This window comes from Saccharomonospora sp. NB11, from assembly GCF_015910535.1.
GTDB lineage: Bacteria > Actinomycetota > Actinomycetes > Mycobacteriales > Pseudonocardiaceae > Saccharomonospora.
This window is the reverse complement of sequence record NZ_JACBJG010000004.1, coordinates 1-228,878: the sequence shown is the minus strand read 5'-3', so window position 1 is coordinate 228,878 and position 228,878 is coordinate 1. Positions and strand designations below refer to the sequence as shown.

The 228,878-nt window shown below is 69.7% G+C and carries 208 protein-coding genes, 1 tRNA gene and 1 pseudogene (1 of these 210 running past the window's edge); 113 read left to right on the top strand and 97 right to left on the bottom strand.

Going from position 1 to position 228,878, the window contains the following annotated elements; all coding sequences use genetic code 11:
* On the top strand, positions 1-553 hold the end of the coding sequence (locus JAV51_RS07775) for a DUF262 domain-containing protein (protein ID WP_197319973.1). Its footprint begins 1,295 nt before the window's first position; 553 of the gene's 1,848 nt are visible here — the last part of the coding sequence; the start codon falls outside the window, past its left edge; its stop codon occupies positions 551-553.
* A 125-nt stretch (positions 554-678) separates the two neighbouring features.
* Here JAV51_RS07775 and JAV51_RS07770 read toward each other — a convergent pair whose 3' ends face one another.
* The gene (locus tag JAV51_RS07770) at positions 679-2,058 is read right to left on the bottom strand and encodes an APC family permease (protein ID WP_197319972.1); all 1,380 of its coding nucleotides are present in this window, start codon (positions 2,056-2,058) and stop codon (positions 679-681) included.
* Between the two features lie 188 nt (positions 2,059-2,246).
* Here JAV51_RS07770 and JAV51_RS07765 point away from each other — a divergent pair, with 188 nt between their 5' ends.
* Entirely contained in the window at positions 2,247-2,591 is a 345-nt protein-coding gene (locus tag JAV51_RS07765) for a hypothetical protein (protein ID WP_307845772.1), read from the top strand.
* Positions 2,588-3,511 (top strand): dihydrodipicolinate synthase family protein, encoded by a 924-nt coding sequence (locus tag JAV51_RS07760; RefSeq protein WP_307845771.1) that lies wholly within the window; start codon positions 2,588-2,590, stop codon positions 3,509-3,511. Before JAV51_RS07765 ends, JAV51_RS07760 begins: the two co-directional genes overlap by 4 nt.
* 48 nt (positions 3,512-3,559) lie before the next feature.
* Here JAV51_RS07760 and JAV51_RS07755 read toward each other — a convergent pair whose 3' ends face one another.
* The 3 genes from JAV51_RS07755 to JAV51_RS07745 form a co-directional block, all read right to left on the bottom strand.
* Positions 3,560-4,321, bottom strand: coding sequence for a VOC family protein (locus tag JAV51_RS07755; RefSeq protein ID WP_197319971.1), 762 nt, complete (start codon positions 4,319-4,321; stop codon positions 3,560-3,562).
* A gap of 114 nt (positions 4,322-4,435) precedes the next feature.
* Complete coding sequence (locus JAV51_RS07750) at positions 4,436-4,672, bottom strand: YbdD/YjiX family protein (RefSeq protein WP_197319970.1); 237 nt, start codon at positions 4,670-4,672, stop codon at positions 4,436-4,438.
* Positions 4,669-6,891, bottom strand: coding sequence for a carbon starvation CstA family protein (locus tag JAV51_RS07745; protein WP_197319969.1), 2,223 nt, complete (start codon positions 6,889-6,891; stop codon positions 4,669-4,671). The genes JAV51_RS07750 and JAV51_RS07745 overlap by 4 nt, the downstream gene beginning before the upstream one ends.
* Before the next feature lie 515 nt (positions 6,892-7,406).
* Here JAV51_RS07745 and JAV51_RS07740 point away from each other — a divergent pair.
* Positions 7,407-8,033 (top strand): YigZ family protein, encoded by a 627-nt coding sequence (locus JAV51_RS07740; RefSeq protein WP_197319968.1) that lies wholly within the window; start codon positions 7,407-7,409, stop codon positions 8,031-8,033.
* Between the two features lie 15 nt (positions 8,034-8,048).
* On the opposite strand, the gene JAV51_RS07735 is transcribed toward JAV51_RS07740, so the two are convergent.
* Both JAV51_RS07735 and JAV51_RS07730 read right to left on the bottom strand, forming a co-directional pair.
* A complete protein-coding gene (locus tag JAV51_RS07735) occupies positions 8,049-8,426 on the bottom strand; it encodes a PH domain-containing protein (RefSeq protein WP_197320122.1) in 378 nt (125 codons plus the stop codon).
* Between the two features lie 94 nt (positions 8,427-8,520).
* A complete protein-coding gene (locus JAV51_RS07730; RefSeq protein ID WP_197319967.1) occupies positions 8,521-10,113 on the bottom strand; it encodes an amidohydrolase family protein in 1,593 nt (530 codons plus the stop codon).
* Between the two features lie 242 nt (positions 10,114-10,355).
* On the opposite strand from JAV51_RS07730, the gene JAV51_RS07725 reads away from it, so the two are divergent.
* Positions 10,356-10,817 (top strand): MarR family winged helix-turn-helix transcriptional regulator, encoded by a 462-nt coding sequence (locus tag JAV51_RS07725; RefSeq protein ID WP_197319966.1) that lies wholly within the window; start codon positions 10,356-10,358, stop codon positions 10,815-10,817.
* 171 nt (positions 10,818-10,988) lie between these two features.
* On the opposite strand, the gene JAV51_RS07720 is transcribed toward JAV51_RS07725, so the two are convergent.
* Both JAV51_RS07720 and JAV51_RS07715 read right to left on the bottom strand, forming a co-directional pair.
* Positions 10,989-12,062 (bottom strand): beta family protein, encoded by a 1,074-nt coding sequence (locus tag JAV51_RS07720; protein ID WP_197319965.1) that lies wholly within the window; start codon positions 12,060-12,062, stop codon positions 10,989-10,991.
* Positions 12,063-12,178: 116 nt separating this feature from the next.
* On the bottom strand, positions 12,179-12,895 hold the full coding sequence (locus JAV51_RS07715) for a hypothetical protein (RefSeq protein WP_197319964.1): 717 nt from the start codon (positions 12,893-12,895) through the stop codon (positions 12,179-12,181).
* Between the two features lie 109 nt (positions 12,896-13,004).
* Between JAV51_RS07715 and JAV51_RS07710 the strand changes: the two genes are divergently transcribed.
* From JAV51_RS07710 to JAV51_RS07700, 3 genes are all read left to right on the top strand, one after another.
* Positions 13,005-13,715, top strand: a complete 711-nt coding sequence (locus JAV51_RS07710) for a Crp/Fnr family transcriptional regulator (RefSeq protein WP_197319963.1) — start codon at positions 13,005-13,007, stop codon at positions 13,713-13,715.
* Positions 13,716-13,830: 115 nt separating this feature from the next.
* Positions 13,831-16,122, top strand: a complete 2,292-nt coding sequence (locus tag JAV51_RS07705; protein WP_197319962.1) for an ATP-binding protein — start codon at positions 13,831-13,833, stop codon at positions 16,120-16,122.
* A gap of 44 nt (positions 16,123-16,166) precedes the next feature.
* Positions 16,167-16,379, top strand: coding sequence for a hypothetical protein (locus JAV51_RS07700; protein WP_197319961.1), 213 nt, complete (start codon positions 16,167-16,169; stop codon positions 16,377-16,379).
* Positions 16,380-16,634: 255 nt separating this feature from the next.
* Here the strand turns inward: JAV51_RS07700 and JAV51_RS07695 are convergent, their stop codons facing one another.
* From JAV51_RS07695 to JAV51_RS07595, 21 genes are all read right to left on the bottom strand, one after another.
* Positions 16,635-17,927, bottom strand: coding sequence for a hypothetical protein (locus tag JAV51_RS07695; protein WP_307845770.1), 1,293 nt, complete (start codon positions 17,925-17,927; stop codon positions 16,635-16,637).
* Positions 17,928-18,135: 208 nt separating this feature from the next.
* Entirely contained in the window at positions 18,136-20,889 is a 2,754-nt protein-coding gene (locus JAV51_RS07690) for a DUF5682 family protein (protein ID WP_197319960.1), read from the bottom strand.
* Positions 20,886-21,998, bottom strand: a complete 1,113-nt coding sequence (locus JAV51_RS07685) for an AAA family ATPase (RefSeq protein ID WP_197319959.1) — start codon at positions 21,996-21,998, stop codon at positions 20,886-20,888. The genes JAV51_RS07690 and JAV51_RS07685 overlap by 4 nt, the downstream gene beginning before the upstream one ends.
* An 18-nt stretch (positions 21,999-22,016) precedes the next feature.
* The gene (locus tag JAV51_RS07680; RefSeq protein ID WP_307845769.1) at positions 22,017-23,357 is read right to left on the bottom strand and encodes a VWA domain-containing protein; all 1,341 of its coding nucleotides are present in this window, start codon (positions 23,355-23,357) and stop codon (positions 22,017-22,019) included.
* The gene (locus tag JAV51_RS07675) at positions 23,354-24,754 is read right to left on the bottom strand and encodes a hypothetical protein (protein WP_231641577.1); all 1,401 of its coding nucleotides are present in this window, start codon (positions 24,752-24,754) and stop codon (positions 23,354-23,356) included. Before JAV51_RS07675 ends, JAV51_RS07680 begins: the two co-directional genes overlap by 4 nt.
* Positions 24,754-25,146: a hypothetical protein gene (locus JAV51_RS07670; RefSeq protein ID WP_307845768.1), complete on the bottom strand. Its 393-nt coding sequence runs from the start codon at positions 25,144-25,146 to the stop codon at positions 24,754-24,756. Before JAV51_RS07670 ends, JAV51_RS07675 begins: the two co-directional genes overlap by 1 nt.
* Before the next feature lie 337 nt (positions 25,147-25,483).
* Positions 25,484-26,257 (bottom strand): class I SAM-dependent methyltransferase, encoded by a 774-nt coding sequence (locus JAV51_RS07665; RefSeq protein ID WP_197319956.1) that lies wholly within the window; start codon positions 26,255-26,257, stop codon positions 25,484-25,486.
* A gap of 160 nt (positions 26,258-26,417) precedes the next feature.
* Entirely contained in the window at positions 26,418-27,638 is a 1,221-nt protein-coding gene (locus JAV51_RS07660; protein ID WP_197319955.1) for a DUF3322 and DUF2220 domain-containing protein, read from the bottom strand.
* A complete protein-coding gene (locus JAV51_RS07655; RefSeq protein WP_197319954.1) occupies positions 27,635-30,970 on the bottom strand; it encodes an ATP-binding protein in 3,336 nt (1,111 codons plus the stop codon). Before JAV51_RS07655 ends, JAV51_RS07660 begins: the two co-directional genes overlap by 4 nt.
* Complete coding sequence (locus JAV51_RS07650) at positions 30,967-31,617, bottom strand: DUF4194 domain-containing protein (protein WP_197319953.1); 651 nt, start codon at positions 31,615-31,617, stop codon at positions 30,967-30,969. The genes JAV51_RS07655 and JAV51_RS07650 overlap by 4 nt, the downstream gene beginning before the upstream one ends.
* Positions 31,610-33,097, bottom strand: coding sequence for a DUF3375 domain-containing protein (locus JAV51_RS07645; protein WP_255534886.1), 1,488 nt, complete (start codon positions 33,095-33,097; stop codon positions 31,610-31,612). Before JAV51_RS07645 ends, JAV51_RS07650 begins: the two co-directional genes overlap by 8 nt.
* Before the next feature lie 259 nt (positions 33,098-33,356).
* Positions 33,357-34,553: a hypothetical protein gene (locus JAV51_RS07640; RefSeq protein ID WP_197319951.1), complete on the bottom strand. Its 1,197-nt coding sequence runs from the start codon at positions 34,551-34,553 to the stop codon at positions 33,357-33,359.
* 8 nt (positions 34,554-34,561) lie between these two features.
* Entirely contained in the window at positions 34,562-34,864 is a 303-nt protein-coding gene (locus JAV51_RS07635; RefSeq protein ID WP_197319950.1) for a hypothetical protein, read from the bottom strand.
* Between the two features lie 641 nt (positions 34,865-35,505).
* Positions 35,506-36,198, bottom strand: coding sequence for a type I-E CRISPR-associated protein Cas6/Cse3/CasE (gene cas6e / locus JAV51_RS07630; RefSeq protein WP_197319949.1), 693 nt, complete (start codon positions 36,196-36,198; stop codon positions 35,506-35,508).
* A gap of 14 nt (positions 36,199-36,212) precedes the next feature.
* Positions 36,213-36,926, bottom strand: a complete 714-nt coding sequence (gene cas5e / locus JAV51_RS07625) for a type I-E CRISPR-associated protein Cas5/CasD (RefSeq protein WP_197319948.1) — start codon at positions 36,924-36,926, stop codon at positions 36,213-36,215.
* Complete coding sequence (gene cas7e / locus JAV51_RS07620; protein WP_197319947.1) at positions 36,923-38,086, bottom strand: type I-E CRISPR-associated protein Cas7/Cse4/CasC; 1,164 nt, start codon at positions 38,084-38,086, stop codon at positions 36,923-36,925. Before cas7e ends, cas5e begins: the two co-directional genes overlap by 4 nt.
* Positions 38,083-38,661 (bottom strand): type I-E CRISPR-associated protein Cse2/CasB, encoded by a 579-nt coding sequence (casB, locus tag JAV51_RS07615; RefSeq protein ID WP_197319946.1) that lies wholly within the window; start codon positions 38,659-38,661, stop codon positions 38,083-38,085. The genes cas7e and casB overlap by 4 nt, the downstream gene beginning before the upstream one ends.
* Positions 38,654-40,285: a type I-E CRISPR-associated protein Cse1/CasA gene (gene casA, locus JAV51_RS07610; RefSeq protein WP_307845767.1), complete on the bottom strand. Its 1,632-nt coding sequence runs from the start codon at positions 40,283-40,285 to the stop codon at positions 38,654-38,656. Before casA ends, casB begins: the two co-directional genes overlap by 8 nt.
* 239 nt (positions 40,286-40,524) lie before the next feature.
* Positions 40,525-40,884: a hypothetical protein gene (locus JAV51_RS07605; protein WP_197319944.1), complete on the bottom strand. Its 360-nt coding sequence runs from the start codon at positions 40,882-40,884 to the stop codon at positions 40,525-40,527.
* Positions 40,881-43,319: a CRISPR-associated helicase Cas3' gene (gene cas3, locus JAV51_RS07600; RefSeq protein WP_307845766.1), complete on the bottom strand. Its 2,439-nt coding sequence runs from the start codon at positions 43,317-43,319 to the stop codon at positions 40,881-40,883. Before cas3 ends, JAV51_RS07605 begins: the two co-directional genes overlap by 4 nt.
* Positions 43,320-43,567: 248 nt before the next feature.
* Positions 43,568-43,651: transfer RNA gene (locus JAV51_RS07595), tRNA-Leu, on the bottom strand.
* Positions 43,652-43,753: 102 nt separating this feature from the next.
* On the opposite strand from JAV51_RS07595, the gene JAV51_RS07590 reads away from it, so the two are divergent.
* From JAV51_RS07590 to JAV51_RS07570, 5 genes are all read left to right on the top strand, one after another.
* Positions 43,754-45,076, top strand: coding sequence for a M20/M25/M40 family metallo-hydrolase (locus tag JAV51_RS07590; protein WP_197319942.1), 1,323 nt, complete (start codon positions 43,754-43,756; stop codon positions 45,074-45,076).
* A gap of 123 nt (positions 45,077-45,199) precedes the next feature.
* Positions 45,200-46,279: an LLM class flavin-dependent oxidoreductase gene (locus tag JAV51_RS07585; RefSeq protein WP_197319941.1), complete on the top strand. Its 1,080-nt coding sequence runs from the start codon at positions 45,200-45,202 to the stop codon at positions 46,277-46,279.
* A gap of 150 nt (positions 46,280-46,429) precedes the next feature.
* On the top strand, positions 46,430-46,732 hold the full coding sequence (locus tag JAV51_RS07580; RefSeq protein WP_197319940.1) for a hypothetical protein: 303 nt from the start codon (positions 46,430-46,432) through the stop codon (positions 46,730-46,732).
* Positions 46,733-46,739: 7 nt separating this feature from the next.
* Positions 46,740-47,837 carry a polymorphic toxin type 44 domain-containing protein gene (locus JAV51_RS07575; RefSeq protein ID WP_197319939.1) on the top strand — a complete coding sequence of 366 codons (1,098 nt, stop codon included), beginning with the start codon at positions 46,740-46,742 and terminating at the stop codon, positions 47,835-47,837.
* Positions 47,838-48,054: 217 nt separating this feature from the next.
* Positions 48,055-49,503 (top strand): rhodanese-like domain-containing protein, encoded by a 1,449-nt coding sequence (locus JAV51_RS07570; protein WP_197319938.1) that lies wholly within the window; start codon positions 48,055-48,057, stop codon positions 49,501-49,503.
* A gap of 66 nt (positions 49,504-49,569) precedes the next feature.
* Here the strand turns inward: JAV51_RS07570 and JAV51_RS07565 are convergent, their stop codons facing one another.
* The 4 genes from JAV51_RS07565 to JAV51_RS07550 form a co-directional block, all read right to left on the bottom strand.
* Positions 49,570-50,442, bottom strand: a complete 873-nt coding sequence (locus JAV51_RS07565) for a peptidoglycan DD-metalloendopeptidase family protein (RefSeq protein WP_197319937.1) — start codon at positions 50,440-50,442, stop codon at positions 49,570-49,572.
* Between the two features lie 54 nt (positions 50,443-50,496).
* Positions 50,497-51,336, bottom strand: a complete 840-nt coding sequence (locus JAV51_RS07560) for a peptidoglycan-binding protein (RefSeq protein WP_197319936.1) — start codon at positions 51,334-51,336, stop codon at positions 50,497-50,499.
* A gap of 88 nt (positions 51,337-51,424) precedes the next feature.
* Positions 51,425-52,336, bottom strand: coding sequence for a hypothetical protein (locus JAV51_RS07555; protein ID WP_197319935.1), 912 nt, complete (start codon positions 52,334-52,336; stop codon positions 51,425-51,427).
* Complete coding sequence (locus tag JAV51_RS07550) at positions 52,333-52,734, bottom strand: hypothetical protein (protein ID WP_197319934.1); 402 nt, start codon at positions 52,732-52,734, stop codon at positions 52,333-52,335. The genes JAV51_RS07555 and JAV51_RS07550 overlap by 4 nt, the downstream gene beginning before the upstream one ends.
* A gap of 77 nt (positions 52,735-52,811) precedes the next feature.
* Here JAV51_RS07550 and JAV51_RS07545 point away from each other — a divergent pair, with 77 nt between their 5' ends.
* From JAV51_RS07545 to glyA, 5 genes are all read left to right on the top strand, one after another.
* Positions 52,812-55,889: a CHAT domain-containing protein gene (locus JAV51_RS07545; protein WP_197319933.1), complete on the top strand. Its 3,078-nt coding sequence runs from the start codon at positions 52,812-52,814 to the stop codon at positions 55,887-55,889.
* Between the two features lie 60 nt (positions 55,890-55,949).
* The gene (locus tag JAV51_RS07540) at positions 55,950-57,002 is read left to right on the top strand and encodes a tetratricopeptide repeat protein (protein WP_197319932.1); all 1,053 of its coding nucleotides are present in this window, start codon (positions 55,950-55,952) and stop codon (positions 57,000-57,002) included.
* 65 nt (positions 57,003-57,067) lie between these two features.
* Complete coding sequence (locus JAV51_RS07535) at positions 57,068-58,273, top strand: PLP-dependent aspartate aminotransferase family protein (RefSeq protein WP_197319931.1); 1,206 nt, start codon at positions 57,068-57,070, stop codon at positions 58,271-58,273.
* 182 nt (positions 58,274-58,455) lie between these two features.
* On the top strand, positions 58,456-59,115 hold the full coding sequence (locus JAV51_RS07530; RefSeq protein WP_197319930.1) for a DUF6226 family protein: 660 nt from the start codon (positions 58,456-58,458) through the stop codon (positions 59,113-59,115).
* Positions 59,116-59,219: 104 nt separating this feature from the next.
* Entirely contained in the window at positions 59,220-60,557 is a 1,338-nt protein-coding gene (gene glyA / locus JAV51_RS07525; RefSeq protein WP_197319929.1) for a serine hydroxymethyltransferase, read from the top strand.
* A gap of 165 nt (positions 60,558-60,722) precedes the next feature.
* Here glyA and JAV51_RS07520 read toward each other — a convergent pair whose 3' ends face one another.
* The 3 genes from JAV51_RS07520 to JAV51_RS07510 form a co-directional block, all read right to left on the bottom strand.
* The gene (locus JAV51_RS07520; RefSeq protein WP_197319928.1) at positions 60,723-61,604 is read right to left on the bottom strand and encodes a manganese catalase family protein; all 882 of its coding nucleotides are present in this window, start codon (positions 61,602-61,604) and stop codon (positions 60,723-60,725) included.
* Between the two features lie 218 nt (positions 61,605-61,822).
* Positions 61,823-62,644, bottom strand: a complete 822-nt coding sequence (gene eutC, locus JAV51_RS07515) for an ethanolamine ammonia-lyase subunit EutC (protein ID WP_197319927.1) — start codon at positions 62,642-62,644, stop codon at positions 61,823-61,825.
* Positions 62,641-64,047 carry an ethanolamine ammonia-lyase subunit EutB gene (locus tag JAV51_RS07510; RefSeq protein WP_197319926.1) on the bottom strand — a complete coding sequence of 469 codons (1,407 nt, stop codon included), beginning with the start codon at positions 64,045-64,047 and terminating at the stop codon, positions 62,641-62,643. Before JAV51_RS07510 ends, eutC begins: the two co-directional genes overlap by 4 nt.
* A gap of 283 nt (positions 64,048-64,330) precedes the next feature.
* Between JAV51_RS07510 and JAV51_RS07505 the strand changes: the two genes are divergently transcribed.
* The 10 genes from JAV51_RS07505 to JAV51_RS07460 all read left to right on the top strand — a co-directional run bounded on the left by JAV51_RS07505 (position 64,331) and on the right by JAV51_RS07460 (position 73,583).
* Positions 64,331-66,010 (top strand): cytochrome bc complex cytochrome b subunit, encoded by a 1,680-nt coding sequence (locus tag JAV51_RS07505; RefSeq protein ID WP_197319925.1) that lies wholly within the window; start codon positions 64,331-64,333, stop codon positions 66,008-66,010.
* Between the two features lie 222 nt (positions 66,011-66,232).
* A complete protein-coding gene (locus JAV51_RS07500; RefSeq protein ID WP_307845765.1) occupies positions 66,233-67,588 on the top strand; it encodes a hypothetical protein in 1,356 nt (451 codons plus the stop codon).
* Positions 67,585-67,947, top strand: a complete 363-nt coding sequence (locus JAV51_RS07495; RefSeq protein ID WP_197319923.1) for a hypothetical protein — start codon at positions 67,585-67,587, stop codon at positions 67,945-67,947. The genes JAV51_RS07500 and JAV51_RS07495 overlap by 4 nt, the downstream gene beginning before the upstream one ends.
* Positions 67,944-68,735: an ESX secretion-associated protein EspG gene (locus JAV51_RS07490; protein ID WP_197319922.1), complete on the top strand. Its 792-nt coding sequence runs from the start codon at positions 67,944-67,946 to the stop codon at positions 68,733-68,735. Before JAV51_RS07495 ends, JAV51_RS07490 begins: the two co-directional genes overlap by 4 nt.
* 44 nt (positions 68,736-68,779) lie before the next feature.
* Positions 68,780-69,127: a YbaB/EbfC family nucleoid-associated protein gene (locus JAV51_RS07485; protein ID WP_197319921.1), complete on the top strand. Its 348-nt coding sequence runs from the start codon at positions 68,780-68,782 to the stop codon at positions 69,125-69,127.
* The gene (locus tag JAV51_RS07480) at positions 69,124-69,456 is read left to right on the top strand and encodes a WXG100 family type VII secretion target (RefSeq protein WP_197319920.1); all 333 of its coding nucleotides are present in this window, start codon (positions 69,124-69,126) and stop codon (positions 69,454-69,456) included. The genes JAV51_RS07485 and JAV51_RS07480 overlap by 4 nt, the downstream gene beginning before the upstream one ends.
* Complete coding sequence (locus tag JAV51_RS07475) at positions 69,453-70,469, top strand: hypothetical protein (RefSeq protein ID WP_197319919.1); 1,017 nt, start codon at positions 69,453-69,455, stop codon at positions 70,467-70,469. Before JAV51_RS07480 ends, JAV51_RS07475 begins: the two co-directional genes overlap by 4 nt.
* 162 nt (positions 70,470-70,631) lie before the next feature.
* Positions 70,632-71,372 (top strand): MBL fold metallo-hydrolase, encoded by a 741-nt coding sequence (locus JAV51_RS07470; RefSeq protein WP_197319918.1) that lies wholly within the window; start codon positions 70,632-70,634, stop codon positions 71,370-71,372.
* 96 nt (positions 71,373-71,468) lie between these two features.
* Positions 71,469-72,890: a sodium:alanine symporter family protein gene (locus JAV51_RS07465; RefSeq protein WP_197319917.1), complete on the top strand. Its 1,422-nt coding sequence runs from the start codon at positions 71,469-71,471 to the stop codon at positions 72,888-72,890.
* 138 nt (positions 72,891-73,028) lie between these two features.
* Positions 73,029-73,583 carry a cysteine dioxygenase family protein gene (locus JAV51_RS07460; RefSeq protein ID WP_197319916.1) on the top strand — a complete coding sequence of 185 codons (555 nt, stop codon included), beginning with the start codon at positions 73,029-73,031 and terminating at the stop codon, positions 73,581-73,583.
* A 7-nt stretch (positions 73,584-73,590) separates the two neighbouring features.
* On the opposite strand, the gene JAV51_RS07455 is transcribed toward JAV51_RS07460, so the two are convergent.
* The 9 genes from JAV51_RS07455 to JAV51_RS07415 are packed head-to-tail and all read right to left on the bottom strand — an operon-like array spanning position 73,591 to position 84,438.
* Positions 73,591-74,856 (bottom strand): hypothetical protein, encoded by a 1,266-nt coding sequence (locus tag JAV51_RS07455; RefSeq protein ID WP_197319915.1) that lies wholly within the window; start codon positions 74,854-74,856, stop codon positions 73,591-73,593.
* A gap of 57 nt (positions 74,857-74,913) precedes the next feature.
* Entirely contained in the window at positions 74,914-75,963 is a 1,050-nt protein-coding gene (locus JAV51_RS07450) for an SIS domain-containing protein (protein ID WP_197319914.1), read from the bottom strand.
* Positions 75,960-76,943, bottom strand: coding sequence for an amidohydrolase family protein (locus JAV51_RS07445; RefSeq protein WP_197319913.1), 984 nt, complete (start codon positions 76,941-76,943; stop codon positions 75,960-75,962). The genes JAV51_RS07450 and JAV51_RS07445 overlap by 4 nt, the downstream gene beginning before the upstream one ends.
* Positions 76,940-77,917, bottom strand: a complete 978-nt coding sequence (locus tag JAV51_RS07440; protein WP_307845764.1) for a carbohydrate kinase family protein — start codon at positions 77,915-77,917, stop codon at positions 76,940-76,942. Before JAV51_RS07440 ends, JAV51_RS07445 begins: the two co-directional genes overlap by 4 nt.
* Complete coding sequence (locus tag JAV51_RS07435) at positions 77,914-79,374, bottom strand: lyase family protein (RefSeq protein WP_197319912.1); 1,461 nt, start codon at positions 79,372-79,374, stop codon at positions 77,914-77,916. The genes JAV51_RS07440 and JAV51_RS07435 overlap by 4 nt, the downstream gene beginning before the upstream one ends.
* Positions 79,375-79,398: 24 nt before the next feature.
* Complete coding sequence (locus tag JAV51_RS07430) at positions 79,399-81,150, bottom strand: iron ABC transporter permease (RefSeq protein ID WP_197319911.1); 1,752 nt, start codon at positions 81,148-81,150, stop codon at positions 79,399-79,401.
* Positions 81,147-82,211, bottom strand: coding sequence for an ABC transporter ATP-binding protein (locus JAV51_RS07425; protein WP_197319910.1), 1,065 nt, complete (start codon positions 82,209-82,211; stop codon positions 81,147-81,149). Before JAV51_RS07425 ends, JAV51_RS07430 begins: the two co-directional genes overlap by 4 nt.
* Before the next feature lie 34 nt (positions 82,212-82,245).
* Positions 82,246-83,265: an extracellular solute-binding protein gene (locus JAV51_RS07420; RefSeq protein ID WP_197319909.1), complete on the bottom strand. Its 1,020-nt coding sequence runs from the start codon at positions 83,263-83,265 to the stop codon at positions 82,246-82,248.
* Positions 83,266-84,438, bottom strand: a complete 1,173-nt coding sequence (locus JAV51_RS07415; protein WP_197319908.1) for an ROK family transcriptional regulator — start codon at positions 84,436-84,438, stop codon at positions 83,266-83,268.
* 296 nt (positions 84,439-84,734) lie between these two features.
* On the opposite strand from JAV51_RS07415, the gene JAV51_RS07410 reads away from it, so the two are divergent.
* Both JAV51_RS07410 and JAV51_RS07405 read left to right on the top strand, forming a co-directional pair.
* Positions 84,735-85,514, top strand: a complete 780-nt coding sequence (locus JAV51_RS07410) for an EI24 domain-containing protein (protein ID WP_197319907.1) — start codon at positions 84,735-84,737, stop codon at positions 85,512-85,514.
* A gap of 301 nt (positions 85,515-85,815) precedes the next feature.
* Positions 85,816-87,375: an amino acid permease gene (locus JAV51_RS07405; protein WP_197319906.1), complete on the top strand. Its 1,560-nt coding sequence runs from the start codon at positions 85,816-85,818 to the stop codon at positions 87,373-87,375.
* 73 nt (positions 87,376-87,448) lie between these two features.
* Here JAV51_RS07405 and JAV51_RS07400 read toward each other — a convergent pair whose 3' ends face one another.
* Entirely contained in the window at positions 87,449-88,366 is a 918-nt protein-coding gene (locus tag JAV51_RS07400) for a GIY-YIG nuclease family protein (RefSeq protein WP_197319905.1), read from the bottom strand.
* Between the two features lie 128 nt (positions 88,367-88,494).
* Between JAV51_RS07400 and JAV51_RS07395 the strand changes: the two genes are divergently transcribed.
* A complete protein-coding gene (locus tag JAV51_RS07395; protein WP_197319904.1) occupies positions 88,495-88,830 on the top strand; it encodes a DUF3140 domain-containing protein in 336 nt (111 codons plus the stop codon).
* Positions 88,831-88,870: 40 nt separating this feature from the next.
* Here JAV51_RS07395 and JAV51_RS07390 read toward each other — a convergent pair whose 3' ends face one another.
* Positions 88,871-89,104, bottom strand: a complete 234-nt coding sequence (locus JAV51_RS07390; protein ID WP_197319903.1) for a hypothetical protein — start codon at positions 89,102-89,104, stop codon at positions 88,871-88,873.
* 102 nt (positions 89,105-89,206) lie between these two features.
* Here JAV51_RS07390 and JAV51_RS07385 point away from each other — a divergent pair, with 102 nt between their 5' ends.
* Positions 89,207-89,842 carry a TetR/AcrR family transcriptional regulator gene (locus tag JAV51_RS07385; RefSeq protein WP_197319902.1) on the top strand — a complete coding sequence of 212 codons (636 nt, stop codon included), beginning with the start codon at positions 89,207-89,209 and terminating at the stop codon, positions 89,840-89,842.
* Between the two features lie 132 nt (positions 89,843-89,974).
* Positions 89,975-91,108: a serine hydrolase gene (locus tag JAV51_RS07380; RefSeq protein ID WP_197319901.1), complete on the top strand. Its 1,134-nt coding sequence runs from the start codon at positions 89,975-89,977 to the stop codon at positions 91,106-91,108.
* Positions 91,109-91,171: 63 nt separating this feature from the next.
* Here JAV51_RS07380 and JAV51_RS07375 read toward each other — a convergent pair whose 3' ends face one another.
* Positions 91,172-91,924, bottom strand: coding sequence for a LysR family substrate-binding domain-containing protein (locus JAV51_RS07375; RefSeq protein ID WP_197319900.1), 753 nt, complete (start codon positions 91,922-91,924; stop codon positions 91,172-91,174).
* Between the two features lie 59 nt (positions 91,925-91,983).
* Between JAV51_RS07375 and JAV51_RS07370 the strand changes: the two genes are divergently transcribed.
* Positions 91,984-92,367 carry a DUF5997 family protein gene (locus JAV51_RS07370; protein ID WP_197319899.1) on the top strand — a complete coding sequence of 128 codons (384 nt, stop codon included), beginning with the start codon at positions 91,984-91,986 and terminating at the stop codon, positions 92,365-92,367.
* A gap of 160 nt (positions 92,368-92,527) precedes the next feature.
* Here the strand turns inward: JAV51_RS07370 and JAV51_RS07365 are convergent, their stop codons facing one another.
* Both JAV51_RS07365 and JAV51_RS07360 read right to left on the bottom strand, forming a co-directional pair.
* Positions 92,528-93,946, bottom strand: a complete 1,419-nt coding sequence (locus JAV51_RS07365) for a S8 family serine peptidase (protein ID WP_197319898.1) — start codon at positions 93,944-93,946, stop codon at positions 92,528-92,530.
* A gap of 313 nt (positions 93,947-94,259) precedes the next feature.
* On the bottom strand, positions 94,260-94,931 hold the full coding sequence (locus tag JAV51_RS07360; RefSeq protein WP_197319897.1) for a trimeric intracellular cation channel family protein: 672 nt from the start codon (positions 94,929-94,931) through the stop codon (positions 94,260-94,262).
* A gap of 457 nt (positions 94,932-95,388) precedes the next feature.
* Between JAV51_RS07360 and JAV51_RS07355 the strand changes: the two genes are divergently transcribed.
* From JAV51_RS07355 to JAV51_RS07305, 11 genes are all read left to right on the top strand, one after another.
* Positions 95,389-96,585, top strand: a complete 1,197-nt coding sequence (locus JAV51_RS07355; protein ID WP_197319896.1) for an isochorismate synthase — start codon at positions 95,389-95,391, stop codon at positions 96,583-96,585.
* Complete coding sequence (locus JAV51_RS07350; RefSeq protein WP_197319895.1) at positions 96,582-98,234, top strand: (2,3-dihydroxybenzoyl)adenylate synthase; 1,653 nt, start codon at positions 96,582-96,584, stop codon at positions 98,232-98,234. The genes JAV51_RS07355 and JAV51_RS07350 overlap by 4 nt, the downstream gene beginning before the upstream one ends.
* Positions 98,234-98,905: an isochorismatase family protein gene (locus tag JAV51_RS07345; RefSeq protein ID WP_197319894.1), complete on the top strand. Its 672-nt coding sequence runs from the start codon at positions 98,234-98,236 to the stop codon at positions 98,903-98,905. Before JAV51_RS07350 ends, JAV51_RS07345 begins: the two co-directional genes overlap by 1 nt.
* Positions 98,906-99,151, top strand: a complete 246-nt coding sequence (locus JAV51_RS07340; protein WP_197319893.1) for a phosphopantetheine-binding protein — start codon at positions 98,906-98,908, stop codon at positions 99,149-99,151.
* Complete coding sequence (locus JAV51_RS07335) at positions 99,148-100,041, top strand: siderophore-interacting protein (protein ID WP_197319892.1); 894 nt, start codon at positions 99,148-99,150, stop codon at positions 100,039-100,041. Before JAV51_RS07340 ends, JAV51_RS07335 begins: the two co-directional genes overlap by 4 nt.
* Positions 100,042-100,132: 91 nt before the next feature.
* Positions 100,133-101,158 (top strand): ABC transporter substrate-binding protein, encoded by a 1,026-nt coding sequence (locus tag JAV51_RS07330; protein ID WP_231641572.1) that lies wholly within the window; start codon positions 100,133-100,135, stop codon positions 101,156-101,158.
* A complete protein-coding gene (locus JAV51_RS07325; RefSeq protein WP_307845763.1) occupies positions 101,155-102,168 on the top strand; it encodes an iron ABC transporter permease in 1,014 nt (337 codons plus the stop codon). The genes JAV51_RS07330 and JAV51_RS07325 overlap by 4 nt, the downstream gene beginning before the upstream one ends.
* Positions 102,165-103,193, top strand: coding sequence for an iron chelate uptake ABC transporter family permease subunit (locus JAV51_RS07320; protein ID WP_197319891.1), 1,029 nt, complete (start codon positions 102,165-102,167; stop codon positions 103,191-103,193). The genes JAV51_RS07325 and JAV51_RS07320 overlap by 4 nt, the downstream gene beginning before the upstream one ends.
* Positions 103,190-103,963 carry an ABC transporter ATP-binding protein gene (locus tag JAV51_RS07315; protein ID WP_197319890.1) on the top strand — a complete coding sequence of 258 codons (774 nt, stop codon included), beginning with the start codon at positions 103,190-103,192 and terminating at the stop codon, positions 103,961-103,963. The genes JAV51_RS07320 and JAV51_RS07315 overlap by 4 nt, the downstream gene beginning before the upstream one ends.
* A gap of 45 nt (positions 103,964-104,008) precedes the next feature.
* The gene (locus JAV51_RS07310) at positions 104,009-114,562 is read left to right on the top strand and encodes a non-ribosomal peptide synthetase (protein WP_197319889.1); all 10,554 of its coding nucleotides are present in this window, start codon (positions 104,009-104,011) and stop codon (positions 114,560-114,562) included.
* A complete protein-coding gene (locus JAV51_RS07305; protein ID WP_197319888.1) occupies positions 114,559-116,004 on the top strand; it encodes a DHA2 family efflux MFS transporter permease subunit in 1,446 nt (481 codons plus the stop codon). Before JAV51_RS07310 ends, JAV51_RS07305 begins: the two co-directional genes overlap by 4 nt.
* Here the strand turns inward: JAV51_RS07305 and JAV51_RS07300 are convergent.
* The 3 genes from JAV51_RS07300 to JAV51_RS07290 form a co-directional block, all read right to left on the bottom strand.
* On the bottom strand, positions 115,955-116,722 hold the full coding sequence (locus JAV51_RS07300) for a 2,3-dihydro-2,3-dihydroxybenzoate dehydrogenase (RefSeq protein ID WP_197319887.1): 768 nt from the start codon (positions 116,720-116,722) through the stop codon (positions 115,955-115,957). The genes JAV51_RS07305 and JAV51_RS07300 overlap by 50 nt on opposite strands.
* A gap of 125 nt (positions 116,723-116,847) precedes the next feature.
* Positions 116,848-117,576: a DUF1990 family protein gene (locus JAV51_RS07295; RefSeq protein ID WP_197319886.1), complete on the bottom strand. Its 729-nt coding sequence runs from the start codon at positions 117,574-117,576 to the stop codon at positions 116,848-116,850.
* Complete coding sequence (locus JAV51_RS07290; protein ID WP_197319885.1) at positions 117,573-117,785, bottom strand: hypothetical protein; 213 nt, start codon at positions 117,783-117,785, stop codon at positions 117,573-117,575. Before JAV51_RS07290 ends, JAV51_RS07295 begins: the two co-directional genes overlap by 4 nt.
* Before the next feature lie 111 nt (positions 117,786-117,896).
* Here JAV51_RS07290 and JAV51_RS07285 point away from each other — a divergent pair, with 111 nt between their 5' ends.
* The 4 genes from JAV51_RS07285 to JAV51_RS07270 all read left to right on the top strand — a co-directional run bounded on the left by JAV51_RS07285 (position 117,897) and on the right by JAV51_RS07270 (position 120,359).
* Complete coding sequence (locus JAV51_RS07285) at positions 117,897-118,601, top strand: DUF1990 family protein (RefSeq protein WP_197319884.1); 705 nt, start codon at positions 117,897-117,899, stop codon at positions 118,599-118,601.
* A 77-nt stretch (positions 118,602-118,678) separates the two neighbouring features.
* Positions 118,679-119,032: a hypothetical protein gene (locus JAV51_RS07280; protein WP_197319883.1), complete on the top strand. Its 354-nt coding sequence runs from the start codon at positions 118,679-118,681 to the stop codon at positions 119,030-119,032.
* A complete protein-coding gene (locus JAV51_RS07275; protein ID WP_197319882.1) occupies positions 119,029-119,952 on the top strand; it encodes a WXG100 family type VII secretion target in 924 nt (307 codons plus the stop codon). Before JAV51_RS07280 ends, JAV51_RS07275 begins: the two co-directional genes overlap by 4 nt.
* Positions 119,949-120,359, top strand: a complete 411-nt coding sequence (locus JAV51_RS07270; protein WP_197319881.1) for a hypothetical protein — start codon at positions 119,949-119,951, stop codon at positions 120,357-120,359. Before JAV51_RS07275 ends, JAV51_RS07270 begins: the two co-directional genes overlap by 4 nt.
* Positions 120,360-120,372: 13 nt before the next feature.
* On the opposite strand, the gene JAV51_RS07265 is transcribed toward JAV51_RS07270, so the two are convergent.
* Entirely contained in the window at positions 120,373-120,939 is a 567-nt protein-coding gene (locus tag JAV51_RS07265) for a hypothetical protein (RefSeq protein ID WP_197319880.1), read from the bottom strand.
* Positions 120,940-120,998: 59 nt separating this feature from the next.
* The gene (locus JAV51_RS07260) at positions 120,999-121,391 is read right to left on the bottom strand and encodes a hypothetical protein (RefSeq protein WP_197319879.1); all 393 of its coding nucleotides are present in this window, start codon (positions 121,389-121,391) and stop codon (positions 120,999-121,001) included.
* An 81-nt stretch (positions 121,392-121,472) separates the two neighbouring features.
* Between JAV51_RS07260 and JAV51_RS07255 the strand changes: the two genes are divergently transcribed.
* A complete protein-coding gene (locus tag JAV51_RS07255; RefSeq protein WP_197319878.1) occupies positions 121,473-122,027 on the top strand; it encodes a DUF4232 domain-containing protein in 555 nt (184 codons plus the stop codon).
* A 12-nt stretch (positions 122,028-122,039) separates the two neighbouring features.
* Here JAV51_RS07255 and JAV51_RS07250 read toward each other — a convergent pair whose 3' ends face one another.
* Together JAV51_RS07250 and JAV51_RS07245 are read right to left on the bottom strand one after the other, a co-directional pair.
* The gene (locus tag JAV51_RS07250) at positions 122,040-123,512 is read right to left on the bottom strand and encodes an MDR family MFS transporter (protein WP_197319877.1); all 1,473 of its coding nucleotides are present in this window, start codon (positions 123,510-123,512) and stop codon (positions 122,040-122,042) included.
* A gap of 214 nt (positions 123,513-123,726) precedes the next feature.
* Positions 123,727-124,698: an EamA family transporter gene (locus JAV51_RS07245; protein WP_197319876.1), complete on the bottom strand. Its 972-nt coding sequence runs from the start codon at positions 124,696-124,698 to the stop codon at positions 123,727-123,729.
* Positions 124,699-124,777: 79 nt separating this feature from the next.
* Between JAV51_RS07245 and JAV51_RS07240 the strand changes: the two genes are divergently transcribed.
* The 4 genes from JAV51_RS07240 (at position 124,778) to JAV51_RS07225 (ending at position 128,855) form a co-directional block, all read left to right on the top strand.
* On the top strand, positions 124,778-125,656 hold the full coding sequence (locus tag JAV51_RS07240) for a LysR family transcriptional regulator (protein WP_197319875.1): 879 nt from the start codon (positions 124,778-124,780) through the stop codon (positions 125,654-125,656).
* A gap of 43 nt (positions 125,657-125,699) precedes the next feature.
* Positions 125,700-126,350: a cyclopropane-fatty-acyl-phospholipid synthase family protein gene (locus JAV51_RS07235; RefSeq protein WP_197319874.1), complete on the top strand. Its 651-nt coding sequence runs from the start codon at positions 125,700-125,702 to the stop codon at positions 126,348-126,350.
* Between the two features lie 174 nt (positions 126,351-126,524).
* Entirely contained in the window at positions 126,525-127,490 is a 966-nt protein-coding gene (locus tag JAV51_RS07230) for a peptidoglycan-binding protein (protein ID WP_197319873.1), read from the top strand.
* 114 nt (positions 127,491-127,604) lie between these two features.
* A complete protein-coding gene (locus JAV51_RS07225) occupies positions 127,605-128,855 on the top strand; it encodes a M14 family metallopeptidase (protein ID WP_197319872.1) in 1,251 nt (416 codons plus the stop codon).
* A 74-nt stretch (positions 128,856-128,929) separates the two neighbouring features.
* Here the strand turns inward: JAV51_RS07225 and JAV51_RS07220 are convergent, their stop codons facing one another.
* Together JAV51_RS07220 and JAV51_RS07215 are read right to left on the bottom strand one after the other, a co-directional pair.
* Positions 128,930-129,265: a DUF3040 domain-containing protein gene (locus JAV51_RS07220; protein WP_197319871.1), complete on the bottom strand. Its 336-nt coding sequence runs from the start codon at positions 129,263-129,265 to the stop codon at positions 128,930-128,932.
* Between the two features lie 231 nt (positions 129,266-129,496).
* Complete coding sequence (locus tag JAV51_RS07215; RefSeq protein ID WP_197319870.1) at positions 129,497-129,895, bottom strand: DUF5313 family protein; 399 nt, start codon at positions 129,893-129,895, stop codon at positions 129,497-129,499.
* A gap of 45 nt (positions 129,896-129,940) precedes the next feature.
* Here JAV51_RS07215 and JAV51_RS07210 point away from each other — a divergent pair, with 45 nt between their 5' ends.
* A complete protein-coding gene (locus JAV51_RS07210) occupies positions 129,941-130,402 on the top strand; it encodes a MarR family winged helix-turn-helix transcriptional regulator (protein ID WP_197319869.1) in 462 nt (153 codons plus the stop codon).
* Positions 130,403-130,472: 70 nt separating this feature from the next.
* Complete coding sequence (locus JAV51_RS07205; protein WP_197319868.1) at positions 130,473-130,883, top strand: VOC family protein; 411 nt, start codon at positions 130,473-130,475, stop codon at positions 130,881-130,883.
* 82 nt (positions 130,884-130,965) lie between these two features.
* Here JAV51_RS07205 and JAV51_RS07200 read toward each other — a convergent pair whose 3' ends face one another.
* Both JAV51_RS07200 and JAV51_RS07195 read right to left on the bottom strand, forming a co-directional pair.
* Complete coding sequence (locus JAV51_RS07200; protein ID WP_197319867.1) at positions 130,966-131,637, bottom strand: HAD family hydrolase; 672 nt, start codon at positions 131,635-131,637, stop codon at positions 130,966-130,968.
* 39 nt (positions 131,638-131,676) lie between these two features.
* A complete protein-coding gene (locus JAV51_RS07195) occupies positions 131,677-133,005 on the bottom strand; it encodes an MFS transporter (RefSeq protein ID WP_197319866.1) in 1,329 nt (442 codons plus the stop codon).
* Between the two features lie 167 nt (positions 133,006-133,172).
* Here JAV51_RS07195 and JAV51_RS07190 point away from each other — a divergent pair, with 167 nt between their 5' ends.
* From JAV51_RS07190 to JAV51_RS07170, 5 genes are all read left to right on the top strand, one after another.
* Positions 133,173-134,135: an MBL fold metallo-hydrolase gene (locus JAV51_RS07190; protein ID WP_197320116.1), complete on the top strand. Its 963-nt coding sequence runs from the start codon at positions 133,173-133,175 to the stop codon at positions 134,133-134,135.
* A 13-nt stretch (positions 134,136-134,148) separates the two neighbouring features.
* Positions 134,149-135,741 (top strand): FAD-dependent monooxygenase, encoded by a 1,593-nt coding sequence (locus tag JAV51_RS07185; protein WP_197319865.1) that lies wholly within the window; start codon positions 134,149-134,151, stop codon positions 135,739-135,741.
* 115 nt (positions 135,742-135,856) lie between these two features.
* Positions 135,857-137,122, top strand: a complete 1,266-nt coding sequence (locus tag JAV51_RS07180; protein ID WP_197320115.1) for a YeeE/YedE family protein — start codon at positions 135,857-135,859, stop codon at positions 137,120-137,122.
* 228 nt (positions 137,123-137,350) lie between these two features.
* Positions 137,351-138,403 (top strand): sporulation protein, encoded by a 1,053-nt coding sequence (locus JAV51_RS07175; RefSeq protein WP_197319864.1) that lies wholly within the window; start codon positions 137,351-137,353, stop codon positions 138,401-138,403.
* A 97-nt stretch (positions 138,404-138,500) separates the two neighbouring features.
* The gene (locus JAV51_RS07170) at positions 138,501-138,845 is read left to right on the top strand and encodes an MmcQ/YjbR family DNA-binding protein (protein WP_197319863.1); all 345 of its coding nucleotides are present in this window, start codon (positions 138,501-138,503) and stop codon (positions 138,843-138,845) included.
* A gap of 185 nt (positions 138,846-139,030) precedes the next feature.
* Here JAV51_RS07170 and JAV51_RS07165 read toward each other — a convergent pair whose 3' ends face one another.
* Positions 139,031-139,396 carry a LysR family transcriptional regulator gene (locus JAV51_RS07165; RefSeq protein WP_197319862.1) on the bottom strand — a complete coding sequence of 122 codons (366 nt, stop codon included), beginning with the start codon at positions 139,394-139,396 and terminating at the stop codon, positions 139,031-139,033.
* A 702-nt stretch (positions 139,397-140,098) separates the two neighbouring features.
* Between JAV51_RS07165 and JAV51_RS07160 the strand changes: the two genes are divergently transcribed.
* Positions 140,099-141,124 (top strand): LuxR family transcriptional regulator, encoded by a 1,026-nt coding sequence (locus tag JAV51_RS07160; RefSeq protein ID WP_197319861.1) that lies wholly within the window; start codon positions 140,099-140,101, stop codon positions 141,122-141,124.
* Positions 141,125-141,416: 292 nt separating this feature from the next.
* On the opposite strand, the gene JAV51_RS07155 is transcribed toward JAV51_RS07160, so the two are convergent.
* Complete coding sequence (locus JAV51_RS07155; RefSeq protein WP_197319860.1) at positions 141,417-141,938, bottom strand: N-acetyltransferase; 522 nt, start codon at positions 141,936-141,938, stop codon at positions 141,417-141,419.
* A gap of 110 nt (positions 141,939-142,048) precedes the next feature.
* The gene (locus JAV51_RS07150; RefSeq protein WP_197319859.1) at positions 142,049-143,293 is read right to left on the bottom strand and encodes a C39 family peptidase; all 1,245 of its coding nucleotides are present in this window, start codon (positions 143,291-143,293) and stop codon (positions 142,049-142,051) included.
* A gap of 218 nt (positions 143,294-143,511) precedes the next feature.
* Here JAV51_RS07150 and htpG point away from each other — a divergent pair, with 218 nt between their 5' ends.
* From htpG to JAV51_RS07085, 13 genes are all read left to right on the top strand, one after another.
* Positions 143,512-145,389 carry a molecular chaperone HtpG gene (gene htpG / locus JAV51_RS07145; RefSeq protein WP_231641615.1) on the top strand — a complete coding sequence of 626 codons (1,878 nt, stop codon included), beginning with the start codon at positions 143,512-143,514 and terminating at the stop codon, positions 145,387-145,389.
* Positions 145,390-145,753: 364 nt separating this feature from the next.
* Positions 145,754-146,227 (top strand): MarR family transcriptional regulator, encoded by a 474-nt coding sequence (locus JAV51_RS07140; protein WP_307845762.1) that lies wholly within the window; start codon positions 145,754-145,756, stop codon positions 146,225-146,227.
* Positions 146,228-146,572: 345 nt separating this feature from the next.
* Positions 146,573-147,268 (top strand): TetR/AcrR family transcriptional regulator, encoded by a 696-nt coding sequence (locus JAV51_RS07135; protein WP_231641568.1) that lies wholly within the window; start codon positions 146,573-146,575, stop codon positions 147,266-147,268.
* 47 nt (positions 147,269-147,315) lie between these two features.
* Positions 147,316-147,786: a MarR family winged helix-turn-helix transcriptional regulator gene (locus JAV51_RS07130; RefSeq protein WP_197320113.1), complete on the top strand. Its 471-nt coding sequence runs from the start codon at positions 147,316-147,318 to the stop codon at positions 147,784-147,786.
* Positions 147,787-147,933: 147 nt separating this feature from the next.
* On the top strand, positions 147,934-148,440 hold the full coding sequence (locus JAV51_RS07125; RefSeq protein WP_197319857.1) for a hypothetical protein: 507 nt from the start codon (positions 147,934-147,936) through the stop codon (positions 148,438-148,440).
* Between the two features lie 50 nt (positions 148,441-148,490).
* Entirely contained in the window at positions 148,491-148,829 is a 339-nt protein-coding gene (locus JAV51_RS07120) for an antibiotic biosynthesis monooxygenase (RefSeq protein WP_197319856.1), read from the top strand.
* A gap of 29 nt (positions 148,830-148,858) precedes the next feature.
* Positions 148,859-149,617: a SchA/CurD-like domain-containing protein gene (locus JAV51_RS07115; RefSeq protein WP_197319855.1), complete on the top strand. Its 759-nt coding sequence runs from the start codon at positions 148,859-148,861 to the stop codon at positions 149,615-149,617.
* Positions 149,618-149,631: 14 nt separating this feature from the next.
* The gene (locus JAV51_RS07110; protein ID WP_197319854.1) at positions 149,632-150,108 is read left to right on the top strand and encodes a cupin domain-containing protein; all 477 of its coding nucleotides are present in this window, start codon (positions 149,632-149,634) and stop codon (positions 150,106-150,108) included.
* A complete protein-coding gene (locus JAV51_RS07105; protein WP_197319853.1) occupies positions 150,105-151,373 on the top strand; it encodes a beta-ketoacyl synthase in 1,269 nt (422 codons plus the stop codon). Before JAV51_RS07110 ends, JAV51_RS07105 begins: the two co-directional genes overlap by 4 nt.
* Positions 151,370-152,608, top strand: coding sequence for a beta-ketoacyl synthase N-terminal-like domain-containing protein (locus tag JAV51_RS07100; RefSeq protein WP_197319852.1), 1,239 nt, complete (start codon positions 151,370-151,372; stop codon positions 152,606-152,608). The genes JAV51_RS07105 and JAV51_RS07100 overlap by 4 nt, the downstream gene beginning before the upstream one ends.
* Positions 152,609-152,629: 21 nt before the next feature.
* Entirely contained in the window at positions 152,630-152,884 is a 255-nt protein-coding gene (locus JAV51_RS07095) for an acyl carrier protein (RefSeq protein ID WP_197319851.1), read from the top strand.
* A 1-nt stretch (position 152,885) separates the two neighbouring features.
* Positions 152,886-153,374, top strand: coding sequence for an SRPBCC family protein (locus JAV51_RS07090; RefSeq protein ID WP_197319850.1), 489 nt, complete (start codon positions 152,886-152,888; stop codon positions 153,372-153,374).
* On the top strand, positions 153,371-153,697 hold the full coding sequence (locus tag JAV51_RS07085; protein ID WP_197319849.1) for a TcmI family type II polyketide cyclase: 327 nt from the start codon (positions 153,371-153,373) through the stop codon (positions 153,695-153,697). Before JAV51_RS07090 ends, JAV51_RS07085 begins: the two co-directional genes overlap by 4 nt.
* A 105-nt stretch (positions 153,698-153,802) precedes the next feature.
* Here JAV51_RS07085 and JAV51_RS07080 read toward each other — a convergent pair whose 3' ends face one another.
* The gene (locus JAV51_RS07080) at positions 153,803-154,348 is read right to left on the bottom strand and encodes an NAD(P)H-dependent oxidoreductase (protein ID WP_197319848.1); all 546 of its coding nucleotides are present in this window, start codon (positions 154,346-154,348) and stop codon (positions 153,803-153,805) included.
* 149 nt (positions 154,349-154,497) lie between these two features.
* Between JAV51_RS07080 and JAV51_RS07075 the strand changes: the two genes are divergently transcribed.
* Entirely contained in the window at positions 154,498-155,139 is a 642-nt protein-coding gene (locus JAV51_RS07075) for a TetR/AcrR family transcriptional regulator (protein WP_374058988.1), read from the top strand.
* Between the two features lie 12 nt (positions 155,140-155,151).
* Here the strand turns inward: JAV51_RS07075 and rraA are convergent, their stop codons facing one another.
* Entirely contained in the window at positions 155,152-155,676 is a 525-nt protein-coding gene (rraA, locus tag JAV51_RS07070; RefSeq protein WP_231641567.1) for a ribonuclease E activity regulator RraA, read from the bottom strand.
* A 193-nt stretch (positions 155,677-155,869) separates the two neighbouring features.
* Between rraA and JAV51_RS07065 the strand changes: the two genes are divergently transcribed.
* Positions 155,870-156,769: a DMT family transporter gene (locus JAV51_RS07065; RefSeq protein ID WP_197319846.1), complete on the top strand. Its 900-nt coding sequence runs from the start codon at positions 155,870-155,872 to the stop codon at positions 156,767-156,769.
* Positions 156,732-157,907: a glycosyltransferase gene (locus tag JAV51_RS07060; protein ID WP_197319845.1), complete on the top strand. Its 1,176-nt coding sequence runs from the start codon at positions 156,732-156,734 to the stop codon at positions 157,905-157,907. The genes JAV51_RS07065 and JAV51_RS07060 overlap by 38 nt, the downstream gene beginning before the upstream one ends.
* A gap of 108 nt (positions 157,908-158,015) precedes the next feature.
* On the opposite strand, the gene JAV51_RS07055 is transcribed toward JAV51_RS07060, so the two are convergent.
* From JAV51_RS07055 to JAV51_RS07045, 3 genes are all read right to left on the bottom strand, one after another.
* Positions 158,016-158,621, bottom strand: a complete 606-nt coding sequence (locus JAV51_RS07055; RefSeq protein WP_197319844.1) for a YbaB/EbfC family nucleoid-associated protein — start codon at positions 158,619-158,621, stop codon at positions 158,016-158,018.
* A 94-nt stretch (positions 158,622-158,715) separates the two neighbouring features.
* On the bottom strand, positions 158,716-163,542 hold the full coding sequence (locus tag JAV51_RS07050) for a DUF6531 domain-containing protein (protein WP_197319843.1): 4,827 nt from the start codon (positions 163,540-163,542) through the stop codon (positions 158,716-158,718).
* A gap of 103 nt (positions 163,543-163,645) precedes the next feature.
* On the bottom strand, positions 163,646-163,978 hold the full coding sequence (locus JAV51_RS07045) for a type VII secretion target (RefSeq protein ID WP_197319842.1): 333 nt from the start codon (positions 163,976-163,978) through the stop codon (positions 163,646-163,648).
* Positions 163,979-164,327: 349 nt separating this feature from the next.
* Between JAV51_RS07045 and JAV51_RS07040 the strand changes: the two genes are divergently transcribed.
* The 3 genes from JAV51_RS07040 to JAV51_RS07030 all read left to right on the top strand — a co-directional run bounded on the left by JAV51_RS07040 (position 164,328) and on the right by JAV51_RS07030 (position 166,772).
* Positions 164,328-165,161, top strand: a complete 834-nt coding sequence (locus JAV51_RS07040) for an SAM-dependent methyltransferase (protein WP_197319841.1) — start codon at positions 164,328-164,330, stop codon at positions 165,159-165,161.
* Between the two features lie 8 nt (positions 165,162-165,169).
* Entirely contained in the window at positions 165,170-166,018 is an 849-nt protein-coding gene (locus JAV51_RS07035) for a PhzF family phenazine biosynthesis isomerase (protein WP_307845761.1), read from the top strand.
* Positions 166,019-166,109: 91 nt separating this feature from the next.
* Positions 166,110-166,772, top strand: a complete 663-nt coding sequence (locus JAV51_RS07030; RefSeq protein WP_231641564.1) for a GNAT family N-acetyltransferase — start codon at positions 166,110-166,112, stop codon at positions 166,770-166,772.
* Here the strand turns inward: JAV51_RS07030 and ligD are convergent.
* Positions 166,750-167,691 (bottom strand): non-homologous end-joining DNA ligase, encoded by a 942-nt coding sequence (gene ligD, locus JAV51_RS07025; RefSeq protein WP_197320110.1) that lies wholly within the window; start codon positions 167,689-167,691, stop codon positions 166,750-166,752. The two genes, JAV51_RS07030 and ligD, sit on opposite strands and share 23 nt — an antisense overlap.
* 213 nt (positions 167,692-167,904) lie before the next feature.
* Between ligD and JAV51_RS07020 the strand changes: the two genes are divergently transcribed.
* Positions 167,905-170,124, top strand: coding sequence for a DUF6351 family protein (locus tag JAV51_RS07020; RefSeq protein WP_197319839.1), 2,220 nt, complete (start codon positions 167,905-167,907; stop codon positions 170,122-170,124).
* Here the strand turns inward: JAV51_RS07020 and JAV51_RS07015 are convergent.
* Genes JAV51_RS07015 through JAV51_RS07005 form a run of 3 tightly spaced genes read right to left on the bottom strand, consistent with a single transcriptional unit; the run spans position 170,106 to position 173,838 of the window.
* Positions 170,106-171,128, bottom strand: coding sequence for a glycosyltransferase family 4 protein (locus JAV51_RS07015; RefSeq protein ID WP_197319838.1), 1,023 nt, complete (start codon positions 171,126-171,128; stop codon positions 170,106-170,108). The genes JAV51_RS07020 and JAV51_RS07015 overlap by 19 nt on opposite strands.
* A 60-nt stretch (positions 171,129-171,188) precedes the next feature.
* Positions 171,189-173,261, bottom strand: a complete 2,073-nt coding sequence (locus JAV51_RS07010) for a glycogen debranching N-terminal domain-containing protein (RefSeq protein ID WP_197319837.1) — start codon at positions 173,259-173,261, stop codon at positions 171,189-171,191.
* Between the two features lie 46 nt (positions 173,262-173,307).
* Positions 173,308-173,838 carry a DUF2231 domain-containing protein gene (locus JAV51_RS07005; RefSeq protein ID WP_197319836.1) on the bottom strand — a complete coding sequence of 177 codons (531 nt, stop codon included), beginning with the start codon at positions 173,836-173,838 and terminating at the stop codon, positions 173,308-173,310.
* Positions 173,839-174,061: 223 nt separating this feature from the next.
* Between JAV51_RS07005 and JAV51_RS07000 the strand changes: the two genes are divergently transcribed.
* Positions 174,062-174,430 (top strand): hypothetical protein, encoded by a 369-nt coding sequence (locus tag JAV51_RS07000; protein WP_197319835.1) that lies wholly within the window; start codon positions 174,062-174,064, stop codon positions 174,428-174,430.
* Positions 174,431-174,437: 7 nt separating this feature from the next.
* Here JAV51_RS07000 and JAV51_RS06995 read toward each other — a convergent pair whose 3' ends face one another.
* On the bottom strand, positions 174,438-175,406 hold the full coding sequence (locus tag JAV51_RS06995; RefSeq protein WP_197319834.1) for a bile acid:sodium symporter family protein: 969 nt from the start codon (positions 175,404-175,406) through the stop codon (positions 174,438-174,440).
* Between the two features lie 79 nt (positions 175,407-175,485).
* Positions 175,486-176,601: an NAD(P)/FAD-dependent oxidoreductase gene (locus JAV51_RS06990; protein WP_197319833.1), complete on the bottom strand. Its 1,116-nt coding sequence runs from the start codon at positions 176,599-176,601 to the stop codon at positions 175,486-175,488.
* A gap of 142 nt (positions 176,602-176,743) precedes the next feature.
* On the opposite strand from JAV51_RS06990, the gene JAV51_RS06985 reads away from it, so the two are divergent.
* From JAV51_RS06985 to JAV51_RS06960, 6 genes are all read left to right on the top strand, one after another.
* Positions 176,744-177,196 (top strand): SRPBCC family protein, encoded by a 453-nt coding sequence (locus JAV51_RS06985; protein WP_197319832.1) that lies wholly within the window; start codon positions 176,744-176,746, stop codon positions 177,194-177,196.
* 50 nt (positions 177,197-177,246) lie between these two features.
* Complete coding sequence (locus JAV51_RS06980) at positions 177,247-178,887, top strand: NAD(P)/FAD-dependent oxidoreductase (protein WP_197319831.1); 1,641 nt, start codon at positions 177,247-177,249, stop codon at positions 178,885-178,887.
* Positions 178,888-178,929: 42 nt separating this feature from the next.
* Complete coding sequence (locus JAV51_RS06975; RefSeq protein WP_197319830.1) at positions 178,930-179,418, top strand: hypothetical protein; 489 nt, start codon at positions 178,930-178,932, stop codon at positions 179,416-179,418.
* A gap of 113 nt (positions 179,419-179,531) precedes the next feature.
* Complete coding sequence (locus JAV51_RS06970) at positions 179,532-181,793, top strand: xanthine dehydrogenase family protein molybdopterin-binding subunit (protein WP_197319829.1); 2,262 nt, start codon at positions 179,532-179,534, stop codon at positions 181,791-181,793.
* Positions 181,794-181,798: 5 nt separating this feature from the next.
* The gene (locus JAV51_RS06965) at positions 181,799-182,269 is read left to right on the top strand and encodes a (2Fe-2S)-binding protein (RefSeq protein WP_197319828.1); all 471 of its coding nucleotides are present in this window, start codon (positions 181,799-181,801) and stop codon (positions 182,267-182,269) included.
* The gene (locus JAV51_RS06960) at positions 182,266-183,081 is read left to right on the top strand and encodes a xanthine dehydrogenase family protein subunit M (protein ID WP_197319827.1); all 816 of its coding nucleotides are present in this window, start codon (positions 182,266-182,268) and stop codon (positions 183,079-183,081) included. The genes JAV51_RS06965 and JAV51_RS06960 overlap by 4 nt, the downstream gene beginning before the upstream one ends.
* Positions 183,082-183,135: 54 nt before the next feature.
* Here the strand turns inward: JAV51_RS06960 and JAV51_RS06955 are convergent, their stop codons facing one another.
* Positions 183,136-183,360 carry a hypothetical protein gene (locus tag JAV51_RS06955; RefSeq protein WP_197319826.1) on the bottom strand — a complete coding sequence of 75 codons (225 nt, stop codon included), beginning with the start codon at positions 183,358-183,360 and terminating at the stop codon, positions 183,136-183,138.
* A 142-nt stretch (positions 183,361-183,502) separates the two neighbouring features.
* On the opposite strand from JAV51_RS06955, the gene JAV51_RS06950 reads away from it, so the two are divergent.
* The gene (locus tag JAV51_RS06950) at positions 183,503-184,123 is read left to right on the top strand and encodes an L-threonylcarbamoyladenylate synthase (RefSeq protein WP_197319825.1); all 621 of its coding nucleotides are present in this window, start codon (positions 183,503-183,505) and stop codon (positions 184,121-184,123) included.
* Between the two features lie 4 nt (positions 184,124-184,127).
* Here the strand turns inward: JAV51_RS06950 and JAV51_RS06945 are convergent, their stop codons facing one another.
* A complete protein-coding gene (locus JAV51_RS06945) occupies positions 184,128-185,102 on the bottom strand; it encodes a YafY family protein (RefSeq protein ID WP_197319824.1) in 975 nt (324 codons plus the stop codon).
* A gap of 81 nt (positions 185,103-185,183) precedes the next feature.
* Between JAV51_RS06945 and JAV51_RS06940 the strand changes: the two genes are divergently transcribed.
* The gene (locus JAV51_RS06940) at positions 185,184-186,545 is read left to right on the top strand and encodes an FAD-binding oxidoreductase (RefSeq protein ID WP_197319823.1); all 1,362 of its coding nucleotides are present in this window, start codon (positions 185,184-185,186) and stop codon (positions 186,543-186,545) included.
* A 58-nt stretch (positions 186,546-186,603) separates the two neighbouring features.
* Here JAV51_RS06940 and JAV51_RS06935 read toward each other — a convergent pair whose 3' ends face one another.
* The 4 genes from JAV51_RS06935 to JAV51_RS06920 all read right to left on the bottom strand — a co-directional run bounded on the left by JAV51_RS06935 (position 186,604) and on the right by JAV51_RS06920 (position 189,332).
* Positions 186,604-186,996 carry a hypothetical protein gene (locus tag JAV51_RS06935; protein WP_231641560.1) on the bottom strand — a complete coding sequence of 131 codons (393 nt, stop codon included), beginning with the start codon at positions 186,994-186,996 and terminating at the stop codon, positions 186,604-186,606.
* 127 nt (positions 186,997-187,123) lie between these two features.
* Entirely contained in the window at positions 187,124-187,348 is a 225-nt protein-coding gene (locus JAV51_RS06930; RefSeq protein WP_197319821.1) for a DUF5703 family protein, read from the bottom strand.
* A complete protein-coding gene (locus JAV51_RS06925) occupies positions 187,345-188,370 on the bottom strand; it encodes a YncE family protein (protein ID WP_231641558.1) in 1,026 nt (341 codons plus the stop codon). Before JAV51_RS06925 ends, JAV51_RS06930 begins: the two co-directional genes overlap by 4 nt.
* Positions 188,367-189,332, bottom strand: coding sequence for an aldo/keto reductase (locus JAV51_RS06920; RefSeq protein ID WP_197319819.1), 966 nt, complete (start codon positions 189,330-189,332; stop codon positions 188,367-188,369). The genes JAV51_RS06925 and JAV51_RS06920 overlap by 4 nt, the downstream gene beginning before the upstream one ends.
* 85 nt (positions 189,333-189,417) lie before the next feature.
* Between JAV51_RS06920 and JAV51_RS06915 the strand changes: the two genes are divergently transcribed.
* Genes JAV51_RS06915 through JAV51_RS06900 form a run of 4 tightly spaced genes read left to right on the top strand, consistent with a single transcriptional unit; the run spans position 189,418 to position 194,100 of the window.
* Entirely contained in the window at positions 189,418-190,461 is a 1,044-nt protein-coding gene (locus JAV51_RS06915; protein ID WP_197319818.1) for an LLM class F420-dependent oxidoreductase, read from the top strand.
* On the top strand, positions 190,461-191,321 hold the full coding sequence (locus tag JAV51_RS06910) for an undecaprenyl-diphosphate phosphatase (RefSeq protein WP_197319817.1): 861 nt from the start codon (positions 190,461-190,463) through the stop codon (positions 191,319-191,321). Before JAV51_RS06915 ends, JAV51_RS06910 begins: the two co-directional genes overlap by 1 nt.
* 17 nt (positions 191,322-191,338) lie before the next feature.
* Positions 191,339-192,052, top strand: a complete 714-nt coding sequence (locus JAV51_RS06905) for a histidine phosphatase family protein (protein WP_197319816.1) — start codon at positions 191,339-191,341, stop codon at positions 192,050-192,052.
* Positions 192,049-194,100, top strand: coding sequence for a M3 family metallopeptidase (locus JAV51_RS06900; protein WP_197319815.1), 2,052 nt, complete (start codon positions 192,049-192,051; stop codon positions 194,098-194,100). Before JAV51_RS06905 ends, JAV51_RS06900 begins: the two co-directional genes overlap by 4 nt.
* 18 nt (positions 194,101-194,118) lie before the next feature.
* On the opposite strand, the gene JAV51_RS06895 is transcribed toward JAV51_RS06900, so the two are convergent.
* The 4 genes from JAV51_RS06895 to JAV51_RS06880 form a co-directional block, all read right to left on the bottom strand.
* A complete protein-coding gene (locus JAV51_RS06895) occupies positions 194,119-194,862 on the bottom strand; it encodes a TIGR02206 family membrane protein (protein WP_197320109.1) in 744 nt (247 codons plus the stop codon).
* A gap of 165 nt (positions 194,863-195,027) precedes the next feature.
* On the bottom strand, positions 195,028-196,017 hold the full coding sequence (locus JAV51_RS06890) for a malate dehydrogenase (protein ID WP_197319814.1): 990 nt from the start codon (positions 196,015-196,017) through the stop codon (positions 195,028-195,030).
* 130 nt (positions 196,018-196,147) lie between these two features.
* Positions 196,148-197,452, bottom strand: a complete 1,305-nt coding sequence (locus JAV51_RS06885; protein ID WP_197319813.1) for a M20/M25/M40 family metallo-hydrolase — start codon at positions 197,450-197,452, stop codon at positions 196,148-196,150.
* Between the two features lie 52 nt (positions 197,453-197,504).
* A complete protein-coding gene (locus JAV51_RS06880; RefSeq protein WP_197320108.1) occupies positions 197,505-198,323 on the bottom strand; it encodes a M55 family metallopeptidase in 819 nt (272 codons plus the stop codon).
* A 173-nt stretch (positions 198,324-198,496) separates the two neighbouring features.
* On the opposite strand from JAV51_RS06880, the gene JAV51_RS06875 reads away from it, so the two are divergent.
* The 5 genes from JAV51_RS06875 to mptB are packed head-to-tail and all read left to right on the top strand — an operon-like array spanning position 198,497 to position 205,482.
* Positions 198,497-200,272 (top strand): ABC transporter substrate-binding protein, encoded by a 1,776-nt coding sequence (locus JAV51_RS06875; RefSeq protein WP_197320107.1) that lies wholly within the window; start codon positions 198,497-198,499, stop codon positions 200,270-200,272.
* Positions 200,269-201,321, top strand: coding sequence for an ABC transporter permease (locus JAV51_RS06870; RefSeq protein ID WP_197319812.1), 1,053 nt, complete (start codon positions 200,269-200,271; stop codon positions 201,319-201,321). Before JAV51_RS06875 ends, JAV51_RS06870 begins: the two co-directional genes overlap by 4 nt.
* Positions 201,318-202,199, top strand: coding sequence for an ABC transporter permease (locus tag JAV51_RS06865; protein ID WP_197319811.1), 882 nt, complete (start codon positions 201,318-201,320; stop codon positions 202,197-202,199). The genes JAV51_RS06870 and JAV51_RS06865 overlap by 4 nt, the downstream gene beginning before the upstream one ends.
* Positions 202,199-203,860, top strand: coding sequence for an ABC transporter ATP-binding protein (locus tag JAV51_RS06860; RefSeq protein WP_197319810.1), 1,662 nt, complete (start codon positions 202,199-202,201; stop codon positions 203,858-203,860). Before JAV51_RS06865 ends, JAV51_RS06860 begins: the two co-directional genes overlap by 1 nt.
* A gap of 14 nt (positions 203,861-203,874) precedes the next feature.
* Positions 203,875-205,482, top strand: a complete 1,608-nt coding sequence (gene mptB / locus JAV51_RS06855; RefSeq protein WP_197319809.1) for a polyprenol phosphomannose-dependent alpha 1,6 mannosyltransferase MptB — start codon at positions 203,875-203,877, stop codon at positions 205,480-205,482.
* On the opposite strand, the gene JAV51_RS06850 is transcribed toward mptB, so the two are convergent.
* From JAV51_RS06850 to JAV51_RS06840, 3 genes are read right to left on the bottom strand one after another with little or no spacing between them, the layout of a single operon-like run.
* Entirely contained in the window at positions 205,436-205,864 is a 429-nt protein-coding gene (locus tag JAV51_RS06850) for a TIGR03668 family PPOX class F420-dependent oxidoreductase (protein ID WP_197319808.1), read from the bottom strand. The two genes, mptB and JAV51_RS06850, sit on opposite strands and share 47 nt — an antisense overlap.
* Before the next feature lie 10 nt (positions 205,865-205,874).
* Entirely contained in the window at positions 205,875-206,813 is a 939-nt protein-coding gene (locus JAV51_RS06845; RefSeq protein WP_307845760.1) for an LD-carboxypeptidase, read from the bottom strand.
* Positions 206,814-206,837: 24 nt separating this feature from the next.
* Positions 206,838-208,775, bottom strand: coding sequence for a prolyl oligopeptidase family serine peptidase (locus tag JAV51_RS06840; protein ID WP_197319806.1), 1,938 nt, complete (start codon positions 208,773-208,775; stop codon positions 206,838-206,840).
* A gap of 83 nt (positions 208,776-208,858) precedes the next feature.
* Here JAV51_RS06840 and JAV51_RS06835 point away from each other — a divergent pair, with 83 nt between their 5' ends.
* From JAV51_RS06835 to JAV51_RS06815, 5 genes are all read left to right on the top strand, one after another.
* Entirely contained in the window at positions 208,859-209,437 is a 579-nt protein-coding gene (locus JAV51_RS06835; RefSeq protein WP_197319805.1) for a DUF3090 domain-containing protein, read from the top strand.
* 19 nt (positions 209,438-209,456) lie between these two features.
* Positions 209,457-210,248 (top strand): SCO1664 family protein, encoded by a 792-nt coding sequence (locus JAV51_RS06830; protein WP_307845759.1) that lies wholly within the window; start codon positions 209,457-209,459, stop codon positions 210,246-210,248.
* Between the two features lie 89 nt (positions 210,249-210,337).
* Positions 210,338-211,138, top strand: a complete 801-nt coding sequence (locus tag JAV51_RS06825; protein WP_197319803.1) for a DUF3097 domain-containing protein — start codon at positions 210,338-210,340, stop codon at positions 211,136-211,138.
* Positions 211,139-211,225: 87 nt separating this feature from the next.
* Positions 211,226-211,657: an NfeD family protein gene (locus tag JAV51_RS06820; RefSeq protein WP_197319802.1), complete on the top strand. Its 432-nt coding sequence runs from the start codon at positions 211,226-211,228 to the stop codon at positions 211,655-211,657.
* A gap of 50 nt (positions 211,658-211,707) precedes the next feature.
* On the top strand, positions 211,708-213,090 hold the full coding sequence (locus JAV51_RS06815; protein WP_307845758.1) for an SPFH domain-containing protein: 1,383 nt from the start codon (positions 211,708-211,710) through the stop codon (positions 213,088-213,090).
* A gap of 71 nt (positions 213,091-213,161) precedes the next feature.
* On the opposite strand, the gene JAV51_RS06810 is transcribed toward JAV51_RS06815, so the two are convergent.
* Positions 213,162-213,929, bottom strand: coding sequence for an SGNH/GDSL hydrolase family protein (locus JAV51_RS06810; protein WP_197319801.1), 768 nt, complete (start codon positions 213,927-213,929; stop codon positions 213,162-213,164).
* Between the two features lie 141 nt (positions 213,930-214,070).
* Here JAV51_RS06810 and JAV51_RS06805 point away from each other — a divergent pair, with 141 nt between their 5' ends.
* Positions 214,071-214,508, top strand: a complete 438-nt coding sequence (locus JAV51_RS06805; protein WP_197319800.1) for a YciI family protein — start codon at positions 214,071-214,073, stop codon at positions 214,506-214,508.
* Positions 214,509-214,668: 160 nt separating this feature from the next.
* On the opposite strand, the gene JAV51_RS06800 is transcribed toward JAV51_RS06805, so the two are convergent.
* Entirely contained in the window at positions 214,669-215,451 is a 783-nt protein-coding gene (locus tag JAV51_RS06800; protein ID WP_197319799.1) for a glycerophosphodiester phosphodiesterase family protein, read from the bottom strand.
* A 92-nt stretch (positions 215,452-215,543) separates the two neighbouring features.
* Here JAV51_RS06800 and JAV51_RS06795 point away from each other — a divergent pair, with 92 nt between their 5' ends.
* A complete protein-coding gene (locus JAV51_RS06795; protein WP_197320105.1) occupies positions 215,544-215,927 on the top strand; it encodes a hypothetical protein in 384 nt (127 codons plus the stop codon).
* A 122-nt stretch (positions 215,928-216,049) separates the two neighbouring features.
* Here the strand turns inward: JAV51_RS06795 and JAV51_RS06790 are convergent, their stop codons facing one another.
* Together JAV51_RS06790 and JAV51_RS06785 are read right to left on the bottom strand one after the other, a co-directional pair.
* On the bottom strand, positions 216,050-217,270 hold the full coding sequence (locus JAV51_RS06790) for an MFS transporter (protein ID WP_197319798.1): 1,221 nt from the start codon (positions 217,268-217,270) through the stop codon (positions 216,050-216,052).
* A gap of 35 nt (positions 217,271-217,305) precedes the next feature.
* The gene (locus tag JAV51_RS06785; protein ID WP_197319797.1) at positions 217,306-217,674 is read right to left on the bottom strand and encodes a MerR family transcriptional regulator; all 369 of its coding nucleotides are present in this window, start codon (positions 217,672-217,674) and stop codon (positions 217,306-217,308) included.
* 142 nt (positions 217,675-217,816) lie between these two features.
* Between JAV51_RS06785 and JAV51_RS06780 the strand changes: the two genes are divergently transcribed.
* A complete protein-coding gene (locus tag JAV51_RS06780) occupies positions 217,817-218,881 on the top strand; it encodes a tyrosine-type recombinase/integrase (RefSeq protein WP_197319796.1) in 1,065 nt (354 codons plus the stop codon).
* Positions 218,882-218,942: 61 nt separating this feature from the next.
* Here the strand turns inward: JAV51_RS06780 and JAV51_RS06775 are convergent, their stop codons facing one another.
* The gene (locus JAV51_RS06775; protein ID WP_197319795.1) at positions 218,943-219,362 is read right to left on the bottom strand and encodes a lactococcin 972 family bacteriocin; all 420 of its coding nucleotides are present in this window, start codon (positions 219,360-219,362) and stop codon (positions 218,943-218,945) included.
* Here JAV51_RS06775 and JAV51_RS20445 point away from each other — a divergent pair.
* Positions 219,244-219,786 carry an FmdB family zinc ribbon protein gene (locus JAV51_RS20445; protein WP_307845757.1) on the top strand — a complete coding sequence of 181 codons (543 nt, stop codon included), beginning with the start codon at positions 219,244-219,246 and terminating at the stop codon, positions 219,784-219,786. The genes JAV51_RS06775 and JAV51_RS20445 overlap by 119 nt on opposite strands.
* A gap of 27 nt (positions 219,787-219,813) precedes the next feature.
* A complete protein-coding gene (gene fmdA, locus JAV51_RS06765; protein WP_005438594.1) occupies positions 219,814-221,055 on the top strand; it encodes a formamidase in 1,242 nt (413 codons plus the stop codon).
* 63 nt (positions 221,056-221,118) lie between these two features.
* Here the strand turns inward: fmdA and JAV51_RS06760 are convergent, their stop codons facing one another.
* Complete coding sequence (locus JAV51_RS06760; RefSeq protein WP_005438592.1) at positions 221,119-221,412, bottom strand: GYD domain-containing protein; 294 nt, start codon at positions 221,410-221,412, stop codon at positions 221,119-221,121.
* A gap of 329 nt (positions 221,413-221,741) precedes the next feature.
* Here JAV51_RS06760 and JAV51_RS06755 point away from each other — a divergent pair.
* Positions 221,742-222,520: pseudogene (locus JAV51_RS06755) on the top strand (putative protein N(5)-glutamine methyltransferase).
* Between the two features lie 20 nt (positions 222,521-222,540).
* Here the strand turns inward: JAV51_RS06755 and JAV51_RS06750 are convergent.
* Positions 222,541-223,287 carry a glycerophosphodiester phosphodiesterase family protein gene (locus JAV51_RS06750; protein ID WP_197319793.1) on the bottom strand — a complete coding sequence of 249 codons (747 nt, stop codon included), beginning with the start codon at positions 223,285-223,287 and terminating at the stop codon, positions 222,541-222,543.
* Positions 223,288-223,354: 67 nt separating this feature from the next.
* The gene (locus JAV51_RS06745; RefSeq protein WP_197319792.1) at positions 223,355-224,185 is read right to left on the bottom strand and encodes an SDR family NAD(P)-dependent oxidoreductase; all 831 of its coding nucleotides are present in this window, start codon (positions 224,183-224,185) and stop codon (positions 223,355-223,357) included.
* 105 nt (positions 224,186-224,290) lie between these two features.
* Between JAV51_RS06745 and JAV51_RS06740 the strand changes: the two genes are divergently transcribed.
* Complete coding sequence (locus JAV51_RS06740) at positions 224,291-224,878, top strand: TetR/AcrR family transcriptional regulator (protein ID WP_197319791.1); 588 nt, start codon at positions 224,291-224,293, stop codon at positions 224,876-224,878.
* A gap of 121 nt (positions 224,879-224,999) precedes the next feature.
* Here JAV51_RS06740 and JAV51_RS06735 read toward each other — a convergent pair whose 3' ends face one another.
* Positions 225,000-225,974, bottom strand: coding sequence for an NAD(P)-dependent oxidoreductase (locus tag JAV51_RS06735; protein WP_374058985.1), 975 nt, complete (start codon positions 225,972-225,974; stop codon positions 225,000-225,002).
* A 59-nt stretch (positions 225,975-226,033) separates the two neighbouring features.
* Here JAV51_RS06735 and JAV51_RS06730 point away from each other — a divergent pair.
* On the top strand, positions 226,034-228,878 hold a 2,845-nt coding region (locus JAV51_RS06730; protein WP_197319789.1), incomplete at its 3' end, for a BTAD domain-containing putative transcriptional regulator.

Genomic DNA, 228,878 nt, shown 5'->3' with positions numbered 1-228,878 from the left:
CCTGCACTCTCTCAAGACCCGTAATGCGGCGGCGTACAAGGGCATTCACGCGCTGCTCATGGCGAACGACACGAAGGACTGGCTTCACAACCAGCCGTTCGACCGCGCTCATTACCTGAACCTCGTGGTGGACATCCATCACATCTTCCCCAAGGCCTGGTGTCAGAAGAACGGCATCGACGCCGAGTTGCGGGAGAGCATCGTCAACAAGACGCCGCTCGCCCGGAAGACGAACCAGTTGCTCGGCGGCGCTTCGCCCGCCGACTACATGCGAAAACTCGACGCGAAGGCCAAGATCTCGGCCGCGGAGCTCGACGCCATCGTGGCAGCTCACCAGATCGACACGGCCGCGCTCCGCGAGGGCTCGTTCGAGCGCTTCTTCACCCACCGTCGAGAAGCGCTGCTCAAGCTCGTCGAACAGGCGATGGGGAAGCGTGCGGCACGGGACGTCGACCGTGACTCACTGAGTGGCGGGAGCGAGTCGGCCGACGCGTTCCTCAGCGAGCCGGACGATCCGGTCGACGGTGACGACGCGAGCTTCACCGTCGACTAGAACAGGTGCTCTCTCGAACGGCCCCGGCGTGTCCTCGCCCTGCGACCGCGACATGCGTGCAGGAGATCCCGACATGCGTGCGGGAGGTGCGGACATGCGTGCGGGAGGCGCGGACACGCCCGGGGTTACTTGCCGAGTTTCGACGGGTCGGACGACCTTCGGCGTTCGATGACGGCGTTGAGCAGCCAGAACAGGAGGCCGATGCCCAGCAGGATGCCGGCGACCACGTACTCGGTGGACGGGCGACCGGACAGCGGGCTCGCGAAGAACGCGCAACTCAACGCCCCCAGCACCGGCACCCACGTCGGGGCGCGGAAGTGATCGTGCGGCACCGTGTCGCGACGCAGCACCAACACGGCGACGTTGACGACCGTGAACACCGCCAACAGCAGCAGCGACGTGGTGCTGCCCAGATCGCCGATGTCCAGTGAACTCACGAGAATCACCGCGATGAGGCTGGTGAACAGGATGGCGACCCAGGGCGTCCGACGGGCGGGGTGGATCACTCCGAGCGGCGACGGGATGACGTGTTCCTGCGCCATGCCGTAGACGAGTCGGCTGGCCATCATCATGTTGATCAGCGCGGTGTTCGTGACGGCGAACAGAGCAACCAGGGAGAACACCACCGGTGGGAACCACGGCGCCGCGGCCTGGACCACCAGCAACAGGGGACCGTCGGACTCGGCGAGCGTGTCGGTCGGCACCAGCGTCGAGGTGATCAGTGCGACCAGCAGGTAGATCGTGACGGTGATGCCCATGCCGAGCAGCAGGGCCTTGGGGAAGGACTTGGTGGGATTCTTGGTCTCCTCGGCCATGTTCACCGAGTCCTCGAAGCCCACCATCGCGAAGAACGCGAGGGCGGTGGCCGAGGTGACGGCCAACAGCGGCGTGGTGTCGGGGTCGAACTGCACCAGCCGACCCGGGTCGGGATCGACCTCGGCGCTGTGTGTGCCGGTGAGCAGGGCGTACCCGCCGAACAGGATCACGATGGCGAGTCCGCTCAGCTCCACGCAGGTCAAGACCACGTTGGCGCGCACCGACTCGCTGACTCCTCGGAAGTTCACCAGCGACAGCAGCACCAGGAAGCCGATGGCCACGAGCCACGACCAGCCTGCGACGTTCTCCCCGACGATCTCCTCCAGGTAGTCGCCGCTGAACGCCTGCGCCGCCGACGACGCCGACGTGATGCCGGAACTCATCACGGCGAACGCGATGAGGAAGGTCAGGATGTGGACGCCGAACGCCTTGTGCACGTACAGGGGCGCGCCCCCGGCCTTCGGGTACTTGCCGACCAGCTCCAGGTAGCTGCACGCGGTCAGGACCGCGACGACGAACGCCACGAGGAACGGCACCCACAACGCACCGCCCACCTTGCCCGCGACCTCGCCGGTGAGCGCGTAGATCGTCGTCCCGAGGATGTCGCCGATGATGAAGAACAACAGCAACCGCGGGCCGATCGCCTTCTTCAAAGCAGGCGTCGGCACGGCAGTGGAATCGCCGGGCACGTTCGTCTCCTCTGCGCAGTGCGCGGCGGCCCGGGTGGCGACTCCGCCGAATGCCGGGCGCGCCGCACGCGGTACGTCCGGAAGGGACTACCCGCTTCGCGCTGCGGCGATGCGGTGGGCGCCGTCGCCCGGCCGGGCCACGGCGGGCGGGTGAACGCGACGGGGTCGTCTCGGTACCCGGCGAGTTCGTGCCGAGTACGCTGGGAATCGATCGTGCAGTCGCCGACATCCCGAGTGCGCCGTCGAGCGCGCTCGGTCTCAGCCGACGGGAGTTCGCCGTGCCGGACCTGGTCTCGACCTTCAGTGCCGTCTCCGACGGCGTGATGACCAACGAGGTCGGGGTGATCACCGGAGACCTCGAACTGCACACCTCGTGCGCCGAGGACGGGACGTTGAACCTGGCGATCCGCTACGTCGGCGCCAACGAGTGGTACACGCTCAAAGGTGCCGACTATCGCCTGCACGACCCGCGCGACCACGAGGTGGTCCATCGGCTGCTGGTGACGCTCTTCGATCGTCCGCGCGCCCGGTGACCACACGCGCCGTGCCCGACGCCGCGACGTTCACCGGTCTCAGCGCCTTCCCGCTCACTCCGCTCGTCGACGACAGAGTGGACGAACACGCCTTCGCCACGCTCGTGCGACGGCTGGCGGAGGCGGGGGTCGACTCGATCACCGCGCTCGGATCCACCGGCTCGTACGCCTATCTCGACCGTCGGGAACGAGCCACCGTGGCGCGACTGGCGGTCGAGCACGCGGGGTCGACGCCCGTGTTCGTCGGCATCGGCGCGTTGCGCACGTCGCAGGTGCTCGCGCACGCCGAGGACGCCCAGCGGGCCGGGGCGGCCGGATTGTTGCTCGCTCCGATGACCTACCAACCGCTCACCGACGACGTGTTCACGCTCGTCCGGACGGTCACCGAGAACAGCTCGGTGCCCGTGATCGTCTACGACAACCCGGGGACCACCCATTTCACGTTCGGCCTCGACCTCTACGCGCGGGTGGCCGAGCTTCCCGGCGTCGCGTCGATCAAGATCCCGGGTGTGCCGACCGATCTCGCGGAGGCGCGCGCCCACGTCGCGGCGATCCGGCAGGTGGTGTCCGAGAGGGTGACCATCGGGGTGTCGGGTGACGCCGTCGCGGCGACCGGTCTCGCCGCCGGATGCGACGGCTGGTACTCGGTCGTCGCCGGGACGCTGCCCGAACTCGCCCTTCGCATCGTGCGCGCCGCGCGGCGTGGTGACGAGGCGGCGGCACTCGCCGAGTCGCGGCGGCTGGCCCCGCTGTGGGAGTCGTTCGCGCGCCTTGGAGGCAGCCTGCGCGTCACTGCCGCGATCGCCGAACACTTCGGCCTGGCACGGCGGTCCTGTCTGCCGCTGCCGATTCTCGGCCTCGACGACGACCAGCGCGCCGAGGTCGCGTCGATGCTCGACGACCTCGGCGTCACGCGCTGAACCGTCACGCGCCGAGCCGACAGGCGCTGAGCCGTCGGCGGCGCGGGCTCAGGAGGGCGAGCCCACCTGGAACTCGGTGCCGAACGGGTCGGTGATGCTCGCCAGCCTGCCGTAGACCATGTCGAATGGCTCCTCCGCGGACCCGCCAGCCTGGACGGCCCGTCGCGCGACCTCGTCGGTGTCGGAGACCTGGAACAACGTGCCCCAGCGGGACCGCGTGGCCGAGGAATCACCGAGGATGCCGCCGATCTCGTGGCCGTCCGGTCGGCGCAGGAAGGTGAAGTCCATATCCGGCATGTCCGGCATGTCTGGATTGTCGTCCAGGGTGAAGTCGAACAGCGTGGCGTAGAAGCGGCGAGCGGGTTCCGGGTCCGGCGTGACGAGGTCGTTGCGAAGCAGCGTGCCGGGTTCGTTCACGAGCTCGCAGCCGAGGCGATGGCGCGCCTGCCACAGGCAGAAGCTCGCCCCCGTCGGATCCTCGATCACAGCCATGCGGCCTTGGTCCATGACGTCCAGAGGACCGGACAGCACCCGGCCGCCAGCACCATCGACCTTCGCGACGGTCGCGTCGCAGTCGTCGGTGGCGAAGTAGAGGTTCCAGTCGGTGTTCTCGGGTTCCGGGTCCGGCATCATCCCCGCGACCGCCTTGCCCCGAAGACGACAGAGGGTGTAGCGGCCCGTTTCCTCGGGGCCGACGTCGAACTCCCAGCCGAACAGGGCCCCGTAGAAGTCCGTGGCGCGATCGAGGTCGGGGACGCCGAGGTCGATCCACGTCGGTGTCCCGGGCGGTTGGGCGGTCGTCAGTTCCATCGTCCCTCCCCACGAAAGCCGGTCCACGAGTCGTGGTCGGCGGGCGTGCGGAACCGTTCGCGGTCCAACGGTCCCGCACGCCGCGTTCCCTGCCGACCGCGCCCTAAACGCGGGTCAGCAGCAGCGCGACCCCGGATCGACGTCCATGCGGTCCGTCTTGCGCCGTTCGAACTCCCGCCTCGACATCGGCTGCGTGTCGGGATGGTGGCGACGCAGATGGGTCACGTAGTGCTCGTAGTCGTTCTCGCCCACGACCTCCTTGACGTACCAGCGCAGGGCACGCCAGCCGCGGGCGAGCCCCGCCCCGGCTCTCGCCAGAGCGGGGCGGGACACACCCGTGCGGTCGGTCATACCCGGGCCTCGGTCGAGTCCTGGGTCGGGTCCTGCCGTTCCTCCCATTCACGCCACTCGGCCGCGAGCCGTTTCTCCTCGGGCGTGGCGAACAGCCCGGAGGGCGCGAACACGTGCGACTCCTCCGCCGGGTGCTCGGTGTCCCTGACAGTCCCGGACCGGATCGCGCTGATCGACTTCCGGAGTGCGTCGACGAGCACCACGATGATCAGCAGCGCGAACAGGATCGACAGGCTGCCCTGGATGAACGTGTTGCGCACGACCTGTTCCATCTGCTCGACGTTCTCCGCGGGCCCCATCGACGTCTCGCCCGCGGCCAGAGCGTCCTTGTACGCCTGATGCTGCGTCCAGTAGCCGATGTTGGGGTCGCTGCTGAAGATCTTCTGCCAGCTCGCCGTCAGGGTCACGACGACGTCCCACACCAACGGGATGCCCGGCACCCAGGCGTACTTCACCCGGCCGGTCTTGCAGAGGATCGTCACGCACACCGCCAACGCCACGGCGGCGAGCAACTGGTTGGCGATGCCGAACAGCGGGAACAGCGTGTTGATGCCACCGAGCGGGTCGGTGACGCCCATCAGCAGGATCGAACCCCACGCGGCCACGATCACCGCGCTGGCCAGGATGGCGCCCGGCCGCCACGACGGGTTCTTGAACTTCGGGACGACGTTGCCCAGGGTGTCCTGCAGCATGAAGCGGCCCACGCGCGTGCCCGCGTCCACCGTGGTGAGGATGAACAGGGCCTCGAACATGATCGCGAAGTGGTACCAGAACGCCTTCGCGCCCTCACCACCGAAGACGTCGCCGAGGACCTCCGAGATGCCGACGGCGAGGGTCGGTGCGCCACCGGTGCGGGAGACCAGCGATTCCTCCTGGACCGCCGCCGCGGCGGCGTCGAGGGCTTCCGGCGTGGTGGACACCCCGGCCAGGCCCAGACCGTTGACGAACTGTGCCGCGCCCTCGGCCGTGCCGCCCGTCGCGCCCGCCGCCGAGTTCATCGCGAAGTACAGGCCCTGGTCGATCACGCAGGCCGCGACCAAAGCCATGATCGCCACGAACGACTCGGTCAGCATGCCGCCGTAGCCGATGAGCTTGACCTGACGTTCCTTGGCCACCATCTTCGGCGTGGTGCCCGACGAGACCAGGGCGTGGAAACCCGACAGCGCACCGCACGCGATCGTGATGAACACGAATGGGAACAGCGAACCCGCGAACGCGGGTCCGTCGCTGTTGAACGCGAAGTCGGTGAACGCGGGCATCGTGGTGGCGGGCATCGCGACGAGCACGCCCACGGCGAGCAGGCCGATGGTGCCCACCTTCATGAACGTCGACAGGTAGTCGCGAGGCGCCAACAGCATCCAGACGGGCAGCACCGACGCCAGGAAGCCGTAGATGATCAAGCACCAGACCAGCGTGACCTTGTCCAGCGTGAACACCGACGCCCAGGAGGAGTCGGCGACCCAACCACCCGCCACGATCGCGAGCAGCAGCAGTGCACAACCGATGAGGCTGACCTCGGTGACGCGGCCCGGCCGCAGGTATCGGAGGTAGAAGCCCATCAGGAACGCGATCGGGATCGTCATCGCGATCGAGAACACACCCCACGGCGACTCGGCGAGGGAGTTCACGACCACGAGCGCCAGCACCGCCAGCAGAATGATCATGATCGAGAGGACGGCGAGCAGCGCCGCGACGCCCCCGACCGGGCCGATCTCGTCGCGGGCCATCTGCCCGAGCGACCGGCCGTTGCGGCGCATCGAGAAGAACAGCACCACCATGTCCTGCACGGCTCCGGCGAACACGACGCCGACGATGATCCAGATCGTGCCGGGCAGGTATCCCATCTGAGCGGCGAGCACCGGCCCGACCAGCGGACCCGCACCTGCGATGGCCGCGAAGTGGTGCCCGTAGAGCACCCGGCGGTCGGTGCGGTTGTAGTCGACGCCGTTCTCCAGCCGCTCCGCCGGGGTGGCGCGCTTGTCGTCAGCCTTGAGGACCTTCGTGAGGATGAACCTCGCGTAGAACCGGTACCCGATGGCGTACGAGCAGAGCGCGGCGAACACGAACCAGATCGCGTTCACGTGCTCGTCCCGGGCCACCGCGAGAACGGTCCAGGCGGTACCGCCGAGCAGGGAGATCGCGACCCAGAGTGCGATCTTGCCCGGTGTCCATCTCGGTTTGTCGTCCGCCTCGACCGGTGGATGTCCGACCGTTGCCATGTGTGCTCCTGCGCGTGTGTGTGCGATCGACCGACGACGGATTCGGTGCCGGGATCAGCGCGACCGGGCCGTGCCGGCGCCTGCCGGGGCGTTGTCGTCGGCTGATGTGGCTCGAGGCGTGCGCCCGTGGAAGATCCGCGGGGAAACCGTCCCGCCTCCTTCCCGGAGCCTGTGCACGTCTCGTGAGCATCAGGCCCTGAGGTGTATCACGAACATGGGGCCCCATGGCCACTCCTAACGGGTGGTTTGTCGTGCACGATGCGTGGTCGACGCGTGTGACACTGCGGCGTTAGGGCGAGGTGTCCGGGACGAAACCGGCAGAGGGGACCTTTCGGGTTCGGAGTCGGTGGTGGAGCCGGCCGTGACCGTGGCCGTCCGGCATGCGACGCGCTTGCCGGGGGCGTCACTGGTCCTCACTGCGACGCGCGGCACCTCCGGCCGACGCCGGGCCGGCGGCACCGACGGGCGACGTAGGATCGGCAGTCGGCAGGGCGAGTGCGGGGAAGGGTGTGGCGATGCGGGTGATCGCCCGCGACGGCGAGCACGAGATCGAGATCCAGCGTTCCCGCTTCCTGTGCACGGTGGCCCGCGTCACGAGCGTGGACGAGGCCAACGCCGTGATCACCCGGGTGCGACGGGCCGGACCCGACGCCACCCATCACTGCGTCGCGCTGCGCATCGGTGACCCCGAGACCGGCGCGTTGACGGCACGCAGCAACGACGACGGCGAACCGTCCGGAACGGCGGGGGTGCCGATGCTGGAAGTGCTGACCCGGCGTGGCCTCACCGACGTCGTCGCGGTGGTGTCGCGCTGGTTCGGTGGCGTCAAGCTCGGAGCCGGAGGTCTCGTGCGTGCCTATTCCGGTGCGCTCTCCGCCACCCTGGACGTGGTGGGCGAGCTGCGCCGTGTCCGACACCGCGAACTACTCCTGGCCCTGCCCCACGATCGGGCGGGACGGCTGGAGAACCACCTGCGCAACTCGCCGTACCGGCTGCGGGGAGTGGACTACGGCTCGGACGTCACGTTCACGGTCGCCGTCACCGAGGACGCGGTGGAGGAGTTCGAGGCGTGGCTCGCCGAGCACGTCGGGGAGCGGCTCGACGTCCTCGACGCCGGCCCCTGCGACCTCTACCTGCCGTGACGTCCCGAGCCGTGGTCAGCGCGCCACGTAGGTGCTCAACAGGGCCTGGACCTCGTAGACGTCGACTCCCTTGCTGAACTGCTTCGCAAGCGGTACTTCCGTCCCGGAGAGCCAGATCTTCAACTCGGCGTCGAGGTCGAAGTGCCCGGCGGTCTCGACGGCGAAGTGAGTGATGCTGCGGTACGGAATCGAGTGGTATTCGATCTTCCGGCCGGTCACGCCCTGCTTGTCGACGAGAATCAGGCGGTGGTCGGTGAAGACGAAGTAGTCCCGGATCAACTGGTAGGCGGCCCGGATCTGTTCTCCCTCGGCCAGCAAGCGCCGTAGTTCCCGCGTCGCCGTACGGGGGTCGATGCTCGACGCGTTTCCCATCAGTCCGCTGAAGAGCCCCATGTGTCGTCCCCCGTCGGCGAGTTCGGATGGTGTGATCACGGTAGCGAAACATCGATCCCCGAGGGCCTGTTTCGCGACGATGTCGGGGATCCCGTCACGCGAACAAATTCGGCCGAATTCCCACCGCGCGGAACAGGTGGTCGCGCGAGTTCTCCAGGTCGTGCCGCAGGCGGTCGAGGTCGACGTCGAGCAGCCGCCCCTTCCACTTGCGGATCTTGCCCGCGACGATCACGGTCTCGACGTTGGTGCGGTCCATGAGGGTGACCACGGCCCCCGGCACGTTGTTGAGCGGGGCGACGTTGGGAGCGGTGGCGTCGAGGAGCACGATGTCGGCCTCCTTGCCGGGAGTGAGGGAGCCGGTCTTGTGGTCGAGGCGAAGGTGTGCGGCCCCGTTGACGGTCGCGTAGCGCAGGACGTCGCGGACGGTGAGCAGCGGCGGGGTGCCCTCGGCGGGCGTCGGCCATTCGTTGGGCGGGGTGAAGTCGCCTTGTTCGAGGACCATCTGGTTGACCAGCATGCGCTGCATGGTCAGCGCCGACCGCATCAGCGTGAACGGGTCGGCGGCCATGGTGGTCTCGACGTCGGAGCTGAGGGAGGGCTCCATGCCGAGCTTCTGCATCGTGAGGATGGGCGGCACGCCGTGGCGCATGTGCATCTCGATCGGGAAGGCCACCGACACCCGCACACCCGCGTCGCGGGCCCGCCGCCAGGCCAGGTCGGACATCCCGGTCATGTGGATCAGCAGCACGTCCGAACCGAAACCGAGATCGCCCGTGCTCCCTCCGGTGCCGCGGGCGAGCTCGTCGATGACCGGCCGAGGCACCGCGCCCGACACGGCATGCGCGGCGATCGACAGATCCAGCTCGCGGGCGATCTTCCAGGCGCGGGTGTAGACCTCCTCGTTCTCCTGGATCTCGCCGCCCATGATCATGCTGACCAACTGGTCGTCGGAGGCGAACCACTGCTTCCGGATGCGATAGGCGTCCTGCGGATAGCGCTCCTCGGGGCGACCGTCGCCCTGGAAGTAGCCGAACGCGGCGCGCCGTTCGGCGTCGACGAGTGCCTGGATCGCGGCGTCGGAGTGCTCGGGCGAGTGGTGGATCTGCGAGACGTCGTGCACGGTGGTGACACCGGTGTCGAGTTGGGCCAGTCCGGCGAACAGCGAGCTGAGATACACGTCCTCCGGCCGATACGCGGGCGCGAACCGTTCCAGCACGTACTCCACGTACGACGGGTCGGCGCTCGGTGAACCGGACCCGTCGTCGCGCAGCAGGGCGTTGGGGAGGAACGACCGCAGCGCGGTTTCGAACTGATGGTGGTGCGTGTCGACGAACCCCGGCATGACGATGCGTCCTCGGGCGTCGATCACGTCGATTCCCGGTGCGTGGACGTGCGGTCGAACCTCGACGATCTTCGTGCCGTCCACCACGACGTCGGCGACCTCGAAGTCGCCCACCGTCGGGTCCATCGACATCACCGCCCCGCCTCGAATCACGTAGCGGCGTCCCCGCTTTCCGCTGTCACGTGGTGGTTCCTGTTCCCGGCCGTCGTGTGCCCGAGCGGGAGGCGACGTCAGCAGACTCGCGCCCGCCACGCCTGCCACTGCTGACGCTTTCAGGAAATCGCGACGGCCGTATCGCGAAGCGACCTCGTTTCGAGGGGAGTTGTCGTCGTGCCGGTTGGGCATGGGGAGCCTCCTTCGCTGGTGGGTTGGGCAGGCGGAAGCGGTGTGGGCGCGAGAAGAAGTGGTTCGGACGTGTCGTGAAGGCCGGAGACGCCCCTCGCGGTGGGAGAGGTGGGTCGGCTCGCCCGGACGACGATGCGCTTCCCGAGGTCCACGGGCACCTGCCCTGCTTCGTCGGAACTGAGGTTGGCACCTCGAATCTACGCCTTTGAGTTGATGTATCAACTCAAAGTTAGGATGCTGTTATGGAGCAGTCGGAACTGACCGAGCGCGAACTCGCCGCATGGCGGGCGTCCTACCAGATGCTGGAACTACTACGGACCCGCATCGAGCAGCAGCTTCTCGCCGACAGCGGTCTGTCCAATGCCGACTACACCGTGCTGGCATTGCTGTCCGAGGCACCGAACGGGCGAATGCGCCTCTTCGAGCTCGGCCGCGCGGCCGGGTGGGAGAAAAGCCGCCTGCACCACCAACTCACCCGCATGAGCACACGCGGACTGGTCACCCGAGAACGATGCGGCTCCCGTGGCAGGGAAGCGGTGATCACGCCGAAGGGGCTCACCGCGCTCAAGGACGCCGTTCCGGGGCACGCGCGGGAAGTCCGACGCCTGTTCATCGACCGCCTCACGCCTGAGGAACTCGACCGATTCGGCGACATCGCCGCGAAGCTCCTCGACTCCCTGCGCGCCGACCGGCCCACGTCCTGAGAACCCCGACTGCCTCGGGGCATTCCGGAAACGGGAACAGCCGCATCACGCCACGGCGAGCACCTTTCGCGCGACCCTGGCCGCCGCCGAGGCGAACCCCCTCGACACCCGAGCCATTCTCGACGCGAGCCCGTGCGATTCGATGCTAGGCGCTCAGGTCTGCGGTGACGGTCAGAGCCGCGCGGGAACCTCGCCGCTCTTGGTGAGGTGCGCGATGTGATGGGAGGTCGCCGCGGCGATCCATTTCGGCGTGCTGGCCATGGGCACGTTCCGCTTCGTGCGACAGAGGTACAGGCGTCGATCACCCCACGAGAAGTCGGCGCCGGCGAAGTCGGGGTGGTCGACGAGCTCGTCGGCGACGTCGAGGAAGTACTCCTGCAGCGCACCCGGCGGGACTGAGGTCGGAGTGCGCTCGGGAATCTGCCGGGCGATGAACAACGATTCGCCCGGCACGGTGTAGTGAAGATAGGGATTGGGGCGGGCGGGTCCGCGCTTGGTCTCGCCGGGAAAGGCCGGGTGCACCACGCCGTAGTCGCCGTACTGCACGTGCTCACCGCACGCGTCGCGCAGCGCCTTCCACAGCGACAGCTCGGAACGCGGACGCTTGTGGGTCCGATAGGTGCCACGGTGTGCCGGTGTCGAGCCCGCCAGCACCGTCACGGAGGCGTGGTCCACTCGTTCGGCCAGTCCGGTGACGAGGCTGATCAGGGTGGCGACGCGGTGAGGATCCACGTCGGACACGTATTCCTCGTCGAGGACGAGGTGGAGTCTGCTGACGTCGAGCGCCAGCGCCTGAGCGATCTCTTCGAGCCTCCGCGCCACCTCGGTCGACGCGTCCGCGACGCGGTGCGCGCGAATCACCACCGGGCGCTCCCGGTGTTCGAGGAAGAGGCGCAGCGCACGAAGGTCCTCGTCGCTGGAAGTCAAGGGAATCACCGGGACGAGGGGCAGCACGTCGAGAAACCCGCCGATCTCGTCGTCGAAGTGTTCGAGCACCGCCCGAGGAGAGGCACCCAGCGCGGTGGTCCGGGGCAGGCGACTCACATCGACCCATGCCGGATTGCCGGACAGCGCGGCCCTCGTGCAGAACGTGATGAGGGGGCGCAGGGCGCGGGTGCTGGACGTCAGGTGTGGCAGCAGCTCCACGAGGACGCGAATTCGGGTCGCCTCGGAGGTCTGGAGCAATGCTTCCGCTTCGCCTTCCCGGCTCTTCACCGCGAGCAGGGGTGTCCTGGCCTCCGGCATGCGCGAACCTCCCGAGGAGTCGCTGTTCGACCTGGCTCCCTCGTGGTCTCTTCAGCGAGATTCCCAGGCGAGACGGTCCTCGGCCAGCGGCTGAACGGGTGCTCCTGTGACGCCGCTCAGTCCCGGTGGTGGATGTGCTGCTCGCCGTTCTGCACGGCGTAGGAGACGCCGTGTCCGGACACTGTGTTGATCATCGTCGATCCGCTCGGCGCCGACGGGCGCTCCGGGTGCGGTTCGGGCGAGGGAAGGAAGGAGACCGAGGGCGCGAGGTGGAGCCATCCTTGGCCGGAGTGTTCCTTCGTCGTGAACGCGATGCGGCGGAAACTGTTCGGGTCGATCCCGGGATAGCCGTGCCGCACGGTGTCGTCGTAGACGTGCGGGGACAGCAACAGGGCGGTGGACACCGAGGACGGGGCGTCGGTCAGGGCCGCCTTGAGCGGGGCTGCGTCGAGCATGCGCGCCAGTACCTCCAACGGTGCTCCGGTCGCGGGCCCGGTCGCCCCGACGACCACCTCGCCGGCGTGCAAGGCCATGCGGACCCGCACGGTGGTGCGCGGTCCGGCGTCGCGGTTGTGGGCAACGAGGTGCACGGCGAGCTCGTGTACGAAGGGATGCAGCAACCGGTGCTTCGGCGTCCCGGTGGGAGCGACGAGCCGGAGCCCGTCCCCGAAGTCCTCGACGAGACAGGCGTTCCAGTCGATTCCCGCCCGGTCGAGAGCCGTCGTCACCGCGGCGCGCAGCACCGCGCGAATCCGGTGCAGCGGCACGTTGCCGCGCCCGGCGGAACGCTCGATGTCGACCGCCACCAGCGTGCGGTACTCCAGCTCGGGCATCGGAACCTCCTCGGAGGCGGCAACACTCCCGGGTGTCGCACCACCATGCCACGATCGTCCGACGAACAGCTCGGCTGTCGGAGTGAATTCCCGTCGAGGAGGTGAGCGGGTGGTGGCGCAGGCGAACACCCGGGGACCCGCGAAGAACGACCGCACCTGGCCACCGACGAGTCTGCTGGGCGGTCTATCCCAGGCGAAGCGGCACGCGTTGCTGGCGGCGGGAACGCGCGTGCGGTATCCGGCGGGCAAAGTGCTGATCCGAGAGGGCGAGGACTCGACGTTCGCCTTGTTTCTGCTCGACGGTGTGGTCAAGGTGCTCGGGGCGACCGGCAACGGGCGCGACACGCTTCTGGCCATTCGCCTCGGCGGGGACCTCATCGGGGAACTCGCCGCCCTCGACTCGCGGCCGCGATCGGCGACGGTGGTGACGTGTGGGCCGGTGACCGCGCAGCTCTTCTCGTGTGCGGAGTTCCTGGGGTGCTTGCGCGACGACCCGGATCTGGCCCACGCGGTCAACCGCGCCGTGGTGGGCAAACTCCGCATGGCCAACGAGCGTCGGATCAGCCTCACCGGATGCGGCGTCGATACCCGCGTGGCGCGGGTGCTGTGGCAGGTCGCGCTGTCCTACGGCGAACGGAACGGTCGCGGAGCGGTGATTCCGCTGCCTCTCACGCAACCGGAGTTGGCGAGTCTCTGCGACGCCGCCGAGTCCACCGTCCACAAGTCGCTGCGGCGGCTGCGTGAGAGCGGCGTCATCGCGACCGGATATCGCAGCGTCACGGTGACCGACCTTGCCGCGTTGCGCGACGCGGCCTTCTGAGCTGTTCCACGGCAGGGGGCCAATCGGGGCGAAACCATCGTTCGGCGGGTTCTGGCGGCCGCAACGTTGTTAGCGTGCTCCGACCAGGGGAACGACGGCGGATCGAGGGACGACGATGAGCCGTGACAACGACGACGCGGCACCGGAGCAGGAGGCTGGTGCGGCGAGCTATCACGTCGACATCGGCCACGACGCCCGCGGAACGGTGGTCGCGGGACACCACAACCTCGTCATCGATGCCCGACACGGGTCGACGGTCACGGTCCGTGCGGAGCACGAGCGGCCGGTGCCGGTGCGGCGCGAGTCGATCTCGGTGTTGCCGCGACGAGCACCCGAGCCGCTCGGGCGTGACGAGCTCGGGGCGGACGTGGCCGGCGCGATCGCGGCCGGTGGTCCGGTGCAGCTGTGCGGGCCCGCCGGGATCGGGAAGAGCACGCTGCTGCGCCACGTGGCCTGCACCGTCGGTGGCGGACTGGACGGCGTGGTGTTCCTGACCGCTGCCCACCGCCCGGTTCTCGACCTCGCGCAGGAGATCTTCGAGGCCTGCTACGACACCCACGGGTACGCGCCGTCGTGGCTGGAGCTGCGCCGACTGCTCACGGGCCTGCGCATCACGGTGTACCTCGACGACGCGGAGCTGACGGTCGAGCAGTTCCGGCAGCTCGCGGACGTCGTCCCGGACGCCACGTTCGTGCTTGCCGGGCGAGCCGACTCACTGCTCGGTGAGGGCGCCGTCCATCACGTGCCCGGGCTGAGCGAGTTCGCGGCCGTCCAACTCCTGGCGCGCACGTTGAACCGGCCGTTGACCGGTGGTGAGACATCGACAGCACGGGAGCTGTGGCGCGCGGCGGAGGGCAATCCGTTGTTGCTGCTGCGCGCGGCGGCACTGGCGAAGTCCGGGCACCACCCGGAGCTTCCCGCCCCGGGGCTCGTGGAGGAGCTGGTGCCTCGGCTGATCGAGCAGCTCGACGCGACGGCGGCGCACGTGGTGGCGCTGCTCGCGCTGTTCGAGGACTGCGGACTCGCCGCCGAGCACGTCGGTGCTCTCGCCGAGGTGGAGGACCCGGTGGCGCTCTGCGAGCGGCTCGGCGAGCTGGGACTGGTGCAGTCGACCGACCACGGCTATCGGTGCACCCCGGACGTGGCGTCCGCGATGCGGCATCACACGGACGTTCCCGTCGAGCGGATCTGCCGGTACTTCGTCGACTGGGCGCGCGATCCGAACACCACGTCCGCCCGGATCGCCGACCATGCTCGCGTGCTGGAGCTCGTGGCGGCACACGCCACGGAGGCGGGGCGCCCGGACCTCGCCGTCGCGCTCGGGCGGGCGGTGTCGCCGAAACTGGCGGAGTCCTTACGGTTCGGGGCCTGGGGGCGGATCCTCGCTCGGGGCTGGACTGCGGCGCGCCGTGCCGGTGACCGGACCGCGGAAGCGTTCTTCACCCACGAGGAAGGCATTCGTTGCCTGGTGGTCGGCCGCCGGGTCGCTGCGGCCGCTCTACTGGCCGAGGCGATCGTGCTGTGGAACCACCTCGGCGAGGAAGGCCGTTCACTCGCCGCGTCCGAGGCCCAGCAGGTGCTGCCACCCTCACCGCCCCCACCGAGCGGTCCGGAGTCACAGGCCGACCCAGGCTCGTACGACGTCGGTCGGCACATGGCCGAGCTCGACCACGACTGGGTCGTGCGGCCGGAACCGGGCGACGGTGCCGTGGCCCACGGTGCCGTCGGGGACAGCGCCCTGGGCGACGGTGGCGTGGGGGACGGCGTTCCCCGGCCCGACCACGTCGGCGCGGAGAGCACCGAGTGGCCCGGTGAGCCCGGCGAGGTCACGGGCGCGACGGTGCAGAGCAGCGGCGCGTCGACCGTCGGCGCCCACCCGGCCGCAGCGGTGACCTCGACGGAGTCGGTCACGGCCGGGGTGACAGGGGCCGTGAAGGCGGGCGGGCTCGTGGGGCTGATGACGAACGCAACCGTCCTGTTCAGCGCGTTGCTCATCGGGCTCGCCGTCATCGGCGCGGTCGTGGTGGCTGTCGTCGTGAGTCAGGACGACAGCGGCGAGGCGGAGCCTTCCGCGACCGGAATCGCGGGCATCTGGGAGGACCCGTACGGAGGGCGGACGGTCATCGTGGAGTCGACTCCCGGCGTGTACACCACGCCATCGATGTGCGGGTACGGGGAGGTCGAACTCTACGGTGACGACACCCAGGCCACGGGAGAAGCACCGTTGATCGATATCGACGCCGACGACTGCCAGATCATCGGCGTCGTATCCGTGACGATCACAGTGGACGCGGACGGTCGGACCGCTCAGCTCGTGCAGACGATGCCGGACGGTCAGACGGGGCTGGAGGGCGAGGAACTCGACTGCTACACCTGCGGGACGTTCACGTTGACGAGGGTCCAGTGACACGCGTGAGTCCGGCACGGATGTGGGGAGAGAGGTGGGCGACCATGTCGGCACAGGAGGGCGATCGGTACTCCGTCAGTATCGGCGGTGATGCCACGGGACCGGTCGTCGCGGGACACGGCAACGTCGTCGAGACCCGGCCCTCGGACGACGGCGCGCAACCGTCCGAGCAGCGGAACTCGGTGCACGACCAGGGCACACTGTTCGCGGTCACCAACGGTGACATGCACGTCCACACCCGCGAGCCGGAGAAGTGACTGTCAGCGGGCGGGTTCGGGCGGTGCCCACGTCACGTGTGTCGCGGAGCATGGTGCTCTGCCCGCGTCGGGCAACCCGGCCATACCAGCAGGTGCGGTTCTCCAGCGGCAACACCGGCCGTGGTGGGCTCATGATCTCCTCACGACCCACCACGGCCGGTGTCGTCCAGGTGTACTCACTGTCCACAGCAGAATCACTGCGGACGGTCAACGATCACGTGCCCGGTGCCGCCCTCGCTTGGCGGGCGACAAGCGTCAGGGACGGCCGGTCGCGTAGACGATGCGCTTACCGGGGTGTTCGGTGACGGTCCAGAGCTCGTCCTTGCCGGGCCAGTAGGACAGATCCTCGACGCCGATGGCGACCTCCAGGTTGTTGGTGACCGAGTTCAGGACACCCGTCGACCCGGAACCGGCCTCGGCCGCACGCAGATATCCCGGGCCGGTCGCGCCGTTACCCGTGCTGTGCAGGTACCAGCGACCGGACGTGGCCACCGCCCCCTGCACGCGCGGCTGGGGGAGTCGATAGGCGTGAGTGGCCTGCCAGACGCCGCCGCTCGTCTTCGGCATCCCGGTGCTGCCGTCGAGCGGCCACCGCGCCACGCGACCGTAGGTGTCCGGGTCGTCCTGCTTCGCGCAGTACTCACCCGTGATCAACGTGTCCGGCTCCGTGCTGCGGTCGAGCGCCACGTACGAGAACTTCTGCGGGCCGGAGGTCTTGCACTTGTGGCCCGACGGGAAACTGGCCACGCCGTCCGGGTTCGACCACCCGGCCACCTGCGGCATCACGTAGCGGTAGCCGTAGCTGTAGTAGGTGCCGCTCTGCCTGCCGACCTGTGCGGAGTCGGTGACGTCACCGTTGGACGCCGACTTGATGTCGAAGATGTAGCGCATGTCGAACACCCGGATGCCGCGTTTGGTGTCGACGACGTAGAGGTAGTTGCCGTACCAGACGATGCCTCCGGCGTGCACGCTCGTGCCGTCACCCGCCTGCGGTGTGGTCACGGCTTCGTACGACGCGTTGCCGTACGAGTTGACGTACGGGTACACGAGCAGCACGTGCTGATAGTTCCCGGTGTCGGGGTCGAGGAACGACACCCGAACCCCCTTGGCCGGGTTCGACTCCTTGCTGTACCAGCTCACCAGAATGGCCTGCTTTTCGCCCCAGTACTGGTCGTCCTGGGCGTCGGCGACCGTGGTCACCCCCTGCGGCATCCATTTCTCGGTGTCCCGATCTCCGGCGTTGAAGCAGAATTTACGTTTCACCGACCGGGTCATGGTGTCGAGCGCCGGCGACGTGCAGTCGGAGCCTTTCGGTGCGTCGTCACGATTGGCTTGCTTCAGAATGTTCTGGACACCGAGTTTCGGCAGTTCGGCGTCGAGATCGTCGACGATCGACTGCAGATTCGTGTTGGTGCGAACGAGAGTGAAGTCCGACAGTGACGGTGGTGTCGCTTCCACGGCGGCAGCGGCGGGACTCGTCGCCACGGCCAGCGAGGTCATCAGGGTCACCGCTCCGGTGAGTGCGGCGACGACACGACGTTTTCTCACGGAATTCGTCCCTTCGGGTCGCGCAGGATTGCGCTGTCATTCGCACGATAAGCGGGACATCCGACCGTGAAGGGGATTTCCGAACCGATATCAAGAACTTGTGCACCGAATGCTAAGAACGGTCGTTCCACGCCGGACGACTGGGCGGCAAGTATTCGGTCGTGGTGCGGCGACCGCCGGTGGTCGTTTCGGCGGTCGCCGCGAAACGTCAGCGGCTCAACAACTCCGTCAGAGCCGTTGCCGTGGCTGGATGCCGATCGAGGAGGTCGAGCCCGGCTGCGTCACCGTCGTCCCACGTGCCGTCACAGCCGAGGAGACCGGCGAGCGCGTCGCAGGTCGCCGGATGACGCGACAGCAGCGCCACCCCCTGGCGACGACGTGCGGGAGCTGGGGCGGGCGCGGGCGCGTCGTCCGACCACGGAGGCACCCACGCGTCGAGGTCCGCGAGCCGACCCGGGAAGATGCGGTCCGCCTCACGGGTCAGCAGCGGAGCCAGCTCGGCGCCCCCTGCCTTCACCGTGGTGATCAGCGTCGGCAGCCACGGCAGCAGCACGTGGTCGGGGAGCCGGGCGAAAGCGTGGGAGACGGCCTCCACCACGAACCTGACCAGGCTGGGCACGGGCTCCAGTGCCTGCACGAAACCGCTGAGGTATTGCGGATACGCGGGCAGCACCAGCGGGTTGCCCAGCAGTTTGTCGCATCGCGCGCGCAGCTCGGCCCGGCTGAGCTGCCCCAGCTGCACCTTGGCGGCCCACGACAACGCGACTGCGGCCGGGTCCTCCGGGTGCGACTGTGACACGGCCAGCTCAAGCTGCGTCCGGTCGCAGCCCAACGACAGTGCCAGGCTCTCCATGTCGAACAGGAAGCCCAGCATCGCCGCCACCTGCCGCACGCTCGTGTGCTCGTCGGTGAACGCCGTGGGCAGCAGGGTGCAGTAGTGCGCGTAGCCGACCTTGACGAACTGCTCGATCCACGACGGCAGTGTCGGTTCGCTGGTCCGGTAGAAGGCCAGCAGCCGTCGCGTTCGCCGCAGCACCTCCGGAGCGCCGTCGGCACTGCGTTCGGCCGCCAGCACCTCCAACGCCCGGGTGCCCAGCTCGGCGGCGAGGCGGCCGCTGCGCAGGTACAGCAGTGCGTCCTCGACGGTCGCGAGCACGGACGCCGCCGTCGCCCGCGAGTCGTACGCGCTGCGTCGCAGCCGCTGCTCCAGCACCTGTTCGACGCTGACGCCCTCGTAGCCCAGTTCGATGAGCGCGCGCTGGTGGGTGCCCAACGCGAGGTCCCAGGACTCCTGGATCGGACGTTCCCCGAGCTGTCGTTGTCCCATGATCGGCCGTGCCGCACCCTGCGGGAGTAGGTACCGCAGCATCCACAGCAGATCCGAGCACGTCTCCAACTCCGGGTTCGACGCGATGTCGAGCAGCGCCCGCTGCACGCCGCGTCGTTGCAGTGCGAGGTTCAGCGGGGCGAGGCGGTCGTGCACGTCCCGGGCGAGGGGTGGTAGCGCGTCGTACCCGACCTGGCCGATCCGGTCGCCGCCCAGCATGGTCTCCACGATGCGGCGCACGTCCCGACGTCCCGGCACGACGTCCTTCTCGATGCAGGTGATAGCCGCGTCCTGGAAGTCGTACGGGGTGGGTTTGGCTCGGTCCCGCATGCCCGCGAGCATGATCGACGTCTCGAACACGGCGATGGCGTCGGCGGTCGAGGCGAGGTAGCCGTTGCGGCGGGCGGCGTGCACGACGTTCACCGACCAGCTCAACAGCTCGGCCTCGTCGAGCGTGTCGAGCACGGGCGGGCGTTGCAGGAACCCAGTCAGTTGGTCCGCCGGTGTCGTCGGTGGCGCGGGATCGGGGAGTGCCGGAGGCTTCCTCCGACGCTTTCCGCCGACCTGACCAGTGAGTTGGAAGGCCGTGGTCCGTGTGCGTTTGAGGTTCTTCTCCCATTCCGTCGCGGCGATGGACACCGATCCGGGAGCCAGTCCGAACTGCGCCTCGATCGCCGCATGGCTGGAGGGAATCAGTCCGTACTGCCACGTGCTGCCGCTGCGGGGGCTGATCTCGAACGTGTCGGTGCCGTCGAGCCCGAACTCCGCGACCTGGCTGGCGGCGTGGAACGCCCCGCACACGTACAGGCAGTCCTCCGGGGCGGTCTCACCGGCGGCGAGGTGTTCGCGAATCCGCGTCCACATGTACCGCTCCCGGTCCTCGTCGATCCGGACCCGAAGGGGGTCGCCCGGAGCCAGCCGCCGGAACAAGCTGCCGATGAGGAACATCACCTGCCGGTACGTGTCGTGGTCGCTGTCGCCGAGCGGCCCCTCGACGTACTGGTGCCACCACTCCGACCAGTGCCGCACCTTCCCGTGACGGAGCAGGTGCTCCTCCAACTCGACGAAGCGAGGCCGCAGGTCGCCGAGCTCGACGCCGACCGCGTCGCCGTGCAACGCGGCCTCCTCCTGCCGCTCACCCGACTGGTCGTCCGAGCGCTGGAGCCTGAGCTCCTCCCACTGGAAGACATGGTCGGCCGACCGGTCGACCAGAACCAGCTCGACGCCGGGAGTGTCCAGCGCGTAGGCGATGGCCTGGTACTCGGCCGACGCCTCGGTGATCGGAGCCACCACCGACAGCGGTGCCCAGTCGGGTGGGAAGCCGTCGACCTCGCTCGCGAACGCCTGCACCGCCACCGGAAGCCGGCAGTTGCGCAGTTCTGTCAGCAGCGGCGCCATGTCCTCGCACAGCTCCAGGTAGATCACCCTCGGCTGCTTCTCACGCAGCCGTCGTGCCATTGCGAGGGCCGAGGCCGGGGAGTGGTGACAGACCGGGAAGATCTCCAGCCGTTCCCGCATCGCGCGGTCGACATCGTCGACCATGCCCAGCAGGATCTCGTCCAAGGCGTCCGGCCCGTCCGCGAACGTGACGGCGGCGTCTCGTAGTTGCGCGCGCAGCGCGTCGAACGTGCTCATGACAGGGTGGCGATCGTGTCGCGGCCGCCTTCCAGGAACTCCGGCCATTCCCCGCCCTCGTCCTTGCTGCGCGGCTCGACGACGCCGTGCAGGTACTTGTTGAGGATGGCGAGGTCCTCGGGTTCGCGCCGGGCGAGCGAGCCGACCAGCGAGGAGGCGAGGGTCCGGGCGGTCAGGGCGCGGTCGCCGAAGAAGTTGCTGTGCAGGATGGCGTCCTCCAGCACCCCGATCTGCTCCGCTGTGGACAGTGAGGACTCCAGCTTCTCGTCGTCGCTGCTCGCCGCTGCCGCCGAGGCCCGCAGGTCGGCGAAGCTTCGCAGCAGCACGTCGAGCAGCGTCGGCGGCACGTCCAGCTCGATCTGGTGGCGCCGCAGCAGCTCCTCGGTGCGGAACCGGATGATCTCCGTCTCGCTCTTCTTGTTCGACACCACCGGGATGCGCACGAAGTTGAACCGCCGCTTCAACGCCGACGACAGGTCGTTCACCCCGCGGTCTCGGCTGTTGGCGGTCGCGATGACGGAGAAGCCGGGCTTGGCGAAGACGATGTTGTCGTGGTCCAGCTCGGGCACGGAGACGTACTTCTCCGACAGGATCGAGATCAGCGCGTCCTGCACGTCGCTCGTGGCGCGCGTCAGCTCCTCGAACCGGCCGATCGAGCCCTGCTCCATCGCCGTCATGATCGGCGACGGGATCATCGACTCCCGCGACTGTCCCTTCGCGATGACCATCGAGACGTTCCAGGAGTACTTGATCTGGTCCTCGGTGGTGCCCGCCGTGCCCTGCACCACGAGTGTGGAGTTGCGGGAGATCGCGGCGGAGAGCAGCTCGGCGAGCCAGCTCTTCCCGGTCCCGGGGTCACCGATCAGCAGGAGACCACGGTCGGAGGCCAGGGTGACGATGGCCCGCTCGACGATGCTGCGATCGCCGAACCACTTCTGCGGGATCTGCCTGTCCACGCCGTCCGCCCGGTCGGGGCCCAGGATGAACAGGCGGACCATCTTCGGTGACAGCCGCCAGGCGAACGGCTTGGGGTTGTCGTCGATCGACTCCAGCCAGTCGAGTTCCTCCGCGTACTTGATCTCGGCGGGAGCGCGCAACAGGTCGGACATGAGGAAAGCCTTTCTGTGTCAGGCGGTGAGGAACGCCTTGAGTTCGTGGACGAGCTTGGTGATGTGACCGGAGATCACCGGGATGCCGAGGTCCTTGAAGCGTTGCCGGAACCACGGATTGACGGCGCCACGGCTCCCGCTGCTCACGGAGCCGACCGGAATGAACTTCGCGCCGGACCGGTGGATCGACGTCATGGCGTCGAAGAGGGTGTCGACCTGCATCTCGTAGAAGTCCGAGATCCACACGACGACCGTGTTGCGTGGTTCGGCGATCTTCGGGCGGAGCAACTCCATCGCCACCATGCCGTCGGTTCCGCCGCCGAGTTGGGTTCGCAGCAGCGTCTCGAAGGGGTCCTGCACCCACGGTGTCAGGTCGAGTGCCTTCGTGTCGTAGGCGATGAGGTGCACGTCGACCTTCGGCAGTCCGGCGAAGATCGAGGCGAGGATCGCGCAGTTGACCATCGAGTCGACCATGGACCCCGACTGGTCCACGACCGCGATCAACCGCTGTGGCGTCCGTAGCCGCGCCGTCCGATGGTAGTAGAGCCGGTCGACGTACAGGCGTTGCTCGTCGGGGTTCCAGTTGACGAGGTTCTTCCAGATGGTGCGGTCGACGTCGAGGTTGCGGAACACGCGCTTCGGCGGAACGGAACGGTCCACCGTGCCCACCGAGGCTTTCTCCACCTCCGTGCGCAGCACCTCGGCGACCTCGTCGACGAAGCGCCGGATCAGTGCCTTGGCGTTGGCCAGTGCGACACCGGAGAGATTGCTCTTGTCCCGGAGCAACTGCTCGATCAACGACATGCTCGGGGTCAGTCGCGCGGCGAGCGTGGAGTCGGCGAGGACCTCGCGCAACTGCATCCGGTCGACCAGCTCCGCTTCGAAGTCCGCCAGCTCCGAACCCAGGGCGTCGAGGTCCACACCTGCTGCGCCCGAGTCGGGCCGCTGCCCTGCTCGACGACCACGCAGGCTGCCCGGCGCGCACCCCAGCGCGCGTTCGAGCCACCCGACGTCGGCCTGCCACCGGGCGAGTCGCTCGGCCGTCACCGCGCCGGGCTGATCGGCGAACACGTTCAGCAGCAGCTTCGACACCAGCGCGGCCCGGGACACCTCGGCGGCCCCGTCGCGCTCCTCGTCCGCGTCCAGCACCATGAGCCGGTCGAACTTCTCGGCCAGCTCGGGGTGCCGTTGCACCACGGTGTCGACGGACACGGTGGGGTCCAGCAGCGCGCTCGGCAGGTCGACGTCCTCGACGACCGCGACGCTCGCCGACTCCAGCGACACGCGTTCCTCGGGATCGAAGAGCCGGGCCAACAGCCGCCAGTACAGCACCTGGCGGCGATTCTCGTGGGAGGTCACGAGCGCAACAACCTCCCCGCGCGTTCGCGCAACGCCTTCTCGGCGGCGGTGGCGGCTTTCTCGACCTTGAGGCCGTTCTTGTCGGTGGTGCCTCCAGCCCATGCTCCCGCGTGGACGGCGACCGGCTTCTTCCGTTTCCCGTGATTCGTCTCCACCGCGAGCGGTTGCAGCACGAACCGTCCGTCGTCCCAGCGAAGCAGCCCGAGACACGCGCTCGACGTGGCGACCGCCTCGGCGGTGAGCGGCCCGGCGACCGGAGCGCGGTCGGCGTCCACGGCGATCCGGGCTCCGGCGACGGTGAACGTCAGCGACTCCTGGTCGTCGTCGTTGTCGACCGTGTAGTGCTCCAGAAAGACCGGCTCGGCGATGGTCGCCGGGTGCCGGTTCAGAGGTGCGGTGGCCGACCCGATCGCGGTGGGCAGCAGCACGCGCGCGGTGGTGAACGCCTCGGCGACCTCACCGAGGCGGGCGTGCTCGTCGCTCCAGAGCAGATCGCCTTCGGCGGTGAGCGGCATGTCCTCGACGTCCATCGCCCGGCCTTCACTGACGGCCGCCAGCAGCGACAAGTGGGGCCGGAGAAGCTGCCAGAGACCCGCGCCGACGACGGTGTCGGGTTTCGGAGCCGACGCACTGGCTCGGACGAGCCGCGGCGGGCCCCCGTCCGCGGGTTCGAACACGGCGTGCACCTGCGCCTGCACAGCCGTGGTGTGCTCGTGCACGTCCACGCCGAGAGGCAGCACGCGCCCGGAGACCGGTTCCGCCGCGGGCACGTCGGTGGCGCCGGAGAGGGTCAACACCATCGCCCGCGACCACAGGTCGGCCCAGCGGCGCAGGGGGAAGCGATCGAAGCGACTGCCCGGACAACACGCGGCGAGTTCCGCGGCGAAACCGTCGAGCAGCACGGCGAGTCGGCGCAAAGCGGGGTCGGGCAGCATTGAGGACACGACGTGTTCCACGTCGGACACCAACTCGTGGTCGAGTCCCTGCCAACCCGCGCGAGCCAGGTCCGATAGCCAGGAGCGGGCCGCGGCGAGGAGGTTCGGCTCGTGCTCCGCTCCCGAAGCCACCGGAAAATCCTGCGGTCGCGTCCGTCCCGTGGCCTCGTCGAGCTGGGCCAGCAGCGCGTCGTGGACCGAGCCGAGCAGCGCGGTGCGCGCAGCGGCGAGCACGACGAAGTGGTCCTCGCCCGCGCCGCCTGTCGACATCTTCTCCACGGCCTCGGCGACCCGGTCGGCCAGCGGTGTGCCGGCGACTCCGTTCGCCAGTTCGGTCAACGCCGCGACCTGCGCGGGGTGGGGATGCAGCAGCCCGTCCACGAGCGTGCGATCACAGGCGTCGAGCACCGCGATCGCGTCGTCGAGCCCGGCCACCTCGTCGGTGAGCACGTCGGCACGCATCACGCCACCGCCCTGGTGGGCGGGAACCAGTGCAGCTCCGGGGAGGGCGTCGTGGTGACAGGCAGCTCCAGATAGGCCAACTGGCGCAGGAACCGGCTGAACACTGAGGCCGACACCGCGTTTTCGGCCAGCGCCAGACAGTCACCGGAATTCAGTGCTCGAACGAACGCCGTTTCGGTGACCTCCTCGGCGGGGTCGAGCCCGAGGTACTGGCCGACTCGCTCGCTGCCGTACTGCAGCACCGCTTCCTTGAGCATGGTCAGGATGTGCTTGCAGTAGGTGCCGAGCGCCCCGCCGCACGGTCGGTTGTTGTTGGTCCGGCAGGAGTACGCCAGACTTCCCGCCTCCACGTAGGAGACGTACACACGCCCCAGGTCCGACCCGCTGGACACGACACCTTGGATCCGCCCGTCGTGCAGCTCGACGAACGGTACCTTCGCGAGCTTGCGAGGCTGAGCGGGTGGTAACACCCGCGCCGTACTGGACCTTTCCCACTCGGACAACGAACCGACTCCCTTGTCTTGCATCACTCGCCGCGCTCTCCGGCGACGCTCCACAGGAGACTAGTTGTTGCCACCGACAGTTTCGGGTCGCTTCGACGTTCTGATGTGAGATCCGGTCCGCCTCAGGGCGCGATCGAGCGCGGACAACAGGGCTCGCCGCGAATCGGCGATCATCCGCACCGACGTGACGGGCACGCGCCGCCACGTCGATGCGGTACTTGGAAGGTCAGGCGGTCTTCTGCCAGACCGAGACGTGCTTGGTGCTCTCGGCCGTGAACTCCGAGCGGTCCCAGTCGGCCCAGCGGTGCTTCAGCGTCATCCCGGCGATACGCGCCATGAGGTCCAGCTCCGACGGCCACACGTATCGGAAGGGGAAACGCCGGAACACCCCCGTCCCATCCCGTGACACGGTGACGTGGTTCGAGCTGAACTGCTGCGTGGCGACGTCGTACTGGTCGAACCCCACGTAGCCGCCCTTGTCGGTGTCGGGTGAGACCGCGAAGGGGACCGTGTCCTGCCCGGGTGGGAGGCGCCGCAGCTCGGGCACACCCACTTCGACGACGAAGTATCCGCCAGGGCGCAGATGTGCGGCCGCGTTCCGGAAGACGTCGACCTGACCGTCCTGTGTGGTCACATTGCTGATCGTGTTGTACACCAGGTACACCAGGGAGAACGTGCCCGACACCCGAGTCGTGGTCATGTCGCCGATCGTGACCGCGATCGTGTCACCACCCGGCTTGTCCGCGATGCGTGCGGCCATGGCCCGGCTGAGCTCGATGCCACTCACGGGCACACCGCGAGCAGCCAATGGCGCCGCGATACGTCCGGTCCCGACGGCGAACTCCAGCACGGGTCCGTCGGCCAGCTCCTCGAGGAGGTCGACGGCAGGAGTCACCACCTCGGGTGCGTTCATCCCGCCGGGATCGTCGTAACCTGCGGCGACACTCTCAGGGAACAAGCCGTCCGCCGGGTCGTCCTCCGGATATCCACCACCTGTCATGCGCAACGACGTTACGCTCGCGTCCCGCCGCGCTCATCCGATTTCTCCGGGCACGACGTCGCCCGACTCGGACGACCCACGCCTCGACCCGACGTCCGGGCGACGGCTCGGGGAGCCGAGCGAACACCTGCTGCGATGTGAGATCACCGCGCCCGTTCGCTCAGTGGCGGTCGTCGATGACCTCGCGCAGCCGGGTCGCCGCGTGATCCAGCGGGATGGCTTCCTGCTCGATGCGTCGGAACGGCGTCGGGCCCGCGGTGGCGACGGTGTCGTAGGCGAGACGTTCGGCTTCGGTCAGGTTCGGCAGGATTTCCGACGACGCCGTGAGGGGGCGACCGGCCTTGTCGTGGTTGACACCGTGTTCGGCGTAGCGGTGGAGGTCGGTGTCGTCCATGAGGATCGAGGTGACCGACGTCGGGGGAGCGACCGTGGGGTCGGCCAGGGCTGCGCGGAACCGGTCGAGGATCGCGTAACCGTCGGCGTCGATGTCGCCCCAGTAGACGACATGGTCGGCGGCTCGCAACCACGGCACGTTCCCGAGCAGCGAGGTCGCGGCCTTGCCTGCACCCTCGACCACGATCGTGTCGGGGACCGGCGGGAACCAGAGTCGGCAGTCGCGGTTCTCCACGACGAGGACGGTACGGGGTGGGTAGGCGACATCGTGCAGGTCGCCAGCGGTCCAGGCGTCGTGTCGGCGACGGCCCGACGCCGTGTACTCGGGATCGACGTAGGTCAGGTGCACGACCGCGAGCCGGGGACGTACCTCCGCGCGCACATCCCGGCCGGAGACCTCACGCACGAGCGAACCGTGGGAGTCGAGCCACTTGGTGTGCATTCCCGGGATTGGGAGCTGTCGCAGTGTCCACGTGCTGACGTCCGGGTGCTGCCGCAGCCAGGCCACCACCCGAAGCAGTACTTCTACGTCGTTCGGCCGGAGTCGGTGGACGGCGCGGAGGTTGGCCGGAGTGAGAACCGCGTCGACGGAGCGTAGCGCGGACGCGAGTTCGCGTGCCCGTTCGACGTCTACAGTAGGCGGTTCAACGTGGACTCGACGAAGCAGCGCGACGGCACCGTCGAGGTCCGCCTCGAGTTCGGCGGGGAACTCACCGGCGACGCCGCGTACGGTGACCGCGCGGCGAACCAACCGGACGCCGTGAGGGAGGCGGTCGGCGACCGCCCGCCAACGGCTGTGCCACTCGTGCCAGACGCCGTACCCCAGCCGTTCCACGGCCTTTCCCGTCGACACGCCGGGCCGCAGCGGCACGGAGAAGGTGACGGAATCGCCGACACCCATGCTCGCGCACACGGCCTCCGCCCAACGCCGACCGATTCGGCTGCGGAGCACCATGCCCGCCGCTTCCGGGGTAAGCAGTGCGCTCATGCGTCCGGCACCCCGACCAGCGGCTTCGCCCACGAGCGGCCTTCGGAGTTCTTCAGGATCAGATACTCCGCGTCGACGTGGGGCTCGATCGCGCTGTGCTTGTCGTTCGGCGCACCGATGATGAGTTGGAAGCCGAGCCCACGCCACGCGCCGATGGCGCGGCCGGTGAGTCGGGCGTCCGCCTTGATCAGCGCTTCGTCGAGGAAGACCGGCGCGTAACGGGGACGCTCGGCTCCCGCGTCACCCAGTTGGTACCGCAAGGCGGCGCCGACGATGAACGCCACGAGTTCCTGCGACTCGCCGCCGGACTTCTCCCCGATGTGGTCGTACACGGCGACGTGGTTGCCGTCGAGGTCGCGCTTCTCGGCACTGATCCGGACGTGGTTGCGGACGTCGACGAGGTCGGCGAAGTCCGGGGCCGTGCGGCGGATGCGGTCGATCACCTTGGCCATGCGGTGGTACGCACGTTCCCGGTCGGCGTCCGTCTCCGCCTTGTCGATGAGGGCACGGACGTCGCGCAGTTCCTTGCGGAACCGCGCGCGGACCGCGGAGTGGCTCTCCTGTGGGTCGATGCGCAGCCGGTGGTTGTCGTCGGCGAACGGCAGGTCGGCGAGGATGCGGTTGACCGGGTCGATCCGGTCACGGATCTCGCGGACCGCCGCGGCGAGTTCGCTGTCCAGCCCGGTGAGGTCGTTGCCCGACAGCTTCAGCAGGCTGTCCCGCCACTCGGCCTCCAACTCGTGCAGGCCACTGGTCTCCAGGTCGGTGAGCACGCGGTCGAAGTCCCGGTACGAGGCGTCCGGGTCGGTCCCGAGGTTCGGGTTCGGCCACCGTTCGAGGAACGTCGAGAAGATGTCCTCCAGCGCCTTCCTCGACCGGGCGATCGTCTCGGTCGCCGAGCGCCGGTCGAGGTCGAGCCGGTCGGTGGCGCGTTGCACCGCCGCGTCGAACTGCGCCAACGTCGTCGCCTCGTCGGACGCTCCGGCGAACAGCTCCTCCAGGTACTCCTGGTGATCCGGGAGGACCTCCGTGCCCGTCTGGGACGCCGCGTCGAGTGCCGTCTGGGCGCGGTCCACCTCGTCCACGGTCGACTCCCACTGCGCGCCGAGCGTCTCCACGGTCTTCTTCTGCTCGCCGACGCGCTCGGTCAGCTCCCGGACCTGCTGCTTCAGCTCGTCGACCTGGCGCTGCAACTGGTCGATCCTCGGGTTGCCCGCACGAACCTCGTCGACGACGGCGGTCCACCGCTGACGTTCCGCCTGCACCGAGGCGACATCCACCTGGTCCCACGAGTACTCGGTCACGGTCTGGTAGGCCGCCCGCCGGGCCTCGAACGAGTTGAGCTCGTCCTCCGCCCGGGACAGTTCCTCATTGGCGTCGTCGAGGCGGCGGCGCGCGACGTCGATCCGATGGTCGAGGTCGGCGAGCAGCCGCGTGTTGGTGAAGCCGAGCACGTTGGCGCGGCCGTGACCGCCATGCGCGCCCCGGCCACGTTCCGACGTCTGTCCGGAGATCGTGAGCGCCTTGGGATACTGCGCGAGCAGGCGGGGCGTGTCGACACACACGAAGTCGAACCGACTGGCGAGTTCGCTCTTGAGCCACGCGGTGAACGGCGACGGCCGGTAGTCCAGCCTGCCGGGCAACGTCTTCGGGTTGAGCGCCACCTCGTCGCGCAGTCCCGTCCGCACGCCCTGGAAGTGCACGCGGCGAGCCGTCTTGACCTTGTTGATGGCCTCGCGGAACGCGTTGAGCCGCCCGACGTCGATGAGCATGCGCGTGGCGAACCCACCGAGTGCCAGGTTGAACGCCTCGCGCCACGGCTCGTACTCGGTGCTCACCTCGATCAGCTCGCCCACGAACGGCAGGTCGTCGGGTGTGAGCCCGGCAGCCTCGGCCAGCGCCGCGCGGGCGGCGTGCAGCTCGCTGGGGATGTTGCCCCGTCGCGCCGTGACGGCCTTGCGTTCGGCGCGCAGCTCGGTCAGTTCCGCCTCGGCCTGCTTCTTCTCCGCCATGGCGTCGGCGAACCGGGTCTGGGCGGTCCGCCGGGCCTCGGTGTCGGCCAGGGTCCGGTGGGCGGTCTCGACGAGCGCGGCGAAGTCGTCGCCGGTGGCCACTGTGGTGCCGATGGCGTCGAGGGCCCGATCCACCTGCCTGCGGGCGCGTTCGACGTCGACAAGCCGTTGTTCGACGCCACGCAACTCGCGCAACGCGGTCTCCAAGCGGTCACCGCCGGAGGCGCGCAATGTGTCGGCTGCCCCGTCGCATTGTGCCTCGGTGGCCTTGGCCAGAGCCTGGGTTTCCGCCAGCTCGTCCTTCGCGCGCCGGTGCCGTTGCGCGAGCTCCCGTTCGGCGGCGCGGAGCAGGTCGAGTCGCCGTTCGTGACACCACAACGCCGCGGGCGAGGACTCCGCCGCGAACGAACCGATCGCGTCGATCAATCGCAACCGCTCCGCCGCGTCGTCGATGGCTCGCCGGTGCTCGCGGATCGGGGTCAGCGCCTTGACCTGCTGCCGTGCGACGATCATCCGCTCGCGGGTGCCGGACAGCTCGTCGAACTGCTGCACCACCGCGTCTGCAGTGGCCACTGTGGACGGTTCTTCGAGGACCATCGTCTTGTAGAGGGCGTCGACGGTGGTGATCTGCTGTCCGGCCTGGATGCGTCCCAGCAGGGCGACCGCCTTGTGTCCGTCGCCTGCGGCGCCGATGCCGAGTGTGGTGTGCAGGCGCGCGGTGAAGTCCCGGTCGGTGTCGAAACACGTCACCCCGGTCGCCTCGACCTCGGAGCGGGCGAACCGCTTCGCGGCCGGGCCCTCCAGTTCCCGCAGTGAGTAGTGCTGGTCGCACGTGGCGCGCACCGCCACGACGTCGTCGAGTGTGCGTGCGGCCGACGGCACGTACCAGGCGCGGAGCGCGGTGAACTCCGCGCCGGTGTGGTCGACCCAGGTCATCGCGATGGCCGACCAGGTGTCCCGGCCGTCGCCCCGCAACACCCGCACTTTCGTCTCGCCGTCGGCCCGGGACTCGTCGAGCTTGCCGCGCGCGTACGACAGGATGTTGCGCTGGTCCTTGCCACGCGGCCTGCCCACCACGCCGCCGTTGGACGCGCCGTTGAACGGCGTCGTGTGCGGCATGAGCAGCGCGATGTAGGAGTCCATGAGCGTCGACTTGCCCGACCCGGACCCGCCGCTGAGCAGTGTGGCCCCGGGCGCGAACCGCACACGGTGGTACCCGTCGTAGCCGCCCCAGTTCACCAGTTGCAGGTCGCGAGCCACCCACTGCTGGCCCCGTGATGCCGCCGGGATCAACCCGAACAGCGTGTCGATCATGCTCACGCCGTGGCCTCGTTCCGTTCGCGCAACCACTGGTGCAGTTCCGTGAGCTTCTCCGTGCTCAACACCACCTCCACCAGCGGAGTGATCCGATATCGACCCGCCGATTCCTCGACGAGCAACCCTTCGGCGGCCAACCGGTGCACCGCACCCCGTACTTCCTGCTGGGTGCGGGCGAGGTTGTGGTCCTCGGGATCGAAGTAGGTCAGCACCGTCTGTTCCAGTTCCTCGATGTCCACGCGCGCGGACGTCTCCCCGGTGCCGCGTTCCCGTTGGAAGACCGTGCGCAGGTGGACGAGCACCAACGTCTCGGCCCGGTTGTAGGACTCGTCGCGGAGCAGGATCGGCACGTCCAGCTCGCTCGACCGCACCTGCTGCTTGTAGGCGACACCCCGGTCGTGGTCGACCACGAGCCGGACGAACAGGTCGTGCATCCGCGACTCGATGATCTGCTGGTTCTCCAGCAGCGTCCGCCACTGGGCCGGATTCTTCTCGGCCAACAGGAACTTGCGGCGCAACAACTGGACCAGCACCCGCCGCACGTCCGCGTCGAGCGTGCCCGCGTCCCCGGGGAACAACTCGGTCGGGTCGCTCTCCATCGGGACCGGCTCGATGAAACCGGTTCCGCCGTCGGTCTCGTGCTCACTCATCGGTGCTCCTGTCCACCGCCGCGACCGCACCGCCGAGGGCGAACCGCCGCCGGGTCCCGTCGGGCCGAACCGTGTCCACGGTGATGACCTCGGCCGTCTCGGTCATCCCGGCGTCGTGGGCGATCTCCAGCAGGCCCAGCAGGTCGACCGGCCGCCGCAGGTCCTCCGCCGCCGCGCGGAACGCCGCCACGACGTCCACGCTGTCGGAGTCACCGGCGAACGTCGTCAGGTGGTCTTCCAGCTCCGCGTATCGGGGACCACCCCAGGCGCGGGTGTCCGCGGTCGTCACGTCCTCGCTCTCCTCCCACTCCCGCAACGGTGCGGGCGGCTGCGGCGGTCGCAGCTCACTCGTCCGTTGGCGCAGGTGCCCGACGTCGGCCACCGGCAGCCGACGCAACGGCTCGACCGGCTCCCCCCGGCGAGAACCGGGCACCCACGCGTGCAAACCGGACATCACGTTCCGCAGCAGCTCGTCGACCTGGCGGTCGCGCAACGGGTCGTGGTCGCGCACCTGGGTGGTGATGACGTGCGACGCCTGGCGCTGCGCGGCCAGCACTTCCTTGACCCCCTGCTCGACCCGGCGGGAGATGTCGGTGAGCTCCCGTCGCTGCCGCTCCGGCAGCAGCTCGGTGAACTTGTGCTTCAGCACCACGCGAAGCTGGCTCCACAGGTTGTCGATCTGCACCGGGTCGCCGATGAGCCGCAACGCTCCCGCGAAGGCCCGCCCTTCCGGGGTGGCGTCCAGGATGCGCTGCCCTCGATCCAGGTACTCGCGGAGCACCTCGCCGGTCGGGCGCACGTCGTGGCGCAACTCGGCGACGACGTCCCGCTGCACAGCCTTGATCGACTCGGCGACCCGGGCGAAGTCCGCGGGCAACTCCCGCGCCAGATGCAGCACGTTCTCGGCGGCTTCGAGCAACTGCTCGTCGGGCACGGTTTCGACCGCGCCGCCCCGCTCCAGCCGGGTGAGTTCCTTCTGCCGCTGCTGGATCTCCTCGTGCAGGCGGGAAATCCTGGCCATGACGTCCGGGTCGGCGTCCTGCGCGAGCCGCTCGATCGCCTCCAACAACGTCCTGACCCGCGACTCCGACACCCGCGTCCGCACTCCACCGACGCGGCCGGCGACCTCCAACGCGCCCACGCCGTACGCCGACAGCCGATACGCCTCGACGTCGTCGTCGGAGACGTGCCGCACCAACCACCCGGCCTGCACCCATTGCCGGCACAGGTCCCGCGCGGTCCCGGCCGGCAACGGCTGGTTGTCGTCCTCGCCGTACCCGGCGGCGCGCAACTGCTGAAGCGCGTCGTCGATCTCCGCGTGCGCGTCCGCCACCGCCACGCTCGGCCGCTCCGCGGTGAAGACCATCGCCAACGCCGTCACCACGAACGGCGCGTGCGTCTGATGGAGGAGGGCGAGCATAGGGTTCTGGAACGCTCGCAGGGCACCCTGGTAAGCGCCTTCTATGCCTCGTGTAGCCATCGCCGCGTAGCGTACGGTGTGCGTCCGACACGGTCGGTGACCGCGTCGGGTTCGGGGGAACGTTGCTGGTGACCGTGAGCGAGCGTGCCTGTTGGCCATCACCCCGGCGTGGAACGATCGCCATATCGATCCATCATGATGCTGCGAGGCCCTGTGTAACTGGGTGAGCCAGGCATATCGAATCGACTCTCCTCCATGCCGACCCAAAGGGTTCGCTGACGTGCCACTGGGTCGACTCCACGCGCGTAGGGCGATGGATTCAGTTCACCGGAATGGTCTTGGCGTCACTCTTGCCGTGAACGGTGAAATCTCGCGCCATGGCGGTGGAGTGCAGCTTTGCTGCGTCGGCTTGTTCAATGAAGTCGGAGTCGAAGATAGGTTCCTTCAAGGTGCCACGATATTGGCTAGGTACACCCCAGTTGTACTCTTTCTGAATTTCTATATGATAGGTGATAACCCCATCCTTCTTTTCGCCGACGAGCTTGTATTCGAAGTTGTTGAGAGCGTAGTACCAGTTCTTGCTGCCGTCGTTGTCATACTTATCAACCCTTGGTGAACTGTCTTGCCACTGGGGTTCGCCTTCGTCGTTCAATTCGAGAGTGGACGTATCAAACTTGCCATCAGGTAGTTCCTTGATCTTTTCGAGGGTCTTATTGACATCCTCCCGGAAGGCGGGCATGTCCTTTAGCATCTTCTCGACATCGACTTCATATGGATCACCGCTACCTTCGAGCCAATGCTGTAGTAGCTCATTAGCGTCATCGAAGCCGAAATACCAGTCGAGTCCTATTGACACTAGGCCGAACTTGAGCTTGGTGACCCAGTCGTTGAGAGTCGGATCCAGTTTGCCGTGCTCGCGGTCGCGGGTCTCGAAATTCTCCGTGGTGCCGAAGATGACCTTCAGTGCGCTCGCAACCCAGCGATCTGTTTTGGTGGCCGCAGTGAGCAGTTCGTCAACTTCCCTCTGGAGCGCCTCTGCCTGCTGCTCTTTCCTTGCCTCTCGGCGCTGCGCTTCCTCTGAGAGAAGGAAATCGGGAAACCAGGCCCCGTCCCAGCTGACGTGGCCATCGGCGTCGATGGTGAGGCCTTGTTCGTGGGCTTGCGCCTCCAGTCGCTGTGCTGTGTCCTTGGCTTTCGCTAAGCCAAGCTCATTGTCGGCTCCTTCCCACGAGGCTGTGCGGCGGATCAGAGAAGCGAGTTTTTTCACCGATATCGCTACGTCAACTATGTTCTCGCTAACGCGTTTGCAGTGGTCCGCCGCTGCTTGAGCTCCGTTTCCTGTCCAATGTTCTGGAAATTGCTCGATTTGCTTGAGTAGTGCTCCCGCTGCGCCTCCGCTTACGCCTTCACCTACCTCTCCGGGGCCCATCAGCTGGTTGCCAATGGCATCCCACATGTCCGCAACTTGGTTCAGGCTGTCGATATCAAGCTGCTTGATTTGCGCGAAGGTGACCATAATGCCTTTCAGGTGAGGAGATTCCGCAAAAGGTCGATGGCGTTCGTTTCGTTCTCGTCGAACCTATCGGCGCATTGATAGAACCTTTCCCCTGCGTCCTGTAACCGTTCGCAGAGTAGGTCATTCAAGTCTTCCCACCGTTCCATCATCTGTGGGAGGCTGTCGATCAGTTCGAATCCTTCAGCGGCTGTCTTGAGTGCGTCGGTTGCGTCTTCGGCGGTACTTAGTTGATTTCTTATGGCCTTCGCGATCTCGTCGCACTTCTCCGGCTGCCTACGCACCCATTGCAAATCTACTGAGATGTCGGCCACCATCCCCACCTTGCGTCGCGATCCGTCCGGCTGAGACGCCGGGACCCGGCTGTGGTCACCAACTGTTGACCAGTTTGCCACAGAAAGTGATGGTGTTGACGTTTTCTACCCGAACGGCAGATCGTTGGAGACTGAGCGCAACGATCATTGCTGACGTCGCCTACCCGCGCGCGAGGAGCGCCCTTCGCGGCCCACGTTCTGGAGGAGGGTGGTGCTCCAGGCTGGCCCTCGACACGGTGCGGTTGGTCACGGAACGCAACTAGTTGCAGTACCTCCAGAAGTCAGCTTTCACGCCGTTCGAGCCCGAGCTAGGGACAACGTCGTCACAAGATGCCCACCAGCGTGCTCTGATCATGAGTGACGGGGGTGCTAAGTGGCGCGGATTCGTTTGCTGCTTGCAGAGAGCGGTGGAGGCACAGGTGAATGAGGCTTTTGAATTCTCGATATTCGCTTTGAAGAGAATTCGGTGGACTCGACAACGGTGCAATCCGAAGGCATGAGCTATCGCTGCGGTCGCACCGATCGAAACTCACCCCGAAAGCGGGCACGAGTGAACCGGCCGCTCGCGGCGACCGGTTCACTTGGAGCTCGAGGGGCGAGTCACAGTACGAGTAACGCGGCTCAGCGCACTGGGCGGTGCTTCATGGCGTGGCTGCTGGTGGCGCGAGGCTGAGAAGCCCGCAGCCGTAGGCCTTGCCTCGGCCGATCCCGCTTTGCAGGGCGGTTGCGAGGGCGGCGGGGTCGGTGACGGTGAGGTGGCCGTCGTAGCGGACAGGGGTGATGGTGATTTTGCGGGTTCGGGTGTCGCGGGCCTTCTTGTAGCCGGTGAGTGGGGGTAAGGCGCTGAGGGCGACATCGGGTCCGTGGACGCCTGCGTCGAGAAGGGCGAAGCCGCATCGTTCGCCTTGCCGAATGAGCCACGCCAGTTGCTCGTTGGGGTCGTGCAGCGGAACGCGGCGTCCGCGCCCGCGTGGCGGCAGGGAATCAGGCTCAGCGGCGGCCTTGCTGGGGTTGCCCAGCAGGCGGAATGCGAAGCGTCGGCCAGGTTGCAGGGCAGCGAATACGGGTTGCAGACAGCGGACTAACGCGCGGTCTCGGAGGTAGCCGTAGGGCAACCGGGCCCAGTCGGGGTGGCGCTTGCTCTGGACGTAGAGGGTGTAGCCCTGCGGCGTGGTGTCCAGGCGCCAGAGGATGGCGTGTTCCTGGCGCGCGGCGGTTCCCGAGGGGAGCTTCGGGAACGCGGACATGACGGTGCGGTGCATGTCGTGAACGTTGGCGCAGTCCACGCGGAAAGCGCGGGAGTTGCTGTTGATCGGGAGTTTGCTCAGAAACAACGCGTGGTCTCCGATCAGGGCTCAGTGAGAGTGACGTAGCCGTGGCGCACCGTACGAGAGGTGTGCTCTCGGTGCTCATGGGCGAACGAGACTGGGTGGTCGTGGCGTAACTCAGCTTCGGGATCGGAAGCCGGCACGTCACGGATGGTGCGAAGCTGAAGAGGACGATCGCTGTCGCGGGCCTGCCTGCGCTGGTCCAGCCGCTGTTCAAGCCAGGGGTGGGTCTTGAGGACGTGGTCGAGTGATTCGTCCAGCAGGCCAGTGCCGTGAGTTTCTCGTCTGTGGGGTGGTTCGAGCAGGGGACTGGCAGGGACGAACGCTTTGCGACCGAAATACAGCGGCCAATGCGGACGGAGAATGGCGGCTTCGAGCTCAGCAAGAAGCGCCCGCGGGCCGTGCAGCGCGACGAGGAACAGCGCATCCGCGAGGTAGAATCGATCACTGACCACGGTGCGGTGCCCGGTGCCTTTGGTGTTGGGAACGTTCTGGGTGACGTGGTAATCGCGTTCGACGAGACCTTCACGGTCGACCCGAACACCCATGTGGAGTGCGGCGAGCTGGGCGATGCCAGCGGTGTCGGCTCGGTCAACGCCGCGGGCGGCGGCGAGCAGGCCGACGATGCCGGACTTGGTGGGTTCGGTGGCGGTGTCACGGCGAACAAACTTTGAGCGCACGCCCCAGGACTGGAGTGGAGCGTCGATGCGCAGGGCCAGCGTTGCCGTGGTCATCCGGCTTGCTCCAAGGCAGCACTGAGCGTGAGATCGACAAGTTCATCCAGAGATGAGGCCGTGTTGCTGCCCTCCAGGGGCGGCAGCTCGCTGGTGGGCGCCGCAGCGACAACTTCGCGCAGCTGGTCATCGCCGTAGAACCCGCGCAGTCGGGCGAAGTGGTCGAGCATGCGTCGAGACGATTCGCTAAGAAGATCGTCGCCGATCACGGGACGGAGGAAGGCGTTGGCGAGATTCCATGCTCCGTGGTCGCGCACGACCGTGAGCAGCGTCTCGGGCTTGGTGCGGGCGGCAGTGGAATTCTGCTTGCCGCTGGGGGTGGCGTCGACGAACGCGCGCAACCATGCGCTCGTGGTGCGAGCGACCAGATCCTCGTCGCCGCGAAGGTTGCGCGAAAGCTGGTCGAGGTCGAGGTTGGCGTAGCGGTAGTAGCACGCGGCGTTGAAGTCGACTGTGCCGATCATGTCGGCCCCAGCTTCCGCTTCGGGCTTGAGGTCGTCCACGGCGGTGTAGAAGTCGAACTCCGTCGCGACAGCGTGTGTGGAGAAGGCGTGCGCGACCTGGGACGCGGCGTCGACGTTGAAGTCTTTGTTGTCGGCGATCATGCGGCCGAACAGCGCGATGTCGGCGACCCGGCTGGCGTCGAGGATGCGGCGGGCCCGCTCGACGCGTTCGCGGTCCGGCTTGACCTTTTTGTCCTTGGCCTTCTTCGTCTGGGCTGTGGACTTCTGCGCAGCCTCACGCCGAGCGGCGGCGATCGTGGCGAGCTCTGACCAGTTGTCGCGGCAGAACTCGGCGAGTTCGTCGCTGGCGCGTCGTCCGACGAACAGCAAATACTCGGTGAGGTCGTTCTTGGCCACGTCGAAGCCGAGTGCCCGCAGGGCTTCACGCACCACGTCGATGGTCTCGTCCGTGGGCTCTTCACCGTCGGGCGTGAGAGTCCGCGCAGCGGCGTCCAGGAGCCGCTTGGTGCGCACGCCGGTCTCGTCCTCGGCAAGTCCGTACTGCTGGAACTGCATCCGGGCCGCCCGCTTCAAACTTTGGCTGGAGATCCGCGCACGCTGGACGCCACCGAAGGTCACGCTCTTGGGTTGTCCCACGTCGTCACGATTCAAGTTGCTGACGGGGTAGGACTGCAAAAGGTGAAGTTCGATGATCACGCGGTGGCTCCTTCGGAGAGTTCGTCGTTGTTCTGGCGGGCGGCGTTCGCGCGAGCGCGGTGGAAGTCACGGGCCCACTGCATGCGAATTTGGTGCGAGCGCGGGCTGTTGAGAGGCTCGACTCGCAAGACGATGAGGTCGTTGAGCAGCCGTTGGTAGTCGATCGGCACTTGGTGCGCGCGGATGAGCCGCACGGCTTGCCGCACGTAGTGGTCGATGCTGCCTGGGCCGACCGAGATCAATTGTTGCAATCGCCGTTCGGTGGCACCATGATCGCCGGTCGCCTGCAGAGCGGCTCCAAGTTTCAAACGGGCGCTGAGAGGTGTGAGCGGACTGGGGTGGCTGGCGAACAGACCAGCAACCAGGACCCACGTTTGCTCTTCTGGTTCGGGCGGGTCGTATTCGTGCACCAGATTCCATGCGGCTGGCTGGTAGCCATGGGTGAGGCTCCGCCGTAGCTGGGCCAAGAGCTGCCGGGCGTGAGGGGCTCCGCCGTTGTCGCGTTCGAGGGTGTCACCTAGTGCATACAGCCGCTTGATGAACTTCGTGCGTCGGTCGTCCAAGGGTTCAGTCATCGGTGTCCTCGTCGAAGTCACGGCAGCGGTTCACGTCGATGTCGTAGTCGCGGCACAGATACGTCATGCGTCGCTGGAAAGCGGCTTCGGCCTCGGCGAGTGCGAACACCTGTCGCCCGGATTCCCGTGGCAATTTCCACGCCCACGTATGTATCGCCTGCTTCGCCGCATCACGCACGGTCTCCCGCCAACGCTCGAACGGTGCGAACAACGCTGGCTCAGACACCTCCCCCTCCCGCAGTCCGGCATCCAGGACGGTGCCGAGCTCGCGCAGCACCTCTGAGAACGGAACCGATAGGCGCGGCCAGTACCACTGGGGCATGGGGCTTCGCCGTTTCGCGCTGCCCTGCTCCCTTCGGAGTGCTTCGTCGTAGATCTTCTCGGCCCTTTCCAACGCAGAGCCCACATCGTCGGCGAGCCCGACCGCGAAGCCGAGCAGTTGTTCCACTCGCTCGTCAACGTCGTTGACCCGCAGCAATGCCACAGGAGCGGGAACCGTCTCCTGCAGCCAGGTGTGCACTGCGCCGCCCTTTTGGTCGAGCTGTTGGCCGAACACCCGCAGCGAATACACCTGTTCCTCCGGTGCTCGATCCGCAACATGATCGAGGACCTTCGGCCGTTGGCGCAGATTGCCGGGTGGGGCGGGAAGCAGTAACTCGCGGCAGTACCGCCACACGCCACGCTGTTCTTCGAGTTGCACCGGGAGCTTTGGCCCGGTCGGGACCATGCCCTTCTTCGACTTGACCAGCCGGGGTTGCCTGAACGCAGCCATGAGTTCTGCCTCGGCCAGTTCGGTTCGTAGCCGAGTGCCTGGCGTGATCACCACACCGTCGACCACCGAGCGACCGCCGCGGTCGGCCTCGCGCAACAGGATGCGCCGTGTCGGCCAGGTCAGCAGGTCAGTCCAGCCTCGTGGAGCGCGACCCTCTTTGTCGGGCTCCGGGCCTGGTGGTTGGTCCAGCTCCCACTGGGGGCAGTCGTTGGGGCGCGTCGGCACCGGAACGCCGCGTCCAGGGCAGTAGACGGGCATGTTGAGCAGCAATGTCTCCTTCAGTGTGGCGCCTTCGACGACCACGGTCCCGAAGTAGTTGCACAACCCGCGTTCGGACGACTTGTCAGTGCGGTAGGGCGTCTTGAGGCCACCCGTATCGAAAGCCTGCACGGTCACCAGCCACCGGGCGGCGACGGCCGGATCGAGCTCGACCACATCGTCGCTTGTGGTGTGGTCGAACAACGTCGCGTTGTTGCCGACTGCCCGGTTCAGTACGAGCTGCGCCGGAGTGCCCATCTTCTCGGCGGGCAACGCCGAACACTGCAGAAACGGCCGAGGCCCGAAGAGGTCGAACCGATCGTTGAACTTCTCGCGGTAGGCCTGCCAAGCCTGCTCGGGAAAACGGTCCGCCGACCACAGTGCGTGCCACTCTCGGTTGCTGGCGGGGCCGAAAGCCCGGTGGGCCAACGCTAGCAACAGCCGGTACATCGCCGCGGTGACTACGGGTGCCTCACCTTCAACCCACCGCAGAGTGTGTGCCTGGAGCAGCGCCTCGGCGAGACTGACCTCCCGCGGTCTCCCGTCCCTGTCCACCACGGGAACCCACTGCTCGTCCAGCAGGTCGAATGTCACTCGCGCTCCTTGCTCACGAGAGGGAGACGGCCTGCGATGCCTACGTGCCACGGCAGCTCACACGACCTGAACCAGAACGACAATCTGCGCGATGTCGGTTCGTGATCATCCATCGGCGCGAACACTAGCAAGGGAGACTGACAGGTCTTGTCGTTTTTGATCAAATTCGCGAGATCGTTGGAACGCCTACGCGGCGACTTCGAAAGACGCTCTCGCGGCGTCGTTAGACGAATCTCCGTTCAAGGACCGATGACGACACCTTCCGCATCGACGTGGAACGCGACCGCTCCGACGGTTGCGGTATCACGGTCGAGTACGAGGACGTGGTAGCCAGCCAGCCATCCTGATCGGGTAAAGCACTCGGGTACGGGGAGGCGACCGAGGTCGGCTAGCGCTTCCGACGAGAGGTCTTCTCCAGCAGTGAGGTGGATGGCTGACGCAGCCAGCTCCTGCACCACAGGGCTTGGAAGTTCGTCCGCATCGAGATCGACGGGTGTTCCCGCTTCGGTGGTCAGCGTTCCGTCCGGGCGTCGCCGCACAGGGATGAGCACGATGCTGTCTTCGTCGGGTGCGAGTTCGTCGTCGTAGTCGAGCATCATGTCCGATCCTCCGGGGCGCCGGTCTCTCGGCGGGTTCGGTAGGGACTTCCTGGGTCGGCGGTGAGTTCGCGCAGAGCGTCGTCGTCCGTGCAGCGGGGGATGCACGGCACGTGTCCGCGGTAATCGGCGAGGTCGAGGCTGCGTCGGTAGTTCGCGGAAGCCTGTGTCTCAGGGGCGGTTTCGTAGACGGCGTGCACCAGATTGGGGATGTCGTCGGGCAACACCAGCGGTTCCGCATCAGGCAAGGTCATCCAGGTGGCCAGGAGTGGCTGCTTGAGGTAGATGCTGCTCGGGCCCGGGAAGGTGATCCTTTTGAGATTGTGGCTGTTGCGGACGCCGATCAGGCCCAGTTTCAGTTCGGAGATCGCGCGGTCCGCGCGTTCGTAGCGATGGAGTCGCCCGAGCCGTTGCAGCAGCAGGTCGACCGGGCACATGTCGGAGACCATGACGTCGACGTCCACGTCGAGGTTCTCCAGCAAGGACGTGCCGATGACGATGACGTTGCGCGGATACTCGCTGTTGGGCCCGAGCAGTGCGCGGATCTCGGCTTCCTTCCCAGCACGGCGCGCGTCCTCGGCTCCGCCGACGATCGAGATTACTGTCGTGGACAGGCCCCGCGCTCTTACCGCCTTTCGCACCGCAGCAGCGGTTCGCTGGACTCGGGGTCGGGTGCTGTGGACCACCATGGCGCTGGCGCGTGTGCCGATCTGGTCGAGCACCCAGTCGGCGACGTCGTCGTCAGTGAGTCTCACCAGCTTTACGCGACGCCGATTCTGGTCAGGCTTGAGCGGCACGACTGTTTCCGGTGTGTGCGCGTCCACCCAGGTGAGACGCCAGCCATCCGGATCAGCTGAGGCGGGCTCGTCGTTGGTGATGGGTTGCACACGGGCTCCGGCCCGCCATTCGGTCAGCAACTCGCGGCGTCGGCTGGCCGGCAAAGTCGCCGACATCAGGATCACGGGGATGCCCAGACGACCACACCACCACATCAGCCGGTCGAGTAACCGCGAGGTGTAGGTGTCGAAGGCATGCACTTCGTCGACCAGGAGCACCTTGTTCGACAGCCCGACAAGGCGCACGAAGGTATGTCTGGAGCGCACCACGCTGAACAGCGCCTGGTCCACTGTGCCGACGCCGATCGGTGAGAGGAGGCCGCGCTTCTTGGTGAACCACTCGCGGGCAGCGGTCGTGAGTTCTTCCCGGACCTGTCCGTCGCCGTGATCGGTGGCGACGTCCGTGGGCTCGACCTCGGACAGGTCGGTGCTCACGTTGTCGTTGGTGTCCTCGGCGCGGATTTGCTGGAGCGCGAGCCCGTGCACGGGCACCGCCCTCACTGGCGAGCCACTTCGAGCCAGCATCTCGGTGGTCTCGTCGTAGAAGGCTTTCCCCGTCGCCCGCGTCGGCAGGGCCGCGTAGACGCCTGACAGCGACAACGTCCGCACCATGTGTGTCGCGGCCAGCAAGCCGGCTTTCGTCTTGCCCTCCCCGGTCGGGGCCTCGATCACCAGCACGCCAGGGCGATCCCGGTTGGCGACGAGCTCTTCCACGGCGGCTTGCAGGCGGCGTGGCGCCGTACCGAACAACGTGGTGAACTCTGTCGTGCTCGGCCGCCACGGCGACCACCCGAGGCGTGCCACCACGTTGCGCGCCTTTTCTTGGGCCTTCTCCCGATAGGCAGGTAGGTCAGTGTCCGTGAGCTCGGGACACCATTCGAAGTGCTTCGGCGACGAGGCGATCCAGTCGCTGACCGAAGCCAGCCCGGCCAAGCCCAACGCGCCGACCTGACCTAATCGCACCTCCTCCCACGGCGCGTCGCCAGCATCACCGAGGCCCCACAGCTCGGTCACCTTGTCCATTACGGCATCTCGTAACCGTCTCCAGCAACTTCCGCCGATATGACCCACTGCGCTGCGCGTCTGTTTCATCGATAACTTGTCCGGCAACCAGCCGTGGTGGCCGCCCACAGCACAGGCCACCGCGTCCGCGGTCTCGGGGGCCGCACCGGACTTGGCGAGTCGCTGATACAGATGTGCCGCGGTGATCAAGCCGTGCTCGATGTCTTTACGCGGCTTGCGGCGCAGTGCCGCCTTTGCTCCGTCGATCGCGGCCTTTGCCTTCGGGCCCATCCGCGTGATGGCGAGCTCTGCGCACTGCGCTTGGAAGACCGGTGAGACCTTGCCCAAGTCGTGAAGCCCGCACAACACCGACACCCAACCGCGCACGTCTCCCAACGGGCCGAGGCTGGTTTCGAGTTCGGTTCGAATTCGCGGCCCCAGCAGTACCGGATACAGCACTTCGGCCACCGCGGCCGTATCGATCAGATGGCACACCGCCGGATGAGGGCGCCCTGTGCCACCCTCCTTGCCCCAAGCAGCTGTGATCTCACACCACGATTTGCCCAAGCCGACGACCCTCCGACGTGAACTCTCCCTCACCGCGACCGGAGTTCGGCTGGGATTGGACTACCGGGCGCTCACACGGATCTTCTCGCACCAGGTGGCTTAGTGTGGCGGCCTTCGAGCGATTCGACGGGAAGCGAGAGAAGTCCGGTGGGTGGCGTGCTGGGCGCCGCGTGCGGAACGGTGCTCCGGCGGTTGCGAGGCCGTTGACCAGCGGGTGAGTGCCGTGGATAGGCGAACAAAACAAAAGAACCGGCCGTGTGTCACGACCGGTTCGCTCTGAGTGTCCGAGGGGGGACTTGAACCCCCACGCCCTTTACGGGCACTAGCACCTCAAGCTAGCGCGTCTGCCATTCCGCCACTCGGACTTGCTTGGGGAATACTTTAGCCCACCCCCGAACGGCCCGTGCACGGGGGGTGCCCTTTCGCGCCCACAGCGATCTCACCTGCGCGGATGATAGGAATGGGCGGTGACCGAACCCAATCTGATCGACGAGGCCGCAGACGAAGCCGTCACTCTCACGAGTGAGCTGATCCGCATCGACACCACGAACACGGGCGATCCCGCGACGCTCGTCGGGGAGCGGGAGGCCGCCGAGTACGTGGCCGAGAAACTCACGGAGGTCGGCTACGACATCACCTACGTGGAGTCTGGAGGCAAGAACCGGCACAACGTGATCGCACGGCTCGCCGGGGCCGATCCGAGTCGGGGTGCGTTGCTCGTGCACGGGCACCTCGACGTCGTGCCCGCCGACGCCTCCGAGTGGTCGGTGCATCCGTTCTCCGGCGCCGTCCAGGACGGCTACGTGTGGGGACGGGGCGCCGTGGACATGAAGGACATGCTCGGCATGTCGTTGGCGCTCGCTCGGCACTACAAGCGGCACAACATCGTGCCGCCGCGCGACATCATCTTCGCGTTCCTCGCCGACGAGGAGGCGGGCGGCCAGTACGGCGCGCAGTGGCTCGTCGACAATCGTCCCGAGCTGTTCGAGGGCGCGACCGAGGCGATCAGTGAGGTCGGTGGCTTCTCCATCACCTTGCGTGACAACGTGCGCGCCTACCTCATCGAGACCGCGGAGAAGGGCATCCGCTGGATGACGTTGCGGGTGCGCGGCACGGCGGGCCACGGCTCGATGCTGCACCACGACAACGCCGTCACGAAGCTGTCGGAGGCCGTGGCGCGGCTCGGCAACCACCGGTTCCCGCTGGTGTTGACCGACTCGGTGCGGGAGTTTCTCGCGGGCGTCACCGAAATCACCGGGTGGGACTTCCCCGAGGACGACCTCGAAGGCGCCGTGGCCAAGCTCGGCAACATCTCGCGCATGATCGGCGCCACCCTGCGTGACACCGCCAATCCGACGATGCTCAAGGCCGGCTACAAGGCCAACGTCATCCCGTCGACCGCCGAGGCCACCGTCGACTGCCGCATCCTGCCCGGCCGGGTCGAGGCGTTCAACCGGGAACTCGACGAAATCCTCGGCCCGGACATCGAGAAGGAATGGCTGGAGCTGCCGCCGGTCGAGACGACCTTCGACGGGGCGATCGTCGACGCGATGAGCGCCGCCGTGCTCGCCGAGGACCCGGGGGCGCGCACGTTGCCGTACATGTTGTCGGGCGGCACCGACGCGAAGGCGTTCCAGAAGCTCGGCATCCGCAACTTCGGGTTCGCGCCGCTGAAGCTGCCCGACGACCTCGACTTCTCGGCGCTCTTCCACGGCGTCGACGAGCGGGTGCCCGTGGAGGCGCTCAAGTTCGGCACACGCGTGTTGGATCGCTTCTTCCGCAACGCCTGAGGCCCGTGGGGGTCCACGTGTCGTGGGCCCCATTGGGCTCGCACGTCGGAGTCTCCGCTCGGGAAGCGTTCGCGCCTGCCCGACGTTTCCCTGAGCGGAGGCAACCGGCAATCGGAGGCGACGATGGCGTTCGAGATCGGAATCCTGACGTTCGGGGAGATCACCAGGGACCTGGTCACCGGGTCGCTGCCGTCCCCGCAGCGGCGCATGCGGGAGACCATCGAGATGGCCCAGGTGGCCGACCAGGTGGGCCTCGACGTGTTCGGGGTCGGGGAGCATCACCGGAGCGACTTCGTCGCCTCGGCCCCGGCCGTGGTGCTCGCGGCGGCAGCGCAGGTCACCGAGCGAATCGCGCTGACGAGCGGAGTCACCGTGCTCAGTTCGGACGACCCGGTGCGGGTGTGGCAGCAGTTCGCCACGGTCGACCTCATCTCGGGCGGACGTGCGGAGATCATCGCGGGGCGCGGTTCCTACATCGAGTCGTTCCCGTTGTTCGGCTACGACCTCGACGACTACGCGGAGCTGTTCCGCGAGAAACTCGACCTTCTGCTCACGATCCGCGAGCAGAATCCGGTCACCTGGCAGGGCCGGTTCCGCGCGCCGCTCGTGAACGCCGACATCGCGCCACGGCCGTCCTCCGACCGGATGCCCGTGTGGGTGGGGGTCGGTGGCACGCCGTCCTCGGCCGTCAACACCGGCCGACTCGGCCTGCCCATGGTGCTCGCCCTGCTGCTCGGGCCGATCACCACGCACCGACAGACCGTCGAGCTCTACCGCTCCGCGGCGGCCGACGCCGGGCACGACGTGGACGCGTTGCGGATCGGCCTCACCGCGCACGGCTACGTCGGTCGCACCAGTCAGCATGCGCGCGACACCATGTATCCCTACTTCGCCCGCGGCATGGCGGAGAACAACCACCAGCGGGGCCGTGGTCTGCATCTACCCAGGGAGGCGTTCGAGGTGCAGAGCTCTCCCGCCGCCGGGCTGCTGGTGGGCAGTCCGCAGGAGTTGATCGACAAGTTGCTGCGCTACCACGAGCTGTACGGGGTGGACCGCGTCCTGGTGCACATCGGTTTCGGTGGCATGCCGCAGCGGGACGTGCTCGACGCGATCGAGCGGCTGGGCACGGAGGTGGCGCCCGTGGTCCGACGCGAGGCGGCTGGAACGAGTGACGACGGCAGGAGCGCCGCCCGGACCCAATGAGTCCGGTGTGGACAGTCACGCGAGCTGGCGTTCGCCTCGGAATTCGCTCGAGAGGACTCTTGTCCGAGCGGTGAACGTCTCGGGACACTGATTCGACAATCTTGAACCACATCTGGGGGAAAGATGTCGAACGGTTCGGATGGAATCACCGTGGACCCCGCTGCGCTGATGGTGATCGCGAACGCGGCGGGTGACCTCCAGCAACGGACGCTCAAGGACGGCATGCACGCCGAGGATGACACCGAAGCCGCTGCCCGAGCGTTCAAGAACGAGAGTTTCGATCTCGGTGGTGCACTGGCGAAGGCGCTCGAGGCGTGGGAGTCGCAGATCGACACGCTCGCCCTCGCCTGCACCAAGATCGAACGTTCATTGGGTGTGGCGGCCGGTGAGTACGAGAAGGTCGACACCGCCAACGAGATGACCATGGCCGAGATCGGCAAGAACTTCGAGTGAGGCGACTGTGCTGTCCTACGAAGCCGTCTACAACGCCCCGGTCGACACGTTGCGCGCCGCCGTCGAGGCGTGGACCGAGCAGATCGACAAGCTGAAGTCGCTCCAGGAGGACATGGACGAGTCGGTGCTCGACGCTGTGCGGAACAGCGGGTGGAGCGGTCCGGCTGCGGGGGAGGCCATCGCGTTCGTCGAGGAGACGGCGAAGGAGTACGCCGACGCCGTCGCCGAGGCCACGGGTATCCGCGACATCCTCCAGGAGGCCCACGACGCCATCCGCAGGGCCCGCGACCGCCTCCACGAGATCGCCGACACAGTAGCTCCCGACAAAGGCCTGCGAGTCAGTGCCGGCGGGGAGGTGGAGGCGGACAGCTGGATCCCTGGCGCCGACTGGTTCAAGGAGGACGAGATCCAGGCGGTCGCGAAGGAAATCGAGCGTGCGTTGGTCGCCGCCACCGAGGCCGACGACAGCGCCGCCGAGGCGCTGGGCCGCAACGTGAACGAGAAGCACGACTTCAACGCGCCCACCTTCACCTCGCTCGCCGACGTCGAGGCTCGGGTCAGTGAGAAGCGATTTTCCGACGCTGAGAAGTTCATGTTCGAGGAGATGATGAAGAACGCCCGCAGTGAAGATGTGAAGAGGATTCGCGAGAACCTGGATTCCTTGCTCGACAGCCCTGAGGGGCTGGTCGACTGGTACAACAAGGTCAAGGAGAACGCGGACTGGGACCACAAGCCGATACTCAAGGACATGTTCGGTCTGGACACCGCGAACGATTACAACTTCAAGATCCCCGATGACCCCAAGGGGCGCAGCCTCTTCTACGACGCCTGGTCGAACATTCATTACGGTTACGTCGGGATGGCTGCCGGAATCAACGAGCACATGCTCATGACCGCTGGCTCTCTGAACTTCGGCTCATTCGGTGCGGACGACCCTGGTGATCAGATCACCATGCGGGCGGGCATCGAGCTGTACAAGAAGTACGGCGACGACCTGACGCAGGAGCAATTTCATCAGGAGGTCCTCAAGATGGTGGATGAGATGGAGCGGCAGGGCACCGAACAGGTCGGGAAATGGAAGCCGACGCGCGGAGCCACGGCGTGAGCGGCCTGCCGAGCACGTCGGGAGGCCGCTGAGAGCTCCGCGGTGTCGGGCAGCTCGGGGATGGGGCCTGCGCGCGGCCGGGTTCGGGTGTCGGGCGCGACACGGTTGACGCAGCGTGCTTGGAGGTATGCGGTAGCTGCCGAGGCGACGTCAGGCCGACCCGCTCCCGGAAGGCGGACTTCGACAGCCACCTCGGCCGGTTCGGAAGGGGTGGACGATGACAGCGACACGACCGACCCAGACGAGTGGACAGCCGACGGCCGACGGCAGCTCGCCCGGCCTCGCGGGCGGACTGACGGTGGAGGTCGTCGAGACGTCGTCGTTGGGAGACCGCAGCTACGTGGCTTCGGACGGCGACGTGGCGGTGGTCGTCGACCCGCAACGCGACGTCGACCGGGTGCTCGCGGTCGTGGGGCGGCTCGGTGCCCGCGTCGCGCTCGTGCTGGAGACCCACGTGCACAACGACTATGTCTCCGGCGGGCTGGAGCTGTCGCGGTTGACGGGTGCCGAGTACGCGTTGTCGGCGGACGACGATCTGCCGTTCGCGCACCGGGGACTGCGGGACGGCGAGGTCGTCGAGGTCTCGCCACGGTTGCGGGTGCGGGCCGTGGCCACCCCGGGGCACACGTTCCATCACCTGTCGTACGTGCTGGAAGGCGAGCAGGGGCCCGTGGGCGTGTTCACCGGAGGCTCGCTGCTCTACGGCACCACGGGCCGCACCGATCTGCTGGGCGAGGAACACAGCGAGCTGCTGGCTCGCCACCAGCATGCGTCCGCGCGCAAGCTCGCCGACCTCCTGCCGGACGGGGCCCGAATCTGGCCCACCCACGGGTTCGGCAGTTTCTGTGCCGCGACGCCGGCGCAGGGGGACGAGTCGACCATCGGGGAGGAACGCCGCACCAATCCCGCGCTCAGGCTGGCGGAGCACGAGTTCGTCGAGCAGACACTCGCGGGTCTCGACGCCTACCCCGCGTACTACGCGCACATGGGAGTCCGCAACGCCGAGGGGCCCGCGCCGATCGACCTGCGGGCACCCACCCGGGCGGAGCCGGAGGAGCTGCGGCGCAGGCTCGACGCCGGTGAGTGGGTGGTCGACCTGCGCTCACGCACGGCATACGTGAAGTCGCACCTCGCGGGCACCGTCAGTCTCGGTCTCGACGGCCCCATGGTCACGTGGCTGGGCTGGCTCGTCGACTGGGAGGCGCCGTTGACTCTCCTCGGCGAGACCTCCGCCCAGGTCGCCGAGGCACAACGGGAACTGGCACGCATCGGCATCGACCGGCTCGCTGGTGCGGCCACGGGAACGCCGGAGGAGCTGGCCGTCGATCCCGCGCAACTGCGGAGCACGCCGGTGGCCACGTTCGCCGATCTCGCCGACGCCCGACGCGGTGGGGTGACGGACCTGCCGTCCCCGGACGTCGTGCTCGACGTGCGACACAACAACGAGTACCGCTCGGCCCACGTGCGTGGTGCCGTGCACGTGCCGCTGTACGACGTGCGACGGCGACTCGCCGACCTGCCTGACGGGGCGGTGTGGGTGCATTGCGCCAGCGGCTATCGGGCCACCGCGGCGGCCTCCCTGCTGGAACGGGCCGGGCGCACGGTCGTGTTGGTCGACGACCTCTTCGCCAACGCGGTGAAGGCCGGACTGGTGGACGAGGCGTAGCAGAACGAGGCCGTCGTACGCGTGATCACGCACGACGGCCCCGCCGGGAAGGGGAATCAGATCAACTCACGGGCAGTTGGTCTTGCGCTGCAAGTTCTTCTTGCCCCAGTAGGTCGGGCTGCCGTCCTTGAACGTCACCTGCTTCACGGTGCCGTTGAGCTTCTGCTCGTAGTGCAGGTGCGGCCCGGTGGAGCCACCGGTGCTGCCGACGCGACCGATCATCGTCTTCTCCGTGACCTTCTGGCCGACGGAGACGTCCTGCGAGCTGAGGTGCGCGTAGAGCGTCTGCCAGCCACCGGAGTGGTCGATGACGATGTAGCGCCCGTACGAGGTGCTACCGGTGTTGGCCACCTTCGACACGGTGCCCGGAGCGGAGGCGTAGACCTTCCAGCCGTTGTCCTCCGGGTAGTGGTTGAAGTCGACCGCGTTGGCGGGGCTGTGGTTCGTACGCGTGCCCGCCTCCCACGTCTCACCACACGGGAACGGCAGCCAGAACGTTCCTGCCGGCGTCGAGCTCGGGTTGATCTGGTGCGACGCGTTGTTGTTCTTCAGCGTCGAGTTCAGATTCACCTTCGCGCCCGCCGCGATGTCCTGGTACGAACCCGCGTAGTTCGAGTTGTAGTAGACGCGCACCTTCTTGCCCGTGCGGTTCCACACGGACGCGGCGTTGTTCTTGATGCACAGGCCCTGGCCGTTGCCGGAGCTCTTGAACTCGTAGCAGCTGGGCTGGGTCGTCCCGTAGTTGCCGAGCGAGCTGGCGTGGTCGGAGATCGACCCGGCGTGGTTGCTGTTGTAGTAGTAGCAGAACTCGCCGCTGTCGCAGACGCCGTCACGCTCGGCGGCGCCCGCCGGGGTGGCGGAGACCAGCGTGAGGCCCGTCGCGGCGAGTGTCGCCGCGGCGATCCCCGCCGCAGTCTTCTTCCAGTTCAGTAAGGCCATTCCGGCTCCTCTCTTCAGGGGACAGGGGTGCAGGGCGGCGAGGCCGCCCCGGGGCTACTGGGCTCGCTTGTAGTCCTCCCAGGTCACCTTGGTCACCTGCGGGCCGTCGTCGGGGCCGTTGTTGGCCAGTCCGTTGCGGCCGAGGTAGTAGCTGCCGACCTGCTTCTGCGCGGGGGTGGAGAGGTCGGTGTCGTTGATGGCGATCGCGTGGATGTGCCACGGCCAGTTGCCCTGGCTCGGGCTGCGCAGCCACGCGGCGAAACCCACCTTCCGCAGCGCGGTGACCAGGGCGGTCCGCTGCGTGCCGTTCAGGGCCTCGGCGTCGATGTCCACGGCGCCGCCACCGTCGTGCGTGCCCGCGGAGGTCGGGTCGTTGCCGGGCGAGTACGAGCCCTGTTCCACCACCGGGGACACGCCGGAGAGCTTCGCGGCCTCCTTGAGCATGTCCACGGTGCGCTGGTTGAACGGGAAGCCTTGGTAGGTGGTGCGAGAGCCGGGGGTGAGGGGGCGGGTGAGGTTGAACCGTCCCTCGCCGAGCGCGAGGAGGGACGCGCGGCCGGGCAGGCCGTTGGCGGCCAAGCCGCTGTAGCCGAGGGACTCCTGCCACTTGGCGTAGGCGGAGCGGGTAGCCGTGCCGAAGTGTCCGTCCACGTACTGGGCGGCGAGGAAGCCACGGTCGACGAGCGCCTGTTCCACCAGGGTGACGCTCGGGCCGGCACCGGGAGTGATTCCCGTGCCCTCCTTCACCGGGTCGCACTGGGCGGCCAACACGATCTTCTCCATGTTGGCGTTCGGCAGTGCGGCCGACGCCGTTCCGGAGGCGAGCACGGTGGCAGCCGCGGCGGTGGGAAGCACCACGGTGAGGAAATGACGACGATCGAAGCGGTCGGGCATGCGCGACACTGTGGAGCGCGCACGTACATTTTTCGTACAAACCGGCGAAGACCTGCGATTCCGCCGTGCCGAACCGCCCGACGCGGGGTCAGCTCCCCTTGCGCAGCAGGGCTGTGACGGCGGCGCCGACGTCCCGGTCGAGCGGGCCGACGGCGCGCAGGCCCAGTGTGCGCGCCAAGGTCCGCCCGTGCACGTCGACAGCGGCTTCGACGAGGTCGGCGAGCGTGTTCGTGCCGGAGATCGCCCGACGCCAGGCCACGACGAGCGCGCCGCCGCCGAACACGGCTGCTGGCCACCAGAGGACGGCCAGCAGCAGGTAGGCGCTCGCCCAGCCCGCGAGCCGCTGGGCGGACGAGACGGCGTCGTGTGCGGCGCGCAGGGCGGATCGCGTGTGGTCGGGCACCACCAGCCACAGCCGCGGCCACGTCGAGGAGAGGTCCAGCCCGTACCGGTCGAGCACCCGGCGGTCGGCAGCGGCCATGCGGTCTCCCGCGGCGAACGGCCGCGTGGGGCGGACGAGTCCGACGGCCTTGCGGACGGCGGCCCGTTCCTCGGCCTGCCGTACCAATTCGGTGGTCGCGGTGGAGTCGCCCGAGAGTTGTGCCTTCCCCGCCGCCACCACCGCTTCGCGGAATCGCCGGTCGGCCTTGTCCCAACGGCGCGCGCGACGGCGGGTCAACGCGCGCGTCAGCGGATTGCGCGCCGAGGCGAACCAGGCTCGGCCGAACATCGTGCCGAATGCCTGGGCGAGGATGCCCAGGACCGCCGTGGCGGCGAGGAGAGCGGCCACCGCGAGGGCGAGCGTGACCGCGCTGCGCGCGGCGGGGTCGTCGGCGATCCGGACGAGGTCGTCGCGCACGAGGTCGAGGCGGTACCAGTGCGCGTGACCGAGACGCACGGCCACGGTCGCGATCACCAGGTACAACGCGCCGGGGAGGACCAGCAGCGTCAGCCACCGTTCGGCCAGTTTTCCCGCCAGCGTCTCCAAAAACGAGTTCATGGCTGCAGCGGCACGCGGCGCAACGGCCGACTCAGGACGCGACACACTGGAGCTTCGGCGTCGGGTGGTTCGACGCGGGCACACACCTGTGCGGGACAGGCCAGCACCGTGAGCTGCGGGTGACCGACGCCGACGCCGGGGAGGTCCGGCACGAGCGCCCGCGACGGTGAGAGCCCCGCCGTGTACCCGGCGCGCAACAGCATGTCCTCCAGCGCGTCGAGATCCCGCGACACCGACACCGACGCCGACGATCCCCGATCCCGCACGGTGGCGGCGATGCGCAACGCCAGGTCGCGCGTCGGACCCGCTTCGGCGAGTGGTCCGCGAGTCTCCCCCAGCCGGACGCAGAGCCGGCCGATGCGAGCTTCCTCGTGTCTGTCCGCCTTCCCGCTGTCCACGGTCCTCGATTGCCCCCTTGTCCGTGTGTTCCTCGCTGGGGATTCTCTCTACCGGATCACCGGGACCGGGGGAAGAGATGGAGCAGTCCGACCTCGACGAGCCGTTCGCCGAGATCCAGGCGTGCATGGCCCGGTTCGAGCGGACAGGCGACGTGGCGGAGTTCGACCGAGCGATCACGCTGTGCCGGTTGACGGGAGGGACTCGCGAAGCGCGCGGCAATCTCGCGTCCCTGCTTCTCGGACGGTATGAGGCGTGTCGAGATCCCGTAGACCTCGACGAGTGCCGGACGATCCTCACCGACCTTGCCCGAACCGGCCCCGTCTGGCCGCAGCAGGTGGGGATGCTGTCGCGGGTGGCGCTGTACACCTACGAACTCGGCGGTGACCAGGGCGAGCTGGATCGGGCCGTCGAGCTCGCGCGTTTCGGTGTCTCGTCCGCCGCCGAACTGGGCATCGACGTCCCCGAGCTGCACACCGTGTTGGGAATGACACTGGCCACCAGGTTCACCGAGGCCGAACGCATCAACGACCTGGACGAGGCGTGGGAAGCCTTTCGCGTCGCGGCGGACGCCCAGACCGGTCGCCGTCGCCACCGTTGTCTGGTGAGCGCCGTGAGACTGGCCAAACGCCGGCTGACCGACGAGACCTTGGCGTGGCAGCCCACGTTGGCCGACGAGGCGATCGCGGCGGCGGAGGAGGTCGTCGCGAACGTCGCGGTGGACGATCCCCACCTGGCCGAGATGCTGCACGCCGCTGGAGTGCTGCGGCGCCTCCGCTACGAGTCGATCGGTGACCTCGCCGACCTCCGACGGAGCGTGGAGCTGCTGCGGATCGTGGTGACTCTGTCCGAGGACGACCCGCTGCAGCGCTCCCACCGGGTGTCGAGTCTCGGGTCCGCGTTGTACCGCCTGTTCGAGGCGACCGGCGAGGAGACGCTGCTCGCCGAGTCGATCGACTGCCATCGGCGGTCTCTGACAGTCAGGCCCACGGGACATCCCGACCGGCCGGGCGCGCTCTCCAACCTCGCCGCCACGCTGCGGAAACGGGCTCTGTCCTTCAACGACCTGGATGCGCTGCACGAAGCGATCGCGTTGCTGCGCGAGGCTCTCTCCCTCGCCGGTGACGAGGGGAGTCGAGGACGCGCCCTTTCGACTCTCGGTGTGGCGCTTCAGGACCTCGTGTCCCGCACCGGGGACGCGACCGCGGCGGACGAGGCGGTGGAGTGCGCCCGGGAAGCCGCGAGTCTGATCGTCGGTGACGGTACACAGCAGCTCGCGCTCGGCAACGCCCTCATCCTCCGATATCGCATGCGCCGCGATGCCGCCGATCTCGCCGAGGCGTTGACTGTCTTGCAAGACCTTCTCGACGAGCTGCCCGCGTCGTTCGTGCGGTCGCTGTGTCTGCACGCCCTCGCGCAGGCGTGGCGGGAGGAGTTCGACCGCACCGGTGACGACGGTGCGTTGGACCGCGCCATCACCGCGGCGGGGCGAGCGGTGCGCGCCGACCCGCTCACCGACTCCGACCGTGCCCATTTCCGGACGTTCTTCGCCGAGCTGTTGCTCCTCCAGTACGAGCGCATCCACGCGAAGGGACCCCTGCGGGCGGCGGTCGACACGTTCGCGGCGGCAGCGGAGGACCCGTCGGACGCGTCGTTCAACCGGGTTGCCGCCGCGCGGCGGTGGGCCGACGCGGCGATGCAGCTGGACGACCGGTCCGCGGCGTTGCAAGCGGTGAAAACGGCGATGTCACTGCTTCCGGAGGTCGCCTCCCATCGACTCGCGCGAGCGGACCGGGAACGCGGCCTCGCCGCCCTGGCGGGAGTCGCCGCGGACGCCGCTGCGCTCGCCATCGAAGCGGGCGATCCCGGCCTCGCCGTGCGATGGCTGGAACAGGGACGCGGGATCCTGCTCGGACAGACCCTGGACTCGCGCAACGAGGTGACCGAGCTACGGCGGGCGAATCCCGATCTTGCTGCTCGACTGGCCGCTGTGGACGACACGCTGGCGGCCCTCGACCTCGCCGTGGCAGGCAGCGACCAGCGACATGCGACCGCACGCCGACGTCAGGAGCTGTTGGCGGAGATCCGCACACTACCCGGTTTCGAGGACTTCCTGTTGCCACCGGATCTGCGCCGCGTGCAGGAGTGGGCGGGCTCGGGGCCGGTCGTGCTGCTCAACGTCAGCGTCCATCGGTGCGACGCCCTCGTGCTGCACGACGGGGCTGTGCGCGTGATTCCCTTGCCTGCGCTGACGCTCGGCGAGGCCGTCCGACAGGCCGACCGATTCGCCGAGGCGCTGGAGGCGTCCACCACGTTCGGCCGGGAACAGGACGGCGGGCGGGTGATCACCGAGGTCCTGGAGTGGTTGCACGACACCGTGACCGGTCCGGTGCTGGACACGATCGACTGCGACGGCGCCCGCGTGTGGTGGTCGCCCGGCGGACCGCTGGCGGAAATGCCGCTGCACGCCGCCGGCCGTCCTGGCGCCGGAGTCCTGGACCGCGTGATCTCGTCGTACACGCCGACCGTGCGGGCGCTGGGTTACGCGCGGGCCGCTGCGGCCCGGCCGTCACGGTCCACGGGCGTCGTCGCGGTGGCGGTCCCGCACGCGGCGTCGGCACCGACCCTCCCGCACGCCGACACCGAGGCCACCACGATCGCGACGCTCTGGTCGGGCACTGTGCTCCAGGGCGCCGACGCGAACTCCGACGGGGTTCTCGACGCCCTCGCGCGGTGCAGCTGCGTGCACTTCGCCTGTCACGGGACACACGACCCGAAGGAGCCGTCGGCGAGTCGGCTGTTCCTGCGCGACCGGCCGTTGACGGTGCTGGAGGTCTCGCGCGCACACCTTCCCGACGCCCGGCTCGCGGTCCTCTCCGCCTGCCACACCGCCCGGACGTCCCGGGAACTCGCCGACGAGGCGCTTCACCTGGCGGGGGCGTTCCAGTTCGCCGGCTACCCCGGCGTCGTCGCCACGCTGTGGCACGTCAACGACACCATGGCGGCGCGAATCGCCGTCGCCTTCCACACCGCGCTGGCCGAGATCACGAGGACGCCGAGCCCCGAGCATGCGGCTCAGGTGTTGCGTGAGGTCCTGCTTCGGTTCCGGGACTACCCGCCGAGTCTGTGGGCCGGATGGGTGCATTCCGGTGTCTGACTGGGGACGGTGAGCGGTTGGTCTGCCAGGGTCCGGAGATCGGGAGGTGCTGTGAGGTTCGTGCGGCGGCGGCGAAAGCGTAAGAGCGACGACGAGCCCATCGTCATCGACGTCCCGGTCGACGCGTTGACGTGGAACGTGCTGCGCATGCGCGCCATGATCGACCGCCACGGTGAGGACCATCCCGTGTCGATCGAAGCGATGCGCGAGGTCGCACGCCACCTCTCCCGTGATCCGCGCCGTCTCCAGGAGGCGGCGGAGCTGTACCAGTACGTCGCCAGGCTCAGCTACCTCCACCTCGGTCCGGACCACTCGGACACCCTCACCACCCTGTACGAGGCGGGTACGACATGGAACGCCGTCGGACAGCTCGAATTGGCGGAGCAGTTCCTGCGCGACGTCCTCACCCGACGAGAACGATTGTCGGGCCGCGATCACCCCGACACGCTCGACGCCGCCTCGGCGCTCGCCGCGGTGCTCACCGAACTCGGCAGGCCGGCCGAGGCCGAGGCACTGCACGCCGACGTGATGGAGCGGCGGGCCAGACGGGGCGAGGCGGGGGAGAGCACGCTGACCGAACTGGCCCGGCAGGCCGAGACCCTGCGTGTCGCGCGCCGGTTCGAGGAAGCTGCCGCGCTCTTCCGCACGGTCGCGGAGGAGACCGCCCGACGTCACGGCGTCGAGAGCGAAGAAACCACCGCCGCCCGCAGTGACCTTGCCGCCGCGGAGTTCCACCTCGGACACGTCGAGGAGGCTGCCGCGTTGTATCGCGACGTCCTTCGCGTCGCCCTCACATTCCCGGGCCGCGAGGACCTCGTCGCCTCGGTCCGGAACAATCTGGCGACCGTCCTGTACGAACTGGAGCAGTACGACGAAGCCGCCGTGCTGCTGCGGGAGTGTCTGGCCGACCGCGAGAGGATACTGGGCCGGGACCACCCCGAGACGATCCAAGCGGTGTCGAACCTCGCCCACGTGCTGGCCGTGCTGGGGGACCGGGACACCGCGAGGACACTCGCGCGCCGGTGTCTCGACCACTACGAGACGCATCTGCCGCCGACACACCCGCGCGTGACCGAGATGCGGGGCTTCCTGCACGAGCTCGACGGCGGGTGAGCCGGACGCGTTCCAGTGTGTGACACGAGTGTTCGGGCGCGACGTCTCCGGGTGAGAATCCGCGTATGACGACGCGACCGAACAAGCATCGCCCCGAGACGCTGGCCTTCCCGACCAGTGCCGTCCACGCGGGCAACGAGATCGACGCCGGTTCGGGTGCCATTCGCACCCCGATCGTCATGGCCAACTCGTACGCCCTGCCCGACGACCCGGCCGGGCTGAGCTGGTCGGGCACCGACGTCCCCCTCTACACCCGCAACTCGGGTGCCAACCAGCTTGGCCTGCAGCGGAAGCTGGCGGCCCTGGAAGGCGGGGAGGACGCGGTCGTGCTGGCCTCGGGCGTCGCGGCCCTGCACGCGGTCTTCTTCAGTCACCTGCGCACCGGTGACCATGTGGTCGTCGCCGACGTCACCTACGAGGCGACGTGGCGGTTGTTCGCCGAACTGCTGCCCGCGCGCTACGGCATCGAGGCCACGTTCGTCGACATGACGGACCTGGCCGCCGTGCGCGCGGCGATCAGGCCGAACACCCGCATCGTCCACATCGAGACGATCGCCAACCCGACCACGAAGGTCACCGACGTCGCGGCGGTGGCGGCAATCGCGCACGAGGCGGGCGCGATCCTGGTCGTCGACTCCACGTTCACGCCACCACCGCTGTACCGGCCGCTGGCCGACGGCGCCGACCTCGTCGTGCACTCGCTCACCAAGTACATCAACGGCCACGGCGACGCGATGGGCGGCGCGGTGATCGGGTCTGCCGAGCTGCTCGCGCCGATCAAGAGCGACGCGATGGTGGACGTCGGCGGCGTGATCTCGCCGTTCAACGCGTGGCTGATCATGCGAGGGTCGGTGACCTTGCCACTGCGGTTGCGGCAGCAGATGACGTCGGCTGCGCTGATCGCCGAGCGGCTACGGGAGGACCCGCGCATCGCCTACGTCGCGTACCCGGGGCTGCCCGACCACCCGCAGCACGAGCTCGCGCGCCGTCAGTTCGCCGGCCGCGGCTACGGCGCCATGATGGCCTTCGCCGTCGCGGGCGACCCCGACACACAGAACCGGTTCGTCGAGAACCTGCGCGTCGTCACCTCGGCGGTGTCGCTCGGCCACGACGAGTCGCTCATCGTGCACGTCGGCACCGACGGCCCGCGCGTCGCGCGGTATCCGGACGAGTTCAAAAAGTGGGGTCACCTGCGATTCTCGGTCGGCATCGAGGACCCCGACGACCTCGTGGCCGACCTGCTCGCGGCGTTGGACGAGACTTTCGGGTAGGGGACGGAGGTCTCGCAGCGCCCGCACGGAGTCGACCCGGCCGACTCCCGCATTGCCGGACGGGGATAGCAGGCGTTCTTCGGAGTGTCGGCGGGCACAAATTCTCCGGTGACTGCGCTCATGCGAGCCGCCCTGGCACGGACGACCGGATCGGACGCCGCTTCGGGCCTATCGTGGGCGACATGGTGCGGGTGAGCGATCTGCGGGAGCAGGTGTCGGAGGCCTATGACGGGCTCGGCCTGCCGGCCTGGCCCGACCCGCACTCCGCCTCGACGGAGCTCGCGTACTCGCGGGTCACCGAGCCGCAGCGGTACGCCATCGTACACGCGCGGGCCCGGACCTGGGTCGAACTCCTCGCCGCGCAACCCGGCGTCCAGGTGGAGCGGCTCGCCGCGGCTCCGCTGGACGACGGCACGTCGGGCCGGTTCGACCGGGGCACGCGGATCTTCCCGCCCCGGCCGGACGCATTGCCGTTGGTGTTGCTCGAAGCGGACGTGCCGGTGGACGGCGGCTCGCTCGCCGTCCTCCACGTCGGCGTCGGGCAGCCCGGTTTCTCGCTGAAGACGGTCCCGGACTGCGGTTGCGACGCCTGCGATCACGGCTCGTCCGATCTGCTCGACGCGATCGACGGCACGATCGGCACGGTCATCGACGGGCCGCTCGTGGTGTGGCGGGGGACGACGTGGACGGCCTGGTGGCATCCCGAAGGAGCCGCGTCCCAGGGACGCGGTGGCCCTGATCTGCGTCTGCTCATGGAGTCGTCCCGGCGCATCGTCGCCGGTGATCCGGTGCGGGTGCCGCAGGGCGCCGAGGTGGTCGTCGGCCACTCCTGGTTCGGCTGAGTTCCCGTCTTCGCAGGGGTGCGCAGCCCGGCCCCCGCTGGCTATCGTCCGCTGATCAACGACGTTGGACGGCGATGTCGTCGCCGCACCGAGAAGGAGCCCCGATGACTCCAGCGCTCGCACCCCGCGCCTGGGTGCCCGCTTCCGCGGAAGACCGTGTCCGGACCGTGGCCGCCGCGACGGCGACGTCGACACCGGGGGAGTTGCTCACCGAGCTCGACCGGCTGGTCACGCTGAACCGCCGCATCCACGACGAGGACGCGCTGAACCTGAACCCGGCGACGAACGTGATGAACCCACGGGCCGAGGCCATGTTGTCGGCGAACCTCGGATCGCGGCCCTCGCTCGGCTATCCCGGCGAGAAGTACGAGACGGGATTGGAGGCCATCGAGCAGATCGAGGTCGTCGCCGCGGAACTCGTGGCCGAACTCTTCGGCGCACGCCACGCGGAGATCCGCGTCCCGTCGGGGTCCGTCGCGAACCTGTACGCGTTCCTCGCCACCTGCGAGCCCGGTGACGCCGTCATCGTGCCCCCGGCCGCGATCGGCGGTCACGTGACCCACCATGCCGCCGGTGCGGCGGGGCTGTACCGGTTGAAGATCGTCGACGCTCCGGTGGCTCCGGACGGCTACACCGTCGATGTCGACGAGCTGCGCGAGCTGGCGCACGCGGTGCGGCCGAGGCTGATCACCATCGGCAGCAGCCTCAACCTGTATCCGCATCCTGTGGCGCAGATCCGTGGGGTCGCCGACGAGGTCGGCGCCAGAGTGCTCTACGACGCGGCCCACGTGTGCGGGCTGATCGCCGGGCAGGCGTGGCAGCAGCCGTTGACCGAGGGGGCGCACCTGGCGACCTTCAGCACGTACAAGAGCCTCGGCGGTCCCGCGGGCGGTGCGGTGATCACCGACGACGCCGAGCTGGCCGAACGACTCGACCGGATCGCCCATCCCGGCCTGACGGCCAACTTCGACGCGGGCCGGGTCGCCGCACTGGCCGTGACGATGGTGGACTGGAAGGTCGCGGGACGCGCGTACGCGCAGGCGATGATCGAGACGGCCGCCGCGCTCGCCGAGGAACTGTCGCGTGGTGGGCTGCCGGTGTTCGCGGGGGCGCACGGGCCGACGCGCTCCCACCAGTTCGGGCTCCGTGCCCACCGGTGGGGAGGCGGACAACGTGCCTCCCGTCGACTGCGCGAGGCCAACCTGCTGGCCAGCGGGATCGGGTTGCCGGACGAGGACGTGCCCGGTGACGTCAATGGTCTTCGCCTGGGCACGCCGGAACTCGTGCGGCGGGGAATGCGGGTCGGCGACATGGCCGACCTCGCTCGCCTGGTCGTCGACGCGCTGGATTCCGAGACCGACCCGGCGACGGTCGCACCACGGGTCTCGCGGTGGCGCGCGCAGTTCACCGGCGTCCACTACACGGCTGAGGAATCGCGTTAGGACGGTCTTGTCAGCGGTGACATTCCGGGCCGCCGTCGTCGCTCGCAAGGGCAACACTGGGGCGGAACGCGCCACACACGTCGCCCCCGGCCGAGGGGGACGGGGGCGAGAGGGCGCGACCGAGGCGCGATGCGACCACTGTGGACACATCGCGCCTCGGGGCGCTCATTCCTTCTTCAACTTGTCCTGTGTGGCTCCGGCCATCTTCTCCATCGTGTTCGGCAGTTCCGTGGTGCCGTAGAAGCGGGAGTCTGGGTGGGTCGGGGGCGGCATCGGGGCGTTCGTGGTGGGACCTTCGTGGTAGCTGAACTCGCCCTTGCCGTCAGGTGTCGGACCCGAGGCCCACGGCCCCTCCGACGCGTGCTGGCCGTCGCTGAAGTTCAGGTACTGGTACGAGACCTCCCGGTGCTCCTTGTTCAATGGGAAGTTGCTCGGCGTCGGCAGCTCCTCGATGCCCTGCTCGCGCAGCTCCGCCGCGGCGGCGAGCCACTGGTTCTGGTGCATGGTGTCGCGGGCCAACAGGAAGGCCAGCAGGTCGCGGACACCGTGGTCGTCGGTCATGTGGTAGAGCCGTGCGACCTGGACCCGGCCCTGCATCTCGGCGTTGGCGTTGGACGTGAAGTCCGCCAGCAGGTTGCCGCTTGCGGTGAGGTACGAGCCCTGCCACGGGTTGCCCATGCTGTCGACGGGGCGCGCCCCGGCACCCGCGACGATGGCGTGCTGCATGTCCGTACCACCGATGACCGCCGCGACCGCCGGGTCCGACTGGACGGCCTCCTCGGTGATCCCCACGGGCGACTTCTCCAGCAGTTGGGCGATCATGGTGGCCAGCATCTCCACGTGGCCGAACTCCTCGGCGCCGATACCGAAGACGAGATCGCGGTACTTGCCGGGGATGTGCATGTTCCAGCCCTGGAACATGTACTGCATCGCGACGGTGATCTCCCCGTACTGGCCTCCGAGAACTTCTTGCAGTTTTCGCGCGTACACCGCGTCGGGCTGGTCCGGAGTCGCCTTGAATTGCAGCTCCTGCCGGTGGAAGAACATAGGAATCCCCTGTTCGTCGAGTGTGCGCCGTAGCCGGTGATCGGAGGGGTGATTCCCGTTGGCCCGACCGATAAACGAAGCCCCGACGGCGTGTCCGCGAGTTGCGCACGCGAGTTCGCGTCGTGCGCACGCGTGTTGGCGTCGTATGCACGCGTGTTGGCGTCGCGCGTTGCGGACACGCGTGCGTGGGGCGTGGACACGCCGTCGGGCGCCTGCCCTCAGCGGGCAGGGTCTTCCTCCTCGTCGGCGGGGGTGGGGAGAGGGGCGGCGAGCGGTGAGGACTCCTCCAGCTCGAAATGGCCACCCTCGTCCTTCAACGCGACGCCCGAGCGGCCGATCCGCCGGGCTCCGGCGACGAGCCGGGACACGGTCGCCGCGGCCTCGTCGTACTGCAGGCCGCCCGGGGGATGGATGTTCGACACGCAGTTGCGCTCGGCGTCGGTGCGACCCGGGCGAGGCTGGTGGGTCAGGTAGACGCCGAGGCTGTCGGCGACGGACAGTCCCGGCCGTTCCCCGATGACCACCACGACCGTGGCCACGCCCAGCGCGTCCCCGATCCAGTCGCCGATCGCCACCCGCGCCTGGGTGGCGACGACCGGAGGCGCCAGCGAGTAGGTGGGGCGCAACGCGGCCACCAACGCGGCGAACAGCGGCGCGCCGTGCTCGGCGAGCGCACGGGGAGACAGTCCGTCGGCGAGGACGATCCCGACGTCGGCTCCGCTGTGCGGGATCGTGCTCGGATCGGCGGGAACACGCCCGAGGTCGGGCCGACGCAGGTATTCGTCCCGGTCACGGACCCGGCTGGGCACGACCACGGGGATGCCTGCGCCCACCTCGGTGACGTCGGCCGTGAACGCCGCGACGTCCAGTCCCTGGTGGACGGCGTCCCGCGCGTCGGCGTGGTCGCTGCGGAACTCCAGGACCCGGCGCAGCGGGACGGCGTCGCCGGCGCGTCCGAGCCCGATCCTGGCCTGGGTGAGTCGCCGCAGCTCCCGCCAGGGGCCCGGGGCGGCGTGGTCGCGAGGGTGCAGGTCGGTCACAGTCCGCTCACCAACGTCCGCAGCGGTGAGGCGTCCAGCGACGTGGGCAGCACGTGGCCGTGGTCGTCGGCGAGAGCGAGGTCCTGCAACCACCGCTCGAACTCGGGCGCGGGGCGCAACCCCAGCAATCTCCGGGCGTACAGGGCGTCGTGGAACGACAGGCTCTGGTAGCCCAACATCACGTCGTCGGCGCCCGGCACGGTGATCACGAACGCGCAGCCCGCCGCCGCGAGCAGCGTCAGCAGCACATCCATGTCGTCGGAGTCCGCCTCGGCGTGGTTGGTGTAGCAGGCGTCGACGCCCATCGGCAGGCCGAGCAGCGAACCGCAGAAGAGGTCCTCCAGTCCGGCGCGGACGATCTGTTTGGCGTCGTAGAGGTACTCCGGGCCGATGAAACCGACGACGGTGTTGACGAGCAGCGGCTCGAAGGCCCGGGCGACCGCGTACGCGCGGGCCTCCAAGGTCTGCTGGTCGACGGGGTGGCCGTCGACGCCGAGATGCGCCCCGGCCGACAGCGCCGAGCCCTGCCCCGTCTCGAAGTACATGACGTTGTCGCCGACCGTGCCGCGTCGCAGCGAGCGACCCGCGTCGTGGGCCTCGGCCAGCAGCCCCAGCGACACCCCGAAGGCGTGGTTGGCGGCCTCGGTGCCCGCGATCGACTGGAACACGAGGTCCACAGGTGCGCCGGACGAGATGAGGTCCAGTGTCGTGGTGACGTGCGCCAGCACGCAGGACTGGGTCGGAATCCGATAGCGCTCGCGAATGTCGTCGAGCAGGCGCAGCAGGTCGGCGGTACGACGGGGCGCGTCACTGGCCGGGTTGACGCCGATGACCGCGTCGCCGCACCCGAGCAACAGCCCGTCGAGCACCGCGGCGGCGACACCTCGCGGGTCGTCGGTCGGGTGGTTCGGCTGCAGGCGGGTGCTGAGCCGCCCGGGAAGGCCGACGGTGGTACGGAAGGCCGACGTGGTGGAGCACGCCCGGGACACGGTGACGAGGTCCTGGTTGCGCATGAGCTTCGAGACCGCGGCGACCATCTCCGGTGTCAGCCCCGGGGCGAGGGCTGCCAACCGTGTGCTCGCGTCGTCGCGGACGGCCGTGTCGAGCAGCCAGTCACGGAAGCCACCGACCGTCAGGTGCGACACGGGCGCGAACGCCGTCCGGTCGTGGCTGTCGACGACGAGCCGGGTGACCTCGTCGTCCTCGTAGGGCACCAGCAGGTCGTCGAGGAACCGGGTCAACGGGACGTCGGCGAGCACCCACTGCGCGGCGGCCCGTTCCCGGTCCGACTCCGCGGCACATCCGGCCAGTTCGTCGCCGGAGCGTCGCGGCGTGGCCTTCGCCATCACGTCGACCAGGCCGGAGAACGTGTAGGTGACACCTCGGATCTGCTGACTGAACACGTCGTCTCGCTTCCGGTCACAGACGGGGCGGTGAACTTCGTATCGTACGTCGGAAAAGCTGGTGGGACGGGAGTTTGCGGTCAGGGCTCGTCGGGGTCGACGGGGCCGGGCGCGGGGGAGGAGCCCTCCCGTCCTGACCCGGTGCGGTGTCGCGCACCGTGCTCGCGCGTGACCAGCGCCGATCCGGGTATTTGGACCCGAAAGTGGTGCCGACTGCGCTCGACGGGGAATCGTCTTATCGTCGAAAGCGCAGGAGCCGTGACGTCCGAGAGCGGAGCGGATGATGAGCTCACTCACCACACCGACCAGAGGCTCCAGTTTTCTGCGTAGGCGTGCCGCGGAGTCCGGGAACAACGCCGACGCGCGGTACAAGCTCGCCCGCGCCGTCCGCCACCAGTTCAACAAGGTGTTCCCGACCCACTGGTCGTTCCTGCTCGGGGAACTGGCGCTCTACAGCTTCATCATCCTCATTCTCTCGGGCGTCTACCTGACGCTGTTCTTCGACCCGTCGATGACGGAGGTCGTCTACGACGGCCCGTACACGAACCTGCAGGGCGTCGAGATGTCGCGAGCCCTGGAGTCGGCGCTCGAAATCTCGTTCGAGGTCCGGGGCGGGTTGTTCATCCGGCAGCTCCACCACTGGGCGGCACTGATCTTCGTCGCCTCGATGATGGTGCACATGTTCCGGATCTTCTTCACCGGAGCGTTCCGCAGGCCGCGTGAGGCCAACTGGGTCATCGGAGCCCTGTTGCTCATTCTCGGCATGTTCGAGGGCTTCTTCGGCTACTCGCTCCCGGACGACCTGCTCTCCGGCACCGGCATCCGGGCCACGCTGTCCGGCATCGTGCTCTCGATCCCCGTCATCGGGACGTGGCTGCACTGGATGGTCTTCGACGGCGAGTTCCCGGGGACGCTGATCGTGCCGCGCATGTACGCGCTGCACATCCTCATCATTCCGGGCATCATGCTCGCGCTCGTGGCGGTGCATCTGGTGCTGGTCTGGTACCAGAAGCACACCCAGTTCCCCGGAGTGCGGCGCAGGGAGACCAACGTCGTCGGGGTGCGGATCGTCCCGGTGTTCGCGCTCAAGGGGGGCGCGTGGTTCCTGGTCGTCACCGGGTTCACCGCGTTGATGTCGGGGCTGTTCCAGATCAACGCGATCTGGAATCTCGGGCCGTACAACCCGTCGCAGGTGTCGGCGGGGTCGCAGCCCGACTGGTACATGGCCTGGGCCGACGGCATCCTCCGCATTTACCCACCGTGGGAGCTGTACCTGGGCAACTACACGGTGCCGCCGGTGTTCTTCGCGGGCGTCGGTGGCATGGGCATCCTGCTCACCCTGTTGATCGCCTACCCGTTCATCGAACGGAAGCTGTCGAAGGACACCGCGCACCACAACCTGCTGCAACGCCCACGTGACGCACCCGTGCGCACCAGTCTCGGCGTGATGGCGTTGACGTTCTTCATGGTGCTGGAGATCTCCGGCTTCAACGACATCATCGCGTTCAAGTACGACATCTCGCTGAACGCGATGACGTGGGCGGGCCGCATCGGGTTGTTGCTGTTGCCGCCGCTGGCGTACTTCATCACCTACCGGGTCTGTCTCGGGCTGCAACGGCACGATCTCGACGTGCTGGAGCACGGCATCGAGACCGGCATCATCCGGCGGCTCCCGCACGGGGAGTTCATCGAGGTGCACCAGCCGTTGGGGCCGATGGAGGACGGCCACCCGATGCCGCTGAGCTACCAGGGCGCGCCGGTGCCGAAGAAGATGAACCAGCTCGGCACCGCGGGCAAGCCGGTGGCGGGAAGCCTGTTGAAGCCGGACCCGCCCGAGGAGACCGAGGCGTTGGAGCGAGCCAGGGCTCGGGAAGGCGACACGTCCGGTGGCGGCGGGTTGGAGGCGCCGCAGCCGGAGACGCCGCGGCGCATGAGCCGGTTCGGTCGGCGCCGCCGGATGTAGTCGGCACCGCCGACCGCGCGTCGGGACGCCCGGGAGGGTGCGTGGGCCGCCCGTCCCGGGTGTCCTCGTGTTCGGCTGCCGCGCGCCGTCGACGACGAGCTTTCCGCAGGTCAGAGGCACCGGCCAAAAGTGGCCGCTTCGTGGCCTTCCCCTCCTGACCCCATTCGCCCGATGCTGGATCGGTCGACGAACGAGGTCGGCAGCCGAAAGGGGTCTGGGGTGGTGAGCGAAACGTCGGGGACGCAACCAGCACAGCCGGAGTCGTCCGCGGCCGAAGCGCCGACGACGGGATCGTCGGGCGGGTGGGACGTGTACTTCGGTGCGCCGGTGGCGCCGCAGGGCAGCGTGAACTGGGAGGCCTACACCCACGAGGAGCTGTACCAGATGCTGTGGCAGGACGCTGACGTCGCGGACGTCAGCACCATTGCCGCGGAGTGGTCGCAGCATCGTGCCGCGTTGGCCACCCACGCCGAGGTGCTGCGTGAGCAGAAGGCCGCACTACTGGAGAGCTGGCAGGGCTCGGGTGCCGAGGAGGCCGCGCGCAGGCTCGACGTCCTCGCGCAGCGCGTGGAGAAGATCGCCGAGCTGGCCGGTGCCGGGGAGCTGGCCGCGGAGCAGGCGGCGGACGCGTTGGCGCAGGCGCGGGCGATGATGCCGCCTCCACCGGGAGAGGCGTCCGCGCCGATGACCGACGCGATGACAAGCTGGACGGACGTCACGTCGTTCGTCCCGTCCGGTTCTCGTGAGGTGCCGACCGGATCGACGACCGTCGGTGAGCGGGTGGACGACTCGTCGACGGCGGGCGCGACGGTGCTCACGTCGGACGACGGGGTGCAGCCGTGGTCGACGGTCGGGGGGAACTCGTCGGCGACGGGCATGACGGTGCTCACGGCGGACGGGGAAGAGGTGGAGCTGGCGCCGACGACGTCGGCTCCGTCCGGCCCCGACATGGGGATGGCGTTCGGTGCGGTCGGCAGCGCGTCGTTCAGCTTCTACGTCGGTGCCGACACGGCGGACATGCAGAAGCAGCAGGCCATTCGCGCGATGCAGACCTACGAGGCGAGCCTGACGAACTCGAACGAGCTGATCGGGCAGGCCCAGGGCACGATCCCCGCAGCGGCCACCATGTCGAGCAGCACGCACTCCTCCGCCACGACGGCGAGCACGACCACCTCGACCCCGCCGTCGTGGCAGTCGCTCACGGCCGGCAAGACCGCAACCCTCGCCCCGGGTGCGGTCGCGGGCGCGGTGGTGGGCGGGGCCGCGGCGGCGGCCGGACTCGGCCACCCGGGTTCGGCACCGGGCTCGGCGGGCAACGTGTTGGGGCAGGGCATGCGCGTGGGAGCCATGAGCATGCAGAGCGGGGCGGTCACCACCGCCGCGCAGCTCACCGCCGAATCGGCGGCGGCTCGCACGTCGGCGATGGGCGGCATGGTCCCGCCCGCCGCCGCGGCGCGAGGCAACGTCGAGGACGAGCAGCACGAGAACCAGTTGCCGACGATCGACCACAAGCTCTTCCCGGTGCCGGATCCGGGAAGCGAGGCGGTCATCGGCCTGTCGCCGGAGGAGGCGGGATGAGCGAGGGACGGAAGCTCCGGGTCGAGGTGGACCTGCTCGACCAGCGCATCACCACACTGGCCCAGCTCGGCGATCTCACCAGTGAACTCGTGGCGACGGCGAGTCGCCTCGCCGAACGCCTGCCGATGCTCGGCACGGCGCCTCCCGCCGTGCACCTGGCCATGCGGCTGCGGGAGGCGGCGGGCAGCACGGGCCTCGCCGGGGAGGTCGAGGCCACGGAACGGGAGCTGCGCGAGTTCGAGCAGATGCTCGCCGGGGCCAAGCGCAAGTACCTGGAGCACGAGGAGCAGTCTCGCGAGGATCTGCGGGAGAAGAGGGAGTCCGCAGAGTCTCCGGGACGATCCGGGCGGTCGTCGTGACCACCGCACTCGACGACGCGACGTTCGAGTTGGTGGAACTCGACCTGCTCTCCACGTACGCGGGAACGCGACTGCCGTTCCCGCTGCGGGTGCCCTCGTTCGGCCGCATCGAGCACGAACGCGCGGACCTGCTCGCCGCCGCGGGCGCGAGTCTGGCCGAACGGGGACTCGCCACCGACCGGGGACCGACCGGGGTTGCGGCCGACCTGGTCACCGCGTTGCGCGAGCACCGGGGCACCGTCGACCTCGTCGTGGTCGGCCGCACCACGGTCACCGGTGTCGTGGCGTTGGTACGGGACCGGGGTGCCGTCGTGTGTCGCCAGGAGATCGGGGGCACGCCGGGCCCCGTCACCGTCGCGCGGGTCTCCGAGTCCGCGCTGCCCGACGTGTTCCTCACCCGGATTCCGGAGGTCGGCGCCGCCCCGGTCATGCCGATCACGTTGCCACCCGGTGTCGTCGGCGACGCGACCCGATTGCTGGAGAAGACCGGGGGAGTCGCGGCGCCCGAGCAACGTGTGCGGGCGCTGGTTCGGGAACGCGGAGGGGACGAGGGCGCCGTCGACGCGCTGCTCGACCTGCTGCCCTCGGTCGAGGGACGCGGACAACTCGGGGTGCTCGCCCGCCGCTCGGGCACCGTCGAGCGCGTGCTCGAAGTGTCGTGGTTGGACGGACCCCGGGGTCGGGTTCGTGTCAACACCGACGACAACGGGTGGCTCAGTGTCAACCCGTTGCGGCACGGCGAACTCGTCCGGACGCTGCGCCAGGCGGTGGCGGCGGCGCACGGCTGACGATTCGCACACGGACTCTCATCACACTGGGGAAGGAAGAGGACATGGACGCAGCAGCGTGGTTGGCCGACTACCGCGGCCGCCTCGAACGCATTGCCGAGGGAGCGCGTCAGGCCAGTGAGACAGTGGCGCAGATCGGCGCGACCGCGACGTCACCTCGTGGTGAGGTGACGGTGTCGGTGAACGCCGGGGGCGCGCTGCAGGGGGTGAAGCTGACGCCGATGGCTCGCAAGCTCGAAGCAGAGGCGTTGGCCGACCTGATCGTGCGCACCGCGCAGGAGGCGCAGCGTCAGGCGGGGGCCCGGATGGCCGAGGTGATGTCGGACTATCTCGGTGACAGCCCGGCCCTGGCGCAGATCACGCAGCATCTGCCCGCGGAGGTCGGACGATGAGCGACCCGCAGTCGTACACGGTCGACCCGGAGCAACTCCGCGCGCACGCGAGCAGGCTCTCCACACAGGCCGATCAGCTCTCCGCCGTCGGTTCCGGTCTGCCGGACCGCATGGGTGACGGTGCTCTCGGCCTGCTCGCCCAGTTCGTCACGGCGGGGATCGGTTCCGCGATGGCCGAGACGATGGCCGCCTTCGCGCACGCCGCCGCGACCGTGGACAAGGTCGCCGACGGGTTGCGGCAGGCGGCCGACCGGTACGAGAGCACCGACGACCAGCACGCCCACGGCCTGACCGACATCGGAACCGGGTTGGAGGAAGGCAGCCGATGAACACGTCAACGACGCCTCGACAGACCGGTTCCGACAGCTCGCCGAGTTCGGACGAGATCGCGGAGCTGGAACGGTCGGTGCTGGAGATCAGCACCGCGCTCGCGGAGTTGCGGGTGACTCGTGAGGCCATCGGCAACAAGGAGTGGCTGTCCTCGGACCTCGCGGGTTCGCCCGGTGTGTCGTTGGAGTTGCTCGGGTCGACGACGAGCCCGTTGTCGGCGTTGAGCAGCGCCGGTTGCGACTTCCTCACGCCGATGATCTCGTTCCTGGAGGAACCGCTCGGGCAGTTGCGGGGCGAGCCGGGTGCGGTGTCCGGTCCGGCGGGCCAGCACGACGCGGCCGCCCGCGACGCGAGCGCCGTCGCCGAGGACTATCGGTCCACGGTGGAGAGTGAGACCAGCGAGTGGTCGGGTGCCGCCAAGGGGGACTACCTCGGGACGGCGACGAAACTGGTCGACGGGGTGCTGTCGATCGCCGAGACCGCGGGGACGAACGCCAAGGCGATGATCGCCGCCGGTGAGGTGGTGGCGCAGGTCGTCGCCGTCGTCACCGAGCTGATCACCAAGGCGGTCGCCGAGATCGTGCCGATCATGACCAGTGCCATCGCGGCGGCGCCCGCGACGTTCGGGGCGAGCATCAGCGAGGCGATCCCGCAGTGCATCGCGATCGCCACCCGCTACGCCGGGGAGATCGCCGGGCAGTTGGGGGCGCTGCTCGCCAGCGGGGAGAACCTCCTGACGCTCGTGGAGGGCGCGGTCGGCGTGCTGAAGGTCGTCCGGGAGGGGCTGTCGGTCATCGGCGACCTCGCGGGCGGTTCCGCGTCGAGTTCGGCCGCCGCGACGCCGGTGTCGAGCGCGCCCGGCCAGAGCGAGATCGACGGGATGCGTCCGCTGGAGCGCGGTGCGTCGAGGGGTGAGTTCGACAAGCCGCGTGACACCACCGAGTCCGGTGAGGACGAGTTCGGCGACCCGCTCGAAGGGGGGTGGATCCCGGTCCGTCCGACCGACGGCTGACACGGAACGCCAGGACGGTCCGGTGCCATCACGGTGCCGGACCGTCCTCGCGTTCCGGCGGGGAAGGGGCCGCCTCGGTGGTGTCGGTGAGGTCGGCGCATGAGCATCCCCGTCGCGGGTAGGTCCTGGTGACGGGTTCGCCGACTCGACCACGGAGGCGGGATGCTCACGACCGACGTCGCCGACGGAATCCACCGTGTCGAAGACGCGTCGGTCAACTGGTTCCTCGTCGAGGACGGCGACCGACTGACGATCGTCGACGCGGGCCTGCCGACGTCGTGGCATTCGTTGCAGCGGGCGTTGGCGCAGCTCGGTCGGCGACCGGAGGACATCGAGGCTCTCGTGTTGACCCACGGCCACTTCGACCACCTCGGGTTCGCCGAGCGGCTGCGATGGGAGGTCGGGGTCCCGGTGTACGTGCACGAGAACGACGTCCCGCTGACCCGACATCCCAGGCGGTACGGCCGGGACCGACCGTTGTCGTGGTACCTGCTGACCCAGGTCAGGGCCTTGCCGATCGCGGTCGGGTTGCTCGCCCGTCGAGCCTGGTGGCCCGAACCGGTCAAGGACGTGCACCGGATGACCGAGGGCGTGCTCGACGTGCCCGGACGGCCGCGAGTGCTGTTCACTCCCGGGCACACGCTCGGCCAGTGCGCGCTGCACTTCCCCGATCGGGACGCCGTCATCGTGGGCGACGCGGTGGTCACACTCGACCCGTATCGCGGCACCCGTGGCCCACAGCTCGTCTCCGGCGCCGCCACCGTCGACCCGGAGCGAGCCCTGAGGTCCCTCGATGCGATCGCGGCCACCGCAGCCACGACGGTGTTGGTCGGACACGGCGAGGCGTGGACCGACGGCGCGGAACGGCTCGTCGAGCTGGCCCGCCGACGTGGGCCGTCCTAGGGAGCGCCCGGGCACCGCGCGGGGCGGCACCCTCACTCGATCGAGTGGCGAGCCCTCTTATGCTGTCGCATGCCTACCGGCCGGTAAGGAGGGGACATGGAGGACTTTCTCAGCGAAGTCAGCAGCGTGGTGTGGGGCCCGTTCCTGCTCATTCCGCTGCTGCTGGGAGCGGGTTTGTACCTGACGATCCGGTTGGGCGGGGTGCAGTTCGTCAAGCTCGTGCCCGCACTGCGGCTCGCCTTGTTCAAGCGGCGAGACGAGGGCGCGGAAGGTGACATCTCGCACTATCAGGCGTTGACCACGGCTCTGGCCGCCACGGTCGGTGTCGGCAACATCGCCGGGGTCGCCACGGCGATCTACTGGGGTGGGCCCGGCGCGCTGTTCTGGATGTGGGTCACGGCGCTGCTCGGCATGGCGTCGAAGTACTCGGAGGCTTTCCTCGCGGTCCGGTTCCGCACCAAGGACGCACGCGGTGAGATGTCCGGCGGGCCGCAGTACTACCTGGCGAAGGCGATCCCGAACCGCTTCGGACTCGTGCTCAGCGTCGCCTTCGCGGTCTTCGCGGTGCTGGCGAGCTTCGGCATCGGCAACATGACCCAGTCGAACACCGTCGCGGCGTCGTTGGAGAGCTCCTTCGGGTTCCCGGCCTGGGCGGTGGGCGTCGTCATCACGATTGCCGCCGGCGCAGTTCTGATCGGCGGCATCAAGTCGATCGGCAAGGTCACCGCCTCGTTCGTCCCCTTCATGATCATCGTGTACGTCCTGGGCGGACTGACCGTGCTCCTGCTCAACGTCGGCGAGGTCCCGGCGGCCCTGGGACTGGTCTTCTCCGACGCTTTCACCGGCACCGCGGCCACTGGTGGCTTCCTCGGGTCGGCGTTCATCATCGTGCTGCAGTACGGCGTGGCCCGGGGCATCTTCTCCAACGAGTCGGGGCTCGGCTCGGCGGCCATCGCGGCGGCGGCGGCCCAGACCCGGCACCCGGTCCGGCAGGCGATGGTGTCGATGACCCAGACGTTCATCGACACCGTCATCGTGGTGACCATGACCGGCCTCGTCATCGTCACGACCGGCACGTGGACGTCGGGCCTGGAAGGCGCGGAGATGACCGCCGAGGCGTTCACGCGTGGCCTGCCGGGCACCTGGGGCCACTACGTCGTCACCGTGAGTGTCGTGTTCTTCGCGTTCTCCACGATTCTCGGCTGGGCCTACTACGGCGAACGCTGCATGGAACGTCTGGTCGGCGTCCGGGGCGTGCTGCCCTACCGGTTGGTGTTCACCCTGGTGATCCTCGTGGGCGCGACCACCGAGTTGAGCCTGGTGTGGACGTTCTCCGACGTGATGAACGGACTGATGGCGTTGCCGAACCTGATCGGTCTGGTGCTGTGCGCTGGGCTGATCGCACGGGAGACCAGGCAGTACCTCGCGGTGGACCCCGACCTGCTGCACCAGCCGCTGGAGTCGACCCTGCACGGCACCGACGGTCTGCGCCGGTCGCGACCCGACACGGTGAACTGAGCTCGGCGACACGACGTCTCGCCGTCCGAGTCACGTCCGGTTCTTTCGCCGATGCCGCGCATTGGTCATGCTCGACGAGAGCGGATCGTCCTGTCGCGGTCGGAGATGCCGGCCGCGACACGCCGAGGAAAGGACTGTATGACGACGCGACCCAGCGGATCACTGACGGCGGAGCTCGCGGACCTGGTGACCTCGGTCCGCGAGGTGGTGGCCGAGGAAACGGACACGTCGGATGTCGCGGCCGGAGTGGCCACGGTGTTGTCCGACCGGCTCGCGAAGGGCCTGCCGTTGCCGGAGCACCTTCGCGGCCACGACCCCGAGCGCTACACCCAGCACATCGTCCACGTCGAACCGTCCGGCACGTTCTCGATCGTGGCGCTCGTGTGGCTGCCCGGGCAGACCACCCCCGTGCACGACCACGTGTCGTGGTGTGTCACCGGTGTGGTGGAGGGCCAGGAGAGCGAGGAGACGTACGAGGTCCGCGAGGAGGACGGAAGACCGTACCTGGTGCGTGCCGGCGAGAAGGTCAACGCCGTCGGTTCCGTGTCGGCACTCGATCCGCCGGGTGACGTTCACCGCGTGTGGAACAGCTGCCGCGAGCTCGCCGTGTCGCTGCACATCTACGGTGCCGACATCCACGAACTCGGCAGCAGCATCCGCCGCGTCTACGACCTGCCCGTGCTCGATCGCTGACCTCGGCTCACTCGGTGGTCACGTCCACCACCGCGGTGGTGTCGTCGGATGCGACCACGGAGAAGACGGTCGTTCCACCGGAGTGACCGAACCGGGCGGTGCCCGGACCGCGGAGCTGGATGAAGCCACTGTCCTGGGCGAGCCACAACCGGCCCTCGCTGACGGCGACGGTGAACCGCGCTCCGGCCACGGTCACGTCGACCGGGTCGGAGATCTCGATCTGACACCGCCCGTCGGCGCACGCCGCGACGTTCGTGCCGTCTTTCGCGGCGGGCAACGGGTCGGGGGACGGCGGCGCGGAGGGCTGACACCGAGGTGCGAGGTCGTGGGCGGCGGCCAGGCCGGGATGCCGACGCGCGACGTCGGAGGGCGCCGGACGCTGCGCGAGTTCCTCGACGACGCCGTGTGCGCGCTTCGCCTCCTCGCGCACCTCGGCCGCCGGGAGATCGTGGTAGTGGAACGGACCGTGGTCCCCGGGCAGGTCCTCGACCGCCTGTCCGAGCGCGGTCAGCAATTCCGCCCGGTAGGAGTCCGCCACGTCGAGCCCGGTCTCGGCCATCGCCGCCACGGACTCCCGGACATGGGTCACGACCCCGCGCACCTCGTCGAGGTAGCTCGCCAGGTGGTACGGCTCGAACTGGGCGAACCGCGAGTCCTCGAACAGCGGGTCGATCGGGGCGGGCTGGTCGGTGAGTGTGGTCAGCGTGACGCACATCGTGTTCGCCCACTCCATGAGTGCGCGTGTCGCCTCGGTGGACATCGACGGTGGCGGGTGCAAGGGCGAGCAGCCCGGCGCCAGGTGCACGGACACGGCGAGCTCCGGTGTGGTCTCCGTGAGCGCGACGAGCTCCGGTTCCTGCGGACCGAGGTCGGTGAGCTTCTCTCCCACCCGGCTCGCGGCCGATCCCTCGCCGTCGTCGGGCAGGTCGTCGCGGAGGCGTTCGAGTCTGCCCGTCAACGCCTCGACGTAGGCGTCGGCGCTTGCGATCCCCGAGGGGTCCAGTTCGGACAAGGTGGCCAGGGCCTCGCCGACGACCGAGGAGACGTGGTAGGGCTCGATCTCCTTCCCGGCCTCGGTGATCAGGCCGTCGAGACTCGCCACCTGCGTGCACACGGAGTCCGCCCATGCGACGAGTGCTCGATCGGGTTCCGGTTCGGACGGAGGCGCCGCCCGCGGGGGCGTCTCGGCCGACGTGCAGGCGGACAACGACAACAGCAGACCGGTGACGGCGACGAGGGGGTGAGCGGAAGGAACCTGGCAGCAAGCGGACACGTCGGTCCGACGTGGTGACCGGCGCGGCGACGAAGCCTTCCGCCGCCGCGCCGGACGTCATCGGGTCTCGGTGGCCTTGCGCAGCCCGGCCGGACGATCGGGGTCGAGGCCCCGCGCGACGGCGAGGCTCCACGCGAGTCGTTGCAGCGGCAGGATCTCCACCACCGGCGTCAACGCCTCGTCCACCTCGGGCACCAGCAGGGCGTCGGTGGGCTGCGTCCCCGCGCAGAGGACGTCGGCGCCGCGTTCCCGCACCCGAGCGAGCACATCGGCCATCGTGCGGCCACCCGGACCCGCGCCGCGGAACGCGAGCACGGCGGTCTCGGCGTCGACCGCCGCGATCGGGCCGTGCAACAGGTCCGCCCCGCTGTAGGAGCGGGTGACGAGGTAGCTGGTCTCGGCCAACTTGAGCCCGGTCTCCGCGGCGGAGGCCAGCGAGTAGCCGCGCGCGGTGGTGACGATCCGCTCGGCGAACCGCAGCCGCCGCGCCGCGTCGGCCACGCGGTCGACGTTGTCGTCGAGGACCCGCTGCGCAGCCGCGCCGAGGTGGGACAGGTCGGTGGCCGTGCCGGAGCGGATCTCGTCGACCAAGACGTACAGGGCGAGCAGACTCGCCGTGTACGTCTTGGTGGCGGCGATGGCCCGTTCCGGTCCGGCGGCCATGTCCAGCACGTGTTCCGCCGCCGCGCCCAACGCCGAGTCCGGGGTGTTGGTCACGGCGACCGTCAGCGCACCCCGACGGCGGGCCGACTCGGTGACCTCGACGAGGTCGGGCGAACCGCCGCTCTGGCTGACGGAGACGAGCAGGACGTCCCGAAGGTCCGGCTCCGCCCCGTACAACGTGGTGGTCGACGGGGACACCGTTCCGGCGGGCAGCCCGAGGCCGACCTCCACCAGGTACTTGCCGTAGAGAGCGGCGTGCCCGCTCGACCCGCGAGCCGCGAAGAGGACGAACCGCGGGCGGAACCGCCGAACGTGTTCGGCGACCTCGCGCGCGGCGGAGCGGTCGCGGACGATCCGGTCGAAGACCTGCGGTTGCTCGGCGATCTCACGCGCCATCCAGGTGCCGAGCTCGACCTGGTCGGACGCGGGCGTGGTCGTCGTCATGCCGTGCCCTCCCGGGGAAGTCGGAGCAGTCGGCGGGCGTTCCCGCCGAAGATCTTGTCGAGATCGGTGTCCGGCATGCCCATCTCGTGGCACACGCGCAGTTGGTCGGCCAGGTAGCGGTAGCAGTAGCCGCGCGGGAACCACGACGAGTCGCTGCCGAAGACGATGCGGTCCGGCCCGATCGTCTCGTAGCAGCGCCGGAACAGGTCCTCCAGCGTCAGCTTGTACGGCATCCACCGCACCCACTGGTTGGACCCGGAAGTGTCGACGTGCACGTTGGGACACGCCCAACACAGGAACAGCACCTGCTGCACGTGTTGCACCCCGAAGTGCGGAATCACGAACGGGATGCCGGGGAAGCGCTTGGCGACGGACTCCAGCCACGCGGGCTCGATGTGGGCGTTGTGCGCGATGCCGCCGCTCGACCCGCAGTGTCCGAAGTGGATGAGAACGGGGATCTCGTACTCGGCCGCCACCCGCCACACCGGATCGGCCGCGGGGTCGTCGATGCGGTGGGGGAGCAGGGGCGCGAACAGCTTGAGGCCACGTAGCCCCAGCTCGGTCACCGCGCGGCGGAGCTGGTCGGCAGCACCGGGCTCGGTGAGGTCGCGCAGGTTCGCCATCCCGGAGAAGCGCTCCGGATGCTGGGCGACCAGTTCGGCGACCCGTTCGTCACCGCCGCCCGTGACGAAGGTGGCGTGGGCGATGCCGTGGCGGTCGAGTTCGTCGAGCCACAGGTCGGCCTCCTCCTGCCAGGTCCGCTCGCTCGACGACTGGGGGTCCGGGAAGTCCCAGGCCCGCCGCCAGCGGGCGGACTGGGCGGCCACGAGTCGCTGCCGTCGACGCTGCGCCTCCTCGTCGTGGTCGGCGCAGGTGAACTGGCCGCCGGAGAGGTTCTGGGTGGCCGGGTCCTGGTCCATGCGGAAGTGCAGGTGGAAGTCGACGACCTCGGTGCCCTGCACGGTGGGAACGTCACTCATGCCGACACTCCGTCTCGTCGTGCGGGAAGGACGTCCGCCGGGGCGAATCGGCGGTCGTGCGACGGCCTGCTGATCACCGTCGCGGCGACTCGCACCCCGTAGTCGGCGGCCTCGGCGGGGGAAGCGCCCTCGGCGAGCCGATGCAGCAGGCCCGCGTTGAAGGCGTCCCCGGCACCGGTGGAGTCCTGCACCGTCACCTGCGGGGTCGGGCACTGCTCGGCGGAGCCGTCCGGCGACACCACGAGTGCGCCCTGCGGGCCGCACTTGACGACCACCGTCGACCCGCTCCGCTCGGCCACGAATCGGGCCGCCGACGACACGTCGGGCCGGTCGGCCAGCGCGACGATCTCGTCGGTGTTGGGCAGGAAGACGTCCACCGTCTCCAGCAGATCGAGCACCTCGGCACGGGTGGCCGCCGTCCAGTCCCCGGGGTCCCAGCCCGTGTCGAGCGCGGTCCGCGCCCCGGCTCGCCGGGCGGCGGAGAACAACGCCTTGGCGCGCTCGTCACGCAGCACCGGCAGGAGGAAGTACCCGGAGAGCAGCAGGAATCGGCTGGCCAGCACGTCCTCGGGCACGGCGGTGGCGTCCATGCCCGCGAGCGCCCCGAGCGCCGAGAGGAACGCCCGGTCGTGCCCAGGCGCCTCGGCGGCCACGGTGACGGAGGTCGACTCCCCGGCCGCGCGCACGAGGTGCGTGTGCAGGTGGGGCAGGTCGAGCTCCGCGTCGAGCAGGCGGGCGGTGCCGTCCTCTCCGACCCGCCCGACCAGCACGGTCTCGCGGCCGAGGTGCGCCAGCGTGACCGCCGTGTTGGCGGCGGACCCGCCGGGCCGCACGGCGATCGAGGGCACGATCTGTTCGGTGCCCGGCGGCGGCAGGGCGGCGACCCCCGCGACGACGACGTCGAGGTTGACGTTGCCGACGACGGTGATGCGGTTCGGCACGGGCTGTCGACGCGTCTCCACGGCGGGGCTCACGTCCGATCCCCGGCGAGCACGGCGTCGACCGCCGCGGTCAGCGCGTCCTCGGCCTGCCGCAGGTGAGCCCGGCGGGCGTCGAACTCGGCTGCGAGAGCTCCGGCACGCTCGTCGACGCGGCGAGCGGTGGTGCGCACCGCCGCCGACCCGGGTCCACCGGTCTGCGGCCGGTCCAGTACCTGCTGCGGACGCAGCCCCGCGGCCAGCGCGGCCTCCACCACGGTGTCGTCGGCCTGCAGGCCCGCCTTCGCGATGGCGTCCGCCACCAGCTCGGTCGTCCACTCCGCCGGGGGAGCCTGCCGCACGAGCGTGCCGACCACCGTGTGCGCGCCGCGCCAGGGCACGCCCGCGGCGGCGAGGGCCTCCGCCACGGCGGTGGTGGTGGCACCGGTCGCCACGATCTCCTCCGGCGTCGGCGGCTCCAACGGCTCCAGCTCACCGAGCAGACCGTGCATGAGGGTCAGGAACCGCACCGCGCGGTCACCGGCGCGCCACAGGTGCTGCTGCACGTCGGTGGTCGCGTTGTTCGAGTCCTCGTACCAGGCCGCGCCCACGTTGTTCAGCGTCGCGGCGAGATCGGCTGCCGCCGCACCGGCCATCGAGCACATGTGCTCCAGCACGACCGGGTTCTTCTTCTGCGGCATGATGCTGGAGCCCTGGCAGTAGGAGTCGGGCGTGACGACCCACCGGAACGTCATCCAGTCCAGCATCGTGCGCGCCAGCCGCGCTCCGGTGGCGAGGATGCGCGCCTGCACGGCACCTGTCCGCACCAGATGTTCGGCACCTGCCACAGCCTCGTACGACGACGTGAACGTCTCCCGGAACCCGAGCAGCTCGGTGAGGCGATCCGGAGCGATCGGCAGGTCGGTGCCCGCGAACGCGCAGGATCCGAGCGGTGACACGTTCAGCTCGTCGTACACCGAGAGCAGCTCCTCGGCCTGGCTGAGCAGCGCCTCGCCGTAGCCCGCGAGCACGTGGCCGAGCGTGGTCGGCTGCGCGGGCCTGCGGTGGGTGTATCCGGTGATGAGCACCTCGGCGTGCCGGTCGGCCTGTGCGGCGGCCACCGCGGCGGCCGCGCACGCCAGCCGTGCCTGCTCCAGCACGTTCTCGCGCAGCACCATCCGGAACACCCCGGCGTCCAGGTCGTTGCGCGACCGGGCGAGCTGCACGTCCAGTTCGGACGGTGCGATGCCCGCTGCGGCGGCGAGTCGCTGTTCGACGAGGAAGTAGACGTCCTCGACGCTGCCGTCGAACTCCAGGCGGTCGTCCTCCTCGGCGAGGAGCGTGCGCAGCCCGGAGAGCAGCGCCTTGGCGCGTTCGGCGGGCAGTAGTCCCTGCTCGGCGAGCATCACGACGTGCGCGAGGCTGGCTTCGAGCATCGGCCGGTAGAGCTGGGGCGCGGACTCCTCGAACGCGACCCTGAGATGGTTCTGCCAGTAGGTGGACAGAGTAGGCATGAGGCAACTTTCTCCGTTGTGCGGTCAGCCCGCGGGCAGCGCCGTGGCGGACTTCTTGCGTGGCCCGTCACCGAGCCGGTTGGACAGCACGAGCACGGCCAGGATCAACACGATCTGCAACGTTCCGTAGGCGGCGGCGCTGCCGAACTCGGAGGAGTAGATGCGGTTGTAGATCTCGACGGACATCGGGGGCAGTCCCGGCGGGTAGATGACCACCGAGGCCACGTACTCGCCCACGCCGTCGACGAAGGCGAGCAGCGCACCCGCGAGCACACCGCGCACGACGAGTGGCAGCGTGACGGTGCGCAGCACGCGCATCGGCCCGGCACCCAGGTTGCGGGCCGCCTCCTCCAGGGACGGGTCCATCTGGTCCAGCGACGCGCTCGTGGAGCGGAACACCAGGGGAACGAACCGGACGAAGTAAGCGACCGGGAGAATCCACAGTGTCCCGACGAGGGTGAGTCCGAGGTTCCCGGCGTTCGGCTCGTTGAACGCGGTCACCAGGTTCACACCGATGACCGTGCCGGGCAGCGCCCACGGCAGCATGATCATCACGTCGAGGAGCGAGCGGCCGGGCAGCTTCCACCGGGCCACGACCCAGGCGGTAGCGGCACCGACGAGGATGGCCGCCCCCGTGGCGAGCAGGCTCATCTGGAGGCTCACCGACACCGGCAGCAGACTCTGTGGCTCGGTGAAGATGCGCGTGTAGTTGTCCAACGTGTACTCGCTCGGCAGCACCTGGTTCGTCCACGAGCTGTCGACCGAGAACGACACGAGCACGATGACCAGCACCGGCGCCATCAGCACCACCGTGAGCAGCAGGCTGCCGACGCCCGCTCCGGCCTTGGCGAGCGCGGAACTGGGCGAGCGGCGCGCGCTGGGCGTGCCCTTCGAGAGGCTGCGGTGCACTCGCCGCCCCTGGTACCAGCGCATCCCGACGAGGAACGCGATCGACACCACCGTCAACGCCGTCGCCTGCGTGGCGGCCAACGCCTGATTTCCGGAGGTGCGGGCCGACACGATCTCCATCGTGAGCGTCTGGACGTTGTACATCTGCGGTGCCGTGAACGACGCCATCGACATCATGAACGTCAGCAGCGCACCGGAGACGAGCGCGGGCGTGAGCATCGGCAGCAGCACCGTGCGCCACACCCGCGACCGGGACGCGCCCAGGTTCGTGGCCGCCTCCTCCAACGAGCCGTCGAAGCCCGCCAACGCGGCCGACACCGACAGGTAGAAGTACGGGTACATCGTGAAGGCGTGCACGAGGATCACCCCGGCGACGCCACCCACCGACGTCGTGGCCGGGGCGATGCCGAGCAGCTCGGACAGGGCCCGGGGCACGATGCCCGTCTCGCTGTAGAGCAGCACGAACGACACGGCGCCGATCAGCGGCGGCAACGCCATCGGCAACACCGCGAACACCGACAGCATCCGGCGTCCGGGGAAGTCGAAGCGGTGCATCAACACTGCCAGCAGCGTGCCGATGACGCCGCAGCACACCACCGAGGCCAGCGACGTCACCACGGACAGCACGAGCGCGCGACCCGAGGCACCGCCGAAGAGGCTGCCGTAGTTGGCGCTCGCGCCGTCGCCGCCGGTCGAACTCACCGCTGTGGCGGCCATCGGGATGACGACCAGGAACAGCAGCACGGCCACGATGGGCAGTGCCAGCACGTACACGAACCGGTCGCCGTCGGGTGCGAGCCGTCGCCGCCGCTTGGCCTCCGTCGAGACGCCCGCGGGGGCGGGCGGAGTGGTGGTCGGGGCGCTCATGGGCGCACCACCCACGCGCGTCCGGGTTCCGGCCGCACGCCGACGGTGTCACCGAGGCGTGGCAGGTCGGCCCGGTCGGCGGCCGTGACCGCCAGCTCGAGGTCCCCGGCACGCAGGTCGAACTGACAGTGCGAGCCCGTGAACTCGATCGCGCGGACCTCGGCGTCGAACGTGCCGGCACCGGCGTCGGTGAACGTCAGGTGTTCGGGCCGCACCGAGACGGCGGCCTCGTCACCCGAGCCGAGGGACAGGTCCTCCGGGTGGCCCGCGAGGACGGTCTTCCCACCGGCCACGCGGACCGCCACCTGGTCTCCCTCCCGGCCCACGACCTCGCCGGGCAGCACGTTGCTGCGCCCGATGAACCGCGCCACGAACGCCGACGCCGGGTGGTGGTAGACCTCCCGCGGCGTGCCGATCTGGTGCAGCTTCCCGGCGTCGAACACGGCGATGCGGTCACTCATCGCCATGGCTTCGCTCTGGTCGTGCGTCACGTACACGCTGGTGATGCCGGCGTCCTTCTGCGCCCGGCGGATCTCCGTGCGCATCTCCTCCCGCAGCTTGGCGTCGAGGTTGGACAGCGGCTCGTCCAGCAACAGCACGGAGGGGTTGATCACCAGGGCACGAGCCAGGGCAACCCGCTGTTGCTGCCCACCGGAGAGCTGGTCGATGCGCCGGTCGGCGTACCCGCCGAGGCCGACCGTCTCCAGTGCGGCCGCGACGCGCTTGCGGCGCTCGTCCTTCGGCACCTTCCGCGACACCAGCCCGTAGGCGACGTTCTGCGCGACGTCGTAGTGCGGGAAGAGGGCGTAGTTCTGGAACACCATGCCGGTGCCGCGCTTGTTCGGCGGCACCGCGGTCATGTCGCGGTCGTCGAACAGGATGCGGCCGCGGGTCGGGGCGACGAACCCGGCGATCATGCGCAGCGTCGTCGACTTGCCGCAGCCGGACGGCCCGAGCAGGGTGAAGAACTCGCCCGCGGCGATGGTGACGTCGACGTTGTGCACCACGGGTGCGTTGGAACCGTAGCTCTTGCTGATGCGGTCCAGTCGAACAGGGATCATGGGTGAGGTTTCCTTCGGGCGGGGACCGGAGCCGTCAGTGCTTGTTCTTGATGTTCTCGCTCCAGTAGGAGATCCATTCCTTCTCCTTGGCGGCGACGAGGTCCCAGTCCACGGGCATCTCGGTCAGTTCCAGCTCCGCGAGCCAGCTCGGCTCCTCGGCCAGCTCGACGGTGGGAAGCTGGAAGTACTCCTCGGCGAGCTTCTTCTGGGTGTCCTCGCCCAGCAGGAACGCCAGGAACTTGTCGGCGACCTCGCCGTTCGGGCCGTTCTTCACCTTCGCGACACCGTCGACGAGCTGGGGAGCACCCGAGGTCGCCGCGACCGTCTCGAAGGGCGCGCCGTTCTGCCGCTGCAGCAGCACGTCCTGCAGGTTCCACACGCTCACGGACGCTTCCTCGCGCTGCATCCGCAGGTACAGGTCGGTGGGGTTGGCGGCGTAGACCTTGGTGTTCGCGTCCAGCTTGCGGAGCCAGTCGTAGCCGTCCTCGACGCTGTCGGCCCGCGCGATCATCGCCGAGTAGATGCTGCGCATCGTCCCGGACGCCGCGACGTCACGAATGGCGATCTTGTTCTCGTACTCGGGTTCGAGCAGGTCGTCCCAGTCCTTCGGAGCTTCCTCCGGGCTGAGCATGTTCTTGTTGTAGAAGATCACCTCGGGCAGCACCATCTCGCCCAACCAGCGACCCTCGGCGTCACGGTACCGCTCGGGCACGGAGTCCCGGACCTCGGCGGGCGCGGGAGCAAGCAGGTCCTGCTCGGCGGCCAGGTCGAACTGCTGCTGCGTGCCGCCCCACCAGATGTCGGCCTGCGGGCGGCCCTTCTCGGCGGAGACGCGCTCGAACGCCTCCTGGGCACCGAGCGTCAGCAGCCGCACCTTGCCCTCGTACTCGGGGTGCTTCGCTTCGAAGTCCTTGACGACCTGTTCGGCGAGGCCCTTGTCCCGGGCCGTGTAGATGGTGAGTCCGCCGCCGTCGTCGGCGGACTGCAGTCCGCAGGCGGTGGTCAGTCCGGCGAGCATCAGCACACCGGTGAGGAGAGTGAGAATCCTGCGCATCTAGCTGCCCTTTCGTGGCGATGACTGCGTGGGGGTCGCAGCGTGGGACAACAGGGAGGGAGAGACCGCACCGACGTTCAGGGCTTGCGTGCCGAGTGCGGCGTAGACGACTTCGGGTGCGGACGGGGCGGAGGCGCGCACGAGCTCGCCGAGTTCGGCGAGCCCCGCTTCGCCGAGTTGGGGTGCGGCTCCGGCGAACACGACGCGCGCCGGGTTCGTGACACAGGCGCAGATGACGGCGGCGAACGCCCAGGCCTCGATCACCTGGCGGCGCAGCGCGCCCACCGCGGGCTCGTCGGCCCGGGCTGCGAGTTCGGCGACCGGCTCCCGAGTGCGGTGACCGTTCACCTCCGACAGCGCGGCACTGATGCCGGGGACGCTCCAGCGCTGTTCGAACCGGCCTCGGTCCCCGCTGTGCGGCGCGGGCGGCACGCTTGTGGGGAGGAAACCGATCTCCCCGGCGAACCCGGCCGCTCCCCGGCACAGCGTCCCGCCGCTCACGACGGCGGCACCGATGCCGTAGCCGACGTGGATGAGCACCAGGTCGTCGACGTCGGCGGCGGCTCCGCGTTCGCGTTCGCCGAGGGCGATGAGGTTGACGTCGTTCTCGACCTGCACCGGGATGCCCAGCCGCTCGGACAGCACCGTGGCGAGGTCGTCCTCGCCGAGTGCCCGCAGCACGGGGGAGAGAGTGACGGAACCCTGTTTCGTGGCGACGCCGGGAAGGGAGAAGACGACGCGACTCGGCCGAGGGGTCGGGTGTGCGTCGAGCGCGTCGGTGGTGAGGGACACCAGGTCGGCCAACGGTTCGGCCGGGTCGACGCGACGGCTGTGGCTGCCGAGCAGTTCGCCCGCCAGATCGACGACGGCGGCGTTGGCCTGCTCGCCCTCCAGGGAGAGCGCCACGAGCGATTCGGCGGAGGGATTGAACTGCAACAGGCGGGGTCGGCGGCCCCCCGACGAGCCTCCGGTACCGGCCTGGACGATGTGACCGGAGGCCATGAGATCGCGAACGATCATCGTCAACGACGACGGCCGGTACCCGGTGAGCTCGGCGAGATCCGTCCGGGAGACGGGGCCGTGCTCCCGCAGCGCCGCGAGCACGGCGCCGGTGCGGATGCGGCGGAGTGCTTCCTGGCCGGTCGGCGCCGACCGTTCAGCGGGATGAGGCATGGCGAACTTTATACGGCATCCGAAGTAAGTGTGGAACCCCTGTTTTCCGTAGTGAATCAAGCACGTTGCGTCACCACAGGAGTTCCCGTCCAGGCCATGACGTCGCCGTCCACAGGCGACTCCGGGCGCTCGCCCGCGAGAGGAAACGCCGTCGTAACGCTTGCCGGCCATGGCGATCCGGTGGTGTGGCGGCCCGGCGGCTCGACCCGGCCGTCCTGTGCGGTCGTCAGCCGGACCGAACGCCGATGTGCCGGGCAACGGACGGTGAGAACCAGGTTACTGGTAGGAATGTGGCCGTGCGGGACTTTCTGAGGGGTGTCCGATTCTTCGGTCAGGCGCTGCTGATCCTGTTGCGGTCGCCGAAGTTGTTGCTGACCGGTGTACTGCCCGTCGTGGTGACCACGGCTCTGTTGGCCGGCGGTCTGATCGCACTCGTCGTGTGGATCGGGGACCTCTCGGCCTTGGTCACGCCGTTCGCCGACGACTGGTCCGACGTGTGGCGCTCCGCGACGAGGATCGCGGCCGGGGTCGCGCTCATCGGGGCGGCGGCGGTGCTCGGCATGGTCAGCTTCTCCGCATTGACGCTGGCGATCGGCGGCTTCTTCTACGAGGCCATCGCCGAGAAGGTCGAGGACGACCTCGGTGACGCGCCGAGCGAGGCAGAGCTGCCGTGGTGGCGCCTGACGTGGATGGGGCTGCGGGACGGCGTCCTGCTGGCGCTGCGCTCGCTGATGTTCACGCTGCCCCTGTTCGTCGCCGGATTCGTCCCGGTGGTCGGCCAGACGGTCGTGCCCGTGCTCATGGCTCTCGTGTCCGCCTGGTTCCTCGCGCTCGAACTCGTGGCGGTCTCGTTCTATCGGCGGGGCATGGACCTGCGGCAGCGGCGCACGCTGCTGGCCGAGCGGCGAGGACTCGCACTCGGGCTCGGGTTGCCCGCCTCGTTGCTCTGCCTCGTTCCGGGCCTGGCGCTCGTCGTCTTCCCGATCGCGTTCGTCGGTGGTGTGCTCGTCGCCCGCGAGGTGCTCGGTGCGGCGGGGGTGCCCGCCGCGACCTCCGGTCGCCAGCACGCGGCCTGAGCGCCAGTCCTCTGTGGAAATCGTGTCGCGGTGTGACCGTGCGGTGTCCTCGATGCCGCGACAACGATACGAACACGCGCGATCACGAAGCGTTTCCATCGCTGTCCGGTCGCATGGTTCCTCAATGCCGCGTGTGTGAGCAGGTGGGGGCCGTGCCACCCTGGTCTCCGACGACGAACGACCGACGTGGACACCTGGCTTGAGGGTGACCGCGGGGACCGACGTTTTGCTTCTGGCATTGCGGACCGGGACCGGCTAGGTTTTCCCCGATCTTCGAGTCCAGGTGTTTCAAGGAGGAAACGTGCCGGGCAACGGTATCTGGCGGACGAAATCCGTCGAACAATCGATCGCGGACACCGACGAGCCGGATACCCGACTACGTCGTAACCTCGGCGCCTGGGACCTGATGGTCTTCGGTGTGGCCGTGATGATCGGTGCCGGCATCTTCACGTTGACCGCGCGCACGGCCGGTGACATCTCCGGCCCCTCGGTGGCACTCGCGTTCGTCTTCGCCGGTGTCGCCTGTGCGCTGGCCGCGCTCTGCTACGCCGAGTTCGCGTCCACGGTGCCCGTCGCCGGGAGCGCCTACACCTTCTCGTACGCGACCTTCGGTGAGTTTCTCGCCTGGATCATCGGTTGGGACCTCGTCCTGGAGTTCTCGGTGGCGGCGGCGGCCGTGGCCAAGGGCTGGTCGGTGTACCTGCAAGAAGTGCTGGTGATGTTCTTCGGCGAGGGCGTCACCACCACGGTGTCGTTGGGAGCGGTGGACGTCGACTGGGGTTCGCTGCTCCTGGTCGCCATCCTCGCGACGCTGCTGACGCTCGGCACGAAGCTGTCGTCGCGGTTCAGCCTCGTGATCACGGCGCTCAAGGTCGTGATCATTCTGTTCGTCATCATCATGGGCCTCGCCTACATCAGCCCGGACAACTACACGCCGTTCATTCCGCCCGCCGCTGAAGGCGGGGACGCGGGCACCGGTGTGGAGCAGTCGCTGTTCTCCGCGATCGTGGGTGGTTCCAGCAGCGTCTACGGCGCGTTCGGTCTGCTGGCCGGTGCGTCGCTGGTGTTCTTCGCCTTCATCGGGTTCGACGTCGTGGCCACCACGGCGGAGGAAACCCGTAACCCGCAGCGCAACGTCCCGCGCGGCATCCTCGGTTCGCTCGCGATCGTGACCGGCCTCTACGTGGCCACCTCGCTCGTGGTCGCGGGCATGGTCCCGTACACCCAACTCGCCACCGACGCGGAGCCCGAGGGCCGCAAGACGCTGGCCACCGCGTTCTCCTACCACGGTGTCGATTGGGCGGCGAACATCATCTCGATCGGCGCGCTCGCCGGTCTGACCACGGTGGTCATGGTGCTGTTGCTCGGGCAGCAGCGGGTGCTGTTCGCGATGTCGCGTGACGGTCTCCTGCCGCGCAAGCTCGCCAGGACGGGGTCGCGCGGCACTCCGGTGCGGGTGAACATCCTCGTCGGCATCGTCGTGGCCGTGGCCGCCACGTTCTTCGACGCGGGCAAGCTCGAAGAGATGGTGAACGTCGGAACACTCTTCGCGTTCATCCTGGTGTCCGCCGGTGTGCTCGTGCTGCGAAAGACGCGTCCCGACCTCAAGCGCGGCTTCCGGGTGCCGCTGGTGCCGCTCGTGCCGATTCTCGCGATCGCCGCGTGCCTGTGGCTGATGCTGAACCTCACGGTGCTGACCTGGCTGCGATTCCTCATCTGGATGGCGCTCGGCGTGGTCGTGTACTTCGCCTACAGCCGCCGCCACTCCTTGCTCGGCAAGCGGGTCGCGTCGGGCTCCGACGGAGCCGTCGAGAACGACGGCGAAGCGGAGAACCCCGAAACGCCCGCCGGCACGAGCTGAGCACGTCCCTCCCCGGCCCGGCCGAACACTCCTGTTCGGCCGGGCCGCGGCATGTCTGGGGACGCTGAGGCTCTCAGGGCGTCTCGCTGTCGAGAAGGCTCTCCTGCCACTCGGCATACGTCGTGCGTGAGCCGACGACGCGCCAACTTTTGCGTCCGCTAGCCGGGCGGCCGAGTACCACGGCTGCGGCCGCGCTCGGACTGGCGAACACGTGATCGCGCGAGAAGCGCATGGCCCGTCCCTCGGAACACGGCACCAACGTGCCGTCGTCCTCCAATCGCTGACGCAGCTTGCGGTAGTTGTGCGGGGATCCGGTCCACGCGGGGCGGGCCAGCGACCCTTCGCGCACCGTGAACTCGCCGTCGACCTCCTGTGCGGTCGCTCGCGAACCCTTGTTGTCGGTCAGTTCGAGCTGTGGAGACGTCGCTGCCGACGTGCTCTCGGGAGGAGACCCGGGCGCCGTGGGCAGTTCCCGGGTGGACCGCAGGAGGTTCACGCCGAGGACCGGGAGCACGATCTTGGCTTGCTCGATGAAGAATTCCATGTCCGAGCGGTCTGCTTCCGGCAGCGGAATGGGCTGGGGAGCTGTCGAGTTCTCGAGAACGGCCCGACCCGCGCTCTGGGCGAGAGCAATGAAACGTGATTCCAAATAGCGTGCGTGCGCTTTCGTCAGATTCATGTCCTTGCTCGTCAGGACGATGGCGCGTTCCCAGAACTCCTTACCGCCCTGTTCGCGTGCGTGCGCTTCGAGGCGGCGTCCCACGTCGTCGCCTTCCCCGATGTAGGCGCGAGTGTTGCCGGGGCTGTTCGGATCGTCGCCGAGCAAGAGGTAGATGCCGGTGCGGTTGGTCTCCGGGCGCTTGAGCAATGAGCGGAGGTCGGATCGCGGGGCGCTGAGGACGTGCCCGGTCCAGTTCATGATTTCGGCGGTGATGAGGCCGCCCGGCGTTCCGTCCGCAAGGAACAGACGAACCGACTTCCCGAGTCCCATGAACACCTTCCGTCGCAAGCCGCTCCCGTACCGTGCGCAGTGTACTGATCACTGACCGTGGCTCGTGTCGTCGCGTTCCGGGCGGGTATCGACACAGGGGATGGGTGTCGGAAGGCGGGGAGAGCGACATGAGCGCCGACGCGGTGGACGAGATCTGGCAGGACTGGAACGAGGCCGTGAACATGACGGCCGTGGAGTTGGAGAAGTGGCTGGAGACGTCCGAGTCGCGCAGCGTGGGGGACAAGAGTTCCGGCGGCGAGTCGACGGGGCACGAGTCCGGGCGACGCATCGTGCGGCTGCTGCGGTCGAAGAAGAGCGATCTCGACGAGGACGACGCCGCGCACATGCGCAAGGTCGTCTCCTACGTGCACCGACATCTCGCGCAGCGGCCCGACGGGGACGTCTCCGCCACGCCCTGGCGGTATTCCCTGATGAACTGGGGACACGACCCGTTGAAGGACTGACCCGTGCGCACCGCCGTGCCCGCGATGCGCACGGGAAGGGTCAGCGTGTTGTCCGGTCGCCGCGCCACTTCCGCAGTTGCGGGCCGACGACCAGCAGGACACCCACGACGGCCATCAGGACGTGCAGTGGCAGGCGGAAGCCCTCCAGTGCGTCGATGTGGTTGAGCAGGAACCAGCTCGGTCCGTCGCCCAGGATGTTGTTGACCGTTCCTCCGATGCCCTGCACCGCCAGCAGGATGCCGACCGGCTCCAGGATGCCCACGCTCTTGCTCACGGTAGCCCCCAGGTGTCTCAGCAAAGCAATACTTCTGTATTGGACTGCGCGAGCGTAGCACGTCGTGTACCCGTTGGGCACGTCAATACGTATGATCTGCTCTTGTCGGACGGCGACGAGGAGGCGCGAGTGCGGGGTGTCGGCGTGACCTACGAGGAGCGACGCGGTGAGCTGATCGAGGCGGCGCTGCGCACCGTCGAGCAGGGTGGAGTCGACGCGTTGACCTTCCGCCGGGTGGCGACCGAGGCGGGTGTCTCCCTCGGGCGCGTCCAGCACTACTTCACCAACCGGACCGATTTGCTGCGGGCCACCTACGCGCACGTGCAGCGGCTCACGCGGCAGCGGATCGAGGCGGACCTCGCGAAAGCGGGCGTCGAGCCGTCGAGCCTGCTGGTGGTCCGGATCATTCTTCGCTCGTTGGTGCCGACCACCCCGTCGCGGCTGGCGCACCGTCGGGTGGCGCAGATGTTCGACACCGCGGCGCTGGAGGACGCCGCGATGGTGAAGGAACTGCGAACCGGACACACCGAACTCGTCGATTTCCTCGCTCTGCAACTCGGCAAGGCGCGAGAAGAGGGAGACGTCGCGGACGGCGTCGACCCCGCCCGTGCCGCCACGGTGCTGCTCGCGCTCGCGAGTGGGCTCGGTGATCTGGTCCTCATCGGACACACGGCAGCCCCGTATGCTCAGGACCTGCTCGACGAGCAACTCGACCGCATCGTGCGTGGCGGATCCTGACTCCGACCGCGCCCACGCTGGGGTTTCACCCCGAATTCAACGCCCTGACCTACGGTCGACGGTGATCACGAGTCGGGTGTTCCGGGACGTCCGGGCAGCGCCCGGCTCACGACCGTTCCCATGGGAGGATTTTTGAGGAAACGCGTACCCGTTCTCGGCGCCGTGCTGTCGCTGGCGACGGTGGCTCTCGCCGGCCCCGGCGTCGCCGCGGCCGACACCGACACGGCTGCCGACATCCTGCAGGCGGGCGCCGAACTCGGCGTCAGCGACGGTTATCCCGGCGTCATCGGTCTCGTCCGGGACGGCGACGACGCCGAGTACGTCGCGGCGGGTGAGGCCGACCGGTTCAAGGACGTGCCCGCCGACCCCCAGCACCGCTTCCGCATCGGCAGCAACACCAAGGCCTTCGTGGCCACCGTGCTGCTGCAGTTGGAAGCGGAAGGCAAGCTGTCGCTGGACGACACGGTGGCCACGTGGTTGCCCGACGCGGTGAACACGGGGCAGCACGACGGCTCGACGATCACCGTTCGTCAGTTGTTGAACCACTCGTCCGGCCTGCCGGAGTACCTCGACGCGGCGGAGGTGGCGTTGCCGTACGCCGCCAACCTCAACCCGCATCAGCAGTACGAGCCGCAGGCGTTGGTCGACATCGCGCTGAAGCGGGCACCGGTCGGTGCGCCGGGGGAGAAGTTCTTCTACTCGAACACCAACTATATCCTCGCGGGGATGGTGATCGAGGCCGTCACGGGCAACCACCCGGCGACGGAGATCGAGCAGCGCATCATCGAGCCGCTCGGTCTGACGGACACCAGCTATCCCACCGAGCCGACGACGGACGGCGAGTGGATGTCCGGTCACTTCTGGGCCACCAGCCTGCTCATTCGGGACGTCACGGTGTCCAACGTCCAGGTGAGCGGTGCGGCGGGAGCCATGGTGTCCACGTTGGACGACCTGGCGACATTCGAGCGCGCGTTGCTCACCGGTGAGCTGCTGCCCGAGCAGCAGTTGGAGGAGCTCAAGACGCTCGTGCCTGCCAGCGAGGACGGCACGGCCGGCTACGGGCTCGGCGTGATCAAGGCCGAGACGCCGTGCGGTCCGGTGTGGCAGCACACCGGTGGTGTCCTCGGCTACTTCACGCTCTGGTTGACCAGTGACGACGGCGAGAAGCAGGTCGTTCTCGCGGCCAACGAGTTCCACCTCATCGGTGGGACGAAGGGGCAGCAGGACGTCGGCCAGGCTGCACTCGACGCGTACTGCGCGCTCTGAGTGCGAGGTGACGAGGGGCCCCGCGTCGGGATCGGCGCGGGGCCCTGTCGCGTTGGGCGGCCGTCAGCGGCGGCGACGCGGGTTCTTCCGACTGCCGCGTTTCGGGCCACCCGAGCGGGGAGTGCGACGACTCGACGTCGGTTTCGGCTGCTTCGCAGCCTTGGCCTTCGTCGTGGTGCGCTTGTCCTTCGCAGCGGGTTGCTGTTGTCGCCCCCGGGTGCTGTTGACGGTGCGTCCTCGGACGATGCCGATGAATTCCTCCATCAGCTCGGTCGTCTCGTCCTCCAGCCAGGACAGGGCGACTCGGGACTGCGGCGCGTCCGTCACCGGCCGATAGACGAGGTCGCGGCGGTGATACAGGCGGGCGAGGGACTGGGGCACGATCAGTACTCCGATGCCCGCCGCCACGAGCTCGACGGCCGCCTTGGTGGTGGCGGGGCGCTCGATGGCGGGGCGGCCCGGAGGGCGTTCCCAGTCGAGGGTGTCGTCCTGCGGGTGCAAGGTGATCTCGTCGGTCACGTCGTCGAGGCTGACCTCGTCGGCGGCGGCCACGTAGTGGTCCTTCGGCACCATGACGACGGTCGTCTCGGTGTAGAGGGGGATCGCGTGCAGGCCGTCGCGATCGGTCGGCAGGCGCAGCAACACGGCGTCGGCGTCCCGACGACGCACCGTGTCGGCGGCGTCGGCGGGGGTGACCTGCAGCAGCGTGAGAGGAACCCTCGGTACCCGCTCGGTCCACTTCCGCACCCACTTGTCGGGCGTCACGCCGGGAACGTAGGCGAGTGTGAAGGTGGGCTGGTCGTCCGAATCGGGCACCGGACCAGCGTACTGGCGTCGGCGGCACCGGCGGGACGCCGGTCGTTACGCTGGACGGCATGACGTCGCGCAAGAAGCCCCAGACCATGAAGCCCGCGACCGCGGCGAAGAAGCTGAGCATCTACCCCGACGCGGCGCCGGAAAGCTTCCGGGACGGCGTCGTCTCGCGCGACGAACTGAACGCCCTGCAGACGGACCCGCCGGAGTGGCTGCGCGAGCTGCGTCGCAACGGGCCCCACCCGCGTCCGGTCGTCGCGGCCCGACTCGGGGTCTCCATCAGCGGGCTCGCACGTGGCGGGGTCACCGAGGCGCTGACCACGGAACAGATCAACGCGCTGAAGGCGGAAATGCCCGAGTGGCTCGAACGGGAGCGGGCCACGCAGGCGGAGGTGCGCAAGGAGCTGGCGCGGCTGAAGGAGAAGGACGCGCGCCAGCGGTCCTGACCTCGGGACGTCGGGTGCCCGGTCGGCCGGGCCGGTGAGCGTCCACGTTGGATGTATAACGACCTATACGCCGGCGCTGGAGAGCGCCGGCTTCGTCGTCACGGTGGGGGCGTCGACGGCTCGTCGGTTGTCGACGACCCCACCTCGGTGTCCGTCCGGACTACCGCACGGCGGCCAGGGCGTCGACGAGGCCGTGGCCGTAGAAGGAGTTCTTCGCGGCGGGCCCGGTGCACTCTTCGGCGCCGTCGCACGCCACCGGGGTGGCCTTGGCGCGCAGCTGAGCGGCGATCGCCTGCGGCGGCAGGTTGGGGCGCTTGCTCGCGATCAGCGCGGCCACGCCGGCGGCGTGCGGGGAGGCCATGGAGGTCCCGCACTTCGTGCCGTACTGGCCGTTGAACACGCTGGAGATCGGGCAGCCCGCGCCTTCGCCCTCCGGCGGAAGCTGGGCACTGTCGCCGCCCGGCGCGGTCACGTCGACCTCACCGGTGCCGTAGTTGCTGTACGAGGACTTGGTGCCGTTGTAGCCGACCGCGGAGACGGTCACCACGCCGTCGAGGCTCTTGGGCAGGATCTTGCAGCCGGAGTTCACCGGGTGTCCCCGGTTGGGGTCGGTGGCGGGCGGGTCGGTCAGGTCGAAGCCGCTGTTGCCCGCGGCGGCCACGTTCAGCACGCCACGCTGCTGCGAGTAGGCGACGGCGCGTCGCACGGCCTCGAAGGCGGCCGAGTCGCCCGGCTGGCTCGGGCAGTAGAACATGCCCGGGTCGACGTAGTAGCTGTTGTTGGTCACGGCGAAGCCGTGCTCGGCGGCCCACATGAACCCGCACACGGCGGCCTCGGGGTAGATGTAGCCCTCGTCGTTGACGACCTTCACCGACGCCATCCGCACGCCCGGGGCGATGCCGGTGAAGCCGCGAGCGGTGTCCTTGCCCGCGATGGTGCCCGCGACGTGAGTCCCGTGGTCGGACGTCGTCGGAGCCCACGCCTCGGGGTCGGTGTCGGGGGCACCCGTGTTGCACCCGGCCGACGTCGTCGGGTCGAGCGCGCCGACGAGCGCGGGGTGGGTGGGCTCGATGCCGGAGTCCAGCACGCCCACGGTCACCGAGGGGCTGCCCTCGTCGATCGCGTTGGCCTGCGGAGCCTTGATCATCCGCATGTCCCACTGCTGGGCCGAGAGGTCGGTGGTGGTGACGACCTCCACGGTCTCCTCGGTCTCGATCTCCGCCCGGGCCTGGGCGCGCAGCGCGGCGGCGCCGGAGGGAGCCGGGTCGTCGACCTCACGGGCGCCGGAGTAGGCCCGGTCGACACCGACGAGTTCGGCGAAGTCGGCGTTGCGCGAGCTGGCGACGGCGACGCCGATCTCCGAGTAGTAGGCGACCCGCGAACCACACGTGGCGGCCAGTTCGGCATCGACCTCGGCCTGCGGGGTGTGGGGCTCGTACAGCACCACGTAGGTGTAGGGGGTGCTCGTGGTGTCGCAGTCCACGCTGGGCGACTCGGCGGTCGCCGCGGGTGCGACGAGGACGCTGCCGGCGCCGACCGCGAGTGCGGTCGGGAGCAGCAGGGATCTGAAGCGGGACATGCCACCTCCGGTTGGATCCGGACTCAAGTCCGGAAAAGACACACGATCGGGTGAACCTTAAACAAACTGCTGCCGAATTCGTGCCGCCGAAGGTTGTAGGCCGAATGGAGTAGTCCGGTCCGTGGTGATCCGGTGTGGAATGCACGTCGTCGCTGGTGGGCGGCCATAGGCCGTGTGCTGTCGCTCGTCGATCCGGGCGCGCTGGTGTCGACACCGTGACGACGTCGCAACGTGGTCGAGACGAGTCGGGTGGTCTCGTGGCCCCGCGTTGCCGAGTGGATCGTGCGGAAGGTGGGGGCTGGGCCTTCTGCTGTCAGTCGTCTCGCTTCTTGTCGCGGCCGCCGCGACGTCGTCGGCCGGTCGCGGGATCGGCCTCGCGGGTGCGGGGCATTCGAAGGCTGTAACGGACGCCGAGCATGCGGATGGTGAAGGCCACGGCCGCGGGGACCAGCGCGGCGACGAGCCCGTCGAGGCCGAGCCACACGCCGGTGGCGGCCAGCATCGCGCCGACGAGCGCGGGGACGGCGTAGAAGTCGCTGGTGAGTACGGTCGGAACCCGCATCACGGCCATGTCGCGCAGTGTGCCGCCGCCGACGGCGGTGATCACGCCGAGGAGGACGGCCTGCACGCTGCCCATGCCGGCGTCGAGTGCCTTGCTCATGCCGGTCACGCAGAACACGCTCAACCCGACGGCGTCGAAGACGTTGATCAGTCGCGCGTACCGCTGGAGTTCCACGCTCAGGACGAACGCGACGAGAGCGCCCCCGGCGGCGAGGCCGAGATAGCGCAGGTCGCCGAACGTGGCGGGCGGCACGTTGAGCAGGATGTCGCGGATCATCCCACCGCCGAGGGCGGTGACCATGCCCAGCACGAGGACGCCCACGAGGTCCAGTCGTGCGGCCCGGATGGCCGTGAGTGCGCCGTTCAATGCGAAGGCGAACGTGCCCAGCAGGTCCAGGGCGAGGACGACCGGCGAGTGGAACATGTCGTCAGTCTCGCTTCGGTCGGGGTGGGTGTGCTGTCTCCCCATGTCGCTCGGTGCGCGTGGTCACACGTCCGCCGTGACGAACGCAGGTCTCGACGTGTGGGGGACACGATCCCTTTCGTCCCCGAGGCGATTAGGTTAGCCTTTCCTACAACGTGAAATGATCTTCTGTCGAGCGCGGCGACGGAGGGAGGTCGGTGCGATGAGGCGCGGTCTCGGCTGGTGCCGTCGGCCGATGTGGTCGGCGTGCGACCGCTGTCCGGGGTCCGAGTATGCGTCTCGCCGAACGTCCACTGTGTCGCCGCGAAAGGTGTGTGAAAGAACGCTCTGGCAGGGAAATCGCCGACAGCGCCTCGATGTGAGGCGAGTCTCCACGTTCGTCCCGAAGGTCACCTTGTCGCCGACGGCTTTTGCTGATTAGGTAAGGCTAACCATACAACCGTTTGGGGGTGGAGACGTGTCGTCGTCCGTGCTGACGCGGCCGGTGCCCAGATATCGGGCGGACGAGCTGTTGGCCGCGTACCTGCCCGGATCGTTCTACTACTCCTCACCGAGTGGCACCGTCCTCGCGGACGGCGTGTGCGCGGAGGTCCGGACCGAGCCCGGACGGCGTGCCGAAGGAGTGGCGGCGGCACTGACGACGGCGGTCGACGACGGCGTGGCGGAGCCGATGGTGGTCGGCGCGCTCGGGTTTCGCCCGGACGCCGAGGCCAGCCTGGTGATTCCCGCGGTCGTGCGGAGGGCACCCGCACCGGGACCGGGCGTCGAGCCGACACTGGGCGATTTCGGTCCCTGGACGGTCGAGCCTCGGCCCGCGCGGGCGACCTACACCGACGCCGCGGAGGAAGCGCTCCGCAGGATCGACCGTGGTGACGTCGAGAAGGTCGTGCTCGCGCGGTCGTTGGAACTCACCGCATCGCGTTCCGTCCCCGTGCCAAGGCTGTTGGCGCGCATGGTGCACGCCAACCCGGAGGCCCACGCGTTCGCCGTCGACGTCACCGGCCCCGGTGACCGCGCCACCCGCACGTTGGTCGGCGCGAGCCCGGAACTGCTGGTGTCGCGTCGGGGAACCACCGTGGTCGCCAACCCGCTGGCGGGGTCACGCCCGCGCAGCACGGACGAGGCCGAGAACCGGCGGCGCATCGCCGACCTGCTGTCGTCGGACAAGGACCGTCGGGAACACGCCCACGTGGCGTCGCAGGTCGCCGAGGTGCTCGGTCGGTTCTGCGGCGAGCTGCACGTCCCCGCCGAACCCGAGGTGATCGGGACGCCGACCATGTGGCACCTCTCCACCCGGATCACCGGCACACTCGCCGACCCGACCGACCCGGCCTCCTCCTCCTTGGGACTGGCCGAGGCCCTGCATCCGACGCCCGCCGTGTGCGGCACCCCGACTGCGCGCGCCCGCGATCTCATCGCCGAACTCGAACCGCACGACCGTGGTTACTACGCCGGGCTGGTCGGCTGGACCGATGCCCACGGCGACGGCGAATGGGTGGTCACCATCCGGTGCGCCGAGGTGAGCGACCGCAGTGTGCGTGTGTTCGCGGGGGCGGGGATCGTCGCCGGGTCAGACCCGGCCTCGGAACTGGCCGAGACGAGCGCGAAGTTCCGCACCTTGCTGGGTGCGCTCGACGTGGAGGAGGCATCGTGAGCGCCGGGCACCCCGACGGTCCCGACCACGTCGGCTGGCCCGCCGAGGTGGCGGCGCGTTACCGCGCCGCGGGGCACTGGCGAGGACAGACCTTCGGGTCGCTGTTGACCAGCCTGGCCGCCGCATACGGTCCGCGCACCGCGGTGGTCGGCGAGACCGAGGACGGCCTGGCCCGCTGGACCTACGCCGACCTCGACGAACGCGCCCACCGGCTGGCCGCCGGGCTCGCCGGACGCGGCATCGGCGCGGGGGACCGCGTGCTCGTGCAACTGCCGAACCGCCCCGAGTTCGTCTCCGTGATCTTCGCGCTGTGGCGGCTCGGCGCGTGGCCGGTGTTCACCCTGCCCGCCCACCGGAGGACCGAGCTGCGGCACTTCGCCGAACGGGCGGAGGCGAAAGCGATCGTCACCGTCGGCGAGCACGAACGCCACGACCACGCCGCCACGGCGCGTGAGGTCGCCGACGACGTCGCGAGCGTGCGGGAGGTTCTCGTCGTCGGCTCGCCCGAGTTTGCCGAGCTGAGTCGGACGGAGCCGCGCGAGTTCCCCGACCCGGACCCCGAGGGCGTCGCGTTCCTGCAGCTCTCCGGCGGCAGCACGGGGTTGTCGAAGCTCATCCCGCGCACCCACGACGACTACCTCTACAGCGTGCGGGAGAGCGCGCGGATCTGCGCGTTGCGGCCGGAGAGCGTGTACCTCGCGGCGTTGCCGGTCGCGCACAACTACCCGCTCAGCTCACCCGGGGTGCTCGGCGCGCTGCACGCGGGCGCGACCACCGTGCTGGCCCCGCGTCCCGATCCCGACGTCGCGTTCCGGCTGATCGAGTCCGAGCGCGTGACGATCAGCGCGGTGGTGCCGCCGCTGGCCGCCGCGTGGGTCCAGGCGGCGGGCCGTACGGAACGGGACCTCTCCAGCCTGGAGGTCCTGCTCGTCGGCGGTGCGAAGTGTGCCCGGGAGCTGGCCGAACGGATCGGTCCGGCGCTTGGGTGCCGACTGCAGCAGGTGTTCGGCATGGCCGAGGGACTGGTCTGCTACACCCGGCTCGACGACCCCGACGACCTCGTCCTCGGCACGCAGGGGCGGCCGATCTCGCTGGACGACGAGATCCGGATCGTCGACCCCGACGACCCGAATGCCGCGTCGACCGACGAGGTCGCGCCCGGTGAGACGGGGGCACTGCTCACGCGCGGGCCGTACACCATCCGCGGGTACTACCGCGCCGCCGCGCACAACGCCACAGCGTTCACCCCCGACGGCTTCTACCGCACCGGTGACCTCGTGCGGCGGCACCCGTCCGGACACCTGGAGGTCGTCGGGCGGGCCAAGGAGCAGATCAACCGGGCCGGCGAGAAGGTGTCGGCCGAGGAAGTCGAGAACCACCTGATGGCACACCCGGACGTCCTCGACGCCGCGGTGGTCGGCGTCCCCGACGAGTACCTGGGCGAACGGACCTGTGCCTACGTCGTGCCCACCGACGGCGCCGAGCCGAGCGAGGCGCAGCTTCGCCGGTTCGTGCGCGAGCGCGGCGTCGCCGCCTTCAAGGTGCCCGACCTCGTGGTCGTGGTCGACAGCTTCCCGGTCACCGGGGTCGGCAAGACCAGCAAACGCGAACTGCGTGCCGCGTTGGCGGCCCACGCCAGGAACAGGTGATGCGGGTGTCCCTCCCGAAGATCCAGCCGTACCCCCTGCCCGAGGCGGCCGAGCTGCCGTCCGGGCGGGTGGACTGGCAGGTCGATCCGTCCCGCGCGGCACTGCTGGTCCACGACATGCAGCGCTACTTTCTCGCGCCCTACGCGGGATCGCCGATTCCCGAGGTCGTCGCGAACGTCGCCGCTCTCGCCGACGCGTGCCGTGAGCGTGGCGTGCCGGTGTTCTACACCGCGCAGCCGGGCCGCCAGGATCCCGCCGATCGCGGCCTGCTGACCCAGTTCTGGGGCGACGGCATCGGGGCGGTCATCGACACCGACCCGACGGCCGCCGACATCGTCGACGACCTGGCGCCGGGACCGGACGACACCGTCCTGGAGAAGTGGCGCTACAGCGCCTTTCAGCGCAGCGCGTTGGCGGAGTTGCTGGCCGCCTCCGGCCGCGACCAGCTCGTCGTGACCGGGGTTTACGCGCACATCGGGTGTCAGACCACCGCCGTCGAGGCGTTCATGCGGGACGTCCAGCCCTTCCTCGTCGCCGACGCGGTGGCCGACTTCTCCCGCGCCCACCACGACCAGGCGTGCGACTACGTCGCGTCGCGCTGTGGCGTGGTCACCACCACCGCCGACGTCCGTGCCGCGCTCGCGGCCGAGATGACCACAGGAGTGAGCTGAATGACCGACCGATCCGTCCTGTCCGCGGAGCGCGTGCGCGCCGACGTGGCGGAACTGCTGGGCCGGGAGCCCGAGTCGATCGCGCCCGAGGAGAACCTGCTGGACCTCGGCCTGGACTCGATCCGGATCATGAGCCTGATCGACCGCTGGCGCGCGGCGGGGGCGACCGTGGAGTACCCCGACCTCGCGGAGCGTCCCGAGCTCGCGCACTGGATCGCCGTCGTCACCGGTGAGGTGAGGGCATGACGCGCGTCGATCACCGGCACCGTCACCTCGACCGTATCGCCGAGGTGAGGGCGGGTGCCGTCGCCGAGAAGGTGGGCTACCCGATCCACATCCGCACCGCCGAGGTGGTCCGCACCCGGCGGCTCGGCGCCGGGCTCGTCCGGGTCACGTTGGGCGGCGAGGGTACCGAGGGTTTCGAGGCCCATGCGCCGGACGAGCACATCAAGCTGATCTTCCCCGACGCCGACGGGCGGCTCCGGCTCCCGGAGCCGGACGGGCTGATGCTGCGCTGGCCCCGCCCCTCGCCGACGGCGCGCGAGTACACGGTCCGTGCGTACGACCCGGTGACCGGCGAACTCGACATCGACATCGCCCTGCACCCGGGCGGCCTCGCCTCCGAATGGGCCCGCTCGGTGCGGCCGGGGGAGCAGGTGCACGTCGCCGGTCCGCCCGGGGGACTGATCGTGCCCTTCTCCTACGACAGGTACGTGCTGGCCGGTGACATCACCGCCCTGCCCGCCATCGCGCGCTGGCTGGAGGCGCTGCCCCCGACCGCGGCCGGGTGGGCGGTCATCGAGGTGGCCGGTCCCGCCGAGGAGATCGCCCTGACGCGCCCCGAGGCGGTGGAGGTGCGGTGGTTGCACCGCGGCGATCGGGCTCCGGGAACGACGGACCTGCTCGAACGTGCCGTGCGTGCGCTTCCGCTCGTGCCCGACGAGCGCACCTACGTCTGGGTGGCCGGTGAGGCGGGCGCGATCAAGCCGCTGAGGCGCTGGGTACGCGACGAGCTGAAGCTGGCGCGGCACGACCACGACATCACCGGCTACTGGAAGCGCGGGGTCGCCGACTACGACGACCACGACGCGCACGACCACGATCACGCCGAGCACGCGGTGCACGCCAAGCGTTGACCCACCCACCGGCGCCACCGGTGCCGGACCACCCTTCTCCAAGCCGTGTCGGGCCGCCAGGGCCTGCCTGAAACACCGAGGACATTGACCGATGTCACGACTCACCTTCCCGCGCCTGTCGAGGAGAACCAGGATCGGTGCTCTCGTCACCGGTGCCGTGCTGGCGCTGGGCGCCGTCGCCGGATGCGGCGACGGCGCCGACGACGGGGCCTCCGCGAACGACGGAGCCACGCGCGTGTTCACCGCCGACAACGGCGACGTCACCATCCCCGCCGACCCGCAGCGGGTGGTGGCCACCGGCTACGCCGTGCCCGTGCTGATCGAGGCCGACGCCCCGCTCGTCGGCATCTCCACGTGGAAGCGTGGCGAGCCGATGATGAGCGACGAGGACCTCGCCACCTACAACGAGCTGCCGAAGGTGGCCGGTGAGTCCGCGGCGGAGACCAACTACGAGGCCATCGCCGAGGCGAAGCCCGACCTGATCGTCATCGGTGTCCCGGCCCCGGTGCTCAAGGACGTCGACGTCGAGCGGCTGGAGTCGATCGCTCCCGTGGTCGCCATCGGACCGACCGTGCCGTCGGCGTGGCGTGAGCTGTCGCGTCAGCAGGCCGACGCCGCGGGCGCGCTGGAGAACTTCGACGCGCTCAAGGCCGAGTACGAGGAGAAGGCGGCCCAGCTTGCGGAGAAGTACGAGAGCGTGCTGCCGTCGCTGAAGCTGGCCCACGTGGGCTCCTACGGCGAGGTCGAGAACGGCAACTTCCAGCGCGAGTTCGACGGCTCGTGGGGCACCAACGTCATCAACGACATCGGCGGCCACTACTACGGCGAGGTGAAGGAGAAGGGCGAAGGCTCGCGTGCGGTCAGCGAGTATCCGTCCATCGAGGAACTGCCCTCGGCGTTCGCCGAGGCGGACGCCATCACCTACACCGTCAACGCCGACGGCTCGTTGCCCGAGTCGGTGAAGTACGTGACCAACTCCGAGCTGTGGAAGAACCTGCCCGCGGTGAAGAAGGACATGACGTTCCCGATCCGCTACACCGAGGCCGCGACCTACGGCCAGGCGATGTTGGCGCTCGACGCGCTCGACGAGTCCCTCGCGCCGCTGCTGGACCAGTGACGCGCACGGTCGCACCCGATCACTCCACGGCGAGGACGGCCCAGGCGGGCGTCCTCGCCGTGGGTGTGCTGGCGCTGGTGGCGGTGTGCGTCGCCGGCATCGCGATCGGCGCCCGCCCCGTGCCGCCCGGTGACGTGCTGCGGGCGTTGTTCGCCTTCGACGGCTCCGACAACCACCTTGTCGTGCGTGACGTGCGACTGCCGCGCACCCTGCTCGGCATCGCCGTGGGTGCGGCGCTCGCGGTGTCCGGCGCCCTGATCCAGACGTTGTCGCGCAACCCGCTCGCTGAGCCCGGTGTCCTCGGTGTGACGCAGGGAGCCGGGTTCGCGCTCACCGTGGGAACGGCCACCGGTATCGCCGTGACGGCCTGGAGCACGCTCGTGGCCGCGGTGGTCGGCGCCGTGCTCGCCACGCTGCTGGTGTACTCGGTCGGACGTCGATCCACGTTGCGGCTGCTGCTGGCCGGTGTCGCGTTCAGCGCGGTGCTGCAGGGGCTGTCGCTCGGCATCCGGCTGATGTCGCCGGACACGCTCGACCGGTTCCGCTTCTGGGCCGTGGGCTCGCTGGCCGGTCGCGAGCAAACCGATCTCACGGTGCCGCTCGTCGCGATCGCGCTGGCCCTGATCGGTGCCGTCGCGCTGGCTCGCACGCTGAATACGGTGGCTCTCGGCGACAGCGTCGCCCAGTCCCTGGGCGCCAACGTCGCGCGCGTGCGCACCCTGACGATCGTGACGATCACGGTGTTGGCGGGCGCGGCCACCGCGGTGGCCGGACCGATCCTTTTCGTCGGTTTGATCGTGCCCCACCTGCTGCGTCGGCTCGCCGCGGGATCGGTGCCGCGACTCGTGGGCTACTGCCTGCTCGCGGGCCCGATCCTCATGGTGGCGGCCGACACCATCTCCCGGGTGCTGTTGCCCACCGGCGAGGTGCCGGTCGCGATCGTCACCGCGTTCCTCGGCGGCCCGGTGCTCATCTGGGCCGTCCGGCGTTACGGGGCGGGGTCGTTGTGAGCGCGTCGACCAGTCCGGTCGCCCTCCGGTTCAAGGGCCGCACCTGGTTCGTGAAGCGGCGCACGCTCGTGCTGACGGGTGTGCTCGTCGCCGTCATCCTCGGGCTCGGCTTCACCGCGCTCTGCTACGGAACAACGTGGAGCGACCCCGGCGAGGTCCTGGCCGCGCTCGTCGGCACGAACCCGAGCGTGGTGATCCTCGAATGGCGGTTGCCGAGGGTGGCGGCGGCCATCGTGTTCGGTGCCGCCCTGGGCGTCGCGGGCGCGATCTTCCAGAACCTCACCCGCAACCCGATGGGCAGCCCGGACGTCATCGGGCTGGACGCCGGGGCGTACACGGGCACGCTCGTGGCGATGACGCTGCTGGCGGGCACGTCGGTGCACTTGGCGGCCAGCTCGGTGGTCGGCGGTCTGGTGGCGGCGGCCCTCGTGTACTTCCTGTCGTGGCAGAACGGGCTCTCCGGCCTGCGGCTCGTCGTGATCGGTATCGCGGTGAACGCGATGATCACCGCGCTCAACTCGTGGTTGGTGCTGCGGGCCGAGCTGGAGGTCGCCATCGCCGCCGTGGGCTGGAGTTCCGGTTCCCTCAACGGCATCGACTGGGAGGACCTGGCGCTGCCGTTCACCGTGCTGGGCGTGTTGTTCGTGGCGACGGCGCTCGTGGTGCAGTCGATGCACCAGTCGGCCCTCGGGGACGCGCTCGCCGTCGCCACGGGAGTCGGGCTCGACCGGCTTCGGCTGCTCATGGTGGTGATCGGTGTGGGGTGCACCGCCACGGTCACCGCGATCGCGGGCCCGATCGTGTTCATCGCGCTCGCCGCACCGCAGATCGGCCGTCGACTCGCCCGGGCGTCCGGTGTCGCGGTGCTGCCCGCCGCGTTGACCGGCGCGGTGCTGCTGCAGGTGGCCGACCTGCTCGCGCAGTTGTTGCTGGCTCCGGTGTCCCTTCCCGTCGGTGTGATCACGACCGCGATCGGCGGTGGCTATCTGATGTGGCTGTTGGCCCAGGAGGTGAGGCGAACGTGACCGCACGACTTCGTGCGCGGGACCTGACACTGCGGTACGGCGACCGTGTGGTGTCGCGCCGCTTGACCCTCGACGTGCCCGACCAGGCATTCACCGCCGTGGTGGGCCCCAACGGGTGCGGCAAGTCCACCCTGCTGCGGTCGTTCGTGCGACTGATGAAACCCGCCGAGGGCAGCGTGTCGTTCGACGGCAAGGACGTCGACACCTACGCGCCGAAGCAGCTCGCGCGGCTCCTGGCGTTCCTGCCCCAGGACCCGCTGGCACCCGAGGGAATCAAGGTGCGACAGCTCGTGGGCCGCGGCCGCTTCCCGCACCAGTCGTTGCTGTCGACGTGGACGTCGCAGGACGCCGAGGCGGTCGCCGACGCGATGCGGGTCGCGGGGGTGGAGGAGCTCGCGGAGCGGCCGGTGCAGGAACTCTCCGGGGGACAACGGCAGCGGGTCTGGGTGGCGATGGTGCTGGCCCAGCAGACGCCGTACCTGCTGCTCGACGAACCGACGTCCTTCTTGGACATCACGCACCAGTACCGCCTGCTCGAACTGCTGTCGGCGTTGCGCGACGAGGGTCGGACGATCATCGCGGTGCTGCACGACATCAACCAGGCGTGCCGGTTCGCCGACCATCTCGTCGCGATGGAGGAGGGCCGTGTCGTCGCCGAGGGACGGCCCGCCGACATCGTCGACACGGTCCTGATGAAACAGGTCTTCGACCTGCCGAGCGTCGTCGTGCCCGACCCCGTGACGGGCACGCCGATGGTGGTGCCGGAGTGAGCTGAACCCAGCTCCACCGCACCGGTCCGACCCAGGGAGTGAAGAGTGAGCACGGTCGAGGAACCCGCGCGCACGGCCACGGTCTTCGCGCTGACCAGCGCGCAGCTCGGCATCTGGAACGCACAGCGCCTGGAGCCGGAGTCGCCGTACTACGTCGTCGGCGACGTGGTCCAGATCCGTGGGTCCGAGCCCGTCGACCTCGCCCGCCTCGCCGAGGCGATGGTGGGAACGGTCGGTGACGCAGAGTCGTTGCGGCTGCGGTTCGCCGAGACTCCCGACGGCCCGCGGCAGTGGGTCTGCGACGACCCGGTGGCCGAGCCCCGGGTGTTCGACGTCAGCGGTGAGGTCGACCCGATGGCGGCGGCGGAGGCGTTGGTGCGGCGCGAGCGGTTCGCCACCGCGGAGGCCTGCCGGGGCATGGTCGACCGTCCGCTCTTCTCCCAGGTGATCATCCGGCTGTCCGAGTGCGAGGTCTGGTACACCCAGCTCGGCCACCACCTGCTCTTCGACGGCTACAGCGCGGCAATGCTCGCGCGCCGTACCGCTGCCCGCTACACGGCCGCCGTGCGGGGTGAGGACCCGCCGCCCTCGTCGTTCAGTCCGTTCGCCGAGTTCGTGCGCGCCGATCGCGAGTACCGGGACAGCGACCGCCCCGAGCGGGATCGCGCCTACTGGGTCGATCGGCTCACGCCGCTGCCCGAGGTCGGGGAGTGGACCTCCGGTGCCTCCGGCGCGCCGAGCGCCACCGTGTCGGCCGAGACGGTGGTGTCGGCGGAGGAGTTCGGTCTCCTGCGGAAGTTCGCCGACGAGCTGAACGTCACCTGGGGCGACGTGGTGCTGGCGAGTTACGCGGCCTTCCTGCACCGCGTGCTGGGACACACCGACGTGGTGTTCGCGCTGCCGCTGATGTGCCGCACGAGCGCGGCGGAACTGCGCACGCCCGGCATGGCGGTGAACGTGCTGCCGCTTCGGGTCGAGGTGCGCAGCGGCGATCGGCTCGACGTACTGGCTCCCCGCGTCGCACAGGCGATGCGGGAGCTGCGTGCCCACCAGCGGTACCGCGGTGAGGACCTGCCGCGCGACCTGGCGGTTCCCGGCGCCGGGGCGCTGCTGCACGGGTGTGGGGTCAACCTCAAGGCTTTCGACCTCGCCCTCGACTTCGCCGGGGCCACCGGAACCATGCGCAACGTCGCGGGCGGCCCGCCGGAGGACATGGGACTCAGCGTGTTGCCCACCCGCGACGGGGGGCTGCTGCTCGGATTCGAAGTGGACGCGGCGACTCACGACCAGGAGGCCGTCGACGAACGGCTGGCCGCGATGCACCGCCTGCTCACCGAGCTGCCGGGCGCCGCCCGACCCGCCGTCGGCCAGGTGGAGCTGCTCACCCCGCAGCGACGGCGGAACCTCCTCGACGCGTGGACCCCACCCGCACCGGCCGGCACTCCGCTGGACCCCGGCGCGCTCCTCGACGAGCTGGCCACGACGTGCGGGGACGCCACCGCGCTCGTGCACGGCGACAGCCGCCTGAGCTACGCCGACCTCGCCGCGCGCGTGCACCGACTCGCCCGTGCCCTGCGAGCCCGGGGTGTCGGGGCCGAGGACGTCGTGGCGCTGGCCTTGCCGCGTTCGGTCGACATGGTGGTGGCGTTGCTCGCCGTGCTCGACGCCGGTGCCGCGTTCCTGCCGCTCGATCCGGAACACCCGGTGGAGCGCCTGCGCGCGCTGACGGCCGACGCCCGGCCCGCGCTGCTGCTCACCACGCGCGATGACGCCTTGCCGACCGCGTCCGTGCCCCGATTGGACCTCGACGATCCCGGGTTCGTCGCCGAGTGCTCGAACCTGCCGGAGGGACCGCTCGCCGAGCACGAACTGTCCGAGCCTCGCTGGGGAGAGCACCTCGCCTACGTCATCTACACCTCCGGGTCGACGGGAACGCCCAAGGGCGTGCAGGTGCCGGTGGCCGCGTTGCGGGCGCTGCTGCATCACCACCGGTCGACGCTCGTCGCCGAGACCGCGCGGGGCCGTCGGCTGCGGGTCGCGCACACGTACTCGTTCGCCTTCGACTCGTCGCTCGACCAGCTCTCGTGGCTGCTCTGCGGGCACGAGCTGCACGTCTACGACGTCGAGGTGGCCAAGGACGTCGACGCGTTGCTGGCCGCCTACGCCGCCGACCGCATCGACGTCGTGGACACCACGCCGTCGTTGGCAGCACCGCTCGTCGACGCCGGGCTGCTCGACGGCGCACATCCGTTGTCGTTGTTGATCCTCGGCGGGGAAGCCACGCCGCCCGCGCTGTGGCGTCGAGTCGTCGCCTCCGGGGTGCGGGCCCGCAACATGTACGGCCCCACCGAGGCCACAGTGGACAGTATTGGCGCCGTACTCGACGGGGACGAGCCCGTGATCGGCCACCCGCTCGCCGGGGTGCGCGTCTACCTGCTCGACACCGCGTTGCAGCCGGTGGGGCCCGGGGGCGTCGGTGAGCTGTACCTGGCCGGTCCGCAACTCGCTCGTGGCTATCTGAACCGGCCCGGGGTGACCGCCGAACGCTTCGTCGCCGATCCCTTCGCACCCGAGCCGGGTGCGCGGATGTACCGCACCGGCGACCTCGCCCGCTGGGCACCGGGCCGGGGGTTCCTCTACCTCGGCCGCGCCGACGGTCAAGTGAAAATTCGCGGTCACCGGGTGGAACTCGGTGAGGTGGAGGCCGCGCTCGGCGCGCTGCCCGAGGTCAGTGCCGCCGCCGCGGTGGTGCGCCACGAGACCGGCTCGCCTCGATTGGTCGGATACGTCGTGGCCGAACGCGGCGCAGACCTCGCCCCGGACGCCGTGCGCGAGGCTCTCGCCGACCGGCTTCCCGACCATCTCGTGCCCGCGGCCGTCGTCGTGCTGGACGCGTTGCCGCGGACCGTCAACGGCAAGCTCGACCGGGCCGCGCTGCCCGTGCCGCGCACGGCGCGCGGCGGTCGGCCTCCGGCCACCGAACGCGAGCGCGTCCTGTGCCGCGTCGTCGCCGAGGTGTTCGGACTCGACGAGGTCGGTCCCGACGACGACTTCTTCTCCTTCGGTGGCGACAGCATCTCGGCCATCACGGTGAGCAGCCGGTTGCGCGCGGCCGGGTTCGAGTTGCGCCCCCGCGATCTGCTGGCGCGTCGTGACCTCGGCACGCTCGCGCGGCGGTTGGTGGAGCGCACCGACGAAACCGCGACGGTGGTGGACGAACCGGTGGGACCGGTCCCGGCCCCGCCGATCGTGCGCGCCCTGTTCGACGCGCACGACGACCCGAGTGCGGTGGCGGGCTACGCGCAGTGGACGGCGGTGACGGTGACCTCGCCGCCTACGGTCGGCGAGCTGGTGGCGGGCGTGCGGACCGTGCTGGACCGGCACGCCGCGCTGCGGCTGCGCTGGGCGCCGTCGGCCGAACTGGAGGTGCTGCCCGCCGACGCGGTGGACGCCTCGGCGATGGTCGAGCAGGTCGACCTCGCCGAGTGCACCGACGACGCACTGGCCACTCTCGCCGATCGACTCGCCGCCGACCTCGACCCGTCCACCGGCGCCGTGCTCCGCGTCGCGCTCGTCCTCGCCCCGGGGGCCATGCGCGTGCTCGTGCTCGCTCACCACCTGGTGGTGGACGGGGTGTCCTGGCGTGTGCTGGTGCCCGACCTGCGGGAGGCCTGCCTGGCCGCCCGTGAGGGGCGGCCCGCCGCGCTGCCGTCGGGCACACCGGGAACGTCGTGGCGTCGCCACGCCACGGTGCTGGCCGAGCAGGGCCGCACCGGAGCCCGACGGTCCGAACTGGACCATTGGCGAGCGGCGGCGGACCCGGCGTGCCGACCGTTGGGGTGCGCGCCGCTCGACCCGGCCCTCGACACTGCCGCCACTGCTCAGCGTTCGGTGACGGTCGCCGATTGCACGGCGTCGGACGCCGTCCTCACGGCCTTGCCCGCCGCGTACCGGGCCGGCCCCGACGAGGTGTTGCTCGCGGCGCTCGCGTTGGCCCTGCGCTCGTGGCGGGGCGCGCGGGACGCCCTGTCGATCACCGTGGAGCGCCACGGACGTGACGCGCAGGAGCCCGGAGCCGACCTCTCCCGCACGGTGGGGTGGTTCACCAGCGAGTTCCCGGTGCGCGTCCCGGCCGACGCAATCCACACCGACGCCGACCTGCGGGACGCGCTCGCCGGAGGCGACGCGGCGGGCCGGCTCCTGCGCGCGGTGAAGGAAGCGCGCCGTGCCGTGCCGGGGTCGGGCATCGGCTACGGCGTGTTGCGTCACCTCGACACCGACACCGCGGGCGAGCTGGGAAGCGCCCCCGAGGTGGTGCTGAACTACCTCGGCCGGTTCACCTCGCCCGAGGACGGCGACTGGACATTGCCCTCCGGCGACGCCTTCGCCGTGGTGGAACCCGAGGCCAAGGCGCTGGAGCAGGTGCTCGCGCTCAACTGCTTCGTGCACGAGGACGGCCCGTCACCACGGCTGGCCGTCGAGTGGACGGCGGCGCGACGGCTGCTCGACGAGACCGCGGTGCGGGAGTTGCAGCAGGCGTGGCAGTCCGCGTTGACCGCGCTCGCGACCCACGCCGCGCGCCTCGGCCCCGACGGCGGCGGGCTGACCCCGTCGGACCTGCCGCTGGTGCGGCTGGAGCAGTCCGACATCGACGCCCTCGAACGCCGGGGGCGCGTCGTCGAGGTGTTCCACGCGACACCGTTGCAGGTCGGCCTGTCGTTCCACACCCTGACGCGCGACACCGACGACACCGACGTCTACGTGGTGCAGGCCGTGCTGTCCTTGAGCGGTGAGCTCGACCGGGAGCGGTTGGCCGACGCCGCCCGCGAGCTGCTGCGGCGGCAGCCCGCACTGCGTGTCCACCTCGCGACCACCGCCGCCGGGGAGACCGTGCAGGTCGTGCCCGCGGAGGTGACGCTCGACTGGATGGTCGAGGACCTGCCGGCCGAGCAGGACGTCGAGGCGAGCTTCGCCGCCTCGTGCCGGTCCGAACTGGACCGTCCGTTCGACCCGGAGGTCCCACCGCTGCTGCGGTTCCGCCTGTGCACGCTCGGGCCCCGGGAACACCGGTTGGTGTTGACCAATCACCACGCCCTGCTCGACGGTTGGTCGATGCCGCTCGTCGGGCGCACCCTGCTCGGCCTCTACGCCGAGCTGGGCGGAGGTCCGGCCGTGCCCGCCCCGCCGCCGCTGTCGGCCTACCACCAGTGGCTGGCCGAGCGCGACCGCGACGCCGCACTCACGGCCTGGCGGGAGGCCCTCGCCGGGGTCGACGAGGGAACCCGGCTCGCCCCGGCCACCGCACGACCTCGCCTCGACCGGCCGGAACGCGTCACGGTCGACCTCGGCGAGGACTTCAGCGACCGACTCCGCGCGTTCGCGCGGGACCACGGCATCACGGTGACCACCGTGCTGCAGACGGCGTGGGGGCTGTTGCTGGGCAGGCTCACCCGGCGTCGCGACGTCGTCTTCGGCTGCCCGGTGTCGGGTCGCCCCGCCGAGGTCGACGGCGTGGAGTCGATGGTCGGCCAGCTCGGCAACACCATCCCGGTGCGCGTGCGGTTCGACCCCCGGCAACGCGTGGGCGAGGTGCTGGCGCGCGTGCACGAGGAGTCGGTGGCCCTCACCGAACACCACCACCTCGGCCTGCCGGACATCCAGCGCGCGGTGGGTGTGGGCGAGCTGTTCGACACGATGCTGGTGATGGAGAACTTCCCGTTCTCCGGGCGCGGCGCGATGCCGGTCGTGCCGGGGCTGGAGTTGGCCGGGGTGCGGATCACCGACGCCACCCACTACCCGCTGACGGTCGTCGTGATCCCCGAGGACGAGATCACCATCGGTCTCGGCTACCAGCCGCACGTCTTCGACGAGGACACCGTGCGCGCCTACGGCCGCTGGCTGCACACGATCCTGCGGGAGATCGTCGCGGACGTCGACCGGCCCGTGGGCCGGGTGCCGATGCTCGACACCGAGGAGACCGAGCGCATGCTGCGGCTCGGCACCGGCCCGTCGACCCGACGTCGGGACGCGTTCCTGACCGAGTTCGCGCGCTGGGTGGCCCGCAAGCCCGACGCCGAGGCCGTGGTGTGTCGCGACCGGCGGCTCACCTACGCCGAGCTCGACCGGCTCGCCAACCGCCTCGCACACGCGCTCCTGGCCGCCGGTGTCGGCCAGGAGGACCCCGTCGGCGTGCTGCTCGGCCGTGACGTCGAGATGATCGTCGCGCTGTTCGGCGTGTTGAAGGCGGGTGCGGTGTACCTGCCGCTCGACCCGAACTACCCGGCCGAGCGCCTCGCCTACATGGTCGGCGACGCCCGGCCCGCCGCGTTCGTCACCGACGCCGACGCCCTCGACGTCCTCGGCGGCGCCGTGCCCGGTGACCCCACCGCCCCGGTGCTGCGGGTGGACGCCCCGGAGGTGCTGGGCGACCCGGCCGTGCCGGAGCGCGACACCGACCCCGCCCACGCGAGGGCGGGGCTGTCCGAGGACTCGCTCGCCTACGTCATCTACACCTCCGGAACGACCGGGAAGCCGAAGGGCGTCGCGGTGACCCACCGGGGAATCCCGGATCTCGTGTCGTTGCAGGAGGACGTCGTCGGGGTCACCGAGCACGACCGGTACCTGCACTTCGCGTCGACCAGCTTCGACGTGGCGTTCTGGCAGACGATGGTGCCGCTGTGCTCCGGCGGGACGCTCGTCGTCGCCCCGGAGGAGGTCCGGGTGCCCGGCGACGAGCTGCTCGACTACATCGTCGAGCACCGGGTCACCGGGGTGAACCTGCTGCCGTCGTTCCTCGCCGCCATGCCGGAGGACCGCACCGTCGACGACGACGTGTTCTTCGTCGTCGGGGCCGAACGGCTCGACCCCGAGTTGGCCCGCCGGTGGGGCGAGGGCAGACGCGCGCTGTTCAACGCCTACGGCCCCACCGAGGTCACGATCAACTCGGTGACCTGGCGCTACCAGCCCGGCGAGTCCGGCGCGGCTCCCATCGGACGGCCCGACCCCAACGTCACGGCCTACGTGCTCGACGACGCGTTGCAGCCCGTGGGGGTCGGGGTGATCGGCGAGCTGTACCTGGGCGGGCCGAAGCTCGCTCGCGGGTACCTCGGGCTGCCGGGGCGTACCGCGCAGGCGTTCGTGGCCGACCCGTTCGTCGGCGTTCCCGGCGCGCGGATGTACCGCACGGGCGACCTGGTGTACTGGCGTGCGGACGGACAGCTCGTGTTCGTCGGCCGCGCCGACCGCCAGGTCAAGATTCGCGGGTTCCGCATCGAGCTGGGAGAGATCGAGTCCGCTCTCAGCCGCCATCCGGACGTGCGCGGCTGTGCCGTTGTGGTGCGCGAGGACCGCGAGCGTCGGCTCGTCGGCTACGTCATCCCGGCCGAGGGCGCGCGGTTCGACCCGGCGCGACTGCGCGAGGACCTGCTCACCGAGCTGCCCGACCACCTCGTTCCGACGGCGTTCGTGGCGCTCGACCGGCTTCCGCTCACCCCGGGCGGCAAGCTCGACGAGGCCGCTCTGCCCGCACCGGAGCGAGGCCCGGCCCGCCCGGCGCGGGAGCCCGCCACCCGAGCCGAAGAGGTGCTGTTGCGCCTCGTGCGGGAGCTCGTCGGCACCGACGACGTGACGCTGGACGACCGGTTTTTGGAGATCGGCGGCGACAGCATCGTGTCGTTGCAACTGGTGTCGCGAGCACGTCGCCACGGTCTGCACCTGCGTCCACGGGACGTCCTCGACGGCGCCACGATCGCCGGGATCGCCGCGCGCTGCGTCGAACCGGACGCCGCCGCCGACACTGCTGTCGCTGATACCACCGCCGTCGTGACGGGCGACGCTCCGCTCACCCCGGTGATGCTCGACCTGCTCCGACGCTGCGCCGACACGCCGGGTGGCGTGGACACCGCGCGGGACTTCTGCCAGTGGACCGAACTGTGCGTCCCGGCGGGTGGCTCGGCCGAGGTGTGGCGGGAGGTGCTCGACGCGCTGCTCGCCCGCCACGACGTCCTGCGGGCCCACCTCGCGCGCGGCGACGGGGAGCCGGTGCTCCGCATTCCCGCGCCCGGCGCGGTGACGGCCGCCGCCGTGCTGACCCACGTCGTCGCCCAGCCCGGCGAGGACGTGCGCGAGCGCGTCGACGTGTGGCTCGCCGACGCGCGGGCCGCGCTGGACCTGTGGAACGGGCCGCTGCTGCGTGCGATGTGGGTGGACCGGGGAGCCGACGACCTCGGCAGACTCGTCCTCCTCGCCCACCACCTGCTCGTCGACGGCGTGTCCTGGCGCATCGTGGTGGACGAACTGGCCGAGCTGTACGCCGCGGTCGTCGCCGGCGCGCCGGTTCCGAGCCCTCCCGCGCGCGGCACCTCGTTCCTCGGGTGGGCACGAGCCCTGCGGTCGGCGGCGCCGGGGCGGCACGCGGAACTGCCGCACTGGACGCGAGTGGTCGACGGCCTCGACGCGCCACCGCTGTCGGACGTCGCGCTCGACCCCGCCCGGGACACCGCAGCGACGGCCGTGCATCACGAGATCCGGGTGGCACCCGACCTCACCCGGGCCCTGCTCACGACGATTCCGGCGGCATTCCACACCACGCCGGACGCCGTCCTGCTCACCGCGTTCCTGCGGGCCGTCGGGCGGTGGCGCGAGCGGACGCCGGAGCTGGTGATGGCGTTGGAGAGTCACGGCAGGCCCACCCACGGTCCGGAGGGTGAGGTGGATCTGTCGCGGACGGTCGGCTGGTTCACTGCCGTGTACCCCGCCCACCTGAGGGTGCCCGGGGAGTCGTCGGCTGCCGCGGTGAAGGCGGTGAAGGAACAGCTACGCGCTCACGGCGACGGGCTGGGCCACGGAATCCTCACCGCGGCAGGGGAACCCGACCTCGTCGCGGCACCCCGACCCCAGGTGAGCTGGAACTATCTGGGCCAGTTCCCGGCCGCACCGAAGACGGAGATCCCCTGGCAGGCTCCGCCCGGCGCGACACCGTTCGGCTCGGGAGGGGAGACCCTGCCACTGCCCTACGGGCTCATGGTCGACGCCATGGCCTGGGACGACGGCGACGGCACCGCGCTGCGAGCCCGGCTCACCTGGCCGCGCGCGCTGTTCACCGACGACGACGTCGCCGCCCTGGGCGAGGAGTTCCACCAGCAGCTCGTCGCGCTGGCGGGCGATCCGGAGCTGCTCGCGGGTGCCGGGCACACGCCGTCGGACTTCCCCTCGGTGACTCTCGACCAGGCGGCCGTGGAGGAGCTGGAACGCCGCTACGCCGTCGTCGACGTCCTGCCGTTGAGCCCGCTGCAGCAGCTCATGCTCCACCACACGCGAGCCTCGGTCGGTGGGTGCGATCCGTACACCGTGCAGGCGACGTTCTCGCTCGTCGCCGAACCCGGGGAGATCGACGTGCGGGCGTTGCACGCGGCGGTGGCCGATCTGGTGGCCCGGCATCCCAACCTGGGTGCCGCCTTCCCCGACGCGCCGGGGCTCGACGCCGTCCAGGTTCTCGTCGCCGACGCCGCACCGGACTGCCGTCTCGTCGACCTGTCGCATCTCGTCGGCGAGGAGCAGCAGCGGGCGGTCGAGGACGTGCTGGAACGGGACTTCGCGGAGCGGTTCGACCTCGCCGCCGGGGCACCGATCCGGCTCACCGTCGTGCGGCGCGCCGCGAACCGGGCGGAGCTGGTGCTGACCAGCCACCATGTGCTCTCCGACGGCTGGTCCGCACCGAGGATGCTCGCGGAGATCTTCGCCGCCTACACCGCGCGCACGACGGGCACCGCACCGACGTGGCCCGCGCCCGTGCCGTTCACCCGGTACCTGTCCTGGCTGGCCGAGCGCGACCGCGACGCCGACCTCACCGTCTGGCAGCGTGCACTGGCGGGTCTCGGCGAGGGCGACTACCTCGTGGGCGCCGAACTCGAACCCGGTGCCGGACACCCCGCTCCCGTGCTGTTCGACGTCGACGCGGAGTTGGTCGCGCGACTCACCGAGCGCGCGGCGGAGCGGGGACTGACCGTGGGCACGCTCGTGCAGGGTGCGTGGGCGGCCGTGCTGGCGGTGTGGTCCGGACGCACCGACGTGTGCTTCGGCACCATGGTGTCCGGCCGGACCCCCGACGTGGACGGCGTGGAACACGTCATCGGCCTGCTCGCCAACACCGTGCCCGTGCGGGTCCGGCTCGACGGCACCACGGCGGAGGCATTCGCGGCCGTGCAGTCGCGAGCGCACGATCTGGACGGACACCACGCGGTCGCGCTGTCCGACCTGGAGCGGGTCATGGGACTGCGGCGGCTCTTCGACAGTCTGCTGGTGTTCGAGAACTACCCCGTCGATCCGGCTGCGCTCGCCGAGCCCGCCGAGGGCCTTCGCGTGGTGGGGACGCGCTTCCGCGAGTTCACCCACCACCCGGTGACCGTCACGCTCGTGCCGGAGGACGGCGGATGGCACGGCGTCCTCGCCCGGCGGCACGGTGCGCTGACCGAGGCGGACGCCGAGGCGCTGGCCCTGGCGTTGCAGGAGGCGCTGCGCGGGCTCGCCTCCGCCGAGATGCTCGACGCCGACGTGGCCGTGTTGCTCGGTCGCTGCGAACGTGCGGTGAGGACGCGATGAGTCGTGACACCGCCGACCGCATCGACGGTCGACTCCTGGCCATCGCGTCGGTGCTCGTGCTCGGCACGTTCATGGCCTCCCTTGACGCCACCGTCGTCAACGTCGGGTTGCGGGAGCTGCGACGGGAGTTCGACGCCTCGATCACCGAGGTGCAGTGGGCAGGCACCGCCTACCTGCTCGCGGTGGTGGCCGCCGCGCCCACGGCGGGCTGGCTGGGCGAACGCGTCGGACTGCGCCGCACGTGGTTGGGCGCGGTGACGCTGTTCCTCGCCGGGTCCGCCGCGTGTGCGCTCGCCTTCTCCATCGGCTCGCTCGTGGCCTTCCGGGTCGTCCAGGGGCTCGGGGGAGGACTGCTGGTGCCCACCGGGCAGGCTCTGCTCGCGGCGGTGGCGGGCCCGAGCCGGACGGGACGGCTCATGAGCATCGTCGGGATCGTCCCCATGCTCGCGCCGGTTGTCGGCCCGCTCGCCGGTGGTTCGATCCTGAGCGTCGCCGACTGGCCGTGGCTGTTCGCGATCAACCTCCCGGTGGGGCTGGCCGCTCTGCTGCTCGCGCGGCGACTCGTCCCGGCCGTGCCGCGGTCCGGGGCCACGACCCGCTTCGACGTGCGCGGCGCGGTGCTGTTGTCGCCGGGGCTCGCGCTGGTCGTCCTCGGTCTCACGGAGCTGGCCTCCGACCGGGCCAGCCTCGTCTCGACCGTGCCTCCACTGGCGCTCGGCGTGCTCATGCTCGCGGCGTTCACCCGGCACGCGCTGCGCGGCGACCGCGTCCCGTTGTTGGACCTGCGGTTGTTCGCGACGCCCCCGACCCGTGCCGCCGCGCTGGCGCTGTTCGTGGCCGCTGCGTCGGTGTTCGGCACGATGTTCCTGCTGCCGCTGTACCTGCAGTCGGGGCGCGGCCTCAGCGCGTGGGACACCGGGCTCATGCTCGCGCCGCAGGGAGTCGGGGCGCTCGTCGGTTCCCTGGTGGTGAACCGGACCATCGACCGGCTCGCGCCGCGCACGCTCGCGGTCACCGGTGTCGCACTCGTCATCGTCGCGACCGTGCCGCTCACTCAGCTCGGGGCGCTCTCCGACAGCGTCCTCGCGGCGGTCCTGCTGGTGCGCGGGCTCGGTACCGCCATGATCGCCTCGCCGGTGCTGAATCTCGTCTTCGCGACGGTCGGTCGCGCCGCGCTGCCCCGGGCGTCGAGTGCGTTCGCGTTGCTCAACAACGTCGGTGGGGCGATCGGCACTGCCGTGGTGGCGGTGCTGCTCGACGTGCGGCACACCGTCGAGTCGCCCACGAGCGCGTTCGCCACCACGTTCTGGTGTGTGCTCTCCCTGTGCGTCATGGCCCTGCTGGGTGCGCTACGGCTGCCCGGCGAACACCCGTCGCGCGCCCACGCGGCGCTCACGCGCGCAGGGTCGCACCCCCGTCCACGTAGAGGTCGTGCATCGTGATGTGGCGAGCCTGGTCGGACGCCAGAAACACCACCGCCGCAGCGACGTCCTCGGGATCGGCGATCCGGCCGAGGGGGATGCCGACGCGGTAGCTGTCCAGGTCCCCGCGAACGATCGGGTCCGGCCCCTGCTCGGTCCACATCGACCGCTGCATCGGGGTGTCGGTCGATCCCGGTGCGACGACGTTGCACCGGATTCCGTACTCCGCGAGTTCCAGACCGAGGCATTTCGTGAACATGGTCGCGGCGGCCTTCGACGCGGCGTAGGCGGCCATTCCGCTGCGTGGCACTCCCGCTGCGTTCGACGACACCGTGATCACACAACCGCGCCGTCGTGACACCATTTTCCGCGTCACTTCGCGGGACACGGTGAAGACGCCCGTGGAATTGACGTCGAACGTGCGCGACCATTCTCCGTCGGTGCATTCGGTCACGGGTCCGGTCTGCAGCACGCCCGCCACGTTGGCGAGGACGTCGATGGGGCCGAGTGTGCGCTCGACGTGGTCGACGAGTTCGCCGACCGCGGCCGAATCCGTGACGTCGGCGGTGAATCCGGTGATGCCCTCGACGTCCTCGTAGGTCGCATGCACGTCGGGGGAGCGATCCGCCGCCGCGACCACGGCTCCGTTGTCACGCAGCGCGCGTGCCACCGCCGCGCCGATTCCCCGGGCGGCCCCGGTGACCAGAGCGATGCGTCCGTCGATTCCCTGCAAGCCCACGAGAGTTCCGCCGTTTCCGTCGCGTGACCACATTCGTCGAGACAGTGGTAGCACGTTTCTCGTGCACTGTCGGTAGGCGTGGGAAATATGCCACAAACCGTTTTCGGGATCGTCCGACGCGATTCTCAGCCGGGTGCCACCCGATGCAGGGCGAGCGTGTCCCAGCGATGCATCACGGCGTCGGACGGTGCGACCACCAGGTCGCCGACCCGCAGCGGCGGCTCCGACGGGGCGGACTCGCCTCGCAGTCGAGCCTCGACGAAGGACCGCAGTCGCTCGCCGCACCGGCGGTAGAACCGAAGCTGGGTACGGCGTCCGAACAACCGCCAGCCCAGCGAGGTGAGCGGTCCGAGGGTGGGCGCGCCCTGTGAGTAGCTCGACGCCACGAACTCCACCCCGCCCGTGCGTCGGTGCTTCACCACCTCGTAGGTCACCTTGCCTCGTTCGAGATGACCGTCGAGGGTCTCGTACGCCCAGCCCCACACCCGGTCGTCGCCGCGCTCGTCGTCGACCACCGAGGTGATGCGCACGCCGCAGTAGAAGTGCATGAGGTGGAACCGTGCCTCCAGCAGCAGGTCACGTCCGAGCAGGTCCGACCGCGGGTCGAACACGGCGCGCACGATCTCCGGCGGCGAGAACTCGTAGTCCCGCACCAACGCGCGGGCGATCTCCCAGGAGCCGCCCGGTTCGGGATCGCCGGGTCGCTCCGAGGGCAGCGGGACGCGGTGGGTGTCGATGTTCCACGTCGGTCGGCGCACCTCGGTGATCGTGTAGTTGACGTCGGCGTCGGCGAGGTCCGACCACGCTCGCGCGGTGTCGAGCCGACCGAACACCCAGTCACGGCGTGGAGTCACTCCAGCTCCCGCAGTGACTCACCGATCAGCCACATCGTGGGTGGCCACAGCCCCACGAACAGCGCGCGTCTCTCCGCGTTGCCCCGCTGGCGCTGGTCGACCGTCTTGGCGCGCACCCACAGGCCGATGCACAGGGAGATCGTGGCCAGTGAGGCCGTATGGAAGTGGGTGCTGCGCAGTCCCGTCCGGTGCAGGAGTCGGATCACCATGGGCGTTCTCCTCGTCGAGTCGTTATCGGCGCGCGGCGGGGGTACTCGTTTCTGTACCCGTTCCGACGGGACCTCGACCCACCAGTGAACTGCCGAACCCGGGAGGAGCCGATGCAGCGAGTTCGGCAGGCGGCCGCCGTCGTGACGCGCTGGCTGTGGGGCACGCTGCTCGTGACCTGGCGCTACCTCTGGGAGACCACCCCGCTGTACCGGTACGAGTGCCGAGGTGACGAGCGGGACAGCGCGCCGCCCGTGCCCGAGCACGCCGTCGACGACCGCGCGCAGCTCGCCGTCCACGGATACGGCCCGTTCTTCCACCGGCGTTTCGAGGTGCGGATCGCCGACGCCGACCTCGATGCCGAGCAGCTCGTCGACCGGGTGGTCCGCGACTTCCGACGGTTCGTGCCCCGTGAGGTCGTCGGCGTCCGGGCCGACGGGGTGAACGGCCGGGGACTGGAGGTCGGCGACGAGCTGCTGGTGGAGATGCCGGGACCGTGGAACGGCCCGGTCCGGGTCGTGCACCGCGACGCCACGTCGCTGCGGTTGTTGACGTTGCGCGGCCACCTGGAGGCCGGGCAGGTGCAGTTCCGTGCCGCGGAGGACGGTGACCTGCTCGTGTTCGCGATCGAGTTGTGGGCACGACCCGCGAACCGGCTCGTGCACCTGCTGTACTCGCGCCTGCGGTTGGCGAAGGAGGTGCAACTCAACATGTGGGTGCGCTTCTGCCTCGCCGTGGTGGCCGTCTCGAACGGTCGCCTGCTCGACGGCGTGCACATCGAGACCCGCAGCCTCGAACCCGCCATGGCGGGGTGCTGAAGGAAAAACCGTTCCCACGGAACCACCTCGTGCGGTGCTACGTCGAAGCCCCATCGGCACCGTGTGAAGGAGGACTGGTGGCGGACGGATTCAAGGTCGAGCCTGCCGAGCTCGTTGGCTATGCGGAACTCATGAAACGCAACGCGGGGCACTTCCTGACGATCAAGGAGCACGCCGTGTCGAAGGGCGGTGACACGTCCGGCTTCACCGGCCTGCTGTCGCTGCTCGTCCCGGTGGTGACCACCGTCGCGAATCTCTACGGCGAGACGCTCGACTTCGGCAACCAGATGTTGACCAAGGACGCCGAGGGCCTGGAGAAGGCCGCGCAGGCCTATGAGAAGCGTGACCAGGCCTTCCAGGAGAGCCTGGGCCTGATCGAGCAGGGCCTCAACGCAGTGCCCGGCGCTCCGGTGATGGGAGGTGCGCAGTGACCGCCTACGCCGACGTCGAGGACCCGTCCGCCGCACTCTCGGCGGCGGCCGACGACCGCCCGGGACGGCAGAGCACCAAGGAACTCATCGAGAAGGCCGGGTGGAAGATCCAGGGCGTCAACTGGATCTACGAGAAGGTGACCGGTGAGAACCTCGTCGAGGCGCTCATCAACCCGCTGCTCGGGGACTTCGAGAAGATCGACGCCAATGCCAACGCCTGGGACCAGGTGTCCAAGGCGCTCGACTCGGTGCGGCGCAATCTCGACGCGGGCGTCGAGCAGCTCGGCGAGCACTGGCAGGGTGACGGCGCGGCCGGTTTCGCCAGGCGCATGGACACGATGTGGGCGTTGGCGATCGAGGCGGACTCCCAGGTCGCCCGCGTGATCGGTGACCGCTTCAAGAGCATGGCCGGCACGTGCCGCACGGCCACGAGCATCGCGTTGTCGCTGCTCGACAAGCTCGTCACCAAGCTCATGGAAGCCGCCATGACCGCCTGGATCCCCGTCGTGGGATGGGGCAAGGCGGTCTGGATGGTCTACGACGCGGTGCAGATCGTCGACGCGATCCGCAAGATCATCATCTCGATCCAGACGTTGATCGAGGGCGTGCAGGGCATGGTCGACGGAATCGTCTCCATGGGCACCGCCCTGATGAAGATCAAGGACATTCGGGACGTCAACGACGCGCTCGACGTGGTGGACTCCTACCAGCAGGGGCAGGAGCAGTACAACGACGGTCGCAGCGCGGCGACGTCGGGTGCGCTCGGCACCGTGCTGAACGGCTACAAGCTCAACAAGTCCGTGAACTCGGCGACCGGACGGTACTCCACGTCCACGCCCACGACGCCGACCACGCCCACCTCGCCGCCCACCACGCCGTCGACCACCCCGAGCACCGGCACCACGGGAGGTAACTCGTGAGCTTCTACGACAGGGATCGGCTCGACGCACTGGTCGCCGACGTCGACGCGAAACTCCTCGCGGTCGAACGGGCCGCCTCGGAGGCGAATCGGGTGGAGGTCCGGTCCTCGGGACTGTCCGAACGAGACCTCGCTGCCATCGAGCGGCACGCGGAGAGCCCCCGGGCTCCACGCGAGCTGAAGGAGCTGGTCGCCCGGATCAAGGGCGGGGAACTCTCGTGGGACGACATCGCGTCGGGCCGTGCGCTCGATGACGAAGGCGTGCAGGCGGCCATGGCCGCGTCGCTGCCCGACCTCGCCCGCGTTCACCAGGAGCTGCGCGAGGGACAGGACCCGGACGACATCATCGGTGCGGCTCGGGGTGACGACGAGGAGGGCGGCGGCTCGATCATGCGCCGCGGTTGGTGAGGCGGCGTCGCGTTCACCCGGCGGGCCACGCGGACCCGGAAGGCCGCGTGGTGCCGCGGCCGTGCACGATGTCCCAGGCCAGCGCCGCGGCGATCGCGAGCGCACGGGTGGGGGATCCGAGGTCCGGACGAAGCGTGAGGACGTCCCGGCGAACCCGGTGACCGTCGCGTTTGGCCAGTGCACCCGTGCGCAACGACCCGACGCCGCCGAGTGTGCCCAGCGGCGTGCCCACGGCGTCGGTGAGCGCGACGTCCGACCTACCGTGCCGGGTCAGGGAGCCGAGTGCGGTCCCGGTTCCGCCGGTGACGGCGACCTTGGCGTTCCCGAGCGAGAAGCCCTTGCGGATACCGAGGAGGTCGTGACCGTCGGACGAGACCACCCGCAGGTCGAACGACGTGTGCCCCGACCAGCCGGTGGCACGCACCAGCGCCGCCGCGCCCGGTCCGGACCGCTCCACGACCGTCGCGAGAAGGCGGTCGTGCTCGTCGTAGACCGACACGTCGTAGGTCGTGCGCCACAGGGCGCGCCGAAACCCGCCTGGATGCTCGACGAGCAGCGTGTGCGCAGTGAACAGATCCACGGCGGGAGCTTACGACCTCGGCCCGGGTCGGTGGTCCGTCCCGGGCCGAGAGGCGGGTGTCAGTAGTCGTCGCGACCCGTGAACTGCTCCTCCAACATCTCGGCGGAGCCGGTGACGAGTTCGAGCGGGTCGATGAACTCGTTGATGTCCAGGTTGAGCAGCGGCAGTGAGTGGCGCAGCACCAGGTAGTCACCCATCACCACGGCACCGCCCACCACGAGCGTGTTGCCGATCTCGGTCAACACGGCGTGCAGGTCGACCTCGTCGACGCGCGCGAACGGAGTCGCGATCTGGACCCAGTCCTCCTTGCGGTCCAGGATCTCGTGAACGATCACCACGTCCTGCGTCCGCTGGTCTTCGTAGGTGAGCCGCACCCGGATCTCGTCGTCCTCCTCACGGATCACGTCGTAGGTCTGCCGGACGTAGGCCACGAGATCGTCCCAGGTCGCCACCCGGTCTCCTTTCCCCAGTTCGTCGACGGGCGTTGTCGCCCTGGTGATCGAGACTAGCGGGTCCGAGGGCAGGATCAGGGGGTGAAACGTCGTCTCGCTGTCCTGTCCGTGGCTCTCGTCCTGGCCGCCTGCACCACCGAGCCGACACCACCCGCGCCGTCCTCGGCTCCGCCGGAACCGCCCACCGAACCGACCTGTCCCGCCAGCGGGGTGCGGGTGACGGTGGGCGTCGAGGACGCGGCGATGGGACTGCGGGTGGTCGGCCTGAAGCTCACCAACTGCGGCGAAGAGCCCTACCGTCTCGACGGTTATCCGGCCGTGCGGGTGTTCGACGCCGAGGGGCAGCCGTTGGACGTCCGCGTACGACACGGCGCGGAGGGCATCGCAACCATCGATCGGTTCGAGCTGCCGCCCGAACCGCTGACGTTGCAACCCGGCGATGTGGCCGAGACCCACCTTGCGTGGCGCAACACCGACACGAGCGGCGGCGCGTCGGCGGTTGGTCAGACGGTCGAGGTGGCGCCCGAGGCGGGTCGGCCGTGGCAGCCCGTGGAGCTGGACGGCCGGTTCCCGCAGGGCCTGCACCTCGATTCGGGAGACACGGGCACGCTCGGGGTGAGTGCCTGGCGCCGGTGACCGACGAGTCGGTCAGCGCGCCGGGTCCGCCTCCGGAACTGAAGGGGACTCGGGGGTGTCGGCGGGCGTGCTGCGACGGACGAACAGGGCCGTCAGCACGGCGACGATCGCGATGACGCCCGCGGTGACGAATGCGGCGTGGAGCCCGTCGGCGTCGGGACTGACGGCCTCGGGAGCGCTGCCCAGGGCGGCCACGGTGACGAAGACGGCCGTCCCCAGTGCACCGGCCACCTGCTGCAACGTGGACAGGATCGCGCTGCCGTGGGAGTGCAGGTGCTCGGGCAGCACGCCCAGCGACTCGGTCATCAGCGGGGTCATCATGAACGACAGGCCCACCATCAGCACGACGTGGATGCCGATCACGAGTTCCAGCGGCGACGTCGGTCCGAGCGTGGTGAACAGCCACAGGGCCGTCGCCATCGCGACCGCGCCGGGGATCACGAGCGGGCGCGGCCCGAGCCGGTCGTACAGGGCGCCCACCGGGCGGCCGAGCAGACCGAGGATCAACCCGCCCGGCAGCACCGCGAGTCCACTGACGAAGGTGGTGGTTTCCAGAACCGTCTGCAGGTACAGCGGCAGCATGATCGAGCCGACGCCCAGCAGGCAGATGAACAACAGTCCGGACAGGATCACGCCCACCACGAAGCTGCGGTGCGTGAACGGTCGCAGGTCGAGCAGCGCGCGGTCGGCGCGTTGGAGCGAGAGCTGACGCAGGGTGAACACCACCAGCGCCGCCACGCCGACGACAACGGAAGCCCACGGCGGGACGACGGCGTCGCTCGCCGGGGCGTCGAAGGAGGCCAGCCCGAACAGCAGCCCGCCGAACCCGAGAGCCGACAGCAGCACCGACAGCACGTCGAGCGGGACGGCCCTGGTCACGCTGTGAAGGTGGAACCACTTCGCGCCCACTCCCAGCGCCGTCAGGGCGAGCGGGAGGACGAGCACGAACATCCACCGCCAGCCGAGCGACGACAGCAGCGCACCGCCGATGGTGGGTCCCACGGCGGGCGCGACGGCGATGACGATGGTGATCGTGCCCATCATCGAGCCACGCCGTTGCGGCGGGACGAGTCGGAGCACGGAGGTCATGAGCAGCGGCACCATGACGGCCGTGCCGCAGGCCTGCACGAGCCTGCCCACGAGCAGCACCCCGAAGCCGGGGGCCAGGGCACACAGCAGGGTTCCGGCGCTGAACGACGTCAGGGACGCGAGGAAGATCTGGCGCGGGGTGAAGCGTTCGAGAAGGAACCCGGTCGTCGGGATGACCACGGCCATGGTGAGCAGGAAGCCGCTGGTCAACCACTGCACCGTGGTCGTCGCGACGCCGAGTTCCAGGGTCAGGTCGCGCAGCGCCACGCTGAGGATGGTCTCGTTCAGGATCATCACGAACGCCGAGGCGACCAGGACCGCGATCAGCGGGCCGCTGCGGGCCGTCGTGGGAGCGGCGTCGGACGCCGGGAGCTCTGACTGGGATCTGTCGTTCACGAGGGGTAAACCTTGTCGCGCGTGGGGTCGGGGTGCGGCGGAGTCGAGCGGACGTGACGCCGCGACGTGACTCCCCGACGATCGAGACTAGCCGGGCCGATCGAGTGACAGCGACGTTTTTTTCCGCGCGACGCCGGTGGTCTTCACCTCGGCGGCGTCGCGTGGTGACGGGGGCGACCGTCGGTGTCGTCCCGGACGGGCATCGCACCCACGGTCACGGACTGTGCGTCGCCTCGCCCGAACGGTCTCGCCGACCGTGCTCGTTCGGGTCGACGTCGCGGAGCGACGACGTCGACCGTGCGGGCGGGGTCCACTGTCCGGCGGTGACGGACACGAGGGCGAGGGCGAAGCCGACGAGTTGCACGCTTCCCAACGTCTGGTGCAGGACCAGAACCCCGAGCAGTGCGGCGACGACCGGCGAGAGCGGGCTCAACAGCGCGATCGAGGTGACGGGCAGCGTGGCGAGCCCGCGAAACCACAGCATGTAGGCGAGGAGTCCACCGACGAGCCCCAGCCAGAGGAAGCCGAGGACGGCGGGTCCGTCGACGGAGGGGGGAGCGCCCTCGACGACGAGTGTGACGGGGAGGAGGACCAGCCCACCGGCGGTCAACAGCCACGAGGCGAAGGCCGTGGCACTCACGCCGTCGGGTCGGCCCCACCGGGTGGTGAGAACGACTCCCAGCGCCATGCTCACCGCGCTGCCCAGCGCCGCGAGCGCCCCGACGAGGTCGAACGCCGCCGCGTTCGGCCGCAACACCACCATCGCCACGCCGACGACACCGGCGACCGCCCACCCGATCCGCCAGGCCGACGGGCGTTCACGGAGCAGCAGCACCGCGAGGCCAACGACGATCACCGGTTGCGTGGCGCTCAGGGTGGCCGCCACGCCGCCGGGCAGTCGTTCGGCGGCCACGAACAGCAGCGGGAAGAACAGGCCGATGTTGAGGACCCCGAGAATCGCCGCGCGAACCCACCACACGCCACACGGCAGGGTGCGGGCCAGCGCGAGTCCGAGCAGACCGGCGGGAAGCGCGCGGACCAGAGAGGCGAAGAGCGGATGGTTCGGCGGCAGCAACTCCGTGGTCACCACGTACGTCGTGCCCCACACCACCGGGGCGATCGCCGTGATCGCGAGCCGCCCCACCTGCCCTGGGCGCGCCGGAGGAGGAAGGAGCTGACTGGTCATGGCACTCAGTCTCGACACCGTCGATCGATGAGTCCAACACATCGTTGTCATCTCATCGATCATGATTAATCATGGATGGATGGAGTTGCAGCAGCTGCGGTACGTGCTCGCCGTGGCGGAGACGAAGAGCTTCACCCGCGCCGCCGAGCGGTGTCACGTGGTGCAGTCGGCGCTGAGTCACCAGATCGCGCGCCTGGAGCGGGAGCTGGGCGGTCGGTTGTTCGACCGGACGAGCCGCCGCGTGCGGCTCACCGCCGCGGGTGAGGCGTTCCTGCCCGCGGCTCGGCAGTGTCTCGACGCCGCCGAGCGGGCGGCGGCGGACGTCGCGGCGGCGTTCGGCGAGGTACGCGGGCGACTGGACGTGGGCGTGATCCCCACCGTCGCCGCCGTCGACCTGCCGTCCCTGCTCAAAAACTTCCGGACGCGTCACCCGCAGGTCCGGGTGTCGCTGAGGGTGGGCAGCAGCCCCGACCTCGTCGAGCAGGTCAGACGGGCCGATCTCGACCTCGCGTTCCTCGGACTTCCGGCCACCACCGAACCGAAGGGAGTGCGGGTGCACGAGTTCGGTCGCGACCGGCACGTCGCGGTGGTGGCGCCGGACCATCCGCTCGCGGGTTCCGAGGAGATCGAGTTGAGTCGGCTCGCCTCGGAGGTCTTCGTCGACTTCCCGATCGGTTCGGCGGGGCGCGCGCAGGCGGACCTGGCCTTCGACGCCGCCGGGATCGATCGGCAGGTCGCGTTGGAGGTCGGGGCGGTCGATCTCATGGTCGAGCTGGTGCGGCGGGGACTCGGCGTGACGATGCTGCCGTCCACGTTCGTCCCGGGGTTGAGCGGCGTCGCCACGATCCCGGTGACCGGCGCCCCACAACGCGTCGAGTACCTGGTCTGGGGCCGCGCCGAGCCGCGCCCGGCTGCCGCCGCGTTCCTCCGCCTGCTCGACCTCCCCGCCGAGTCGTGAGCCGGACCGTGTGCCGTCGCTGCCGTCGCGGCACCCTGGGGACATGACGTCACATCGCCACGAACCCGACGACCGGTCCACGGCCCGGTACTGGGACGACTTCTACGCCGAGAAGGACGCCGTGTGGAGCGGGAAGCCCAACGACCTGCTCGTGCGGTATGCGGCGGACCTGTCGCCCGGTACTGCTCTGGACCTCGGCTGCGGGGAGGGTGGCGACGCGCTCTGGCTGGCCGACCGCGGCTGGCAGGTCACCGCTGTGGACGTGTCGGAGGTCGCGTTGCGCCGGGGCGCGGCCCACGCGGCCGATGCCGGGGTCGAGTCCCGAATCACGTGGCAACGCCACGATTTGGCCGAGTCGTTCCCTGACGGCACGTTCGACCTGGTGTCCGCGCAGTTCCTGCACTCGCCGGTGGCCGAGGACGGCGAGCGGGAGGACGTGTTGCGCCGGGCGCTCTCCGCTGTCGCGCCGGGCGGGGTGCTGCTCGTCGGCAGCCACGCCGGGTGGCCGTCGTGGGTGGACTCCCCGCCGTTCGAGCACCGGTTCCCGACCGTGAGCGAGGTCGTCACCGCGCTGCGCCTTCCCCCACGGGACTGGACCGTGGAGGTCGCCGAACTCGTCGAGACCACGTTGCCCGACCCGGAGGGCGAGCCGGGGCACCGCACCGACAGCGTGGTGCGGGTGCGCCGTCACTAGCCTGTGGTGCGAGTCCACCTGGCCGTCGCCGGCCCCCTCGCGCGCACATTGTCCGCCTTGCCTGAGCCGGGTCAAGGGCGTCGGCAAAGTTCTGTCGTGGACGGCTGCCCGACTTCCGGAATTCGTACACTCCGGACACCGAAGCGGGGGGCGAGACGAACCGGGGAGCGACTCATGTGCGAATCGTGTGATGGTGTGGACCTGACCGGCCCGCGGGCGCGTGGCGGCGGACTGTCCCGGCGGGCCCTGCTGGCGGGAGCGGGCCTGGGACTCGGACTCGGCGTCCTGGGACTCGGACTGCCTGCCGCGCACGCCGCGACGGCGAGGAACGGCGCGTGGTGCAATCCCGCGCTCGGCTACTTCCCGAACGGCGGCCACTTCGGCGCTCCCCGAGGTGGTGCGTCCCACGCGGGACAGGACGTCACCAACAGCACCGGCACGGCCGTGTACGCGGCGGCGGCGGGCACGGTGATTCGCCGAGAGTGGGGCGGCGGGCTCGCCGGTCGTACCGGCAACGGAATCGTCATCTCCCACGGCGGCAACCAGTACACCTACTACGGACATCTCAACGCCTACCGGGTGTCGCTGAACCAGAAGGTGTCCGCCGGACAGCGCATCGGCGACATGGGAGCCACGGGCAACGTCACCGGTCCACACCTGCACTTCGAGACCCACACCGGAGGACTCGGCTCGGTGGTGAACCCGGTGACGTTCATGTCCGCCCGCGGGGTCGACCTCGGCGGAGGATGGCCGAGCATCGATCCCGGCGCGAGCGGACAGCGCGTGCGGGTGATCCAGCACCTGCTGAACCAGCGTGGACACGGCCTGGTGGTCGACGGTTCGTTCGGTTCGGTCACCACGAGCGCCGTGAAGAGCTTCCAGAGCGCGAGTGGTCTGGTCTCCGACGGTCTCGTGGGGCCGAAGACGTGGCCGAAGCTCGTCTACTCGCTGCAGCAGGGCGCCACCGGACACCACGTCAGGGGACTCCAGACGGCGTTGAACAAGCGCAGCGCGGGGCTCGTCGTCGACGGTGAGTTCGGGTCGGTCACCACGAGTGCCGTCCGCAGTTTCCAGAGCGTCAACCGGCTGGTCGTCGACGGCGTCGCGGGCGCGATCACCTGGCGGGCGCTGGTCGGCTGACCGTCCGGAACGGACGAACAGGGGGCCGCCGCGACGGCTGGTGGCCCCCTGAACAGGGTGCTTCCGACTTTCGAGGGTTGCCGGGTGTGTTCACGCTCGGCCAGCCTCACGTACATGGGCTCACTACGTCGGGGAATCACCGCAGCAGCGGGACTGTTGTTGTTCGCCACGGCCGTGCCCGCGGGCGCGGCGCCACACGACGGCGACCGAGGTCTCTACGAGGTCCGGGGGACGGACAGCGCCGTTCGGACGGCGATCGCGCAGTCCGGCGTCGACGTCTGGGGTACTCAGGGCGACGTCCTGACCTTCGCCGCGGATTCCGCGCAGGCACAGGCGTTGCGCGGTCAGGGCTTCGAGCTGGAGAAGGTCGGTGACGTCGACGCTCTGCTCGCCGAGCGCAACCCCGACGTCCGGACCGCGGTCGACGAGTTCCCGGCCGGCGACGAGGGCTACCACACCTACACCGAGCTGACCGAGGTGCTGGAGCAGACCGTCGCCGACCACGGGGACATCGCGTCGCTGTCGAGCGTGGGCGACTCGTACGAGGGCCGCGCGCTGCACCTGATCAAGATCAGCGACAACGTCGCCCAGGACGAGGACGAACCCGAGGTGCTGTTCACGTGCAACCAGCACGCCCGTGAGCATCTGACCACGGAGATGTGCCTGCGGATCATTGAGCGCTTCACCGACGAGTACGGCAGCGACCCCACGGTCACCGAACTCGTCGACACGCGCGAGATCTACGTCATCCCGACGGTCAACCCGGACGGCGCCGAGTACGACATCGAGGGCGGCCGGTACAAGGGCTGGCGGAAGAACCGACAGGGCAGTGGCACCGACCTGAACCGCAACTGGGGCTACCAGTGGGGTTGCTGCGGCGGCTCCAGCGGTTCGCCTTCCAGCGAGACCTACCGCGGCCCGTCCGCGTTCTCGGCTCCCGAGACGACCGCGGTCAAGTCGTTCGTCGACTCCCGGGTCGTCGGCGGCGTCCAGCAGATCAAGGCCCACCTCGACTTCCACAGTTACTCGGAGCTGGTCCTGTGGCCCTACGGCTACACGTACGACGACTCGAACGAGACGATGTCGCCCGAGGAGGCCAAGCGCTTCCAGGAGGTCGGGCAGGCGCTCGCCGCGAGCAACGGCTACACGCCGCAGCAGTCCAGCGATCTCTACATCACCGACGGTTCGATCAACGACTGGATGTGGGCCGAGCACGGCATCCTCAGCCTGACGTTCGAGATGTACCCGGCCGGTGGCGGTGGATTGAACGGGTTCTACCCGCCCGACGAGCTCATCGAGCCTGAGACCAAGCGCAACGACGAAGCCGTGGAGATCCTGCTCACCGAAGCGGGCAACCAGGGCTGACGCCCACCAGACCGGGGGGCGGTGGCGCGCGACCCGTCACCGCCCCCTTTCCATGTCCGCGCCCCGTGTCCGCGCTACGCCTCGGTGCAGCGCGGGCACGGGGCGTCGACGTCCGTCACGAGGTGTCGGCACACGGGGTGGAAGAACCGGCGGGACGCCCAGCGCAGCGGCCAGCCGATGCCGGCGAGCAACACGAGCAGTCCGAGCACCACCCAGCCCGCCACGAGCAGAGCCAGGCCGCAGGCCAACCCGCCGAGAACCGCGAGTGTCAGCCACATCGACGTCGAGTCCTCGGGCGACATCATGCGGCGCAACGAACGGTCCAGCAGCGGGTCGTCCGTCCGTAGCTCCGTTTCCAGCCGCCGGAGACTGGCCAGTTCCTCCTCGGTCAACGGCAGTCGTTCACCCATGTGTTCACCCATTCGATCACCCGAGGAAACGGCGCAGACTCGTCCCCGGCGCGGATCGTGGGAAACGAGCGTGCGACGGCGCGGACGTGCGGCATCCTCGGCCGAATCCGCAGGTGATCACAATGGCGGTCGTCACAGCATCGTTGTGGTCTTCGTTCGATCCCGTCGGGAGAAATCGGGTGAACGATTCTCGGGAGTGACCCTCGGCCGCGTGTCGACCGCGATGCGGCGTCAGTCGGTGTGGCGGTAGCGAGCGAGGTAGCGTTCGCGAACGTCGGCCTCGGCCTCGGCCTTGGCGGCGGCACGTATCCGTCTGCCGTCGCCGTAGTCGTATCCGTGCTTGGCGAGACGGTGCTCGACGTTCTCCTCGGCGAAGGCGAAGGAGTAGAAGTAGCCGACGAGGACGGCGAGGAGCACCAGACTCAGCCGAAGGCCCAGTGGTCCGGGGAGCAGGAGCCACAGCGCGCTCAGCGGTCCGACCAGGAACGTGGTGCGCAGGCCGTGCCGCCACAGCCAGGTCGAGCACGTGACGTCGTGCAGCACCCACTCGCGATACCGCTCGGGCAGTCGCCCGCCGAGGGCGTACCACAGCCACCGGTGGGGCCGGGGACGCTGAAGATGACCTGGCATGTTTGCACGCTAACAGTTAGCGCACTAACCAAGTAGGATGGTGTGATGCAGATCGACCTGGGTGAGGACCCGCTGGCCCTCGACCGGCAGGTGTGTTTCGCGCTGTCGGTCGCCTCCCGCAGCGTCATCGGGCTGTACCGCCCGCTGCTGAAGCCGTACGGGCTGACCCACCCGCAGTACCTCGTGCTGCTCGCTCTGTGGGACCACGAGCCGCGGAGTGTGAAGGCGCTCTGCGAACTCCTGCGCGCCGAACCCGCGACGCTGTCGCCGCTGCTCAAACGCCTCGAAGCGCTCGGGTACGTCAGTCGTCGACGGGACCGGTCGGACGAACGGTCGCTGTCGGTCGAGCTGACGGAGGCGGGTCGGGCATTGCGAGCCGAGGCCGAGAAGATCCCGTATCGGATCGTGGAACGGCTGGGGATGGAGGTCCGCGAGCTGGAGGAGCTGCACGGGATGCTGGGCAAGGTCATCGAGGCCACGCGCCGGGCACCGGGCGAGGGCCCGTGACGTCGGAGGTGCTGCGGAACGCCCACTGCTGGAACTAGCCTCGGAGTGAGACGACTGCGAGGAGCGCACGATGGTCTCCCGACTCAATCCCTATCTCACCTTCTCCGGCAACGCCCGTGAGGCGATGGAGTTCTACCGCAGCGTCTTCGGCGGGGACCTCGATCTGACGACCTTCGGCCAGTTCGGCGCGGCCGACTCTCCGGAGGCCGACAAGGTCATGCACGCCGCGTTGGAGACCGACCACGGCTTCACGTTGATGGGCTCCGACGTGCCGTCGGACCAGGACTACACGCCGGGCAACAACGTCACCGTCAGCATCAGTGGCGACGACACGGAGACGCTGCGCGGGTACTGGGCGAAGCTCTCCGAGGGCGCGACTGTGCTCGTGCCGCTGGAGAAGCAGATGTGGGGCGACGAGTTCGGCATGTGCGTCGACCGGTTCGGCATCCCGTGGCTGGTCGACATCGCCGTACCGGACTAGGAACCTCTCGTCGGTTCGGACGGCTCGTCAGCCGCGCGGCGCAGTCGCTGGTGTGCGGGCCGACACGCGGCGATGTATCGGGTCAGCGGGCCTCGACGGCCGTGGCGAGGTCCGCGAGGTCGGGCAGCGCTCGCCGCAGCTCGGACAGGTCCTCGTACACCGCGCGGGCGCCGTGGTCGGTGAGTTCGTCGACGCCGAACCCGCCGGTGCGCACGGCGACGGCGGGGACCCCCGTCCGTCTCGCCGCGTCGCAGTCCCACACGGAGTCGCCGACCATGATCGCGTGCGTCGTTCCCGCCTGCCGCCACGCGGCTTCCACCAGGTCGGGATGGGGTTTGGTCTCCGACACGTCGGCCGAGGACAGCCACGCGTGCGCGCGCTCCCGGCCACCGATCAGGTCGAGGTAGTGGTCGACGTGATCGGGTTTGCCGGAGCTGGCCAGCACGACGGCGAAGCGCGTCGTCCTCGCGGCGTCGAGCAGGTCGACCGCGCCGTCGAACGCGCGGATCTCGGGAAGCAGCCGATCGGCCTCCGACTTCCAGAGCTCGCGCAGCCGCTCGCCGTGAGCCTGTTCGACCTCGTCCCCGGCGACCGCGGCGACGAGCTGGTCACCGCCCATCCCGATGGCCCGGTGCAGTCGCCACACGGGCACGACCACGCCGATCTCGTCGAACGCGCGGTACCAGGCGATCGCGTGGTGGTAGGTCGTGTCGACGAGCGTGCCGTCCACGTCGAGGATGAGGGCCGTGTCCATGCGGTGGGGTGTGCCCCGGCCGCGTGATCCGGAAACCCCTCACGAGCGCGGGGCGACGCCCAGGTCGCGTCCCTTCGGTTCCTTGATCGCCGTCACCCCGGCGAAGGACACCACGCACAGCACCATGATGTAGATGCCGACCGATCCCGACCAGCCGGTGTTCTGCATCAGCAGCTCCGCGATGGTCGGCGCGAACGCCCCACCGAGGATCGCGCCGAGCGCGTACCCGATCGACACGCCCGAGTAGCGCACCGACACCGGGAACAGCTCCGCGTACAGCGCCGACATCGGTCCGTAGGACAGTCCCAGCCCGATGGTGAGCACGAAGATGGCGGCCGCGAACACGACGATGCCGCCCGTGTCGATGAGCAAGAACATCGGCACCATCCACACGAACACCCAGGCGTAGCCGATCTGGAACGTCCTCACGCGACCGATGCGGTCGGACAGCGCACCTCCGTACAGTGTGAACACCAGCCAGCCGATCGAGGCGAACACCGTCGCGAGCAGCACCGACGGTCGGGACAGTCCCAGCTCGACGGTGCCGTAGGAGATGAAGTAGGCGATCACCAGATAGCCCGCGGCGTTGTTGGCGACGAACACCAGCGCCGTGAGCAGCACTTCCTTGGCGTTGTGGCGGAAGAGGTCGCGCAGCGGGGCGGAGGACTCCTGCCTGCGCCGGAGCATCTCCTCGAACACCGGGCTCTCCTCGACCGCCCGCCGGACGAGGTAGCCGATCACCACCAGCACCACCGACAGCAGGAACGGCACGCGCCAGCCCCACTCGTCGAACTCCTGCGGCGTCGTCACCGTCGTCATGAACCACAGCACGCCCGTGGCCAGGATGAGTCCGATCGGGACGCCGATCTGCGGGTACGCGCCGAAGAGCCCACGCCGATGCACCGGGGAGTGCTCCACCGCCATCAGCGCCGCGCCGCCCCATTCGCCGCCCGCCGAGAAGCCCTGCACGATCCGCAGCGCCATCAGCGCGACGGGAGCGGCGACACCGATGTCGGCGTACGTCGGCAGCAGGCCGATGAGGGCGGTCGCGGCACCCATCGTGACGAGGGTGAACACCAGCATCTTCTTGCGTCCCAGTCGGTCGCCGAAGCGTCCGGCGATGATGGCGCCGAGGGGACGGAAGAGGAAGCTGATGCCGATGGTGGCCAGCGACAGGACCGTCGCGAGGCCCGGGGAGTCGTCGCTGACGGGCGCGAAGAAGAGCGGTCCGAGCACCAGGCTCGCGGCCTGGGCGTAGATGAAGAAGTCGTACCACTCGATCGACGTGCCGGCGAGCGTGCTGAAGAGGACCTTGCGCTCCTCGGTCGACAGTGGTGGCCGTTCGGACGCCGGTGTCGGTGCGGCCATGGGAACTCCGTTCGGGGAACGCGGTGAGTGCGCAGATAGTAGGCACACGTTGCTCCTGACGCCAGCCCCCGGTGGCGACCGGACCGGGCACGGTCTTCCGTTCGGCCGATCCGCGATCTAGTCTCGGAAACCGAGTGATCAAGACGTTAACCATCGGAGGTGGCGTCGTGGGCCGGAAGGCGTTCGCCTCGTCCGCGGATCTGGACGACAAGGAACAGACGCTGGAGGTGCTGGCCGACGGCGTCTACGCGCTCACGGCGGAGGGCGACCCCAACGTCGGGGCGATCGAGGGGGAGGACTTCCTCGTCTGCTTCGAGGCCATGGCCACCCCGGTGGCCGCCCGGGAGTGGCTCGCCCGGCTGCGGGAGCACACCGACAAACCGGTGCGTTACCTCGTGTTGTCGCACTACCACGCGGTGCGGGTGCTCGGCGCGTCCGCCTTCGACGCCGAGCTGATCGTCGCGCACGAGAACACCCGTGCGCTGGTGGCCGAGCGAGGCCGCGAGGACTGGGAGAGCGAGTTCGCGCGGATGCCGCGGCTGGCCAAGGCGGCCGACAGCGTGCCGGGCCTGACCTGGCCGACGGTCACGTTCTCCGACCGGCTCACCATCGACCTCGGCGGCGACCGCGGAGAGCTCGTGCTCCAGCACTGTGGTCGGGGCCATACCGAGGGTGACATCGTCGCGTGGCTTCCCCGGCACCGCATCCTGTTCGCCGGCGACCTGGTGGAGGCCGAGGCCGCGTTGTACACGGGGGACGCGTTTCACCGAGAGTGGGCGTCCTCGACGTTGGACCGGGTCAAGGCCTTCGGCGCGGAGGCACTCGTCGGTGGCCGTGGCGCGGTGAGCCGTGGCAGGGAGGCCGTCGACGCCGCCGTCGAGCAGACCCGCGACTTCCTGCGCATCATGATCCGCGAGGTTGGCGCCGTGCACCACGGCGGCGGCACCCTGAAAGAGGCGTTCCGACGCACGCATGCCGCGCTGGCCCCGCGATACGGGCGGTGGCCGATCTTCGAGCACTGCCTGCCGTTCGACGTGTCCCGGCTCTGGGACGAGCTGTCCGGGATCGAACGGCCGGTGATCTGGACGGCCGAGCGCGACCGCGAGGTGTGGGAGCTGCTGCAGGACTGAGCCGACGGAGGCGATGGTTGTGCGAGACCGCAGCGTGGCGGTGATCGGCAACGGACCGGTGGGGCAGACGGCGGCGTTGTTGCTGGCCCGCCACGGCGTGCCGGTGACGTTGCTGGACGGGCGTCCTGCCCGGGACAAGGTCGGCTCGAAGGCGATCTGCCAGCAGCGCGACGTGCTCGACGTGTGGGAGTCGGTGGGCGCGGGACGGCGGATCGCCGACGAGGGACTCACGTGGTCGACCGCCCGCACCTACCATCGCGAGATCGAGTTGTTCGCTCTCACACTCCAGGACGCGAGCACGTCGGTCTTCCCGCCGTTCGTCAACATCTCCCAGTCGCGGGTCGAGGAAATCCTCGACGAGCGGATCGCGGCCCAGCCGCTGATCGACGTGCGCTGGAACCACCGTGTCGAGCGGATCGACCAGGACGCCACCGGCGTTCGTCTCGTCACCGACGACGGCGTGCGGATCACCGCCGACTACGCCCTCGCGTGCCCGGGCGCGCACTGCGAGGAGCTGCACCGCGCGCTGGGAGTGGTGTTCGAGGGGCATTCCTTCGACGACCGGTTCCTCATCTGCGACATCCGCGCCGACCTGCCCGGTTGGGCGCGGGAGCGGCGCTTCTACTTCGACCCGGTGTGGAATCCCGGCCGTCAGGTCCTCATCCATCCCTGCCCTGACTCGGTGTTCCGCATCGACTGGCAGGTGCCCGCCGACTACGACCTCACCGAGGAGGAGCGCAGTGGGGCGCTCGACGCGCGGATCAGGGCGATCGTGGGCGAGGCGGACTACGAGATCGTCTGGAAGTCGGTGTACCGCTTCCACTCCAGGGTGGCCGACCGCCTGCGTGTGGGACGGGTCCTGCTGGCCGGTGACTGCGCCCACCTGATGTCGCCGTTCGGGGCGCGCGGACTCAACTCGGGAGTGGCGGACGCGGAGAACGCGGCCTGGAAACTCGCGTACGTCCTGCGTGGTTGGGCCGACGACACGCTGCTCGACTCCTACCACGCCGAACGGCACGCGGCGGCCGTGGAGAACCTCGAAGTCACCACCGCCACGATGAACTTCCTCGTCCCGCACGACGAGGCGCAGCGCGCCCTGCGGGAGCGGGTGCTGGTCGGGGCGGCCACCGACCCCGCGCTGCGGGCGCGCGTGGACTCCGGTCGGTTCTCCGAACCGTTCTGGTACGTCCGGTCCCCGCTCACCACCCTCGACGACTCGCGGCCGTTCGCCGGTCGGCCGCCTCGGGGAACGGTGCCTCCGCCGGGCCCCGGCATCCTCGCGCCCGACGTGCGCGTGGGCGGCACCACCCGGCTGCGTGCGCTGCTGCGGGACGGGTTCTGCGTGCTCGCCACCGCCGGTGCCGAACTGCCCGACCCGTCGACACTGGGTCGGCCCGTGCGGGTGCTGCGGTTGCCGGACGTCGACCCCGACGGCGCGGTCGCGCGGGCCCTCGGCGCGAGGCCCGGCGAGTCGTGGCTCGTGCGACCCGACGCCTACGTGGCCGCGGTCGTGCGGGAACCCGCGGAGCTCGTGGCGGCGCTGGGTCGTGCACTGGGCGATCCGGCCTTGGCGCGACCGGCGCCACAGCCGACGACCTCGGCGTGACCACATCGTGGGAGCACTGCTCGGAGCGAACTAGTCTCGCCTCCGGCCAGATCGTTGGTCCCACACAACGGGAGCGTCCGTGTCCGATTCGTCCACCATCTCGTCCGGCACTTCGGTGCCGGCCACCTCGACCCTGCGTCGCGCGACCCTGCTGAGTTCGCCGACCTCCGTGGCCGCGCCACCGCCCGAACCGCTCGGGCGCGTGAACCGTGGTCCGTTGCTCGTCGCGGGCCTGCTGGCGGTCGCGCTGAGCTGGTACGTGTGGTCGGCGCACGGCGCCAAGTTCGGTGCCCTGCTCGTGATCGGGCTCTTCCTCGGGATCGCGCTGTTCCACTCGCGGTTCGGCTTCACCTCGGCGTGGCGTCAGTTGATCGCCGTCGGCAACGGCGAGGGGCTGCGTGCCCACACCCTGCTGTTGGGCACCGCGACCACCCTCATCGCGCTCGTGGTGGCCACCGGCTCCGGGCTCTTCGGTTCCACCCCGGCACCGTCCGCGGGGGCGATCGGGTTGCCGCTGTTCGTCGGGGCCGCCGTGTTCGCGATCGGCATGCAGCTCGGTGGGGCGTGTGCCTCGGGCACGTTGTTCGCGGTCGGCTCCGGGCAGTCGACGATCATGTTCACGCTGGGTGGCTTCGTCGTCGGGTCGGTGTTCTACACCTGGGCGTTCCCGGCGTTCGACGGCTGGCCGGAGGTGCCCGGTGTGCTGCTGGCCGACCACGTCGGTTGGTTCGGGAGCTGGGCGGTGACGATGGCCGCGCTCGCCGCCGTCGTGGTGGCGAGCCGGATGGTGCAGGCTCGGCGCAACCCGCCGCCCGCGGGGAGCGTGCCGTCGGCCCGCGGAGTCGCCCGGGTCGTGCGGGGCTCGTGGCCGAAGTGGGTCGGTGCGGTCGTGCTCGGCGTGCTCGCCGCCGCCGTGATGCTGGTTTCCGGAGGGATCTGGGGCGTCACCACGGCGTTCGCGCTGTGGGGTGCGAAGCTGCTGCAGCTTCTCGGGCTGCAGCCGGAGACGTGGGAGTTCTGGCAGTCCGACCGCTACGCCGAGATGCTCGCCAACCCCGTGCTCACCGAGAAGACGAGCCTCACCAACATCGGCATCATCCTGGGCGCCGCGGTCGCCGCCGCCGCGGCGGGCGGCTGGAAGCTGCACACGTCGATCCCGTGGCGCACCGCCGTGGGTGCCGTCCTCGGCGGCGTGCTGATGGGAGTGGGCGCCCGCTTGGCGGGAGGCTGCAACATCGGCGCTTACCTCGGCGGTATCTCCACGGGCAGCCTGCACGGCTGGTTGTGGGCGGTGTTCGCGCTCGCGGGCACCTGGGTCGGCCTGAAGTTGCGACCGCTGTTCGGACTCGGAGTGCCCAAGTCCTCCGACAGCGTGTGCTGACGCCCCCGCTGTCCGTCCTCGACATCCGTGCCGTCCGCCGGACACGGCATGCGCACGCGGGTGAGTAGCGAGCGGTGAAATCGCTGTCAAAACCGGCGAAACCACCGGAATCGCACGTGATCGTGACCATGATCATGAGTACGGGCGGTGACCTGAGGACCGTCGATATGCTGTGTGTCACATAGTTACGCAGAGTGAACGACTGGTCCTCAAGGAGGAGCCCCGTCCATGTTCAAACGATTGCTCGGCGCGTTCGGTGTCGGTGGTCCGTCCGTCGACACGGTGCTGGACACCCCGCACGTGATGCCCGGACAGGTCATCACCGGCCAGGTGCGCATCCAGGGTGGCAGTAGCGACGCCGAGATCGGCGCCATCGCGCTGTCTCTCGTCACCCGGGTCGAGGTCGAGCGTGGTGATCACGAGTTCAACGGCACCAGCGAGTTCCACCGCGTCGTCGTGGCGCAGGGTGTGCGCGTGCCCGCCGAGCAGCCCGTCACGGTGCCGTTCCAGCTCGACGTTCCGTGGGAGACGCCGATCACCGCCGTGGGCGGACATCGGCTGCCCGGGATGACGGTCGGTGTGCGCACCGAACTGGTGATCGCCGGAGCTCCGGACAAGGGCGATCTGGATCCCGTGGAGATCCACCCGCTGCCGTCGCAGAACGCCGTGCTCGACGCGTTCGGGGCGCTCGGATTCGTCTTCCAGAGCGCCGACGCGGAGGCGGGCCGGGTGGTCGGCGTGCCGCAGCAGCTCCCCTTCTACCAGGAGCTGGAGTTCTACCCGCCCGCGGCGTACTCGGGTCGGGTCAACCAGGTCGAGCTGACCTTCGTCACCACCCCGCATGAGCTCCACGTCGTGCTGGAAGCCGACAAGCGTGGGGGGCTCTTCCGCGAGGGCGGCGACACCTTCGGCCGCTTCATGGCCCCGCACGTCGAGGCGGAGCGTCAGGACTGGGCCGGTCTCATCGTCCAGTGGATGGACCAGGTCGCCGAACGCGCGGGTGGCTACGGCAACCCCGCCTTCGGTGGGCAGCCTGGCTCCTACGGCAACCCCGCTTTCGCCGGTCAGCCGCCGTACGGGCAACCCCCCTACGGGCAGCCGGGCCCCTACGGTCAGCCTCCGTACGGGCACCCGGGTGAGTACCACGAGGAACGCCGCGGCCCCGGGATGGGAGGCGTGATCGCCGGCGCGGCGGCCGGTGTGGTCGGTGGCATGGTGCTCGGCGAGGTTCTGGACGAGGTCTTCGACGACGACGCCGAGGAGATGGACTTCGAGGAGTGAGCTGTCAGGACGGATCACCGGCACGTCGCCCGGTGATCCGTCCTGCCGGGGGCGTCGCGGCACTGTTGTCGTCGGAGGTGCTCGTCAGAATCGCACCATGGGTGTGTCGGCAGAGGTGCTGCAGGAGATCCTCGACGGGCTCGCGGAAGTCGAGCGGAGTGCCGGGCGTGACTACACGGCCTACGGCGTGCGGGGAGTGCGGTTCGGTTATCACTGGCCGCGAACGGAGACCGTGGGGCTGAAGCAGACGTTGTCCGAGCAGGCGGCCTTGGTGGCCGAACGTCCCGAGGTCTTCGAGGTCCAGTTCACCGCAGGTGGCTTCGGCTGGGTGGTGGTGCACCTGCCGCGAATCGACCTCGACGAGCTGGAGGAGTTGGTCTACGAGGCGTGGCGGCTGTCCGCGCCGGTCGAGCTCACCGCGCGCCATCCCTTCGCCCGCTGACCCGAGGTGACGTGAACCGAGGCGTCCGTCGGCGCTTCGAACTGTTCGAAATGTTGTTGGGCCGGGTGCGTGTTCGCTGTCACCGTAGTGTTATGGGAGAGGGCTTCCGGCCGATGCACAGGGGACCGTGGGGTGTCCCCTGTGGCCGGTCGTGCCGAGGGGGCGGCGAGCCGACGCTCGCGGGACTAGCGTTCGGCGGGCTTGCGGGGGCGGCCGACCGTCGCGGTCCGGGCGACACCGCGCGCGGCGGGCACGCGATTACGAGGGGTGACGGGCCTGGCGCCGGAGGCGGGGTCATGGGCGTCGAAGGTCTGCTTGATGCTGTCGAAGAGGGTGACGACGGCCCTGGCCGCGGGGAGCAGCATCTGTCCCTGCGTCGTGAGCCGCGCACCGGTGGAGTCGCGAGTGAACAGCTTCGTACGGAGAGTGGTCTCCAGGCACTTGATCTGGTAGCTGATCGCGGGCTGCGAGTAGCCCAAGGCTTCGGCCGCCAGGTCCATCCGGCCGGCTTCGGCGATCGACACGAACGCACGGAACTGTCGCTCGTCCATAACCACTCCAAACTGTCGTGGGGTGCGGGCACTGTCGGGTGCCGCGAGATAGCAGGGAAGTAGCCCACGACCGGGTTGAACGGGACGTCGAGCAGGGGCCGTTGGTGGCGGCCCGCGGGGCTGGTCGGCGCGAGTCGTGCGCGCGCCGCGCATCGGTCGTCGGTCCCATCCCTCTGCTGTGTCCTGTCCCTTGAGGGGCCGGTCGCTGGCGGCACAAGGAAACCGCACAGGGTCACGATGAGGCCAGCGTTGCCGTTGGCCGGAAAAGGTCACAGGTTGTCAGGAACGGGACACATCCGACTTTCGTGCTGGTCCGAACGTTGCAATCTGCGAAACTGTCTCACATTGTGTGACGCAAACCGGGGTGACGCGGTCGTGGGGTGCCCTGCGGAGGAGACGCCGACTCGTTCGTCGGTCGCGGCGCCCCCGGCTTCCCGGCCGTGTGGTCACGGGGTGTAATCCATAAAGGAGGGTCCGTTCCTGGGATGACGCTCGGGTTTCGAGCGCGGGTGGGCACCGGCGTGGCTTTGGCCTAGACCATTCGCTCACCAGCCCGAGGACGCCGGCCGGTCCGCGCCGGGAATCCGCGCAGGGCACGAGAATGTGCCTGAATGGTCACGGTCGGAAAACGCGGGAACCAAGTGCCGTACTCGGACGTCGAAGCGGGCGTCGAGGCGTTCAGGCGACGACCGCAGGAGTTTCATGAGTGACGAGCACGGCTCGGACGACCATTCCGCCACCACGTGCCGCCACCTCACCCACGCCGGCATGGAGGTCTACCGTTTCCTGACCCGCGGCCCCGCCACGCTCGCCGAGTGTGTTGCCGCGACGGGACGCGCCCCCGAGACGGTGACGGAGGCCCTGGACTACCTCGCCGACGCGAGACTGGTGGAGCCGCAGGACGGCGAACCGCGACGATGGGTCGCGATGAGACCTCGGCTCGCGTTCGTGGACTTCCTGGCCCGGCTGCGGGCCGAGTACACGAAGCTCAGCGAACGCACGACGTCGTTGAGTGCCGTGCTGGACGAGCTGCAGGCGGCGATGCTCGCCGACACCGACCGCGAGCAGGCGACGCCCGGAATCGAGCGGATCCTCGCCTCGGACGGGTTGCAGGAGACACTGACCGAGCTGGTCGCCGGTGCTCGACACAGTGTGCGAGCCATGCATCCCACGGTGGCCTCGGACGACGCCGTCCGGGTGGACTTCTCGGCCGACCGCGCCCTGTACGAGCGGGGCATCGAGATCCGCTCCATCTATCCCCACACGGCCCGCAGGCAGCGGGAAGGGCTGAACTACCTGCGGCACGTGCAACAGATCGGCGGCCAGTGCCGGACCACGGTGTCGGTGCCGAGCCGCGTGGTGCTCGTCGACGACCTGGTGGCCGTCCTGCAGTCGCGGTCGTGTGTCGACGGTGTGCTGATCGCCCGGGACCCGAACATCGTGGCCTTCTTCGGCCAGTTCTTCGAGGACGCGTGGGACAGCGCCCTCCCGGTGTCGGAGTACGACTACGACGAGGACGTCTGGCGCGAGATCGAACTGCTGGTGCTGGTGGAGCTGAGCACCGGTCGGTCGGACGAGGCGATCGCGCGCAGACTCGACATCTCGACCCGCACGCTCCGGCGCTACATCACCGGCCTCTACGAGCGGTTCGGTGTCACCACCCGGTTCCAGCTCGGGGTGGCGGCTGCTCGCGCGGGAGTGCTGTCGGGTGAGCCGAAACTCGGCTGAGTGCGGAGCCGGGTGTGCTCGTTGCGCACCCTCCAGCAGTGATCGCAGGTAGCACGGGCCGGGTGATCGGGCTCGGCACGATGTGCCGGTGTCGCGTCAGTGGTCTGGACGAATTCACGACGACGCGGTCACCTCGGCGCTTCGTGGTGATCGACGTGCCGCACCGGCTGTGCGGGCTGCCCCGGCGCGATCGACCTCACGCGCCGGGCCCAGGCGGACGTCGCTCGCGTCGGGGAGTCACGACCCTCGGCGGGTGACGGCAGAGGCGGGTCCTCTCGACCGAGGTGCGCGGTCAGCGACTCTTGGTCAGCGCCGTGATGCCCGGCGGGGTGTCGGCGTCGGGGCGGACGACGTAGCCGGCGCGCTGGTACAAAGCGAGGTTGCGATGGCTGTGCACACCCGTGAACAGCGAGTACGTCGTCATCCTCGCCGGAGCCTGTCGTTCGGCGTAGTCCAGCAGCCAGCGCCCGAGTCCCTGCCCGGCCAGGTCGGGCGCGACCATGAGCCGGCCGATCTCCCAGGTGGTGCCCTCGGCGCGAGCGCGGACGGCCGCGACCAGACGTCCCTGCCTGCGGACACACCACGCCCGCCAGCGCGAGAGCCAGCCGGCCACCTCCTCGGTGGTCTCGTGCAACGCGGGGATGTCGAGGGTGTCGTTCGCAACGGCCTCCTGCACCCAACAGCACCGCTGGAGGACGAGCACCTCTGCGGCGTCGCCGTCGGTCATGGGTGTCAGAACGAGGTCGGGAAGGGGCGGCTCGTCGACGAGTGGAGACCTTTCCGCGGTGCTGTGGCCGAAGCCCGGTCGAGTCATCGGGTGATGATGTTCCCGGATGAGGAGCGCGTCAATCCCGAGAGGGGACGGGACGAGCCAGGCCGGGGCAGCCGCCGCGTGCGGCACCTGCCCCGACCGGGTCGGCGGGATCAGGGACGGATGATGTACGCGATGCCCCCGGGGCCGCCCGCGACGCCGCCGTCGGCGGTGTAGCGCTGGGTACGCTGCCACACGGTCTCGAACTGGTCGCGTCGGTAGACGTTGCGCACGCCCTCGTTGGTGTTCGACGCCGGGTCGTTGACGATCACGTCGCCGTCGTCGGTGAAACCGATCACCACCATGAGGTGCCCGTTGGTGCTGTACCCGGCGCCGTCCAGCTCGCTCTCCAGGAAGGACACCGACGTCACCACCGGAACACCCGCGGCGACGTAGTCCTCCAGTTCGGCGAGCGAGTGCAACCGCGTCACATGTCCGCGCAGCCCGTAGTGGGCGGCGTAGGCGGTGTTGAACGGCCAGTTGCCCGTGCCCTCGTAGGAGTAGTCGTAGGTGTGACGCGCGGCGTGGGCCACGGTCGGGTCCTCGTAGTCGTCGGGCAGCCACGACAGCTCGTCGGCGCTCGGTCCTCGGCCCCAGTACTCGACGACCATCTCGGTGGAGGTGGGGCTGCACCAGTTCTGCCCGCCTCCGCCGTACTCGGGGTAGTTCCCCGCGTGGCGGTTCTGCGCGTACCGGGGAACGGGCAGCTCGATGCCGCGAGCCGCGCCCGGCTCGGACGTCGGAACCGTGAACCGGTCGGGCACCGCCGACGTCATCGCTCCGAGCGCGCGGACCCGGGGCGTCGCCGAGGTGGAGTCGGTGCGGTGCAGGGTCACCCGCAGCCGGTAGGCCTCGAAGGTGACTCCGTCGGCCGCGGCGAGCGTGTCGACGTACACGGCGGCGTGCTCGTCACGCTGGCCCGCCACGGTGGTGCGCTCGATGTCGGTGTCGCCGAACGCCCACGTGCCGAGCACGTACCACGCCGTGTTCTCCCCGCTGTCGGTCCGCGCGGTGGTCTCGACGGTGATCCACGTGCCCTCCGGGGTGGTGGCATTCCAGGAGGCGATGAGTTCGGTCGCGCCGAAGCCCGGTTCGTACCACGGCGACGTCCAGCTCCCGTACTCCGTCCCGTCGTCGGCGGTCCTGGCCCGGGTGAGTCGCAGTCCGGTGCCGGTGGGGCGTACGCCCTCCGCCTCTCCGCCGCGGAACTCCGCCACGTCGTTCCACTCGTGATAGTCGATCTTCGCGGCGGGCGCGTCCCCCGAGCGGTCCGAGACGGGGCTCGTGGCGGACGCGGCAGGCGCCACCGTGGCCGCGAGAACGGTGGCAAGGGCTATCGAGAGCAGGCTCCGGCGCATGGCGAACGATTTTCACTGTGTTGATCAGTGATGTAAACCTCTGTCCGGGTGAGCGGGCCATGCTGCGTCCGGCGTATCCGCTCGCGAGATACTGCGGGATGCGGTCGCGCCACAGCGGCCGAATGCGATGACGGTTTTCCCGCGAGGAGACGTGAGTGACTGCTTCTCAGATCGAGACGCACGAGTTCCAGGCGGAAGCGCGCCAGCTCCTGCAGTTGATGGTTCACTCCATCTACTCGAACAAGGACATCTTCCTGCGTGAGCTGATCTCGAACGCGTCCGACGCGTTGGACAAGCTTCGACTGGAGTCGTTCCGCGACAAGAGTCTCGTCGACGCCGGTGGGATCGACCTCGACGACCTGCACATCGATCTCGAGGTCGACCGGGCCGCGCGCACCCTCACCGTCCGCGACAACGGCATCGGCATGTCGCGGGACGAGGTCGTGAAGCTCATCGGCACGATCGCCAAGTCGGGGACGGCCGAGCTGATCGCACAACTGCGCGAGGCGAAGAAGTCGGCCGACGCGGAGCTGATCGGGCAGTTCGGTGTCGGCTTCTACTCGGCGTTCATGGTCGCCGACACGGTCACGCTCGTGACACGACGGGCGGGCCAGTCGGAGGTCACCCGGTGGTCCTCCGACGGCAGCGGCACGTACACGGTCGAGACCCTCGACGAGCCGGACACCCCGGTCGGTACCGCGATCACGCTGCACCTCAAGCCCGAGGACACCGAGGACCAGCTTCACGACTACACCGCGGAGAGCGTGCTCCGCGACCTGGTCCGTCGCTACTCCGACTTCGTCACCTGGCCGATCCGACTGCGCACGGAGAAGACCGAGGACGGCAAGACCACCCACGAGTGGGAGACGATCAACTCCCGCAAGGCGCTGTGGGCGCGGCCGAAGGGCGAGGTCTCCGACGAGGAGTACCGGGAGTTCTACAAGCACATCAGCCACGACTGGCTCGACCCGCTGCGCACGATCACCGTGAAGGCGGAAGGGACATTCGAGTACCAGGCGTTGCTGTTCCTGCCGTCGCGGGCGCCGATGGACCTGTACTACCGCGACGCGAAGCGCGGCGTGCAGCTCTACGTCAAGCGCGTGTTCATCATGGACAACTGCGAGGCGCTGATCCCCGACTACCTGCGCTTCGTCAAGGGTGTCGTCGACGCGGCGGACCTGTCGCTCAACGTCTCGCGCGAGATCCTGCAGCAGGACCGGCAGATCCAGCTCATGCGACGCCGTCTGGTGAAGAAGGTGCTGGGCGCGGTCAAGGAGATGATGACCGACGACCGGGGCCGCTACGACACCTTCTGGCGGGAGTTCGGTCGGGTCGTCAAGGAGGGGCTCGTCGAGGACGCCGACAACCGCAAGGCCATCCTCGACATCGCCTCCTTCGCCTCGACCCACTCGGCCGACGAGCTCACGACGCTGCGTGAGTACGTGGAGCGGGCGAAGGACGACCAGAAGCACATCTACTACCTGACGGGTGCCTCGCGGTCGGTGGTCGAGAACTCCCCGCACATGGAGGCCTTCCGGGCCCGGGGCCTGGAGGTGCTCGTCCTCACCGACCCCATCGACGAGTTCTGGGTCGAGCAGGTCGGGGAGTACGAGGGCAAGACGTTCACCTCGATTGCCAAGGGGCAGGTCGACCTCGACGACACCGATGGCGACGGCAAGGACGGCAAGGACGGGGAGTCCGCCGACAAGGCCGACCACAGCAGCTTCGACGGGCTGCGGGAGTGGCTCGCCACGACGCTGTCGGACCACGTCAAGGAGGTCCGTCTGTCGAACCGGCTCGTCACGTCACCGGCGTGTCTCGTCGGCGACACCTACGACCTGCCGCCCGCGCTGGCGAAGATGTACCAGCAGGCGGGCCAGGAGGTGCCGGTGGCCAAGCGCATCCTGGAGCTCAACCCCGACCACGCGCTCGTGACGGGACTGCGGGACGCCCGACAGTCCGGTGCCGACGAGACGGCGCTGAAGGAGACCGCGGAACTGCTCTACGGGATGGCGTTGCTGGCCGAGGGCAGCGAGCTGCCGGACCCGCAGCGCTTCACCACGGTGCTGGCCAACAGGTTGGCCGGTTCGCTGTAGCGGAACCTCTCGACGGCCGGTGTCTCGACGCGGGGCACCGGCCGTCGTCGTGTTCGGACGACCCTGGCACTACGTCCGTAGTGTCAGGGTGAGCGAGACGAGAGCGAGCCGTTTCGAACCACGCGGCTCGACCGGTCACTCTGGACGGTCGAGACCGCCTCTCACGTGCCACGAAGGTGGCACGCTGACTTGACGACCATGCTCGACGCGTCGAAGCTGTTGCCCGACCGTTCGGAGGGCGCAGTGACTGATCGCGACACCGGTGACCGGCCGTGCCGTCGGGGAATCGGGGTCGAGGGTCCGTGCCCGGTGCTCTGCGGCGGTGACGCCGCGGGCCGTGCGGTCGGCACGGCCGGGAGGGTTCGTGAAGCGGGATAGCGGCGTGGAGACGTCCTACGGCCGGTACGCGCCGGTGCGCGAGCGCGGTGGCGTGCACCTCGCCGAGACCGCGCTCTACTGGATCGTGCTCGTGGCTCGTCAGCGCCGGACCGAACTGGCCAGGGACCTCGCCGCGCTCGGGATGTACAGCGGTCAGGAACAGGTGTTGTTGCAGCAGTGGGACGAGCGCGGGTTCACGCAGGCCGAACTGGTCGAGCGGGTGCAGGCGGCGCCCGCGACGGTCACCCGCATGTTGCAGCGGATGGAGCGAGCCGGTTTCCTGCGCCGGCAGCGCCACCCCGGTCAGCGGGGAAGCCGGGTCTATCTCACCGAGCGGGGGTGGGAGGCGCGCTCGACGGTGGAGGATCTCTGGCTGCGGGCGGAGGAGCGGCTCGTGGCGAACCTGAGCGGTTCCGAGTACGCCGCCTTGCGGGCGCTGCTCATGAAGATGGGTGATTGACGCGAACGGTGTCTGTGAACGGTATTCGCTTCCGGTTGCGGTTCGGATTCTCATTTAGCTGGCTAAATAGATCCGCGCGGGCGTGGTTATACTCGTTCTCCGTCTTTGGGCGTTCGGTCGGTTCCGGACTCCGGAACGCGAATGACACCGGAAGTGAATTCGTGTTCCGGTCCGGCGGAGTTTTCTCCGTCGGCGGTTTTCGTTATACGGGCAAGGGGGACGCACGTCATGGTCTCGATGCAGTGTCGCGCCGTCGGGGAGGCGGCGCGGGTGCCCGGGTGTGACCGCCCGGACAGCCGGGGGGTCCGGACTCGCGCGTGGCGACACGTCGGTGAGGTGGTCTGAATGGAGTCGACCCCCTTCGAACGGTCCGCATCGGACGGTCCGGCACCGGGTGCCCACGCGAGCGTCGACGCGCACCGGCGCAATCCGGGCAGGCCGCGCAGCGAGCGAGCCAGCCGGGCGATCATCCGCGCGGCGCTGGAGCTGTTGCAGGAGGGCGTGTCGGTGGACGCCCTGTCCGTGGAGGCGGTCGCCGCGAGGGCGGGCGTCGGCAAGGCCACCCTCTACCGGCGCTGGCCCAACAAGGAGGCGGTGCTGCTCGACGCACTCGAATCACTGGCCGAGCCGCTCTCCCGCGTGGAGGGTGGCGACGTGCGCCAGGACGTGACCCTGGCGGTGGAGGAACTCTGTCGCTGGGTCGCGGAGTCGCGGTCGGCTCGGCTGCTGCCACGGCTGATGAGCGCGCCGACGTTGTACGGCCACTACGTCCGGCTGGTCGTCGACCCGCGCATCGCGGCGGTCAGGGAGGTGCTGGCCCGGGGCGTGCGCCGCGGGGCGCTCACCGACGACAGTGACGTGGACACGCTGTCGACGGCCCTGGTGGGCGCGGTGCTCTCGCGTGTGGTGCTGGGCGAGGCGACGCCGGACCAGCGGCACGGCGAACAGGCAGCACGCATCGTCGACCACGTGCTCGCCGGGCATCTCACCGAGGAGCGGGCCGAGGAACGGGTCGAGGAGCGGGTCGAGGAGCGGGACTGACCCGCTGTCGATCAACGACGTTCTCCGACGGTCATGTGATCAGTAGCATGCTGCTCGTGCGCCATCGAACGGACAGCTTCCTCGCGCGGATGACTCTCGTGTCGCGGCGGTTGCGCAGTGAGGCGGGACGGCGGCTCGCGCAGCACGGGGTGCACGCCGGGCAGGAATCCGTACTGGCGTGTCTGTGGGAGCGTGACGGCTTGACGCCGACCGAGATCGCGACACGGGTCTCGGTCGAGGCGCCGACCGTGACGCGCGCGGTGCGGCGGATGACCGACGCGGGGCTGGTCCGGGTGGACAGTGACGACGAGGACGGCCGTCGGGTGCGGGTGTGGCTGACGCGCCGCGGGCGGGCTCTGCGGGAGGTCGTCCCGGACGTCGTCGATCGCTTGGAGGCCGACGCGCTGACGTTGCTGTCGGAGGCCGAGCGGGTCCGCCTGCTCGACATGTTGGCGCGTGTCGAGAAAGCCCTCACGTCGGAGTCGGAATCGAATTCGGATTCCCGGTTCGAACGCTGAGTCCTATCATTCGAAACGGGTCGTCGTCGTTTTTGGTGATGCGATTCGTCCCGGTTCCGTTCGCAATTCCGGTCAACCGTTTTCCGTATTGACATCCGAATTCCGAATACGCGAGCCTGGTGCGGAAATAACGGCGAGGGGATCACGATGACTCGCGTGGTGATTGTTTTCTCGGGTGAGGGTGTCGAATCCACCGTGGCTGCCCTGCGCACTGGGGCGGCGGCGGAGGGCGCCGGAATCCGCCTGCGTCGGCTGCCGGGTGGCGGCGGGGCGCTCGACGAGGTGCTTGAGGCGATCGTGTGGGCCGACGGGGTCGCGCTGGTCGGGGACGTCCGGAGTGACCAGGACGACCCCGCCGGGCAGCCGATCCGGCGGTTGCTCGACGCGGGGGCGGCGCGGCGGGAGCGACTCCTGCTCGACCGCACGGTCGTGGTCGTGCGCACCGTCGGGGCCCGACCGACACCGGAGCTGTTGCGCGGGGTGTTCTCGTGGGACTGCCTGCTCCTCGCGAGCCCGTCGCTGTGGCCGTCGGCGGACGCGTCCGGCCGGGCGGCCGGTGACGCCGTCGCGGACGAGGTCCTCGGTCGCCGCCTCGCCCGCCTCGCCGGAGCCCTGCGTTCGGCGGCCCACCCCACCCTGCGCCGCGCCGGGTGAGCCGGACGACGTGTCCGACACCGGCCCGAGACGAACCGAAGAGGAGTCCGATGACCACAGCCGGCTACCGCGTCGTCTTCCTGCTCACCCTCGAACCGGGGATGGAGCAGACGTTTTTGAACGCCTACGAGGCCGTGCGGTGGGCCGTGGCGAGCGTGCCCGGCCACCTGGGCGACCAGCTCTGCCAGTCGACCGACGACCCGTCCGACTGGTTGCTCACCAGCCAGTGGCGGAGCGCGGAGGACTTCCTGGCCTGGGAGAGCACCCAGGAACACCGGGCGCTGGCCGCGCCGCTGATGGCGGCCGTCTCACGGCGGCGTTCCCTGCGCTACGTGGTGCACCGAGAGACCGTCCGGCACGACGCGGAGTCCGCCCCGACCGAATCCTGACCACTCGTGCTGATCCGAGAGGAAGAACGATGGAACGACATGCCCTGACCTTCCCGGTCAAACCGGGAAGCGTGGACGCGGTCCGCCAAGTGCTCTCGGAGTACCCGCGCCCGCAGACCGAGATCGGCAACGGTTGTCGACTGCTCGCGACGTCGGTGTTCCTGTGGCAGAACCACGTCGTCCGGGTGATCGATGTGGACGGACCGTTGCCGCTGGTGATGCGGCACCTTGCGAACGACCCCGCGATCCGGGCGACCGAGGAGAAGCTCAACCCGCTGCTGGTCCGACCACGCGACTTCAGCGATCCCGAGTCGGTGGGCTGGTTCTTCCGGCGGGCCATGATGACCCGGGTGGTGCACCACGAGGCGATGCCGGCGCCGGGTGCGCCGGTGCGACGAACCCGCGTGGCGTTCCGGTACCCGGTGCGTGCGGGACGCGGTGAGGCGGCGGCGCGCATCTTCGCGTGGGGCCAGTCGCTGCCATTGGGGGCTGCTCTGCGTACGGGCCTGACGGGGACGACGGTGTTCCGGCACGGCGACTTCGTCGTGCGCGTCCTCGACGTCGAGGGGGACGCCGACGAGGCGATCGACCGCCTCGGCCCCACTGTCGTCGGCGGTCCCACCGCCGCGGCGCTGACCGAGCTGCTGGAGCCGGGCTGGAACCTCGCCACGGCCGCCGGTCGCGCGAAGTTTCTCGCCGAATCGCGCCTGACCCTCGTGACCCATCGCGAGGCCGACGGCGCGGCGAGAGGCACCGATCTCGGTGCCGACTTTCCGTCGTCGAGTTGAGCGTGGGAGGCATCATGGTGGACGCGGTCGAGACCTCCGTCGAGGCAGGGCCTGCTCCGATACACGAACGCCCAGCCGACCGCCCGCTGGTCCGAGTGCACGAGTCGGAGATCCCCGCCGACCGCCGTCGGGGCGCTGAGATCCGGACGTTGCTCAGCCCCCGCAACGCGAAGTCGGTCTCGGGTTTCCTCGGCGTGGCGCGGTTGCAGCCGGGGGAGAGCATCGCCGAGCACTACCACCCCTACTCCGAGGAGTTCCTCTACGTCGCCGACGGCGAGGTGACCGTGGATCTCGACGGGGACCCGTGGCGCCTGGAGACCGAGGCCGCGCTGCTCGTCCCGCCGGGCACCCGGCATCGACTGCGCAACGAGGGCGACACACCCGCCCGCGTGGTGTTCCAGCTCGGTCCCCTCGCGCCCCGCCCCGACCTCGGTCACGTGGACACCGAGACCGCTGCCTCACCGGGTCCGGACCTCGGGGGTGACAGATGACGCGCCGGGTCGCCGTCACCGGGCTCGGTGTCGTGGCTCCCGGCGGCATCGGGGTCAAGGCGTTCTGGGACCTGCTGACATCCGGGACCACTGCCACGAGGGGGATCACGTTGTTCGACCCCCAGGGCTTCCGCTCCCGGATCGCGGCGGAGTGCGACTTCGACCCGACAGCCGAGGGGTTGAGTCCGACGGACATCGCCCGCCTCGACCGCCACGTGCAGTTCGCGCTCGTGGCGGCGAGAGAGGCGGTGGACGACTCGGGACTCGAACTCGGTCCGCTGAACCCGTGGCGCCTCGGCGTGAGCATGGGAACGGCCGTGGGCTCGACGATCCGGCTGGAGGAGGGCTACGTCGAGGTCTCCGGCGGGGGAGCCGAGTGGCTCGTCGATCCCAGCCGCGCCGACCCGTACCTGTACCACGCGCTGGTGCCGAGCACACTGGCCGCGGAGATCGCCGACGCCCACGGGGCACGTGGTCCGGTCCGCACGATCTCCACCGGGTGCACCTCCGGGCTCGACGCCGTCGGTTACGGGGCGATGGCCATCGAGGAGGGCGCCGCCGACGTGGTGATCGCGGGGGCGTCCGACGCGCCGATCTCGCCGATCACGGTCGCCTGTTTCGACGCGATCCGGGCCACCAGCACGCGCAACGACGAACCGGAACGCGCGAGCAGGCCGTTCGACGCCCAGCGCGACGGCTTCGTGCTCGGGGAGGGCGCGGCGGTGCTGGTACTGGAGGATCTCGATCACGCCCGCAAACGAGGCGCAAGGGTGTATTGCGAGGTCGCCGGGTTCGCCACGTTCGCCAACGCCCATCACATGACCGGCCTGACCACCGAGGGCATCGAGATGGCCAGGGCGATCACGACGGCGCTGGACTCGGCGAAGGCGGCACCGTCCGAGGTCGGCTACGTCAACGCGCACGGGTCGAGCACGAAGCAGAACGACCGGCACGAGACGGCGGCGGTCAAACGCAGCCTCGGCGACCACGCCTACCGCACGCCGATGAGTTCGATCAAATCCATGATCGGGCACTCGCTCGGCGCGATCGGCAGTCTCGAACTGGTCGCGTGTGTGCTGGCCCTCGACACCAGCGTGCTGCCTCCGACCGCGAACTACGAGTACCGGGACCCGGAGTGCGATCTGGACTACGTGCCGGTACAGGCACGGGAGCAGGGTGTGGACCTCGTGCTGAGCGTGGGCAGCGGGTTCGGCGGCTTCCAGTCGGCCGTGGTGCTGGACACGGCGGGACGGAGGGCGCGATGACCGACGTGGTGGTCACGGGCGTCGGCGTGGTGGCGCCGACCGGGCTCGACACGGAGACGTTCTGGCGGTCCGCGCTGGCCGGAGAGAGCGGAGTCCGCCGCATCAGCCGCTTCGACTCCCGTCGGTACCCGGTGCGCTACGCCGGGGAGGTCGCGAACTTCGATCCGTCTGCCGTGCTCGACCCGCGCATCGTGGTGCAGACCGACCTGTGGACCCAGTTCGCCCTCGACGGCACCCGGCAGGCGCTGGAGTCGGCGGCGCTCGACCCGAGGGCACTCGACAGCTTCGACGTCGGTGTCACCACGTCGGCGAGTTCGGGCGGCAACGCGTTCGGACAGCGGGAGATCGAGGCACTCTGGGCACACGGGCCGCGTCACGTCGGCCCGTACCAGTCCATCGCCTGGTTCTACGCGGCCTCGACGGGACAGATCTCCATCGGCAACACGATGCGGGGCCCGTGTGCGGTGGTGAGCAGCGAGTCGTCGGGCGGACTCGACGCGCTCGCGCACGCCCGCCGCGCCGTCCGGCAGGGCTGCCGCGTGCAGATCTGCGGCGGCACCGAGGCGCCGGTGAGCCCGTACGCCCTGACCTGTCAGTTGCGGTCCGGCCTGCTCAGCGAGCGTGACTCGCCGACGGCGTACCGGCCGTTCGCCCACGACGCCTGCGGCTACGTGCCCGGGGAAGGGGGAGCGGTGCTCGTGCTGGAGGACGCCGCTCACGCGCAGGCCCGGGGTGTCCGTCCGCTCGCCGTGGTGGCCGGACACGCCGCCACCTTCACCGGATCGCAGTCCACGACGGACGGTGAGTACTGGACACGGGCGGCGGAGGCGCTCGCGGTGGCCATCCGGCTCGCGCTCACCGACGCGCACGTCGGCGCTGCCGAGATCGACGCCGTGTTCGCCGACGGCATGGGGGTGCCGTCGGCGGACCGTGCCGAGATCAGGGCGCTGCGGCAGGTGCTCGGTCCGTCGTTCGACCGGGTGCCGGTGACGGCCGTGTCGGCGGGACTCGGTCGTGCCTACTCGGCGGCGGGCACGTTCGCCAGTGCCGCCGCGACGCTCGCCCTGCGCGACGGCCTCGTGCCGCCGACGCCAGGGCTCACCGGTCACGACGTCGCCGTCGACGCCGACGTCGTGACCGGCGCACCACGGCGAGGACGGTTGCGCAACGTGCTGGTGCTCGCGCGCGGGTTCGGCGGGTTCAGCTCGGCACTCGTACTCGGCTCGATCAGGTAATCCGACGAAAGGAGACGGCGCATGAGTGGTCTGGACCTGACGATGGACGAGCTGTGCGAGTTGCTGTCGTCCAGTAGTGGCGTGCCCATCGCGCCCGCGGACCTCGAAGCGGCGGCGACGTTCGACGACCTCGGACTCGACTCGCTCGCCCTGCTCGGCGTGATCACCGCGATCGAGCGCAACCGCGGCGTGACCCTGCCCGCGGAAGCCCAGGAGGTCCGCTCGGTGCGGGAGTTCCTCGGCATCCTCAACGACACTCTGCGAAAGGCGGCCTGACATGCCCGGACACACCGAGAACGAGATCGTCGTCCGTGCCCCGATGGATTTGGTCTGGACCAGGACGAACGACGTCGCCGACTGGCCGAACCTGTTCACCGAGTACGCCGCGGCCGAGGTCCTGGAGGACACCGGCGATCGGGTCCGCTTCCGCCTGACCATGCACCCGGACGAGGAGGGCCGGGTCTGGTCGTGGGTGTCGGAGCGGGAGATCGACCCCGTGAACCGGACGGTGCTGGCTCGCCGGGTCGAGACCGGACCGTTCGAGTACATGCGGATCCGCTGGACCTACCACGAGGTCGAGGACGGCGTGCTGATGCGCTGGACGCAGGACTTCGCCATGAAGCCCGACGCGCCGGTGGACGACGCGGCCATGACCGAGCGCATCAACACCAACACGCCGATCCAGATGAACGCCATCAAACGGGTGCTGGAGGCGGAGGCCGCCGCGTTGCCCGCCACCGGAACCCCGGCGGAGGAGCCGTCATGAGCCGGACTCTGATCGTCGCGCGAATGGCCGAGGCGGACAAGGACGCGGTCGCGGCGTTGTTCGCAGCCTCGGACGCGGGGTCGTTGCCCCATCGGGTCGGGGTGCGAGCGCGAACGCTCTTCCACTACCACGGCCTGTACTTCCACCTCATCGAGTCGGACGACGAGGTCGACGACCGGATCGAGGCGGTGCGCGACGATCGGGAGTTCCGCGACCTCAGTGCCGCGCTCGACGATTACATCACCGCCTACGACCCGGAGACGTGGCGTTCACCTCGGGACGCGATGGCGACGGCGTTCTACCACTGGCGGCGCGACACCTGAGCCCCCCGACGCCGCCACGCCGCGGGTACGGGGCCGGTTGGGTCCGGTCCCGTACCACGCGGTGTTTTCGCTCGCCCGAGTGAGGTCGGGCGGGCGAGTCGACGGTCAGCACTCGGCGGCGAGCCGCGAGAGCGCCTTGGTCAACCCCTCGACGACCTCGGTGTCGGCCTTGGGGTGCGTCTCGGCGAACCGGGTGTGGGAGAACGGGACGGCGAGCAGGAGCTCGTCGACCACGTTCGCGCCCGCGACGCGCGCGGCCTTGCGCGCCTCTTCCTGCGCCCACACGCCGCCGTACCGCCCGAACGCGGTGCCCGCGACGACTGCGGGCTTGCCCTTGAGCGCGCCCGCGCCGTAGGGGCGGGAGATCCAGTCGATGGCGTTCTTCAACACGGCCGGCATGGTCCCGTTGTATTCGGGGGTGAGCAGCAGCACCGCGTCGGCGGCGAGCGTCGCCTGCCGAAGGCGCTGGGCCTGCTCCGGAGCGCCCGTCTCGGTGTCGAGGTCCTCGTTGTAGAACGGCAGCTCGCCGAGTCCATCGTGGATCTCGACGGTCACGCCCTCGGGGGCGTGTGCGGCAGCCGCCTCGGCGAACTGACGGTTGTGCGAGCCCGCGCGCAGGCTGCCGACGAGAGTGAGAACACGGATGGTCATGGAGACGCTCCTGATCAAGGCTGGTGTCGGACACACGGTGAGGCCACCGGGTCCACGGCCCTTCGCAAAAGCGGACCGTGGTCCGTTTCTTGTGTAGCAGTGCGGACGGACGATGGTCAACGCGACGTGGCCCGGGTTACGCTGCATTCGTGTCCGCTTCACCCTCACCGCGTAACGCCGCGCCCGACTCGGAGGGGTCGGTGCTCTCCCCACCGCTGTTGCACGAGCACGGACGGCAACGTGCCGACGCGGTGCGCAACCGGGCGAGGGTGCTCGACGCGGCGATGCGTGTCGCGGCCCGCGACGGGGCGAGCAACCTGACGATGGACGCCGTCGCGACCGAGGCGTCCGTCGGCAAGGGAACGGTGTTCCGGCACTTCGGCGACCGCACCGGTCTTCTCACAGCCCTGCTCGACCGTGCCGAACGCACGTTGCAGGAGGGATTCCTCAGCGGGCCGCCGCCGCTCGGCCCCGGAGCGGAGCCCCGGCAGCGACTGATCGCCTTCGGCTCAGCGGTGCTGCACCACGAACAACAGCACCGCGACCTTTACGTCGCCGCGGTCACCGATCCCCACCGGAAGTTCTCGGTGCCCGCGCAGCGGGTACGCCACACGCACGTGACCATGCTCGTCCGGCGGCTCGACCCGAACGCCGACCAGGACCTGCTCGCCCACACGCTGCTGGGCTTCCTCGACACGGCGTTGGTCAACCACCTGCTCGGCGCGCCCGGTATCGACCTCTTCCGGCTCGAACGCGGGTGGTCCGACCTCGTCACCCGCCTCTTCCCCTGACGGTGGGGTCCGTCAGTCGAGGGGAAGCAGGACGACGCCGTCGTCGTCGGCGTGCAGGACGTCGCCCGGGAAGAAGGTGACCCCGCCGAACCCGACGGGAACGTCCACCGCGCCGCGACCCGCCTTGGAGCTCTTGCGCGGATTGGTGCCCAAGGCCTTCACACCCAGCGGTAGCTCGGCCAGCGCCGCGCTGTCGCGGACGGCGCCGTTGATGATCAACCCGGCCCAGCCGTTCTCGACGGCCGACGCGGCGATCAGGTCACCGGTGAGTGCCGTGTGCAGGGAACCGCCCCCGTCCACCACGAGCACCGCCCCGTCGCCCGGCGTGCGCAGCAGCTCGCGGACCAGTCCGTTGTCCTCGTGACACGACACCGTGCGAACCGGGCCGCAGAACGCGCGGCGGCCACCGAACTGCCGGAACTGCGTGTCACACACCCGGAGCCGGTCCCCGTACTCGTCCACGAGGTCGGCGGTGGGCTGAGGGGTTCGCTGGGTCACCGTGGAGCCTTTCGTCAAGCGTGTCGACCGTGGGCACATCGTGCCCCAGAGGTGCCCACGTGACCGAGAGGAAAGGCGCCCGCGCGTGACCAAGCTCTCGGCCGGGATCGGACGTTCGGGCATATCGGTCGTCGAGGCGGGTATTCGGCTCGACGTGAGAGGGCGTGCGAGGTGACCAGTCCTACGCGCGCCCCGTTCGCGCGGTCCGCCCACCGTGGGGAGCGGCGCTGACGTGCTCGTGGTCGCGGTGGTGCTGGCCGTGGTCGGGGCGCTGTTCATCGCGCTCGGCTCGGCGCTGCAGGAACAGGTCGTCGTCGGCATGCGCTTCCTCGGCGGCCGGGGTGTGCGATGGCTGCTGAGGCTCGTGCGCCAACCTCGGTGGCTGTTCGGGGCCGCGTGTGCCGGACTGGGGGTGGGCCTGCACGTGCTCGCCCTGAGTCGGGGACCGGTCAGCATCATCCAACCGGTGGGGACCACCGGACTGCTGTTCGCGCTCGGCGTCAAGGCGGTGCTGGAGCGCCGTCGACTGGGCCGCGCCGAGACGCTCGGCGGGACCGCCGTCGTGCTGGGCCTGGCCGGGTTGCTGTTCGCCCTGCCCCACGACACGAAGGCGCCGAACCTCACCACGCCGACCGCGACGTTGCTCGCGGGCATCACCCTGCTGGCGTCCGGTCTTGCGGTGACCGTCGCGTGGGCGGTGTCCTCCCGCAGCGCTCGCGCCGCAGCCCTGGCGTTCGCCGCGGGTACCACCTTCGGGGTCGCGTCCGCGTTGGTCAGCGTCATCGGTCACCGGATGCTCTCCGACCTCACGGCGATCGCGAGCTGGCCCACTCTTCTGGTGGTCGTGCTGCTCTCGACCGGGGGACTGGCCCAGCAGCACGCGTACCGTATGCGGCGCTTCGCGCTCGCATTCGCCATGCTGGAAATCGCGGACCCCGTTTCGGCGGCGACGGTCGGCGTGCTGGTGCTGGGCGAGCCCCTGCCGAGCACGCCCCCGGCCGCTGCCTGGATGGGACTCTCGGCCGTCGGCATCGTCGTCGGCGTCGTCGTGCTCGCCCGCTCGTATCTCGGACCGGCCCCTGGACACAGTGATCATGCGCGTGTTGATAGCGACCGACACCTATCCCCCTGACGTCAGCGGGAGCTCGTTCTTCGCGCACCGACTGGCCACCGGGCTGGCCGGTCGGGGACACGACGTCCACGTGGTCTGCGCGTCCGAGACCGGTCCCCGGGCCGTCGTGAGGGAGTCGCGGCTGTGCCTGCACCGCCTGCGTTCGCTGCCGCTGCTCGTGCATCCCCGTGTGCGGTTCGTCCCGCCGCCCGGTGTTCCGGCGGTCGTGCGCAGACTCGTGGAGTCGGTGCGCCCGGACGTTCTGCACACCCAGGATCACTTCACCATCGGTCGGGCAGCGGTGCGGGCCGCGAGGCGCCACCGCATTCCGGTCGTCGCGACCAACCACTTCATGCCCGACAACCTCCTGCCGTACTTGCCCCGTCGGCTGCACCGACCGGTGGCCGAGGTGGCGTGGCGGGACTTCCGAAGGATCTACGACCAGGCCCACCACGTGACGACACCGACGCCCACGGCGGCGAACCTGCTCGCCGCGCACGGGTTCGGGGGAGAGGTGGAACCCGTCTCGTGCGGCGTCGACACCATCCGGTTCTCCCCGTCGTCGGAACCGCCCACGACTCACCGGGAGCGACTCGGCCTGCCCGACCTGCCCGCCGTCGTCTACGTCGGCAGGCTCGATGCGGAGAAGCGGCTCGACGACTTGATCAGGGCCGTCGCGACGCTGCCGGAGGGGCACGCGCAGCTCGTGCTCGTGGGCACCGGGACCCGCCGCGCCGACCTCGAACGGCTGGCCGAGCGCGAGCAGGTCGCACACCGGGTGCGGTTCCTGGGTTTCGTGCCGGACGAGCAACTCCCGTCGGTGTACCGGGCGGGCGACGTGTTCGCGATCCCTGGTGTGGCGGAGCTGCAGAGCATCGCGACGTTGGAGGCGATGGCGAGCGGGCTGCCGGTGGTCGCGGCCAACGCCGTGGCCCTGCCCCACCTCGTGTCGCCCGGCGACAACGGCTGTCTCGTCGAACCCGGGGACGTTCCCGGGCTGGCTGCCGCGTTGGCCGAGGTCCTGCGTTCGCCGGAGCGGCGGCGTCGGATGGGGCGGCGAAGCCGGGCGATGGCGGAACACCACGACGAGCAACGCACGCTCGCGCGGTTCGAGGAGATCTACCGGGACGTCATGCGGGACCTCGCCCGACGAGGGTGACATGTGCGAGTGCGTGACGTCGGCCTGACCCAACCCTTGCCGACGTCCCCGGACACCGCACAGCCGGGAATGCCACGGCCCGCCGCGACCGTGGCACTCCGAACGGGTTCACCAGGGGTTGTTGTCGGCTTCGTCCGGATCGACGCCGCCTGCCTGTCGAGGTGAGTCCGGCTTACGCCGCGTGGGCGGGGGCGGTGTGCTCCCGGCGGGCCCGGAGGCCGCCGGTGGCGTCGCGCTCGGCGGCGGAGGCGGGGTGGGTGTCGGCGGAGTCGGCGGAGTCGGGGGCGTCGGTGGCGCGGCGGGACCGTCGTCGGGATCCTCCGGGTCGAACCGAGCGCTGAGCGCTCCCAACATCGCGGAGCGGGTCTCCCGGTCCTCGTCCCCGAGCACCTCGTCCATCACCTCGGCGACCCGCTGGGTGATGCCCGCCTGCGCCTGCCGCATCGTCGCGAGCACCATGCGAGCCAGCTCCTCGGGCGCGGTGGTGCGAATCCGGTTGCTGAATGCCAGATCGGACACCACGCCATCGGCGCCGACCGTGACCCGCACCGTGCCGTCCGGACTCGTGGCCGACAGACTCAGCTGCTCGGTCCGCTCCTGCACCGTCGCGTAGCGCTCGGCCTTGCGAGCGAATCCGGCCGCCCAGTCGTTCACCTTCCGGATCGCCTCGTCCGGATTCCTCATCGCCTCGCCGAGTCCCCCGGCACCGGTCACGGTTGGTTCCTCCTTGCTGGTGGGTTGTCGGTTCCCTACTCACCGGGTGTCGCGGTGGGGGATCGCGTTCGACCTGCCGACCGCTTCGCTGGAGTCATTTCGGCCGATTCTGCCACTCTGTCAACGATTCGTGAGAGCCGCTCGGCTTCGCCAGCGCGAAGAACCGATTGATGACCGTGTCGACATCATCCTGGGTGTAGTCGCCAGGCCTTTCTTCGATGTTCTTGAACTGGTTCCGGATGTACTTCCATTCCTCGAACTCCTGGCGCGTGCCACCAGGCCAGTCGAAGTCGGCTGAGAACTCCACGTCCTTGAGCATTGTGTTCCGCTCGTTCGTGTCCGTGACTCCGTCGACGGCTTGCATGATCGGCTTGGCGAACTCGTCGCGAATGCTCTTCTGATATCCGGAACTCTTCTCGAAGGCCTCGCTCGGTTTCATCGGCGGTTCCATCTCGCGGATCCGGTTCCCGTTCTGGTCGAGGGCGTAGTTTCCGTGTTGGTCCTTGACGAAGTTCCCCGTGGGATGCCTCCCGTCGATTCGCTCTTGGATGATGCCCATGTTCTTGACGGTAAGACCGATCGACGAGTTCGGAGCGCCCGAACCGAGGGGAAGATTGTTGGTGTTGTTGTTCATGCTTTCGACGCGATGCACGTATTTGTCCAGCATGGCCGCGTGCTGTGGGTGGCTCGGCGGATAGTGGGTGTTGACCCACTTCTTCATGCTGTCGCGGATCGTCTGGAACGAGATGACGTGGCGGGCGTGAACCTTGCTTCCGGCGTAGTCGGGATTGTTCGTCTTCTCGTCCTTGATGTGCTTCAACGTGTCCTTGTTGAAGTCTCCCCGATCCCACGGACTCGTCTGCTTCTGCTTCTTCGAGGACGACGTGGTCGTGTTGCCGCTGTTGTTGCGCTTCCGCTTGTTGCTCGGCTGGGTCGGGGTGTTCGCGCTGCCCCCGGCGTTGTTCGCGTTGTGCTGGGCGGGGGCGCCCGTGGGGGGCGCTGGATTGGTGCTGTTCGACGGGTTCGTCGAGCACCTCATCAGACCCAGTGCGTCGAACTCGAAGAACGGGTCCGTGACGTAGGCGGTGGGGTTCGACCCGGCCGCCATACCCAAGGGGTCTTGACTGAGGTATCGCGCGGTGACCGGGTCGTAGTACCGGAACACGTTGTAGTGCAGGCCGGACTCGTCGTCGGCGTACTGGCCGGGGAAGCGCAGCGGAATGGAGGTCGGCGAGGTGGGCGAGGCAGAGACCCGGCCCCACACCGACCGTCGCCCGGCCCATGCGAGCGCACCGGTCTCGTCCACCAGCTCGGTCGGGGTGCCGAGGGAATCGGTGACCACGGAGTGGAACCGTTGCCCGTCCGGGCCGTGTTCCAGCTGAGTCACCGGGGTTCGGTCGGTGGGGAGGCGTTCCCACGTCGTGCTTCGGGTCACGCCGTGCTCGTCGAGGTGGATCTGCTCGATCAAGGTCGTGCCGTCCCACACGAAGCGAGTGGATTCGGCCACGGAGCCGTCCGATGCCAGCCGTTCCTTGGCGATGCGTCGTCCCAGCGGGTCGTAGCGGTAGCGCCACCGGCGGCCGTCCGGTGTGCGGAGCCCGGTGAGCAGGTCGCCGGTCCAGGAGTACTCCCAGACGCGCTCGCCGTCGGGCGTGGCCTCGCGGTAGCGAATGCGGCGGCCTGAGGCGTCGTAGTCGAGTGCCAGGCCCGGACTGCTGGACCAGGCCACGAGATTGTCTGCCGGGTCGTACCGGAACGCGTCGCGGCCGTCGGTGAGGACGCGTCCGGCGGCGTCGCGGGTCAACGTGAGGACAGCGACGTCGTCACGGAGTGCGGCGAGTCTTCCGTCGGCCTGGTATTCGTAGGCGCGACGTTGCAAAGGGACGTCGCCGGTCGAGAGCAGCTGTTCGGCGACATGCTCGCCGATGCCGAACGATTGGCTCAGCACGGTGCGCCCGTCCGTGATCCGCCGGACGACACGGCCGTCGGCGTCGCGTTGATAGTGCACGTCGTGTCCCTCGACGCGGAGCGCCACCGGTCGTTGTGACTCGTCGAAGAACCACTCGCTCTCCACGCCGGAGGGAGTGCGCCGACGAATGGTGTTCCGCTCGGCGTCATAGGCGAAGGTGACGGCGAGGCCGTCGACCACCTCACGCACGACACGGCCGTCGGCGTCACGCTCGAACTCCACCACGGAGTCCTCCGACGTCACCCGGACGACATCTCCGGCGGGGTCGTAGTCGTAGCGGGTGGTGCCGTGTGGCGTGCGTACCTCGACGAGGTTGCCCAGCAGGTCGTACCGGTAGTCGAGGACCTCGCCATCGGGTCGAGTGGTCCGGACCAGTTGGCCTGCCGGGTCGTGTTCGAAGCTCCAGACGCGGCCGTCGAAGTCGGTTTGGCCTGTGAGCCGACCCGCGGCGTCGTAGCGGTAGCTCCAGACCCGGCCGAGAGGGTCCGTGACCGACACCAGTTGCAGTTCCGTGTCGTAGCGGTACTCGGTGCGGGCTCCGGTGGGATCGATCTCGGCGGTGAGCAGGTCGAAGGGGCCGTACTCGCGTCTGGTGACGCGCCCGAGTTCGTCGACGTGTTCGATCTCGTTGCCCTCGCCGTCGTAGCGCCACGTCGCACGGCTTCGATTCGGGCCGATCTGCAGTGCGCGTGCTCCGTCGACCGTCCAGCCGAGCAGGACGCGGCCCCCTCCAGGAACCGGGAGTGAGCGAGGCCTGCCGAACTGGTCGCGATCGTCGGTGACCGGGGAGGGCTCGAAAGCGGGGGGTGCCGAGAGATCGAGCGCGGTGGCGACGCCGATCGGTTCGTCGACGGGGTCGGGGGCGGACTCGGTGAAGTGCCGCGTCCAGGCTCGGTCGTTCTCGACGACGGTGAACGAGGTGAGCGTGTCGGCGTCGTGGTCGAGCGAGACGACGCTGCCGTCCGGCCGGGTGATCGACACCGGAAGTCCGTCCGCGCCGTAGGCGTAGCGGGTCACGCGGCCGAGCGGGTCGGTGCGGGCGATCAACTGGTTGGCGTGGTTCCACTCGAAGGCGGTCACGTTGCCCAGTGGGTCGGTCTCGCGCACGGTCTGATGGGCCTCGTTGAGCTCGTAGACCGTGGTATTGCCGAGGGAGTCGGTGTGTGTCGTGACGCGCCGCTCGGGGTCGTAGGTGAAGACGCTGTCGAGGAACCCGTCGGTGCCCACGGTGCGAACGCACCGGCCGGCCGAGTCGTACACGTAGCGGTACCAGACGCCGTTGCGGTCCTGCCAACCCGTGATGCGCCCTTGAGAGTCGTAGTCGAACCGCATCGGGACGCCCGAGGAGTTCACGACCGCGGTCAACTGTCGGCGGTCGTCGTAGCCGTAGCGCATGACGACGACGTCGGGCACGTCGCCGGAGCCGAGGACGGACAGCTCGGTGACTCGGGAGTCCTCCACCCGGAAGCCCAGCCGGACGCCGTTGGAGTGGGTGAGCACCGTGGGCGCTCCCGACTCGTCGTAGGCGAGTTCGCTGCGCTCGCCGTCGGCACCTTCCACGGCGCGCAGGGGCAGGACGTCGCCCGAGCCCGCGAACCGGAGGGTGCGGCCGGCGGGGCGCTGTTCGAGCGTCCAGTCGCCGTCATCGTGGCGGGACAGCGGCCACTGCGGGCCTGTTTTCGGGAACACCGAGCCCGGGGCGGACGGCACGGGATACGTCAGGATCATCCCGTCGGGCGCGAAGTAGCGGACCGTCCGGTCGTGCAGCTCCAACCGCTGGTCCAGTGTGGACGACCAGGAGGGACCGAACCAGCGGCCCTCGCGGTAGGACGAGACGTGGGTGCGTTCGAAGGCCGGGTGCGTCAGGTGGGGCAGGGTGAGGTCGATCTGCGTCACGACGACCTCGCCGGTGGCGACGTCCACCGGGTCGCCCACGCAGTTGCGGTCCTTGGCCGGGACGGTGTCGTTGCGACCGCCCCGCGTGGTGCTCGGCGTGGTGTCGCCGGAGCGTGGCCGTCCGGCAGGGGGAGTCGACGAGCCGGATGTCGTGGTGGTGCTGTCGGTCGTGGGCTCGGACCTGGGTGGCGGGTCGGTCTTCGGGGCCCCACCGCCGGAACCGCCGCGGTCGCCGTTCGTCCCGCTGAAGCCGCTCGGCGTGGTGTTGCCGCCTTCGACCGAGCGCGTGGCGCCGGGGTCGCCCGACTTGATCTTCTTCAGCTTCGAGGTGGCTTCCTGGAACTTGCTGCCCAGCTTGGCCAGCAGCGGGCCGAGCTTGCTCATGGCCTCGACCAGCTTGGTGACCAGGTCGCTGATCTGGCTCGCGACCTTCGCGACCGTCCTGGTGACCTGAGGGACGACCCAGCTCAGGCCGATGCCCAAGGTGGCCACGACCTGGAGTGCCCAACTGACGAGGCGGCCGACGACTTCGGCAATGATGTCGCGCACCAGTGTCCGCACCGCCGCCACCACCTCGCCGGCGGTCGCGATGCCACTGCTCGCTCCCTCGGCCGCGGACTGTGCCGCCTGGATCAGGGTGGCGGTGTCTGCGCCGCGCTGCCGGTAGGTGTCGGCGGCCGGGCCGGTCCAGGTCGTGGTGTCCTCCTCGACGGCCTGGAGCAGGTCGCTGCTGATCGACGCGAGTTCCCCGGCGACGTTCGACCACGTCTCCGAGTGCGCTCTGATCTGATCCGGGTCGCCGGTCAACGCGTCGAGGGCGTCGGACAGTGGTCCCACGTGTTCGAGCAGCCAGCCCACGCCCGAGGACAGGATGGTGCCGATGGGGTCCATCACCGCGCCGAGCATGTCGAGCCCGGCTCCGATGACGCCCATGACGCCCGCGGCCCAGTCGCCGCTCTCGATCGCTTGCTTGGTGTCGAACACCGATTCCAGCAACGGGATGCCGGAGTATGCCTCGGTCGAGTCCTGGGTCTCGGCGATCAATGGGTTGTTCACCGGCCGGTCCCTCCCTCAGGGTGGGTCGAGCGTGTCAGCGGAACCGGTCGTCGCCAGGGCGACCGGTGGAACAGTGGAGTCGGCCGGGTACGGGTCGCCGACGTCAGACGGTCTTGATGGCGGTGGCGTCGAGGGCCCGTTCGAAGCCGGTCATCGGGCGTTCGTTCGAGGAGTCGGCGTCGCGGTACGACTCGCCCGCTCGGCGGATGTTGTCCGCGAGCACGGAGACGCCTTCGGAGGCGGCTTCCAGGGCGGCGATGCCGTCGTCCTCCATGGGATTGATGATCAGAGGTAGGAACGCGCAGAGCAGCCCGTAGGCGCTGTCGTCCATGCTGACCGTGCGGGCCGCGTCGACGGCTGTGCCCAGCCGGTCGCTGATCCCGTCGAGGTGGCTGGCGTGTGCGACGAGGTCCTCGGGCACGACTTCGAACGCCATGAGATGTCTCCCCAGAAAAGACGTGTCGGGTGCGGCACCGAACGGCGCGACGCCCGGAGTGACACGATATCAGTGATCGGCCGGCCACTGATAGTGATCGGTGCCGATTTCTGCAGGTGTGGGCGCCGCAAATCGGGCAAGTAGGGCGTATAACGCCCTATACGCCGGGGCTCGGAAGCAAGTTCGGTCGCGATGACACCGATGGGGCATTGCTCCTGACGCGGCCGACGAGCGGCCGACGTGGCTCCGGCTGAGTGGTTTGTCCGGCCTCGGTGTGTGCATGCGGAGAGTGAGGCGGCACACTGTGGGCGTACCACATCATGATCTTGGGCAGAGGAGAGTGGGACGTATGTCGGCGAGCAACGCCGACCGGCTCGCTGAGTCGGTGAACAAGGTGTCGGTGGGGCGGGTGTACGACTACCTGCTCGGCGGGACCCACAACTACGCGGTGGACCAGGCGTTCGCCGAGGAACAACTACGGCTGTTGCCCGACATCCGCGACTTCGCCCGGTCGAACCGCGCGTTCCTGCGGCGGGCGGTGGAATTCGCCGTCGAACAGGGCGTCCGGCAGTTCGTCGACATCGGCTCGGGCCTTCCCACACAGGGCAACGTGCACGAGGTCGCCGACGAGGTCGCCCCCGGCGAGTGCCGCGTCGTCTACATCGACAACGAGCCGATCGCGCAGGCCCACGCCGAGATCCTGCTGGAGAAGACCGCCGACCCGGAGCGCCACCGGGCCATCGACGCCGACTTCTTCGACGGCGCGTTGTTGTGGCAGCGAGTGCTCGACACGGGCGTGATCGACGAGACCGAACCGATCGCGCTGCTCGTCGTGGCGCTGCTGCACTTCATGCCGCCGGAGACCAACCCGGGGCGGGTGCTGGCCTACTACCGTGAGCGGCTGCCGAAGGGGAGCCTGCTGGCGTTGTCGCACATCCACGTCGACCCCTCCGACACCGAGACCCTCGCGCTGTCGAAGAAGCTGACCGAGTCCTACGCGAAGAAGACCAACAGCCCGGCGATGCCGCGTCCGCGCGAGGAGATCGCCTCGTTCTTCGACGGCCTCGAAATGGTCGAGCCGGGCCTGGTGTGGTTGCCGCAGTGGCGTCCCTCCGGCGAGGACCCCTACAACGACGACCCCGCCCGGTCGCGCGGTCTGGCGGGCGTGGCCTGGAAGAGGTGAGGTCCGGCGTGTCTCCGACGGTGCTGCGATACGCGGCGTTCACCACCGATCCGGCGGGAGGCAACCCGGCGGGCGTCGTCGTCGACGCGGCCGGGCTCGACGACGCGCGGATGCGGGAGATCGCCGCCGAGGTCGGCTACTCGGAGACCGCGTTCGTCACGGGCGGGGACGAACGGCGGCGCAGGTTCGAGCTGCGCTACTTCAGTCCCCTCGCCGAGGTCGCCTTCTGCGGCCACGCCACCGTCGCCACGGCTGTCGAGCTGGGACGTCGACTCGGTCCGGGACGCCTGGTGTTCGCCACGCGCGCCGGTGAGGTCCCCGTCGAGGTGACGAGCGACGACACGGCGCCCCGGGCGACGCTGACCAGTGTGGAGACCTCGTCCGTCTCCGCCGGTGACACGGTGGTCGACGCGGCGCTGGCGGCGCTGCGGTGGGAGCGCGCCGATCTCGACCCGCGCTTCCCACCGCACGTCGCTTTCGGCGGCAACCACCACCTCGTCCTGGGCGTCCGCACCCGGTCCCGGCTCGCCGAGCTGCACTACGACGTCGACGCTCTCGCCGACCTCATGCGGGAGCAGGACTGGACGACCGTGCACCTCTTCTGCACCGGAGTGGACGGCACGTACCACGCAAGGAACCCATTCCCCGTCGGTGGTGTGGTCGAGGACGCCGCGACCGGTGCGGCCGCGGCGGCGTTCGGTGGTTACCTGCGGGCACTCGGTCTCGTCCCGGAGCCGACGTCCTTCCTCGTCCGGCAGGGCGAGGACATGGGACGGCCGAGCGAGCTGCACGTCACCGTGACCCCGGACGACGCGAGAGTTCGGGTGAGCGGTCAGGCGGTCGTCATCCCCGCCTGACGGTCCGTCGAACAGGTTCCGTTCGGCCGCCCGGCCGCGCAGCCCGCGCGGGTGGCGGCGTTCGTGGACTCGGTCTGCGACGCGGTCCCGCTTGGACGGACGACCGTGGGCACGTGAGCCGACCGCCGTCGGCAGGCCGGTGTCGGCGACGCTCGGCATGGTGCACACTGGCGGCGTGGTCTCCCCACCGTTGACTCCACCGTCGACGGCGCCGATGTTCGGCGACGTCCGCCTGCGGATGTTCGACGACCGTGACGTCGACATGCTGCGGGAGTTGTCGACCGATCCGTACGTCCCGACGATCGGGACGTTGCCCTCCCACGCGAGTCGGGACGACGCCCTCGCCTACCTCCAACGCCAGCGTCAGCGACTGCGAACCGGTGCCGGGTATCCGTTCTGTGTGGCCGACCGCGTCACCGACGAGGCGCTCGGCACGGCGGGGCTGAACTTCACGGCACCGGCCTCGGGCCGTGCGAGCGCGGGCTACAGCGTCGCTCCCCGACACCGAGGCCGCGGGGTGGCCGCGCAGGCGCTCGTCGCGCTCACCCGGTTTGCCTGGACGGTGCCCGGTCTCGCCCGGGTGGAGCTCTACATCGAACCGTGGAACGTCGCGTCCGTGCGCACCGCCGAGCGTGCGGGGTACGAGCGGGAAGGTCTGTTGCGCAGCCACCAGGAGATCGGGGGCAGGCGCGTGGACATGCTGCTGTACGCGGCGATCCGACCGTCGAACGTCAGTGGGAACGCGGGAGCGTGACCTCGCTCGGCTCGCGGTCCGGCCGCAGGCCCCGCCACGACGGATGCCGTAACCTGCCGTCCCGGGTCCACTGTCGGTGCTCGACCTCACCCACGTACACGGGTTCGACCCAGTGCGCGTGCCGGGAGGACTCACGGGGCACGGGTGTCGAGAAGGGACTCGACGGCCGTTCGTGCCGTCGGAGTCGGGTGAGCAGGTCCGCCAGCGCGGCGTCGGTGAAGCCGGTGCCGACGTGGCCGACGTACACGAGGTCGCTGTCGGCGTCGTAGGCGCCGAGCAGCAGCGCGCCCAGCGTGTCGGCCCGACGTCCCTCGCCCGTCGCCCACCCGCCGACCACGACTTCCTGGGTCTCGCGCAACGGAGTCTTGATCCAGCTTCGGGAGCGCATCCCCGGCCGGTAGGTGGAGTCGAGTCGCTTGGAGACCACGCCCTCCAACCCGTGTTCAGCGGCGACGCTCAGCAGCTCCGCGCCGGAGACCTGCGTGTAGTACTCCGGCGTGCGCACGGTCGGCGGTGCCGAGAGGTCGAGCGCGGCGAGGCGTTCGCGGCGCAGGTGGTAGGGCAGCTCGCGCAGGTCGGTGTCGTCGACGACGAGCACGTCGAAGACGTAGTAGTGCACGGGCGCGTCCCGCAGCAGGCGCGGGGTGGGGGCGTGGACGTGCATGCGGGACTGGAGCAGCCCGAAGTGGGGGCGGCCCGCCTCGTCGAGGGTGACGAGTTCCCCGTCGAGGAGAAGGCGGTGGCGGGTGAGGCCGGTGAGGGCGTGCAGTTCCGGATAGCTCGCCGTGACGTCGCGCAGGTTGCGGGAGTGGACCCGGACCTCGTCACCCGCCACACCCACGATCGCGCGGACGCCGTCCCACTTCCACTCGTAGGCCCAGTCGTCGCCCGACGGGACGTCGCCGGGCACGGCGAGCATGGGAGAGCAGGGCGGCGGAGGTGCCATGTCCTCATGCTCGACCGCCTCCGCCGCCGACGCATGCGCCGGGCCCGCCCGAGGGTGACCACCGATCGCGGGGTGTCGCGCTCGTGAGTCCTGTTGGCGGCAGACCGATGCGCCCGAACGCATCATTACGGAGAGAATTCGGTCGATTACAGTGCCAACGTCGACGCACGGGCAGGGGAGGGGCCGATGAGGCGAGGTGCGATGCGAAGAGCCGCCTCCGTGGCGCTGGTGGCCGCGGTGTCCACCCTGGTGATGCTCATGAACCCGCTCGGAGGTGAGGCGGCACCACGCGGTGAGCTCACGGTGCGGGTCCTGTCCGGTCGCGCGGACATGGTCACCGCCGGGGACGCGCTGTTGCAGGTCGAGGCGTCGCGCGAGGTGCCACTGCCGGTGGTGTCGGTGCGCCTCAACGGCCGCGACGTCACCGACCGGTTCGTCGCGGACACGCAGGCTCACACGCTCACGGGTCACGTCACCGGGCTGCGCGAAGGAGTCAACGTCGTCCAGGCGTCCGTGCCGGGACGAGGACGACCACGCACGGAACTTCAGGTCGTCAACCATCCGGCGACCGGGCCGGTGTTCTCGGGGCCGCACCAGCAACCGTTCGTCTGTGAGACGACGACGTTCCGGCTCCCCGTCCTCGGCGGCACGCTGGGCGAGCCGATCGACGAGGACTGCTCGATCGAGACCAGGGTCGACCACTTCTACCGCACCACCGGCAACGCGTTCGCGCCGTGGCCCGAGGGCACCACCGAGTATCCCGACGATCTCGCCTGGACCACCACGTCACTCGGGCGGCGCGTGCCCTACGTGGTGCGCATGGAGACGGGGACGCTCAACCGGGGCATCTACCAGATGACGGTGCTGCACGACCCGCTGCGGGAACCCGAACCCGGGCCTGGGGCGAGGCCCGAGGGCTGGAACGGTCGGGCGATCTACACGCTCGGCGGCGGCTGCACGCGCGGGTGGTATCGCCAGGGCGACACCACCGGCGGTGTCACGGACGACTTCATGCTCAGCCGCGGCTACGGCGTCATGTCCTCGTCGCTCAACGTCTACGGGGCCAACTGCGCCGACGTCACGGCGGCGGAGACGGCCATGATGGTCAAGGAACGTTTCGTCGAGCGCCACGGCCCGATCGAGCACACCATCGGGTTCGGGTGTTCGGGCGGGGCGTACCAGGCGCACCAGATCGTCGACAACTACCCGGGCATCTTCGATGGCATCGTGGTGGGCTGCTCCTTCCCCGAGGTCGGGTTCGGCACGGTCAACTTCATCACCGACGCGTGGCTGCTGCACGAGTACTTCACGCGCTCCGACCTCGACTGGACCGAGGAGCAGAAGCGGGCCGTCACGGGGTTCCTGCGGTACGAGACCGCGCCGAACGTCGCCGTGGGCGCGCGTCGGATCTCCCCGACCGCGTACTGCGACATGGTGCCGGTCGAGCAGCGCTACCACCCCGAGACCAATCCTCGAGGGGTGCGCTGCGGGGTGTACGACCACGCGGTGAACGTGTACGGGCGAGACCCGGAGACCGGGTTCGCGCGCCGCCCGCTGGACAACGTGGGTGTCCAGTACGGACTGAAGGCGCTCAACGACGGCGTCATCACCGTCGACGAGTTCCTCGATCTCAACGCGCGTGTCGGCGGGTTCGACGACGACGCGAACATCGTGCCGCGACGGACGGAGGGCGACCCGCAGGCCATTCGGATCGCCTACCGGACCGGTCGGCTCACCAACGGTGGAGGCGGGCTCGGCACCGTGCCGATCATCGACTACCGCGCCTACAGCGACGACCTGCCGAACGGTGACATCCACGTCCGCTACCACACGTTCTCGATCCGGGAGCGGCTGCGGGAGGCCAACGGTTCGGCGGCCAACCACGTGAGCCTGCTGGAGGACAACCGCTACGGCGGGTTCAGCACGCGGAGCCCGTTGCTGCGGAGTGCCGTCGTCGAGATGGACCGTTGGTTGACCACGTTGGGACAGGCAGGTTCGGCTCCCTTCGACGTGGAGGAGATCGCGGCCGCGAAGCCCGCGACGTTGCGGGAGGGCTGCTACTCACGCGACGAGGACCCGGTCTTCGTCGCGCAGCCCTTGGATCGCGATCCGGCGAGTGAGTGCGAACAGTGGTACCCGTCGGCGTCCTTCCCCCGCGAAGTCGCGGGGGAGAGCGTGCGAGCGGACGTCGTCAAGTGCCGGCTGAAGGCGGTGGACCCGGCGGACTACGCCGTCGAGTTCACCGATCGGCAGTGGCGGCGCCTGCGGGAGGTCTTCCCCGACGGGGTGTGCGACTACTCGCGTCCCGGTGTGGAGCAGCAGGGCCTGATGGGCACCTGGCTGCGGTATCCGGTGGTGGGGGTCGCCCACGAGACCGGGGACGCGCCTCAGAGCACGGATTCGTAGATCCGGGCGTAGCGGTCGGCCATCAGCTCGACGTCGAATCGCAGTTCGGCCTCCCGGCGGCAGTCGTGCGGGGAGAGTTCGTCGACCCGGCCGATCGCGTCGGCGAGGCCCTCGACGTCGTCGCACACGAAGCCCGTCCGGCCGTGGGCCACGACCTCGGGCACCGAACCGCGACGGAAGCCGACCACCGGGGTGCCGCACGCCATGGCCTCGACCATGACGATGCCGAACGGTTCCTCCCAGCAGACGGGGAAGACGAGGCAGCGGGCGCCCTTCAACAGCTCGGCCTTGCGGGCGCGGTCGGCCTCGCCGAGCCACTCGACCCCCGGCCCGAGCAGTGGTGCGATCTCGCGGTCGAAGTACGCCTTCTCCTCGGGTTCGCGGCACTTCGCGGCGATCTTGAGGTGGACGCCCGCGCGGCGGGCGGCGCTGATGGCCTGCGGGATGCCCTTCTCGACGCAGGCGCGGCCGAGGAACAGGACGTAGTCCTCCTTCTTCTCCTGGAAGGGGAACCGGTCGACGCGCACGGCGTTGTGCACCGTGCCGACCCAGTTGAGGTCGGGGGCGAGTCGCCGTTGGGCGTCGGAGACGGCCACGAGGTGCACGCTGTCGCCGAGACCGCGGTAGTAGCGGCCCATCTCGCCGTTCACGGGCCCGTGCGCGGTGAGCACGGTCGGCATCCGGCGGCCCCGGGCCATGAGAGGTCCGGCGAGGCTGTGGTCGTGGACGACGTCGGGGTCGATCTTCTCGATGATGTCGCTCAGTTCCGCCGCGTGGGTCACCTCGGGCAGCACCTGGCCGAGTCGGTCCTCGTTGGGCTTGTCGTAGGTGGGGACGAAGTCGGCGGGAGTGCCGTTGCGTCCCACGCCGACGAGCGTGAGGTCCGCGCCGCGGAGGGAGAGCTGTTCGATGAGATCGGCCGCCATGGCTTCGATGCCGCCGTAGGCGCTCGGGGGCAGTTCGAACCAGGGGGGCGCGATCATGGCGATTCTGGGTTGGCTCATGTTGGCCCCAATTCCCTGGGGGAGAAGGGACAAACGGCACGGTGTCGAAAGTACTTCGACCTAATGAACGATTTCGATCCCCGACGGCAGATGCCCGATCCGGACGTCGGTTCCCTTCGCCTCGATGGAAATGCGACTCCCGCCGAGCGGGACGTCGTCGATCAGTAACGCTCCGAACGATTCCGGTAACGCAGGGGAAACGCGGAGCTTGCGGTGGACAAGCGAGGGCTGGAACCGCAGCAGCGTGCGCAGTAGGTGCACGGGTGCGGCGGACGCCCACGCCTGCGGCGAGCAGGAGGTGGGGTAGGGCACGGGGGAGTCGTACTCGCTGCGGTCGAAACCGCACATGAGCTCGGGAAGTCGCCCGTCGAATGCCGCGGCGGCGTCGAAGAGGGCCACGGCGACGCGTTGGGCGTGTTCGACGAAGCCGTAACGCATGAGACCGGCGACGATGAGGGCGTTGTCGTGCGGCCACACCGAGCCGTTGTGGTAGCTCATCGGGTTGTAGGCGCCCATGTCGGAGGCGAGGGTGCGGATTCCCCAGCCGTTGAACATCTGTGGGGACAGCAGGGAATCGGCGACGGACGCGGCACGGGATTCGTCGACGATTCCGGTCCACAGACAGTGACCGATATTGGACGCAACGGAGTCGATGGGGCGTTTGTCGGCGTCGAGACCGAGTGCGTAACGACCGAGTTCGGGTATCCAGAATCGTTCGTTGAAGTGTTTCTTGAACGCGGCGGCGCGCTCGTGCCAGTAGCGGCTGCGGTCGTGGTCCCCGGTGCTCTCCGCGAGTTCCGCCCTCGCCACGAACGCGGCGTAGACGTAGCCCTGGACCTCGCACAGCGCGATGGGGGAGTGGGCGATTGTGCCGTCGGCGAAGTTGACGCCGTCCCAGGAGTCCTTCCAGCCCTGGTTGACCAGACCGCGGTCGGTGGCGCGGTGGTACTCGACGAAGCCGTCGCCGTCGCGGTCGCCGTAGGTGTCGATCCAGGCGAGCGCCCGGTCGGCGTTGTCGAGCAGTGCCTCGACCCGGTCGCGGCCGATGCCCCAGCGGCTGAGTTCGCCGAGCAGCATGACGAACAGGGGAGTGGCGTCCGCGGTGCCGAAGTAGATGTGGCTGCCGCCCAGGGCGAGGGAGGCGTCGGCGCCGAAGCGGACCTCGTGGAGGATGCGGCCGGGTTCCTCTTCGCTGTCCGGGTCGACTCTGGTGCCCTGGTGGTGGGCGAGGGTCTGGACGGTGCCGAGTGCCAGGGCCGGGTCGATGGCCAGGGACATGAGGGATGCGAGCAGGGAGTCCCGTCCGAACAGGGCCATGAACCACGGTGCGCCCGCGGCGATGGCGACGTCGTCGGGGTGGTCGGGGTTGAAGATGCGCAAGGCCCCGAGGTCTTCGCGGCTGCGTTGCAGGGTGTGCGCGAGGGCGCGGTTGTCGGAGTAGCGCAGCACCGGGCTTCCTTCGCGCCAGCGGCGCGCGAGGATGGCGGGCCGGGACTGCTCGACGGGTTCCTCTCGTGGGAAGAGGGGGACGATGGGGGTGCCGTCGACGACGGGCAACGCGGTGACGGAGGCGTACCACTCCTGTCCGGCGGGGACGGCGACGCGGAATGTGACGCGGTCGCGGGAGTACTCGGCGGTGCTGCCGTCGAGGGTCTGGCCGGTGATGCGCACGCCTCGACTGGAGGAGTCGAGGTACCGGGTGAGGTGCAGACCGGTGCCGGTGACCTCGACCGCGTGGTGGCCCTTGTCGCGGATGCGGCCCGCCTTGACCTCGAAGACGTCGGCGAAGTCGGCGGCCACGCGGACGCTGACCGTGCAGGTGACGTCGGTGCGTCCGTAGTTGCGGAGGATGAGGTCCTCGCGCATGCCGCCGCCGACGTAGCGTTCGCGGCGGACGAGCAGCGAGCTCTCGGTCGCACCTTCCCCGGAGTGGGCGCGACCGACGAACCGGGCGTGGAAGGGTTCGGGCACCTGCACGGTGATGGGCTCGACGGGTTTGCCGTCGATGCGGAGCTGCCAGCCGGACAGGATGCGGGTGTCCTGGTAGAAGGTTCCCTCGGCGATTCCGCCGCTGAACTCGCCGTCGTCGCCGCAGACGCAGAACGACGTTCCGTGGACGAGGGTCACCGCCATGCCCGGACCTCCTCGGCGTGGTCGTACGGGATCACGTCCGCGGGGATCAGTGCTCGGGGCCTTCCTGCCACTCGTACACGCCCGCTCCGAGGGCGTAGGACAGGTGACCGCCGAGCGCGCCGCCCGTGGCGACCGCGGCGAGCCCCAGTGCGCTCCAGATCATTCCTGCCTTGTGCGCGCCCCGGGACCGGCAGCGGTGCGACGTAACGTAACACGCCTGAGCTGCGGCGACGGCCGTCAAGTGCAGGAGCCCGACGCGTCGTTGCACCGTGGACAGTCGGGCGAACTCCGCCAGTCCGGTGACGGCTGCGGCCGGAGCGGTGAGGGAGCCGATGGCGATGAGGCGGCGCGCGGCGGCGTGGTCGCCGAGGGCGTCGAACGCGGCGGAGCACACCCACGCGCCGATGGGCACGGTGACGAGGAGGGGGTGTGCGGGGTGGCCGATCCAGGAGCCGCGCAGTGCTCTGTCCAGGGCGCTGTCGTCGAGGACGCGGCGGAGACGGTGGGCGAGTGCCTCCGCCGGGCGGTCGACGCGGTCGACGGATTCGGAGTCGCGGAGGAGTCGTGGAAGCTTCATCTCGGCTGTGGTACCCGCTGCGGCGGGGGTCAATCCGGGCTTTCGGCGGTGACGGGTCGGCCTCGGCGCTGGGCTACTTCGGTGACGGTGCGTGCGGCGTGCTCACGGAGCGAGGTTGACCGGATCGTGTGAACTGTATAACGGCCTATACGCCAGGGCGTTGAGGGACGGTGTCGCCCGACCTTCGACGTATCGTCCCGTTCCCGACGGGGTAGACAACGGCATGGGGCTGGAGAACGTCTGGGTCGCGACGCTCACCGACGGGCTGGTTCGCGCCGACTTCGTCGCCGGTGTCCAGACACATCAGACGCCCGCTCTGACGGGCAAACCGTCGCGGTGGCTGCTCGACATCACGCTCGCCGTCCCCGCGGGTAGTGGGACGAAGGACGGGTGGGAGGTCTCCGACCTGCATCGCACGCTCGCCCAGACCGACGCCTATCCCGGGCGTGCCGTGGAGGAGCTGGCGCGCACGCTGGATCGGCTGCGGCGGCAGGACGCGGCGGGCATCCTGCGCACGCGCGTCCGCTACGAGGAGCTGAGTTTCGAGTTCTCGCCGTTCGTCGACGAGGACGGTGCGCCCTCCGACCGGTGAGCGCCGCTCACGCGGGGGTCGACTCTTCCTGCTCCGCGGTCGCGGGTCGCCGCGCCCAGAAGCTCGCCAACACCGAACCCGACACGTTGTGCCAGACGGAGAACAGTGCGGCGGGCAGGGCCGCGAGCGGGGCGAAGTGCGCGGTCGCGAGGCTGGCGGACAGCCCGGAGTTCTGCATGCCGACCTCCACGCTCAGCGCCCGGCAGACGCTTTCGTCGAGGCGCGCGACCTTGCCCGTGACGTAGCCGAGCAGCAGGCCGAGCCCGTTGTGCACGATCACGGCCGCCACGAGCAGGAGTCCGCTGGTGGCGACGACGTCGGCGTTGGCACCGACGACGCCCGCGACCACGACGACGATGCCGGTGACCGACACCAGGGGAAGGTAGGGCGTCACGCGTTCCACGAGACGGCCCGCGAGCGCGCGGACGACGACGCCCGCCACGACGGGAACGAGGACCACCTGGACGATCGAGGTGAACAGGTCGCCGAAGCCCACGGGGAGGTCCGATCCTGCCAGCCACAGCACCCACAGCGGGGTGAGCAGTGGGGCGAGCAGGGTCGCGACGGAGGTGAGGGTGACCGAGAGGGCGACGTCGCCGCGGGCGAGGTAGACGATGACGTTGGAGGCGGTGCCTCCGGGGGCGGCGCCGACGAGCACCATGCCGACCAGGAGCAGACCGGTGAGGCCGAAGATCCAGCTCACGGTGATGGCGAGCAGCGGCATGATGACGAACTGGGCGCACAGGCCGAGGAGGACGGCCCACGGGCGGCGCAGGACGAGCGCGAAGTCGCGCAGCCGCAGGGTGAGGCCCATGCCGAACATGATGATGCCGAGCAGCACGGGGACGGCGTCGGCGAGGCCGGCGGTCTGGTCGGGCAGTGCGAGCCCGATCAGACCGCCGATCAGGACCAGGACCGCGAACCAGCGGCCGGCGAAGTCGGCGAGTGTCGCTACCGGACCGCGTCGGGTGCTCATGGTTTCCCTTCGACGTCGCGACGGCAGGTGCCACACTCTACGGCGCTCGTCGGGGGTGGTGAACCGGGTGCAGCGCGGATCACCCCAGCATCGCGGCGAACGCGGGGTGGCGTTCGACGAGGACCGTGGCGCGCACGATGAGTTCCTTGTAGAGGGCGGCGAGTCGGCCGGTGAGGACGGCGCGGGTGGGGGTGTCGTCGCGGTGGACGAACTGGACGAGCGCGTCGTAGCGGCCGAGGCTGATGCACTGGTTGAGGTAGCGGAAGCGCAGGGGGCGGGGTGGGCGTCCGTCGAGTCGGGCGCCGATGACGTCGGCGAGGTGGGCGCCGGAGGGTAGTCCGGTGGCGCAGGCCATGCGGAGGGTGAGTCCGTCGCGGGTGCGCAGGGCTGCGGCGTCGCCGATGGCGTGCACGCGGGGGTGTGAGACCGATTGGAGGGTCGGGTCGACGACGACGCGGTCGAGATGGTCGACGGTGAGGCCGCTGCGGGCGGCGAGTGGGTAGGCGCGGAAGCCGGTCGCCCAGACCACGACGTCGCTGTCCAGTCGGGTGTCGTCGGTGAGGTGGAGGCCGTGCTCGTCGACCCGGGTGACGGGGTGGTGCTCGGTGATGTCGACGCCGAGTGCGGTGAGGGTGGTGCGGATGTGGTGGCGGCCTCGGGGAGAGAGGCAGGGGCCGAGCGTGTCGTCGGTGACGAGGCGGACGGTGAGGCGGGGGAAAGTTTCGGCGATCTCGGCGGCGGTTTCGATGCCGGTGAGGCCGCCGCCGACGACGGTGACGGTGGCGTGGTCGGGTAGGGCGCGGAGCCGTTGGTGGAGGCGGTGTGCCGAGGTGGAGTCGGCGACGGAGTGGGTGTGGTCGCGGACGCCGGGGACGCCGGCGTCGTCGTGGGTGCTGCCGGTGGCGAGGACGAGCAAGTCGTAGTGGTGGTGGTCGCCGGAGGCGGTGTGGACGGCGGTGTCGTCGAACGCGGTGGCGGTGTCGGTGACGAGGGTGAGGTCGGTTCCGGCGACGAGGTCGGCGAGGGGGAGGTCTCGCGGTGGTCGTCCGGTGGCGTGTTCGTGCAGGCGGACGCGTTCGACGAAGCGGTCGGAGTCGTTGAGGAGGACGACGTCGGTGTCGCGGCGTCGGGTGAGTTTGAGTGCGGCGAGCAGGCCGGCGTAGCCCGCGCCGATCACGACGATCCTGGTGCTCATGGTTCCCCCTTCGGTCGATGGTGGTTGTCGTTGCGGTGACGAGGGGCGCGGCTGGGGTGTGACAGGGCGGGGTCGTGATCCGGGTCACGGGGAGTCAAGAGGTCGTGGTGCGGGTACTGCGCTTTCCGTGGAGGTGGGTCGGATGATCGAGACGAGTCGGGTGATGCCCGCGGGGCCGGAGCGGGTGTTCGCGGTGTTGGCGGACGGGTGGAGTTACGCGGGTTGGGTGGTCGGCAACGCGCACATTCGGGACGTCGACGAGTCGTGGCCTGCCGAGGGCAGCCGGATTCATCACAAGGCGGGGGCGTGGCCGGTGCAGGTGCCGGACGTGTCGACGGTGACGGAGGTGGAGCCGGGGCGGGTGATCGAGTTGGACGCGCGGTTGTGGGTGTTGGGGCGGGCGCGGGTGCGGGTCGAGTTGGAGCCGGTGGGGGAGTCGAGTACGCGGGTCACGATGTCGGAGGAGGCGACGGACGGGCCTGCGAGGTTGTTGCCGTCGGTGGTGCAGGCGTTGTTTTTGAAGCCGCGGAACGACGAGGCGTTGGCGCGGTTGGAGGACATCGTGGTGCATCGCGGTCCTCGTCGGGACGGCTGAGTGGTGGAAACGCCGAGGTGGGGTCGGGTGCGCGTGTAGGGTCCGGGCCGATGGGTACGCCAGAGGCCGTGACGGTTGCGGGGTCGGGGCGCGGTGTGGACGACACGGTCGACGCGGTGGTCGTGGGGGCGGGGCAGAACGGGCTGGTGGCCGCGAATCTGCTGGCCGACGCGGGGTGGGACGTGTTGGTGGTGGAGGCCACGCCGTTCGTCGGGGGTGCGGTGCGGACGGCGGAGTTGACGGAGCCGGGTTTCCGGCACGACGTGTTCAGCGCGTTCTATCCGATGTCGGTGGCGTCGCCGGTGATGCGTGGTCTGGACCTGGAGCAGTACGGGTTGCGGTGGTGTCACGCTCCGGCGGTGTTGGCGCACGTGTTCCCGGACGATCGGGCCGTGGTGTTGTCGCGGGACGTGGCGGAGACGGTGGAGTCGGTGTCGTCGTTCGACGTGCGGGACGGCGACGTGTGGCGGGAGCAGCTCGCCGAGTGGTTGCGGGTGAAGGAGCCGTTCCTGGAGCTGCTGTTCACGCCGTTTCCTCCGGTGCGGGCGGCGGCGCGGTTGGCGCGGGTGTTGGGGGTCGCGGACGGGTTGCGGTTCGTGCGGATGATGGCGACTCCGGTGAGCGTGTTCGGGCGGGAGCATTTCCACGGTGAGGGTGCTCGGTTGTTACTGGCGGGCAACGCGCTGCACACCGACCTGGGGCCGACCGCGACGGGGAGTTCGGTGTTCGGGTGGTTGCTGGGGATGCTCGGGCAGGACGTCGGGTTCCCGGTGCCGGAGGGTGGTGCGGGTGCGCTGGCGGAGGCGTTGGCCACGCGGTTGCGGACGCGGGGTGGTCGGATCGAGTGTTCGCGTCCGGTGACGCGGGTGCTGGTGGCCGGTGGGCGGGCGCTGGGGGTTCGGGACGCGCACGGCGGGGTGGTGCGGGCGCGTCAGGCGGTGCTGGCGGACGTGCCCGCGCCGGTGCTGTATCGGGAGTTGGTCGGGGAGGAGCAGTTGCCGTCGCGGTTGGTGTCCGATCTGGAGCGGTTCCATTGGGACGACTCGACGGTGAAGGTGGATTGGGCGTTGTCGGGGCCGATCCCGTGGAGTAATCCGGTGGTGTCGCGGGCGGGCACGGTGCATCTGGACAACGATCTGGACGGTTTGATCCGGTACAGCGCGGAGTTGTCGACGGGTCGGGTGCCGACGGAGCCGATGCTGGTGTTGGGGCAGATGACGACGAGTGATCCGTCGCGGTCGCCCGCGGGTACGGAGGTCGCGTGGGCGTACACGCACGTGCCTCAGGGGGTGGAGTGGGACGCCGACCGGTTGGGGCGGTTCGTGGACCTGGTGGAGGCCGTGGTGGAGCGGCACGCGCCGGGGTTTCGGGGGTTGATCCGGCGGCGGCACGTGATGGGTCCGGCCGATTTGCAGGAGCGGGAGCCGAGTCTGGTGGGTGGGGCGATCAACGCGGGGACGGCGGCGTTGCACCAGCAGTTGGTGTTCCGTCCGGTGCCGGGGTTGGCGCGGTCGGACACGCCGGTGGATCGGTTGTTCCTGGCGGGGGCGTCGGCGCATCCCGGTGGTGCGGTTCATGGTGGGCCGGGGGCGAATGCGGCGAAGGCGGCGTTGGCGCGGTCGGGTCGGTTCCTCGGTGGTGGTTACGGGCGGGTGATGCGGTCGCTGCACGCGAGCCTGTACCGGGAGTGAGGCGTGGGGTGTCGGATCGGGTCTGGTGGGTACTCGGCGGCCATGCTCGGCTCGGATGATCTCGTTTTCGTGACCTATCTCAACGATCACCACGCGGCCGCGGTCGGTGGGGCGGAAATCGCGCGGCGGTTGGCGTCGGGACAACGTTCGTCGGCGCATGCGGCGGAACTGTCCGCGGTGGCCGACGAACTCGCCGACGATTTGCGGACGTTGCGGCGTGTGATGGCCGATGTGGAGGTTCCGGTTCGGGCCTACAAAGCCACGGCGGCGTGGGTGGTGGAAAAGCTGGGTCGGTTGAAGTTGAACGGTCGGGTGGTGGCGCCGTCTCCGTCGAGTCCGGTGTTGGAGCTGGAGCTGATCGCGATGCAGGTGACGGGCAAGGTGGGGTTGTGGCGCAGTTTGCTCCTCCGGGCCGATCGCGACGGTCGGCTCGATCCGGAGGAGTTGGAGGAGCTCGGCGCGCGGGCGGAGCGGCAGCGGGAAGCGGTGTGGCGGTTGCATGACCGGTTCGCGGAGGTCGCGTTCGCCTGATCCGGCGAATTGGTGTCATCCGCGAAATTCAATGTGACTTGTCAACATGTTCTTGGCTTGCCCGGTGCTTCTTCGGCATGATCGTCGCCGGAGTCGTAGTGGGAGGCATTTTTGTGAGCATCGTCGGAACCAGGGTGGTCCGCGTCGAGGACGAGAAACTCATCACGACGGGCGGCACCTACATCGACGACCTTCGCGAGGACGCGCTCACCGGCGCCGTCCACGCCACGTTCGTGCGGAGTCCGATCGCGCACGCGACAGTCACCTCGATCGACACCTCGGAGGCGGAGGCGTCGCCCGGTGTGGTCGCCGTGTACACGGCCGCTGATCTTGATCTGGAGCCCGGTCGTGCGGGGCCGGTGGCGCAGCCGTGGTTGGCCGACGGGGTGGTCCGTTACGTCGGGGAGCCGGTGGCGGTGATCCTCGCCGAGCACCGTTATCAGCTCGCGGACGCCGCCGAACTGGTCGATGTGGACTACGAGCCGCTCGATGCGGTCGCGGACGTCGACGCGGCGGCGACCGACGAGGTGGTGCTGCACCCGGAGCTGGGTACGAACGTGGTGCAGACCCATGGTGGTGACTTCGCCGAGGACACGTTCGACGACTGCGAGGTGGTCGTCACCCGGACCATCGAGAACCAGCGGGTGGCTCCGGCACCGTTGGAGGCGCGGGGCGCGGCGTGCGCGTGGGGTGAGGACGGTCGCCTGACCGTGTGGTTGTCCACGCAGAACGCGCACCTGGCGCGGTCGGCGGTCGCGAAGGGACTGGGTGTCGAGTCGTCCCGGGTGCGGATCGTCACGCCGGACGTCGGTGGTGGTTTCGGGGCGAAGATCGGCTCGGACCCCGAGGCGGTGGTGCTGGCGTGGGCGGCGCGGCGGAGTGGCCGTCCGGTGCGCTGGTCGGAGACCCGGTACGAGAACTTGACGGCGATGACCCATGGTCGCGCGCAGCGGAACACCGTGACGATCGGTGGGCGTCGGGACGGGACGGTGCTGGCGTTCCGGTTGGAGGTCGTGCAGGACGCGGGCGCGTATCCGCGGACGCTGTATCTGCCGACGTTGACGGAGATGATGGCGTCGGGCGTGTACCGCTTCCCGCGTGTGGAGGCGGGAAGCCGGGCGGTGGTGACCAACACGACCCCGATCGGCGCGTACCGCGGTGCGGGCAGGCCGGAGGCGACCGCGGCGGTGGAGCGGGCGATCGACCTGTTCGCCGCGGAGATCGGGCTCGATCCGGCGGAGGTGCGGCGCAAGAACGTGATTCCGCCGGACGCGTTCCCGCACACGACGCCGACGGGCGCGACGTACGACAGCGGTGACTACGGCGCGGCGCTGGAGAAGGTGTTGGCCGCGGCGGGGTACGAGCAGTTGCGGGAGGAGCAGGCTCGGCGGCGCGCGGCGGGTGATCCGGTCGCGTTGGGGCTGGGCATGTCCACGTACGTCGAGATCACCGGTGGTGACGGGCGTGGTGACAGCGGTCGGGTGGTGATCGGCCAGGACGGCACGGTGACCGCTTACACGGGGGTGTCGCCGCACGGTCAGGGCATCCACACGACGTTCGCGATGCTGTTGTCGGATCGGCTCGGTGTGCCGATGGAGAAGATCACCGTGCGGCACGGCGACACCGACGAGGTTCCCAAGGGTGTGGGGACGATGGGGTCGCGGTCGTTGCAGTACGGCGGGACGGCGGTGCGCAAGGCCGCGGACGCGGTGATCGAGAAGGCGCGCCAGTCGGCGGCCGACGAGTTGGAGGCCGCTCCCGAGGATTTGGAGCTGGACACGTCCGCCGGAGAGTGGCGGGTGCGGGGTGCGGCGTCGGCGGGGTCGGTGACGTGGGCGCAGTTGGCGGAGCGGCACGGGGAGTTGTCCGCCGACGTGTGGGCCGACGAGGTGGCGCCGACGTTCCCGTTCGGTGCGCACCTGGCCGTGGTGGAGGTCGACACGCTCACCGGGAAGGTGACGTTGCGGCGGATCGTCGCGGTGGACGACGCGGGCCCGGTGTTCAACCCGGTGACCTTCACCGGGCAGCGGCACGGTGGGCTCGCGCAGGGTGCGGCGCAGGCGTTGTTGGAGGTCATGCACTACGACGCCGACGGCAATCCCACGACGGCCACGTTCGCGGACTACTCGTTCCCGACGGCGGCCGAGTTGCCCGACTTCGAGTTGGTCGAGATGGTCACGCCCACCGACCGCAACCCGCTCGGGGTCAAGGGTATCGGTGAGTCGGCGACGATCGGGTCGACGCCGGCGGTGCACAACGCGGTGGTGGACGCGTTGGCGCACCTCGGGGTCACCCACGTCGACATGCCGACGACCCCGTTGCGGGTGTGGGAAGCGATTCGCCAGGCAAGGACGCAAGCAGGGAAGGCGGACTGACAGCGTTGCGCGTCACGATCGAGATCAACGGAAAGACGGTCACCGAGGAGGTCGAGGACCGGACCCTGCTCGTGCACTTCGTGCGGGACGTCGCCGGGCTCACGGCCACCAACGTCGGGTGTGACACCACGTCGTGCGGGGCATGCACGGTGTTGCTCGACGGTCGTTCGGTGAAGGCGTGCACGGTGCTGGCGGCGCAGGCCGACGGTCACGCGGTGACGACGCTGGAGGGGTTGACCGGGGACGACGGTGCGCGGCATCCGTTGCAGGAGTCGTTCTCCCGGCAACACGGTCTCCAGTGCGGGTTCTGCACGCCGGGCATGATCATGGCTGCGGCGTCGCTGCTGGAGGAGAACCCGAAGCCCACGCGGGAGCAGGTGCGGGAGGGGTTGGAGGGCAACCTCTGCCGGTGCACCGGTTACCAGAACATCGTCAACGCGGTGATCGACGCGTCCGGTCAGGAGGTCGAGAAGTGATTCCGGCGTCTCTGCGGTACCACCGGGCGAGTTCGGTGGACGACGCGCTCGCGGTGTTGGCCGAGCACGGTGACGAGGCGAAGCTGTTGGCGGGCGGGCATTCGTTGCTGCCGCTGATGAAGCTGCGGCTGGCGGCGCCGGAGGTCGTGGTGGACATCGCCGGGTTGGGCGAGCTGTCGTACGTGCGGCTCGACGGTGACACGGTGGCGATCGGGGCGATGACCCGCTACTGCGATCTGGAGCGGGACCCGGTGCTCGTCGAACACGCGCCGCTGCTGGCGCACGTGTCCGGTGTGGTGGGTGACCCGCAGGTGCGGCATCGGGGCACGATCGGTGGTTCCGTCGCCCACGGTGACGCGGCCGCCGACCTGCCCGCCGCGCTGCTGGCCGCGGACGCGTCGTTCGTGGTGCGGGGCCGTGACGGTGACCGCACGGTTGCGGCGAAGGACTTCTTCCTCGGCCCGTTCACCACGGCGCTGGAGGCCGACGAGGTGCTCACCGAGATCCGGGTGCCCCGCAGCGAGGCCGGGTGGGGTTTCGAGAAGTTCACGCGGCGCGCCATCGACTGGGCCGTCGTGGGGGTTGCCGTGTCGGGCCGCCAGGTCGCTCTGATCAACATGGCGGGCACGCCTGTGCGGGCCGAGGCGACGGAACGGGCGCTCGCCGACGGCGCGTCGGTGCCGGAGGCGGCGGCGTTGGCGGCCGAGGGGACGAGCCCGGCCGACGAACCGCACGCGACGGCCGAGTACCGGGAGCATCTCGCGCGCGTGCTCACCGAGCGGGCGTTGGTGCAGGCCGAGCGGCGTTCGTGACCCGTGGGTGTGCTCGGCCGCGTGCGGTGGGGCCGAGCACACCGGGGCGGGTCGTCACTGTCGGGTGTTGCGGCGCTTCCACAGGTAGAGGGCGTAGGCCACCCAGAACGCGAGCGCGGAGCCGAGCATCAGGATGCCGAAGAACCACATCCACCCGTTGGGTTCGGTGGCCACCAGAGCGAACACGAACACCGCGATCGCCAGGACCGTCATGAACGCCACCGACAGCAGTCGTCGTGGGGACAGGTCGACCTGAGGGCGTTGGGGTTGTTCGGTCATGTGGCCACATTCTGCCAGTGACCGGGGTTCGTGAGGTCGGGGTGGGGATCATGTCGACCGTGGGGTCGTCCGAACTACACGGTCGTCGCCGGTGGGGCCTCGGTCGGTGGCCTTTCCTGCCGGGAGCCCCTAGCCTGGGGCCGTGGCGAGGTATGTGGACGTGCATCCGGTGAATCCGCAGCCGCGGGCGATCGCGCAGACAGTGCGCACCTTGCGGTCGGGCGGTGTGGTGGTCTATCCCACCGACTCCTGTTTCGCGCTTGGTTGCGTACTGGGCAACAAGGAGGGGATGGAACGGATCCGCGACATCCGCAAGCTGGATCAGCGGCATCACTTCACGTTGGTCTGCCGTGATTTCGCGCAGCTCGCGCAGTTCGTCCACCTCGACAACACGGCGTTTCGGGCCATCAAGTCGGCCGTGCCGGGCCGGTACACGTTCATCCTGCCCGCGACGAAGGAAGTGCCCCGCCAGTTGGCGCACCCGAAGAAGAAGACCGTCGGGGTGCGCATTCCCGATCACGCGGTTGCGCAGGCGCTGGTGGCGGAGCTCGGTGAGCCGATCGTGTCGAGCACGCTGCTGCTGCCGGGCGAGGAGGACCCGTTGACGCAGGGGTGGGAGATCAAGGAACGCCTCGACGCGGCGGTGGACGTGGTGCTCGACTCCGACGACTGCGGGGTGGAGCCCACCACGGTGGTCGACTTCTCCGAGGGCGCGCCGGAGGTCGTGCGGGAAGGCGCCGGGGACCCGGAGCGGTTCCGCTGAGCCGTCACCAGCGGTCGCGGGCGGTGCGGAGGCGGCGCGCGACGTCGTCGGTGGTGTCGGTGATCGTGACGTCGGCGTCGAGGGCCGTGATCATCGCCGCGTAGACGGCGACCAGTTCGGGTGATTCCGCGGTGAGGTGCACCGTGCACGTCGTGGCGTCGACGGGGTTGATCTGTCCGGGCACGGTCGTGAACAGGCGGCGGCGGACCTCGTCGGCGGGCAGTGACACCGTCAACGTCGCCCGGTGTCGGTAGCGCGCGGCGGCGAAGGAGCGTGCCACGTGGGTCGCGGGGTCGGGCGCGGGCAGGGTGCGTGCGGTGAAGCGGCGGCGCGTGGACGTGGGTTCGGTGAGGCGGTCGACGCGGAACGAGCGCCAGTCGTGGCGGTCGAGGTCGTGGGCGACGAGGTACCAGTGTCCTCGCACGGTGACGAGGTGGTGCGGTTCCACGCGGCGGGTGCTGGTGTGGCCGTCGCGGCCGACGTAGTCGAAGGTCACGATCTCCTGGTCGTGGCAGCAGGAGGCGAGCACGGCGAGCACCGTGGGGTCCACGCCGGGGACGTCGGCGGGGGCGGGGGACCACGCCACGCTGGTGCGGCCGATCGCGGCGAGTCGTGACCGGAGTCGGGTGGGCAGCCCGCGTTCGAGCTTGGCCAGGGCGCGCACGGCGCTGTCGGTGACTCCGGTGACTCCCGTGGTCCCGGCCGCGGCGGCCGCCACCAGTCCGAGCGCCACCGCGACGACCTCGTCGTCGTCCAGCAGCAGCGGGGGCAGTGTCGCGCCGGCGGTCAACCGGTAGCCGCCCGCGGTGCCGGGGGAGCTGTGCACGGGGTAGTCCAGTGCGCGGAGCCGGTCGATGTCGCGGCGCACGGTGCGCACGGTGACGCCGAGCCGGTCGGCGAGGTCGGCGCCTGACCATTCGCGTCGGGTCTGTAGCAGCGACAGCAGCCGCAGCAGCCGCGACGGCATGTTCTCCCGCATCGCCAATACCTCCTCACCTGCTTTCATTCTCGTGGTCGTCGAGGACAGTCCGTGTCCGCAACGGCTTCTAGCGTGGGGGCCATGACCGACACGACTTCTTTTGTGGCTGAGCTGTCGAGCCGGGTCCGAGGGCGGGTGTTGACCGCCGACGCGGACGGCTACGACGTCGAGCGCACGGGTTTCCAGCGGTGGGAGGCGCACCGCCCGGCCGTGGTCGTGGCCGCGACCTCCACTGACGATGTGCGTGAGGCGGTGGGTTTCGCGGTCGCGCGTCGGATGCCGTGGACTGTGCAGGCCACCGGGCACGGCCACACGACACCGATCGAGGGGATGCTGATCACGACGCGTCGGATGAACGGCGTGCGGGTCGACCCTGTCCGCCGCGTCGCGTGGGTGGAGGCGGGGGCGACGTGGCGGGAGGTCATCGACGCTGCTGCGCCGCACGGCCTCGCGCCGCTCTCCGGTAGCTTCCCCGACCTGGGAGCCGTCGCGTACACGGTGACGGGCGGGGTGGGGTTGCTGGCCCGCCGCCATGGGTTCACCTCCGACCACGTGCACCGGTTCGACGTCGTCACTCCGGACGGGCGGCTGCGGCACGTCAGCGAACACTCCGAGCCCGAGCTGTTCTGGGCGTTGCGCGGCGGAGGTGGCCGCGTCGGGGTGGTCACGGGCATGGAGATCGAGCTGGTGTGCGTGACCCGGCTGTTCGGGGGCAGTCTGCTGTTCGACGTCGCTCAGGTCTCCGACGTGCTGGAGGTGTGGGGGAGCTGGACCGGGGAGGTGGACGACGACCTGACCTCCGCCGCGACCGTGTTGACTTACCCGGATGTCGCCGGGGTGCCGGAGCCGTTGCGGGGCCGCTCGGTCGCTCACCTGCGTGTCGCGTACTGCGGTTCCGCCGACGAGGGGCGCGCGGTGACGCGGCCGCTGCGGGAGATCGGGCCGGTCCTCGCCGATACCCTCGGCGAACTGCCCTACCCGGAGTCGGGTTCGATCTTCGACGAGCCGGAGGAGCCGCACCCGTACCGGGGCGACAACCTGGTGGTGCGGGAACTCCCGCCTGAGGCGTTGCCCGGGTTGACGGCCGCTGCGGGCCCGGACGCGCCGGTGTTCACTGTGGTCGGGGTGCGGCACCTCGGGGGTGCGCTCGCGCGTTCGCCGCGGGTTCCCAGTGCGGTGGGGCACCGGTCCGGTTCCTACCTGGTGTCGGTGTTGTCGCCGGTGTCGGAGACCGACGAGCGGGTGGCGCGCCGACACCACGATGCGACGTTGGCGCCGTTCATCGAGGTGGCGCTCGGGCGGCGGCTGGGGTTCGCGTTCCGGCCGTTGAGCGACGAGGAACTGGCGGGTGCGTTCGATCCCGGTGACGATGCGCGGCTGCGGCGGATCGCGCGTGAGCTGGACCCGCACGGTCTGCTGCGCATCGGTCACGGGTCGCGGTGAGGACGGCCCCGACGGTCAGGGGCGGCGCATCCGACCATCGGGTGCGCCCGGACTGGCCTCAGCGGGATTCGCGGCCCGTGCGCGAGCGGAACCGAATGGTGTGCGCGGGGACGAACGACGTCACCGTCGTCCGCCACGCGAGGTCGGCGGTGAGGAGTTGGTAGGTCACGAGGGCGAGCGCGGCGCCGTCCACGGACGGCATCCACGCGCGCAGCAGTCCTTTGGCCTCGTAGCGGTACTGGAGTCCGGCCGGGTTGTCGTCGGTGAAGGTGAACGCGTCCTTGCGCAGCGCGGCGCGGAGGTCCACCCACACCCAGCGGGGCGGGTCGACGGGACGGAAACCCTCGGGTGTTCCGTCGACCCGGGTCCACACCGGCCGGGTGGGTGTCGAACTCGCGTCGTGCTGCCACCACGGCCAGTTCGGTGGCGGTGACGATGCTGGTTGGTTCACGTGCACTCCCGAACTACTCCCCTTGTTCGAACAATAGTTCGATCGAACGGAGTAGTGTCAAGACGCTGTCACCTCCGCCACCCACGGGAGGAGGACACAGCGGCGCGGGGTGCTCGCGCGGTGACGCTCAGATGCTCAGCCCGGGCAACAGCCCCGACGCGAGGGACCGCCGACGCCGCAGCAACACCTTGCGGGTGCCGTCGGAGAACAGTCGCACGTTCGACAGTTCCCACCCCGAGAACTCGGCCTGGATCGACAGCTGCACCGCCGCGGAGATCCGCGAGACGCCGGGCGGCAACTGCACCCGGCGGTACTCCCAATCCCCGTCGACCACCGCTTCGACGTTCGTCATGGAGCAATCACCTGGACCCCTTCCCCGCTCGCCGAGCCCACCACGACTCGGGACGTCCTTGAGTCGACGGTAACGGAATCGGGTTGGCGAACGGTGGGGTAGCGGTAGCGCTCCTGCAGCTCTCCACCGCGGACGTCGAAGCCGACCACCTCGTTGGTCGCGGTCAACGTCGCCCACAGCACGTCGCGTTCGGAGTCGTAGGCCAGGGCGTAGACACCCCCGGGAACCGGGTAGAGCTGCCGCAGCAACAACGGGTCGACGGAGAACGCCAGAATGCCGCCGCTGCGGGTGTCGGAGACGAACACCCGACCGTAGTCGTCGGCGACCACGTGCGTGGCGCCCTGCCCGGCGCGCAGGCCCGCGCCGATGTCGCCCTCGGCGACGTCCACCTCGAACACCGCGCTGCGCAGGCGGTCGAGCACCACCGGGCGGCCCTCCACCACGACGACGTCGTCGGCGCTGTTCAGGCCACCCGCGATGACGGGATCGAGCCGGTCCCCGTCGAGCACCGCGACGGCCTTGCGTTCCCGCAGGCTCAGCACCGTGGCTCCGTCGTGGACCGCCGCCCCGGTGGGCTGCCCGGCCACCGGGGTCGACGTCACCTCGCCGTCGACGGTGATCCGGGCGAGCGTGTCCTGCGACGGCACGGGAGCCAGCAGCGTGTCCCCGGCCGCGGTGAGGTCCTCCACGGGGCCGGGCAGCTCCACCACCGTCGGCTCGGCGTCGCCGCCGTCGAGCGCGTCCTGCTCGAACAGCAGCACCCGCGCCGGGTCGGCGACGGCGACCGCGAGCACGTCACCCACCGTCGTCAGGGCGGTGACGTCACCGTCCACCGGGATCACCGAGCCTGCCGGTTCGGTGGTGGTCTCCGGGGCGGGCTGCGCGGTGGCGGCGGTCGGGTTCTCGACCACCTGCAGCTCGTCGGTCACCTCCTCGTCACCGGTGCAGGCCGACAGCGAAGCCACCAGCGCGGCCGTGAGCGCCACCGCGCCGAGAGTGGAGGAGTGCGTGCGGGTCGTCATGTCGGCCATCGTTCCGGATAGCCGAATTCCAGCGCGCTGACGTCGTCGAGTGCGGCCTTGATCGCGGCGGGTAGGGTGAGACTTTCGGCGGCCAACGAGCCCGCGAGCTGGCTCTTGTCCCGCGCCCCCACGAGCGGGGCCACCACACCGGGCCGGTCCCGCACCCACGCCAGCGCGACCGCCAGCGGTGACACCCCGAGCCCGTCGGCGGCGGTGACGACCGCCTCCACGATGCGCGCCGCCCGTTCGGTGCGGTGCTGTTCGACGTAGCCGGCGTAGGCGGTGGACGCGCCTCGGGAATCGGCCGGGGTGCCCGTGCGGTACTTGCCGGTGAGCACGCCGCGACCGAGCGGCGCCCACGGCAACACCCCGATCCCGTGGTGGGCGGCGGCGGGCACCACCTCACGTTCGATGCCGCGTTCCAGCAGCGAGTACTCCGACTGGATCGACACGATGCGCCCCTCGGCCAGCGAGGCCGCGGCGGTCGCGAGCTGCCAGCCCGTGTAGTTGCACACCCCGACGTAGCGGACCTTGCCGCTGCGCAACGCGTACTCCAGGGCCGAGAGTGTCTCGTCGATGGGCACGGCGGCATCCCACGCGTGCAACTGCCACAGGTCGATGTGGTCGACCCCGAGACGACGCAGCGACCCGTCCAGCGCCGCCAGCAACGCGCCGCGCGACGCGCCCCCACCGAACGGCCCGTCGGCGCGGCGCGCCACGGCCTTCGTGGCGAGCACGACCTGGTCGCGGGGCACCAGGTTGCCCAGCAACGACCCCAGCAGCCGCTCGACCTCACCGTCGCCGTAGATGTCGGCGGTGTCGACGAGCGTGCCGCCTGCGTCGACGAACGCGGCGAGCTGATTGGCGGCGTCCTCGGCGTCGGTGCTGTTCGACCAGGACAAGGTGCCGAGCCCTATCCGGGACACGCGCAGGCCGGAGGTGCCGAGCTGACGGCTTTCCATGGCGAAAGAGCCTAACCGTCGCCCGACCGGGTTCGTGACCAAGGCGGCTCCGGCGGCGCGTCACGGCCCGTTAGTGTCGGTGTCCATGCGATTGGGCTTGAACCTCGGGTATTGGGGCGCGGGTAACGACGCGTCGAATCTGGCTCTGGCCAAGGAGGCCGACGCGCTCGGCTACTCCGTGGTGTGGGTCGCGGAGGCCTACGGGTCGGACGCGCCGACCGTGTTGTCGTGGATCGCCGCGCAGACGTCGTCGATCGACGTCGGCAGCGCGGTGCTGCAGATCCCCGCGCGCACCCCGGCGACCACGGCCATGACGGCCGCGACGCTCGACACGCTCTCCGGTGGCCGGTTCCGGTTGGGGCTCGGTGTGTCGGGGCCGCAGGTGTCGGAGGGCTGGCACGGGGTGCGTTTCACCGCTCCGCTGGGCCGCACTCGCGAGTACGTCGACATCGTGCGGGCCGCGTTGCGTCGGGAAAAGGTGCGCTACGACGGCAAGCACTTCCGGCTTCCCCTGCCCGACGGGCCCGGCAAGGCTCTGGCGCTGACGGTGCACCCCGTGCGCGACTACATTCCCACCTATCTCGCCGCGATCGGACCGAAGAACCTGGAACTCACCGGTGAGATCGCCGACGGCTGGCTGCCGGTGTTCTTCTCGCCCGAGCACGCCGCCACGCAGCTCGACCACCTCACCGCGGGCGCGCAGAAGGCGGGCCGCACCCTCGCCGACCTCGACATCGCCCCCACGGTGCCGCTGGTGCCGGGTGAGGACTGGCGCGTGTGCGCCGACTCCGTGCGCGCCTATGCGGCGCTCTACCTGGGCGGCATGGGCAGCCGGGAGAAGAACTTCTACAACCAGCTCGCGGTGCGCATGGGCTACGCCGACGCCGCCGCCGAGGTGCAGGACCGCTACCTGGCCAAGGACTACGCGGGCGCGATGGCGGCGGTGCCGTTGGAGTTCCTCGACGCCACGTCGCTGTTGGGGCCGGTCGAGCGGATCGCCGACCGCATGTCCGCGTTCGCCGAGGCCGGGGTGACCACGCTCAGCGTGTCCCCGTTCGTCGCCCCGGAGCAGGGGGCCGCGGCCCTGCGGACCGCGTTGGAGGCCCTTGATCGCGCGGGGGTCGCCTGATGGGCTGGTTCGAGGCGCTCGTGCTGGGCCTGGTGCAGGGACTCACCGAGTTCCTGCCCGTGTCCTCCAGCGCGCACATCCGCCTGACGGCGGCGTTCGCGGGCTGGGACGACCCGGGCGCCGCGTTCACGGCCGTCACGCAGATCGGCACCGAACTCGCGGTGCTGCTGTACTTCAGCAGGAAGATCGGCCGGATCCTGCACCGCTGGTTCCTGTCGCTGACCCGGCGGGAGTACCGCTCCGATCCCGACGCGCGGATGGGGTGGCTCATCATCGTCGGCTCGGTGCCGATCGCGGTGCTGGGGCTGCTGTTCGAGGACCGCATCGAAAGCGTGTTCCGCGATCTGCGGCTGACGGCCACCACCCTCATCGTGTTCGGTCTGCTGCTGCTGGTCGCCGACCGGTTCGGCCGCAAGGAACGGGAACTCGACCAGCTCACCGTGCCCCACGGCCTCGCCTACGGGTTCGCGCAGGCCCTCGCCCTCATCCCCGGCGTGTCCCGGTCGGGCGGCACGATCACCGGCGGGTTGTTGCTCGGCTACAAGCGGGCCGACGCCGCCGAGTACGCGTTCCTGCTGGCCGTGCCCGCGGTGCTGGCCTCCGGGGTGTACAAGCTCACCGACATCGGTGAGGGCGACGCGCCCGGGGTCGGCCCGACCCTGCTGGCCACGATCGTGTCGTTCGGTGTCGGCTACGCCGTCATCGCGTGGCTGATGTCCTATATCAAGAAGAACAGCTTCGTGCCGTTCGTGATCTACCGGGTCGCGCTGGGTGTGCTGGTGCTGGTGCTCGTGTTCACCGGTGTGCTCGACCCCGACGCGGGCCCGGTCGAGGCCGGTGCCGTGGAAGCACCGCACTGAGGCCGTAGGGTGGCGTCGTGGCAACTGTGATCCTGCTCCGGCACGGCAGGTCGACGGCGAACACGGCAGGTGTGCTGGCCGGACGCACCGCCGGGGTCGGGCTGGACGACATTGGCCGCGCCCAGGCCGAACGCCTGGTGACGCGGCTCGCGGACGTGCCGCTGGCGGCCGTGGTGACCTCCCCGCTGCTGCGGTGCCGACAGACACTGGCCCCGCTCGTCGAGGCCACCGGACTCACCCCGCGCACGGACTCCCGCCTGTCCGAGGTCGACTACGGCGACTGGTCCGGCAGACCGTTGAAGGAGCTGACCAAGGAGCCGCTGTGGAAGGTGGTGCAGTCGCAGCCGTCGGCGGCCGTGTTCCCCGGCGGTGAAGGGCTCGCCCACATGCAGTGGCGGGCGGTGACCGCGCTGCGCGAGCACGACGCCCGCGTCGCCGCCGAGCACGGCGACCACGCGGTGTGGTTGGCGTGCAGCCACGGCGACGTGATCAAAGCGGTGCTGGCCGACGCGCTGGGGCAGCACCTCGACCTCTTCCAGCGCACCGTGGTCGACCCGGCGTCGGTGTCGGTGATCCGCTACACCGACACCCGGCCCTTCGTGCTGCGGATCAACGACTGCGGTGGCGATGTGAGCGGCATCGTGCCGCCCCGACCGAAACGACGGCGCCGGGGCGGGTTGTCCTCCGACGCGGTGGTCGGTGGGTCGACAGGACGAAAGGATCGAGAGTGACGACTGTGGACAATCCGTTGTTGACGGCGAGCGAGCTGCCGTACGAGCTGCCGCCGTTCGACCGGATCTCGGGCGAGCACTTCCTGCCCGCGTTCGAGGCGGGCATGGCGGAGCAGGCCGCCGAGGTGAAGGCCATCGCGACCAACCCGGAACCACCGACGTTCGACAACACCATCGTCGCGCTGGAACGCTCCGGTGAGCTGCTCGACCGCGTGTCGGAGGTGTTCTTCAACCTCAACGCCTCCCACACCGACGACACCCTGCGCGCCGTACACGCCGAGATCGCACCCAAACTGGCCGCGCACTCCGACGCCATCCACCTCGACGCGGCGCTGTTCGAACGCATCGAGCGCCTGTACGAGGACCGGGAGTCGCTGGATCTCGACGACGAGTCGGCGTGGTTGCTGCGGCGCTACCACCTGGACTTCGTGCGCGCCGGTGCCGCGCTCGGGGAGGCGGAGAAGGCGCGGCTGCGGGAGTTGAACACCGAACTGTCCACGCTGGCGACCCGGTTCCAGGACAACCTGCTGGCCGACACCAACGACCTGGCCGTGCTGGTGTCCGACCGAGCGGAGCTGGCCGGGTTGTCGGAGGCGGCGATCGCGGCGGCCGCCGACGCGGCCACCCGACGCGGCGAGGACGGCAAGTACCTGCTCAGCCTGTCACTGCCGACGGCGCAGCCGCTGCTGGCGTCGTTGGAGAACCGCGACGTGCGGGAACGGCTGTTCCGCGCGTCGGTCGCGCGGGGCAACCGCGGCGGCGAGCACGACAACAAGGACGTGCTGCTGCGGATCGCGCGGCTGCGCGCCGAGCGGGCCGCGTTGCTGGGCTACCCGCACCACGCGGCCTACGCGATCGAGGACCAGACGGCGGGCACCGCGCAGGCGGCGATCGACCTGCTGCACCGGCTCGCGCCCGTGGCCGTGTCGAACGCGCGGGCCGAAGCGGCGGAGCTGACCAAGGAGATCGCCCGCGCCGGCGAGAACCATCCGTTGGAGCCGTGGGACTGGGCGTTCTACGCCGAGCGGGTGCGGCGCCGCCGGTTCGACGTCGACGCCGACGAGCTGCGCCCCTACTTCGAGCTCGACCGGGTGTTGCGGGACGGGGTGTTCTTCGCGGCGACGAAGCTGTACGGGTTGACGTTCACCGAACGGCACGACCTGCCGACCTACCACCCGGACGTGCGGGTGTTCGAGGTGTTCGACGCCGACGGCAGCCCGCTGGGGTTGTTCCTCGGCGACTACTACGCGCGCGAGTCGAAGCGTGGTGGCGCGTGGATGAACTCCTACCGGGTGCCGTCGCGGCTGCTCGACCGCAAGCCCGTGGTGGTGAACAACCTCAACATCACCAAGCCGCCGGAGGGTGAGCCGACGCTGCTGTCCTTCGACGAGGTCGAGACCGCGTTCCACGAGTTCGGGCACGCGTTGCACGAGCTGCTGTCGGACACCCGCTACCCGACGACGGCGGGCACCAACGTGCCGCGGGACTTCGTGGAGTTCCCGTCGCAGGTCAACGAGATGTGGGTGTTGTGGCCGGAGGTGCTGGCGAACTACGCGCGCCACTACCGCACGGGTGAGCCGTTGCCGCAGCGGCTGGTGGAGAAGCTGCAGGAGTCCCGCGCCTACGGCGAAGGGTTCTCGACCACCGAGTACCTGGCGGCGTCGCTGCTGGACCTGGCGTGGCACACCCTGGACGCCGAGACCACGGTCGACGACGTGGCGGCGTTCCAGGCGCAGGCGTTGGAGAAGGCCGGAGTGGCGGTGCCGGAGGTGCCGCCGCGGTACGCGAGCACGTATTTCGCGCACATCTTCTGCAACGGCTATTCGGCGGGCTACTACTCCTACATCTGGAGCGAGGTGCTCGACGCCGACACGGTGGAGTGGTTCCGCGAGAACGATGGTCTCACCCGCGCCAACGGCGACCACTTCCGGCGCGAGTTGCTGTCGCGGGGCGGCAGCACCGACCCGATGGCCGCGTTCCGCGCGTTCCGGGGCCGTGACCCGGAGATCGAGCCGCTGCTGAAGCGGCGGGGACTCACCGGCGCGTGAGCGTGACAGCGTGGGCGGTCAGGTCGTCGGCAGACCGCCCACGCTGTCACGGCGCCGCGGTCGGCGGGTGCGTCGGGTCCACGGCCAGGTCAGCAGCGCCCACGCGGTGAGGATCAGCGCGACCTCGGCCACCACGTACCACGGCCACGGGCCGAGCAGGTCGAGCACCGAGCCGGTGGCGGGTTTGCGGTTCAGGTAGCCGTAGTTGGTGCCGGTGACGCTGTTGACGAGCATCGCGACGGCGGCCCAGGCCGCGGTGATGGTGACGGTGGTGCGCCAGTCCTGCCAGGTGGGGTGTCGGCCGAGGCCCCACGTGAGGTAGACGGCTGCCCACACCACGAGCAGATGCAGGCCCCAGAACGCCACGAACTCGTGGTGGGGGAAGTCCGGTGCGTCGAGGACGGGGAAGAACAACGCCTGCGGGGACAGCGTCAGACACCAGTAGTAGGTGAGGGCGAAGGCGCGGCGGGAGCGGGTCAGCAGCGCGGCGGCGGCCACGAACCCGGCCAGGTCCGACAGGTGCAGCGGCAGGGTGTCGACGAGCGGCCGGTCACGGGCGGTCAGGGTGTAGCCGAGCGCGATGACGGCGGCCGCGAGCAGCACCGCGCCGAAGACGCGGGTGACCTGCCGTTCCGTCGGGCTGTGGCGGTGGCGTCGGCCGAACCGCACGAGGACCAGCGCGCCGAGCACGAACACGACGAGCATCGCCCCGTGCGAGGGGCCGTAGGCGGTGAACGTCTCCTGCGCTGCCGTCGCGTCCATGACCATGGCGGGAGGGTCGAGGTCTTCCCGCTCTCATGGTCGCAGCTCACGAGGCGAGAACACACGTCACGCGGTCCGGGAAGAGGAGACCCGCGCCGACCCCCACAAAGAAAATCGCCTGGCCGCGGCGGACACCGCGACCAGGCGACAAGGACAGCCCGTGTCTCAGATGAGGCCGAGCTTGGCGACTGCGTCGCGCTCCTCGGCGAGCTCGGCCACCGAGGCGTCGATGCGAGCACGGGAAAACTCGTTGATCTCCAGGCCCTGCACGATCTCGTAGGAGCCGTTCTTGCAGACCACCGGGAACGACGAGATCAGCCCCTCGGGGATGCCGTAGGAGCCGTCGGACGGCACACCCATGGACACCCAGTCACCCTCCGGGGTGCCGTTGACCCAGTCGTAGATGTGGTCGATGGCGGCGTTGGCGGCCGAAGCGGCGGAGGACGCGCCCCGCGCCTCGATGATCTCGGCGCCACGCTTGGCGACCCGCGGGATGAACTCGTTCTCCAGCCACTGCTGGTCGTTGACGGCCTCGGCCGCGTTCTGGCCCTTGACCTCGGCGTTGAAGAGGTCCGGGTACTGCGTGGCGGAGTGGTTGCCCCAGATCGTCAGCTTCTTGATGTCGGTGACGGCGACGTCGAGCTTCTTGGCGAGCTGGGCGACGGCGCGGTTGTGGTCGAGGCGGGTCATCGCGGTGAACCGCTCGGCGGGCACGTCGGGGGCGTGCGCCTGGGCGATCAGCGCGTTGGTGTTGGCGGGGTTGCCGACGACCAGGACCTTGACGTCGTCGGCGGCGCCGGCGTTGATCGCCTCGCCCTGCGGCTTGAAGATGCCGCCGTTGGCCTCGAGGAGGTCACCGCGCTCCATGCCCTTGGTGCGGGGACGGGCGCCGACGAGCAGGGCCACGTTGGTGCCCTCGAACGCCTGCTTCGGGTCGTCGAAGATGTCGATGCCCTTCAGCAGCGGGAAGGCACCGTCTTCGAGTTCGAGCGCGGTGCCCTCGGCTGCCTTCACCGCCTGCGGGATCTCCAGCAACCGCAGCCGCACCGGCTTGTCCTGGCCGAGAAGCTGGCCGGACGCGATGCGGAACAGCAGCGCGTAGCCGATCTGGCCGGCGGCGCCGGTGACGGTGACGTTGACAGGGGCCTGCGTCATGACGTTCTCCTGCTGACGGTTCCAGTGCTTGTATCCGGGATGTTATCGGTCGTTCGCCTTCCGGCTCGGGTGCGTCATCTCACCTGTACCGATTGAGCACTGTTGGCATGATCACCCCGGAACGGGCCGGTCAGGCGTTGAGCAGCAAGTGCTCCATCACCCGCGCCCCGAACCGCAGGCCCTCGACCGGGACGCGCTCGTCCACACCGTGAGCCATGGCGCGGTAGTCGAAACCCTCCGGCAACCACAGGGGCGCGAAGCCGTAACAGTCGATGCCGAGTTCGCTGAACGCCTTGGCGTCGGTGCCGCCGCCCAGGCAGTACGGCACCACGACCGCGTCGGGGTCCTGCGAGCGCAACGCGTCGGCCATCGAGTCGAACCAGGGCGAGTCGACCGGAGCCTGCACCGACGGGCTGCGGGAGAGGAACTCGCGTTGCACGTCGGGCCCGATCAGCGCGTCGATCTCGGCGAGCAACGCCTCCTCGGTGCCGGGCAGCACCCGCCCGTCCACGTGCGCCTCGGCCACGCCCGGGATGACGTTGACCTTGTACCCGGCGGACAGCACGGTCGGGGTGACGCTGTTGCGGACGGTGGACTCCACCAGCGGCGCGGCGGCGCCGAGCCGGTCGAGCGTGGCGTCGACGTCGTTGAGGTCGATCTCGACGTCCAGGGCCTTGCCGGTGCGTTCGAGGAACGCCTCCACGGTCGGCGTGAGGACCACGGGCCAGGTGTGGGCGGCCAGCGCGTGCAGGGCGCCGACGAGGCGGGTGACGGCGTTGGCGTCGTTGCGGCGGGAGCCGTGCCCGGCGCGGCCGCGGGCGGTGAGCTTGAGGTGCGCGGTGCCGCGCTCGGCGGTGCCGACGGGGTAGAGGCGCACCATGCGGCCGTCGGCCGCGGGCACGTGGTAGGTGTAGCCGCCGGACTCGCTGATGGCGGCCGCGCAGTCGCTGAAGAGGTCGGCGTGGTTCGCGGTGAGCCAGTGGGCGCCGTACTCGCCGCGGTCCTCCTCGTCGGCGACGAACGCGACCACGATGTCCCGGCGGGGGCGGCGGCCCGCGGCGGCCAGCGAGCTCAGCGCGGCCAGGACGGTGGCGCAGAAGTCCTTCATGTCGACCGCGCCGCGCCCCCACACGTAGCCGTCGGCGACGGTGCCGGAGAACGGGTCGACGCTCCACTCGCTCGCGTCGGCGGGCACGACGTCCAGGTGTCCCTGGATGAGCAGGGCGGGCAGGTCGGGGTCGTCGCCGGGGACGCGGGCGACGACGTTGGCGCGTCGGGGCGCCGATTCGAGGATCGTCGGTTCGACGCCCGTGGCCGCGAGGGTGCGGGCGCAGAATTCGGCGGCGTCACGTTCGCCTCGGGCGTCGCCCGCGCCGTGGTTGGTGGTGTCGAAACGGACCAGTTGTGCGCACAGGTCGACGACGTCGGCTGTCATGGGGGGTCACACCGCCCTCGGGTCGTTCGTGTTGTCGGTCGTGGTGTCGGGTTCAGCCGTACTTGCCTTGCACGGCGCCGTCGGCGATGGCGGTGACGATCTTGAAGGCTTTCATGGCGTCGGTCATGGTGTCCGCGTCGAACCCGACGGTGCGGACACCGGTCTGCTCGACGGTCGGGATGACGGCCGCCGCCTGCGCGAGGTGGCTGGCGTCGAACTCGACGTCGATGTGGTGGCTCGTCGTACGGGGGGTGCCCCGTCCGGCGAGGCGCATGCCTTCCTCCGCGGCAGCGGTGAGGTCGGCGCTGGTGCGCGACGGGGGAAGGCAGATGGCAGCGTAGCGGCTGACGCACTGCTTGACGGCGACGGTCGCGGCGTCGGGCGCGTAGTCGTGGGCGTCCTCGCAGGTCTTGTCGTCACCGCTGACCAGCAGCACCGGCACCCCGTACTCGGCGGCCAACGCGGCGTTGAGACGGCCCTCGCTCGCGGGCACGCCGTCGAGCCACACCCCGGTGATCTGGTTGGGCAGATAGGTGTGGGACAGCACGCCGTCGCAGCCGGCACCGGCGTGGTAGCCGAGGAAGACCACGCCGTCGACGCCACTGTCGATTCCCTCCATCATCGACAGTGGCTTGTGGCGCCCGGTGAGCATGCGGGCGCGCGGGTCGAGGTCCTCCAGGAGCACGTTGCGCTGCGAGGAATGCGCCTCGTTGACGAGGATGTCGGTCGCGCCGCCCTCGGCGAGTCCGGCGATGACGGCGTTGACGTCTCCGGTGAACAGCCGACGGAACCGCTGCCACTGTTCGGTGCCCGGGACCACGTCATCGGTCCAGGTCACGCCGGTGGCGCCTTCCATGTCGGCGGAAATCATGATCCTCACGGGTGTCCAACCTAGCCGTGAAGTCACAGGTTGCACACCGGAGGGCGCAAATCGTTGACAGCGTCGTGTGGGGAGTGGTTACTTTTCCGCTCCGGCATCCTCTCTCGCATCCCAGTGAGGTGTACACAGTGAGTTGGACTCGTGTTCGGCGTCGACTCGTGCCCATGGGCGCGGCGGCCGCGGCGTTGTCGATGGTGGGGCCGTTGGTGCCCGTGGCGTCGGCGCAGGACGCGCCCCAGGTGTTGCGGGTGGCGTTGGTGCAGGAGATCGACCACCTGAACCCGTTCACCGCGAGTTTCTCGTCGAGCGCGATGATCGGCCGGTTCTCGTGGGAGTTCCTCACTCTGCCGTCGGCCGAGGACGCCACGCCCACCGGTGGTGTGGCCGAGTCCTGGGAGGCGTCGGACGACAAGCTCACGTGGACGTTCCACATTCGCGAGGGCATGACCTGGTCGGACGGTGAACCCGTCACGGCGGAGGACGCCGCGTTCACCTTCAACAAGATCATGTCCGACCCGAAGGCGGCGGAAGCCAACGGCAGCTACGTCGAGAACTTCGACGAGGTCACCGCCGCCGACGAGCACACGCTGGTGATCGAGACGAAGGAGCCGCAGGCCAGCATGACGGCACTGGACGTGCCGATCGTGCCGGAACACGTGTGGTCCGACATCGAGGACATGCACGACCCGGTCACCGACAGCGTCGAGGTCGTGGGCGTGGGCAGCGGCCCGTTCCTCATCGCCGAGTACCGCCCCAACGAGCTCGTGCGCATGACCGCGAACGAGAACTACTGGCGTGGCGCCCCCGCCTATGACGAGCTGCACTTCATCAAGTTCGAGAACGCCGACGCGGCCGTCAACGCGCTGCGCAACGGCGAGGTCGACTTCATCAACCGGCTCACCCGGGCGCAGTTCGACAGCCTGCAGGGTGAGGACGGCATCGAGACGAACAAGTCGTCCGGCCGCCGCTACCGCGAACTGCTGATGAACCCCGGCGCGCAGAACGCCGACGGCGACGCCATCGGCGACGGCCACCCGGCGCTGCGGGACGTGACGGTGCGCCGCGCGATCGCCACGGCGATCGACCCGCAGGTCCTGGTCGACAAGGTGCTCGGCGGCTACGGCGAACTGCCCGGCGGGCTCGTCCCACCGATCTACGAGGACTTCCACTACCAGCCCACCGACGACGTCCGCTACGACTTCGACCCCGACGCCGCGAACGCGATGCTCGACGAGGCGGGCTACGAACGCGGCCCCGACGGCATCCGGGTCGACCCCGACGGCAACCGCCTCGAATTCCGGCTCACCGGCCGCGCCAGCGAGGACTACGCCCAGCGCGCGAGCGACTACATCGTGTCCTGGCTCAAGGAGATCGGCATCGCGGTGTCGAAGAACCTGGTGTCGGACAACGAGGTGGACGAGACCACGTCGTCCGGCCACTACGACCTCGCATTCTCGGGCTGGGGCACGAACCCGGACCCGGACTACATCCTCGCCAAGCAGACCTGCGCCGCCCTGCCCGCCGCCTCGGGAAGCAGCAGCAGCAACGCGTTCTTCTGCGACGAGACCTACGACAAGCTCTACGCGCAGCAGGCCGCCGAGCTCGACCCGAAGAAGCGGTCGGAACTCGTCCGCAAGGCGCAGGCCCGCTACTACGAGATGGCCCCGAGCTACGTCCTCGGCTACGACATGGTGCTGGAGGCCTACCGGTCGGACCGCTTCACCGGCTTCGTGCAGCAGCCGAAGGGTGAGGGCCAGATCATGGAGCAGACCGGCTACTGGGGCTTCTACGGCGCCCAGCCCGTGACCGGCGCGGGCGGAGACGACTCCGGCCTGTCGGCGGGCGTGTGGGTCGCGCTCGGAGCCGGGGCGCTGGTCCTGGTGGCCATCGGTGGCACCGTCGTCGCCCGCCGCCGCTCCTCCGCCGACGACAGGGAGTGACGTCGACCGTGACGGTGACGTCGACCGACGCCGCGCCGGACCCGAGTCCCCAGGGCTCGGAACGGCGCGGCGGTGTGAAGACCGTTCCCGCGACCGTGCGGTTCGTGGCCGCCAAAGTCGGGGGAGCGCTGGCGAGTTTCTGGCTGGTCGTCGTCCTCGGGTTCCTGCTGTTCCGGATGATTCCGGGCGACCCGGTGGCCACGATGACCCGCGACCGGCCCACCAGCCCCGAACAGCTCGCCGCGCTGCGGGAACGGCTGGGGCTGGACAAGTCGATCCCCGAACAATTCCTGGACTACGTGACCGGGCTGCTGAGGTTCGACCTCGGCACGTCCTACGTGTACAACCGGCCGGTCTCGGAGATGATCGGGGAGCGGTTCTGGCCGACCGTGCTGCTGGTCGGCACGGCCACCGCCCTGGCCGTGGCACTCGGACTGTGGCTCGGCGTGCGGGCGGCGTGGCGCCGCGGCCGCACGTTCGACCGCGTCAACACCGGCGTGGCGTTGACACTGTGGTCGGTGCCCCAGTTCTGGCTCGGCCTGCTCCTGCTGATCGCCACCCAGGGCCTGTTCCCCAGCCGCGGCATGCGCTCCCCGGTCGTCCCCGATGACCCGATCGCGCAGTTCCTCGACGTGGCACACCACCTGGTGCTGCCGTGCGTGACGCTGCTCGCGGTGATCTACGCCCAGTACATGCTCGTCATGCGCTCGTCGCTGCTGGAGGAGATGGGCGCCGACTACCTCACGACCGCGCGCGCGAAGGGTTTGCGCGACGACCTCGTGCGACGCCGGCACGCCGTGCCCAACGCACTGCTGCCGACCGTCACATTGGTGTTCCTCCAGTTCGGCATGGTCGTGTCGGGCACGGTCACGGTGGAAACGGTGTTCTCCTGGCCGGGCCTCGGTCTGCTGACCTACCAGGCGCTGCGGGGACCCGACCTGCCGCTGCTGCAGGGCGTGTTCGTGGTGCTGGCGGGGTCGGTGCTGCTGATGAACCTGGTGGCGGAGTTGCTGTACCGGGTGCTGGACCCGAGGGTGCGTGAGTCATGACCTCTCCTGTGTGGCAGCGACGGCGCGCGGCGGCGGCGTCGGTGTGGAGCGAGTTCCGACGGCAACGCGGCGGCCTGATCGGGCTGGGCGTGCTCGCCGCCGTCGTGCTGTTGGCGGTGACGGCGCCGCTGTTCACCGACGCCGCCGACCTCGACGTCACCACGGCCCCCGGGACACCGCTGCAACCGCCGAGCCTGGAGTTCCCGCTCGGCACCGACGTCGACGGCCGCTCGGTGCTGCTGCTGACGCTGTGGGGCGCGCGGGTCTCGCTGCTCGTGGGCTTCGCCGCGACGATCCTGTCGGTGGTCATCGGCACGACCGTCGGTCTGGCGGCAGGCCACTTCGGCGGCTGGGTGTCGAGCGTGCTGCTGCGGTTCACCGACTTCTTCCTCGTGCTGCCCGCGCTGGTGCTGGCGATCGCACTGTCCACGGTGCTGCCGCAGGGCATCGCCACCATCGTGCTCGCCGTCGGTGTCACCTCGTGGCCCGCGACGGCCCGGCTGGTGCGCGCGCAGACGTTGACGATCGAGAGCAGACCGTTCGTCGAACGCGCCCGCGCGCTCGGCGGCGGCCACGGCCACATCCTGGGCCGTCACGTGCTGCCCGCGGTGCTGCCGCTGGTGCTGGCGAACACGACACTGGTGGTCGGCAACTCCATCATCGCCGAATCCACGCTGTCGTTCCTCGGCCTCGGCGACCCGAGCGCGGTGTCGTGGGGCTCGATGTTGCAGACGGCGTTGTCGTCGGGGTCGGTCAGCGCGGGCGCCTGGTGGTACCTGCTGCCGCCCGGACTGGCGATCGTGGTGATCGTGTTGTGCTTCACGCTGGTGGGCCGGGCTCTGGAGACCGTGCTCAATCCGAGGTTGAGAGGACAGTGATGGCGCCGGAGACGCCTGAGACCCCCTTGCTCCGGTTGACAGGCCTCGGGGTCACCTACCGCACCGCGGGCGGCGAGGTGCCCGCGGTCCGCGACGTGAACCTCACCCTGCGGGCGGGGGAGACCCTCGGCATCGCGGGCGAGTCCGGGTCCGGCAAGTCCACCGTGGCGATGAGCGTGCTGCGGCTGCTGCCGAAGACGGCGACCGTGACCGGCGAGGTCCACCTCGACGGCGAGGACGTCAACACCATGCGGTGGGGGCGGCTGCGCGCGGTGCGGTGGTCGGCCGCGTCGATCGTGTTCCAGGGCGCGATGCACGCGCTGAACCCGGTGCGCACCGTCGGGGAACAGATCGCCGAACCGATCCGCCTGCACACCACCGCCAACGGGGCGACGAAGGACCGCGTGGCGGAACTGCTGCGCCAGGTGGACCTGCCGCCGGAACGCGCGAACGCCTACCCGCACGAGCTGTCCGGTGGCCAGAAACAGCGCGTCATGATCGCGATGGCGTTGGCGTGCGAGCCGAAGCTGATCGTGGCCGACGAGCCGACCACGGCGTTGGACGTGGTCGTGCAGGACCAGGTGCTGCGGCTGCTGAGCGATCTCGTCGCGCAGCGCGGCATCGGGCTCGTCATGATCAGCCACGACCTGGGCGTGCTGGCGCAGACCTGCGAGCGGGTCGCCGTCATGTACCGGGGTGAGGTGGTGGAGGAGGGCCCGTCGGGCGAGGTGTTCGACAACCCCCGCCACGACCACACCCGGGCCCTGGCCGCCGCGATCCACCGCATCGGAGACCCCGAGTCCCGCATGGTCACCGACCGTGACACCGCGGTGATCGGCCGCGGAGCCGGTGCCGGCGACAGCGACCCGGACGGTGAGATCCTGGCCGCCCGGGACCTCGTCGTCACGTTCCGTGATCGGGCCCGGCAGGTGGTGCGGGCCGTCGACGGGGTCGACCTCGGCGTCCGCCCCGGGGAGATCGTCGCCCTGGTCGGTCAGTCCGGCTCCGGCAAGACCACTCTCGCGCGCACCCTGCTCGGCCTGCAGAAACCCACCTCGGGGTCGGTGCTGTTCGACGGCGCCCTGCTGCCGACGTCCATGTCGGGGCTGCGTGCCTACCGGCGGCGGGTGCAGCTCGTGCTGCAGGACCCCACCAGCGCCCTGAACCCGCGGCACACCGTGTACGAGGCGGTCGCGGAAGGCCCCCGCATCCACGGCCGAGGCGACGAGGAACGCGACATCGTCGTCGCTGCGCTGGAGGCGGCCGAGCTCCGACCCGCCGAACGCTTCCTGTCCCGATTGCCCCACGAGCTGTCCGGTGGCCAGCGGCAACGTGTGGTGATCGCGGGGGCGGTGGCGTGCGACCCGAGCGTGCTGATCGCCGACGAGCCGGTGGCCTCGCTCGACGCGACGGTGCGCAACGAGATCCTCGCGCTGCTGCTGCGACTGCGCCGTGATCTCGGTCTCGCCGCCCTGGTGATCACTCACGACCTCGGGCTGGCGTGGGCCATCGCCGACCGGGTCGCGGTGATGCGTCAGGGCCGTATCGTCGAGCAGGGACCGGTGGAGACCGTGCTGCTCAACCCACGCCACGAGTACACCAGATCACTGCTCGCGGCGTTGCCGACACCTTCGACGAGCGCATTCCGTCGCGGTGTGTAACCTCAGAACGCAGTATGGCCACCACCACCGATTCCGCGCCGAGCGCCGAGACGCCCGCGGAGGAGACCGCAGGAGCACGGGACCCCCGTGCCGGGGAGACGTCACCGTTCCCGTACCGCACCATCACGATGGGTGTCATCGGCAGCGTGGTGCTGATGCTCGCGTCACTGGGCGCAGGAGGCATCCTCGTCCGTGACCCCGTCATCGGCACCGGACCCCTGTCGTGGATGCGGTACGGCCACGGGCACGCCCTGTCGACCGCAGTGTTGTACGTCGGATTCGGGCTCGTCGTGTGGGCCTGGGTCCGGTTGGGGCGCTACGCGCTCGCCGGCCGGATCGGCACCAGGCCGATCCTCGTCGCCGCGTTCGCGTGGATGGCGCCGCTGCTGATCGCGCCGCCGCTGTTCACCCGCGACGTGTTCTCCTACCTCGGGCAGGGCGCCCAGCTGCTGCACGGTCTGGACCCGTACGACTACGGTCCCGCCGCGCTCGACGTCCTGCCGGACGTCGTGCAGAACGTGCACTGGTTGTGGCAGACCACCCCGGCGCCGTATGGGCCGCTGTATCTGATGGTGGCCGAACACACCGTCGCCCTCACCGGCAACAACATCATCGCCGGGGTCATCCTCACGCGCGTGATCATGCTGGTCGGCCTGGCCGGTCTGCTGTGGTCGCTGCCGAAGCTCGTGCGCCACCTCGGTGGTCGACTGCCGGTGACCATGTGGTTGACCGTGGCCAGCCCGATGATGGTCATCCACCTCGTCGGCGGCCCGCACAACGACCTGCTCATGCTCGGCTTCCTCACCATCGGCGTGTGGGCCGCGCTGGAACGCAAGCACGCCCTGTCGATCGTGCTCGTCACCGTGGGCATGCTGATCAAGCCGACCGCGGCGGTGGCGTTGCCGTTCCTGGTGTGGGTGTGGGCCAACCACCTGCCGCACGAGGAAAGCCTGTTCCGCCGCTTCGTCAAGGCCGTCACCCCGTCCCTGGCGATCTTCGGCGCGGTGTTCACCCTCGGGACGTGGGTGTCGCTCGGCTCGTTCAACCTGGGCTGGGTCACCGGCCTGCAGGCGCCGCAGCTCATCGCGAACTGGTTGAACTTCCCGACCGGACTCGGCGAGATCGCGCACACCCTCGTCAACCTCGTCGTGGACGTGCCCTCGTCCCCGTTCGTCACCGTGGCGCGCGGCGCGGCGTGGCTCGCGCTCATCGCCGTCATGGTGTGGCAGTGGTGGAAGGCCCGCCACGGTGGCCGGGAGGCCATCATGCGCATGGGCATCACCCTGCTCGCGGTGGCGATCTTCGCGCCCCCGACGTTGCCGTGGTACCTGACCTGGGGCTTCGTGATCCTGTCGGCGTTCCCGTGGCGGCGGGTGCACCTCGCCGGCATGGTGGCCGTGTCGATGTTCCTCGTGCTGGTGTACTACCCGACCGGTGAGCAGAGCCTCTACGACTGGTGGTTCATCATCGGCGTGATCGCCGCGAGCCTCTACGGTGCGGCGTCGCTGCTGAAGGCCGACCCGCTCGGCCTCATCGGAGTGTGGAAGCGGGAACCCGACCCCGAGACCCCCCTCGCTACGACGGCGGGGGAGTCGTCGCCGACCAGCCGCTCCACCGCCTGATCCGCACGCGAACGACCGGTCCACCGGGCGCGGTGGACCGGTACTGCGGGTACTTCGCCACGAGCGCAGCCACCGCCGCGCCGTCCGTTTCCGGGGTCCCGACCGTCGCGTGCCCGTCCACGCGCACCCACCACAACGTCGACCAGTCCTCGGCGTAGTGGTCCACCAGCAGCGACACCGCCGGTTGCGCCGCGATGTTGCGTAACCGGCGCAACGCCGTGGTGGACTTCGGTTTCGCGTCCACCGCCCACACCACGTCGTCGCCGACCACCGCGAACGTCACGGGAACCAGGTGCGGAACGCCCTGGGCGTCCGCGGTCGCCAACCGCGCCACCCGTGCCGCCGTGAACAGCCGCCGCGCCGTCGCCGCCTCCATCCGCATGGGCGTGAGCCTAGGTCGACTCCACCACCTCGGCCGGGCACCCGAGGTCCGGGACGACAGTGAGGGTGCCCGTGTCGGCGTCCAGCTCCACCGGCACCCCCAGCGGCAACGCCAACGCACCGGGATGGTGTCCCACATTCATGCGCCACACCATCGGCACCCCCAGCGGCTCCAACCGATCCCACAGCACGTCGCGCACCACCGCACAGTCGGTGCCGCAGTCGGTCCACGACCCCAACGCCAGCCCCACGACCCCTTCGAACCACCCGGCCCGCAACAGTTGGGTGAGCATCCGGTCGATCCGATGAGGCTCCTCGTCGACGTCCTCCAGCACCACGACCGCGCCACGCGCGGGCCGGAACTCGGGACCACCGACACTCGCGGCGAGGACACTGAGGTTGCCCCCGACGAGCGGCCCTCGGGCCCGCCCGCCCCGCATCGTCTCCGCGCGCGGACTGGGCAGACGGCGAGGCGTCTGCGGCTCGAACAACGCCGACCGCAGATGCTCCGCCGCCACCGCGTCGAAGTAGGCCATCGCGGGCATCGGCGCCAACACGGTCGGCGTCCCGACGTGCGCGGCCACCGCCGCGTGCACCGCGGTGACGTCGCTCGACCCCACGAACGCCGTCTCGGGGGCACGCCGCACGGCCTCCCAGTCCACCAGGTCGAGCATGCGTTGACTGCCGTAACCGCCGCGCGCGGAGATCACCGCCGCGACCTCCGGGTCCAGCCAGGCCTGCTCGAAGTCGCGAGCGCGTTCGACGTCGGTCCCCGCGAGATACCCCAATCGAGGATGCTGGGCGCGGACACTGCCCCCGAGTCGCACCCGCAGTCCCCAGGACTCCAGCACCTCGACCCCGGCGTCCAGCGAGTCGGCGTCCACCGGACCCGAGCACGCCACCAGAGCCACTGTGTCACCGGGCCGTACCCTGCGTACGTGAGCGGGCACGGTCACCTCCCCCTGTCGTTTTCGTCACCTCTGTAGTTGCACCGGCGGCACCTCCGGGACGGCGAAGCCGAACACCTCTCCGTAGAACGCCAGTTCGGCGTTCAGTGCCGCGACGATCGTCTCCGCCTTCCGGAACCCGTGCTGCTCACCGTCGAACGTCACCAGCGCGTGCGGGACACCGCTGCCCCGGAGCGCCGTGACGAACCGTTCCGCCTGCTCGGGCGGGCAGATCTCGTCCTCCAACCCTTGCAACAGCAGCACCGGACCGGCCAACGAGTCCAGATTGTGCACGGGGGAGCGGTGCGTGTACCGGCCGTCGACGTCCGGCAACGGCCCGACGAGCCCCTCGGCGTAACGCGACTCGAAGTCGTGGGTCTCCCCACCACCGCTGCTCCACGGCAGCAGGTCCAGGATCGGGTACTTCGCCGTGGCCGCCCGGTAGGTGCGCACCGTGGTGATGGAGGCCGCGGCGGTGAAACCACCCGCGCTGCCTCCCCGGATCGCCAACCGCTCGGGATCGGCCACACCGTCGTCGACGAGTGCCTGCGCCACGGTCGCGCAGTCGGCCACGTCGACCACCCCCCACTGACCCCGTAACCGCTCGCGGTAGCGGCGACCGTAGCCGGTGGAACCGCCGTAGTCCACCGCCACCACACCGATCCCGCGGCTGGTGAAGTACGCGAAGTCGAGGTCGAGCACCGCGTGGTTACGGCCGGTGGGACCACCGTGCGCGTGCACCACGAACGGCGGTTTCTCCCCGTCGAGCCCCACGAAGTCGGGATTGGTCGGCGGGTACACGTAGGCCGGGATCAGACTGCCGTCCTCGGCCGGGAACGTCCGCACCTCCGGCACGGGCAGGTACTCCGCGGGCGGCGCGGGCGGCGGATCGGTCAGGTCGGAGATCGCACCGTCCCGCAGGTCGACCCGCACCACCGACACCCCACGCCGAGGCCCGGCCGCCACGCCCACCACGGCGTCGCCGTGCCGCGCCAGCGTCGGCGTCCACGACGTCAGCTCCTCCGCCACCGGCGTGAGCGACCCGGTCGCCTCGTCGAACACCGCCAGCCCGTGCGAGAACAACACGGCGTGCCGCCCTCCGCCGAGGGCGGTCAGCCAGCGCGACCCCAGCTTCCACAGGGGGCCACCCATTTCCTCCTCCACCGTCGTCAACGGCGTCGTCGACACGCGCTCCCCGTCGAGGACCACGCGATGGGGCACCCACCAGCCGTCCGGGTCGGCGAGCGCGAGCAACGCGTCCGGACCGTCCCACTCGACCTGACACACCGACGTCCCGTCACCACCGGCCACCACCCGATGCGGGCCGAACGTGCCGTCGGCCGCGACATCGGCCACGCACAACGACGTCTCATCCCACGGCATCGCGGGATGCTCCCACCCCAACCACGCGGCACGACGACCGTCGGGGGACAACTGCGGCGCGGTGAGGAAGTGGTGAGAGGCGGCCAACACGCGCGGCTGCCCACCCGACAGCGACACCGCCACCAAATCCCGCTGCACGTCGGTGCGACCGGCACCGGTCACCCGCTCCCGCACCGCCCACAACTCGCCTGCAAGCCCCGGCCGCAGATCGGCGAACCGCACCCCTTGCGGGCGTTCCGGTTCCGGGGTGAGCGGTGTGATCGTGCCGTCGCGCAGGTCGCGCGCGTAGACGCGCTGGTCGTCCCAGTGCGTGAACACCACCTGGTCACCGACCGCCAACCACGGGCGCCCGCCGTACTCGTGAACGCGATTGCGTGCGTTCCACGGCGCGGGCAGCACCTCCTCGACGGCCCCGCCGACCCACCGCATCAACGCCACCCGCCCGTTCTCCGCAGGCCGCGCCTCGGCCCACCACACCGCGTCGTCCACGACGTCCACCCATTGCGGGGTGACACCGGCCGCGGCGACGTCGTGAGCGGTGATCGGGGATGTCCAGCTGCCGTAGGGTGCGAGTGAAGGCATTGCGCCAGCCTAGAAGATCTTGCGTGAGACTCCAGCCCCCGAACGCGCTCGATCGTGGGAGTTGGCATAGGGTCGGAGGTGCCATGGCTCGTGTCATCCACGTCTTCCGTCAACCCGACCGCTTCGTCGCGGGCACCGTCGGGCAACCCGGCGATCGCACCTTCTACCTGCAAGCGCGTGAGGACACGCGCACGATCAGCGTCACGATCGAGAAGCAGCAGGTCGAGGTCCTCGCCGAACGACTCGCGTCGCTGCTCGACGAGATCGCCACCCGGTTCGGCGCCGACGTCCCGGACGACGTCCCCGACGACCTGATCGACAACGACCCACTCGACGTCCCCGTCGAGGAGGAGTTCCGTGTCGGCACCATGGGGCTCGGCTGGGACGCCGAGAGCAAGGCGGTGGTGATCGAACTCCTCGCGATCACCGAGACCGAGATCGACGAGGCGGTCGTGCTCGACGACACCGAGGAAGGCCCCGACGCGGTGCGCGTGTTCCTCACGCCCGCCGCCGCGCGCGCCTTCGCCACCCGCGCCGACCGGGTCGTCAAGGCAGGCCGCAAACCGTGCCCGCTCTGCGGGGAACCACTCGACCCCACCGGACACATCTGCCCGAGGCAGAACGGCTACCGGCGCAACACCGAACTCTCCGACGAGGACTGACCACACGGTGGCGCACCACGTGGAAGCGACCGATCCCGCGGCCACCGAACTGCTCACCCGCGGCACCCTCGACGTCGAAGGCCGGCTCGTCGACGCCTCGAACCTCACCCTCTTCTGCGCCGTGACCCTCGACGGGGTCACCGCCAACGCCGTCTACAAGCCGGTGTCGGGGGAGCGGCCCCTGTGGGACTTCCCCGACGGCACCCTCGCGGGCCGGGAGGTCGCCACCTACCTGATCTCCGCGGCCTGCGGCCTGGGCGACGTGCCCCCGACGGTCCTGCGTGACGGCCCCTTCGGTGAGGGCATGGTGCAGCTCTGGATCGAGACCGCCGACACCGACCTCGTCGACGTCTGCCCCGCTGACGAGGTCCCCGACGACTGGCGGGTCGTCCTCCACGCCCACGACGCCGACGGCCGCCCCGCCGTCCTCGCCCACGCCGACCACCCGGGCGTGCGGGAACTCGCCGCCCTCGACGTCGTCGTCAACAACACCGACCGCAAGGGCGGACACGTCCTGCACGGCGCCGACGGCCGCGTCTACGGCATCGACCACGGCATCTGCCTGCACACCGACCCGAAACTGCGCACCGTGCTGTGGGGCTGGATCGGCCAACCCCTGCCCGACGACGTGATCGGCAAACTCGACAAACTCCGCTTCGACCTCGACCACGACCTCGGCTCCACCCTCGCCGAGCACCTCACCACCGACGAAATCCGCGCGCTCCGCGACCGCTGCGACGCGCTGCTCGCCGACGGCACGTTCCCCGCACCCGGCGAGGACTGGCGCGCGCTGCCCTGGCCACTGTTCTGACCACACCCGGCCACGGCACGCCCGGGGGACCGGCGCCGCACCGGCGTGGCATCGCGGGGGAGAAGCGACCTGCGGCTACGGTCACGGCCGTGCGTTCCCATTCCTATGACGACGTGTTGGCCACACCCCGCCGCACGCGGCAGATCCCGCAGGTACCCGCCGAGAACGGGCTGGTCGTGGAGGACGCCGCGGGCGGGTTCTGCGGCGCGGTCGTGCGCTGCGAACCCGACGGGGTCGTGCTGGAGGACCGCCACGGCCGACACCGGGTGTTCCCGTTCGCGCCCGCCGGATTCCTGCTCGACGGCCGCCCCGTCACCCTCGTCCCACCCCGACCGCAACACCCCCGCACGCCGTCGCGGTCGGCGTCGGGTTCCGTGCGCGTCGACGGGCTCCGCGCCCGCGTCGCCCGCGGCTCCCGCATCTGGGTCGAGGGCCTGCACGACGCCGAACTCGTCGAACGCGTCTGGGGCCACGACCTGCGCGTCGAGGGCGTCGTCGTGGAACCCCTCGACGGCGTGGACACCCTCGCCGACCGCATCGCCGACTTCGACCCCGGCCCCGGCCGACGCCTCGGCGTGCTCGTCGACCACCTCGTGGACGGCAGCAAGGAAGCCCGCCTCGTCTCGACGATCCACCACGAACACGTGCTCGTCACCGGCCACCCCTACGTCGACGTGTGGCAGGCGGTCAAACCCGCCAGCGTCGGCATCCCCGCCTGGCCGGTCGTCCCCAAGGGCACCGACTGGAAGAGCGGGGTGTGCGCGGCCCTCGGCTGGGGCGAACCGAGCGACGGCTGGCGCCGCGTCCTCGCCGGCGTCCACAGCTTCCGAGACCTCGAAACCCCACTGCTCGGCGCCGTCGAACGCCTCATCGACTTCGTCACCGAATGACGACCTCGCAAGCAACGGAACATAACGGCTGGAAAACGGCACGGCCACCGGTCGGTGCCCTGATCGGGGATCTGGGAGCATGACCCCATGACAGCGGCCATCATCTGGCTCATCGTCGGGCTCGTCCTCGTCGTCGCCGAAGTACTCTCCGGGGACTTCGTCCTCGTGATGCTCGGCCTCGGGGCGCTCGCCGGAGCCGCCTCGGCGGCGTTGACCGGCAACCCGATCATCGACGTGCTCGTGTTCGCTGTGTCGTCCGCCGGGCTCATCGTCTTGGCCCGACCCGCGCTGAAGCGCAAGCTGTTGAGCGGGACGAACGTGCCCATGCACACCGACGCCCTGCTCGGCACCACCGCCGTGACCGTCTCCACGGTGGACGGCTCCGGCGGACAAGTCAAACTCGCCGGTGAGGTGTGGTCGGCACGCAGCCTGACCGACACGGACGTCATCCCGCCCGGCACGACGGTCACCGTCGTCGAGATCGCCGGCGCGACCGCCGTCGTCTCGACCTCACCCTGACACCGCCCCGCGCGGTGTCCACGAAGAACGGCAGCAGTTAGGAGAGGGTCGTGGAAGACGCGACAACATGGATCGTGGTCGCCATCATCGCCCTGTTCGTGATCATCACGATCGCGAAGTCGTTGATGGTGGTCCCACAAGCACAGTCGGCGGTCATCGAAAGACTCGGCCGGTTCCGCACAGTGGCCGGACCGGGACTGAACTTCCTGGTGCCCTTCCTGGACAAGGTGCGCGCCCGCGTCGACCTCCGCGAACAGGTCGTCTCGTTCCCGCCGCAACCGGTGATCACCCAGGACAACCTGACCGTCTCGATCGACACGGTCGTCTACTTCCAGGTCACCGACTCCCGCGCGGCCGTGTACGAGATCTCGAACTACATCGTCGGTGTCGAGCAGCTCACCACCACCACGCTGCGCAACCTCGTCGGTGGCATGTCCCTGGAGGACGCGCTCACCTCGCGCGACCAGATCAACAACCAGCTCCGCGGCGTGCTCGACGAAGCCACCGGCCGATGGGGCATCCGCGTCGCGCGCGTGGAACTCAAGGCCATCGACCCGCCGCCCTCCATCCAGGACTCGATGGAGAAGCAGATGCGCGCCGACCGCGAGAAGCGCGCCATGATCCTCACCGCCGAAGGTGAGCGGGAAGCCGCCATCAAGACCGCCGAAGGACAGAAGCAGAGCCAGATCCTCTCGGCCGAAGGTTCCAAGCAGGCCGCCATCCTGTCGGCCGAGGCCGAACGGCAGTCCCGCATCCTCCGCGCCCAGGGTGAACGCGCCGCCCGCTACCTGCAGGCACAGGGCCAGGCCAAGGCCATCGAGAAGGTCTTCGCCGCCATCAAGGCCAGCAAGCCCACCCCGGAAGCGCTCGCCTACCAGTACCTGCAGACCCTCCCGCAGATGGCGCAGGGCGACGCGAACAAGGTGTGGCTCGTGCCCAGCGACTTCGGCAAGGCACTCGAAGGGTTCGCCCGCCAGTTCGGCGCGAAGGGCGACGACGGTGTCTTCCGCTACGAGCCGCCCGCCGAGGACACCCCGTCCCCGACGATGGACGACGACGAGGTGTCGGCCTGGTTCGACACCTCCACCGACCCCAAGGTGGCCGAAGCGGTCCGCGAAGCCGAGAAGGTCGCCCGCCAGGAGGTGCCCAGCCCCCTGAACACCCCCGGCGGCACACCACCGTCCCCGGCGGCGTCCGCCCTCAAGGGCACCCGCCAGCAGGACGAGCCGTCGAACGCCGAGCAGGACGAGTCGACCCAGTCCGTCCCGCCGCCCGCGCCGCCGCAGGCCACGCCCCCGGCAGCACCGCCGCAGCTCCCGCAGCCGCAACAGCCCCCGCAGCAGCCTCCCTTCGGCAACCCCCAGCAGGGGCACTACCCGCCCCCGCACGGCGGGCAGATGCCGCCGCAGGGCCCGCCCTTCGGACGGCAATGACACTCCGACCATGAGGAAGGGGGCGGCACCGAATCGGGTGCCGCCCCCTTCCTCATCCGCCTTCGAGGCGCTCAGACCTCGGACGTCACCGGCGCCAACGTCGGCCGCTTCGGCCGAAGCCCGTCCCCGGACGACGCGCCCCGCAACCGCCGACCGAGCCACGGCAGCGCGTGCTCCCGCGCCCACCGCAGGTTCTCCGCACGCTGCTGCGCCCGACTCAACACGACCGCCTCACCCAACGGCGTCGGCGACACCCCGTGCTCGACCCCCAGCACGTCCAGCACCTCCGCCGCCACCAACACGTGGCCGTGCGTGTTCAGATGGATCCGGTCATCCGACCACACCCGCCGATCCCGCAGCGACCGCATCGCCCACAGATCCACCACTCGTGCCCCGTGCCGAGCCGCGATCAACCGCACGTGCTCGTTGTACACCGCGGTCCGACCCCGCATCCTCCGGAACACCGGGTCCTCCACGCCGTCCACCCCGGTGAACAGCACCACCGTCGCACCCGTCGCCGCCAACTGCGCCACCGCCGCGTCGTAGTCGTCGCACAACACGTCGATGTCGACTTTCGGCCGCATCAGATCGTTGCCACCCGCGTACAGCGTCACCAGATCCGGCTTCATCTCCAACGCCGGACCAAGCTGCTCGGCCAGCACCTGGGGCAACAACCGCCCCCGGATCGCCAGATTCGCGTAGGTCACGTCCGCCCGCACCGCAGCCAACTGCTCGGCCACCCGGTCGGCCCACCCACGCACGCCGTTGGGGGAGGAGGGGTCGTCGTCACCGACCCCCTCGGTGAACGAATCACCCAGAGCAACGAAGCGCGAGAACATGGTCGAAAGCCTAACGACGCCACCACTGTGGGCCCGCGCACGCACACCCGCGAAAAAACTCGACCGCGACCACGAGCACGACGCCCGCCCACGGGCACCCTCCAGATGAACACACCCGTCACATTCGGAAGGAACCCCACCATGCGGTACCTGATGTTCGTCCTGGCCGACGCCCGCTCCGAAGCCGGCAGCATGCCCACCCAGCAGGAACTGGCCGACATGACCGCCTTCAACCAACAACTCGTCGACGCGGGCGTCATGCTCGAAGGCGAAGGCCTCGCACCCACCTCCGAAGGCGCGCGCGTCACCTTCGACGCGAACAACGTCCCCACCGTCACCGACGGCCCCTTCACCGACGCCACCGACATCGTCGCCGGATACTGGGTCATCGACGTCCCCTCCCGCACCGAGGCGATCGAATGGGCCCGCCGCGCCCCACTCGGCCCCGGCGGCCGCATCGAGATCCGCCGCGTCTTCACCGACGAGGACTTCGGCGACGCCCTGACCCCCGAGATCAGGCAGGCCGAGGCCCGCATGCGCGACGCCGAAGCCCGACGCCGCGAGGAGCTCGCCCACTGACCGACCTCACGACCCCGGCGAGGTCACCGCACGACGTGAGCGCAACTCGCCGGCGCATAGTCCTGACGGTGGCGGGGAGAGAAGCGCAGGTCCGAGCCCCGACGACCGTCCTGTGTGGAACGACGTGCGTCGTCGGCGGGCGTAGGGGAGGGGAGCGGCGTCACCGCGACGGCCAACTCCCGCGCTCGAGCAACACCTCCCGCAGCAGGTCCGGCCGGTCGGTGACGATCCCGTGCACGCCCAGATCGAGCAGCGATCGCATCTGCTCCTGATCATCGATCGTCCACGAGTGCACCTCGATACCCAGCCGCCGCGCCGAGGTCACGAACGCCTCGTCGACGACCGTCACCCGGCCGCGCCGCACCGGAACCTGCGCCAACGTGCCGCGGCTCAACGAACCCAACCGCAGGAACGGCAACCACCCGTCCACCCGCAGCAACGCCGCCGACCGGGGACCCAACGCCGTGAGCAGGCGGGGACCGGCCAGCTTCCGCAACCGCGTCAACCGCGCCTCGGAGAACGACGCCGCCGCGACCCGCTCGAACGCCTGCTGCCGCTCCAGCACCCGCACGAACGGCTCCACCGCCGCGTCCGACTTGACGTCGACGTTGAAGAACGCCTCCGGCAGTTCCTCCAGCACGTCCTCCAGTCGAGAGACCGGCTCCCGTCCGCCGATCTTCGCGCACTGTACGACCGACCACGGCTGTTCCAGGATCACGCCCGCCGTGTCGGTCGTGCGGTCCAAGGTCGGGTCGTGGTGGACGACCACGACACCGTCGGCAGTCGCGTGCACGTCGGTCTCGACGTAGCGGTAGCCCTCGGCGACGGCACGACGGAACGCGGGCAGGGAGTTCTCCATGCCCGCCAGATCACCCACGTGCCAACCGCGGTGAGCGAACGCGCGGGGCGGCGGGTCGGCGAGGTACGGGTGGGCGAGCGTCATGGTGATCAGTCTGCCGTCACGGCGTGGCCGCGGCATGAGGACGTGACGAACGGCTAATGTCGCCTCGCATGACCGACATGCCCGTGGACGCGATGGACGCGAACACCGACCGAGAAACGTCACGTGACGAAACAGCGGTGGTGGTGCGCCGTAGGAGAGCACCCGAACATTGCGGTTGGTGTGGTCGTCGACTCGACCACTCGGGCACCGTCGGCCGTCGACGCCGGTACTGCGGGCACTCATGCCGCCAACGCGCCTACGAACGCCGAGCGGCAGTGCAGCGCAGCGGCCTGCCCGAGGACGCCGTGGTGTTGTCCACAAGTGAGATCGCCATGTTGCAGGACCGGTTGTTCCAGGTGCGCTGCGCGGCCGAGGACGTCGCCACGGCCGCCCGCGAAGGCGCCGACGCCGCCGAGCTGCGCGACCTGGCGGACGAGCTCGCACGCGCCGCACACGAGCTCGAACGACTCAGGTGACTCGGGGCGCGAATCGACGACCGACTCCGCTCCCGACCAGCACGGCCATAACGCCGATAAGAGACATTATGTAAAGTAAGCCGGTCGAGGGGCACCCCTATCCACGTCGACGACGCGCACTGTCACGACGTCTCGGACACCCGGCCAGCGGCTCGCGTACGCGCCGTGGGCCATCGCATCACGCTGACCGCCATCGCGGCGAGCCCACACACCGCGACGACGACCGACGTCGCCAGCGTGGCCGTGACACCGAGCCGGTCGAGCACGACACCGCCGACGGCAGAGCCGCCGGCCATCCCGACGTAGAGGCCGCTGGTGTTCAGCGCCAACGCCTCGAAACCCGCCGGACCGGCCAGCGCGAGCGTCCGCGCGTTCATCGGGGCGTTGTTGGCCCACGCGGCCACACCCCAGATCGCCAGCAACCCGAGCACGACCGCCGGCGAGACGGGTGCGACGGTCACGTTCACGAGGGCCAGCAGCAGCGTGACCACCGACGCGACACCGAACGTGCTGATCATGGCCCGATCCGGGCCCCAGCGGTCGGCGATGCTCCCGCCCACCGCCGCGCCGACGGCACCGGACACGCCGATCGTCGCGATGACCAGCGTCAACAACTCGGGTCGTCCTGTCAGGCTCGCACTGACCGGAGCGACGTAGACGTAGGGCATCAGCCCGGCGGCGGCCCCGACCAGGGTGGTCACGGCACAGGCGAGAACGGCCGGTGACCGAAGCACCCGCAGGCGGGCACCGATCCCGACCTCGGTCATCGGCGCGAATCGCGGCACGGTGACCACCACGCCGACCAGCGCGACCACGGTGAACACGCCGACGGCCACGAACGTCGCGTGCCATCCCCACCGTGTGCTCAACCAGGTGCCGACGGGAACGCCCACCGCGAGGGACACCGTCAACCCCGCCGCGACCACGCCGATCGCCCGACCAGCCCGACCGGGCTCGGCGACACGACCCGCGAGCGCGAACGCCGCCGGGCTCAACGTGCCCGCGACCACGGCGGTCACCACCCGCAGCAGGAGCAGCAGGTCGTAGGAGGTGGCGAGCGCGGTGGCCGCGTTCAGCACGGCGAAGAGCGCCAGGCCCCCAGCGAGGAGCACGCGTGGCGGGATGCGACTCGTCAGGAGGGCCATGACGGGCGCCGAGGCGGCGTAGGCCAGGGAGAACGCCGTGACGAGTTGTCCCACGGCTCCCTCGCTGACCCGCAGGTCGCGGCTGATCTCGGGCAGGGCGCCCGCGACGACGAAGTCGTCGGTGCCGACGGCGAAGGTGACCAGCAACAGTGCGCCCAGCCAGGCGCGGCGTGGGTGCGATCGAGTGTCGGACTGCATGAGTCGATCGTCGAACCCTGACGCCAGGGTCAAGGTCAAGCGTGGATTCGGCGTGCGTCGCCGCGCAGCTCGGCCAGTCGTCGCGCGAGCTGGTCGCGGACGGCGGTCAGCTCGCGCAGCCGTTCGGTCACCACGGCGAGGCGTTGTTCGTGCAGGTCGATGGCGGCCTCGCAGGCCGGCGCGCCGTCCAGGTCGTCCAGGCAGTGGCCGACCGCGGCGATGCTCGCGCCGTCGAGTCCTGAGGCGAGCAACGTACGGATGTTGCGGACTCGTGCCACGGCGGTGTCGTCGAAGCTGCGGTAGCCGTTCGGTCCCCGGCGGGATTCCAGTAGGCCCAGGGATTCGTAGTACCGAATGGCGCGCACGGTGACCCCGCACCGGCGGGCCAGTTCCCCGATCCTCATGCGTTCACTGTAGGAGGACCGGCTCTGTCGACGGCCTGGCTCGGCGGTGACACGGGGGTGGGGTCCCCCTTCGGTCGGCGCGACACCGAATGTGAATTCATGTCGTGTAATGTGCATTCCACGACTCAGCTATGATCTTGGCGTGGCGAAACCGGAACGGCTGTCCGACATCACGGTCCGCGACGCGACACTGGAATATCTGGAGATCCTCGAACGGCGGGTGCTGCGGGGCCAACTGGCCGAGTCGACCCTGACCTCCTACCGCCGCGACCTCACCGAGTTCACCACTCTCCTGGGCCCGGAGACCGAGCTGGACGCGATCGAGGCCGACGATCTGGAGATCGCGATGACGAAGCTGGCCAAGGCGCCCGATCGTCGCTACCGCGTCGGTCTGAAGATCGCCGAGGACGGCTCCACTCCCCCGGGTCGGGGTCCTTATTCGCTGGCGCGCTGGTTCGCCGCCGTGCGGGGTCTGTTCCGGTGGGCGGCCGACAAGGGTTACGTGCAGGTCGACCCGACGGTGAAGGTGTCCGCTCCGCGCACGCCCAGCCGTGCGGCGGGCGCGCGGGTCGGGCTTCGGCTGGACGAGGCGTTGGTGCTGCGTGGGGCGCCGTCGGCGCGTGCGGCGGGGAATCTGCGGGCCGATCAGCGGTTGAGTCTGCGGGACGAGGCGATTCTGCGGTTGCTGGTCGAGTCGGGGCCTCGGGTGTCGGAGTTGTGTGGGGCGAACCGTAGTGACATCCGGTTGCACGAGGAGACGCGGACGCCGGTGCTGCACGTGCGGGGCAAGGGGCGGAAGGACCGTGATCTGCCGTTGTCGCGGCCGACGGCGGAGTTGATCGAGCGGTATCTCGCCGAGGAACGGCCCGCTCCCCCGTCGCCGCGGTCGGCCTCCGACGTGGCGGAGCGGCGGCGGATCGAGGACGCGGCGGGGGCGTTGTTCGTCTCGATCCGGGGATGGCGGTTGTCGCCGCGGGATGTCCAGCGCATGGTGCAGCGCTACACGAAGGAGTTCCTGGGGCGGCGGGCGACGCCGCATTCGTTGCGGCACACGGCGTTGACGATCCTCGCGCGGGCCGGTGTGGACATCGCGACGGTGGCGCAGATCGCGGGGCACGCGAGTCTGTCGACGACGTCGGTGTACATGGACGACTCGATGAGCGCGGCGGCGGAGGCGATCGAGGGGTCTCCCCTGGCTCAGCCGTGAGTCGTGTCGCGGCCGGTGCCGCCGTGGTGGTCGGTTGCCCTCCGCGGCGGCACCGGGTCGATCACTTGCGCCAGTAGGTCTTGCAGGTGGCGGTGGTGTACTTGGTGACGCGGGAGCTGGCGAGCCCGCCTGGGCCGACCCAGTCGGAGTCCTCGCTGCCGTCCATCGACACGGACGAGCCGTGGGCCACGGTGGCGTGCGAGTACTGGGAGTAGCAGCTCTTCTGCCCGGCGGCGTTGGCGGTGGCGCCGTAGCTCCAGATACCGCCGCCGACTTCCTCGACGGTCTGGATGGTCATGCCGCTGGCGTCGCCGTCGAGCGTGTACTCGACCCATCCCCCGTTCTCGGTGTGGTGCTGGGCGATGATGCGGATGCCGGAGTCGCTCGCCGTGTCGGCGGCGGCGGTGCCGGCGACGAGCGTTCCGGTGAGGACGGTGACGATGCCGGTGGTGGCGGCGAGGGCGCGCAGAGTGCGCTTCATCGAGTTCCTTCTTTCTGGCTGGGGAACATCGAAGATCCTAAAGCAAGTTGATCTTGATTGGGTCTCGTCGAGGTCTCGGCCGGTCGTTTATCCGGGTGGGCGTCGGGAAGTCATCGGTGACCACGATGGAGGTGGCGCGCAGATGGTGACCTACTCGTACCGGTGTCGGCAGTGTGGTGACGTGGATGTGCGGGCTCCGATGGGGTCGGCCGAGCCGCGGCGGGCGTGTCCTCGGTGCGGTGAGTGGGCGGTGCGTCGGTTCACGGCTCCGCGGGTGGGTCGGGGTGACGTGGCCGTGTGGCGGGCTCGGGAGCGTACCGAGCGGAGTGCGGAGCAGCCCGAGGTGGTGTCGGGGCTTCCGCCGAGACAGGGTGGGCCGCGGGTGAGCCGGGATCCCCGGCATGCGCGGTTGCCGCGTCCGTGAGAGCAGCAGTCGTGAGGGAGTTTTCCCATGCCTGAAGTGAAGTTTCGCGTCGATCAGTCGCGTCGGTTCGCCGAGCAGGAGGTGTTGGGGCACAACCGGTGGCATCCGGACGTGCCTGCGGCCGTGACGGTGCGTCCGGGTGAGGAGTTCCGGGTGGAGTGCCGGGAGTGGTTCGACGGCACGATCTACAACGACGACTCGGCCAACGATGTGCGGGACTGTGACATTTCGATGGTGCACCAGTTGTCGGGGCCGATCGCGGTGGAGGGCGCCGAGCCCGGTGACCTGTTGTTGGTGGACATTCTGGAGCTCGGTCCGGTGCCGCAGGAGCAGGGTCCGGTGGCGGGTCAGGGTTGGGGCTACACGGGGATTTTCGCGCGGGAGAACGGTGGTGGGTTTTTGACCGACCACTTCCCCGACGCGTACAAGGCGGTGTGGGACTTCCACGGGCAGACGGCGACGTCGCGGCATCTGCCGGGGGTGTCGTTCGTGGGCATCGCGCATCCGGGTCTGATGGGGACGGCGCCGTCGGCGGAGATGTTGGCGCGGTGGAACGGGCGTGAGGGTGATCTGATCGCGACGGATCCGTCGGCGGTGCCGCCGTTGGCGTTGCCGCCGGAGCCGCACAACGCGTTGCTCGGGTCGTTGTCCGGGGCGGAGTTCGAGCGGGTGGCGGCGGAGGCGGCGCGGACGGCTCCGCCGCGGGAGAACGGTGGGAACCAGGACATCAAGAACCTGTCGCGGGGTTCGCGGATCTTCTATCCGGTGTTCGTGCCGGGGGCGAAGCTGTCGTTGGGTGACCTGCACTTCAGTCAGGGCGATGGGGAGATCACCTTCTGCGGTGCGATCGAGATGGGCGGCTACATCGACCTGCACGTGGATCTGATCAAGGGTGGGATGCAGGCTTACGGGTTGGAGACTCCGATGTTCATCCCGGGTCGGGTGGAGCCGCAGTACTCGGAGTATCTGGCGTTCTCGGGCCTGTCGGTGACGGAGTCGGGTGAGCAGCGGTATCTCGATTCGCAGTTGGCGTACAAGCGGGCGTGCCTGCACGCGATCGACTATCTGACGAAGTTCGGGTACACGCGGGAGCAGGCGTACCTGTTGTTGGGTGCGGCGCCGATCGAGGGTCGGTTGTCGGGTGTGGTGGACATTCCGAACTCGTGCGCGACGGTGTATCTGCCCGTGGACGTGTTCGACTTCGATCCGAGGCCGTCGGCGCAGGGGCCGACGAGGGTGGATCGGGGGCAGTGTGCGGTGAGCAGCTGACGGCCGCTCCCCCGTCGGTGCGTGTGCTGGTGGTGGGTCGTTCCCCCACCAGCACACGCTGTGTCAGACGTGGGACAGCAGTTCGCGCATCTGGTCCGGAGCGTAGGCGGTCGCCCACTGGAGTCGCAGGTTTCCCTTGGTGAGTGATTCCAGTCCGAAGGCGGTGATCTTGTCGGGGTCGTCTGATTCGAGCACGCAGACGATGTCGTAGGGGCCGCCGGGTGTCCAGTAGATGGCGCTGACCGTCACGCCGAGGCGGTTGGCGAGTTCGTTGGTGGCTTCGTATCGGTCCACTGTGTCCCGGTAGGCGCGTGCTCCCCCGTCGGTCCATTTCAGGAAGCCGATGGCTGTGGTCATGGCTGGCCGTCCTTCCTCGTGGCGCGTCGATCGCAAATGTCCAGAATCGGAAAGTGGTGACGTCGGTGGCGAGGGTCGAAAGTCCCGGCGTCGCGGGGAACCGCCGTGGCTACTACGTGTGTAGTGCGGCCGGGATGTGTGGAGTGTTCCGATGAGTTCCGGTGTCCGCGTGGTGTCGAACCGCGTACTGGCCGGGCGTCACCGGTTCGGACCGGAGTGGAACGACACCACCCTGGTCGGCGGTGGCGACCTCGTCGCGACCGTGGCGGGGGCGAAACCGGGTGGAATCGGGTGTTCGCGGCGAATCGCCCGCGGTTTACGCTGCGGTGATGGTGGTCAGCGCGCACGTGGTGCAGCGGTTACGCGCGGCAGGGTGCGTGTTCGCGGAGGACGAGGCTCGGCTGTTGGTGGACGCCGCGGCCGACGCGGCGGCGTTGGAGCGGTTGGTGGCGCGACGGGTGGCGGGTGTGCCGTTGGAGCACCTGCTGGGGTGGGCCGAGTTCGCCGGGTTGCGCGTGGCGGTCGAGCCGGGTGTGTTCGTGCCTCGCCAGCGGACGGAGTTCCTCGCGGAGTCGGCGGTGTCGTGGGCGGGGCCCGGTTCGCGGGTGGTGGATCTGTGCTGTGGTGCGGGGGCGATCGCGGCGGTGGTGGCGGCGTCGGTTCCCGGGGTGCGGGTGTGGGCGTCGGATGTCGACCCGGCCGCGGTGCGGTGTGCGCGGCGGACGTTGGCCGGGACGCGGGCGGTCGTGTGTGAGGGGGATTTCGACGCGGCGTTGCCTGCGGAGTGGCGGGGCGGGTCGACGTGCTGGTGGCGAACGTGCCGTATGTGCCGAGTGAGGCGGTCGCGTGGCTGCCGCCTGAGGCGCGGTGGCACGAGCCGCGTGCTGCGTTAGACGGCGGGGTCGACGGGTTGGCGTGGGTTCGGCGGCTGGTGGGGATCGCTCCTCGGTGGGTGCGGCCGGGTGGTGTGGTGTTGTTCGAGGTGGCGTCGGGGCAGGTCGAGACTGCGGTGGGGGTGGTCGAGGCCGGTGGGTTGGCGGCGCGTGTGCGGGTGTGTGACGAGCGGGACGCGATCGTCGTGGTGGGGCGCGTGCCCCAGCGGCGGTGAGCGGCCGGCGATGCGTGTGGTCAGGCCGGGTGTGGGGGCCGCACGTCCTCGAAGATCACGTTGGCCTGGTGGCGTCGTGCGATGTCGTGGTGGTGGGGTGTGCGCACGGTCCACAGGAGCAGGGGGACGCGCAGGATGCGGCGCCAGGCGGAGATCCACGCGTCGGGCATGGCGGTGACGTCGAAGGCGAGGAAGTCCGGGCGGGTGACGGCGTTGGTGGCGATGGTGCGCAGGAGGGCCTTCTGGACGCGCGGTATGGGGAACGTGGTGGGTGAGGTGGCGAGTTGGCCGCGTAGCACGGTGGGGTGTTCGCGGCGGAACCACGCGACGATGCGCGGGTCGAACGACTGGACGGCCACGGGTCCGCGGTAGTGGCGCAGGAGTTGGACGACCGGGGGTCCGATGCGGCGTGCGGGGGTGCCGGGTTTGATCTCGACGAGGACGGGGACTCGGCCGTCGACGTGGTCGAGCACGTCGTCGAGGAGTGGGACGGTGGCCTCGGTGTCGAGGAGGGTGAGGCGGGAGATCTCGCGGGCGTCGAGGGTGGCGACCTTCGCGCTGCTGCGGGTCATGCGGGTGAGGTCGTCGTCGTGCATGACGGCGAGGCGGTTGTCGGCGGTGAGGTGGATGTCGAGTTCGATGCCGTAACCCGCCTTCAGCGCGGCGTCGAAGGCGGGAAGGCTGTTCTCGGGCAGGTGTTCGTCGTGCAGGCCGCGGTGGGCGATCGGGGTGGTTCGCAGCCAGTCGGCGTCTGTCGGTGTGTGCACTCGTGCCCTCCTCCTCGCCGTGCGTCAACTTAGCGGAGTGCGGGAGGAGGGCGGGTGCCTGTGTGGGTCAGCCGATGCCGGCGGCGCGGCTGAGTTCTTCCCAGCGTTCGAGTTCGGTCTGTCGTTGTCGGGAGATGTCGCGGACGAGGTCGAACGAGGTGCTGCCGAGGACGATGCGGGTGGGTGGTTCGGGCAGGTCGACGATGTCGCGGACGACGGCGGCGGCTCGGGCGGGGTCGTCCTGGACGCCGTCGCTCCAGAGTGCGGCGAGTTCGGTGCGCAGGTCGGCGTAGGCGGGGTCGGGTTCGGTGGCGGTGGTGCCGCGGGTGAACAGTTCGGTGTCGTAGCCGCCGGAGTTGAGGACGGTGACGGAGATGCCGAACTGGGCGACTTCCATGGCCAGTGCTTCGGTGAACGCTTCCAGGGCGGCTTTGCCCGCGGCGTAGAGGCCGACGCTGGCGTGTCCGCCGACGGAGCCCATCGAGGAGACCTGGAGGAGGTGTCCTCCGCCGCGGCGGCGGAGGTGGGGCACGGCGGCCTGTGACACCCAGAGCGCTCCGAAGAGGTTGGTGTCGAGGTGGGCGCGGGCCTGGTGCTCGGTGGTTTCCTCGATCATGCCGTAGTGGAACTGGCCTGCGCTGTTGAGGACCACGTCGAGGCCGTCGAGCAGGGTGGCTGCTTCGTCCATGGTGGACAGTACGACGGCGCGGTCGGAGACGTCGAGCGGGAGTGCGGTGAGGGCGTCGTCGTGTTCGGTGACGAGGTCGTGGAGGGGGCTGACGTCGCGGGCGGTGGCGACGACTCGGTCGCCGGAGGCGAGTGCGGCTTCGGTGAAGGCGCGGCCGAGGCCGCGGGAGGCGCCGGTGATGAACCAGGTGCGGGGGCGGGACGGGGTCATGGTTGACCCTCCTTAAACGAGACGAGACGTTCCGTTCCACAACTATGGCGAGCTGTGCCGCCGAATGTCAAGACGGTTCGTCTCGTCTCGTCGTAAGGTGGCCGCATGACCACCTCCCATCGCCCTTCCCGGCGCAGCGAACGGTCCCGACGCGCGATCCTCGACGCCACTCGCGACCTCGTCGCCGAACACGGCTACGCCAAGGTCAGCATCGAAGCCATCGCCGCGCGCGCGGGCGTGGGCAAGCAGACGATCTATCGCTGGTGGCCGTCCAAGGGCGCGGTGGTGCTCGAAGCGGTGCGCGCGTTGAGCGAGGGCGTCGACGGGGAGATCGCTCTGCCCGACACCGGCGACCTGGAGGCCGACCTCAAGCTGGTGCTGCGTGCGACGGCGGCCGAGTTCGCCGACCCCGCCTTCGACGCGCTGATCCGTGGCCTCACCACCGAGATGGCGCACGACCGGGAGTTGTCCGCCGCGTACGACGAACACACGGCCGCGCTGGAGGAGGCCAAGCGGCAGCGGCTGCGCAGTGGCCAACGCGCCGGGCAGCTCTCCCCCGACGCCGACCTCGACCTCGTGCTGGACCTGCTCTACGCGCCGCTGTTCCGGCGTTGGCTGCTGCGTACCGGGCCGTTGACCGACGACTTCGCCGACCGGCTCGTGGAGGCGGCCTTGCGGGCGTTCGCTCCCTGAGGGCGAGCGCGGCGCGTCCTGACCGTCTCCTGGGTTCCGCCCGGCCGACGGGCCGGCTGGTGTGGGTGGCTGCTCTCCCCCGGCGTGTGCCCGGCGGGGGCCCCGTCGGGCACACGCGGTGTCACCGCTGGGTGATCACGGTGTAGAGGCTCGGCCAGCCGTCCTTGTCGTGGCCCGCGGCGATGGCGCGGTGGTAGTAGGACTGCACGGCGCGCGGCAGCGTGGTGTCGATGCCGGCGGCGTCGCTGGCGCCGACGATGTGGTCGGCGGTGGCGCCCATCGTGGTGACGGTCGCGCCGTCGCCCGGGTACTCGCCTGCTTCGAGCTGAGCGGCGATGCCGTCGAGGAAGTACGACATCATGTCGAACATCTCGGTGGCGTAGGGGGCGAACGTCGTCGCGGGGACGCCCGCGGAGCCTAGCAGTGCCGTGGCGTGCAGATAGGCCGCGAGCGAGGTGAGGAAGATGTCGAGCTGCGCCTGGTAGTAGAGCTGGGCGAGCGCGTGGTCCTCGCCGCGGTAGTCGGGGCGGCCGATGACGTCGAGGGTGCGGACGTGGGCGTCGAAGGAGTCGCGGGGTCCGCTGTAGAAGACGTAGGACTGTTCGGTGCCGATGAGTTCGGCGGAGACCATGACGCCTCCGACGAGGAGTCGGGCTCCGTGGCGGGCGAGCCAGGTTGCGGCTTCGGTGGTCCGTTGTGGGGTGTCGGAGCTGAGGTTGACGATCAGTTTGCCGGCGAGCGCGTCGGTGGCGGTACTGAGGATGTCGTCCATGGCCTGGTAGTCGGTGAGGCTGAGGATGACGAGTTCGCTCGCGGCCAACGCGTCGGCGACGGTGGCGGCGTGGACGGCTCCTTTGTCGACGACGGGCGTGGCACGTGAGGGGGTGCGGTTCCACACCGTCACGGGGTGTCCGGCGTCGAGCAGGGCGACGGCCATGGCGCGTCCCATGGGGCCGAGGCCGATGACGGTGACGGGTTCGCGGTCGGTGTCGGTCATGTTGGGTCTCCGGTCGTGGAAGTGCTGGTGGGTGGTGTGTTCGTCGCGTCGGGCGCGGGTGGGTCGTGCATGTCGATCACGATGCGCGGGGGTGCGCACGAGGTCCGCACGAACGGCGCACGGCGTGGGATGTCGTGGTGCGCGGCTACCGTGGGGTCGTGCGATTCGGGGTGCTGGGGCCGCTGGCGGTGTGGACCGAGGCGGGCGAATCGGTGCGGGTCCGGGAGGGCAAGGTTCGGGCGCTGTTGGCGGTGCTCGTGCTGAACGCGGGTCGGGTGGTTCCGTTGGGGCGGCTCGTCGACGCGGTGTGGGAAGGTGCGCCGCCGGGTGATCCGGTGAACACGGTGCAGACGAAGGTGTCGTCGTTGCGGCGGGCGCTGGAGGCGGCGGAGCCGGGGGCTCGGGCGTTGGTGGTGCGTCGTGGCGGCGGGTACGTGCTGGACGTGGACGGCGGTGCCGTCGTGGACGCGGAGCGGTTCCGGGCGTTGACGGCTCGGGCGGAGCGGGAGGGCGACCCGGAGCGGGAGGGCGACCCGGAGCGGGCGGCGGTGTTGCTGGCCGAGGCGTTGGGGTTGTGGCGCGGGGAGCCGTTGGCGGAGTTCTCGCAGCCGGTGCTCGTCGCGGAGGCGGAACGGTTGGCGCGGCTGGAGCTGGTGGCGCGGGAGGCGTGGGCTCGGGCCCGGTTGGCCGCGGGTGTCGACGACGTGGGGTTGGCGGACGAGCTGGCCGCGGTGGTGGCGCGGCATCCGCTGCGGGAGCGGTTGCGGGCGTTGCAGATGCACGCGTTGTATCGGGCGGGTCGGCAGTCGGAGGCGTTGGCCGTGTTCGCGGAGCTGCGGGCGCGGCTGGTCGAGGAGCTGGGTAGTGAGCCGGGGCCGGAGGTGTCCCGGATGCACGAGGCGATCCTGCGGCAGGACCCGAACCTGGCTGCTCCCGTGCCGCGGAGTGCGGTGCGGGAGCAGGGTGCGTTGCCGGTGGCGTTGACCGATCTCGTCGGGCGGGAGTCGGCGGCTGTGTGGTTCGTCGATCTGTCCGGGATCGAGCGTGCCGATGCCGAGCGGGTGGTGACGCCGGAGCGGATCGCCGACGTGGTGGCGGGTGTGCTCGGGGTGCCGGAGACCGTGGGTGGACGCGGCCCGGGGGTGGTGGAGCGGCTCGCGGACGCGGTGCGGGGACGGCGCACGGTGTTGGTGGTCGACAACTGCGAGGCGGTCGTGGATGCCGTGGCGGGCGTGGTGAGTGACCTGCTGCGGGCGGTGCCGGAGGTGCGGGTGCTCGCGACGAGTCGGGAGCCGCTGGGGGTGAGTGGCGAGCTGGTGTGGGAGGTGCCGCCGCTGGAGGTGCCGGATCGGTTGTCGCCGCGTGTGGGCGAGCACGACGCGGCGACGGTGCGGCGGGTGGAGTCGTTCGGTGCGGTGCGGTTGTTCGTGGCGCGGGCTCGGGCGGCGAGGCCGGGATTCTCGCTCACTCCGGACGTCGTGGGCGCGGTGAGCGAGATCTGCCGCAGGCTCGACGGGGTGCCGTTGGCGTTGGAGCTGGCGGCGGTGCGGTTGCGGGGCATGGGGCCGCACGAGGTGTTGTCGCGGTTGGACGATCGGTTCCGGTTGCTCACGCGGGGCCCTCGTGACGTGCCGCCGCGGCACCGCACGTTGCGGGCGGTGATCGACTGGAGTTGGCAGCTCCTGGACGAGCAGGAACGCGCCGTGCTGCGGCGGTTGGCGGTGCACTCGGGTGGTGCGTCGCCGGCCGCGGCGGAGGTCGTGTGCGCGGGTGGTGCGGTCACGCGGGAGGACGTCGCCGACGTGCTGGCCCGGTTGGTGGATCGGTCGCTGGTGGTGTGCGAGGTGCAGGGCGCGCGCACGCGGTACCGGTTGTTGGAGTCGGTGGCCGCCTACGGTCTGGAGCGGCTGGCGGAGGCCGGAGAGGTCGAGACCGTGCGGGGGCGGCACGCGCGGGTCTACGCGGAGTGGGCGGAGGCGGCCGAGGACGGGCTGCGCGGGTCGGAGCAGTGTTGTTGGTTGGACGACCTCGACGTCGAGGCGGCGAACCTGCGGGCGGCGCTGGACACGGTGCTCGCCGCCGGGGACGGTGCTGCGGCGGCGCGGTTGGTGACGACGTCGACCTGGTACTGGTTCCTTCGGGGGCGGTTGTCCACCGCGCGTCGGACGTTGCGGGTGGTGGTGGCCGAGGTCGACGAACGCTCGGCGGAGGTGGTCTCGGCGTGGTTGGCGGGGTTGGAGCTGATGTCGGGGCACCGGTTGGCGCAGTCGGTCACTCCCCTGGTCGACCGGCTGCGGCGGGGCGCGCGCGAGGTCGCCCGCGCGAGGGCGTTGTGGTGGTTGGGGCACGCGCTCTCGTCGGTCGGTGACCTGCACGGTGCCGCGCCTGCGACGCGGGAGGCGCTCGCGATGTGCCGGGAGCTGGGTGACCGGTGGGGTCGGGCGGCGGCGCTTTCCGATCTCGCCGGGCAGGTGCTCGCCGACGGTGATCTGTGTGGGACGGAGCGGGCCGCGGAGGAGAGCGCGGCGTTGTTCGGTGAGCTGGGTGACCGGTGGGGGCAGTTGCAGGCGAACGTGGTCGCGGGGACGCTCGCGGAGCTGCGGGCGGACTACGACGACGCCGAGCGGCGGTTCCGGACGGCGTTGGGCAGGGCCACGGATCTCGGGTTGCGGCCGGAGGTGTCGTACCAGACGTCGTGGTTGGGTCGGGTCGCGTTGTTGCGGGGTGACGTGGCCGAGGCGCGTCGGTTGCACGAGCGTGCGCTGCGGATCGCCGCCGAGGTCGGGTTCACGCCCGGGGAGATGTACGCGCGGACGGGGTTGGCGTTGGGGGCGCGTCGGGAGGGGGCGTTGGACGAGGCGCTGGGCCGCGGAACGGAGGCGATCGAGGCGGAGCTGAAGGAACTCGACACCACGATCAAGCTCGACGAGAAGGAGCGGGCCCGCAAGCTCTCCCAGGTGCGGCGCAGGGCCAAGGAGGTCGAGGAGGGCACCCGGCAGGCCG

Excerpts from the sequence above, each read along its gene's own strand:
- JAV51_RS07755 (WP_197319971.1), bottom strand. The coding sequence starts at position 4,321 with ATGGAACTGACGACCGCCCAACCGCCCGGGACACCGACGTGGATCGAC.
- JAV51_RS07750 (WP_197319970.1), bottom strand. The coding sequence starts at position 4,672 with ATGACCGACCGCACGGGTGTGTCCCGCCCCGCTCTGGCGAGAGCCGGG.
- JAV51_RS07745 (WP_197319969.1), bottom strand. The coding sequence starts at position 6,891 with ATGGCAACGGTCGGACATCCACCGGTCGAGGCGGACGACAAACCGAGA.
- JAV51_RS07740 (WP_197319968.1), top strand. The coding sequence starts at position 7,407 with ATGCGGGTGATCGCCCGCGACGGCGAGCACGAGATCGAGATCCAGCGT.
- JAV51_RS07735 (WP_197320122.1), bottom strand. The coding sequence starts at position 8,426 with ATGGGGCTCTTCAGCGGACTGATGGGAAACGCGTCGAGCATCGACCCC.
- JAV51_RS07730 (WP_197319967.1), bottom strand. The coding sequence starts at position 10,113 with ATGCCCAACCGGCACGACGACAACTCCCCTCGAAACGAGGTCGCTTCG.
- JAV51_RS07725 (WP_197319966.1), top strand. The coding sequence starts at position 10,356 with ATGGAGCAGTCGGAACTGACCGAGCGCGAACTCGCCGCATGGCGGGCG.
- JAV51_RS07720 (WP_197319965.1), bottom strand. The coding sequence starts at position 12,062 with ATGCCGGAGGCCAGGACACCCCTGCTCGCGGTGAAGAGCCGGGAAGGC.
- JAV51_RS07715 (WP_197319964.1), bottom strand. The coding sequence starts at position 12,895 with ATGCCCGAGCTGGAGTACCGCACGCTGGTGGCGGTCGACATCGAGCGT.
- JAV51_RS07705 (WP_197319962.1), top strand. The coding sequence starts at position 13,831 with ATGAGCCGTGACAACGACGACGCGGCACCGGAGCAGGAGGCTGGTGCG.
- JAV51_RS07700 (WP_197319961.1), top strand. The coding sequence starts at position 16,167 with ATGTCGGCACAGGAGGGCGATCGGTACTCCGTCAGTATCGGCGGTGAT.
- JAV51_RS07690 (WP_197319960.1), bottom strand. The coding sequence starts at position 20,889 with ATGAGCACGTTCGACGCGCTGCGCGCGCAACTACGAGACGCCGCCGTC.
- JAV51_RS07685 (WP_197319959.1), bottom strand. The coding sequence starts at position 21,998 with ATGTCCGACCTGTTGCGCGCTCCCGCCGAGATCAAGTACGCGGAGGAA.
- JAV51_RS07675 (WP_231641577.1), bottom strand. The coding sequence starts at position 24,754 with ATGCGTGCCGACGTGCTCACCGACGAGGTGGCCGGGCTCGACGACGCG.
- JAV51_RS07665 (WP_197319956.1), bottom strand. The coding sequence starts at position 26,257 with ATGACAGGTGGTGGATATCCGGAGGACGACCCGGCGGACGGCTTGTTC.
- JAV51_RS07660 (WP_197319955.1), bottom strand. The coding sequence starts at position 27,638 with ATGAGCGCACTGCTTACCCCGGAAGCGGCGGGCATGGTGCTCCGCAGC.
- JAV51_RS07650 (WP_197319953.1), bottom strand. The coding sequence starts at position 31,617 with ATGAGTGAGCACGAGACCGACGGCGGAACCGGTTTCATCGAGCCGGTC.
- JAV51_RS07645 (WP_255534886.1), bottom strand. The coding sequence starts at position 33,097 with ATGGCTACACGAGGCATAGAAGGCGCTTACCAGGGTGCCCTGCGAGCG.
- JAV51_RS07640 (WP_197319951.1), bottom strand. The coding sequence starts at position 34,553 with ATGGTCACCTTCGCGCAAATCAAGCAGCTTGATATCGACAGCCTGAAC.
- cas5e (WP_197319948.1), bottom strand. The coding sequence starts at position 36,926 with ATGACCACGGCAACGCTGGCCCTGCGCATCGACGCTCCACTCCAGTCC.
- casB (WP_197319946.1), bottom strand. The coding sequence starts at position 38,661 with ATGACTGAACCCTTGGACGACCGACGCACGAAGTTCATCAAGCGGCTG.
- JAV51_RS07605 (WP_197319944.1), bottom strand. The coding sequence starts at position 40,884 with ATGATGCTCGACTACGACGACGAACTCGCACCCGACGAAGACAGCATC.
- JAV51_RS07585 (WP_197319941.1), top strand. The coding sequence starts at position 45,200 with ATGGCGTTCGAGATCGGAATCCTGACGTTCGGGGAGATCACCAGGGAC.
- JAV51_RS07570 (WP_197319938.1), top strand. The coding sequence starts at position 48,055 with ATGACAGCGACACGACCGACCCAGACGAGTGGACAGCCGACGGCCGAC.
- JAV51_RS07565 (WP_197319937.1), bottom strand. The coding sequence starts at position 50,442 with ATGGCCTTACTGAACTGGAAGAAGACTGCGGCGGGGATCGCCGCGGCG.
- JAV51_RS07560 (WP_197319936.1), bottom strand. The coding sequence starts at position 51,336 with ATGCCCGACCGCTTCGATCGTCGTCATTTCCTCACCGTGGTGCTTCCC.
- JAV51_RS07555 (WP_197319935.1), bottom strand. The coding sequence starts at position 52,336 with ATGAACTCGTTTTTGGAGACGCTGGCGGGAAAACTGGCCGAACGGTGG.
- JAV51_RS07545 (WP_197319933.1), top strand. The coding sequence starts at position 52,812 with ATGGAGCAGTCCGACCTCGACGAGCCGTTCGCCGAGATCCAGGCGTGC.
- JAV51_RS07535 (WP_197319931.1), top strand. The coding sequence starts at position 57,068 with ATGACGACGCGACCGAACAAGCATCGCCCCGAGACGCTGGCCTTCCCG.
- JAV51_RS07530 (WP_197319930.1), top strand. The coding sequence starts at position 58,456 with ATGGTGCGGGTGAGCGATCTGCGGGAGCAGGTGTCGGAGGCCTATGAC.
- glyA (WP_197319929.1), top strand. The coding sequence starts at position 59,220 with ATGACTCCAGCGCTCGCACCCCGCGCCTGGGTGCCCGCTTCCGCGGAA.
- JAV51_RS07520 (WP_197319928.1), bottom strand. The coding sequence starts at position 61,604 with ATGTTCTTCCACCGGCAGGAGCTGCAATTCAAGGCGACTCCGGACCAG.
- JAV51_RS07505 (WP_197319925.1), top strand. The coding sequence starts at position 64,331 with ATGAGCTCACTCACCACACCGACCAGAGGCTCCAGTTTTCTGCGTAGG.
- JAV51_RS07495 (WP_197319923.1), top strand. The coding sequence starts at position 67,585 with ATGAGCGAGGGACGGAAGCTCCGGGTCGAGGTGGACCTGCTCGACCAG.
- JAV51_RS07485 (WP_197319921.1), top strand. The coding sequence starts at position 68,780 with ATGGACGCAGCAGCGTGGTTGGCCGACTACCGCGGCCGCCTCGAACGC.
- JAV51_RS07480 (WP_197319920.1), top strand. The coding sequence starts at position 69,124 with ATGAGCGACCCGCAGTCGTACACGGTCGACCCGGAGCAACTCCGCGCG.
- JAV51_RS07475 (WP_197319919.1), top strand. The coding sequence starts at position 69,453 with ATGAACACGTCAACGACGCCTCGACAGACCGGTTCCGACAGCTCGCCG.
- JAV51_RS07470 (WP_197319918.1), top strand. The coding sequence starts at position 70,632 with ATGCTCACGACCGACGTCGCCGACGGAATCCACCGTGTCGAAGACGCG.
- JAV51_RS07465 (WP_197319917.1), top strand. The coding sequence starts at position 71,469 with ATGGAGGACTTTCTCAGCGAAGTCAGCAGCGTGGTGTGGGGCCCGTTC.
- JAV51_RS07460 (WP_197319916.1), top strand. The coding sequence starts at position 73,029 with ATGACGACGCGACCCAGCGGATCACTGACGGCGGAGCTCGCGGACCTG.
- JAV51_RS07450 (WP_197319914.1), bottom strand. The coding sequence starts at position 75,963 with ATGACGACGACCACGCCCGCGTCCGACCAGGTCGAGCTCGGCACCTGG.
- JAV51_RS07445 (WP_197319913.1), bottom strand. The coding sequence starts at position 76,943 with ATGAGTGACGTTCCCACCGTGCAGGGCACCGAGGTCGTCGACTTCCAC.
- JAV51_RS07435 (WP_197319912.1), bottom strand. The coding sequence starts at position 79,374 with ATGCCTACTCTGTCCACCTACTGGCAGAACCATCTCAGGGTCGCGTTC.
- JAV51_RS07430 (WP_197319911.1), bottom strand. The coding sequence starts at position 81,150 with ATGAGCGCCCCGACCACCACTCCGCCCGCCCCCGCGGGCGTCTCGACG.
- JAV51_RS07425 (WP_197319910.1), bottom strand. The coding sequence starts at position 82,211 with ATGATCCCTGTTCGACTGGACCGCATCAGCAAGAGCTACGGTTCCAAC.
- JAV51_RS07420 (WP_197319909.1), bottom strand. The coding sequence starts at position 83,265 with ATGCGCAGGATTCTCACTCTCCTCACCGGTGTGCTGATGCTCGCCGGA.
- JAV51_RS07415 (WP_197319908.1), bottom strand. The coding sequence starts at position 84,438 with ATGCCTCATCCCGCTGAACGGTCGGCGCCGACCGGCCAGGAAGCACTC.
- JAV51_RS07400 (WP_197319905.1), bottom strand. The coding sequence starts at position 88,366 with ATGGGACTCGGGAAGTCGGTTCGTCTGTTCCTTGCGGACGGAACGCCG.
- JAV51_RS07395 (WP_197319904.1), top strand. The coding sequence starts at position 88,495 with ATGAGCGCCGACGCGGTGGACGAGATCTGGCAGGACTGGAACGAGGCC.
- JAV51_RS07370 (WP_197319899.1), top strand. The coding sequence starts at position 91,984 with ATGACGTCGCGCAAGAAGCCCCAGACCATGAAGCCCGCGACCGCGGCG.
- JAV51_RS07365 (WP_197319898.1), bottom strand. The coding sequence starts at position 93,946 with ATGTCCCGCTTCAGATCCCTGCTGCTCCCGACCGCACTCGCGGTCGGC.
- JAV51_RS07360 (WP_197319897.1), bottom strand. The coding sequence starts at position 94,931 with ATGTTCCACTCGCCGGTCGTCCTCGCCCTGGACCTGCTGGGCACGTTC.
- JAV51_RS07345 (WP_197319894.1), top strand. The coding sequence starts at position 98,234 with ATGCGGGTGTCCCTCCCGAAGATCCAGCCGTACCCCCTGCCCGAGGCG.
- JAV51_RS07340 (WP_197319893.1), top strand. The coding sequence starts at position 98,906 with ATGACCGACCGATCCGTCCTGTCCGCGGAGCGCGTGCGCGCCGACGTG.
- JAV51_RS07335 (WP_197319892.1), top strand. The coding sequence starts at position 99,148 with ATGACGCGCGTCGATCACCGGCACCGTCACCTCGACCGTATCGCCGAG.
- JAV51_RS07330 (WP_231641572.1), top strand. The coding sequence starts at position 100,133 with ATGTCACGACTCACCTTCCCGCGCCTGTCGAGGAGAACCAGGATCGGT.
- JAV51_RS07305 (WP_197319888.1), top strand. The coding sequence starts at position 114,559 with ATGAGTCGTGACACCGCCGACCGCATCGACGGTCGACTCCTGGCCATC.
- JAV51_RS07290 (WP_197319885.1), bottom strand. The coding sequence starts at position 117,785 with ATGGTGATCCGACTCCTGCACCGGACGGGACTGCGCAGCACCCACTTC.
- JAV51_RS07285 (WP_197319884.1), top strand. The coding sequence starts at position 117,897 with ATGCAGCGAGTTCGGCAGGCGGCCGCCGTCGTGACGCGCTGGCTGTGG.
- JAV51_RS07245 (WP_197319876.1), bottom strand. The coding sequence starts at position 124,698 with ATGACCAGTCAGCTCCTTCCTCCTCCGGCGCGCCCAGGGCAGGTGGGG.
- JAV51_RS07240 (WP_197319875.1), top strand. The coding sequence starts at position 124,778 with ATGGAGTTGCAGCAGCTGCGGTACGTGCTCGCCGTGGCGGAGACGAAG.
- JAV51_RS07235 (WP_197319874.1), top strand. The coding sequence starts at position 125,700 with ATGACGTCACATCGCCACGAACCCGACGACCGGTCCACGGCCCGGTAC.
- JAV51_RS07230 (WP_197319873.1), top strand. The coding sequence starts at position 126,525 with ATGTGCGAATCGTGTGATGGTGTGGACCTGACCGGCCCGCGGGCGCGT.
- JAV51_RS07225 (WP_197319872.1), top strand. The coding sequence starts at position 127,605 with ATGGGCTCACTACGTCGGGGAATCACCGCAGCAGCGGGACTGTTGTTG.
- JAV51_RS07220 (WP_197319871.1), bottom strand. The coding sequence starts at position 129,265 with ATGGGTGAACGACTGCCGTTGACCGAGGAGGAACTGGCCAGTCTCCGG.
- JAV51_RS07215 (WP_197319870.1), bottom strand. The coding sequence starts at position 129,895 with ATGCCAGGTCATCTTCAGCGTCCCCGGCCCCACCGGTGGCTGTGGTAC.
- JAV51_RS07210 (WP_197319869.1), top strand. The coding sequence starts at position 129,941 with ATGCAGATCGACCTGGGTGAGGACCCGCTGGCCCTCGACCGGCAGGTG.
- JAV51_RS07205 (WP_197319868.1), top strand. The coding sequence starts at position 130,473 with ATGGTCTCCCGACTCAATCCCTATCTCACCTTCTCCGGCAACGCCCGT.
- JAV51_RS07200 (WP_197319867.1), bottom strand. The coding sequence starts at position 131,637 with ATGGACACGGCCCTCATCCTCGACGTGGACGGCACGCTCGTCGACACG.
- JAV51_RS07195 (WP_197319866.1), bottom strand. The coding sequence starts at position 133,005 with ATGGCCGCACCGACACCGGCGTCCGAACGGCCACCACTGTCGACCGAG.
- JAV51_RS07185 (WP_197319865.1), top strand. The coding sequence starts at position 134,149 with ATGGTTGTGCGAGACCGCAGCGTGGCGGTGATCGGCAACGGACCGGTG.
- JAV51_RS07175 (WP_197319864.1), top strand. The coding sequence starts at position 137,351 with ATGTTCAAACGATTGCTCGGCGCGTTCGGTGTCGGTGGTCCGTCCGTC.
- JAV51_RS07170 (WP_197319863.1), top strand. The coding sequence starts at position 138,501 with ATGGGTGTGTCGGCAGAGGTGCTGCAGGAGATCCTCGACGGGCTCGCG.
- JAV51_RS07165 (WP_197319862.1), bottom strand. The coding sequence starts at position 139,396 with ATGGACGAGCGACAGTTCCGTGCGTTCGTGTCGATCGCCGAAGCCGGC.
- JAV51_RS07160 (WP_197319861.1), top strand. The coding sequence starts at position 140,099 with ATGAGTGACGAGCACGGCTCGGACGACCATTCCGCCACCACGTGCCGC.
- JAV51_RS07155 (WP_197319860.1), bottom strand. The coding sequence starts at position 141,938 with ATGACTCGACCGGGCTTCGGCCACAGCACCGCGGAAAGGTCTCCACTC.
- JAV51_RS07150 (WP_197319859.1), bottom strand. The coding sequence starts at position 143,293 with ATGCGCCGGAGCCTGCTCTCGATAGCCCTTGCCACCGTTCTCGCGGCC.
- htpG (WP_231641615.1), top strand. The coding sequence starts at position 143,512 with ATGGTTCACTCCATCTACTCGAACAAGGACATCTTCCTGCGTGAGCTG.
- JAV51_RS07135 (WP_231641568.1), top strand. The coding sequence starts at position 146,573 with ATGGAGTCGACCCCCTTCGAACGGTCCGCATCGGACGGTCCGGCACCG.
- JAV51_RS07130 (WP_197320113.1), top strand. The coding sequence starts at position 147,316 with ATGCTGCTCGTGCGCCATCGAACGGACAGCTTCCTCGCGCGGATGACT.
- JAV51_RS07125 (WP_197319857.1), top strand. The coding sequence starts at position 147,934 with ATGACTCGCGTGGTGATTGTTTTCTCGGGTGAGGGTGTCGAATCCACC.
- JAV51_RS07120 (WP_197319856.1), top strand. The coding sequence starts at position 148,491 with ATGACCACAGCCGGCTACCGCGTCGTCTTCCTGCTCACCCTCGAACCG.
- JAV51_RS07115 (WP_197319855.1), top strand. The coding sequence starts at position 148,859 with ATGGAACGACATGCCCTGACCTTCCCGGTCAAACCGGGAAGCGTGGAC.
- JAV51_RS07110 (WP_197319854.1), top strand. The coding sequence starts at position 149,632 with ATGGTGGACGCGGTCGAGACCTCCGTCGAGGCAGGGCCTGCTCCGATA.
- JAV51_RS07105 (WP_197319853.1), top strand. The coding sequence starts at position 150,105 with ATGACGCGCCGGGTCGCCGTCACCGGGCTCGGTGTCGTGGCTCCCGGC.
- JAV51_RS07100 (WP_197319852.1), top strand. The coding sequence starts at position 151,370 with ATGACCGACGTGGTGGTCACGGGCGTCGGCGTGGTGGCGCCGACCGGG.
- JAV51_RS07095 (WP_197319851.1), top strand. The coding sequence starts at position 152,630 with ATGAGTGGTCTGGACCTGACGATGGACGAGCTGTGCGAGTTGCTGTCG.
- JAV51_RS07090 (WP_197319850.1), top strand. The coding sequence starts at position 152,886 with ATGCCCGGACACACCGAGAACGAGATCGTCGTCCGTGCCCCGATGGAT.
- JAV51_RS07085 (WP_197319849.1), top strand. The coding sequence starts at position 153,371 with ATGAGCCGGACTCTGATCGTCGCGCGAATGGCCGAGGCGGACAAGGAC.
- JAV51_RS07080 (WP_197319848.1), bottom strand. The coding sequence starts at position 154,348 with ATGACCATCCGTGTTCTCACTCTCGTCGGCAGCCTGCGCGCGGGCTCG.
- rraA (WP_231641567.1), bottom strand. The coding sequence starts at position 155,676 with ATGTGCCCACGGTCGACACGCTTGACGAAAGGCTCCACGGTGACCCAG.
- JAV51_RS07060 (WP_197319845.1), top strand. The coding sequence starts at position 156,732 with ATGCGCGTGTTGATAGCGACCGACACCTATCCCCCTGACGTCAGCGGG.
- JAV51_RS07045 (WP_197319842.1), bottom strand. The coding sequence starts at position 163,978 with ATGGCGTTCGAAGTCGTGCCCGAGGACCTCGTCGCACACGCCAGCCAC.
- JAV51_RS07040 (WP_197319841.1), top strand. The coding sequence starts at position 164,328 with ATGTCGGCGAGCAACGCCGACCGGCTCGCTGAGTCGGTGAACAAGGTG.
- ligD (WP_197320110.1), bottom strand. The coding sequence starts at position 167,691 with ATGCTCGCCGTGCCCGGCGACGTCCCGTCGGGCGACGACTGGGCCTAC.
- JAV51_RS07020 (WP_197319839.1), top strand. The coding sequence starts at position 167,905 with ATGAGGCGAGGTGCGATGCGAAGAGCCGCCTCCGTGGCGCTGGTGGCC.
- JAV51_RS07015 (WP_197319838.1), bottom strand. The coding sequence starts at position 171,128 with ATGAGCCAACCCAGAATCGCCATGATCGCGCCCCCCTGGTTCGAACTG.
- JAV51_RS07010 (WP_197319837.1), bottom strand. The coding sequence starts at position 173,261 with ATGGCGGTGACCCTCGTCCACGGAACGTCGTTCTGCGTCTGCGGCGAC.
- JAV51_RS07005 (WP_197319836.1), bottom strand. The coding sequence starts at position 173,838 with ATGAAGCTTCCACGACTCCTCCGCGACTCCGAATCCGTCGACCGCGTC.
- JAV51_RS07000 (WP_197319835.1), top strand. The coding sequence starts at position 174,062 with ATGGGGCTGGAGAACGTCTGGGTCGCGACGCTCACCGACGGGCTGGTT.
- JAV51_RS06995 (WP_197319834.1), bottom strand. The coding sequence starts at position 175,406 with ATGAGCACCCGACGCGGTCCGGTAGCGACACTCGCCGACTTCGCCGGC.
- JAV51_RS06990 (WP_197319833.1), bottom strand. The coding sequence starts at position 176,601 with ATGAGCACCAGGATCGTCGTGATCGGCGCGGGCTACGCCGGCCTGCTC.
- JAV51_RS06985 (WP_197319832.1), top strand. The coding sequence starts at position 176,744 with ATGATCGAGACGAGTCGGGTGATGCCCGCGGGGCCGGAGCGGGTGTTC.
- JAV51_RS06980 (WP_197319831.1), top strand. The coding sequence starts at position 177,247 with ATGGGTACGCCAGAGGCCGTGACGGTTGCGGGGTCGGGGCGCGGTGTG.
- JAV51_RS06975 (WP_197319830.1), top strand. The coding sequence starts at position 178,930 with ATGCTCGGCTCGGATGATCTCGTTTTCGTGACCTATCTCAACGATCAC.
- JAV51_RS06955 (WP_197319826.1), bottom strand. The coding sequence starts at position 183,360 with ATGACCGAACAACCCCAACGCCCTCAGGTCGACCTGTCCCCACGACGA.
- JAV51_RS06945 (WP_197319824.1), bottom strand. The coding sequence starts at position 185,102 with ATGCGGGAGAACATGCCGTCGCGGCTGCTGCGGCTGCTGTCGCTGCTA.
- JAV51_RS06940 (WP_197319823.1), top strand. The coding sequence starts at position 185,184 with ATGACCGACACGACTTCTTTTGTGGCTGAGCTGTCGAGCCGGGTCCGA.
- JAV51_RS06930 (WP_197319821.1), bottom strand. The coding sequence starts at position 187,348 with ATGACGAACGTCGAAGCGGTGGTCGACGGGGATTGGGAGTACCGCCGG.
- JAV51_RS06925 (WP_231641558.1), bottom strand. The coding sequence starts at position 188,370 with ATGACGACCCGCACGCACTCCTCCACTCTCGGCGCGGTGGCGCTCACG.
- JAV51_RS06920 (WP_197319819.1), bottom strand. The coding sequence starts at position 189,332 with ATGGAAAGCCGTCAGCTCGGCACCTCCGGCCTGCGCGTGTCCCGGATA.
- JAV51_RS06915 (WP_197319818.1), top strand. The coding sequence starts at position 189,418 with ATGCGATTGGGCTTGAACCTCGGGTATTGGGGCGCGGGTAACGACGCG.
- JAV51_RS06910 (WP_197319817.1), top strand. The coding sequence starts at position 190,461 with ATGGGCTGGTTCGAGGCGCTCGTGCTGGGCCTGGTGCAGGGACTCACC.
- JAV51_RS06895 (WP_197320109.1), bottom strand. The coding sequence starts at position 194,862 with ATGGACGCGACGGCAGCGCAGGAGACGTTCACCGCCTACGGCCCCTCG.
- JAV51_RS06890 (WP_197319814.1), bottom strand. The coding sequence starts at position 196,017 with ATGACGCAGGCCCCTGTCAACGTCACCGTCACCGGCGCCGCCGGCCAG.
- JAV51_RS06885 (WP_197319813.1), bottom strand. The coding sequence starts at position 197,452 with ATGACAGCCGACGTCGTCGACCTGTGCGCACAACTGGTCCGTTTCGAC.
- JAV51_RS06880 (WP_197320108.1), bottom strand. The coding sequence starts at position 198,323 with ATGATTTCCGCCGACATGGAAGGCGCCACCGGCGTGACCTGGACCGAT.
- JAV51_RS06875 (WP_197320107.1), top strand. The coding sequence starts at position 198,497 with ATGGGCGCGGCGGCCGCGGCGTTGTCGATGGTGGGGCCGTTGGTGCCC.
- JAV51_RS06865 (WP_197319811.1), top strand. The coding sequence starts at position 201,318 with ATGACCTCTCCTGTGTGGCAGCGACGGCGCGCGGCGGCGGCGTCGGTG.
- JAV51_RS06860 (WP_197319810.1), top strand. The coding sequence starts at position 202,199 with ATGGCGCCGGAGACGCCTGAGACCCCCTTGCTCCGGTTGACAGGCCTC.
- mptB (WP_197319809.1), top strand. The coding sequence starts at position 203,875 with ATGGCCACCACCACCGATTCCGCGCCGAGCGCCGAGACGCCCGCGGAG.
- JAV51_RS06850 (WP_197319808.1), bottom strand. The coding sequence starts at position 205,864 with ATGCGGATGGAGGCGGCGACGGCGCGGCGGCTGTTCACGGCGGCACGG.
- JAV51_RS06840 (WP_197319806.1), bottom strand. The coding sequence starts at position 208,775 with ATGCCTTCACTCGCACCCTACGGCAGCTGGACATCCCCGATCACCGCT.
- JAV51_RS06835 (WP_197319805.1), top strand. The coding sequence starts at position 208,859 with ATGGCTCGTGTCATCCACGTCTTCCGTCAACCCGACCGCTTCGTCGCG.
- JAV51_RS06820 (WP_197319802.1), top strand. The coding sequence starts at position 211,226 with ATGACAGCGGCCATCATCTGGCTCATCGTCGGGCTCGTCCTCGTCGTC.
- JAV51_RS06810 (WP_197319801.1), bottom strand. The coding sequence starts at position 213,929 with ATGTTCTCGCGCTTCGTTGCTCTGGGTGATTCGTTCACCGAGGGGGTC.
- JAV51_RS06805 (WP_197319800.1), top strand. The coding sequence starts at position 214,071 with ATGCGGTACCTGATGTTCGTCCTGGCCGACGCCCGCTCCGAAGCCGGC.
- JAV51_RS06800 (WP_197319799.1), bottom strand. The coding sequence starts at position 215,451 with ATGACGCTCGCCCACCCGTACCTCGCCGACCCGCCGCCCCGCGCGTTC.
- JAV51_RS06795 (WP_197320105.1), top strand. The coding sequence starts at position 215,544 with ATGGACGCGAACACCGACCGAGAAACGTCACGTGACGAAACAGCGGTG.
- JAV51_RS06790 (WP_197319798.1), bottom strand. The coding sequence starts at position 217,270 with ATGCAGTCCGACACTCGATCGCACCCACGCCGCGCCTGGCTGGGCGCA.
- JAV51_RS06785 (WP_197319797.1), bottom strand. The coding sequence starts at position 217,674 with ATGAGGATCGGGGAACTGGCCCGCCGGTGCGGGGTCACCGTGCGCGCC.
- JAV51_RS20445 (WP_307845757.1), top strand. The coding sequence starts at position 219,244 with ATGATGCGGATGCCGGAGTCGCTCGCCGTGTCGGCGGCGGCGGTGCCG.
- JAV51_RS06775 (WP_197319795.1), bottom strand. The coding sequence starts at position 219,362 with ATGAAGCGCACTCTGCGCGCCCTCGCCGCCACCACCGGCATCGTCACC.
- fmdA (WP_005438594.1), top strand. The coding sequence starts at position 219,814 with ATGCCTGAAGTGAAGTTTCGCGTCGATCAGTCGCGTCGGTTCGCCGAG.
- JAV51_RS06760 (WP_005438592.1), bottom strand. The coding sequence starts at position 221,412 with ATGACCACAGCCATCGGCTTCCTGAAATGGACCGACGGGGGAGCACGC.
- JAV51_RS06745 (WP_197319792.1), bottom strand. The coding sequence starts at position 224,185 with ATGACCCCGTCCCGCCCCCGCACCTGGTTCATCACCGGCGCCTCCCGC.
- JAV51_RS06740 (WP_197319791.1), top strand. The coding sequence starts at position 224,291 with ATGACCACCTCCCATCGCCCTTCCCGGCGCAGCGAACGGTCCCGACGC.